This is a genomic window from Helicobacter felistomachi (assembly GCF_030296895.1).
GTDB classification, from domain to species: domain Bacteria; phylum Campylobacterota; class Campylobacteria; order Campylobacterales; family Helicobacteraceae; genus Helicobacter; species Helicobacter felistomachi.
The window spans coordinates 1,026,222-1,254,856 of the sequence record NZ_AP028022.1 but is presented as its reverse complement, the minus strand read 5'-3'; the positions used below and the strand labels follow the sequence as shown (position 1 = coordinate 1,254,856).

Annotated in this window: 227 protein-coding genes, 4 rRNA genes and 18 pseudogenes (2 of these 249 cut by a window edge); 129 read left to right on the top strand and 120 right to left on the bottom strand. The window is 47.5% G+C overall.

Annotated features, from left to right (window positions below):
- The 7 genes in view from waaA to miaA are tightly spaced (at most 24 nt apart) and all read left to right on the top strand, a layout consistent with a single transcriptional unit that may run on beyond the window.
- A protein-coding gene (waaA, locus tag QUE23_RS06605) for a lipid IV(A) 3-deoxy-D-manno-octulosonic acid transferase (RefSeq protein WP_434801979.1) crosses the window boundary here: on the top strand, positions 1–379 show its end. 806 nt of this gene lie to the left of the window's left edge; only the last 379 of its 1,185 coding nucleotides appear in the window; its start codon lies beyond the left edge, outside the window; it ends in the stop codon at positions 377–379.
- On the top strand, positions 363–1,121 hold the full coding sequence (locus QUE23_RS06600; protein ID WP_286348286.1) for an RluA family pseudouridine synthase: 759 nt from the start codon (positions 363–365) through the stop codon (positions 1,119–1,121). The genes waaA and QUE23_RS06600 overlap by 17 nt, the downstream gene beginning before the upstream one ends.
- The gene (gene lgt, locus QUE23_RS06595; RefSeq protein WP_286348285.1) at positions 1,096–1,941 is read left to right on the top strand and encodes a prolipoprotein diacylglyceryl transferase; all 846 of its coding nucleotides are present in this window, start codon (positions 1,096–1,098) and stop codon (positions 1,939–1,941) included. The genes QUE23_RS06600 and lgt overlap by 26 nt, the downstream gene beginning before the upstream one ends.
- A 24-nt stretch (positions 1,942–1,965) precedes the next feature.
- Positions 1,966–2,412 (top strand): nickel-responsive transcriptional regulator NikR, encoded by a 447-nt coding sequence (nikR, locus tag QUE23_RS06590; RefSeq protein ID WP_286348284.1) that lies wholly within the window; start codon positions 1,966–1,968, stop codon positions 2,410–2,412.
- Positions 2,396–2,995 (top strand): nicotinate (nicotinamide) nucleotide adenylyltransferase, encoded by a 600-nt coding sequence (gene nadD / locus QUE23_RS06585; RefSeq protein WP_286348283.1) that lies wholly within the window; start codon positions 2,396–2,398, stop codon positions 2,993–2,995. The genes nikR and nadD overlap by 17 nt, the downstream gene beginning before the upstream one ends.
- Entirely contained in the window at positions 2,982–3,302 is a 321-nt protein-coding gene (gene rsfS / locus QUE23_RS06580; protein WP_286348282.1) for a ribosome silencing factor, read from the top strand. Before nadD ends, rsfS begins: the two co-directional genes overlap by 14 nt.
- Complete coding sequence (gene miaA / locus QUE23_RS06575) at positions 3,299–4,180, top strand: tRNA (adenosine(37)-N6)-dimethylallyltransferase MiaA (protein WP_286348281.1); 882 nt, start codon at positions 3,299–3,301, stop codon at positions 4,178–4,180. The genes rsfS and miaA overlap by 4 nt, the downstream gene beginning before the upstream one ends.
- On the opposite strand, the gene QUE23_RS06570 is transcribed toward miaA, so the two are convergent.
- Positions 4,161–4,910, bottom strand: a complete 750-nt coding sequence (locus tag QUE23_RS06570; RefSeq protein ID WP_286348280.1) for a carbonic anhydrase family protein — start codon at positions 4,908–4,910, stop codon at positions 4,161–4,163. The two genes, miaA and QUE23_RS06570, sit on opposite strands and share 20 nt — an antisense overlap.
- Positions 4,911–5,197: 287 nt before the next feature.
- Between QUE23_RS06570 and QUE23_RS06565 the strand changes: the two genes are divergently transcribed.
- On the top strand, positions 5,198–5,536 hold the full coding sequence (locus tag QUE23_RS06565; protein ID WP_286348279.1) for a hypothetical protein: 339 nt from the start codon (positions 5,198–5,200) through the stop codon (positions 5,534–5,536).
- Between the two features lie 54 nt (positions 5,537–5,590).
- Positions 5,591–6,589: an alginate lyase family protein gene (locus QUE23_RS06560; RefSeq protein WP_434802012.1), complete on the top strand. Its 999-nt coding sequence runs from the start codon at positions 5,591–5,593 to the stop codon at positions 6,587–6,589.
- Between the two features lie 128 nt (positions 6,590–6,717).
- On the opposite strand, the gene fumC is transcribed toward QUE23_RS06560, so the two are convergent.
- A complete protein-coding gene (gene fumC, locus QUE23_RS06555; RefSeq protein WP_286348278.1) occupies positions 6,718–8,109 on the bottom strand; it encodes a class II fumarate hydratase in 1,392 nt (463 codons plus the stop codon).
- A gap of 102 nt (positions 8,110–8,211) precedes the next feature.
- Here fumC and QUE23_RS06550 point away from each other — a divergent pair, with 102 nt between their 5' ends.
- The 4 genes from QUE23_RS06550 to QUE23_RS06535 are packed head-to-tail and all read left to right on the top strand — an operon-like array spanning position 8,212 to position 13,807.
- A complete protein-coding gene (locus tag QUE23_RS06550) occupies positions 8,212–8,586 on the top strand; it encodes a FixH family protein (protein WP_286348277.1) in 375 nt (124 codons plus the stop codon).
- Entirely contained in the window at positions 8,587–9,780 is a 1,194-nt protein-coding gene (gene crdB, locus QUE23_RS06545) for a copper resistance outer membrane protein CrdB (protein ID WP_286348276.1), read from the top strand.
- Positions 9,777–10,721 (top strand): HlyD family efflux transporter periplasmic adaptor subunit, encoded by a 945-nt coding sequence (locus QUE23_RS06540; RefSeq protein ID WP_286348275.1) that lies wholly within the window; start codon positions 9,777–9,779, stop codon positions 10,719–10,721. The genes crdB and QUE23_RS06540 overlap by 4 nt, the downstream gene beginning before the upstream one ends.
- Positions 10,721–13,807: an efflux RND transporter permease subunit gene (locus QUE23_RS06535; RefSeq protein WP_286349430.1), complete on the top strand. Its 3,087-nt coding sequence runs from the start codon at positions 10,721–10,723 to the stop codon at positions 13,805–13,807. Before QUE23_RS06540 ends, QUE23_RS06535 begins: the two co-directional genes overlap by 1 nt.
- On the opposite strand, the gene tmk is transcribed toward QUE23_RS06535, so the two are convergent.
- From tmk to QUE23_RS06475, 12 genes are read right to left on the bottom strand one after another with little or no spacing between them, the layout of a single operon-like run.
- Positions 13,785–14,360 carry a dTMP kinase gene (gene tmk / locus QUE23_RS06530; RefSeq protein ID WP_286348274.1) on the bottom strand — a complete coding sequence of 192 codons (576 nt, stop codon included), beginning with the start codon at positions 14,358–14,360 and terminating at the stop codon, positions 13,785–13,787. The genes QUE23_RS06535 and tmk overlap by 23 nt on opposite strands.
- Positions 14,345–14,833 carry a pantetheine-phosphate adenylyltransferase gene (gene coaD / locus QUE23_RS06525; RefSeq protein ID WP_286348273.1) on the bottom strand — a complete coding sequence of 163 codons (489 nt, stop codon included), beginning with the start codon at positions 14,831–14,833 and terminating at the stop codon, positions 14,345–14,347. Before coaD ends, tmk begins: the two co-directional genes overlap by 16 nt.
- Entirely contained in the window at positions 14,833–15,393 is a 561-nt protein-coding gene (locus QUE23_RS06520; protein ID WP_286348272.1) for a UbiX family flavin prenyltransferase, read from the bottom strand. The genes coaD and QUE23_RS06520 overlap by 1 nt, the downstream gene beginning before the upstream one ends.
- The gene (gene flgA / locus QUE23_RS06515; protein ID WP_286348271.1) at positions 15,390–16,064 is read right to left on the bottom strand and encodes a flagellar basal body P-ring formation chaperone FlgA; all 675 of its coding nucleotides are present in this window, start codon (positions 16,062–16,064) and stop codon (positions 15,390–15,392) included. The genes QUE23_RS06520 and flgA overlap by 4 nt, the downstream gene beginning before the upstream one ends.
- Positions 16,061–18,133, bottom strand: coding sequence for an ATP-dependent helicase (locus QUE23_RS06510; RefSeq protein ID WP_286348270.1), 2,073 nt, complete (start codon positions 18,131–18,133; stop codon positions 16,061–16,063). The genes flgA and QUE23_RS06510 overlap by 4 nt, the downstream gene beginning before the upstream one ends.
- Positions 18,130–20,664 carry a tetratricopeptide repeat protein gene (locus QUE23_RS06505; protein WP_286348269.1) on the bottom strand — a complete coding sequence of 845 codons (2,535 nt, stop codon included), beginning with the start codon at positions 20,662–20,664 and terminating at the stop codon, positions 18,130–18,132. Before QUE23_RS06505 ends, QUE23_RS06510 begins: the two co-directional genes overlap by 4 nt.
- Positions 20,665–20,673: 9 nt before the next feature.
- Positions 20,674–21,930, bottom strand: a complete 1,257-nt coding sequence (serS, locus tag QUE23_RS06500) for a serine--tRNA ligase (RefSeq protein WP_286348268.1) — start codon at positions 21,928–21,930, stop codon at positions 20,674–20,676.
- 10 nt (positions 21,931–21,940) lie between these two features.
- Entirely contained in the window at positions 21,941–22,714 is a 774-nt protein-coding gene (locus QUE23_RS06495; protein WP_286348267.1) for a carbon-nitrogen hydrolase family protein, read from the bottom strand.
- A complete protein-coding gene (gene ubiE / locus QUE23_RS06490; protein ID WP_286348266.1) occupies positions 22,714–23,475 on the bottom strand; it encodes a bifunctional demethylmenaquinone methyltransferase/2-methoxy-6-polyprenyl-1,4-benzoquinol methylase UbiE in 762 nt (253 codons plus the stop codon). Before ubiE ends, QUE23_RS06495 begins: the two co-directional genes overlap by 1 nt.
- Entirely contained in the window at positions 23,475–23,915 is a 441-nt protein-coding gene (gene hemJ, locus QUE23_RS06485; protein WP_286348265.1) for a protoporphyrinogen oxidase HemJ, read from the bottom strand. Before hemJ ends, ubiE begins: the two co-directional genes overlap by 1 nt.
- A 1-nt stretch (position 23,916) precedes the next feature.
- A complete protein-coding gene (locus tag QUE23_RS06480; RefSeq protein ID WP_286348264.1) occupies positions 23,917–24,462 on the bottom strand; it encodes a YigZ family protein in 546 nt (181 codons plus the stop codon).
- Positions 24,462–25,139: an META domain-containing protein gene (locus QUE23_RS06475; protein ID WP_286348263.1), complete on the bottom strand. Its 678-nt coding sequence runs from the start codon at positions 25,137–25,139 to the stop codon at positions 24,462–24,464. Before QUE23_RS06475 ends, QUE23_RS06480 begins: the two co-directional genes overlap by 1 nt.
- 114 nt (positions 25,140–25,253) lie before the next feature.
- Between QUE23_RS06475 and mraY the strand changes: the two genes are divergently transcribed.
- The 4 genes and pseudogenes from mraY to QUE23_RS10210 all read left to right on the top strand — a co-directional run.
- The gene (gene mraY / locus QUE23_RS06470; RefSeq protein ID WP_286348262.1) at positions 25,254–26,315 is read left to right on the top strand and encodes a phospho-N-acetylmuramoyl-pentapeptide-transferase; all 1,062 of its coding nucleotides are present in this window, start codon (positions 25,254–25,256) and stop codon (positions 26,313–26,315) included.
- A 71-nt stretch (positions 26,316–26,386) separates the two neighbouring features.
- On the top strand, positions 26,387–27,637 hold the full coding sequence (gene murD / locus QUE23_RS06465; protein ID WP_286348261.1) for a UDP-N-acetylmuramoyl-L-alanine--D-glutamate ligase: 1,251 nt from the start codon (positions 26,387–26,389) through the stop codon (positions 27,635–27,637).
- 2 nt (positions 27,638–27,639) lie between these two features.
- Entirely contained in the window at positions 27,640–29,529 is a 1,890-nt protein-coding gene (locus QUE23_RS06460) for a mechanosensitive ion channel family protein (protein WP_286348260.1), read from the top strand.
- A 1,685-nt stretch (positions 29,530–31,214) separates the two neighbouring features.
- A pseudogene (locus QUE23_RS10210) lies at positions 31,215–31,619 on the top strand (methyl-accepting chemotaxis protein); the annotation flags it as partial.
- Positions 31,620–31,938: 319 nt separating this feature from the next.
- Here QUE23_RS10210 and QUE23_RS06450 read toward each other — a convergent pair.
- Both QUE23_RS06450 and QUE23_RS06445 read right to left on the bottom strand, forming a co-directional pair.
- The gene (locus QUE23_RS06450; RefSeq protein WP_286348258.1) at positions 31,939–32,118 is read right to left on the bottom strand and encodes a hypothetical protein; all 180 of its coding nucleotides are present in this window, start codon (positions 32,116–32,118) and stop codon (positions 31,939–31,941) included.
- On the bottom strand, positions 32,090–32,308 hold the full coding sequence (locus tag QUE23_RS06445; RefSeq protein WP_286348257.1) for a hypothetical protein: 219 nt from the start codon (positions 32,306–32,308) through the stop codon (positions 32,090–32,092). Before QUE23_RS06445 ends, QUE23_RS06450 begins: the two co-directional genes overlap by 29 nt.
- Positions 32,309–32,538: 230 nt before the next feature.
- Between QUE23_RS06445 and QUE23_RS06440 the strand changes: the two are divergent.
- The 8 genes and pseudogenes from QUE23_RS06440 (at position 32,539) to QUE23_RS06410 (ending at position 40,807) form a co-directional block, all read left to right on the top strand.
- A pseudogene (locus tag QUE23_RS06440) lies at positions 32,539–34,148 on the top strand (inorganic phosphate transporter).
- Between the two features lie 75 nt (positions 34,149–34,223).
- A complete protein-coding gene (locus tag QUE23_RS06435; protein ID WP_353622219.1) occupies positions 34,224–35,288 on the top strand; it encodes a hemolysin family protein in 1,065 nt (354 codons plus the stop codon).
- Between the two features lie 37 nt (positions 35,289–35,325).
- A pseudogene (locus QUE23_RS10015) lies at positions 35,326–35,531 on the top strand (transporter associated domain-containing protein).
- Entirely contained in the window at positions 35,531–37,051 is a 1,521-nt protein-coding gene (locus QUE23_RS06430) for a TolC family protein (protein WP_286348256.1), read from the top strand. Before QUE23_RS10015 ends, QUE23_RS06430 begins: the two are co-directional and overlap by 1 nt.
- Before the next feature lie 9 nt (positions 37,052–37,060).
- The gene (locus QUE23_RS06425; RefSeq protein ID WP_286348255.1) at positions 37,061–38,044 is read left to right on the top strand and encodes an HlyD family secretion protein; all 984 of its coding nucleotides are present in this window, start codon (positions 37,061–37,063) and stop codon (positions 38,042–38,044) included.
- A 6-nt stretch (positions 38,045–38,050) separates the two neighbouring features.
- A complete protein-coding gene (locus QUE23_RS06420; RefSeq protein ID WP_286348254.1) occupies positions 38,051–39,106 on the top strand; it encodes an ABC transporter permease in 1,056 nt (351 codons plus the stop codon).
- Complete coding sequence (locus tag QUE23_RS06415) at positions 39,099–40,220, top strand: ABC transporter permease (RefSeq protein WP_286348253.1); 1,122 nt, start codon at positions 39,099–39,101, stop codon at positions 40,218–40,220. Before QUE23_RS06420 ends, QUE23_RS06415 begins: the two co-directional genes overlap by 8 nt.
- A gap of 14 nt (positions 40,221–40,234) precedes the next feature.
- Positions 40,235–40,807: a hypothetical protein gene (locus QUE23_RS06410; RefSeq protein WP_286348252.1), complete on the top strand. Its 573-nt coding sequence runs from the start codon at positions 40,235–40,237 to the stop codon at positions 40,805–40,807.
- Between the two features lie 66 nt (positions 40,808–40,873).
- Here the strand turns inward: QUE23_RS06410 and efp are convergent, their stop codons facing one another.
- From efp to QUE23_RS06395, 3 genes are read right to left on the bottom strand one after another with little or no spacing between them, the layout of a single operon-like run.
- Positions 40,874–41,437: an elongation factor P gene (gene efp / locus QUE23_RS06405; protein WP_286348251.1), complete on the bottom strand. Its 564-nt coding sequence runs from the start codon at positions 41,435–41,437 to the stop codon at positions 40,874–40,876.
- Between the two features lie 16 nt (positions 41,438–41,453).
- Positions 41,454–42,377: a class II fructose-bisphosphate aldolase gene (locus tag QUE23_RS06400; protein WP_286348250.1), complete on the bottom strand. Its 924-nt coding sequence runs from the start codon at positions 42,375–42,377 to the stop codon at positions 41,454–41,456.
- Between the two features lie 10 nt (positions 42,378–42,387).
- Positions 42,388–43,302: a peptidylprolyl isomerase gene (locus QUE23_RS06395; protein ID WP_286348249.1), complete on the bottom strand. Its 915-nt coding sequence runs from the start codon at positions 43,300–43,302 to the stop codon at positions 42,388–42,390.
- A 133-nt stretch (positions 43,303–43,435) separates the two neighbouring features.
- On the opposite strand from QUE23_RS06395, the gene QUE23_RS06390 reads away from it, so the two are divergent.
- Positions 43,436–44,167 carry an EI24 domain-containing protein gene (locus tag QUE23_RS06390; protein ID WP_286348248.1) on the top strand — a complete coding sequence of 244 codons (732 nt, stop codon included), beginning with the start codon at positions 43,436–43,438 and terminating at the stop codon, positions 44,165–44,167.
- On the opposite strand, the gene crcB is transcribed toward QUE23_RS06390, so the two are convergent.
- The 3 genes from crcB to QUE23_RS06375 are packed head-to-tail and all read right to left on the bottom strand — an operon-like array spanning position 44,151 to position 45,548.
- A complete protein-coding gene (gene crcB / locus QUE23_RS06385) occupies positions 44,151–44,534 on the bottom strand; it encodes a fluoride efflux transporter CrcB (protein ID WP_286348247.1) in 384 nt (127 codons plus the stop codon). The genes QUE23_RS06390 and crcB overlap by 17 nt on opposite strands.
- Positions 44,535–44,571: 37 nt before the next feature.
- Positions 44,572–45,231 (bottom strand): uroporphyrinogen-III synthase, encoded by a 660-nt coding sequence (locus QUE23_RS06380; protein WP_286348246.1) that lies wholly within the window; start codon positions 45,229–45,231, stop codon positions 44,572–44,574.
- Positions 45,231–45,548 (bottom strand): rhodanese-like domain-containing protein, encoded by a 318-nt coding sequence (locus QUE23_RS06375; RefSeq protein ID WP_286348245.1) that lies wholly within the window; start codon positions 45,546–45,548, stop codon positions 45,231–45,233. Before QUE23_RS06375 ends, QUE23_RS06380 begins: the two co-directional genes overlap by 1 nt.
- A gap of 106 nt (positions 45,549–45,654) precedes the next feature.
- Here QUE23_RS06375 and QUE23_RS06370 point away from each other — a divergent pair, with 106 nt between their 5' ends.
- From QUE23_RS06370 to QUE23_RS06360, 3 genes are read left to right on the top strand one after another with little or no spacing between them, the layout of a single operon-like run.
- The gene (locus tag QUE23_RS06370) at positions 45,655–48,471 is read left to right on the top strand and encodes an FAD-binding and (Fe-S)-binding domain-containing protein (RefSeq protein WP_286348244.1); all 2,817 of its coding nucleotides are present in this window, start codon (positions 45,655–45,657) and stop codon (positions 48,469–48,471) included.
- Entirely contained in the window at positions 48,464–49,144 is a 681-nt protein-coding gene (locus tag QUE23_RS06365; RefSeq protein WP_286348243.1) for a di-trans,poly-cis-decaprenylcistransferase, read from the top strand. Before QUE23_RS06370 ends, QUE23_RS06365 begins: the two co-directional genes overlap by 8 nt.
- 15 nt (positions 49,145–49,159) lie before the next feature.
- On the top strand, positions 49,160–49,831 hold the full coding sequence (locus QUE23_RS06360; RefSeq protein ID WP_286348242.1) for an HAD family hydrolase: 672 nt from the start codon (positions 49,160–49,162) through the stop codon (positions 49,829–49,831).
- Here QUE23_RS06360 and QUE23_RS06355 read toward each other — a convergent pair.
- Positions 49,800–51,365, bottom strand: a complete 1,566-nt coding sequence (locus QUE23_RS06355; RefSeq protein WP_286349429.1) for an ABC transporter ATP-binding protein/permease — start codon at positions 51,363–51,365, stop codon at positions 49,800–49,802. The two genes, QUE23_RS06360 and QUE23_RS06355, sit on opposite strands and share 32 nt — an antisense overlap.
- A 290-nt stretch (positions 51,366–51,655) precedes the next feature.
- On the opposite strand from QUE23_RS06355, the gene QUE23_RS06350 reads away from it, so the two are divergent.
- Positions 51,656–52,252, top strand: a complete 597-nt coding sequence (locus tag QUE23_RS06350) for a peroxiredoxin (RefSeq protein ID WP_286348241.1) — start codon at positions 51,656–51,658, stop codon at positions 52,250–52,252.
- A gap of 19 nt (positions 52,253–52,271) precedes the next feature.
- Here QUE23_RS06350 and QUE23_RS06345 read toward each other — a convergent pair whose 3' ends face one another.
- Entirely contained in the window at positions 52,272–52,943 is a 672-nt protein-coding gene (locus QUE23_RS06345; protein ID WP_286348240.1) for a class II aldolase and adducin N-terminal domain-containing protein, read from the bottom strand.
- Complete coding sequence (locus QUE23_RS06340; RefSeq protein ID WP_286348239.1) at positions 52,940–53,776, bottom strand: ATP-binding cassette domain-containing protein; 837 nt, start codon at positions 53,774–53,776, stop codon at positions 52,940–52,942. Before QUE23_RS06340 ends, QUE23_RS06345 begins: the two co-directional genes overlap by 4 nt.
- 76 nt (positions 53,777–53,852) lie before the next feature.
- Here QUE23_RS06340 and QUE23_RS06335 point away from each other — a divergent pair, with 76 nt between their 5' ends.
- Positions 53,853–55,700 (top strand): porin family protein, encoded by a 1,848-nt coding sequence (locus tag QUE23_RS06335; protein ID WP_286348238.1) that lies wholly within the window; start codon positions 53,853–53,855, stop codon positions 55,698–55,700.
- On the opposite strand, the pseudogene mnmE reads toward QUE23_RS06335, so the two are convergent.
- From mnmE to QUE23_RS06265, 12 genes and pseudogenes are all read right to left on the bottom strand, one after another.
- A pseudogene (gene mnmE, locus QUE23_RS06325) lies at positions 55,701–57,056 on the bottom strand (tRNA uridine-5-carboxymethylaminomethyl(34) synthesis GTPase MnmE).
- Positions 57,049–57,794, bottom strand: a pseudogene (locus QUE23_RS10010) (Jag N-terminal domain-containing protein). Before QUE23_RS10010 ends, mnmE begins: the two co-directional pseudogenes overlap by 8 nt.
- Positions 57,795–57,802: 8 nt before the next feature.
- Entirely contained in the window at positions 57,803–59,476 is a 1,674-nt protein-coding gene (gene yidC / locus QUE23_RS06310) for a membrane protein insertase YidC (RefSeq protein ID WP_286348233.1), read from the bottom strand.
- Positions 59,473–59,793, bottom strand: a complete 321-nt coding sequence (yidD, locus tag QUE23_RS06305; protein ID WP_286348232.1) for a membrane protein insertion efficiency factor YidD — start codon at positions 59,791–59,793, stop codon at positions 59,473–59,475. The genes yidC and yidD overlap by 4 nt, the downstream gene beginning before the upstream one ends.
- Positions 59,790–60,098 carry a ribonuclease P protein component gene (gene rnpA, locus QUE23_RS06300; RefSeq protein WP_286348231.1) on the bottom strand — a complete coding sequence of 103 codons (309 nt, stop codon included), beginning with the start codon at positions 60,096–60,098 and terminating at the stop codon, positions 59,790–59,792. Before rnpA ends, yidD begins: the two co-directional genes overlap by 4 nt.
- 61 nt (positions 60,099–60,159) lie before the next feature.
- Positions 60,160–60,294, bottom strand: a complete 135-nt coding sequence (gene rpmH, locus QUE23_RS06295) for a 50S ribosomal protein L34 (protein WP_015106717.1) — start codon at positions 60,292–60,294, stop codon at positions 60,160–60,162.
- Between the two features lie 63 nt (positions 60,295–60,357).
- Positions 60,358–60,756 (bottom strand): biopolymer transporter ExbD, encoded by a 399-nt coding sequence (locus QUE23_RS06290; RefSeq protein WP_286348230.1) that lies wholly within the window; start codon positions 60,754–60,756, stop codon positions 60,358–60,360.
- A 1-nt stretch (position 60,757) separates the two neighbouring features.
- Positions 60,758–61,228 (bottom strand): TonB-system energizer ExbB, encoded by a 471-nt coding sequence (exbB, locus tag QUE23_RS06285; RefSeq protein WP_286348229.1) that lies wholly within the window; start codon positions 61,226–61,228, stop codon positions 60,758–60,760.
- Positions 61,229–61,230: 2 nt separating this feature from the next.
- Complete coding sequence (gene smpB, locus QUE23_RS06280) at positions 61,231–61,683, bottom strand: SsrA-binding protein (protein WP_286348228.1); 453 nt, start codon at positions 61,681–61,683, stop codon at positions 61,231–61,233.
- Positions 61,680–62,450, bottom strand: a complete 771-nt coding sequence (locus tag QUE23_RS06275; RefSeq protein WP_434801978.1) for a 4-(cytidine 5'-diphospho)-2-C-methyl-D-erythritol kinase — start codon at positions 62,448–62,450, stop codon at positions 61,680–61,682. Before QUE23_RS06275 ends, smpB begins: the two co-directional genes overlap by 4 nt.
- Positions 62,447–62,683 carry a carbon storage regulator gene (locus tag QUE23_RS06270; protein ID WP_286348226.1) on the bottom strand — a complete coding sequence of 79 codons (237 nt, stop codon included), beginning with the start codon at positions 62,681–62,683 and terminating at the stop codon, positions 62,447–62,449. Before QUE23_RS06270 ends, QUE23_RS06275 begins: the two co-directional genes overlap by 4 nt.
- Positions 62,684–62,689: 6 nt before the next feature.
- Positions 62,690–63,178 (bottom strand): peptidylprolyl isomerase, encoded by a 489-nt coding sequence (locus QUE23_RS06265; protein WP_286348225.1) that lies wholly within the window; start codon positions 63,176–63,178, stop codon positions 62,690–62,692.
- A gap of 74 nt (positions 63,179–63,252) precedes the next feature.
- Between QUE23_RS06265 and QUE23_RS06260 the strand changes: the two genes are divergently transcribed.
- Positions 63,253–64,182 (top strand): hypothetical protein, encoded by a 930-nt coding sequence (locus tag QUE23_RS06260; protein WP_286348224.1) that lies wholly within the window; start codon positions 63,253–63,255, stop codon positions 64,180–64,182.
- A gap of 219 nt (positions 64,183–64,401) precedes the next feature.
- Complete coding sequence (locus QUE23_RS06255; RefSeq protein ID WP_286348223.1) at positions 64,402–64,854, top strand: tetratricopeptide repeat protein; 453 nt, start codon at positions 64,402–64,404, stop codon at positions 64,852–64,854.
- 54 nt (positions 64,855–64,908) lie between these two features.
- Here the strand turns inward: QUE23_RS06255 and QUE23_RS06250 are convergent, their stop codons facing one another.
- Positions 64,909–66,366, bottom strand: coding sequence for a hypothetical protein (locus QUE23_RS06250; RefSeq protein ID WP_286348222.1), 1,458 nt, complete (start codon positions 66,364–66,366; stop codon positions 64,909–64,911).
- Positions 66,363–67,313, bottom strand: a complete 951-nt coding sequence (locus tag QUE23_RS06245; protein ID WP_286348221.1) for a hypothetical protein — start codon at positions 67,311–67,313, stop codon at positions 66,363–66,365. Before QUE23_RS06245 ends, QUE23_RS06250 begins: the two co-directional genes overlap by 4 nt.
- 564 nt (positions 67,314–67,877) lie before the next feature.
- On the opposite strand from QUE23_RS06245, the gene QUE23_RS06240 reads away from it, so the two are divergent.
- From QUE23_RS06240 to QUE23_RS06215, 6 genes are read left to right on the top strand one after another with little or no spacing between them, the layout of a single operon-like run.
- Positions 67,878–68,567, top strand: coding sequence for a tetratricopeptide repeat protein (locus QUE23_RS06240; RefSeq protein WP_286348220.1), 690 nt, complete (start codon positions 67,878–67,880; stop codon positions 68,565–68,567).
- Positions 68,519–68,749, top strand: a complete 231-nt coding sequence (locus QUE23_RS06235) for an SEL1-like repeat protein (protein WP_286348219.1) — start codon at positions 68,519–68,521, stop codon at positions 68,747–68,749. Before QUE23_RS06240 ends, QUE23_RS06235 begins: the two co-directional genes overlap by 49 nt.
- Positions 68,750–68,766: 17 nt before the next feature.
- Positions 68,767–68,949 (top strand): hypothetical protein, encoded by a 183-nt coding sequence (locus QUE23_RS06230; protein ID WP_286348218.1) that lies wholly within the window; start codon positions 68,767–68,769, stop codon positions 68,947–68,949.
- A 3-nt stretch (positions 68,950–68,952) separates the two neighbouring features.
- Complete coding sequence (locus QUE23_RS06225) at positions 68,953–69,345, top strand: hypothetical protein (protein ID WP_286348217.1); 393 nt, start codon at positions 68,953–68,955, stop codon at positions 69,343–69,345.
- Between the two features lie 31 nt (positions 69,346–69,376).
- Positions 69,377–69,730 (top strand): hypothetical protein, encoded by a 354-nt coding sequence (locus tag QUE23_RS06220; protein WP_286348216.1) that lies wholly within the window; start codon positions 69,377–69,379, stop codon positions 69,728–69,730.
- A 9-nt stretch (positions 69,731–69,739) separates the two neighbouring features.
- Positions 69,740–70,594 carry a tetratricopeptide repeat protein gene (locus tag QUE23_RS06215; protein WP_286348215.1) on the top strand — a complete coding sequence of 285 codons (855 nt, stop codon included), beginning with the start codon at positions 69,740–69,742 and terminating at the stop codon, positions 70,592–70,594.
- A 149-nt stretch (positions 70,595–70,743) separates the two neighbouring features.
- On the opposite strand, the gene QUE23_RS06210 is transcribed toward QUE23_RS06215, so the two are convergent.
- From QUE23_RS06210 to QUE23_RS06200, 3 genes are all read right to left on the bottom strand, one after another.
- Positions 70,744–72,243, bottom strand: a 16S ribosomal RNA gene (locus tag QUE23_RS06210).
- A 693-nt stretch (positions 72,244–72,936) separates the two neighbouring features.
- On the bottom strand, positions 72,937–73,257 hold the full coding sequence (locus QUE23_RS06205; protein WP_286348214.1) for a hypothetical protein: 321 nt from the start codon (positions 73,255–73,257) through the stop codon (positions 72,937–72,939).
- Positions 73,258–73,418: 161 nt separating this feature from the next.
- The gene (locus tag QUE23_RS06200) at positions 73,419–73,739 is read right to left on the bottom strand and encodes a putative barnase/colicin E5 family endoribonuclease (RefSeq protein ID WP_286348213.1); all 321 of its coding nucleotides are present in this window, start codon (positions 73,737–73,739) and stop codon (positions 73,419–73,421) included.
- Between the two features lie 461 nt (positions 73,740–74,200).
- On the opposite strand from QUE23_RS06200, the gene QUE23_RS06195 reads away from it, so the two are divergent.
- The 3 genes from QUE23_RS06195 to QUE23_RS06185 are packed head-to-tail and all read left to right on the top strand — an operon-like array spanning position 74,201 to position 75,974.
- Positions 74,201–75,055 (top strand): menaquinone biosynthesis family protein, encoded by an 855-nt coding sequence (locus QUE23_RS06195; RefSeq protein ID WP_286348212.1) that lies wholly within the window; start codon positions 74,201–74,203, stop codon positions 75,053–75,055.
- An 8-nt stretch (positions 75,056–75,063) separates the two neighbouring features.
- Complete coding sequence (locus QUE23_RS06190) at positions 75,064–75,534, top strand: alpha/beta hydrolase (protein WP_286348211.1); 471 nt, start codon at positions 75,064–75,066, stop codon at positions 75,532–75,534.
- Entirely contained in the window at positions 75,528–75,974 is a 447-nt protein-coding gene (locus QUE23_RS06185; protein WP_286348210.1) for an alpha/beta fold hydrolase domain-containing protein, read from the top strand. The genes QUE23_RS06190 and QUE23_RS06185 overlap by 7 nt, the downstream gene beginning before the upstream one ends.
- Here the strand turns inward: QUE23_RS06185 and flhB are convergent.
- The 6 genes from flhB to QUE23_RS06155 all read right to left on the bottom strand — a co-directional run bounded on the left by flhB (position 75,971) and on the right by QUE23_RS06155 (position 80,603).
- On the bottom strand, positions 75,971–77,026 hold the full coding sequence (gene flhB, locus QUE23_RS06180) for a flagellar biosynthesis protein FlhB (RefSeq protein WP_286348209.1): 1,056 nt from the start codon (positions 77,024–77,026) through the stop codon (positions 75,971–75,973). The two genes, QUE23_RS06185 and flhB, sit on opposite strands and share 4 nt — an antisense overlap.
- The gene (locus tag QUE23_RS06175; protein WP_286348208.1) at positions 77,019–77,288 is read right to left on the bottom strand and encodes a glycosyltransferase family protein; all 270 of its coding nucleotides are present in this window, start codon (positions 77,286–77,288) and stop codon (positions 77,019–77,021) included. Before QUE23_RS06175 ends, flhB begins: the two co-directional genes overlap by 8 nt.
- A 17-nt stretch (positions 77,289–77,305) precedes the next feature.
- Positions 77,306–77,587, bottom strand: a complete 282-nt coding sequence (locus QUE23_RS06170) for an NTP transferase domain-containing protein (RefSeq protein ID WP_286348207.1) — start codon at positions 77,585–77,587, stop codon at positions 77,306–77,308.
- A complete protein-coding gene (locus tag QUE23_RS06165; protein WP_286348206.1) occupies positions 77,575–78,381 on the bottom strand; it encodes a DNA-methyltransferase in 807 nt (268 codons plus the stop codon). The genes QUE23_RS06170 and QUE23_RS06165 overlap by 13 nt, the downstream gene beginning before the upstream one ends.
- The gene (locus QUE23_RS06160; protein WP_286348205.1) at positions 78,374–79,192 is read right to left on the bottom strand and encodes a type II restriction endonuclease; all 819 of its coding nucleotides are present in this window, start codon (positions 79,190–79,192) and stop codon (positions 78,374–78,376) included. The genes QUE23_RS06165 and QUE23_RS06160 overlap by 8 nt, the downstream gene beginning before the upstream one ends.
- Positions 79,193–79,394: 202 nt before the next feature.
- Entirely contained in the window at positions 79,395–80,603 is a 1,209-nt protein-coding gene (locus QUE23_RS06155) for an Eco57I restriction-modification methylase domain-containing protein (RefSeq protein WP_286348204.1), read from the bottom strand.
- Positions 80,604–80,745: 142 nt separating this feature from the next.
- Here QUE23_RS06155 and moaA point away from each other — a divergent pair, with 142 nt between their 5' ends.
- The 5 genes from moaA (at position 80,746) to QUE23_RS06130 (ending at position 87,941) form a co-directional block, all read left to right on the top strand.
- Positions 80,746–81,714 carry a GTP 3',8-cyclase MoaA gene (moaA, locus tag QUE23_RS06150; protein ID WP_286348203.1) on the top strand — a complete coding sequence of 323 codons (969 nt, stop codon included), beginning with the start codon at positions 80,746–80,748 and terminating at the stop codon, positions 81,712–81,714.
- A gap of 18 nt (positions 81,715–81,732) precedes the next feature.
- Positions 81,733–82,815: an aminofutalosine synthase MqnE gene (gene mqnE, locus QUE23_RS06145; RefSeq protein WP_286348202.1), complete on the top strand. Its 1,083-nt coding sequence runs from the start codon at positions 81,733–81,735 to the stop codon at positions 82,813–82,815.
- Positions 82,816–83,015: 200 nt separating this feature from the next.
- Entirely contained in the window at positions 83,016–85,433 is a 2,418-nt protein-coding gene (gene bamA / locus QUE23_RS06140) for an outer membrane protein assembly factor BamA (RefSeq protein WP_286348201.1), read from the top strand.
- 8 nt (positions 85,434–85,441) lie between these two features.
- Positions 85,442–86,491 (top strand): dehypoxanthine futalosine cyclase, encoded by a 1,050-nt coding sequence (locus QUE23_RS06135; RefSeq protein ID WP_286348200.1) that lies wholly within the window; start codon positions 85,442–85,444, stop codon positions 86,489–86,491.
- Between the two features lie 229 nt (positions 86,492–86,720).
- The gene (locus QUE23_RS06130) at positions 86,721–87,941 is read left to right on the top strand and encodes a M16 family metallopeptidase (protein ID WP_286349428.1); all 1,221 of its coding nucleotides are present in this window, start codon (positions 86,721–86,723) and stop codon (positions 87,939–87,941) included.
- On the opposite strand, the gene hypD is transcribed toward QUE23_RS06130, so the two are convergent.
- The 3 genes from hypD to hypB are packed head-to-tail and all read right to left on the bottom strand — an operon-like array spanning position 87,934 to position 89,994.
- Entirely contained in the window at positions 87,934–89,034 is a 1,101-nt protein-coding gene (gene hypD, locus QUE23_RS06125; protein ID WP_286348199.1) for a hydrogenase formation protein HypD, read from the bottom strand. The genes QUE23_RS06130 and hypD overlap by 8 nt on opposite strands.
- The gene (locus tag QUE23_RS06120) at positions 89,027–89,260 is read right to left on the bottom strand and encodes a HypC/HybG/HupF family hydrogenase formation chaperone (RefSeq protein ID WP_286348198.1); all 234 of its coding nucleotides are present in this window, start codon (positions 89,258–89,260) and stop codon (positions 89,027–89,029) included. The genes hypD and QUE23_RS06120 overlap by 8 nt, the downstream gene beginning before the upstream one ends.
- Positions 89,260–89,994, bottom strand: a complete 735-nt coding sequence (hypB, locus tag QUE23_RS06115; protein WP_286348197.1) for a hydrogenase nickel incorporation protein HypB — start codon at positions 89,992–89,994, stop codon at positions 89,260–89,262. The genes QUE23_RS06120 and hypB overlap by 1 nt, the downstream gene beginning before the upstream one ends.
- A gap of 230 nt (positions 89,995–90,224) precedes the next feature.
- Here hypB and QUE23_RS06110 point away from each other — a divergent pair, with 230 nt between their 5' ends.
- The 13 genes and pseudogenes from QUE23_RS06110 to QUE23_RS06045 all read left to right on the top strand — a co-directional run bounded on the left by QUE23_RS06110 (position 90,225) and on the right by QUE23_RS06045 (position 104,284).
- A complete protein-coding gene (locus tag QUE23_RS06110) occupies positions 90,225–94,661 on the top strand; it encodes a tetratricopeptide repeat protein (protein ID WP_286348196.1) in 4,437 nt (1,478 codons plus the stop codon).
- Between the two features lie 36 nt (positions 94,662–94,697).
- Positions 94,698–95,015 (top strand): hypothetical protein, encoded by a 318-nt coding sequence (locus QUE23_RS06105; protein ID WP_231623625.1) that lies wholly within the window; start codon positions 94,698–94,700, stop codon positions 95,013–95,015.
- A complete protein-coding gene (locus QUE23_RS06100) occupies positions 95,015–95,659 on the top strand; it encodes a hypothetical protein (RefSeq protein ID WP_286348195.1) in 645 nt (214 codons plus the stop codon). The genes QUE23_RS06105 and QUE23_RS06100 overlap by 1 nt, the downstream gene beginning before the upstream one ends.
- 137 nt (positions 95,660–95,796) lie before the next feature.
- A complete protein-coding gene (locus QUE23_RS06095; RefSeq protein WP_286348194.1) occupies positions 95,797–95,994 on the top strand; it encodes a hypothetical protein in 198 nt (65 codons plus the stop codon).
- Positions 95,995–96,118: 124 nt separating this feature from the next.
- Positions 96,119–96,775, top strand: a complete 657-nt coding sequence (locus tag QUE23_RS06090; RefSeq protein WP_286348193.1) for a non-canonical purine NTP pyrophosphatase — start codon at positions 96,119–96,121, stop codon at positions 96,773–96,775.
- A 353-nt stretch (positions 96,776–97,128) separates the two neighbouring features.
- On the top strand, positions 97,129–98,184 hold the full coding sequence (locus tag QUE23_RS06085; RefSeq protein WP_286348192.1) for an NAD(P)-dependent alcohol dehydrogenase: 1,056 nt from the start codon (positions 97,129–97,131) through the stop codon (positions 98,182–98,184).
- Between the two features lie 124 nt (positions 98,185–98,308).
- Positions 98,309–98,733: pseudogene (locus QUE23_RS10005) on the top strand (NAD(P)H-dependent oxidoreductase).
- 79 nt (positions 98,734–98,812) lie between these two features.
- The gene (locus tag QUE23_RS06070) at positions 98,813–99,385 is read left to right on the top strand and encodes a sugar O-acetyltransferase (protein WP_286348189.1); all 573 of its coding nucleotides are present in this window, start codon (positions 98,813–98,815) and stop codon (positions 99,383–99,385) included.
- On the top strand, positions 99,378–100,595 hold the full coding sequence (locus tag QUE23_RS06065) for a cupin domain-containing carboxymuconolactone decarboxylase family protein (protein ID WP_286348188.1): 1,218 nt from the start codon (positions 99,378–99,380) through the stop codon (positions 100,593–100,595). Before QUE23_RS06070 ends, QUE23_RS06065 begins: the two co-directional genes overlap by 8 nt.
- Before the next feature lie 18 nt (positions 100,596–100,613).
- Complete coding sequence (locus tag QUE23_RS06060) at positions 100,614–101,024, top strand: MerR family transcriptional regulator (protein ID WP_286348187.1); 411 nt, start codon at positions 100,614–100,616, stop codon at positions 101,022–101,024.
- A gap of 81 nt (positions 101,025–101,105) precedes the next feature.
- Positions 101,106–102,095 carry an alpha/beta hydrolase gene (locus QUE23_RS06055; RefSeq protein ID WP_286348186.1) on the top strand — a complete coding sequence of 330 codons (990 nt, stop codon included), beginning with the start codon at positions 101,106–101,108 and terminating at the stop codon, positions 102,093–102,095.
- 77 nt (positions 102,096–102,172) lie between these two features.
- Positions 102,173–103,156: an aldo/keto reductase gene (locus QUE23_RS06050; protein WP_286348185.1), complete on the top strand. Its 984-nt coding sequence runs from the start codon at positions 102,173–102,175 to the stop codon at positions 103,154–103,156.
- Between the two features lie 60 nt (positions 103,157–103,216).
- Positions 103,217–104,284, top strand: a complete 1,068-nt coding sequence (locus tag QUE23_RS06045; RefSeq protein WP_286348184.1) for an aldo/keto reductase — start codon at positions 103,217–103,219, stop codon at positions 104,282–104,284.
- Positions 104,285–104,351: 67 nt separating this feature from the next.
- Here the strand turns inward: QUE23_RS06045 and QUE23_RS06040 are convergent.
- From QUE23_RS06040 to QUE23_RS06015, 6 genes and pseudogenes are all read right to left on the bottom strand, one after another.
- A pseudogene (locus QUE23_RS06040) lies at positions 104,352–105,583 on the bottom strand (aromatic amino acid transport family protein).
- A 309-nt stretch (positions 105,584–105,892) separates the two neighbouring features.
- Positions 105,893–107,038 (bottom strand): FAD-dependent oxidoreductase, encoded by a 1,146-nt coding sequence (locus QUE23_RS06035; protein WP_286348183.1) that lies wholly within the window; start codon positions 107,036–107,038, stop codon positions 105,893–105,895.
- Positions 107,032–107,970 carry an arginase gene (gene rocF / locus QUE23_RS06030; protein WP_286348182.1) on the bottom strand — a complete coding sequence of 313 codons (939 nt, stop codon included), beginning with the start codon at positions 107,968–107,970 and terminating at the stop codon, positions 107,032–107,034. Before rocF ends, QUE23_RS06035 begins: the two co-directional genes overlap by 7 nt.
- Positions 107,971–107,980: 10 nt before the next feature.
- Positions 107,981–108,244, bottom strand: a pseudogene (locus QUE23_RS06025) (hypothetical protein); the annotation flags it as partial.
- Positions 108,223–108,491: pseudogene (locus QUE23_RS06020) on the bottom strand (sodium:solute symporter family transporter); the annotation flags it as partial. The pseudogenes QUE23_RS06020 and QUE23_RS06025, both read right to left, overlap by 22 nt.
- Before the next feature lie 28 nt (positions 108,492–108,519).
- Positions 108,520–108,873 (bottom strand): DUF485 domain-containing protein, encoded by a 354-nt coding sequence (locus QUE23_RS06015; protein ID WP_286348179.1) that lies wholly within the window; start codon positions 108,871–108,873, stop codon positions 108,520–108,522.
- A gap of 196 nt (positions 108,874–109,069) precedes the next feature.
- On the opposite strand from QUE23_RS06015, the gene pxpA reads away from it, so the two are divergent.
- The 5 genes from pxpA to QUE23_RS05990 are packed head-to-tail and all read left to right on the top strand — an operon-like array spanning position 109,070 to position 113,315.
- The gene (pxpA, locus tag QUE23_RS06010; RefSeq protein ID WP_286348178.1) at positions 109,070–109,843 is read left to right on the top strand and encodes a 5-oxoprolinase subunit PxpA; all 774 of its coding nucleotides are present in this window, start codon (positions 109,070–109,072) and stop codon (positions 109,841–109,843) included.
- Between the two features lie 10 nt (positions 109,844–109,853).
- Complete coding sequence (locus QUE23_RS06005) at positions 109,854–110,087, top strand: acetyl-CoA carboxylase (RefSeq protein WP_286348177.1); 234 nt, start codon at positions 109,854–109,856, stop codon at positions 110,085–110,087.
- Positions 110,088–111,458 (top strand): acetyl-CoA carboxylase biotin carboxylase subunit, encoded by a 1,371-nt coding sequence (locus QUE23_RS06000; RefSeq protein WP_286348176.1) that lies wholly within the window; start codon positions 110,088–110,090, stop codon positions 111,456–111,458. It abuts the gene before it with no gap.
- Positions 111,448–112,344, top strand: a complete 897-nt coding sequence (locus QUE23_RS05995) for a 5-oxoprolinase subunit B family protein (protein WP_286348175.1) — start codon at positions 111,448–111,450, stop codon at positions 112,342–112,344. The genes QUE23_RS06000 and QUE23_RS05995 overlap by 11 nt, the downstream gene beginning before the upstream one ends.
- Positions 112,341–113,315, top strand: a complete 975-nt coding sequence (locus tag QUE23_RS05990) for a 5-oxoprolinase subunit C family protein (protein WP_286348174.1) — start codon at positions 112,341–112,343, stop codon at positions 113,313–113,315. The genes QUE23_RS05995 and QUE23_RS05990 overlap by 4 nt, the downstream gene beginning before the upstream one ends.
- Here the strand turns inward: QUE23_RS05990 and QUE23_RS05985 are convergent.
- Genes QUE23_RS05985 through QUE23_RS05975 form a run of 3 tightly spaced genes read right to left on the bottom strand, consistent with a single transcriptional unit; the run spans position 113,312 to position 117,253 of the window.
- Positions 113,312–114,829: a mechanosensitive ion channel family protein gene (locus QUE23_RS05985; protein WP_286348173.1), complete on the bottom strand. Its 1,518-nt coding sequence runs from the start codon at positions 114,827–114,829 to the stop codon at positions 113,312–113,314. The genes QUE23_RS05990 and QUE23_RS05985 overlap by 4 nt on opposite strands.
- Positions 114,816–115,844 (bottom strand): 3-dehydroquinate synthase, encoded by a 1,029-nt coding sequence (aroB, locus tag QUE23_RS05980; RefSeq protein ID WP_286348172.1) that lies wholly within the window; start codon positions 115,842–115,844, stop codon positions 114,816–114,818. Before aroB ends, QUE23_RS05985 begins: the two co-directional genes overlap by 14 nt.
- Entirely contained in the window at positions 115,841–117,253 is a 1,413-nt protein-coding gene (locus QUE23_RS05975) for a COG3400 family protein (protein ID WP_286348171.1), read from the bottom strand. The genes aroB and QUE23_RS05975 overlap by 4 nt, the downstream gene beginning before the upstream one ends.
- Positions 117,254–117,306: 53 nt before the next feature.
- Between QUE23_RS05975 and tgt the strand changes: the two genes are divergently transcribed.
- On the top strand, positions 117,307–118,410 hold the full coding sequence (gene tgt / locus QUE23_RS05970; protein ID WP_286348170.1) for a tRNA guanosine(34) transglycosylase Tgt: 1,104 nt from the start codon (positions 117,307–117,309) through the stop codon (positions 118,408–118,410).
- On the opposite strand, the gene ftsZ is transcribed toward tgt, so the two are convergent.
- Genes ftsZ through QUE23_RS05955 form a run of 3 tightly spaced genes read right to left on the bottom strand, consistent with a single transcriptional unit; the run spans position 118,407 to position 122,372 of the window.
- Entirely contained in the window at positions 118,407–119,540 is a 1,134-nt protein-coding gene (gene ftsZ / locus QUE23_RS05965) for a cell division protein FtsZ (RefSeq protein ID WP_221272609.1), read from the bottom strand. The genes tgt and ftsZ overlap by 4 nt on opposite strands.
- A gap of 16 nt (positions 119,541–119,556) precedes the next feature.
- Positions 119,557–120,927, bottom strand: coding sequence for a cell division protein FtsA (gene ftsA / locus QUE23_RS05960; protein ID WP_285758608.1), 1,371 nt, complete (start codon positions 120,925–120,927; stop codon positions 119,557–119,559).
- Positions 120,924–122,372, bottom strand: coding sequence for a peptidylprolyl isomerase (locus tag QUE23_RS05955; protein ID WP_286348169.1), 1,449 nt, complete (start codon positions 122,370–122,372; stop codon positions 120,924–120,926). Before QUE23_RS05955 ends, ftsA begins: the two co-directional genes overlap by 4 nt.
- A 117-nt stretch (positions 122,373–122,489) precedes the next feature.
- On the opposite strand from QUE23_RS05955, the gene QUE23_RS05950 reads away from it, so the two are divergent.
- The 8 genes and pseudogenes from QUE23_RS05950 to QUE23_RS05915 all read left to right on the top strand — a co-directional run bounded on the left by QUE23_RS05950 (position 122,490) and on the right by QUE23_RS05915 (position 131,243).
- Positions 122,490–123,779 (top strand): adenosylmethionine--8-amino-7-oxononanoate transaminase, encoded by a 1,290-nt coding sequence (locus tag QUE23_RS05950; protein ID WP_286348168.1) that lies wholly within the window; start codon positions 122,490–122,492, stop codon positions 123,777–123,779.
- A 64-nt stretch (positions 123,780–123,843) separates the two neighbouring features.
- Positions 123,844–124,564, top strand: a pseudogene (gene pyrH, locus QUE23_RS05945) (UMP kinase).
- A gap of 15 nt (positions 124,565–124,579) precedes the next feature.
- Positions 124,580–124,795 (top strand): DNA-directed RNA polymerase subunit omega, encoded by a 216-nt coding sequence (locus QUE23_RS05940; RefSeq protein ID WP_286348167.1) that lies wholly within the window; start codon positions 124,580–124,582, stop codon positions 124,793–124,795.
- Positions 124,782–127,103, top strand: coding sequence for a RelA/SpoT family protein (locus QUE23_RS05935; RefSeq protein ID WP_286349427.1), 2,322 nt, complete (start codon positions 124,782–124,784; stop codon positions 127,101–127,103). The genes QUE23_RS05940 and QUE23_RS05935 overlap by 14 nt, the downstream gene beginning before the upstream one ends.
- A 9-nt stretch (positions 127,104–127,112) precedes the next feature.
- Complete coding sequence (gene tyrS / locus QUE23_RS05930; protein ID WP_286348166.1) at positions 127,113–128,315, top strand: tyrosine--tRNA ligase; 1,203 nt, start codon at positions 127,113–127,115, stop codon at positions 128,313–128,315.
- A gap of 10 nt (positions 128,316–128,325) precedes the next feature.
- On the top strand, positions 128,326–129,417 hold the full coding sequence (locus QUE23_RS05925) for a nitronate monooxygenase (protein WP_286348165.1): 1,092 nt from the start codon (positions 128,326–128,328) through the stop codon (positions 129,415–129,417).
- 3 nt (positions 129,418–129,420) lie between these two features.
- The gene (locus tag QUE23_RS05920) at positions 129,421–130,494 is read left to right on the top strand and encodes an N-acetylmuramoyl-L-alanine amidase family protein (protein WP_286348164.1); all 1,074 of its coding nucleotides are present in this window, start codon (positions 129,421–129,423) and stop codon (positions 130,492–130,494) included.
- Positions 130,494–131,243 carry a hypothetical protein gene (locus tag QUE23_RS05915; RefSeq protein ID WP_286348163.1) on the top strand — a complete coding sequence of 250 codons (750 nt, stop codon included), beginning with the start codon at positions 130,494–130,496 and terminating at the stop codon, positions 131,241–131,243. The genes QUE23_RS05920 and QUE23_RS05915 overlap by 1 nt, the downstream gene beginning before the upstream one ends.
- Here the strand turns inward: QUE23_RS05915 and QUE23_RS05910 are convergent.
- Genes QUE23_RS05910 through QUE23_RS05895 form a run of 4 tightly spaced genes read right to left on the bottom strand, consistent with a single transcriptional unit; the run spans position 131,230 to position 133,027 of the window.
- Positions 131,230–131,922: an MqnA/MqnD/SBP family protein gene (locus tag QUE23_RS05910; RefSeq protein WP_286348162.1), complete on the bottom strand. Its 693-nt coding sequence runs from the start codon at positions 131,920–131,922 to the stop codon at positions 131,230–131,232. The genes QUE23_RS05915 and QUE23_RS05910 overlap by 14 nt on opposite strands.
- Before the next feature lie 55 nt (positions 131,923–131,977).
- Positions 131,978–132,412, bottom strand: coding sequence for a hypothetical protein (locus QUE23_RS05905; RefSeq protein WP_286348161.1), 435 nt, complete (start codon positions 132,410–132,412; stop codon positions 131,978–131,980).
- Entirely contained in the window at positions 132,405–132,671 is a 267-nt protein-coding gene (locus tag QUE23_RS05900) for a hypothetical protein (protein WP_286348160.1), read from the bottom strand. The genes QUE23_RS05905 and QUE23_RS05900 overlap by 8 nt, the downstream gene beginning before the upstream one ends.
- A gap of 35 nt (positions 132,672–132,706) precedes the next feature.
- On the bottom strand, positions 132,707–133,027 hold the full coding sequence (locus QUE23_RS05895) for a hypothetical protein (RefSeq protein ID WP_286348159.1): 321 nt from the start codon (positions 133,025–133,027) through the stop codon (positions 132,707–132,709).
- 83 nt (positions 133,028–133,110) lie between these two features.
- Between QUE23_RS05895 and acnB the strand changes: the two are divergent.
- The 6 genes and pseudogenes from acnB to QUE23_RS05865 all read left to right on the top strand — a co-directional run bounded on the left by acnB (position 133,111) and on the right by QUE23_RS05865 (position 139,637).
- A pseudogene (gene acnB, locus QUE23_RS05890) lies at positions 133,111–135,668 on the top strand (bifunctional aconitate hydratase 2/2-methylisocitrate dehydratase).
- A gap of 76 nt (positions 135,669–135,744) precedes the next feature.
- The gene (locus QUE23_RS05885; RefSeq protein ID WP_286348158.1) at positions 135,745–136,404 is read left to right on the top strand and encodes an amino acid ABC transporter permease; all 660 of its coding nucleotides are present in this window, start codon (positions 135,745–135,747) and stop codon (positions 136,402–136,404) included.
- Complete coding sequence (locus tag QUE23_RS05880; RefSeq protein ID WP_286348157.1) at positions 136,398–137,078, top strand: amino acid ABC transporter permease; 681 nt, start codon at positions 136,398–136,400, stop codon at positions 137,076–137,078. The genes QUE23_RS05885 and QUE23_RS05880 overlap by 7 nt, the downstream gene beginning before the upstream one ends.
- The gene (locus QUE23_RS05875; RefSeq protein ID WP_286348156.1) at positions 137,079–137,819 is read left to right on the top strand and encodes an amino acid ABC transporter ATP-binding protein; all 741 of its coding nucleotides are present in this window, start codon (positions 137,079–137,081) and stop codon (positions 137,817–137,819) included.
- A gap of 52 nt (positions 137,820–137,871) precedes the next feature.
- A complete protein-coding gene (locus QUE23_RS05870) occupies positions 137,872–138,696 on the top strand; it encodes a cysteine ABC transporter substrate-binding protein (protein WP_286348155.1) in 825 nt (274 codons plus the stop codon).
- Entirely contained in the window at positions 138,693–139,637 is a 945-nt protein-coding gene (locus QUE23_RS05865; RefSeq protein ID WP_286348154.1) for a D-2-hydroxyacid dehydrogenase, read from the top strand. The genes QUE23_RS05870 and QUE23_RS05865 overlap by 4 nt, the downstream gene beginning before the upstream one ends.
- Here the strand turns inward: QUE23_RS05865 and QUE23_RS05860 are convergent.
- The 3 genes from QUE23_RS05860 to QUE23_RS05850 are packed head-to-tail and all read right to left on the bottom strand — an operon-like array spanning position 139,627 to position 143,358.
- Entirely contained in the window at positions 139,627–140,700 is a 1,074-nt protein-coding gene (locus QUE23_RS05860) for a phospholipase A (RefSeq protein ID WP_286348153.1), read from the bottom strand. The genes QUE23_RS05865 and QUE23_RS05860 overlap by 11 nt on opposite strands.
- Complete coding sequence (locus tag QUE23_RS05855) at positions 140,693–142,027, bottom strand: sodium-dependent transporter (RefSeq protein ID WP_286348152.1); 1,335 nt, start codon at positions 142,025–142,027, stop codon at positions 140,693–140,695. The genes QUE23_RS05860 and QUE23_RS05855 overlap by 8 nt, the downstream gene beginning before the upstream one ends.
- Before the next feature lie 2 nt (positions 142,028–142,029).
- A complete protein-coding gene (locus tag QUE23_RS05850) occupies positions 142,030–143,358 on the bottom strand; it encodes a sodium-dependent transporter (protein WP_286348151.1) in 1,329 nt (442 codons plus the stop codon).
- A gap of 117 nt (positions 143,359–143,475) precedes the next feature.
- On the opposite strand from QUE23_RS05850, the gene QUE23_RS05845 reads away from it, so the two are divergent.
- Together QUE23_RS05845 and QUE23_RS05840 are read left to right on the top strand one after the other, a co-directional pair.
- Positions 143,476–143,850, top strand: coding sequence for a YbgC/FadM family acyl-CoA thioesterase (locus QUE23_RS05845; protein ID WP_286348150.1), 375 nt, complete (start codon positions 143,476–143,478; stop codon positions 143,848–143,850).
- On the top strand, positions 143,840–144,091 hold the full coding sequence (locus tag QUE23_RS05840) for an HP0495 family protein (RefSeq protein ID WP_286348149.1): 252 nt from the start codon (positions 143,840–143,842) through the stop codon (positions 144,089–144,091). Before QUE23_RS05845 ends, QUE23_RS05840 begins: the two co-directional genes overlap by 11 nt.
- Here QUE23_RS05840 and QUE23_RS05835 read toward each other — a convergent pair.
- Positions 144,057–144,845 carry a hypothetical protein gene (locus QUE23_RS05835; protein ID WP_286348148.1) on the bottom strand — a complete coding sequence of 263 codons (789 nt, stop codon included), beginning with the start codon at positions 144,843–144,845 and terminating at the stop codon, positions 144,057–144,059. The genes QUE23_RS05840 and QUE23_RS05835 overlap by 35 nt on opposite strands.
- Positions 144,846–144,880: 35 nt before the next feature.
- On the bottom strand, positions 144,881–145,759 hold the full coding sequence (locus QUE23_RS05830) for a disulfide bond formation protein B (protein ID WP_286348147.1): 879 nt from the start codon (positions 145,757–145,759) through the stop codon (positions 144,881–144,883).
- 956 nt (positions 145,760–146,715) lie between these two features.
- Here QUE23_RS05830 and QUE23_RS10000 point away from each other — a divergent pair.
- From QUE23_RS10000 to QUE23_RS05795, 8 genes are all read left to right on the top strand, one after another.
- Positions 146,716–146,871, top strand: coding sequence for a zinc ribbon domain-containing protein (locus tag QUE23_RS10000; protein WP_353622246.1), 156 nt, complete (start codon positions 146,716–146,718; stop codon positions 146,869–146,871).
- Between the two features lie 167 nt (positions 146,872–147,038).
- Positions 147,039–147,590, top strand: a complete 552-nt coding sequence (locus QUE23_RS05825) for a DUF507 family protein (RefSeq protein WP_286348146.1) — start codon at positions 147,039–147,041, stop codon at positions 147,588–147,590.
- The gene (gene carA, locus QUE23_RS05820) at positions 147,587–148,714 is read left to right on the top strand and encodes a glutamine-hydrolyzing carbamoyl-phosphate synthase small subunit (RefSeq protein ID WP_286348145.1); all 1,128 of its coding nucleotides are present in this window, start codon (positions 147,587–147,589) and stop codon (positions 148,712–148,714) included. The genes QUE23_RS05825 and carA overlap by 4 nt, the downstream gene beginning before the upstream one ends.
- Positions 148,698–148,853, top strand: a complete 156-nt coding sequence (locus QUE23_RS05815; RefSeq protein WP_286348144.1) for a hypothetical protein — start codon at positions 148,698–148,700, stop codon at positions 148,851–148,853. The genes carA and QUE23_RS05815 overlap by 17 nt, the downstream gene beginning before the upstream one ends.
- Positions 148,854–149,186: 333 nt before the next feature.
- Positions 149,187–152,074, top strand: a 23S ribosomal RNA gene (locus QUE23_RS05810).
- A gap of 281 nt (positions 152,075–152,355) precedes the next feature.
- Positions 152,356–152,471: ribosomal RNA gene (rrf, locus tag QUE23_RS05805) — 5S ribosomal RNA — on the top strand.
- A gap of 151 nt (positions 152,472–152,622) precedes the next feature.
- Complete coding sequence (locus tag QUE23_RS05800) at positions 152,623–153,126, top strand: pyruvate kinase (protein ID WP_286348143.1); 504 nt, start codon at positions 152,623–152,625, stop codon at positions 153,124–153,126.
- A 137-nt stretch (positions 153,127–153,263) separates the two neighbouring features.
- Entirely contained in the window at positions 153,264–153,644 is a 381-nt protein-coding gene (locus QUE23_RS05795) for a GIY-YIG nuclease family protein (RefSeq protein WP_353622245.1), read from the top strand.
- Between the two features lie 317 nt (positions 153,645–153,961).
- On the opposite strand, the gene QUE23_RS05790 is transcribed toward QUE23_RS05795, so the two are convergent.
- The 4 genes and pseudogenes from QUE23_RS05790 to tnpA (QUE23_RS05770) form a co-directional block, all read right to left on the bottom strand.
- Positions 153,962–154,729, bottom strand: coding sequence for an HpaA family protein (locus tag QUE23_RS05790; RefSeq protein ID WP_286348142.1), 768 nt, complete (start codon positions 154,727–154,729; stop codon positions 153,962–153,964).
- 154 nt (positions 154,730–154,883) lie between these two features.
- Complete coding sequence (locus QUE23_RS05785) at positions 154,884–155,621, bottom strand: outer membrane protein (RefSeq protein ID WP_286348141.1); 738 nt, start codon at positions 155,619–155,621, stop codon at positions 154,884–154,886.
- 132 nt (positions 155,622–155,753) lie between these two features.
- Positions 155,754–155,900 carry a hypothetical protein gene (locus tag QUE23_RS05780; protein WP_286348140.1) on the bottom strand — a complete coding sequence of 49 codons (147 nt, stop codon included), beginning with the start codon at positions 155,898–155,900 and terminating at the stop codon, positions 155,754–155,756.
- A 5-nt stretch (positions 155,901–155,905) separates the two neighbouring features.
- Positions 155,906–156,398: pseudogene (tnpA, locus tag QUE23_RS05770) on the bottom strand (IS200/IS605 family transposase).
- Positions 156,399–156,541: 143 nt separating this feature from the next.
- Between tnpA (QUE23_RS05770) and QUE23_RS05765 the strand changes: the two are divergent.
- From QUE23_RS05765 to QUE23_RS05750, 4 genes are all read left to right on the top strand, one after another.
- Positions 156,542–156,826 (top strand): hypothetical protein, encoded by a 285-nt coding sequence (locus tag QUE23_RS05765; RefSeq protein WP_286348139.1) that lies wholly within the window; start codon positions 156,542–156,544, stop codon positions 156,824–156,826.
- Between the two features lie 121 nt (positions 156,827–156,947).
- Positions 156,948–157,346, top strand: a complete 399-nt coding sequence (locus QUE23_RS05760) for a PBECR3 domain-containing polyvalent protein (RefSeq protein ID WP_286348138.1) — start codon at positions 156,948–156,950, stop codon at positions 157,344–157,346.
- Positions 157,343–157,507, top strand: a complete 165-nt coding sequence (locus QUE23_RS05755; RefSeq protein ID WP_286348137.1) for a hypothetical protein — start codon at positions 157,343–157,345, stop codon at positions 157,505–157,507. Before QUE23_RS05760 ends, QUE23_RS05755 begins: the two co-directional genes overlap by 4 nt.
- Positions 157,432–158,547 (top strand): putative barnase/colicin E5 family endoribonuclease, encoded by a 1,116-nt coding sequence (locus QUE23_RS05750; RefSeq protein ID WP_286349425.1) that lies wholly within the window; start codon positions 157,432–157,434, stop codon positions 158,545–158,547. The genes QUE23_RS05755 and QUE23_RS05750 overlap by 76 nt, the downstream gene beginning before the upstream one ends.
- 391 nt (positions 158,548–158,938) lie before the next feature.
- Here the strand turns inward: QUE23_RS05750 and QUE23_RS10205 are convergent, their stop codons facing one another.
- From QUE23_RS10205 to QUE23_RS05715, 7 genes are all read right to left on the bottom strand, one after another.
- Positions 158,939–159,370, bottom strand: a complete 432-nt coding sequence (locus tag QUE23_RS10205; RefSeq protein WP_434801977.1) for a glycosyltransferase — start codon at positions 159,368–159,370, stop codon at positions 158,939–158,941.
- A 53-nt stretch (positions 159,371–159,423) separates the two neighbouring features.
- A complete protein-coding gene (locus tag QUE23_RS05740; protein WP_286348136.1) occupies positions 159,424–160,233 on the bottom strand; it encodes a PIN domain-containing protein in 810 nt (269 codons plus the stop codon).
- A 106-nt stretch (positions 160,234–160,339) separates the two neighbouring features.
- Positions 160,340–161,362: a glycosyltransferase family 4 protein gene (locus tag QUE23_RS05735; RefSeq protein WP_286348135.1), complete on the bottom strand. Its 1,023-nt coding sequence runs from the start codon at positions 161,360–161,362 to the stop codon at positions 160,340–160,342.
- Positions 161,356–161,547 (bottom strand): hypothetical protein, encoded by a 192-nt coding sequence (locus QUE23_RS05730; RefSeq protein ID WP_286348134.1) that lies wholly within the window; start codon positions 161,545–161,547, stop codon positions 161,356–161,358. The genes QUE23_RS05735 and QUE23_RS05730 overlap by 7 nt, the downstream gene beginning before the upstream one ends.
- A 2-nt stretch (positions 161,548–161,549) precedes the next feature.
- The gene (locus tag QUE23_RS05725; protein ID WP_286348133.1) at positions 161,550–162,551 is read right to left on the bottom strand and encodes a glycosyltransferase; all 1,002 of its coding nucleotides are present in this window, start codon (positions 162,549–162,551) and stop codon (positions 161,550–161,552) included.
- Positions 162,552–162,553: 2 nt separating this feature from the next.
- Positions 162,554–163,321 (bottom strand): polysaccharide deacetylase family protein, encoded by a 768-nt coding sequence (locus QUE23_RS05720; RefSeq protein ID WP_286348132.1) that lies wholly within the window; start codon positions 163,319–163,321, stop codon positions 162,554–162,556.
- A gap of 1 nt (position 163,322) precedes the next feature.
- A complete protein-coding gene (locus QUE23_RS05715) occupies positions 163,323–163,814 on the bottom strand; it encodes a KdsC family phosphatase (RefSeq protein ID WP_286348131.1) in 492 nt (163 codons plus the stop codon).
- 560 nt (positions 163,815–164,374) lie between these two features.
- Between QUE23_RS05715 and QUE23_RS05710 the strand changes: the two genes are divergently transcribed.
- The 4 genes from QUE23_RS05710 to ffh all read left to right on the top strand — a co-directional run bounded on the left by QUE23_RS05710 (position 164,375) and on the right by ffh (position 169,139).
- Positions 164,375–164,842: a HipA N-terminal domain-containing protein gene (locus QUE23_RS05710; RefSeq protein ID WP_286348130.1), complete on the top strand. Its 468-nt coding sequence runs from the start codon at positions 164,375–164,377 to the stop codon at positions 164,840–164,842.
- Positions 164,843–165,211: 369 nt separating this feature from the next.
- Positions 165,212–167,476: a valine--tRNA ligase gene (locus tag QUE23_RS05705; RefSeq protein ID WP_434801976.1), complete on the top strand. Its 2,265-nt coding sequence runs from the start codon at positions 165,212–165,214 to the stop codon at positions 167,474–167,476.
- A gap of 11 nt (positions 167,477–167,487) precedes the next feature.
- Positions 167,488–167,805 carry a hypothetical protein gene (locus tag QUE23_RS10200; RefSeq protein ID WP_434801975.1) on the top strand — a complete coding sequence of 106 codons (318 nt, stop codon included), beginning with the start codon at positions 167,488–167,490 and terminating at the stop codon, positions 167,803–167,805.
- Positions 167,806–167,807: 2 nt separating this feature from the next.
- Positions 167,808–169,139: a signal recognition particle protein gene (gene ffh / locus QUE23_RS05700; RefSeq protein WP_286348129.1), complete on the top strand. Its 1,332-nt coding sequence runs from the start codon at positions 167,808–167,810 to the stop codon at positions 169,137–169,139.
- Between the two features lie 42 nt (positions 169,140–169,181).
- Here ffh and QUE23_RS05695 read toward each other — a convergent pair whose 3' ends face one another.
- Complete coding sequence (locus QUE23_RS05695; protein ID WP_286348128.1) at positions 169,182–169,631, bottom strand: hypothetical protein; 450 nt, start codon at positions 169,629–169,631, stop codon at positions 169,182–169,184.
- An 84-nt stretch (positions 169,632–169,715) separates the two neighbouring features.
- Between QUE23_RS05695 and QUE23_RS05690 the strand changes: the two genes are divergently transcribed.
- From QUE23_RS05690 to QUE23_RS05680, 3 genes are read left to right on the top strand one after another with little or no spacing between them, the layout of a single operon-like run.
- Positions 169,716–170,855 (top strand): pyridoxal-phosphate-dependent aminotransferase family protein, encoded by a 1,140-nt coding sequence (locus QUE23_RS05690; RefSeq protein ID WP_286348127.1) that lies wholly within the window; start codon positions 169,716–169,718, stop codon positions 170,853–170,855.
- A complete protein-coding gene (locus QUE23_RS05685; protein ID WP_286348126.1) occupies positions 170,855–171,319 on the top strand; it encodes a phosphoribosyltransferase in 465 nt (154 codons plus the stop codon). Before QUE23_RS05690 ends, QUE23_RS05685 begins: the two co-directional genes overlap by 1 nt.
- Before the next feature lie 52 nt (positions 171,320–171,371).
- Positions 171,372–172,607, top strand: a complete 1,236-nt coding sequence (locus QUE23_RS05680; RefSeq protein ID WP_286349424.1) for a MiaB/RimO family radical SAM methylthiotransferase — start codon at positions 171,372–171,374, stop codon at positions 172,605–172,607.
- Here QUE23_RS05680 and QUE23_RS05675 read toward each other — a convergent pair.
- Genes QUE23_RS05675 through QUE23_RS05645 form a run of 7 tightly spaced genes read right to left on the bottom strand, consistent with a single transcriptional unit; the run spans position 172,604 to position 179,220 of the window.
- Complete coding sequence (locus tag QUE23_RS05675) at positions 172,604–173,887, bottom strand: glycosyltransferase family 4 protein (RefSeq protein ID WP_286348125.1); 1,284 nt, start codon at positions 173,885–173,887, stop codon at positions 172,604–172,606. The genes QUE23_RS05680 and QUE23_RS05675 overlap by 4 nt on opposite strands.
- Positions 173,887–174,342 carry a thioredoxin-dependent thiol peroxidase gene (gene bcp / locus QUE23_RS05670; RefSeq protein ID WP_286348124.1) on the bottom strand — a complete coding sequence of 152 codons (456 nt, stop codon included), beginning with the start codon at positions 174,340–174,342 and terminating at the stop codon, positions 173,887–173,889. Before bcp ends, QUE23_RS05675 begins: the two co-directional genes overlap by 1 nt.
- 9 nt (positions 174,343–174,351) lie before the next feature.
- Positions 174,352–174,993 carry a LutC/YkgG family protein gene (locus QUE23_RS05665; protein WP_286348123.1) on the bottom strand — a complete coding sequence of 214 codons (642 nt, stop codon included), beginning with the start codon at positions 174,991–174,993 and terminating at the stop codon, positions 174,352–174,354.
- Positions 174,986–176,437, bottom strand: coding sequence for a LutB/LldF family L-lactate oxidation iron-sulfur protein (locus QUE23_RS05660; RefSeq protein ID WP_286348122.1), 1,452 nt, complete (start codon positions 176,435–176,437; stop codon positions 174,986–174,988). Before QUE23_RS05660 ends, QUE23_RS05665 begins: the two co-directional genes overlap by 8 nt.
- A gap of 1 nt (position 176,438) precedes the next feature.
- On the bottom strand, positions 176,439–177,170 hold the full coding sequence (locus tag QUE23_RS05655; protein ID WP_286348121.1) for a (Fe-S)-binding protein: 732 nt from the start codon (positions 177,168–177,170) through the stop codon (positions 176,439–176,441).
- A 44-nt stretch (positions 177,171–177,214) separates the two neighbouring features.
- Positions 177,215–178,345: a DNA type IV secretion system protein ComB10 gene (locus QUE23_RS05650; RefSeq protein ID WP_286348120.1), complete on the bottom strand. Its 1,131-nt coding sequence runs from the start codon at positions 178,343–178,345 to the stop codon at positions 177,215–177,217.
- Positions 178,342–179,220, bottom strand: a complete 879-nt coding sequence (locus tag QUE23_RS05645; protein WP_286348119.1) for a TrbG/VirB9 family P-type conjugative transfer protein — start codon at positions 179,218–179,220, stop codon at positions 178,342–178,344. Before QUE23_RS05645 ends, QUE23_RS05650 begins: the two co-directional genes overlap by 4 nt.
- A 124-nt stretch (positions 179,221–179,344) precedes the next feature.
- On the opposite strand from QUE23_RS05645, the gene QUE23_RS05640 reads away from it, so the two are divergent.
- From QUE23_RS05640 to QUE23_RS05565, 15 genes and pseudogenes are all read left to right on the top strand, one after another.
- Positions 179,345–180,388: a flagellar basal body P-ring protein FlgI gene (locus QUE23_RS05640; RefSeq protein ID WP_286348118.1), complete on the top strand. Its 1,044-nt coding sequence runs from the start codon at positions 179,345–179,347 to the stop codon at positions 180,386–180,388.
- On the top strand, positions 180,385–180,705 hold the full coding sequence (locus QUE23_RS05635; protein ID WP_286348117.1) for a hypothetical protein: 321 nt from the start codon (positions 180,385–180,387) through the stop codon (positions 180,703–180,705). The genes QUE23_RS05640 and QUE23_RS05635 overlap by 4 nt, the downstream gene beginning before the upstream one ends.
- Positions 180,702–181,718, top strand: a complete 1,017-nt coding sequence (locus QUE23_RS05630) for a sensor histidine kinase (protein WP_286348116.1) — start codon at positions 180,702–180,704, stop codon at positions 181,716–181,718. Before QUE23_RS05635 ends, QUE23_RS05630 begins: the two co-directional genes overlap by 4 nt.
- A gap of 134 nt (positions 181,719–181,852) precedes the next feature.
- Positions 181,853–183,739, top strand: a complete 1,887-nt coding sequence (metG, locus tag QUE23_RS05625; protein WP_286348115.1) for a methionine--tRNA ligase — start codon at positions 181,853–181,855, stop codon at positions 183,737–183,739.
- Entirely contained in the window at positions 183,739–184,182 is a 444-nt protein-coding gene (locus QUE23_RS05620; protein WP_286348114.1) for a hypothetical protein, read from the top strand. The genes metG and QUE23_RS05620 overlap by 1 nt, the downstream gene beginning before the upstream one ends.
- 59 nt (positions 184,183–184,241) lie before the next feature.
- Positions 184,242–184,694, top strand: coding sequence for a hypothetical protein (locus QUE23_RS05615; RefSeq protein ID WP_286348113.1), 453 nt, complete (start codon positions 184,242–184,244; stop codon positions 184,692–184,694).
- A gap of 22 nt (positions 184,695–184,716) precedes the next feature.
- Positions 184,717–185,487: a tRNA 5-methoxyuridine(34)/uridine 5-oxyacetic acid(34) synthase CmoB gene (gene cmoB / locus QUE23_RS05610; protein ID WP_434802011.1), complete on the top strand. Its 771-nt coding sequence runs from the start codon at positions 184,717–184,719 to the stop codon at positions 185,485–185,487.
- A 10-nt stretch (positions 185,488–185,497) separates the two neighbouring features.
- Positions 185,498–185,917, top strand: coding sequence for a PaaI family thioesterase (locus tag QUE23_RS05605; RefSeq protein WP_286348111.1), 420 nt, complete (start codon positions 185,498–185,500; stop codon positions 185,915–185,917).
- Complete coding sequence (locus QUE23_RS05600) at positions 185,914–187,044, top strand: glycosyltransferase (protein WP_286348110.1); 1,131 nt, start codon at positions 185,914–185,916, stop codon at positions 187,042–187,044. The genes QUE23_RS05605 and QUE23_RS05600 overlap by 4 nt, the downstream gene beginning before the upstream one ends.
- A 74-nt stretch (positions 187,045–187,118) precedes the next feature.
- Positions 187,119–187,927 (top strand): annotated as a pseudogene (locus tag QUE23_RS05595) (3'-5' exonuclease).
- On the top strand, positions 187,920–188,294 hold the full coding sequence (locus QUE23_RS05585; RefSeq protein WP_286348107.1) for a hypothetical protein: 375 nt from the start codon (positions 187,920–187,922) through the stop codon (positions 188,292–188,294). Before QUE23_RS05595 ends, QUE23_RS05585 begins: the two are co-directional and overlap by 8 nt.
- A 174-nt stretch (positions 188,295–188,468) precedes the next feature.
- Positions 188,469–188,636 (top strand): hypothetical protein, encoded by a 168-nt coding sequence (locus QUE23_RS05580; RefSeq protein WP_286348106.1) that lies wholly within the window; start codon positions 188,469–188,471, stop codon positions 188,634–188,636.
- Positions 188,624–188,881, top strand: a complete 258-nt coding sequence (locus QUE23_RS05575) for a hypothetical protein (RefSeq protein WP_286348105.1) — start codon at positions 188,624–188,626, stop codon at positions 188,879–188,881. The genes QUE23_RS05580 and QUE23_RS05575 overlap by 13 nt, the downstream gene beginning before the upstream one ends.
- Before the next feature lie 14 nt (positions 188,882–188,895).
- Positions 188,896–189,159: a hypothetical protein gene (locus QUE23_RS05570; protein ID WP_286348104.1), complete on the top strand. Its 264-nt coding sequence runs from the start codon at positions 188,896–188,898 to the stop codon at positions 189,157–189,159.
- Positions 189,160–189,560: 401 nt separating this feature from the next.
- Positions 189,561–189,800 (top strand): aldehyde dehydrogenase family protein, encoded by a 240-nt coding sequence (locus QUE23_RS05565; protein WP_286348103.1) that lies wholly within the window; start codon positions 189,561–189,563, stop codon positions 189,798–189,800.
- Between the two features lie 47 nt (positions 189,801–189,847).
- Here QUE23_RS05565 and QUE23_RS05560 read toward each other — a convergent pair.
- Both QUE23_RS05560 and QUE23_RS05555 read right to left on the bottom strand, forming a co-directional pair.
- Positions 189,848–190,831, bottom strand: a pseudogene (locus tag QUE23_RS05560) (RNA-guided endonuclease InsQ/TnpB family protein); the annotation flags it as partial.
- Positions 190,806–191,348: pseudogene (locus tag QUE23_RS05555) on the bottom strand (IS607 family transposase); the annotation flags it as partial. The pseudogenes QUE23_RS05560 and QUE23_RS05555, both read right to left, overlap by 26 nt.
- Between QUE23_RS05555 and QUE23_RS05550 the strand changes: the two are divergent.
- The 5 genes and pseudogenes from QUE23_RS05550 to QUE23_RS10190 all read left to right on the top strand — a co-directional run.
- A pseudogene (locus tag QUE23_RS05550) lies at positions 191,341–191,826 on the top strand (carboxyl transferase domain-containing protein); the annotation flags it as partial. The pseudogenes QUE23_RS05555 and QUE23_RS05550 sit on opposite strands and share 8 nt — an antisense overlap.
- A gap of 19 nt (positions 191,827–191,845) precedes the next feature.
- The gene (locus QUE23_RS05545) at positions 191,846–191,968 is read left to right on the top strand and encodes a hypothetical protein (RefSeq protein ID WP_286348039.1); all 123 of its coding nucleotides are present in this window, start codon (positions 191,846–191,848) and stop codon (positions 191,966–191,968) included.
- Between the two features lie 103 nt (positions 191,969–192,071).
- Positions 192,072–192,543, top strand: a pseudogene (tnpA, locus tag QUE23_RS05540) (IS200/IS605 family transposase).
- Positions 192,544–192,963: 420 nt separating this feature from the next.
- Positions 192,964–193,161, top strand: coding sequence for a transposase (locus QUE23_RS10195; protein WP_286349220.1), 198 nt, complete (start codon positions 192,964–192,966; stop codon positions 193,159–193,161).
- A gap of 14 nt (positions 193,162–193,175) precedes the next feature.
- Complete coding sequence (locus QUE23_RS10190; RefSeq protein ID WP_353622215.1) at positions 193,176–193,418, top strand: zinc ribbon domain-containing protein; 243 nt, start codon at positions 193,176–193,178, stop codon at positions 193,416–193,418.
- A gap of 46 nt (positions 193,419–193,464) precedes the next feature.
- Here the strand turns inward: QUE23_RS10190 and QUE23_RS05530 are convergent.
- From QUE23_RS05530 to QUE23_RS05460, 15 genes and pseudogenes are all read right to left on the bottom strand, one after another.
- Positions 193,465–194,252: pseudogene (locus tag QUE23_RS05530) on the bottom strand (TonB-dependent receptor domain-containing protein); the annotation flags it as partial.
- 63 nt (positions 194,253–194,315) lie between these two features.
- Positions 194,316–195,335, bottom strand: coding sequence for a GDP-L-fucose synthase family protein (locus QUE23_RS05525; RefSeq protein WP_286348101.1), 1,020 nt, complete (start codon positions 195,333–195,335; stop codon positions 194,316–194,318).
- A gap of 8 nt (positions 195,336–195,343) precedes the next feature.
- Positions 195,344–195,913, bottom strand: a complete 570-nt coding sequence (locus tag QUE23_RS05520; RefSeq protein WP_286348100.1) for a carboxylesterase family protein — start codon at positions 195,911–195,913, stop codon at positions 195,344–195,346.
- Between the two features lie 25 nt (positions 195,914–195,938).
- Positions 195,939–196,598, bottom strand: a complete 660-nt coding sequence (locus QUE23_RS05515; RefSeq protein ID WP_286348099.1) for a hypothetical protein — start codon at positions 196,596–196,598, stop codon at positions 195,939–195,941.
- Complete coding sequence (locus QUE23_RS05510) at positions 196,585–198,120, bottom strand: carbamoyltransferase HypF (protein ID WP_286348098.1); 1,536 nt, start codon at positions 198,118–198,120, stop codon at positions 196,585–196,587. Before QUE23_RS05510 ends, QUE23_RS05515 begins: the two co-directional genes overlap by 14 nt.
- Entirely contained in the window at positions 198,117–198,656 is a 540-nt protein-coding gene (locus tag QUE23_RS05505; RefSeq protein ID WP_286349423.1) for a HyaD/HybD family hydrogenase maturation endopeptidase, read from the bottom strand. The genes QUE23_RS05510 and QUE23_RS05505 overlap by 4 nt, the downstream gene beginning before the upstream one ends.
- A 1-nt stretch (position 198,657) precedes the next feature.
- Positions 198,658–199,326 (bottom strand): Ni/Fe-hydrogenase, b-type cytochrome subunit, encoded by a 669-nt coding sequence (gene cybH / locus QUE23_RS05500; RefSeq protein WP_286348097.1) that lies wholly within the window; start codon positions 199,324–199,326, stop codon positions 198,658–198,660.
- A complete protein-coding gene (locus QUE23_RS05495; protein ID WP_286348096.1) occupies positions 199,319–201,076 on the bottom strand; it encodes a nickel-dependent hydrogenase large subunit in 1,758 nt (585 codons plus the stop codon). The genes cybH and QUE23_RS05495 overlap by 8 nt, the downstream gene beginning before the upstream one ends.
- The gene (locus tag QUE23_RS05490) at positions 201,076–202,185 is read right to left on the bottom strand and encodes a hydrogenase small subunit (protein ID WP_286349422.1); all 1,110 of its coding nucleotides are present in this window, start codon (positions 202,183–202,185) and stop codon (positions 201,076–201,078) included. The genes QUE23_RS05495 and QUE23_RS05490 overlap by 1 nt, the downstream gene beginning before the upstream one ends.
- 188 nt (positions 202,186–202,373) lie before the next feature.
- The gene (locus QUE23_RS05485) at positions 202,374–203,348 is read right to left on the bottom strand and encodes a restriction endonuclease subunit S (RefSeq protein WP_286349421.1); all 975 of its coding nucleotides are present in this window, start codon (positions 203,346–203,348) and stop codon (positions 202,374–202,376) included.
- The gene (locus QUE23_RS05480; protein WP_286348095.1) at positions 203,270–204,478 is read right to left on the bottom strand and encodes a restriction endonuclease subunit S; all 1,209 of its coding nucleotides are present in this window, start codon (positions 204,476–204,478) and stop codon (positions 203,270–203,272) included. Before QUE23_RS05480 ends, QUE23_RS05485 begins: the two co-directional genes overlap by 79 nt.
- A gap of 20 nt (positions 204,479–204,498) precedes the next feature.
- Positions 204,499–207,162 (bottom strand): type I restriction-modification system subunit M, encoded by a 2,664-nt coding sequence (locus tag QUE23_RS05475; RefSeq protein WP_286348094.1) that lies wholly within the window; start codon positions 207,160–207,162, stop codon positions 204,499–204,501.
- Between the two features lie 62 nt (positions 207,163–207,224).
- A complete protein-coding gene (locus tag QUE23_RS05470) occupies positions 207,225–207,593 on the bottom strand; it encodes a LysE/ArgO family amino acid transporter (protein ID WP_434801974.1) in 369 nt (122 codons plus the stop codon).
- Positions 207,594–207,657: 64 nt separating this feature from the next.
- Entirely contained in the window at positions 207,658–207,840 is a 183-nt protein-coding gene (locus QUE23_RS05465; RefSeq protein ID WP_286348093.1) for a LysE family transporter, read from the bottom strand.
- Between the two features lie 158 nt (positions 207,841–207,998).
- Positions 207,999–209,498 (bottom strand): 16S ribosomal RNA (locus tag QUE23_RS05460).
- A 547-nt stretch (positions 209,499–210,045) separates the two neighbouring features.
- Here QUE23_RS05460 and QUE23_RS09995 point away from each other — a divergent pair.
- The 3 genes from QUE23_RS09995 to QUE23_RS05450 all read left to right on the top strand — a co-directional run bounded on the left by QUE23_RS09995 (position 210,046) and on the right by QUE23_RS05450 (position 211,079).
- Positions 210,046–210,147: a hypothetical protein gene (locus QUE23_RS09995; RefSeq protein ID WP_353622218.1), complete on the top strand. Its 102-nt coding sequence runs from the start codon at positions 210,046–210,048 to the stop codon at positions 210,145–210,147.
- 181 nt (positions 210,148–210,328) lie between these two features.
- A complete protein-coding gene (locus tag QUE23_RS05455) occupies positions 210,329–210,664 on the top strand; it encodes a DNA adenine methylase (protein WP_286348092.1) in 336 nt (111 codons plus the stop codon).
- Positions 210,564–211,079 carry a DNA adenine methylase gene (locus QUE23_RS05450; RefSeq protein WP_286348091.1) on the top strand — a complete coding sequence of 172 codons (516 nt, stop codon included), beginning with the start codon at positions 210,564–210,566 and terminating at the stop codon, positions 211,077–211,079. The genes QUE23_RS05455 and QUE23_RS05450 overlap by 101 nt, the downstream gene beginning before the upstream one ends.
- A 93-nt stretch (positions 211,080–211,172) precedes the next feature.
- Here QUE23_RS05450 and QUE23_RS05445 read toward each other — a convergent pair whose 3' ends face one another.
- The 12 genes from QUE23_RS05445 to fliW all read right to left on the bottom strand — a co-directional run bounded on the left by QUE23_RS05445 (position 211,173) and on the right by fliW (position 224,333).
- Complete coding sequence (locus QUE23_RS05445; RefSeq protein ID WP_286348090.1) at positions 211,173–212,921, bottom strand: hypothetical protein; 1,749 nt, start codon at positions 212,919–212,921, stop codon at positions 211,173–211,175.
- Positions 212,922–213,597: 676 nt separating this feature from the next.
- On the bottom strand, positions 213,598–213,867 hold the full coding sequence (locus QUE23_RS05440; protein WP_286348089.1) for a hypothetical protein: 270 nt from the start codon (positions 213,865–213,867) through the stop codon (positions 213,598–213,600).
- Positions 213,768–215,327, bottom strand: a complete 1,560-nt coding sequence (locus QUE23_RS05435; protein WP_286348088.1) for a hydantoinase B/oxoprolinase family protein — start codon at positions 215,325–215,327, stop codon at positions 213,768–213,770. The genes QUE23_RS05440 and QUE23_RS05435 overlap by 100 nt, the downstream gene beginning before the upstream one ends.
- Positions 215,299–215,964, bottom strand: a complete 666-nt coding sequence (locus QUE23_RS05430; RefSeq protein WP_286348087.1) for a hydantoinase B/oxoprolinase family protein — start codon at positions 215,962–215,964, stop codon at positions 215,299–215,301. Before QUE23_RS05430 ends, QUE23_RS05435 begins: the two co-directional genes overlap by 29 nt.
- A gap of 10 nt (positions 215,965–215,974) precedes the next feature.
- Positions 215,975–218,116, bottom strand: coding sequence for a hydantoinase/oxoprolinase family protein (locus tag QUE23_RS05425; protein ID WP_286348086.1), 2,142 nt, complete (start codon positions 218,114–218,116; stop codon positions 215,975–215,977).
- 9 nt (positions 218,117–218,125) lie between these two features.
- The gene (locus tag QUE23_RS05420) at positions 218,126–218,554 is read right to left on the bottom strand and encodes an acetone carboxylase subunit gamma (protein WP_286348085.1); all 429 of its coding nucleotides are present in this window, start codon (positions 218,552–218,554) and stop codon (positions 218,126–218,128) included.
- Positions 218,555–218,563: 9 nt separating this feature from the next.
- Positions 218,564–220,474, bottom strand: a complete 1,911-nt coding sequence (locus QUE23_RS05415) for a hydantoinase/oxoprolinase family protein (RefSeq protein WP_286348084.1) — start codon at positions 220,472–220,474, stop codon at positions 218,564–218,566.
- 76 nt (positions 220,475–220,550) lie between these two features.
- On the bottom strand, positions 220,551–221,159 hold the full coding sequence (locus tag QUE23_RS05410) for a 3-oxoacid CoA-transferase subunit B (RefSeq protein WP_286348083.1): 609 nt from the start codon (positions 221,157–221,159) through the stop codon (positions 220,551–220,553).
- Positions 221,160–221,801, bottom strand: coding sequence for a CoA transferase subunit A (locus QUE23_RS05405; protein WP_353622244.1), 642 nt, complete (start codon positions 221,799–221,801; stop codon positions 221,160–221,162).
- A gap of 124 nt (positions 221,802–221,925) precedes the next feature.
- Positions 221,926–223,041, bottom strand: coding sequence for a thiolase family protein (locus QUE23_RS05400; RefSeq protein ID WP_286348081.1), 1,116 nt, complete (start codon positions 223,039–223,041; stop codon positions 221,926–221,928).
- 121 nt (positions 223,042–223,162) lie between these two features.
- Positions 223,163–223,936: a pyrroline-5-carboxylate reductase gene (locus tag QUE23_RS05395; RefSeq protein ID WP_286348080.1), complete on the bottom strand. Its 774-nt coding sequence runs from the start codon at positions 223,934–223,936 to the stop codon at positions 223,163–223,165.
- Positions 223,926–224,333 carry a flagellar assembly protein FliW gene (gene fliW / locus QUE23_RS05390; RefSeq protein ID WP_286348079.1) on the bottom strand — a complete coding sequence of 136 codons (408 nt, stop codon included), beginning with the start codon at positions 224,331–224,333 and terminating at the stop codon, positions 223,926–223,928. Before fliW ends, QUE23_RS05395 begins: the two co-directional genes overlap by 11 nt.
- 117 nt (positions 224,334–224,450) lie before the next feature.
- Here fliW and bamD point away from each other — a divergent pair, with 117 nt between their 5' ends.
- The 5 genes in view from bamD to QUE23_RS05365 are tightly spaced (at most 9 nt apart) and all read left to right on the top strand, a layout consistent with a single transcriptional unit that may run on beyond the window.
- A complete protein-coding gene (bamD, locus tag QUE23_RS05385) occupies positions 224,451–225,092 on the top strand; it encodes an outer membrane protein assembly factor BamD (RefSeq protein ID WP_286348078.1) in 642 nt (213 codons plus the stop codon).
- 8 nt (positions 225,093–225,100) lie between these two features.
- Positions 225,101–227,506, top strand: a complete 2,406-nt coding sequence (lon, locus tag QUE23_RS05380; RefSeq protein WP_286348077.1) for an endopeptidase La — start codon at positions 225,101–225,103, stop codon at positions 227,504–227,506.
- The gene (locus tag QUE23_RS05375; protein WP_286348076.1) at positions 227,506–228,339 is read left to right on the top strand and encodes a prephenate dehydrogenase; all 834 of its coding nucleotides are present in this window, start codon (positions 227,506–227,508) and stop codon (positions 228,337–228,339) included. Before lon ends, QUE23_RS05375 begins: the two co-directional genes overlap by 1 nt.
- A gap of 9 nt (positions 228,340–228,348) precedes the next feature.
- Complete coding sequence (fliQ, locus tag QUE23_RS05370; RefSeq protein ID WP_286348075.1) at positions 228,349–228,615, top strand: flagellar biosynthesis protein FliQ; 267 nt, start codon at positions 228,349–228,351, stop codon at positions 228,613–228,615.
- Positions 228,616–228,635 carry the beginning of a UDP-N-acetylmuramate dehydrogenase gene (locus QUE23_RS05365; protein WP_286348074.1) on the top strand. It continues 745 nt past the right edge of the window, so the window shows 20 of its 765 coding nt (coding positions 1–20); it begins with the start codon at positions 228,616–228,618; its stop codon lies beyond the right edge, outside the window.

Genomic DNA, 228,635 nt, shown 5'->3' with positions numbered 1-228,635 from the left:
GCACCCAAAATTAAAGGGCGATTTTAGTTGTTTCTCTAGGGGTTTGAAGTGGGATAGTAAAGTGCTCTTGATAGACGCACTGGGGGAGCTGATTAACTTTTATGCGATCGCCGACATTGTGATTTTGGGCGGGGCGTTTGCGCCCATCGGCGGACACAACCCTCTAGAGCCCGCCTACTTTGGGGTAAAACTCATCAGTGGGACACATATTTTTAACCAAGAGGCGTTGTTTGCATGCGTGCAAAATTTCTATTTGGTGCAAGCGGATCAACTCACCCAAACTTTAGCAGCACATGCCACGCTCAAGGCGAGCAAGATAGACACCAAAGAGCAAGAATTACAAACCTTAATCAAGGCCATCCATGTTACAGGCGTATAAAATCCTAGCCAAACAGCGCAACATTTCGCACAAAGAGGCAAAAAGGCTCATAGACAGGGGGCTGGTGAGCGTGAAGGGGCAGAGGCTAAAATTAGCTAGAGAACTCTTAGAGCCACACACCTTTTTAAGCGTGCTGGAGTGCCAAAGCGCGGTTTTAGCTAAAGAGGCAGAGTTTTTAGCCCTAGACAAAGCCTTTAATGTGTCGAGCTTTGAGCTAGAGCGCACGCACAAGCCCTATCAGTTGATACACCGCTTAGACCAAAGCACAAGCGGGGTACTCTTACTGGGTTTGGGGGAATTTTACAAAAAAGCTCTAGAGGCGTTTAAAGAACGCAAAGTCTATAAAGAGTATGTCGCTTTAGTGCAAGGGGTGCTAGACAAGCCCTTAACTTTAAAGCAACCCTTAAGCGTGCAAAAGAGCCACATAGAGGATAAAAAGGGCTATGTGCGGGCGTTTGTCCATAGCAAGGGCAAGAGGGCGGTAACGCACATCACCCCACTTAAGAGTTTCGAGCAACAAACTTTAGCCAAAGTGGTGATTGAAACGGGCGTTACGCACCAAATCAGGGCACATTTAGCCCACGCTAAACACCCCATTGTGGGCGACATTTTCTACGGCGCAAAGCCCCACCCACATTTTTTCTTACACGCTTTGAAATTAGAGTTGCTTGGGCACAAATTTAAGGCCCCCCTGCCCCCCCACTTTAAGGATTTTTGTGAGTTACTGGAACACGATTTATAGCCACTTTAGCCCCATCGCTTTTACTCTCTTTGGCATTCCCGTGCACTGGTATGGGCTTGCCTATGTGAGCGCCCTTTTAGTGGCGTTTTTTCTTGCTAAAAGGGCGTTGAAAACCGACCCTAAACGATTTCCCATTAACCAAGCTAATTTTGAGAGCTATTTTTTATACGCTGAGGTGGGGGTAGTTTTGGGCGCGAGGCTGGGCTATATTTTGATCTATGACCCAAATACGCTTTACTATCTCAAAGCCCCGTGGCAAATCTTTAACCCCTTTTACGAGGGGCAATTTATCGGCATTAGAGGCATGAGTTATCACGGCGGACTGGTGGGCTTTTTGGTGGCTTCGTGGGTGTTTAGTCGGGTCAAAAAGCAAAACTTTTTAGTGTATTTGGATTTGATCGCCGTGAGTTTGCCTTTAGCCTATGTCTTTGGGCGCATTGGCAACTTTTTAAATCAAGAGCTCTTTGGGCGTGTGGTGCCACAGGGCGATATTTTCGGGGAGAAAATAGGCATTTTGGTGCATGGAGTATTGCGCTACCCTAGCCAACTCATTGAGGCGTTTTTGGAGGGCTTTTGTGTGTTCTTGGTGATTTGTGTGGCTAGGCATTACAGCAAAACGCATGGCATGCTCATGGTGGTGTATGGCTTTGCTTACGCCTGTGCGCGCTTTGTGGCGGAGTATTTTAGGGAGGCGGACGCACAGCTGGGCTATTATGTGTGGCATTTGAGCATGGGGCAGATTTTGAGCTTTTGCATGGTGCTGGTGTCTTTAGGGCTGTGGGGCTTTATCAAACTTGATAAATCCACCCAAATGCGCTAAAATGGCGGCTTTTAGAGGAGTGCCATGGAAAATAAAGAAGATGCCATCATTAGGTTTTCGGTGTCCTTGCAACAAAATCTTTTAGACGAGCTAGACAACCGCATCATTAAAAACGGCTATTCGTCCCGCTCCGAGCTGGTGCGCGACATGATTAGAGAACGGCTCGTCGAAGACAGCTGGTCTAGGGCGGATGCTGAGGATAATTGTGGCTTGATTGTGGCGGTGGTGGTGCTCATTTACGATCACCACCAAAGAGAGCTCAACCAGCGCATGATCGACATCCAACACGAGAGCCACATCAGCATTTTATGCACCACGCATGTGCACCTCGATCAGCACAACTGCCTAGAAACCATCATTTTAAAGGGCAAGCCCGCCGATATCATGCACCTACATTTAGAAATCGGAGGGCTTAAGGGAGTGAAATTTTCCAAGCTCACCAAAGCATCGAGTTTTGAACACAACACCTAAGCCCACCATTGCGCTTTATGGGGGGAGCTTTGACCCCCCGCACATCGCCCATTTAGAAGTGGTTTACCAAACCCTAGCAAGCTTTGCCCTAGATCAATTCTTTATCCTCGTGGCGCACCAAAACCCTTTTAAAAAGCCCCCCGCCTTCACACCCCAGCAACGCCTGCTGTGGATGCAAGAACTCTTAAGAGGCGTGGATAAGGTTGTGGTGAGCGACTACGAGATCCAGCAAAAACGCCCCGTGCCCACCATTGAGAGCGTGCGTTATTTCCACCAGACCTACGCCCCACAAAAACTCTACTTTGTCATGGGTACAGACAATGTAGAGGGGTTGAAAGACTGGGAGGGCTACAGCGAATTGACACAGCTGGCACATTTTATTTTGGTGCAAAGACAGGGCTACCCTTTAAGCACGCCCCCGAGCTACCCCCACTCTTTTTTATCCCTAGATAAAATCAAATGCCCCATCTCATCCACCCAAATTAAAGCCCTGCTAGAAAAACACCAAATCCCCCCCTACCTGCCCCCTTTGGTGCAAAGCGGGGTGTTGACAACCTTTAAGGAGAACCATGAGAATTGCTAGAATTGTTGCCCTACTTGAGGAAAAGAAGGCGGAAAATGTCGCCACCTTTGACTTAAGAGAGCAAGACTACATCACAGAGCATGTGGTGATCGCCACCGCCCTAGCGGGCAAACACACCCTAGCCTTGTTAGACCATTTAAAAACCACGCTCAAACCTTTAGGCGAAGAATTTTACGCCGTAGATGAGAGCAATGAAGAGTGGATCATCATCGATTTAGGCGACATCATGATCCACATTTTCACCCAAAGTTACCGCGAACGCTTTGATTTAGACGGGTTTTTAAAGACCTACAACAAAGCGCATTGAATTTAATCGCCATCATCGGGGCTAGTGGGAGCGGGAAGAGCGCGCTAGGACTAGAGCTTGCGCTCGCCTTAAACGCCCCCATTGTGTCTTTAGATTCGCTGAGTGTCTATCAAGAGCTCGACATCGCCAGTGCCAAGCCAAGCCCTAAAGAGCTAGAGATTGTCAAGCACTATGGCATAAATGTCTTAAAAATCCCCCAAAAGAACAACGCCCAAGTTTTTAAAGCTGAACTTGAAAGGGCTATGTTAGAACACGAAACGCTTTTAATTGTGGGGGGGAGTGGGTTTTATTTAAAATCCGTGATTGAGGGACTAAGCCCACAGCCCACACTCACCACAACCCAAGAGCAAGAAATTTTAGAGCAAATCAAAGCCCTAAAAGACCCCCACGCCTTTTTAGCTAAAATAGACCCCACTTATGCCAAGAGTGCCACAGACCCCTACCGCACCACGCAAGGGCTTAAACTCTACTTTGCCACCAACACCCCTCCAAGCCTTTATTTTCAAGAGCACCCCAAAGAACCCTTCAAACACCCCATTAAGGTTTTTGTTTTGGCGTTAGACAAGACCGTGCTACACGCCCAAATCGCCCAGCGCACAAAGGACATGCTAAAGCAGGGCATGGTGCAAGAAATTAAAGAGTTGGCCGAAAAGTACGGCACGCACTGCCAACCCTTTAAGGCGATTGGCCCTAAAGAGTGCCTGCAATATTTAAACCATGAGATCAAGTATGGCGAGCTAGAGGGCTTGATCACCACCCACACCCGCCAACTTGCCAAACGCCAAACGACTTTCAATCAAACATTTAAAAACGCCCGCTTTTTAAGCTCGCTTGAACTTAAAAAGGAAGTTTTACGCCTTAACGTTCACGCACAATAGCCGAGCTTTTGACAATCACGCGGTTATAATCCTTTTGCAAGGGACGTTGGTTGGACTTGTTACGCATGATTTTTTGGATGTCTGCAAATTGTTGGGGTGAGAGGCTTAGAGTTTCTTCAAGGACAAACCAAGTCACACCCTCCGTGCAGGGGGGTGTGGTGAGCGAGCCGTTGAAGTGGTAGTAGTGGATCGTGTCTGGCAAGAGTTTGTCTAACATCAAAGGTTGAGGGGGTGTTTTGTGTTGATAAGCGTTTAAAAGGGGCGTTAAGAAGGGGTTTTTTTGCCCAATTGTAAACCCAATCCCCACCACCAATAAACGCCCTTGAGCGTCTTTATGCACCAGGTGCATGCTCAAGGGCTGGCGCTTGCCATGGATGGCAAATTCCATGGGGATATGGAAGTGTAAATTCACCAGCTTGTACTCGTGATCTCTATAAATGACAGAATTGCTAGGGTGGGCAAACTTAGCCACAAAAGTGTAGTGGGAATACTCAAGCGAGGTGGGCACCGTGCTGTGGTAATCAAAGCTAAAATCTTCTTTGTCGGGGGAGTGGTAGTAATGCTCAATGTTGAAAGGCGATTGATTTTTACCAGTTTTGCAGACCTCATAATCTCTGTGTAACTTATCCCAGTGTTTAGCTCCCGTGTGGTTTTCATAGCCCCAATTCTCATTCCCCGAAGCCATCAGCACACCCAAAGATAAACCAAAGAGCAACAAGCTTTTTTTCATAAAAATCCTTTTTAAGCAGACTAGATTCACAGCATAGCGCAGATTATTTGCCAAAGATCAACAAACCCCACTAACCCCCTCAAAAAACCCAAAATGCGGCAAAGTGGTAACACTCTTTAAACCCCAAACCCACAAAGCCTTTAACACACAAACACCCCTTCAGGGGGCAGGATTTAAATACATCAAAGTTTATTTTTTGTTTAGACAAAGGGTCTAGAATCGACGTTCGTTTATCCATAAAGGATGCCCATGCATTTACCCAAATCTAAATTCTTAAAAGGCATGCAGTGCCCCAAAGCGTTGTGGCTAGACAAATACAAATAAAGGTGCGTTCCAAATCACCCAAGAATTTTCAAAAAGCAGAGGGCATGCGCCAAACCCCTAAAATGGGGAGCAACACCTCCGTTAAATGCGTTCTACCTGCGCTTGTGCCCTACTTTGAAAACGCCTATAAAGATTTGGAGTTGGTGCATAAGGGTCAAGAGGCGATGGCAATCTACGCCCAAATGCCTGGCACATGCCACAAGAGCCACAAGAGCAAGCCAAAAAAGCCCCTTTGGCGCATTGCAAGCCTGGCACTTTGGCGATGGTGCAGGTGCTCAAGGCACTCAGGGAAAAGCGCATAGGGGTTGGTTAACCCCGTCGCCCAAGAGTGCATGGATTGCCTTAAGAAACACACAATGAAAGCCTTCCTCTTGGGGCTGTGTGTCTTAAGCACTCTGCAGGCTACGCCCTTTATTTTTAAAGATTTTCGCGCCCACGATTTAGAGCATGCGATCCATTTGAAAAGAAAACTAAACAAGCAAATCCAAACTTGCCCAGAGCTCAACACTTTGCCCCACTACACAGAAACGGGCGAAAGAAAGGCGGATTTTTGCACCAAAGAGTTTAAGCGATCGGCGGGTTTAGCCTATGATTTGGCTTTGGGCTTTCACACAAGCGGCAAAATGGAATACGCTCAAAGGGCACAAGAGATTTTGAATCAATGGGCGCAAAGCCTACACATTGTGGGTTCTAAAGAAGCGAAAAACCTCATCAACTTTTACATGCCCTACATGGACATGGCCTATCTTTTTATCCGCGCTAAGTTTCCCAGCCCCGCCTTTGAACACTTTGTGCGCCACATGCTAGAGTATGCACGCCTTAACAAAGACAACAATATCGGGGCGTGGAGCGTGCTCTTTGTCGTGAGCGGCGCATTGGTGCTAAACGACCATGCCCTCTTGCTAAAAATGGCGCATCAATGGCAGGCATGGCTTTTAAACGCCATTGATGACCATGGCGTGATGGTTAAAGAGATGGTGCGCAGCAACACGGCCGATTACAATGGTGGCCCCACTAAGGGCATTAAGGGCATTGGCTACACGCATTTTGCCCTCACCCCCATCAGTGTGGCCGGGCAACTGCTGGCTGAAAATGGCTTTGATCTATGGCACACCTCTGCGGCGCAAAAACTCTTTAAGGCCTATGACAAGGCTGCGCAGTGGGTGCTTGCCCCTACAAGTTTTCCTTACTACCAGCCTGGCCTGATGGGAGTTCATAAAAATGCCTATTTTCTGCTCTTAAACCAATACTTTAAAAGCCTAGCAGGGCAAGAGGCGATTAAACAAGACGGCTTTAAGGCGGATCGCTTCAGGTTGGAGTTTAACGAGGTTTTAACAGCCACGCTGCCCCATTAAAGCGTGAGATTTACGCGACTCTTTGAGATCTCTTGAAAGCACGCCGAGCCGTTCTTTGAATCGCCAAAACAGAACTTTGGCTTTGTCTCTTGCCCTTGCGCCTGCAAGGACTTAAAAGTCAAAGCCCCTTAAGCTTTAGGGGCGATCATATGAGCGGGGACGACCCACGCGTCGAAGTCCTTTTCGCTGAGTAGTCCAAGCTCTAGGGCGGATTCTTTGAGGCTAATGCCCTTTTTGTGGGCATTTTTGGCAACTTTAGCGGCGTTTTCATAGCCGATGTGTGGGTTTAAGGCGGTAACGAGCATTAAAGAGTGGTGCAAATAGTAGTCGATCTTGTCCTTATTGGGCTCAATGCCGGTGGCACAATGCTCGTTGAAGCTAAGCATCCCATCGGCTAAAAGCTTCACGCTTTGTAAGAAATTGTAAATGATGACGGGTTTAAACACATTGAGCTCAAAATTGCCCTGAGAAGCCGCAAAGCCCACCGCCGCATCGTTACCCATCACCTGCACGGCGATCATCGTCAACGCCTCGCATTGGGTGGGGTTGACTTTACCGGGCATGATGGAGCTGCCCGGCTCGTTTTCGGGGATGGCAAGTTCGCCCAGCCCACAGCGCGGACCACTGGCAAGCCATCGAATGTCGTTGGCGATTTTCATTAAGTTGGCCGCTAGTCCTTTTAATGCCCCGTGCGCGAAAGTGATCGCATCATGGCTGGTTAGGGCGTGGAATTTATTGGGCGCACTTTTAAACGCTTGCCCCGTGAGATGCGTGAGCTCTTCAGCGACTTTTTGGGAGAGTTCGGGGTGGGCGTTTAAACCTGTGCCCACGGCAGTTCCCCCGATGGCAAGCTCCCTTAAGCCCTCCAAACTCTCTAAAATTTGCGCCTTAGAGTGCTCTAACATGCTCGCATAACCGCTAAACTCTTGTCCTAAAGTTAAAGGGGTCGCGTCTTGCAGGTGGGTGCGCCCGATTTTAATGATGCCTTGAAACGCTTCGCTTTTGGCGTGTAAAGTGGCGTGCAAAGTGTCTAGGGCAGGGATTAAAGTTTGTGTGAGCTCCAGCACCGCCACAATGTGCATCGCCGTGGGGAAGGTGTCATTAGAGCTTTGCGACATATTGACATGGTCGTTTGGGTGGATCAACTTTTCTTTCCTAAAATCCGCCCCCAAAATCTCGGTTGCCCTATTGGCGATGACCTCATTCATGTTCATATTCGTCTGTGTCCCGCTGCCTGTTTGCCAAATGGCTAGGGGAAACATCCCTTCTAATTTGCCATCCAAAATGTCCTCGCAAGCCTGCATGATCGCGCCCGCTTTTTTAGCGTCTAGCTTGCCTAAATCTTGGTTGACCTTGGCTAAAGAGCGTTTGAGTTTGGCAAAGGCGGCGATGAGCTCAGGGGGCATTTTTTCCACGCCGATTTTGAAGTTCTCAAAACTTCTTTGGGTTTGCGCGCCCCAGTATTTGCCATCCTCTACTTTAACCTCACCCATGGTGTCATGTTCTACTCTGTAATGCATACATTAATCCTTTCAAAAAATTTCTCAAACTTTAACACAATTTACACAAAAATTACACAATCCTTACCTAATATTAGGACAATTTTTTACAAGGAGTTTGTGATGAAACGATTTGCCTTTTTATTCTTAGCGGGGGCACTGGCTTTGAGCCTAAACGCCTATGAGTTGAAGTTTAAGGCCAGTGGGACAGATGTTTCTTTGAAGTCTTCCAATAAGTTTGTCCATGGCGACAATAAATTCAGCATCACCCCTACTATACATGGCAAGGCGATCAAAGGGGCGCAGGTGAAAGTCAAGTTTTTCATGCCTGAAATGCCGGGCATGCCCGCCATGCACGAAAATGCAAAATTGGAGGAAAAAGACGGGGTGTATGAGGGCTCTGTAAACTTGCCTATGAACGGGACTTGGCAAATTAAAGTGGAAATCAAAACCACAGATGGGCATGTGTTCAAAGGCAAAAGCAGCGTGGATATTTAAATGCGTGCACTCACCGTTGGTTTGCTCTTGGCGACACTCGCCCTTTGTGCAGACCCTTTAAACTTGCAGGTGGTGTATACAAAATATCTAGTTAAAAACGCCAAAATTGCGGGTTTACAGGCGCAGATCGACAGCCTACAAGCGCAGGCACAAGCGGTGAGCCGTTGGGACAACCCCATTTTGTATGTGGGCTACAACAACGCCGATGTGAATAACTTTTTTATCTTAGATTCGAGTTTTATGCAAAGCATCAGCGTGGGGCTTAGCCAAAAGTTTGATGTTACGGGCAAAAGGCACACGCAAAAGCAAGTGGTGCAAATCGAGCGCCAAAAAAAGATTTTAGAATTAGAACAACTGAAACAACAAATTGCCATCAATATTTTGACCAACGCCGTCAATGTCTATAAAAACACCCAAAAATTAGCCTTGCTTAAAGATGCTTTAAGCAATTTAGACAATTTGCTTTACAGGGCCGAGCACTCCAGCAGTCCCGATCAAATCGCCATCGCCAAGTTAGAAGTGATTAAAGCGCAATGGGAAATCAAGCAAAACGACCTGCAAGACACCCTAGCCGACAATAAAATCAGTATCAGCGAACTGACCTTTAACCAAAGCGATTTACTCAGTCTTGCGCCTAGCCCCGTGGCCTTTAAGCCCGAGCATGAGATGCAAGAAATCATGGACACCAACCGCACGATTAAAATCGCCAGTTTGCAAGACAGCCAAGCCTTAAAGAACATCACCCTAGCCAAGAAGAGTTTTTTAGAAGACATCAATGTGACCGCTAACTACCTCTTCCGCTCTAAAATCTTTGATATGTTTACCATCGGGGTGGCGATCCCCTTGCCCCTCTATGGCAAACAAAGCAATGCCCTACAACAACGCAAACAAGAGCATTTAGTGGCTCTCAATGCCCTTGAGAACACCAAAAACAGCGTGCAACACAACGCCCGCAAGTTGATTAAAAAACTCACACAATTACAAAAAAATCTCAGCAACATCGACCAAATCTTACAAGCAAGCGAGCACATCGTGCAAATCTACAAAGACAATTTGCCCTCCTCGCAAGGCGATTACAACAGCTATTACAACGCCTTCAACGACACCATCAACACCAGATTATTAGAGCTAGAAACCAAAAGCACCCTCACCACAACCTACCTTGCGCTAGAAAACCTCAAAGGGCTGAAATGAAAAAGTGGATTTTTGGGCTTTTATTGGGCTTGGCGCATTTGCAAGCGGTGGGCAGTGTGGCGGTGCAGCTTAAAGAGTTTGCCCCCTTTAGGCAGTATTACGCCACTCTGCAGGCTGATGAGCGCAAAACCTACACCTATAATTTGCGCTTTGATGGCTTTGTGGAAAAACTTTATGTGAATCGCACTTACCAGAGTATCAAGGCGGGCGACAAACTCTTTAGCATTTACTCCCCCACTTTAATCTCGGTGCAAAGCGAATTGCTCTCCTCTTTGCACTTCAACCGCCAAGTCGCCCAAATGCAAGAGAAGTTGCGTTTGCTTGGCGTGGGCACTAATGAGATTGCACGCATAATGCAAACTAAAAAGGTGCTCAACAGCGTAGAAATGCTAAGCCCCTTTAGTGGCGTGGTCTTTACTAAGAATATCAATGAGGGGGAATTTATTAAAAGTGGGGCTTTGGTGTTTCAAATCATTGATTTAAAAGCCCTATATGTCTTGGTGCGGGTCAATCAAGAGGATTTGGATTTTGTGCGCCACTTGTCTAAAGCGCAGATCAAGATCGAGGGCGTGCCCGGGGTGTTTGATTTAGAGTTTTCTAACATCAACCCCCTTGTGGGCGCACAGGACAAAATGCTACAAGCCCGCTTCATTTTAAAAAACCCCAACAATCTTTTTTTCCCCAACATGTTTGCCAAGGTTACGATCTACCAACCCGCCCAAAAGATTTTGATCCTACCTAAAGAGGCAGTGTTGATCAAAAACGGGCAGGCGATCGTGTTTAAAAAAGACGATGACTCCTTTGACTTCACCCCCATTAAGGCCAAACGCTTGAGCGATGGGAGTTATCAAGTTTTAGAGGGGCTTAAAGCGGGCGATGAAGTCGCTAAAAATGCGCTCTTTATTTTGGATGCGGACGCTATTAATAACGGAGATGAGTGATGATTAATGCGCTCATCTCTTTAAGCCTTAAGAACAAGTTAGTTGTGTTGATGGTGACTTTCTTGCTCTTTTTAGTGTCTCTATGGGCGATGAAAAACACCCGTTTGGATGCTCTACCCGACTTATCGCCCACGCAAGTAGTGGTGCAGGTGAGCTACCCCAATCAAAGCCCGCAGGTCGTGCAAGAGCAGGCGGTTTATCCGCTCGTGGCTAATTTTATGGGGATCGCCGACATTGAAACGGTGCGGGGCATCTCTAGCTATGAAACGGGGTTGGTGTATATCATTTTTAAAGACGGCGTGGATTTGTATTTTGCAAGGGATCGGGTGAGCGAGCAGATGGCACGGGTGAAGTTGCCTGCTGGGGTAAAAGTAGAAATGGGCAGCGACTCGACCTCCATTGGCTGGGCTTACCAATACGCCCTCACAAGCAAGACAAAAACCCTAGCTGAGCTTAAAACCTTGCAAGATTTTTACTACCGCTATGCCCTTTTGGGGGTCGATGGGGTGAGCGAGGTGGCGAGCATCGGGGGGTTTGAGAAAAACTATGAAGTTACCCTAGACAATGACGCTTTGGTGAAATATGGTTTGAGCGTAGATGATGTGGTGAATGCCATTAAAAAATCCAATAACGACACGGGTGGGGGGATCATCTTAGAAAACGGGTTTGAAAAAATCATACACGCCAAGGGCTACACCAAGAATTTAAAAGATTTGGGCGAAATCGTGCTCAAAACCCCCAATCTCACCCCCATTAAGCTTAAAGATGTCGCCACTTTAAACCTAACCCCCAAACCCCGCCGCTCTGTGGCAAATTTAAACGGGACGCAGGAAGTCGTGGGGGGGATTGTGATGGTGCGTTACCACGCCGACACTTACCGCATTTTAGAGCGCATTAAAGAGAAGATTGCCTATTTACAAGAGGGTAACCCTGATGTGAAAATCGTGCCCGTGTATGATAGAAGTGAGTTGATTGAAAAGGGCGTGGATAATCTCATACACACGCTCATAGAAGAAAGCGTGATTGTGCTTGCCGTGATCGCGCTCTTTCTCTTGCACTTTAGAAGTGCCTTAGTCGTCATCATCACTTTGCCCCTTTGTGTGTGCCTTAGCTTCTTGCTCATGCACTTTTTCAACATCGAGGCGAGCATCATGAGCCTAGGGGGGATTGCCATTGCCATAGGGGCGATGGTGGATGCGGCGATTGTGATGGTGGAAAACGCCCACAAACACTTAAGCCACGCCAATATAGAGAACGACCAAGAACGCCAAGAGGCGATCATTGCGGGTGTGAAACAAGTAGGCCCGGCAATTTTCTTTGCTTTAATGATTATTGTGGTGTCTTTCTTACCTATTTTTGACTTGAGCGGACAGGAAAAACGGCTCTTTTCGCCCCTAGCTTATACCAAGACCTTTGCCATGCTCGTGGGGGCCTTGCTTTCTATCAGCGTGGTGCCGATTTTAATGCTCTTTTTTATCAAGGGCAAAATCATAGAGGAATCTAAAAACCCCATCAACGCCTTTTTCATTAAAGTTTATGGGGTGTGTTTGACCTTTGTTCTACGCTTTAGATGGGTGTTCTTAGCCCTTAGCGTGGTGGGTCTTGGCGGGCTTTATTTTGTGTATAAAAAACTCAACTGGGAGTTTATCCCGGCGATTAATGAGGGCGTGGTGATGTACATGCCTGTTACGACCAACGCCGTAGGCATCGACACGGCCAAGAAGTATTTAGAAGAAACCAACAAGCACATCAAGGCGATCCCTGAAGTCAAACAAGTCTTTGGCAAGGCAGGGCGGGCTAATAGCAGCACGGATGCCGCAGCCTTGTCCATGCTAGAAACCTACATTGAGCTCAAACCAAAAGCTCAGTGGCGACCAGATATGACTTACAAGAAACTAAGGGACCTGCTTGAAAAAACCTTGCAATTAAAAGGTTTAGTCAATTCTTGGACATATCCCATCCGTGGGCGCATTGACATGCTCTTAACGGGCATCCGCACCCCCCTTGGCATTAAACTTTATGGCAAAGACCCCTATTTACTCCAAGATTTAGCGATCAAAATGGAGCAAAAGCTCAAGACCTTACCACAAAGCTTGTCTGTCTTTGCCGAGAAATCCAACAATGGCTACTACCTCAATGTGGATTTGCGCCCTGAGAAACTAGCACAATACAACCTCACCAAACAAGCAGTGTTGGACATGGTGAGCTTTGGCATGGGCGGGGCGAGCATCACAACCTTAATTGATGGTGTGGAGAGTTACCCCATCTCTGTGCGCTTAAAAGACACACAGCGCAACAATATAGAGTCTTTGCAAAATCTTTACATTAAAACCCCCTCTAGCTATGTGCCCTTAAGGGAGTTTGCTAATGTCTATTATGAAAACGCCCCCGCCGTGCTTAAAAGCGAAAAGGGCTTGAATGTGCATTTCATTTACATAGTGCCTAAAAATGGGGTGAGCTCAGAGAGTTATCGCGAGGCAGCTATTAAAGCCCTAGAGAGTATGCGCCTGCCTAGTGGGTATTATTATGAGTTCTCAGGCGAAAGCCAGTATTTAGATGAAGCCTTTGCGACCCTAAAATATGTCGTGCCGATGAGTATTTTCATTATCTTTTTGCTAATTGTCTTTGCGCTCAAAAGCCCCACAAATTCGCTCTTGTGCTTCTTTAGCCTGCCCTTTGCCTTCTTGGGCGGGCTGATTTTCATGAAACTTTGGGGCTTGAATTTGAGCATCGCCGCCTTAGTGGGCTTTTTAGCCTTGCTGGGCGTGGCGAGCGAAACGGCGATTGTGATGATCATCTACCTAGAGGACGCTTATCAAAACTTCTTAAAACAAGAGCAACACACAAGCACCAAACTTAAAGAGGCGATCATGCACGGAGCAGTGCAAAGGGTGCGCCCCAAGTTAATGACTTTCTTTAGCATTTTGGTGTCCTTAGTGCCCATCATGTACTCGCATGGGGTGGGCTCAGAGATCATGCACTCCATCGCCGCGCCTATGCTAGGGGGGATGATCACCAGTGTGGTCTTAACCCTCTTTATCATCCCCACGGCGTACTTTGTGATCAAAGATCGGGCGTTGTCTTGAGTTTTTCTAAAATACTTGCATTTAAACTTTGCGGGCTTTGGCTTGCGTCTAGGGTGTGGGTGCGAACGCCTAAAAGCGCACAGGCTTGTAAAAGGCGCTCTTGGGTGCGCTCTAAAAACTCTAGCCCTTGCGATTCGATAGAATCGTGGGTTTTGGCGTGTAGGCGCTCTTTTAAGGCGTGAGACTCAAGAGTCAGCACAAAGACGCAATCGGGCAAGACCTCTAACAAGCCGTGTGCCCTGTGTAATTCCAAAGCGCACTCTAAAGAGTAGGGGGCGTAGGCAAGCCCTGAAATGAGGGAGCGGTCGCTGAAGATGAGTTTATTGGCATTTGGTTTTAGCACTTCTTCTAAGTGCAAAGCCCTGTCGGCTAAAAACAATAAAAACTGCGCGGATGGGCTTAAATGCTCGTGCAAGACCTTTTGGCGCAGGGCGTGCCCCAAACTTGTCCCCCCCGGCTCTTTGGTGAAAAGGGCATGAGGGTAGGCATCTTTGAGTAAAGCGATTTGCGTGCTTTTGCCGCTCGTGTCTACTCCCTCTAAAGCGACCAACATCTAAAACCTTTGGTTGATGAATTCGAACACAAGGGGGGGACTAAATGGGCGATTTGCCCCTTGTGGCTTAAAATGGAACGCACCACGGACGCGCTGATGAAGGCGTTTTGCAAAGTGGGCATGAAAAACAAGGTTTCTAGAGTGGGGTTTAGGGATTTATTGGCATAGCCCATCTGAAACTCAAATTCAAAATCACTCACGGCCCTAAGTCCCCTGATGATCCACTTGCAATGATGGGACTTGGCTAAATCGCACAACAGCCCCTCAAAAGCGAGGCATTGGACATTGTCCAAAGACTTCGTAGCCAGTTGCAGCATTTCTAGGCGTTCATTTAGGCTAAACATGGGGTTTTTCATACTGGACTTTGCCACCGCTACAATGAGGGGGTTAAACAAGTCCGCCCCTTTTTTGATGATGTCTAAATGCCCGTTCGTGATGGGATCAAAAGTCCCGGGATAAATGGCCGGGTGCATTAAACCCCCCATCTTGGGTACAAGTCGTGTGCGATCCCCAGCGAGTCAAACCACTTGCCCACCAAAAACAGCTCCATGCTCTCTAAATCCTTGGGTTTGGTGTAATAGGTGAGTAAGGGGGGGGCGATGATCGCCCCGGCTTGGGCGAGTTTTAAAAGGTTTTCAAGGGCGATAGAATGTAGGGGCAACTCCCTAGGGGCGATCAAAAGTTTCTTTTGCTCTTTCAAGGCGACAGAAGCACAGCGGGTGAGTAAATCATCGCAAATGCCATGGGCGATCTTGCTAAAGGTGTTGAGGCTGGCGGGAATCACTGCCATGGCATCTATGTTGAAACTGCCTGAAGAGATGGGCGCGTCTATTTCGTGGGGCTTGTAAAGGGTGTAGGGGCGTTTCAACTCTTTGAGTTTCTCGCTAAAGTTTAACCCCATTTCGGCTAGGGCGACCTTTTTGGCATGGGTGCTGAGCACGATGAATAGCTCCACTCCAAGCGGCAAGCACTCCATAAAACGCCACGCCAAATTAACCCCACTCGCCCCACTCACGCCTAAAACCAACTTCACAGCACCTCCCCCTTTAAAAACCCCGTGATTTTCACCTGCACGACCTTTTTACTCTCTACATTTAGGGCTTGGATCACTTGATTCAACACCCCATTTTCTAGGGCTTGCAAGGAAGTTTCTAAAGAGATGGGCCCCTCTTTGAGCGTGGCGTGAAAAATTTCGTGTTTATAAACCAAAATCTGCGCCCCGACCTTGTCGATGCTTAAAAGCGTGTTGGCGGCTAGAAAGCTCCTCACACTGGCATGGTTGATGTACGACGAATCGATGGGCATGGCAAAAAAGCGGGTAAAGGGGATGGTTACTTGGTAGGTGTTACTGGCATCTAGATTTTGGTCCTTTCTTAGCATGCTCTTGCTTTTATAGACTTGGATCGTGGCTTTGATTTTATAACGCACCCACACGCTTTGATTTTGTAGGCTTAAGTTTAGCAAGCCATCTGGGTTTAAAAACTGCTGGGGGCGCCACTGTAGGTTTAAATCCTGCGGGGCTTTGGCGTGTTTTAAGATTTGCTCCAAAGTGGTGGGGCTGCCGCTAGCAAGGCTTACTTGCACAGCTTGCACTTTTAGGGGGCATTTGGCGTAAAATTCTGTGTAAGCCTGTGTGATCGCCTGCTTTAAAAGCCCTTGAGCGATTAAGGGCAAAGCAAGAAGGATGAAGAGTAAAAATCTCAAGAGCCCATCTTTTTAACAGAGTTTGGCAGCAACCACACAAGCCCATGGTGGAAAGACACTCCCAAACGCTCTTTTTCGATGTGTCTAATCATGCCAAAGCCGTGTTGTTCGTGGTGCACGCAATCACCCACACACAAGGCTTGGGCAAGCCCCCTAGCTTCTTTGATGAAACGAGAGGGGGTTGAATCTTGCCAGTAAAACTTTTCTTGCACGCTGCAAAGGTAGACCTCTTCTTTAGCCCTTGTGATGGCGACATAAGCCAAGCGCCGCTCTTCTTCAATGTCGATATCCTCCATCGTGAGGGGAAAAGAGCCCTCTTCAAGCCCCACAATAAACACCACCCTAAACTCCAATCCTTTAGAGGCGTGCACGGTCATGCACTGCACCCCCTTAGAGTGTTTGGAGTCGGTGGTGGGGACATCTGTTTCTAGGGCGATTTGGTCGAAGAAATCTTGTAAGGACACAGAGCCCTTCAATTCCAACGATTCATAGACAAAGTCTTGGAACATTGTTGCTAAAGTGCGGATGCGCTCCAAGACCTCATCATCGGTGTCATCGGCGGTTGATTCTTTGTCGATTTGAGCGTAGTCGGCGAGCAATTCTAGGGCTTGCTTTGGGCTGTTAAGTTGCATTAATCTAGAGGACAAGTTGTCTAAAATGGTGAAAAACCCTTGTAGGTGTGTGTGGGCTTTGGAAAAGTCTTGAAAGAAGCCTTCCTGGTAGGCTTTGGCGATGCTGCAACGCTTGTTAGTGGCGATGTCTTGGATTTTTTTAAGGCTCTCCTTGCCAAACCCCTTTAATTTGTCTAGCAAACGCACCAACGCCTCATCATCATCGCGGTTTGCCAAAGCGCGCAAATACGCCAAGCGGTCCTTGATCTCTTTCTGCTCAAAAAAATCCTTCTCCCCCACAAGGGTGTAGGGGATTTTGGCTTGGCGCAAGGTCTTTCCTAACTCTTTGCCAAGTTTCTTGAGGCGGTAAAGGATGGCGATTTCTTCATAAGGGATGTTTTTAGCCCTACACTCATTGATTTTGTCGCAAATGAATTTATCTTCTTCTTTGGTTTCTTTGAAGTGTTCGTATTTGATGCTTTCGTCTGTGCCCTGGTTTTTTTGGCTAAAGAGGGTTTTTTTATGGCGGTGTTGGTTGTGCGTGATGAGTTGGTTTGCAGAACCAACGATTTTGGGGGTGGAGCGGTAATTTTGTTCTAGCTTAATGATTTTAACGCCCTTAAAACGGCGGTCAAACTCTAAAATATTGTTGATGTCTGCCCCCCTAAAGCCGTAAATGCTTTGGTCGTCATCGCCCACCACACAGAGATTGTCGTGAGTGCTGCAAAGTTGTTTGAGCAATTTAAACTGCAAGGGGTTGGTGTCTTGGTATTCATCCACCAAGATGTATTGGTAAAATTGGCTGATTTGTTTGGCTAGCTCTGGGTATTTTTTGAAGAGCTTGCAAGGGAAGGCGATGAGGTCGTCATAATCCACACAATTCCCCTTTTCCAAGTGCTCCACATACAGCCCATAAGCTTTTTTAAAGACAGAATTGCAATCATTGTCCCAAATGATGCGCTCGTTCTTAATTAAAGAAAAACCTCTAAACAAAAAGTTAAGGAAGTGCCTATCGTTTTCCCATGGTTTCTCGTAATGTTGTTTGTAGGGGAGCAAGCTTTCTTTTAGCTCTTTTCTGAGCTCACTGGGCGTTTTGATGATGAAGTCCTTATTGCGTCTTAAAAACTCTGCATATTCTTCATTTTTAAGTATTTTTCTAAGGAAGAAACTCCCAAAGCTGTGAAAAGTGCATAATTTGGGCTTGGCAAAAGTGTGCTGTTCGCCTAGCAAAGCCAGTGCCCTTGCGCGCATTTCGTTGGCGGCTTTATTGGTGAAGGTTAAGGTGAGCGTGTTTTCAGGGCGCACCCCCTCATAACCGATGAGATAAGCTAGGCGGGTGGTTAAAGTCTTGGTCTTGCCGCTGCCCGCTCCGGCTAAAATTAAAAGAGGCCCTTTGGTGTGGCGCACGGCTTCTTGTTGGGCGGGGTTTAAACTGATTAGAAGGTTTGCAAGGTTCATCGCAAATCCTGCCTGTTTGTGGGTTCTTTGAGGCTAAAGTCAAAGTAAGAGGATTGAAATTTGCGGGTTTTGATCGCCCCAAAATTATTTAAGCTGGCTTCTAAATTGCCCGCTTGTTGGTAGAGCAGCCCTAAACCATAGCGAACGTCGTAATTGTCTGGGTCCATGGTCTTGCCGATCTCTAAGAGCAAAGCGGCGCTATCAAAGCGCCCCATCGCGATGTAGGCCACACTCGCCAACTCGTAAACCTCCATTTCGTGATCCCCTATTTTGTCAATGAGGAAGTTATAAATCCCCACAGATTTTTCATATTGCTTTTGGAAGATGTGGATCAAGGCAAGCATGCGCAACAAGTCCGTGCTCATCTCTTGGTTTTGTGAGGCACTAAGACGGGTGTTGATCTCTTCTTCCTCGTGGTTTAAAAGTCCTGTGATGAAGCCCATGTAGATATACATTTTGCGGGCCAAGAGGGGGCCGTGGAGCAGTTCCTCGAGATTGGTCTTTTTGTTGGTGAGTAGAGCATAAGCCCCTAGCATTTGGCGGATGTCGGCGTGGTATCTCAGCATTATCTCGTAAAACACGGCCGTGAGCATGTTGTGGGGATGCATTTTTTTAAGGGCGGCGAAGTTTTCCACTAATTTTTGTTTGTTTTGGGCGCGGTTGGCGTAAGCCACGCCCAAAGCGTAGTAAATGCTTAGGGGGGTTTTGGCTTTTTGTATCCAGTCCAAATCATCGTTGGTTGCACCGTTTAAATAACTGATGAACGAGTTTAAAAAGGCGCGTTTAGTGGAGTTGTTAAAGCGCAAGGTTTGGAAGTTTGAGGTGAGTTGTTTGAGCAAGACACTGGGGTTGCGGTAGTCTAAGCGTGTGGCGATGACCCCAAAAATGCCGGCAAGGACATTATGGGGATTAAGGCGGTAGGCTTTGTTAAAATGGAAACTGGCTTTGTGGAAGTTCTCTAGCTGGGCGTAGACGAGCCCCGTGTTGTAGTGCGCCACAGAGCTGTTGGGGTTGGCTTGCAAAGAAAGTGTAAACTCTTTTAGGGCGAGGCGCAGGTGGGCTTGGCTTAAGTACTTGAGCCCAGCAAGCATGTATTGGTCAGCAAGACTGCCCTTTTTGCCCCTTTCTAAAAGATTAATCGCCCCCATCAAATCCTGACTCTCACTGCTGTCTACAAAGAAAACCCCCTCTTGGATCGAGCCTAGTGCGTCCTTGATCTCCACTAATTTATAAGGGGCATAGTAAAAGAGCATCCGATCGATGGGTATCCCTATTCCGTCTCGAAAATTTGTCTTCCAAAACCCCTTGCGGATGGTGTTGATGTCAAAGAAATACTTATTGGGTGTAGGCTTAATGGGGTAGGTGTCGGCTAAAATCCTCTCTTGGTGCTTGTTTTTATGGATGCCGTGCAACAGGACACTTAAGATGTTGTGTACCCCGTCAAAGTCCCCCATTTTAAGCGCGATGAGCTCTAAAGCCACTAATGTATCTTTATCCTCAGGGTAGCGCCCGCTGTAACTCTGTAGATGGTCGATGGCTTGTTGGTAATCGCCCATGCGTGCGTAGAGCAAACCTAAAGCCTTGTCGTCTTTGGGGGTGGCAGCTGCGCTTAAATGCCTGATAGCGTTGTTTTCGTCCCCAAAGAGCAAGTACATTTTGGCCGCCAAGTGTTGCCTGTCTGCATTAAACAAATTGGAATTGGGGTTAGAGAGGGCACTTAGGGTTTCAAAGTAATGCCCCCCATAGTAGAGGGTCAGGGCATAGACATAAGAGTAAATGGGTTGTTTTTCCAGCTCTTGAATATTTGCTTCAGCCACTTTTAAATAGCGGGTGTAAAGGTCAAAATTATTGAGGTAAAAGGCAGCTGCCATCGCATCAATGGCGTTCACGCTCATGTCGCTTTTGGCTACTAGGGCGTTGTCAAAGGCCTTGAGTGCCCCGATATAGTCGTGTTTACGCAGTTTAATCACACCGAGATTGTGGTTAGCGATGCTAGAAGAGGTGTGGGAGATGTCGCCAAAAATTTGCAAGGCCTCATCGGTTTGTCCTTGCGCATAGAGGATGTCTGCTTTTTGGATCAAGGCGTTGACTTCCTCCTCATTGCTCAAGGGGATGTGGCTGTTGCTGTCTGTTAGAGTGGGCAAGTTGTTAAAAATAGAGCCTTCGCTTTTCTCGGTTTGGACAAGCTTGTCGAGTTGTTGTTTGCTGCTCTGGCTCATTTTCTCTTCTAGGTGTTCCTCGTGTGCAATGAAACTAGTGATGACCCCCCCTATGGTGATCAAGACCACAATCCCCGTCCCGCCCAACACAGAAAAATAGAGTCTAGGGCGGCTGCGTAAATTTCTCAAAAGCTCTTTAAGGTTTACACGGCTAGATAGGGGATTATTTTTGCCAAGAAAGCTCTTTGCTTTGTTGCCAAAAGCTAGCACTCTCTCTCTTAGGCTGGGCTTTTCATTTTGCCCCTCTTCTGTAGGCTCTGCGGGCTCTAATTGCTGGTTGGTGGGCTTGTTTTCGGGGTTTTCATTAACCATGCTAAACCTTTAGAGTTTGCGGGGTAAGTAGGGTAAGAGTGCTTCGGGGATGTGAACACTCCCGTCTTTCTCTTGGTGGTTTTCCATAAGAGCGACTAAAGTGCGCCCCACCGCTAAAGACGAGCCATTTAAAGTGTGCACTAGGGCGTTCTTTTTATTCTCTTTGTAGCGGATTTTGGCGCGTCTGGCTTGAAAATCCCGGGTGTTGCTCACCGAGCTGATTTCACGGTAACAATTTTGCCCGGGTAACCACACCTCAATATCCACAGTGTTGCTGGCACTAAAGCCGATGTCTCCGCTGCAAAGCTGCACGAATCGGTGCGGCAACTCTAAGGCTGTTAAAATCCCACTCGCCGTTTCTAGCATTTTCGCCTGCATCGCCTCGCTCTCTTTGGGGTGCGTGATCGCCACTAACTCCACTTTGTCAAACTGGTGTTGGCGGACAATGCCCCTGGTGTCCTTGCCCGCACTGCCCGCCTCTTTACGAAAACACGGGGTGCAAGCAGTCATTAAAATAGGCAATTCTTCAGTGCTTAAAATCTCATCGGCGTATAAATTTGTCAGGCTCACCTCAGAAGTGGGAATCAAATACAAATCTTCCTCATGCACCTTGAATAAATCCTCTTGGAATTTGGGCAACTGCCCTGTGCCAAAAAGGGTTTTACTATTGACTAACACGGGGGGGCTTACGATTTCAAAGCCCGCTGCGTGGTTATAATCCAACATAAAATTCAGCAAAGCCCGACTTAAAAGTGCGCCCTCACTTCTTAGCACACTAAAACGGCTTTGAGCAATCTTCACTCCCCGCTCAAACTCAATCCAGCCATTTTCTTGGGCGAGTTCGTGGTGCTCTTTTGGTGTAAAATCAAAGGTTTTAGGGGTTAAAACTCTCTTAATCTCCACATTGTCGTTTTCGTCTTTACCAAAAGGAGTGATGGGGTCCAACAGATTGGGGATGGTGTGTAAGAGAGTGTCTAACTCTTCTTCTAGTGTGTGGGTGTGGGCGGCTAGGTCCGCGATCTTGGCTTTGTTTGCCTCTAGGGCGTTTTTGAGCTCTTGTGTTTTGGCTGGGTCATCTTTGTAGCTAAAAAACAGCTTAGAGTTTTTGTTTTGGAACTTTTGGGCTTGCTCTAGCTCTTGTTTCTTCGTTTTATAAGCGCGCAACAAGCCTTTAAGGTTGTCTAAAATCGTGGGGTCTAAAAAGCGTTTGGCTAAATTTGAGCGCACCCCCTCAAAATCGCTAAGCAGTAGTTTTTTATCGATCATCATCTCTCCTTTAATTTGGGGGGCGAAAGCCCCACTCTTTAGCCCACGCTTGCAAATACACCTTTTGCACCTCTAGATGCAAAACCCCCAAATCCCCTTCTAAACTACTGGCGACACTGCCATCGGGCAGGGCAATCAAACTATCCCCATAGAAACGCCACGGGATGTTTTGATCTTTACGCACCATGCCGATGCGATTTGCCCGTGCCACGAGCATGGAATTACAAAACGCCCTTGAGCGCAACACACAGCGCCAACGCTCAAACGACTCAAAAGTGCTGGCGGTGCTCACTAAAACCACCTCCACTCCCGCTTCTTGCAACACCACCCATAATTTGTCAAAGTGCAATTCATAGCCAAAAAGGGGGGCAACTTTGATCCCCTCGATCTCTAGGATCGGGGGGGTTTTAAAGTCCGTGGGCTGTGGATTGGCAAAAAATTGCGCCTCCATCCAGTGCTCGAAGCCCACTAGGCGTTGTTGGTTGTAAAATTGCGTGTCCTGTGGGCTGATTAAAGCGATTTGCTTAAACAGCCCTTGCTCTCTAAGGAAAACCAAGGGCACGCTAAAAACCACCCCATGCTTGGCACTCAAGGCTTGCAACTGCTCTAGGCGGGCTTGGCTGTGGCCATCTATTTTCTCAGGCTCAAGACTTGTCAATTCTAAGAAAAAGGGGGTCGCCACATACTCGGGCAAGAGCACTAGGGCATTTGGGGGCATTTGTTTCACGCTCTTTTGGATAAACTCCCACTCAAAACGCGCCATTTGTAGTAAGAATAAATGCATTAAAGTTTCACCGCAAAAATGCCCGACACGCTTTTGTACATGTAGTGGCTCTTTTGGACGACCTCTAAGCCCACCCCGCTAAGTTCCTCCTCTAGCTCGTCTGCGCTGATGAACTTTTCAATGGAGGCGGGCAAATAGGCGTAGGCTTTGTAATTGCGGCTAATGAGCATCCCCACAAAGGGTAAAACTTTAGAAGTGTAGGTATACGCCAAGTAGCCCAAAATCCCCTTTTTGTCTTGGCGCATGAACTCTAGCACCAAGAGCACCCCCCCTTTTTTGAGCACCCTTGCAAATTCTTTTAACGCCCCTTTGCGCTCAACCACATTGCGCAAGCCGTAGGCGATGGAGAGCAAATCTATGCTGTTGTCGGGAATGGTGCGTAAATTCTTGGCCTCCAAACAATCTAGGCGGATACGGGCGTTTTGGCTAAGGGGGCTTGTGGCGATTTTCTGCTCAGCTAGACGCAACATTTCTGCCGATGGATCGACCCCGCACACACTTGCCACGCTCCCCTTACATGCGGCGATTTTCTCTAAGACACACAAGAGCATGTCCGCTGTCCCACAGGCGATGTCGGCGACACTTAAACCCTTTAAATCCCCTCTAAAGGCGTAGACATGGCGCAGGGCTTCTTGCACACTTTGCACCCGCCATTTCTGATCTTGCTTAAAGCTCACGACCTTATTGGCGGTGTCGTAGGTTTTGGCGATGGAGTCGAACATGCCGATGATTTGCTGTTGCTTGTCTGCGGGCTTGGCCATTAAAAGAATTTCCCCACGACCGCAAACACAATCACCGCCATGCATGCGGTCGGCACTTCATTCATCACTCTAAAAAAGCGCGAGCTTTTATAAGTCCCCTCGTTTTTGAGCGCACGCATCCACTTACGGCACATAAAATGGAAATGCAAGAGCAAGAGCACAAAGAGCAGTTTTAAATGCACCCAACCATAATGGAACAAATCCAAACCCCCTAAAATGTAAAACAACCCTAAACCACTCAACACACTCAACACCATGGCCGGCGTGGCAATCGCGTTAAACAAGCGCGCCTCCTGCACCCGCACCACCGCCACAAATTGGGGTTTGTCGTGATTTTCTCTATGGTAGACAAATAAACGGGGCAAGTATAAAAGGGCTGCCATCCACGAGATGACGGCCAAGATATGCACGATTTTAAGCCATAAATACAAGGTTTGCATGTCAATGTCCTAACGCTTTTTCTAAAAGATGGGGCGCGCCGATCAAATCCACCCACGCCCCCGTGCTTTGGGTTTCCTTCACCACCACTTGCACGCCGTATTTAAGCCCTCTTGCCTTTAGTGCCTCCAAAGCATTGAGCCCCACCCACTCGCAAATTTGCATGGGCACCACAAAGGGTTCTAACTGGGCTTGTTCTAAACAAAGCTGCAAAGAGAGCCCATAGGCTTTCATTAAACCGCCCACACCCAAAAGCACCCCTCCAAAGTAGCGCACCACGAAGATCGCCACATTCACTAAATCCTCACGGCGCAACATGTCTAATAGGGGTTTGGTGCTATTTCTAGGCTCTCTGTCCTCGTGTAGGGCTTCCTTTAGCGTGTTGTCCTCCAAATAGCGGTAGGCATAGACAATATGGCGGGCTTTGAAGTGTTCTTTTTGCAATTGCTTTAAAGTGGCACTAAAAGCTTGCATAGGCACAAGAAAACCTAAGAAGATCGAGCCTTTGATTTGGTGTTTAGAAGTGGGGGCGTTGCGTAAGGTTTGCATCAGTGTTGCATGTAGATTTTCATTGTAGGGCTTTCGAGCAAAAGCGTGTTCTTGCCCCTAGTGATGTTGAAAACGCCTTTTAAATGGTTGTAAAACGCCAGCTCAAACGCCATCAATTTCTCATTCCCACAAACTTTTCTAGCGATCCCCTTGTCGTCTAAAACAAGGTGATCGTCGTCTCTAAAGTTATAGCTAAAAAAGTACTTATTGCAGTAAACCATGCCATAGGCCCTTAGCTGCCGTTGGTCAAATTCAATATGCCCCATCGGGCTTTTGACAAGAACGGGGGGTTTTTGGGCTTTGTTGTGCTGGATGTCGCTCTCTAAGTGTTTCATGTCGCTTTTGATCAAGGAGGCATCGGGGGAGACATCTTTAGTGTCTAGGCTTTTAATGCGCTGTTCTAGTTCGGCCTGCAAGAGTTCTAGTTTGTCTTTGGGAGGGTTTTTGGGGGTTTGTGTGGGTTGGTTTTGCGCTTCTAGGGTTTGGGGGCGTTGGGCCTCCTCGATCAGGTCTTTAAAGTCAAAGGTCTGCCCGTCTAACACCACCCGCACAATTTGGTATTGGTTGTGGCTAAAGTCCTTGTTGAAAAAGCGCACCAACACGCACCCACCCAAGAGCACAGATAAGCCTACTATGGACAATAAAAAATGCGCTTTAAAGCCCCTCACAAACCACACGCCAAAACTCCTTAAAGGATGATAAAGGTCCTATTCTAGCTTGATTTCCTTTAACTTTGGCGTAAATGTGCCTTTATGCTATAATTGCGCCCTAATTTACCCTAAAGCTTGGCAATGCTCTACTACTTCTACCCCTTCTTGCACATCAACTTGTTTCAATACATCACTTTCCGCTCAGGGCTGGCGTTTTTCTTAAGTTTCTTTGGTTGTGTCTTAGTGATGCCAAGGTTCATTGCGTGGGCTAAGGCAAAGAAGGCCAACCAACCCATCTCGGTTTATATCCCCCACCAAAACAAGAAAGACACCCCCACCATGGGTGGGGTGGTCTTCATCGCCACGACCTTAATCGCCTCCCTCTTAACCGCGCGGCTAGACAACCTTTTTGTGCTCTTAGGGCTGGTAACCCTCGTGGGCTTTGGACTCATTGGGGTGCAGGACGACTACACTAAAATCAGCCGTAAGAGCAACGCCGGCATCACCTCCCGCTATAAATTTGGCATGCTCGCCTTGCTCTCTTTTTTCATCACTCTTGCCTTAGCAGGGCTGGTGCAGGTGAAGAGCCTTTACTTCCCCTTTTTAAAGCACCCCATTTTTTCCTTTGAAGGGCATGCCTTTTTGTTGATCGGCTTTTGGATGTTAGTGTTCCTCTCGACTTCTAATGCCGTGAATTTGACAGACGGGCTAGATGGGCTGGCTACCGTGCCTAGCATTTGCGTGATTGTGAGTTTGAGCGTGTTTATCTATGTGGTGGGCAATGCCGAGTTTAGTAAATACTTGCTTTATCCAAAAGTGAGCCACAGCGGGGAGGTCATGGTGGTGGCGATGGCGTTAGTGGGGGCTCTCTTGGGGTTTTTGTGGTTTAATTCTTTTCCGGCTGAAGTGTTTATGGGCGATAGTGGGAGCCTTAGCATTGGGGGTTTCATCGCCTACATGGCGATCATCACCAACAACGAGATTTTACTCATTTTAATGGGATCTGTGTTTGTGCTTGAGGCGGGTTCGGTGATTTTGCAGGTTACCAGCTACAAGACCCGCAAAAAGCGCATTTTCCGCATGGCACCTTTGCACCACCATTTTGAATCTAAAGGCTGGCCGGAGAATAAAATCATTTTGCGCTTTTGGATCATCGCACTTTTGAGTAATATTGTGGCCTTGTTGAGTTTAAAGGTGCGCTAGATTGGCATTTAAGTTATCTTAAGTGTGCTATTCTAGCCTTACCGATTCGATCTTGATTTAAGGGTGTTTTGATGATCTCTTTACTTGGATACGGACAAACCAATAAGGCATTTGCTACCTATTTACACCGCAAAAACATCCCCTATTGTGTCTACGATGACCATGTGCTCACCCCCTCTTTAGACACAAACCAACAAAAATGGCTGCCCTCTAAGATGTTTAACCCCTACGCCTCTAAGCTAGAGCTGGTGAGCCCGGGCATTCCTTTTAACCACCCTTTAGTGATGGCCAGCAAGCACCTTTGCAGTGAATACGACTACATCAAGCGGTTGTGGGAGAGCAATAGACAAGAGCCGCTACCCACCACGATTTTTATCAGCGGGACCAATGGCAAAACCACGACCACAGAAATGCTCGGGCTGTTGTTTAAAGGGGCGCAAGTGGGGGGCAACATCGGCACGCCTTTAATCCAACTCTACACCCAGAGTTTAGAGAAAAAACCCCCCTACACTTGGGTGCTAGAAACCAGCTCGTTTACTTTGCACTACACCAACCACTTGAGCCCACAAATTTATATCTTGTTACCCCTAGCTGAAGACCATTTAAGTTGGCATGGCAGTTATGAAAACTATGTTGCAGCGAAGTTAAAGCCCCTAAGTTTGATGGGCGCACGCACCCATGCCTTCATACACACCGCCCTCAAAGAGCACCCCCTCGTGCAAGCCACAAAGGCGCAAATCATCTTTTATCAAAACTCGACAAATTTGGCGCAAAAAATGGGGCTAGACATCTCTAAATTGCGCTTTAAAGAGCCCTTTTTGCTCGATGCGCTCTTGGCCCTCAGTGCCGCGAAGTTATACACGGGTGTGGCCGATTACGACTTACTCAACAGCTATGCCATCCAGCCCCATCGCATTGAAGTTTTTACAGATAAAAATGGCTACACATGGGTGGACGACAGCAAAGCCACCAATGTGGACGCGACTTTGAAAGCTCTCGAGCGTTTTCAAGACAACTACATACACTTAATCCTAGGGGGCGACACCAAGGGCGTGGACTTGAAGCCCTTGTTTGAAACCCTGGCACATCTACAAGCTGAGGTGTATGCGATCGGGGTGAGCGCGCCTGTGATCATGCAAATGGCTGAGGAACATCAAATCCGGGCCCACTTGTGCCGTAAAATTGAGATCGCCGTGCAAGAGATCAAGAAAAATTTAAAGCAGGGCGACATCGGCATGCTCTCGCCCAGCGCGGCCAGTTTGGATCAATTTGCTTCTTACAAGCACCGCGGGGCGGCTTTTAAAGAATGCGTTTTGGAGTAAATATGCGTTTGATCGTTTTGTTCTTTTTAGTTGTATTTGTGGGTTTTGGGCGGGCTGAAACCCACGAGGGAGCAGACTTAGACCTTGTCGATCTGCACTTATTGCTCAAGCAAATCAACCAACTCAACCAAGTCATCACCCGCTACCAAAAAGACCCCACTAAACACACAGAAGTGTCTTTATACAGCGACCAAAAGAATGAGTTGATGCACACTTTTGCATTGCAGCTTTTAAACACACGCGAGCGGATTGGCATCAATATTGAAGAAAATGAAAAACAACAGCAGGTTTTGCAAAAGGCACTTTTAAAAAGCAGCAAGAATAACGACATTTACACTTACTTTACAGACACAATCCAGCTTAAAAACCTAGAAGTCGAAGCGGACATGTACGGCTTTTTGAAAAAAATCCGCACCTCCACTGACTTCTTCAGCCAAGAAAAAGACATTAAGTCTATCAGCACTTCTTATTTGATTAAGCTAGAAACCTACACAGCCAAAACCTACACCATCCCAAATCACCTAGAAGATGCCAAAAAACAAGACCTGCAAAGTGCCCTAGCTCAGTATAAAATCAAACTGCAAACCTATATTGATGTCTTGCGTTACATCCAACAGCACCCTAAGGAAGTGTTGGCTAAAAATGTCCTCTTTAACATCAACATGCAATGGGTTTTAGAGCGCATCGCCGGGGCAATTAACCACATTTTCCCCGACATGAACGGCTTACAAAACGCCAAAATCTTACTCTCTTTGGGGCTTTTGGCGTTCTTGTTGGCCCTACGCCAAATGGTAACCGCACTCTTTGTGAAGGCTTTAGATTATTGTGTGCGCTTTACCCGTAAAAATGCCAACATCAACATACAAGAAAAAATCCGCAACAGCATTCTAGCCCCCATCTCCACCTTTTTATTCATCTACAGCTTTGACATCTCCATAGATATTCTCTACTATCCCCACCCCGCCCCCCCCCACTTTGATATGTATTTGGGCGTGATTTATATTTCTCTCATTGCATGGCTGGTGATCGCACTGTTTAAAGCCTATGGGGCAGCGGTTTTGGCCACCTTGGCTTCGCGCAAAAATGGTTTTCGTAAAGAAGTTGTTAACTTGATTTTAAAGATCGCTTACTTCTTTATCTTTGTGCTCACGATCTTGGGGGTACTAAAACAACTAGGCTTTAACATCTCGACCATCATCGCCTCACTAGGCATCGGCGGTTTGGCGGTGGCATTGGCGGTTAAAGATGTCTTAGCCAACTTCTTTGCCTCTGTCATTTTGCTCTTAGACAATTCTTTTAGTCAAGGTGATTGGATTGTGTGCGGGGAAGTAGAGGGCACGGTCGTAGAAATGGGCTTAAGACGCACCACCATCAGGGGCTTTGACAATGCTTTGTTTTTTGTGCCTAACTCTGAGCTGGCGGGTAAATCCATTAGAAACTGGAATCGCCGCAAAGTGGGGCGGCGCATTAAAATGATCGTGGGGCTAACCTACAGCTCCCCTAGAGAATCTCTACAAAAATGCGTTCTAGGGATTCGCCAAATGCTGTTAAACCATCCTAATATTGCTAAGGATCACGATTTGGACAGTGTTTCCAAACAACAATTAAATGACCATCACGACTACATCATGGACCGCCAAAACATTGTGTCTATTGATGATTTGATGGGCTATAAATCAAATCTTTTTGTCTACTTAGACAGCTTTGGGGACAGCTCGATCAATATTTTTATTTATTGTTTTTCTAAAAGCGTGGTGTGGGAAGAGTGGCTCGCCATTAAGGAGGATGTGTTGTTTAAAATCATGCAAGTCGTGGAAGAATGCGGGCTGAGTTTTGCCTTCCCTTCACAGAGTGTTTACATCGAAAGCATGCCAACCGCTCCCCATGCTTAATCTACGCAAAACAAAGGATCTCCATGTCTTCTTTTAGAAACCTCAAGCTGGGTGCAAAAACCGCTTTAGCCATTTCTTCAATTTTGATTTTATCGTTCTTGGCTTTGGGGGCGTATTACATCAATGAGATCACGAGCATGCTGGTCAAGAACGCCAACGAAATAGTGAGAGTCCGCGCCACAAACCAAGCCACAAGCATTTCTTTAGAACTTAAAGGCATTAAGGAGACCTTGCAAAGTTACGCCAATTATTTTTCAGGGGATGGCTATGCCTTTATCAAAAATTCAAGTGGGACAGAAATTTTAGACAATATCCGCAAGCTGTGTATCCATAGTGAATTTGTGCGCGGCGCGTTTTTGGTTTTGCTTAAAAACAATAAACCTACATCCAGTTATGAAGTTGCCCAAAAACACGATCAAACCTTAGTTGTACAGACCAACAATTCCGCTGTTTTAAACTCTCCCATCGTGTCTAGAGTGATTCAAACACAAGTCATGAGTCGCACCGACAGTGATCCTACAACCTTGCCTGGAGGGGGTGTCTATTTTGGTTTCACCATGGCCGCCCCCATTTTCGACAACCAACACCATTTAAAGGCCGTTGTTGGCCTCTTTGTGAGTATTGACTACATCCAAGAGCACTATTTTCCACAAAATACGGGGGAAAATGGATTTTTGTTAGGTTCGAGAGACCGCATTTTTGCCATCAACCGCGACCACAAATTACAAGGACGGGCGTTTACAGAAGTCATGCAAGCCAAAGAAGCCAAAACTATTGTGGACTTTAGAAAAAATGCACATCCGGGCGATAGCCTCATCACCTCCTTTTACTCCGATGTTTTGCACGAGAAAATCATTTTATCCCTGCGTGCGTTTAGACCCTATGCACAGCTCATGAACCACAACTGGGTGGTGGGCTCGGCCATCGAAAAATCGCGGGTCTATAGCCGTGTGCACCATGTGCAATTCATAATTGCTGTCATCAGTCTCATCGCTTTACTGATTGCCATCGTTGTGATGAATCTTTACATCAAAAAGCAAATCGTGGCACGTGTGCATAAAGTGGTAGCCACACTCAACAGCTTTTTTAGACTGCTCAATCACGAAGAAAATGTCCAGTTAGAAATCTACCACTCAACCCAAAAAGATGAAATAGGCTGGATGCTTAACTCCATCAATGCCAACATCACTAAGATACAACAAGTTTTCCACGATGACAATGCTGCGGTGGTGGAGACCACACAATTAGCCCTAGATGTCCAACAGGGCATCATTGTTGCCAAAGAAGCGCAAAGCAAAGCCAACACGCCCAAACTCTTAGAACTCATCAAGGTGACACACACGATGGTGGAGAGTCTGGAGAGGGGTGTGGGTTCGGATTTGAATAAAATTTTATCGGTCGTGCATGCCTACCAAAATTTAGATTTCACCCCACAAATTAAAGGTGCAAAAGGAGAGATTGAAGTTTCTATTAACCAGCTGGGCGAAGAGATTGTTGCCATGCTAAACACTTCTTTAAATTTTGCCAACCAACTCAACACCAAAGCCTCAGATTTAAAAGAGAGTATGGAAAAACTCTCCTCTAGCTCGACCAAACAATCTGCTGAAATCAAACAAGCCACCCAAAACATTGAGGGCATCACGCAAAACATCACCGATGTCAGCACCAAGAGCGATGAGATGATCGCCCAAAGCCAAGACATCAAAAGCATTGTGGAGATCATTAGAGACATCGCCGATCAAACCAACTTATTAGCCCTAAACGCCGCCATTGAAGCGGCCAGAGCGGGCGAGCACGGACGGGGCTTTGCGGTCGTGGCCGATGAAGTGCGTAAACTTGCCGAGCGCACCCAAAAGTCTTTGAGCGAGATTGAAAGCAATATCAATGTATTGCTCCAAAGCATTGCCGACAACTCAACAGCCATTAAAGCCCAAGCCTCTGCGGTGCTAGACATCAATAAAGCGATGGGACAATTTGACGCGAGCTTGACACATAATTTAAACATTGCCCAAAATTGCTTAGACATCAGTCAAGAGATCGAACACATCGCCAGCGATATTTTAGAAGACACGGGCAAGAAGAAGTTTTAAGAGGAGTTTAAGACTAGGCAAGATTGAGACCAGCTGAGTTCACACAGGGGAGACTGCGCCAAGTGGGGGTTGTCACTTCTTGTAAAGATAGGATCATGTCTTTAATGGACAATATTCCAAAAGCTCTCCAACTCTGCAAAAGCTAGAAAAACCCATCAAGTGGTGGAAATATTCGCATCGGTTAGAGGATAAGAGGGGTTGTGCAGAGTTGTAAAGGTAAATATAAAACATCCAGCAAAAAGGATTGAGAAAAAAGCCCATACATCTTAGTGGATGGGTTTCAATAATACTGCAAAAATGACTCCTTTGTCCTCTAACTCTAAGCTCTAGAGAGCATCTCAAACTTTAAGTCCAACTCAAAGCGTTTTTCAGCCACTTCTTTGAGTATCCCTAAATCCCTTAAACGCAAAATATCTAGCTCTATCTCGTTTGTAATGACCTTTAAGGCAGTGCCAATGATAGAAAGATACCTAATTGTACGCCTTTTGGTAACGGGCATCGTCTAGGCGTTGATCGTTGATCCGTTCTAGGACATCTTTAGGGACCCCAATTTTCTTTTTAGTTTTTTGTGGGATTTCTTGGAGACTATCTTTGTAGATTTTCCAAAACGCCTCCTCTACAAGCGCGCTCTCATCGATCAAGAGCACATCGTGGCTTTGGATGAAGGTGGCTAAATCAGGGTTTTGCATACAACCAAACTCCTAAGCCCCTATCCCCCCCGCCCCGTGAATGGGTGAATGTAGCACAATCAAAGTAAGCCACAAGGGGCAAAAGTTAACAGATTTTTACACTTGGCAAACGATCGTAAAACGCTAATAAAATGTTAGAGGCGTAAAAAAGCCAAGGTTTTTAAGCGTCATGTTTAAGCGTTTCTTAGAGATTTTTATATTAAAGTCTTAGCCGTCAATGAAAGCTACCCATGAAGTCTAAAACCACTAACCCTACGGGCTCTATCCAAAAAGCCTTTAAAGAACTCCAAAGGGACAATGTCAAGATCACCCTAGCCATTGTGTTTGTCGTGGCGGCGGCGGGCTTGGCACTCATCTGTAGCCACACACCTATACATCTACCTTTGCTGGCTTTAAGTGCGGTCGTGGGGGGGTATATGGCGATGAACATCGGAGCAAACGATGTCGCTAACAATGTTGGCCCCCTGGTGGGCTCTCAAGCAATCACTTTAGGCATGGCACTTTTGATGGCGGCTTTTTGCGAAGTTTTAGGCGCAGTGCTGGCGGGCAGTGAAGTCGTGCAGAGCATTAAGGGCAAAATCATCGACCCCGAGCACATCCAAAACACCACGGTTTTTGTGGGGATGATGTTTTCGGCTCTGCTCTCAGGGGCAATTTGGCTGCATCTAGCCACAGCCATTGGTGCGCCCGTTTCTACCACACACTCCATTGTGGGTGGGGTGCTTGGGGCGGGGCTGGTGGCTGGGGGGCTGGGGCTGTGGATTGGCCCTTTTTGGGTGGGATTGTGGCTAGTTGGGTCATCTCGCCTGTGATGGGCGGGGGGATTGCGATGGGGCTTATGGTCTTGTTTAAGCAGAGCATCAGCGATCGAGAAGACAAGAAAAACGCCGCCCTAAAGGCGATGCCCCTAGTGGTGGGGGTGATGGGCTTGGCGTTTAGCTGGTATATGCTGGCAAAGGTTCTACGCACGCCGCTAGGCTTGGTTAACGAATTTCTCTTAAGCGTGGGGGTGGGACTACTCGCCTACCATGTCTTTAAAAGTTATGTGGCTTCTAAGTTAAACAGCCTAGAAAACACTAAAGAGAGCGTACACACGCTTTTTACTCTACCTTTGGTCTTTAGTGCCGCTTTGCTTAGCTTTGCCCATGGGGCCAATGATGTGGCTAATGCTGTGGGGCCCCTCGCGGCGATTGTGCAGAGTTTGCAAGAGTGGGGACACCACGCCATCCCCACCAAAGCCTATGCGCCGTTGTGGATCATGCTGGTTGGGGGGCTTGGCATCGCCACGGGGCTTAGTTTGTATGGCCCCCGCTTGATTAAAACCGTGGGCAGTGAAATCACTGAGCTAGACAAAATGCAAGCCTTTTGTATCGCCATGGCAACCGTGATCACAGTGTTGTTGGCTTCTAAGTTGGGCTTACCTGTGAGTTCTACGCACATCACGATCGGGGCAGTGTTTGGAGTGGGGTTTTTAAGGGAGTTCTTGCAAAAACGACTCTTTGAGATGAAACAGATGATTCTAGACGCACACCACGGCGAAGACGCGGGCGTGATCAAGAATTTCTTAGACCGCTTTGAAAAGGCCAACCCCAAACAGAAAAAAGAAATGCTCATCTATCTAAAAACTTTACGCAAAGAAAACAACACTTTAGAATACACCGTGGGCTTAAGCAAGAAAGAGCGCAAACGTCTAAAGAAAGCCTATAAGAGCGAGCTCGTCAAACGCTCCGTGATCAAGCGCATCATCACGGCGTGGCTCATCACCGTGCCCATTTCCGCCCTACTTGGAGCCTTAGGCTATTATCTAATAGATACTTTTAAGATTGTGGAGAGACTTTAGATTGTTGTTTGTTAATGATATTTTGTTAGATAGAATGGGGTTTGTTTGTCTGGGCTAAAATTTTAAGGAGAGTCTTTGGAAATTTACGAGTCGCTTACCATGTGCGCTCTCGCCCTCCTCTTGGTTTTATGCAACGCCTTTTTTGTGCTCTCCGAGTTTGCCATTGTCAAGGTCAGACGCTCTAAACTTGAAGAATTGAGCCTACACAACAACCCCAACGCTACACTCGCCCTCAAAATCAACGCTTCGGTAAACACCTACTTGAGTGCCACACAACTAGGTGTTACCTTGGCTTCTTTGGGGCTGGGTTGGCTGGGAGAGCCTGCCCTAGCGCATTTGATCACTTTAATATTGCATAAATGGGTGCATTTTTCTGCCTTAAGTGCTGTGATACACGCCTTGAGTGTGGTGATTGCTTTTTGCTTAATCACTTTGTTGCATGTGATCTTGGGGGAGATTGTGCCTAAGTCGGTTGCCATCGTGCGGGCAGAAAGCGTGGTTTTGTGGGTGGCTAGACCCTTGCACGCCTTTTGGATGCTCTCTTATCCCATCGTTAATCTCTTCGACTTTTTGGCGCGCTTGGTGCTCAAGCTCTTTGGCATTGAGCCACAGAAAGACAGCGCACACTCAGAGGAGGAGATTAAAATCATTGTGGGGGAGAGTTTAAGGGGTGGGGTGATCGACTATGTGGAGGAGGAGTTGATTAAAAATGCCGTGGATTTCTCCGACACGAGTGCCAAAGAGATCATGACTCCACGCAACGACATGGTGTGCTTAGACACCAAACAGACCCACGAACAACATCTACAAACGATATTAAAGCACCCCTTCACCCGCTATCCTTGTTGTGAAGGGCATAAGGACAACATCCTAGGAGTCGTGCACATCAAAGATATTTTATCCGCCCCCATTTTAGAGCGCAAAGAACCCGACTTAAAGCATTTGTTGCAAGAGGTGTTGATTGTGCCTGAGAGCGCGTCCATTTCGCAAATTCTCATTAAAATGAACCAACAGCAAAGACGCATGGCATTGGTGGTGGACGAGTATGGGGGACTTCAGGGGTGCTTACGATGGACGACATTTTTGAGGAAATCATGGGGGATATTTTTGAGGGGCAAAACGAGAATAAAGGGGGATTAAAAAATTAGACGAATACACCTTTGAATGCGATGGACGCGTGGATTTAGAGAGCGTGGAGGAGCTGTTGGGTTTTCGTTTCGAACACAATTACGAGCAGGTTACTTTGGGGGGTATGTTTTTAGCTTGCTAGAGAGATTGCCGGAGGTGGGCGATGTGGTGGGCGATGATCGGTGCATTTTTGAGGTGTTGGACATGGATAAAGCCCGGATTAGCAAGCTCAAACTTGTCAAAAAGGATTTATGATGCGCTTTAACAATCGGTTTGGGGTGTTGGTGGGGCTGCTTAGCGGTGCGTTGGCAGCACAAACAGAGTTAAGCCCCTTGCAAATGGAAGCTAAAAAGCCTATAAATTTAAATGCGCTGCAGACGGATAAACCCACGAAGATCACACTCAAGCAGGCGTGGGGCATGGTGTTAGCCAATTACGATGGCATCAAGGCGCAGGACTACGCCGAAAAGAAGGCAAAAAAATTAAGCACAGCGGCGAAACTCTCTTTTTTGCCCGAGATCGATTTGAGTGCCTTTTACGCCCATTTAGGCAAGCCCGTCACCATTTCGCCCTTTAGCGGTTCGGACAAAGCCCAAATACAAAACTTCGCCACGGGGCTGGAGCGCTTTTTAGGCCAACCCGCCTTAGCGCAAATGGGAGGCATGGCGGTGGCTCACGGGATTGGGAATATGATAGGCGGCCTTACCCAACCTTTTTTATTCTCTAAGCAAAACATTGTGATGGGGGCTTTGAGCATCATTTATCCGTTGTATATGGGTGGGGAGCGCTTTTATATGACAAAGCTCGCCTCTTTGGCGCATAAAGAGTCGATGGAAGTTTCTCGGCTTAAAAAGCTTTCCACCTTTCAAGAGTTGGTTAAAATTTACTATGGTTTGGTGCTGAATATGGAGGTGGATGAGGTGCTTAAAGATGTGCAGGCGGGGCATTTGAAGCACTACCAAAACGCCCTAAAACGCCTAAAAGCCGGACAAATCGCCAAAGTGGAAGCCTTAAGCGCCCAAGTGGCTTATGAAAAAAGCAAGACAAAATCCATGCAGGCAGACGATGCGCTGGAGGTGGCGACTTTGGCGTTCAACACCATTTTAAGTAGCCAAAATATCCCCGTGGAAAAAGCCCACTTCGCCCCCACGGCGCATTTAAACATCCGCCCCAAAGCCCTGCCCAGTTTAGCCTTTTTTGAGCAAGAAACTCTAAGCTCTTATCCCGTGCTAAGAAGTTTGGCGATCAAACAACAAAGTGCAAGACAAATGACAAAATTACAAGTGGCGAAGTTTCTCCCCCATTTTAATTTCTTTGGGGCGTATTTGATGAAAGAGAACAACTCCACGATGATGAATATGATCCCCGAGTGGTTTGTGGGCGTGGGTGCAAGACTGCCCATTTTAACCCCCAATGGGCGCATCATGCATTATCAAGCGGCCAAGATCGACGAGCTGCAAACATCGGCTTTGCAAAGCCAAGCCAAAAAAGACATGGAGTTGTTGGTGCATAAAACCTACTTGCAATGCCAAGCCTTGCTCAAAGAGTATAAGAGCCTAGACACAAGCGTGGAGCTGGCTAAAGAGAATTTAAAATTGCAAGAAGAGGCATTTAATCAGGGCATGGCGACCAATGCGATGGTGGTGGATGCCCGCAACTCGTTGGCCGGCATTTTGGTGGAGCAAAAGACCCACGCCTACAAGTACATCAGTGCGTTGGTGGATTTAATGGTGCTTAGCGGACACACTGATCTATTTTACGATTTTGTTTACTAAGGAAATGGAGTGAAGACGACAAAGACCCCGATCATCCTGGCCGCTTTGGCGGCAGTGGGGATTTTAATTTGGCTCGGACAGATGTATTACAGCACTTACAACCACAAACAGCAACGCCTGCAAGGCTTCATAGAGGCTAGAGAGTATAGCGTGAGCTCCAAGCTTGCCGGGCGGGTGGAGAGTGTGCTTGTCAACAAGGGCGATTACATCAAAAAAGGAGATTTAGTCTTTACGATCGACAGCCCCGAAGCAGAGGCAAAACTACTGCAAGCCAGCTCTAGCCACAAAGCCGCCAAAGCCTTGAGCAATGAAGTGCTAAGGGGCAGCCGCAGCCAAACCATCAAGAGTGCTCAAGATGTCTATCAAGCCGCCAAAGCGCAAAGCGATTTAGCCGAAGAAACCTATAAACGAATCCAAAGCCTTTATGATAAGGGCGTGGCGAGTCTACAAAAGCGCGATGAGGCTTACGCGGCCTTTCAGAGCGCCACCTTTAAGAAAAACGCCACCTACGAGCAATACCAACTCGCCCTAGAGGGCGCATCCAATGAGAGTAAAATCGCCGCTAAAGAAAAAGAGCAGGCTGCTTTAGGACAACTCAATGAAGTGCAAGCGTTTTTAAGGGATAAAAAGGCCTACAGCCCCATCGATGGCGAAGTGAGCAATGTGTTGCTTTATGGTGGAGAGTTAAGCCCTAAAGGCTTTCCCGTGGTGCTTGTAACCGACACCGCCCATGCGTGGTTGGATTTGAGCGTGCCTGAAAAGTATTTGAGCCGCTTTAAAAAAGGGACGACTTTTAAGGGCTACATCCCTGCCTTGAAAGAGAGTGTAGAGTTTAAGGTCACGCACATTGCAGTGATGGGCAACTTTGCGACTTGGAAAAGCACGAACAGCAGCCAAAGCTATGACATGAAAAGCTTTGGCATTGAAGCCACGCCCCTAAAGGACATGCAAGCTTTGCGGGTGGGCATGAGCGTGTTGGTGGATATTCCATAGATCAAGATGTGGGCGAAGTTTTTTAAAACGCGTTTTGCGGTGATGGTGTGTGTGGCCCCGCTCTTTTTTGGGTTTTTGGTGATTGTCTTGTTTTATAGACAAATCCCCACACAGCTAAATATCGGGGTGGTGGATTTGGATCACAGCCACTTAAGCCACGAAATGGTGCGCTCACTCAATGCCAGCAGTGCCCTGAAGGTGGTGCATTTTTACAGCAATTTGGATCAGGCCAAGCCCTTTTTAGCCTCTAAAAAAATCTATGGGGTGGTGGTCTTTCCTAAGAATTTGGAGCGGCAGGTCAAACTCGGCGTGCAAACCCCCATAGCCCTGTACTACAACGCCACCTATGTGCTGGTGGGTAAAACCTTGCTGAACGCCTTTTTATACACGCTGTCTACTTTAGAGATCAAACAAGATGTCGCCACGAATTTAAAGCTGCACAGCGATTTAAACACCGCCAAAGCCCTCGCCTTCCCCGTGTATGTTGATCTACACACTCTGTTTAATGAACACAACAACTACGCCCAATTTTTGTTGATGGCGATCTTGCCCTGTATATGGCAGATTTTGACGGCTTTGGGAATATTTAACTTCTTGCAAGTGTGCCAAACCTCTAAAGACGTGTGGGGGGCTTTGGGGCTAAACACGCTCATTTTTGGGGCGTGGGGGGTGCTGATGCTCTTTTATCTAAAGCCCTACAACGCCCATTGGGGGCTGTTGTTGCTCTCTGTCTTGCTGTTGGTGGTGGCGATCTCTAGCGTGGTGCTTTTCTTTCACGCCCTCATGAAAGACCCCTTCCGCACCGCCTCCTTTATTGCCCTTTACACCGCCCCTTCTTTGGCCTTTGTGGGCGTAACTTACCCCATAGACAACATGCCGACCTTAGCGCAATTTTGGGGCGCGCTCTTACCCGCCACTTACTTCATCAAAACCGCCATTGCCCTAGACTACTACCAAACCTCCCTGGATTTGGCCTTAAGAGCGCTGTCTAATTTGGCCTGTTTTACACTCTTTTTACCGGTGGGTTTGCTGATTTTTACAAAAGGTTTAAAGCGTGCTTAGGGCCATCGTTGCTGAGTTTAGGCAGATTTTTAGCCATTTAGGTGTGCTGGTGGTGGTGATCGGCGGGCCGCTCTTTTACGCCTTTCTCTACCCTCTGCCCTATAAAAACGACATCGTAACGCGGCAAGCCATCGCCCTAGTCGATCATGACCACAGCCGCCTGTCCCGCCAACTCACAAAAATGCTTGAGGCGACCCAAGAGGTCAAAATTACCGCCCGCCCAAGCTCCATGCAAGAGGCTAAAAAACTTTTAGAACAAGAAAAGGTGTTTGGGATTTTGCTGATCCCTAGATTCTTTGAGCGGCATGTATACACCAGCATCCCCGCAAAAGTTGAGCTGTATGCCAACGCCAATTATTTTCTCATTTACAGCACCATCGGACACGCCACCGCCATGGCCGTGCAAGCTTTAAGCCAAAAGGTCAAAATCTATAAGGATTTATCCTTAACAGAGAACACCACGGAGCACAACCTCTTTGACCTGCAAACCATCCCCCTTTACAACCCTTCCATCGGTTATCTTAACTACGCCATCGCCCATGTTTTTATCTTCATTTTGCACCAAACACTCTTGATCGGGATAGGGGCGATCACTTGCGCCAACCTTAGACGCTTTGAGGGCTTTGGGGAGGCACTGCAAGTCTGTTTGGCGCGTTCGTTGTGCTTTACATTCTTATACCTTTTCCACATGTTGCTCTACTTTGGGGTGCTCTTCCCCTACTATGGTGTACACATCCACGCCAACCCCACGCAGTTGTTGGCCTTTGGCCTCGTTTTTCTCTTTGCAGTGTCTAGCTGTGGAGTGCTCTTTGGGACATTTTTAACCAAACCCGCCCACGCCACACAGATTGTCCTTGTCAGCTCTTTGCCCCTTGTATTTATGATGGGCTTTATTTGGCCCACGGAGCTCATCCCCGCCTTTTTGCGCCTGCCCTTGCAGCTCATCCCCGCCACGCATGGCATTTCGGGCTTTGTGATGCTCAACCAATTTGCTGCTCCCTTTAGCGCGGTGCTCTATGACCTGTGCGCCTTGATCGTTTTGGCGGTTGGTGGGCTGGTGGCGGGGGCGTGGCAGCTCACAAGGACAGATTCTATGACCATGAATCAAATTTAAATGAAAGGATTGAAATGTCTAGGCGTATCGCTTTAACTTTAGCTAGCGCATTCATTTTGGGGGCGTGTAGCTCAGGCCCCAAACAGGCGGTCTTTTTGCAAAACATGCCCAGTTGGATGGTGCATGACATGAGTGGCTACACCACACAAGGCATCGACAGCTCCCATGTGATCGATGGCCAAGTGCAAAGATCGGAGACGATTGCCAGGGAGCGCGCCCGTTTTAGAGTGGCGATCCACATCGCCAACAAAATCAAAGAAGTCTACACTGCCAGCCAAAATACCCACCAAAAGCCCTACGACGATGCAATTTTTAACCAAATCATCCAAGCCATTGCTGCCAGCTTAGGGCATGGGGTGCAGCTGGGTGAGTATATCAACCCCAACAATGAAGAGGTCTTTATGTTGGTGCAGGTGAACTTTTACGATCCTGTGAAACTCCAAGCAGATTTGGAAAGCATCAAATCTTTGGCCCCAGAAACGATTCGGCAGATCACTGTAGGTGTGAAAAAGATTTTTGATGAAGTGAGTTTAGAGAACGACACAAAAAGCCATCACGAATTCACAAAAGAGCGCGGGGGGCATTAAGTTTCCTCGGGGGGTGTCAAGAAGATGCTTGAAGGGTGCCACCAGAGGGGGCACAAAGCAGAAGAGTTACTTCACCTTTTCGAGGTATTCGCCCGTTTGGGTGTTGACTTTAATCACCTCACCCTCAAGCACATGGAAGGGGACTTGCACCACGGCGCCCGTTTCTAGCGTGGCGGGCTTTTTGCCCGCACTGGAAGTGTCGCCCTTGAAGTTAGGGGGGGTTTCTGTGATCTTTAACTCCACGACTTGGGCGACTTCAACAGAGATCGCCTTGTCGTTGTGGAAAAGCACTTGCACTTGTGAGCCATCGAGCATCCATTTAGGCGCATCGCCCACTTGATCCTCTGTGAGGGCAATCTGCTCGTAGGTTTCCGTGTCCATGAACTGGTAGCTGCTTCCATCAAAGTAGAGAAATTGCATGGGTTTTTGCAACAAGTTGGGCTCATCGCATTTATCGCCGGCATGGAAAGTCTTTTCAATCACCTTGCCATCTAAAAACGACTTGATTTTCGCCCGCACAAAGGCCGCACCCTTACCGGGTTTGACATGTTGGTATTCCACGATGCGGTAAGGCACGCCCTGTATTTCAATTTTCAAATTCTTTTTTAACTCGCCCATGCCAATGGCCATTACATTCCTTTAATCCTTAAATTTTACCCGCACTGCCAAGCACATGCATGCGCTCCACAATGACGGCTTTCACCGCCTCCATGCCGGGGGTGAAATACTTACGCAAGTCAAACTCGCTGGGGTGATCGTTTGCCATTTTACGCACTTGACCGATGAAAGCGAGGCGTAAATCTGTGTCGATGTTGATTTTATTGATCCCACCCTTGATGGACTGCTCAATGAAGTCAAAAGGCACGCCCTTGCCGCCCTTTAAATCCCCACCCGTGCTCAAAAAGGTTTGACGCACGCTCTCAGGGATCGAGCTTGCCCCGTGCAAGACGAGGGGGATATTCGTGCGCTTTTTCACTTCTACAAGACGATCAAAGTCTAGTTTAGGCTCGCCCTTGAACTTAAACGCCCCGTGGCTCGTGCCGATCGCAGGGGCTAAGTAATCTACTTGACTGACCTTTACAAACTCCTCAGCCTCATTAGGATTGACCAACACCGCGTCTTTTTCATCTACAGAGACATTATCTTCAATCCCCATGAGCCGTCCTAGCTCTGCCTCCACGCTCACCCCTTTAGAGTGGGCGTAATCCACCACTTCTTTAGTGAGCTCTAAATTCTCTTTGAAGGGGTGATGGGAGGCATCGATCATCACAGAAGTGAAGCCTGCGTCCACCGCCCTCTTGCAGCTTTCAAAGCTTGTGCCATGGTCTAAATGCAAGGCCACGGGGATATGGGAGTGGCGTTTGCTCATGGTATAGACCATGCTAAGCACCATGTCCATCCCCAAATACTTGATCGCCCCCTCGCTGGCTTGCACGATGAGGGGCGATTGCGCCACATCGGCTGCCTCAAAGATCGTGCGCAACATTTCAAAATTGACAAAGTTGAATGCCCCGACTCCATAGCCCTCTTTGTGGGCTTTGCTTAAAATCTCAATGCCCGTAACTAGCATGCAAGTCCCTCTATTCTTTGGCCATGTGTATTTGCACATGTTTGCGCAATTTTTCTAACTCTCCCTTGACATACTCTTGAAATTTATGCTCTTTGATGATACCAGCAATGGTTTGCTTAGCTTGCTCAAAAGTAGGGGTTTTGGGCTCATTTTTACTGATCAAGTAGATCACATGGTAGCCATACTCGGTTTTTACAGGGGTCCTTGTGTAGCCGCCAGGTTTGAGCGAAAAGACAGCATTAGAGAACTCGGGTGCCATTTGGTTTTTTTGGAATTTACCCAAATCCCCGCCGTTTTTGGTGTTTTTGGTGTTGGGGTCAATGGACTCCTTATTGGCAATGCCAATAAATTCTTGCTCTACTTTATTTTTGGGGACTTTATTAAGCTCGGAGATCACGCGTTTGGCATCCGCCTCGGTTTTCACCAAAATGTGGCGGGCGTGGGCTTCTTGTTGCACGAACTGCGCTTTATTGGCTTCGTAGTATTGTTTTAATTTGGCTTCGGGAATCTCCTCCTTGCCGATCACCTCAGCTTGGCGTTTTGCCCAAGTTTCTACAAGAAGTTGTTTTTTATAAGCCTCCATCCTTTTGGCAAATTCGGCCGTTTCGTCCAACTTCTCTTTTTTGGCTTCTCTTTCAATCAGCAAATTGTTGATAGCCTGTTCTAACAAGGCTTGTTTTTGCTCGGGTTTGAGTTTGTCGAAGTCAAAATTGGGGTTGCGCTGTTTAATGGGGTCAAAGTCGCTCTCTGTGATGTCCACCACTTCGGGTTTGGCAGGGGCTTCTTTGTGTTTTCTGTGGTGTTTACCCTTAGTGGGTGTGTCTTGGGGGGCAGGGAAAGTTACGGTGGCTAAAGTCTCAGCCCCCACAAAACCCACACCCAAAACCCCCATCAAAACCAAACTCATGACGCTTTTCTTAACCATAAAGTTCTCCAAACTATTGTAAAATTGAAACCTTGCACCTTGCGAAGGCATGAAAGGATTATTTTAGCATGCTAAACTTAATATAACCACCTAAACTACTAAAGTAGGCTATCTTAAACAATGGGGAAGGAAAATGGAAACACCACTACAAATCATCCGCAAAAGCTGGAAAGACTTTTTTAGCTGGAAGATGTTGTTTTTAAATTTAGGGCCCGTGTTCTTAGGGGTGCTCTTTTGGGGGGTGGTCTTGTTCCACTTTGGGGGCAATATGGTGCGCATCATCGAGGGCTTTTTACCCACAAGTTGGGATCACTACGCCCACACCAATGGGCTTTTGCCCGCCATGGTCTTGCTCACCATTAAGATGTTTACCTATATGCTCTTGCTGCTGAGCGTTTTAATGCTCAGTCTTGTGGGCAATCTCTTCATCTCTCTCTTTTACACCCCTGTGGTGATTTGTTACCTACACCAGAACGACTACACAAACCTGCCCCTAGAAAACTTTGGGGATTTCATGGGCTGTATCCAGCACTTCTTGAAGCAATTTGCCTACCTATGTATGTTTTTAGTGGTGTGTATCCCCCTCTACTTTATCCCCATCATTGGGGTTTTTGTGTCGCTCATCCCGCACTACTTTTTCTTTAAAAACACGATCTCTTTTGACATCGGCAGCTCCATCTACAACCACGAAACTTATCACGAAGTGCTCAAAGACTACAAAGTGCCGCACCATAAAATCGCCATTGCAGCTTACCTGTTCTCTTTGATCCCCATCTTTAACTTCTTTGCCACGCTCTTACAGACCATCATTTTGGCCCGCTTCTTTTTAGACATCAAAGCCCAAAAGGCTAGTGTATCAGTTTAGCCAAGCCCCAGCCTAAAACCACACAGAGCAAACCCAAGAGGTTGCTGCCCACTACATAGGCGATGGCCTCGCTAAAGGCTTGCTTTTGCAAGAGTTTTAGCGTGTCTAGCCCAAAAGAGGAGAAAGTCGTAAAGCCCCCCAAAACCCCCGTGATGAAAAACACGCTCATTTTATCACCCAAAATGGACTTGGCCGCCAAATGCCCCGCAAAGCCGATCACAAAGCACCCAATGAGATTCACGCTAAAAGTGCCGACCGGAAAACTTTGCCAAATCCACAGCTTTGTGGGCGCAATTTTGCCCACAAAATAACGCAAACTCGCCCCCACAGCCCCGCCTAGTGCGGCTAGTAAAAACATGAGATGCATGCCAATCCTTTAAGTTTTCCACAATGCTAGCAAAGATTTAGAGCGTTTTGGCTAACTCTATGCACGCTTCAAGACTGGTCTGCGGGCTTAAATGGGCACAAATGTGCGGATCAAAGGCGTTGAAGGTGCTTGTGCCGATGGCAATAGCGGTGTAGCTAGAATCCCACGCAAAATTTTCTAAAAAATGCCTATAACTGCTAGGAGCTGTAAATATTAATACGGAGTTTGGTTGGGGTCTTTGCTCTTTGGGTAATTTTAAGGGGGTGTTTTGGTAGGCAATTAAAGAGGGCAAAAAATCTAGAGCATGGGTGGCCACTTCTTGGGCGCGCACAAAGAGAGTGGGGTTTGGTAAGAGACCTTCAATCTCTTTAACAAAGCCCTTAGCATGCCCACTTTGCCCCACAAAGGCGACATTAAAGCCCAAATCTTTAGCCACTTGCGCGCTCTTTAAGGCGAGCACAAAAGCGGGCAGGCTTTTTAAAAAGGCGAGGGTGTCGGTGTTTTTTAGGCTGTGCTCTAAACTGAGCGGGGCGTGTTTAGAAGTGAAAAGCAGGGCTTTTAAAGAGGGCAACAGGAGGGCTAGATTGTCTAAATTTAAGGGCAAATAGACAATTTGGCTACAAGCCAAATAACCGACACCAGGGTCTAGTTTTGCACCCGAGTAGGGAGCACTGCCGACGATGACAATCGGGCGCACTAATTTTCTAAAACTTCTAAGCCCGATGCCTTAAAGTCGTCAAAGTCCGCTTTTAAAAAGTAGATGTTAGAAACCCCCGCCCCGTGCAAAGCGTTGGCGTATTGCGCGGCGGTGTTGCCCCGCCAGCATTGTAATAAGATTTTTTCTTGGGGGCGTTCTAAAGCAAACTTCTTAATGGCATTCAAGTCGTCCATGTGGAGTGCTTCTTTTAAATGCGCCTTATGGTAACTCTCAGCGTCTCTTATGTCGATCACGCAATAGTCTTTAGGGTTAAAATGCCCTAGCTCCACGCGTTGATGGGTGTAAGAACTTTCCATAAAAATCCTTTAAAATTTTAGGGGAGATTCTAGCACATTTTCACACACAAAGATAAACAGCCAAAAAAGTAGTAAAATTGCCTTATTTTGACAACAAAGGCAATACATGCAAGAAAATTACACTGCATTCTACCAAGACGCTCAAGAGTTCTTGGGCGATCGTATTTACAAGGATTATTTGCGCCGCGTGGTCTATGGCATAGACGCGTCCTGCTACCGCTATGTCCCCGAGTTGGTCGCCAAAGCCCGCCACGAAGCAGAGATCATGCGCCTTTGCGCTTTGGCTAGGAAACACAACACCCTCCTGACCTTCCGTGCGGCGGGCAGCTCCTTATCTGGACAAGCGTGTGGCAGTGGGGTTTTGGTGATGGCAAATTTAGGCTGGCAAGAAATCAAGCCACAAGATAGCGGGGAGAGTGTGCGGCTTGGCTGTGGAGTGATCGGAGCGCAGGCCAACAATGCTCTTAAGGTGTACCAAAAAAAGATCGGCCCCGACCCAGCGACCATTGCGACTGCGATGGTGGGGGGGATTTTAGCCAACAACGCCAGTGGCATGTGCTGCGGGGTGGCGCAAAACAGCTACAAGACCTTAAAATCTATCCGCGTGATTCTAGCCGATGGCACGCTCTTAGACACGAGCAAACAAGAGAGCGTGGAGGCGTTTAAACAAAGCCACGCCCCGCTCTTAGAGGGGTTATTGGCTCTGCGTGAGGAAGTGCTAGAGGACAAAGAATTACACGCCTTGATTCAAAAGAAATACAAAATCAAAAACACCACGGGTTACAGCCTAAATGCCCTTGTAGACTTTGAAGACCCCATAGACATTTTAAGCCATTTATTCATCGGCTCGGAGGGGACTTTAGGATTCATCTCCAGCTGTGAACTGCATTGTGTGCCCGACTACCCTTATAAAACCTGTTTTTTGCTCTTTTATGAGAGTTTGGCGGCGGGCTTAAAGGGGGTGCAAATTTTAGCGCAAAATGCGGATAAAATCAGTGCCGCTGAATTGATGGACTATGCATGTTTAGCCAGCGTGAAGGGGGCAGAGGGCATGCCAAGTGTGTTAAATGAGCTCAAGCCTGGGTATTCTTGCATTTTAGCGCAGCTTGAAAGCACCGACTTAAACACCCTTGAGGCCAACAGCGCCTTTGTGCTCGAGAAATTGCAAGCCGCCCCTACGATTTTACCCCTAGAGCAAAGCACAGACCCGCAGGTTTATCACACATGGTGGAAAATTAGAAAAGGACTCTTCCCCATTGTGGCCGGTAGACGGCGCAAGGGAGCAAGCGTGATCACCGAGGATTTATGCTTTGACATGGAGCATTTGCAAGAGGGGATCGCCAAGTTGCAGGGCTTGCTTGAAAAACATGGCTTTAAAGATCACAGCGTGATTTTTGGGCATGCTCTAAGTGGCAATTTGCACTTTTTAATCACCCCTATTTTAGAAAACCCCCGTGAAAGGGCACAATTTAGCGCACTCATGGAGGATTTAGCCCAAATGGTGGCATCCTTACAAGGCTCGATCAAAGCCGAGCATGGCACAGGGCGCATGGTTGCCCCCTTTGTCAAGTTAGAATGGGGTGAAAAGGCCTACCAAATTTGTGAGCGCATTAAAGCCTTGTTCGATCCCGATAAGCTTTTAAACCCCGATGTGATCCTTTCAAACGACCCGCAAATCCACACCAAAAACCTTAAAGAGAGCGTGCCCATCGCCCCCGAGCTAGAGGCTTGCATGGAGTGCGGGTTTTGTGAGCGCATTTGCCCAAGCCGCTATTTATCGCTCACCCCCCGCCAGCGCATCGGCCTACAAAGAGAGATCGCCCATTTGAGCCAAAAAGCCGCCCAAGGGCTCGCTACAGACAGAGTGCTCTTAGAAGAGTTGCTCGAGGGTTATGCCTACCTAAGTGATGAAACCTGCGCCGCCTGCCATATGTGCTCCACGCTTTGCCCCTTAGGCATTGACAGCGCCACGATTGCGCTTAAAACCCGCACACAAGAGAAAGCCCCCCTAGTGGCAAAAGAGATTTTAAAACACATGGACGCGGTGGTGGGAGGCTTAAAGGTGGGGCTTGGTGCAGTGCAAATGGGGCAAGTGGTGTTGGGGGCAAATTTGATCCACAAGTGCAGCCAAAAGTTGCACACCAAATTAGGCACGCCCATTGTCCCAAATTACATGCCAAGAAAAAATAAATTCAAACTCACCAGCAAACCCGCCGATCAAAGCGTGCTGTATTTGTCCACTTGCATCAACCGCGCGTTTGCGCCTTCTGGCCTAATGCCCGATCCGCGCAGTTTGCAAGAGGTCTTTGAGTCGCTGTGCCAAAAGGCGGGTTTTGGGGTGATTTACCCTAAAGAATTGCCAAAATTTTGTTGCGGCAAGGCGTTCATTGACTATCAAGATTTAAGCGTGCAGAACATTGAGAAAAACGCCAAACTTTTAAAAGAGTTGTCTAAGAATGGCGCAATCCCCATTGTGCTAGACCACAGCGCATGCAGCGCGTATTTGATCGAGCAGTTGGAGCACACGGGGCTAAAAATCTATGACATGCCTATTTTCATCCAAGAGTTTTTACTGCCCCATTTAAAAATCACGCCCTTAAACGAGGACATTGCGCTTTACACCATGTGTGCGGCCAAACGCTTGGGTTATGCGCAGAACATGCGGGATTTGGCTAAGGCGTGTGTGAGCGGGGAGGTTGTGGAGCACACCGACACGGGTTGTTGCGGCTTTGCGGGCAATAAGGGCTTTTTAACGCCTGAACTCAACGACCATGCCTTGCTCGACTTCACCCACTTCTACAAAGACAAAAAACTTAAAAAAGGCTTTTGCAGCTCCAGCACCTGCGAAGTGGGCTTAAGCCAACACTCTAACATCCCTTTCCAGCACATTGCCTACTTGGTCGACTCGTGCAGCGATGAATAACTTAGCGCATTTAGCCATCATTATGGATGGCAATGGGCGGTGGGCGAAGTTGCAGGGCAAGCCCCGCACCCACGGACACCAACAAGGGATCAATGCCCTAAGAAACATCACCATTTGGTGCGCCAAAGAACACATCGCCTATCTCACGCTTTACGCCTTTTCTACGGAAAATTGGAGTCGCCCCAAGAGCGAAGTGGATTTTTTAATGCGGATGCTGAAAAAATATCTCGTGCAAGAGCGCCCCACTTATTTAGAACATAAAATCCGCTTCAAGGCGATCGGAAATCTCAAGAAGTTCAGCCCCGCCCTGCAAAAGACCATTTTAAATTTGGAGCAAGAAACCGCTAGCCACAATGCCCTAACACAGGTTTTGGCCCTAAACTACGGCGGGCGTGATGAGATCGCACGGGCGTGCAAGCGGGTGTTGGAGTTAGGGCTCAAGGGGGACTTGCAAGAGCTCATCGGGGCGCATTTAGATACAGCGGGGTTGCCCGATGTGGATTTGTTGATTCGCACAGGGGGGGAGATGCGCCTTTCTAATTTTTTGTTGTGGCAATCTAGCTACGCCGAGTTGTTTTTTAGCCCCGTGCTTTGGCCCGACTTCACGCCTGCGCATTTGGTGCAAATCATCGCCTCATTTAACCAAAGACAACGCAAATTTGGTAAGGTGTAACAGAAAGGATTTGACATGACATTAAAAGTTGTGGTGTGGGATTTTGATGGGGTGGTGTTTAACAGCATGCACTTAAAAGGGGAGGGATTTAAGGAATTGTTTAGACGGCACACAAAGGCAGATGAAGCGGCCCTAAAGGTGTTTGAGGATTACCACTACGCCAATGGGGGGGTGAGCCGTTTTGATAAAATCGCCCACTTTTACACCCAGATTTTAAAGAAAACCATAGACGCGGACAAAATCCATGCTCTAGTTGAAGAGTTTGGGCAGATTATCTCTAAAGATTTGTTTTCAAGAGAGCATTTAAATCTTGAAGTATTGGACTTCATCAAGACGAACGATGAAAAGTATATTTTCCACATTGCTTCGGCAGCTTTGCATACAGAGTTACAGGTTCTCTGCGAGTTTTTAGGGATTTTGCCCTACTTTAAGAGCGTTGAGGGCACGCCACCCGCGAAGGCAAAAATCCTGGCGAACATGTGCGCTAAGCATGGCTATAAGTCCGGCGAAATGGTCTTGATCGGGGATAGTAAGAGCGATTATGAAAGTGCAAGAGCAAATCAAATTGCTTTTTTGGGCTACAACAACCCCACCCTAAAAGAGTTATTACCAAGTGCCTATATCCAAACTTTTGAGGGCTTGGATTTAGAAAAGCTCACACAGAAGGCTTACTTAGATCAATTTTGATTTCACAGCGTTCAATTGTGCTTAGGCGGTGCGCGATGACGAGCAGGGTCTTGCCTTCAGCCACGCTGTAAATCTCGTCCATGATTTTTGCCTCCGTGGGGGTGTCTAGGGCTGAGGTGGCTTCATCAAGCACTAAAATTTCGGGGTTGTCATAGAGTGCTCTAGCAATACCTAGGCGTTGCTTTTGTCCTCCGCTGAGGTTGATCCCCCCCTCGCCGATGGGCGTTTCAATCCCTCTGTGCTGACTTAAAAAGTCGTGAATGTGCGCCATTTTGCAAACTTCTATGACCCTATCTTTGTCTAGCGGGCTGCCGCAAGCGACATTTTCGGCGACACTGCCATCGAACAGATAAATGTGTTGGGGGATGTAGCCGATCTTTTGCCGCCATGTGCGGATGTTTTGGGGGGTTAGGGGGGTGTTGTCTACAAAAATCTGCCCCTTAGTGGGGTAAAGCACACCCATAATGATGTCTACTAAGGTGGACTTGCCACAACCGCTAGGGCCGATGAAGGCGACTTTTTGTCCCCTTTTGATGTCTAAATTCAAGTCTTCTAAGATGGGGTGGGTGCGCTTGTAGGCAAAGCTGACATTTTGAAGGCGGATGCTCTCTTTAAAGGGCAATTCCAGCGCCCCCTCTTCTTGAATGGGGCGACTCAAATCCTTGTAAACACCATTGATCGCTTGTTGTTGGTAGCAGATGATGCCGTATTGATCCAAGATGCGGTTTAAGGAGGGTAGCATGCGATAAAGAGCCAGGGCATACATAGAGATGATGGGCAAAACCATCCTAGCTTCGCCGTACTTATGCAAGACATAGACGACCGATAAAATCAGTAAACTAAAGCCCACGGTCTCTAAAAAGCGATTAGGGATCGCCTGTAAAGTGCGGTAGGTGATGTTGGCCCTGGCGTTACTTAGGCTATTTTGGGTAAAGACTTGGTAGGCTTGCTCGTGGTTGTCTTTGAGTTTGGTGATTTTAAAATTGCCAAAGAACTTAGACAGGATTTTAAAGGACTGCGTTTGGGCGTTGTTGGTGATCCGCCCTTTTTGTTGGATGAACCTGGACATGTATTTGATGATGAAAAAGACTTGCAGGGCTAAGATAAAGGTCAAAACCAAAGTCATTTTCCAGTTGGTGTAGATCAAGAGTCCATATAAAAACAACATCACGCTCATCTCTGTGAGCAATCCCAAAAGAGCACTTAAGCCGGATAAAACCCCCCCGCTTTTTTCCATGATGGTGTGGCGGATTTTATCTAGATTTAGGTTGATGTGCTCCAAATACGAACTTTTGAGATGATGCATGAACAGCCTTTGGGCTAGGGCGTGTGCCTTTTGGCTGGCAAAGCGGCTATTGGTGTAGGCAAAGAGCACGCTATAACCCATGCGAAACACATACAGCCCCACGAGCGCAAAACTAAAGAAATAAGCAAAATGCAAGGGGGTTTTAAAGTGCAGAGCGTCGTAGACGGCTCTAGCGTAGGGGTTAGATAAAACCAAATCCGGTGAACTGGCTAGCGTGATGAAGGGCATGATCATGCTGATTGAAACCACTTCGAGCAAGGACATAAAAATAGACATGAGCACCAAGATTGCTAAGATTTTTTTATCTCTCTTGTTAATGAGGGCTAAGATTTGCAAAAGGGAACGCAAAAAAGTTTTAAAGGGGCTGATGCGCTTCTTTGAAGACAAGGCAAATCCTTAAAATGCAATCTAAAAGCTTGAATTATACCTAAAACCCGCCTTGATTGTTAACGGATATTTAGCTACAATGCGCCCGTTAGTTTTTGCTAACAAAACCAAAATATTTAGGGAGATTTTTTATGCTAGTTACCAAAATTGCTCCGGATTTTAAAGCCACGGCTGTTTTGCCCAATAACCAAGTGGATGAGCATTTTGAATTGTCTAAAAACCTAGGGCGCAATGGCGCGGTGTTGTTCTTTTGGCCCAAAGATTTTACTTTTGTTTGCCCCTCTGAGGTCATCGCTTTCGATCACCGTGTGAAAGAGTTTAACAATAGGGGCTTTAATGTGATCGGGATCTCCACAGACACCGAAGTGGTCCACTATGCTTGGAAAAACACGCCCACAGAAAAGGGCGGAATCGGTCAAGTTACCTTCCCCATTGTGGCAGATGTGACCAAAGACATCGCCAGGGCTTACGATGTGCTCTTTGAAAACGCCATCGCTCTTAGGGGATCTTTTCTCATTGACAAACACCAAAAAGTCCGCCATGCGGTGATCAACGACTTCCCCCTAGGGCGCAATGTGGATGAAATGTTGCGCATGGTGGATGCCTTGATTTTCTTTGAAGAACATGGCGAAGTCTGCCCTGCGGGTTGGCAAAAAGGCGATGCGGGCATGAAACCTAGCCACGAAGGTGTGGCTGATTACCTTAAAGAACACGCCAGCCGCCTCTAAGTTTAAAAACCGCCTGGCTTTAGCCAGGGTTTGGCTCAGCCGGACCTTGCTCGGAAACTGCCTCTTCTTTTGCTAAAGGTTCTCCCTTAGGGTTTTGGGCCAAATTCGCAAATTGCAAAACCTCACAACTCCCCTCAATCAAATCAAAAATTTTCAACAAGCCTTGTAGTTCTCTGTGATACACCACAATCCCACAACCCCTAATGAAAATAAAACGCCTCTTGCTCGCTTGTAAATAGTGCAGAATATCCACAGGGGCGCGGTCCTGCCAATCCCGATAACTCTTGGGGTCGTAGATTTCAACTTTTTGCCCTAGCAGCGTGTAGCCCAAGTAATCTTTGGGGGTTAGGCATTCGTTGGTTAAAGAGTAGGCGATGGCGTGCGGGGGGCGGCCATAAGCGATGAAGCGGGCTTCTGTAAAATGGCGGTAAATGCTGGCGTGGATGCCCACATCCATGCTCGCCTCCCGCCAGCGGTAATCTAATTTGTCTTGCAAAACGATGAAGGACTCTTCGTCCAAATTGTCAAACACCGCATTGTTTTTATTGATGAGAAAGCGAGTCGCCCCCATACGTGCCGAGATCGAACCTCTAAAAATACTAAAAAATCCCTTGCGGAACATGGAAAGGGACACTTTTTGGAGCTGTTGCAAGAATTTTTGATCCACTTCTCTGACATAGACATTTTTCATAGCGGCGATTCTAACACATTTATCTGTAGATTTTTGGGTTCTAGCGCCACACAAGCCCCCTCTTTGAGCTTCTTAACACAGGGCAGGCGCAAGATTTGCGGCTCTAGAGCTAGGGTGAGCTCTTGATCGTGGCTTTGCAGCACTTTAGCGTGCAGGGCGGGCTTGGGGTCTAGATTTTGGGTGTAAGCGGTGGTGGTGTGCATGTCTTGCTGCAAAAAGATTAGGGTGGTTGCCATTTGATAGGCCTCCAGCAGGTCGTGGGTGATGAGCAGGGTGGTGAGCTTAAAATGTGCGCTCAAGAATTTGATTTGCGCTTGCAACTTAGAGCGCATGCGCCCATCTAGCGCACTCAAGCCCTCATCTAAACACAAGAGCGACCCGCCATCAAGAGCGCGCAAAATTGCCCGCGCCAAAGCGACCCTTTGTTGCTGCCCGCCTGAGAGTGTGGCGATGGGGCGTTTTAACAGCCCTTCTAGCTCCATTAAAGCGACAATTTCAGCAATTTTTGGGTGTTTGGGGGCCCCAAAGGCGATGTTTTGCTGGGTGTTTAAGTGGGGGAAGAGCCCATAATCTTGAAACACAAAGCCCACCTTGCGCTCCTGCGGGCTTAGGTTAATGCGCTTTTGTGTGTCGCACCACACTTGGTTTTTAAAAACAATGCGCCCACGATCGGGGGTTTCTAGTCCTGCAAGAGTGCGTAGCAGCGTGCTCTTGCCCATGCCAGAAGCCCCCATCAAGGCATAGGTTTGGGCGGATTTTAGGCGCAAGTTGGCCTCTAGGCTAAAGTCCCCCTCTGCCCCCTTTAAGCGTTTTTGTATTAGAATTTCTAGCATGTTTTTATCTCAACAAGTCTAAAGTTTCAAAATGCTACAACAAAACTTTATAGCTATCTTAACATAGGTTACTTGCATGCGTAAATGGTTGCTCCCCCTAGTCTTGAGTGGTTCTGGTTTTTTAATGGCACACCCCAAAGACGGGTTTTTTGTGGAAGGGGGTTTGATGACAGGTTTATTAGAAACCCAAGAAGACATCGATAAAAAGCCCCCCTGCCCGCTGGGTGTGGTTTGTGAGTCCACTTACATGCTAAATGCCGCGCCCACTTTCACACAAGCGGCCTTAGATAACCGTAAAAACCCGATCACTTTTTACACCACCCACCCGGTCAAAATGCAACTGGAAAATGGAAAGCTACACATTGAAAGCTTTTTACCCTACAACTTACACAATGTAGACCTTTACATGAAAAATGCCAACGGACAAGAGGTCAAGGTGGGCATGTTTAAAGACATCCCCCAATTCACCCAAAGTGTGGTGGCTGAGGATTTTCTCCCCGCTATTGCCAAAGCCGGGGGCAATGCCAACTCTACTTTTATGTTAAAGCCCTCCGCTAGCTCCGATCCCACCACCACGCAGGTGTTAAACGATCTCAATAAAATCACCGTAGACATTGAGGGTAGAATCGCACAGGCAGGAGCCCCGGGCAACACCACTTGGGCGATCCCCACCCCCAAAGAAGCCAAAGAATTAGTAGAAACCTTTTTAAACCTCACGGCCATGCTAAGCAACCCGCAATTTAAAAAAGCCGTGGAGGGAGCGCCCTTTGAGCTCACTAATTATCCACAAAATAATGGTCCTTATAACCCCGATATGGTGCCCGGACCTAATGGGAAGTTCCCCCCTAACATCCTGAAAAAAGACCCTAGCTTGAAACAATATATATTAAACAAGAGCGAGGTCTACGGCAGATATACCAGCAATAAAGTCGGCAACACTTCGCTTGTGATCGACACTCTAACGCCAAATGTGGTCGCAGGTGGCTTGGATGGTTTGGGTGGTCCGGGGGTCTTTGGAATCTCTCCCTACCTCATCAACCCCAAAGATTCTAAAATTTTAGACACCGACGACATCAGCAGCGGCACATGGCCCATCATTACGGTGATGCACGAATTTGGGCATGTCAACGGCTACCAGCACGATGGCAACATGACTTATCAAAATGGCTGGTATAACTCTGTAGGAGGTCCACAACTCAAGCACTGGGATGCGTATGCTCCGTATTATAAGATTAATGGCAAGTATGTGGAGGCGGGAATGGGCGGGATCGGTGTGGATGTGTGGACGCAACTTGGTAAAGCGGGAGATTTACCCATCAATTACAACGATTTAGCCAGCCAAAGCGCGCCCGTTTACCCCACCGCCTTTATGCGGGCGTTACGCAGTGTCCTCTCCACCAACAGTGCCGCCGCTTCGGCGATGGTGGGCTTTAATGTCATGGGGGGCTACCAACAATACTTTAACGACTACTTCGGGCTGTCCTACTATGGGATCATCAAATACAACTACGCTAAAAGAATGGGTTTTATCCACACCATCAACCAAGTCGCCTTCGGGGTGGGGATGGACGCGCTCATTGACTTTAAAACCAATTACACCACCTACCGCATCCACAACAAAAAGAAACGCACCTATGCCATGCGTAAGTTTAAAAGTTCTTATGGCATGTTTGTGGGCTTTAGAGCGTTGTGGAAGGGCTATGGCTTGAAGGGGGCGGGGTTTTTCAACAGCGGGAATTTAGACCTAGTTACAGGCTTTAACTACCGCTACAAGCACTCCAAATACAGCATCGGCATCGCTTTGCCCCTAGCCCAGCAAAATCTCGTGGCAAAAATCAACACCGCCGACCTTGCGGGCACTTTCGTGATCAAAGAAGGTGTGCGCCACTTTAATGTCTTTTTCAACTACGGCTGGGTGTTTTAACTACTTGCCTAAGCAGAACTTAGAAAACATCACTCCGAGCATTTCCTCGGTGTTGTAGGGGCTGGTGATTTGCCCTAAACTCTCTAGCGCGTCTTTAATGTGGTAGGCAAAGAGTTCTAGCTCAAGGCGTTCTAGGGGCTTTTTTGCGTCTTGTAGGTGGGCGATGGTGGTTTTTAGGGCCTCTTGTTGGTTCAAAGCGGGCAAGATCACATCGGGCAGTTCAGTTTGCATGAAGGGGGCTAGGGCTTCTTGGATCAGGGGCAAACAAGGGCTTTTTTTGGTGCTTAACACAAGCGGGGGGCTTTGATAAAGGGCAGTTGGGCTAAAAGGGCGGGGATGTCTAGCTTTTGGGGGCAGTCGCTTTTGTTAAACACCACTAGGATCGTTTTTTCTTGTTGTTCTACGAGCAAGTCTAAAATATGGCAATCCTCTTTGTCCATTTCTTGGCTCAAGTCAAACAAAGCTAAAATGATTTGGCTCTCTTGCATGCGCGCCTTGCTGCGCTCAATGCCTAAACGCTCAATCACATCCGCCCCCTCCCTAATGCCCGCTGTATCCACAAGGCGCACACAAGAGCCATTGAGATACACCACTTCCTCAATCGTGTCTCTAGTGGTGCCCGCTAGTGGGCTCACGATCGCGCGCTCTTGCAACAATAGGGCGTTTAAAAGCGAGCTTTTACCCACATTAGGCTTACCCACAATGCTTAAGGTGTAGCCCTCTAATTGGGCTTGTTTGGCTTGAGACACCTCTAGGGTGTGTTGCAACTTCTTTAAGGTGGGGCGCATTTTAGAGCACATAGTTTCAGGCAAATTCTCGGGCAGGTCTTCCTCAGCGTAGTCGATCAACACCTCAGCCGTGGCGATGAGTTCTAAAAGGGCGGTGCGGATAGAGTGCACGAAGTTTTTAAGCCCGCCCTTAAGCTGTTTAGCCATCGCCTTTGCCATGGACGCATTTTGGCTCTCTATGAGTTGTTGCAGGGCCTGTATTTGCGATAAATCCATGCGGTTATTGAAAAACGCCCGCTTGCTAAACTCCCCCCCCATTGCGAGCCTTGCCCCCGCTTTTAAGCAGGCCTCTAAAATGAGCCGTGCCACAAGCAACCCTCCGTGGCATTGGATTTCAGCCACATCCTCGCCCGTGTAGCTGTGCGGGGCTTGAAAGTAAAGGGCTAGGGCTTGATCTAGCAAGTCCTGACCATCGTAGCAATCCACCAAAATAGCCCGTCTTGGGGTAAAGTGCTGGCGGTGGGTGAGGATTTGTAAAATTTTTAGGCTCTGATCTCCGCTGATTTTCACGATGGCAATCGCCCCTAGGGCGGGGGGGGGTGGCGATGGCGGCGATGGTGTCAGTCATTCACCACGACAACCGACTCGTTTTGGCTGTTTTGTTCAATCACCACATGCTTATTAGGAAAGGCCTCTCGCAGGCGTTTTAGGGCAATGTGTAAGAGCATGCCATCTAGGGGTTTGGTTTGCGCCTTGCCGACTTCGTGTACGGCCATGATCACCCCCTGCAAGTACACTTCCATCATCTCTTCTTGGTCTTTTAAGAAACTGGCCACTTCTAGGCGGATATTGTAATTGTGCTTATGGTGTATCCAGTTGAAAAGCAGGTAGGATAGGGCATTGTAGCGGTAGCCCTTTTCACCGATGATGAGTGCCGAGTCGGGACCATTGATCTCGATCAAGAGCGTTTGGGGGTTGTATAGGCTCACTTGTATGTGCTCGATCTCATAGGGCAGGTGGCTAAACAAACTCTCTAGCTCGGCTTGGATTTGGGCTAGTTTGTTGATAGGTTGGATTGGGGATATTGGTTTCTCTAGCGTGGGGGGGTTTCTTGGGGCTCTTGGGGGCTGTAGGCTTGTGCGGAAAGTTGGGTTTGCGTGGGGGGGGTGGGCTCTTGGGCTTGGGGACTTGTAGCCGCTTGGGGTTTTCTTTGTACCCTTAAAATGGCTTCCTTTTTGCCTAAGCCTAAAAAGCCCTTGCTGGGGGCTTGCACCACTTCATACTCCAAATCCACAACCGAACAACCTAGCAGTGAAGATGCCTTGATGATCGCCTCTTCTAGGCTCGGGGCGTTGATGGTTTGCATGCCAACTCCTATTTTTTATGTTCGGCGATTTCTCTAGCCTTTTTCTTATCAAGCATTTGGTTAATCATCCACTGCTGGATAATAGAAAAAACATTATTAATCGTCCAATAAAGGACCAACCCCGCCGGAAAAGTGATTAAAAAAATCGTAAAGAATAAGGGCAGCATTTTAAAGATCTTAGCTTGCGTGGGATCGGTGATGGTGTTTGGGGTCAGGGCTTGTTGGGCGTACATGGAAATCCCCATTAAAAGGGGTAAAATAAAATAAGGGTCCATGAGCGAGAGATCGTGAATCCACAGCATCCACCCTGCGCTTTTGAGCTCTACGGCGTTGTAAAGCACCCGATAAATGGCAAAGAACACGGGGATTTGTAAGAGTAGAGGCAAGCACCCGCCTAGAGGATTTGCCCCGTGTTTTTTATAAAGTTGCATCATGTGCATTTGGAGCTTTTGCGGATCGCTTTTGTATTTCTCTTGCAACTCTTTCATTTTGGGGGCGAGGTCTTTGATTTTTTGCATGCTCACCATGCCCTTATAGCTCAAGGGGTAGAGGATGATCCGCACAATGAGCGTGAGTAAAATGATCGCCCACCCCCAGTTATGCGTGTAGTTGTGTAAAAAGTCTAACAAGAGAAACACGGGGCGGGCAAAAAAGGTGATGATCCCATACTCAATCACTTCGGTTAAAACGGGGTTGATCTGGGATAGTAGGCGGTGATCTTTAGGGCCTATGTAGCCGTGCAAGCTGGCATCGCCCTTTAAGGACACAAAAGGTAGGGGGTTTTTGCTGGGCTGTGTGTCTACAATGGCGTTTAGGGGGGTGTTGGCAAAAAATAACGAAGTGTAGTAGCGATCCACGCTGGCGATAAAGGTGGTGGCTTTAAAAGTCTGCGTTTCTTTCGCCTTGCCATCTTCAATTTTTTCTAGTTTGTGATCTTGTGTACCCAACAGCACGCCGTGAAACGCATAGCCGTCTACATCGGCCACGGGCCTTGAGCCATTAGACAAGACATAAGCGATGTTGCTTGTCACCCCTTTAGGTTCTAGATGGATTTTTAAATCATAGGTGAGGTTTGGGTAAAAGGTTAGGGTTTTGGTGAGGGTCAAGCCGTCCAACTCTTGGGTCAGCACTAGGCTTTGGGGGGTGTTGTGGAGTTCAATTTCCTTAGCCGAAGCGGTGTAGGGGGTTTTAAACGCTTCGGTATTCAACCCGCTATCCACAAAACGCAATTCCAAAGGCTTTAAAGAATCCACGCCTAACAGGGGCAGTTTTTCTAAAGGGGGTTTGGGCTTGGCAAGCCCTAATAATTCTTTGACATGCTCTACAAAGCCTTCTTGGCGGTGGGCGGTGAATTTTTTATCCTTCAAATACACCTGGGCGATGCGCCCCAGCGAGTCGATCTCGATCTCCACACCTTTGGAGCGCACAAAGGCGATGAGGGGGGTGTTTAGCGTGGACTGAGCTCTCTGCTCTAGGGTGCTTGGGGCGGAGTGGGGGGATGACAAGCCATAGGTTTGTCCCATGCCATGGGCTTGTGCGCCCTGCCCTTGTGGGCTGTGGGTGCCCTGGGCGATTTGGTGCGCCTTGTCTTCGGGCTTGGGCTGGAAAAAGTAGCTGTAGGCGATTAAAAAGATAAAGGACAGGGCAATGGCTAAAATGAATTTAGAATTGTTTTCATTCACGAATATACCTTGAGAATGTAGTAAGTTTTTGAATGGGGGCTTGTAGGCACGAGGTAGTAACTCAGCTTAAAGGCATTTGGGGCGTAAAACTTGGGCTTTAAAGGCTTGCTTGCAATGGGGTAATCGACCCCACCCGGGTGCAAAGGGTGGCAAGATAAAACCCGCCTAGCGATTTTAAAAAGAGCCTTTGGCATGGTTTCATGTGGCAAGAGCCACAGCGCATAAGTGGAGCAGGTGGGGTAAAAACGGCAGGTGGCGGGCTTGATGGGCGACACATAGTTGCGGTAAAAAGTAAGCAAGGCTAGGGCGACTCTCATACACGCCTCAGTGCGCCCTTGAGGGGATGTTTGCGCTTAAGACATGCCAAAATCTGCTGTCTCAACTCTGTGTAACTCAGGCTAGAAATCCCTGCCTTTGCCACAAAGACAACCACCTGCTTTTCTAAGGGGGTGTGGCTTAAAATGGTGCGTACCCGCCTTTTGAGTAAATTCCTCTGCACGGCCTTACCCACTTTCTTAGACACGCTAAGCCCGAGTAAGGAAGTCTTGGGGTTACCAAAAAAAGGGGGCAAACCCTCTAGGGGCAGGCTGTAAATAGCAAAAAACGCCCGATGTGCTCGCATGCCCTTTTTATAGATGTAAGAAAATTGCCTAGTGGTTTTTAGGGATTGCACGCCGCAAAAATCAAACGGCTAGTTGTTTTCTTCCTTTGGCACGGCGGGCTTTGATGACCTTTCTTCCGTTCTTGGTCTTCATCCTCACAAGAAAACCATGCGTGCGCTTTCTAGGCGTGTTGTGGGGTTGGTAAGTCCGTTTCATTGTCTTCCTTTAAAATTTTCAAAAGGACTATTCTAGCCAAAGTTGGCTAAAAGCTATCTAAATTCAGTGGGTGCTGTTCTTGTCTTCTACAAGAATATAGAGTTGGTTTAAGTTATGGGTTTGGAGCAAGTCCACGACTTTGACAAAGCTGTCTAGATTGCTGTTTTTATCGCCTTGTAAAATGATGGGCGTGTCTTTAGGATAGCTTGAGACCGCCCGCCTCAACGCCTCAAAGCTCACTCTTTTTTTGTCTAAATAAAACTCGCCCTTGTGGGAAATGGCGATGCTCACCTGTTTCTTGTCTAGGACATCTTCAGCTTTATTGGAGCTTTGGTCCACCTTGGGGATATTAATAGGCAACTTAGAAGTGCTGACAAAGGACGCAGTGGTCAGCACAATCACCAACAACACCAACATGATGTCAATGAACGGGACTACATTCATTGAGTCGATTTTTTTCATTTTAATAGTCCGTGTCTAAGCGGTTATAATTTGGTTTTTCGGCGGGGTTGTGGTAAATGTCCCACTTGGTGGCAATGATTTCGCTCTTACGCACCAGCATGTTGTAAATCACCACCGAGGGGATCGCCACAATCAACCCCATGCCCGTAGATTTCAACGCCAAGGCCAGCCCGACCATGATGGCCTTCGTATCCACCCCTGTGGTGTTGCCTAGCTGAATGAAGGTGATCATGATCCCGGTCACCGTGCCTAGCAGCCCCACATAGGGGGCGTTTGAGCCGATGGTGGCGACTAAGGTCAAGCGGCGGTGCAAATCTAGCTCTAACTTGCGTTTGTCAACATAGTCATCCACGCGCACCGTAGCATAAAACCACACCCGCTCAATGCCGATGGCAATCACAATCACAGACAATAAGCCCAAAAAGCCCAAAATCCCATAATCCACCATTTCTTTTAAATTAAAGTCGCCCATCGCTAACCTCTATGCTTTAATTGGCTCTTAGCTTCCATGTCTAAAACCTTTTGTTTCATGTCCTCTCTCTTGTCGTAAAGTTTCTTGCCCCGCACTAGGGCGACTTGCAATTTTACCCGATTCCTAGCGTTAAAATACAATTTCAAGGCCACAATGCTCAAGCGTTGTTGTCCCACTTGGGCGTGCCACTTAACAAGCTGCTTTTTGTGGAACAACAGCTTACGTACCCGCCTCTCATCAGGTGTGTAGTGGGCGTTTGCAGTTTGTAAATGCGCCACATGCACGCCGAATAAAAAGGCTTCGCCTTTGATGATTTTAACAAAATTGTCCTTTAAATTGACACGCCCCGCCCGAATGGCTTTGACCTCTGCACCTACCAAAACCACCCCCGCTTCTAAACTCTCTAAAATCTCGTAGTCAAAGAAGGCTTTCTTGTTTTTGGCAATCTCTCTCACTGATGTGCCCTTTTAAGCCCAAAAAAGCTTGCTCCACTCCCGCTAAAAAACCACGCATAACTAGGGTCTAAAGACTTAACCCACTCTTTTAAAGCGGGGTAGCACTCTAAAGCGGGGGCAAGCAGGTCGTTGAGCTCTTTGGCGGTGTGGGTTTGTAAGAGTGTAGGGCTTGGGGTTTCTAGCCATGCGTGCCGAAACTCTTTAAAACCCTTAAACGCTCCGTAGACCTTAGCTGTGGTGCACTCTAAGGGCGGGGTGCTAAGTTGCACTTTTAAAGGCTCTTCTTTAAACTCTTGCACCACCTCCCCAAAGTGGCTAACATTTGCGCTGTTAAAACCCGAGATAAAAAAGTTCACATCCGCCCCCACTTGTGCCCCGATTCTATAAAGTTGCTCCAAACTTAAGCCCAGCTCTAAATATTGATTCACCTCTCTTAAAAACACCCCTGCATCTGCGCTTGAGCCTCCAAGCCCCCCACCTAGGGGGATTTTTTTATCCGCCTCTACGCTGATTTGCTCCAAGCGGGGGCGTAAAGCGGGGCTCAAACTCTCTTTTAAGAGCCACCACGCCTTGTAAAGGGTGTTTTGCTCTAGGGGGCAGTTAAAGTTGCCCCTAAGGTTAAAGCTAGGTGCGCTTTTGACTCTTAGCGTTTCACTCAAATTTTGCACCAAGCACAGGCGGGAGTGCAATGAGTGATAGCCCCCCTCTTTGCCGACCACTTTTAAAAAGACATTGACCTTTGGGTACACTAAACAGCTAAAAATCAATCTATCTTGCCTAATTGTTTGCCAATGCCGGCTAAAAGCGAATCGCTCACATCTTTAGACGCTTTTTTGTTCTCTAACGCCACCGCTTCTTTCAGCTCCGAGCGCAAAATCAAGGTGTGGGAGGGGGCTTCAAAGCCCAACTTCACACTCCCCTTATCGATGGAAACCACCCGCACATAAACCGAGTCGCCCACGACAACCCCCTCCCCCAATTTGCGCGACAAAATCAGCATAGAAACCTAAGATTGCGCCGAGATTTGGACGCTCTCAATTTTGTCGCCCTGCTTTAGGCTGTCTAAGACTTGTAAGCTCGCCTCGTCTTCAATCTGCCCAAAAACCGTGTGCTCGCCATCTAAATGGGGCTGGGGCGCAAAGCATAGGAAAAACTGACTGCCCCCCGTGTCGCGTCCGGCGTGTGCCATAGACAACGCCCCCCTTTTGTGCTTATGGGGGTTGTTTGCTACCTCACATTTAATGCGGTAATCGGGCCCCCCTGTACCTGTGCCAAGCGGACATCCCCCCTGCGCCACAAAACCGGCGATGACTCTATGGAAATTCAAGCCATTGTAAAAGCCTTCGTTGGCTAGGGTTGCAAAATTCGTGACAGCTTGGGGCGCATCCTTGCCAAACAGGTGGACTTTAATCGCCCCCTTGCTGGTGTTGATTGTGGCGGTGTGGTAGCTTTCTAAAGTTTCAAGGTTGGTTTCAAAAACTTTTAGGGGTTTCATCATTTTCCTTAAAAAGATTAAAATAATCGGGGCATTTTACCGATTTCCCCCTTAATTTATGTTATGGGGTGTTCATGCGGTTTTTGGGTGTTTTAGCGGTTTCTTTGGCTTTGGGCTTGCAAGCACAAGAAGCCCTAGACACTTCTTTAATCCACCACCACCCCCACAAAGAACACAAAGATCAAGCCCTCCAAAAATCTAGCACCATACACCCCGCCCCTCACACCCCACACACGCCTAACATCCACACCCCGCCCATACAAGAGCAGACCCATGTCTTACCTCTGCACACCACGCCACAGCACACACACCCCCCCCAAGACCGGACCACGGTACACACCCCCACACCACAGCATAACACGCACCCCGCCCACGCCAAGCACACACCACGCCACCAACACACCTCTTTGCACCTGTGGATTTACAGCACGGTGTTTTTAACCGCCTATTTTGGAGATGGGCATTACAAGCAAGGCTATGGGCTGTTGCTGCAAAAGGGGCATGTTTTGACCTCGGCCGAACTTGCCCACGACAAGGGCATGTACGCCACGACTTTCACGGCACAAATGCAAGATGACAGCGCACCCATACTCATTTGCGTGGCAAGGCTACACATTAAAGCGATTGATCGCAATCGGGGATTGGCCTTACTCAACACCCGTGCCTTCACCAACAACAGCTGCCAAACCCGCCCTGAGAGTTTCTACCACGCCCGCATTTACAAACGCTACGCCCAAAACCTTCTTCAGGCCAAGAGTGCTGCACGCGGGCTTCGGGTGTACTACCCCAAAGTGGGGGACAACAACGCCTTTGAAGTGCGATCCTTGCCAGAACGCCACATCTCCCACCCCCTATCCTCAGAGAGAGAAACCAACGCCTATGGCAGGCCCTTTTTCAACAACACAGGGGTGTTTGTAGGCATGGCGATTAACCCAAGTGTCATCGCCCCAAGCCACAACATCTACACCTTTTTACACAACCTCAAGCAAAGAAATTTATTTTAAAAACACAAATAGAAAGATTAGTATTATTTTATAGACTCTTTTATTTAACTAAATAGTCGTTATTGTTCTCATAAGTTTACCTTCCCCTCCACAGTGTTTATAATAGTAACCTTAATAGGTTTTTTATAGGACTTTAAGTATATTTTTAAGCCATAAGAGAATACAATACCACTTTATTCCAATAGAAAGGCATGTGTGAAGCAAAAGTTGTTAGGAACAATGGCTGTAGGTTTGTGTTGTTTTCTTGGAGGCTGCGGCGAAAGTGAAAGTGAAAATGTCAGTGTGGATCAATACCTTCCCAAGGCCGAGCAAGCCTATAGGGACAAGGATTACGAAGTTGCACTTAAGTATCTTGAAAAGGCAGTGAGGCTGGGTGATGCCCACGCTTACGCCGGTTTAGGGGTGTTGTACCACAATGGGTATGGGGTGCGCAAAGACTACTCCAAGGCTTTAGACTACTTTGATAAAGCCGCCCAAATGGGAGATGCGGGGGCTGTACGCAATATAGGGTGCATGTATTACTGGGGGTTGGGCGTGGGCGCAGACCGCGCAAGGGCTAGGGAGTACTTTAAGAAAAGCAGGCAAATGGGACTTAAAGTGATGGGTCTTTGCGACACAGACGCACAAATGTTCCCCAAAGTACAACAAACACAACTTAAACAGACTTTTTAAGCAACTCAAAGAAGGGGTAGTGCCCTAAGCTAAGCACCTAGGCGAACCAAACCCCTAAAACACCCACCCGTAGTTAAAGAACACATTGAAGTGGCTTGCACCATCTTTGAGCACCAGCGCATCAGCACCCCGCATGGCGACCTTGAGGTTGTACTGGATGAGGGGCACCAAAACCCCAATGCTGTATCTAGAGTGTCCCACACGGTAGTTAAAGCCTGTGGCTAAATTGAGGTTGCCAGCATTCATAAAATGCGCCAACATCCCATACCCCTGCCACAAGGCTCTAAGCCCTAAGAACATCCCAAAGGAACTAGCAAAGCGTCTATACACTCTTCCCATCTTTTTAAGAGTGGTATATTTGGTATAAAAGTCAAAAAGCGCATTAGAACCCGCCCCTAAGGCCACTTGACTAATGGGGCTAATGGTGTTGCCAAAGTTGTATTTTAAAATCCCATAGTACGACAACTCGAAGTTGTCGGTGAAATAGTGTTGGAACCCTGCCATCACATCAAAGCCCACCATTGGACTGGTGTTGGCTGCGCTGCTTCGATTGAAACTATGGTTAAGGGTGCTTTGCAGGCCTGAGAGGAAGGTAGAGCCGTAAAGATTTAGGCTTTGGGTTGTATGGGTTACGGCAATGCTGGCCGCCTTGGCTTTCGCCTTTTCTAGGTTTTTGTTGTAGGTGGCTTCAGCACTCTTGGCCTGTGCTGCTGCGTAAGCTTTAAACCACACGGGGGCGGTGAACGCCGTGCCCTCCTTCTCAAGCTTGGCGATTTGGGTTTCATACTCCGCCATTTTTGCGTTGTAGCTGACAAGTTCCTGTTGGTAGGTGGCATCGCTTGTGTAGGGCGGGGGAAGAGGTTTTATAGGCTGTGTGGGCGGAGCTTTGGGGTTAGGGGTGGCGGCGGGTAAGCTGCTGTAATCTATGGGGAGTTTGCCCTCTTGGCCCAGCTCCCCCCAAATGGCAGTGCCTAGCCCACTCATGCCGGCCAAAAACCAGCCACCCTCGGGGTTGGCGTTGCCGTATTGCTGGATGTCGATGGGGATACCGCTCTTTTTAGCGATGGCTTGGCCTAAGCTGTTGGTGCCCACTTGCACCTGCCCCTCATTGAAGCGATCCCACGCCCACTCGCTGTGTGGGCCCGAGGGGTTTTCTTGATCGCGCCCGCCAAACCAGCCATTTTGGTAAGTCATGTCCCCATTGTGGTTGTAGCCATTGACATGTCCAAATTCATGCCACACGGTGATGAGGGGCCAAATCCACGCATTGAGGGCGAAGGGGTCGTTGCTGGTGTAAATGGAGGGCGCGCCACTGCCCTGGCTGGCATAGTTGATTAAATAGGGTTGCACGCCAAAATCCCCCACACCCCCGATGGCCGAGCTTGCTAAGCCCTCTGGCCCCTTCACTGTGTCTACATTGAGTGTTTTTGCGCCCGTGTATCTCTCATAAACCACTTGGGGGGATAAAATGCTCGCGTTGTAGACTTGCTTTTCTTGTTCGTATTCTTTCACGGCTTCTTCGTATTTGGCGGCCTATCTTGGGGGTCGTTTAGGTCGGCGGGTTTGGCGGGGGGTGTGGGGGGGTCTGGCAGGGCACCATTTGCTTTGGGCACAACATTGGGGTTGTAGCTATTGGGTCCGCTTGTCAAGGCAAAGGGGACGTTGAGCACAGCTGTTTTAAACGCATTGGAGCTCAACACCGCTGCCAAATCCAAAAACACATCGCTTAGCAATTCTGCGCTTAAAGGGGTTAACACCCCCCATCTTGTGCTGTCTAAGCCCCCTATGGGGACAAAGCGCAAATTCAAATCCACCCAAATTTGGCTTAAATCTTGGAAGACTTTTGTGGTCTGATCGCTGGATGCACTCGTGGTTTTTAGGTTAAAAGTGGGTGTGTAGGGCGTGGCTGCAAAAATAGGAGTGGTTTCTGTGGATTCTGGTTGGTTTAAAATTTGATCAATTTTTGGCATGAGATTTGTAGAAAGAGTGGTGCGCATGAAGGGGTCGATGTCGGCAAACTGCCCCACTAAAACCTTTTGCCCTTCCTTGTTCGTCATGTAAAGATCGACATTGGTTAGGTTATAGGGCAAAAAGCTTTCAATATGGAGCTGGCCGTTTTTGAGTGTGATCTCTATGGGGTCTGTGGTGCTCATGGTAACGGGGGTTTGGCTGTCGGTAAGCTGGTTTTGGGTGAATGTGGGAGCGGCTGACTTAAGGTATTGTTCTTGAGTGATTTTGGGGATTTCATTAGAGTTGTTAGGAGGGATTGGGTTGTTGTTTGGTTGGTTTTGTGTGTTGGGGGGCAAGGGCGGGGCGGGGAGTGTGGGACTTGTCGCCAACTCTTCCTCGCTCTCCACCAGCCCCGTAGTGATTCCCCCTTCTATAAAATACCCATCTTTGGGGTTGTAAGCCATTAAAGGCAAGCCGCTTAAGATAAACGAAAAGAGCCATTTTTGCATTGCACCACCTCAATCTCAAGCACTAAAAACAGAGACATTTTAACCAAATCCTAAAGTCTGTGTTTTAAAAAAGAGGCATCAAGAAAATCTAAGCCTCATGCTAGAGGGATTTTTGGTAACAAAATATAGATTTGTAAAAGGCGCGGTTTGCTAAAACGAAAAACTCCTTAGTGCTTAGGATGCCAATGAAGGGCAAATTTACACAGACATAAAAGTCTTTAACTCCCACCGGTAAGAGAGCCTTAAGCCCTGCATTCAAGACAGCAAAGTCTTGAAGAGTTTCAGGTTCAGCTATTAAGCTATTCTTTAATTTTCTTACTTTAAGATCAGCCCTTTATTTCTATAAAAAGGATCGCCATGTCCAACTTTGCTGGTTTTGTGCGAGGGGGGGGTAACTCTCTCTAATTCTCTTGCTTTTTTAGCCCTCATTCTTGGGGGACTCTTATGAAAATCTTTAAATCATGTTCTGTTGTGCTGAGTGGGTGTTTATTGGCCCCTATGCTAAGTGGGTGTTTGGGGGGGTTGTTGGGGAATTCACAACCCCAGGAAACGCCCAATCAAATTTTGCAAAAAAAAAAAAAACGCCAAGAAAGAGAGCAGACTAGGGAGGCTGAGGGGGCTAAACAACGACAAATGCAAGCACGCACACGAGCACGCATGTCGCGATTTGGAGTTGAGCCGCCCACAGAAAGGACAGCAGAGGCTCTTTTAAAATACGCCATCCAAGTCTATCAAAACATGATTAAAAATGATTGGCGTGATCCCATGGGTTCTTCGCATAGTCCGCTAGAAGTTCTAAATCTATTTGAGAATGCTGCCAAAGCAGGCAGTGCGGAGGCGTATCGCTATATGGGGATGATGTATCTTGGTGGACCCAATCGCGTAGGGCAAAGCTATAAACAAGCACTAGAGTACTTCCAAATTGCTGTAGAAAAGGGGAGCGTGGAGGCTCTTGTGAATTTAGGGCAAATGTATTTACTTGGTCCGGGAGGTTCGTGGGGAGGAGGGGGTGTGCCCAAAGACCCTGCTAAAGCGATAGAATACTTTCAAAAGGCGGCAAGTAAGGGGAGTGCACTAGGTTATTTTGAAGCAGCCACAATGTATTTAAACGGGCAGGGTGTTCCTAAAAATTTAGCTAAAGCTAGAGAATACTTCCAAAAGCGGCTGATGGGAAAGATGGCAATGCTTGTGCTTATTTGGGAGAGATGTATCTTAATGGAGAGGGTGTGGCTAAAGACTATAAAAAAGCCTTAGAGTATCTTGAAGGTGGGAGGGGCGCAACAGATAAGGGGGTGGCTGGTAGGGCTTATTGGAATTTAGCGACCATCTATGCAAAGGGCCTAGGGGTGCTTGTGGATAAAAACCAAGCCACAGAATACAGCAAACAAGCTTGCGATGAAGGCTATGAAAAAGCCTGCACGCTTTTAAGCAAATGAACAACGGGGGCTAAGAGATGAAAAAAGACTATCTAGACATTGTCCTAGCCGTGCTCAAAGAGGCAAAAGCCCCCGTGTCCATCCATGCGCTTTATAGCAGGGCACAGGAACTTTACAGCGCAGGCAAGATTAGCCAGATGTTTAGCACAGCAGAAGATGGGACTTATTACCCCGTGTGGTTGGCTTTAAAGAACAAATAAGACTTGCCCTTTGTGCAGGTTTCACAACGCCCTATCACTATTGCCTTAAAAGAATATGCGCTCAATGCAAAGAGCTCAACCCCGGCTTATGGCAGGATAGAAACCCACCACGAACGCTTATTACACCCTTTACTAGCCCACTTTGCTTATACCAAATGGGGCGCACACACCAAGACCATCTACCACGAAAAAGCCTTAAAGGGCACAAAGGGTAAAAACTCTTGGCTTTATCCGGACATGGTGGGGGCAAGCTTTACCTACCAAAACTTTGAGCCCACCTTGCGCCAATTTGTAGAAAACTTTGGCAATTTGCCCTTGAAACTCTTTTCTTTTGAGCTCAAAAAGGAGATGGATTTAAGCCATTGTAGAGAATATTACTTCCAAGCCATTAATTAGCAACAGCTCTTGGGCGCATGAGGGTTACCTAGTGGTGGAGAAAATCAACACACAAGATAGCGATTTAATGGACTTGCTCAAACGCTTGCACACCAGCTTTGGCATTGGGGTTGTCTTGCTCAATGTGCAAGACATGCAAAAAAGTCAGGTGTTGTTAAACGCCAAATTTAAAGAAAATTTAGATCACGCCATGTTGGGCGAATTGTCCCAAAATAGCCCCGATTTTAAAGACTTCTTAAACGCTTTGACTCTCTATCACGAGGCGATTAAGGCGCACATGAGTGAGCAAACCAACTTCCAAGCCTTTGATAGCGTGCTAGACAAAGCAGCATTGCAAAATTATATAGAATTAGAGATTTTGGGGCAAATGCCTAAAGAGGCTTAGGGGAAAGCTATGCAAATTAGCCATGTGGAGCAAAAGGGCACTAAGGTTTATGCCTACGATGAAAATGGTGAAGAGCTTTTTAAAAAATCCGGAGAGTGCATTTTCTTTGTGAATAATTATGCGCTCGTCAGGCGGGGGAATAAAGTATGCAAACTCGACCCATATGGCTATGTTTTAGATGCTAATTTTATTTTAACAATCGGCGGTGTAAGGCACAATGATACCGAAGTCAGTGTTTATGATGAAGAGGATAACAAACTCTTTAGCAAACATGGGGAATATTTGAGTCGCACAGGAGATAGTGTACGCATCAAACAAGGGGATAAGATAAGCGTATTCAACCCTTACGGTGTTTTGATTAGGACCGAAACACCTAGCACTGAAACACCTAGCACTGAAACACCCATGGGTTGTCTAGGGTGGTTTATGCTTGTGCTTATTGGGCTGGCGGTCATTGTTTTCATTGCTTATTGCTCTGTAAAACAATATACCAGCAACCAAACTACAAGCCGTGTTTTCATCAAAGATTACAACCACCGGCAACAAGCCTTTCACGATGCGATGGATCTCTTCACACAGCAAAACTACAAAAAAGCCCTAGAGCGTTTTATTTGGCTTGCCCAAATCAAATACCGCCCTGCCTTTAGTTCTTACATGGCGGGGCAATGTGCTTATAAAGAGAAACACTACCAAGAAGCCATTAAATTTTATAAACAAAGCCTAGCGATTAAAGAGCAAGCCAGCTACACGGCGATTTTATTAGAAAACACTGCCAACGCCTACAAAGCCCTACACGATGAAGAGAATTATGCGCATTACAAGCGTCTTTTAGCTCGCTATTCCCAAAATGGGCAGGGCAAATAAGCCCACACTGTTTGGCAACAAACCCATTCTAAGCGGAAAATTCTATACGGATTACAGATTTATTAAAAAGAATACACCCTCTAACACCCCAGCAAGAGAGCCTTGAGCCTTGTCTTCAAGACAGCAAAGTCTTGAAGAGTTTCTCTAAGAAAGGAGGTGATCCAACCGCAGGTTCACCTACGGTTACCTTGTTACGACTTCACCCCAGTCGCTGTGTGTGCCGTGGGCAGTAGCTGCTTTAGCATCCTGACTTAAGGCAAACACAACTCCCATGGTGTGACGGGCGGTGAGTACAAGACCCGGGAACGTATTCACCGCAACATGGCTGATTTGCGATTACTAGCGATTCCAGCTTCATGCAGGCGAGTTGCAGCCTACAATCCGAACTGAGAGATGTTTTTAAGATTGGCTCAGCCTCGCGGCATTGCATCTCTTTGTGCATCCCATTGTAGCACGTGTGTAGCCCTAGGCGTAAGGGCCATGATGACTTGACGTCGTCCTCACCTTCCTCCTGCTTACGCAGGCAGTCTTCTTAGAGAGCTCAGCTTAACCTGTTAGCAACTAAGAAAGAGGGTTGCGCTCGTTGCGGGACTTAACCCAACATCTCACGACACGAGCTGACGACAGCCGTGCAGCACCTGTTTTCAGGGTCTAGCAAGCTAGACACTCCGCTATTTCTAGCAGATTTCTTCAATGTCAAGCCTAGGTAAGGTTCTTCGTGTATCTTCGAATTAAACCACATGCTCCACCGCTTGTGCAGGTCCCCGTCTATTCCTTTGAGTTTTAATCTTGCGACCGTACTCCCCAGGCGGGATGCTTAAGGCGTTAGCTGCATTACTGGGAGGACAAAGCCCCCCAACAACTAGCATCCATCGTTTAGGGCGTGGACTACCAGGGTATCTAATCCTGTTTGCTCCCCACGCTTTCGTGCAATCAGCGTCAGTATTGTTCCAGCAGGTCGCCTTCGCAATGAGTATTCCTCTTGATCTCTACGGATTTTACCCCTACACCAAGAATTCCACCTACCTCTCCCACACTCTAGGGTTGTAGTTTCAAATGCAGTTCTATGGTTAAGCCATAGGATTTCACATCTGACTTACAACCCCGCCTACGCACTCTTTACGCCCAGTGATTCCGAGTAACGCTTGCACCCTCCGTATTACCGCGGCTGCTGGCACGGAGTTAGCCGGTGCTTATTCGTGAGATACCGTCATTATCTTCTCTCACAAAAGGAGTTTACAATCCTAAAACCTTCATCCTCCACGCGGCGTTGCTGCTTCAGGCTTGCGCCCATTGAGCAATATTCCCTACTGCTGCCTCCCGTAGGAGTCTGGACCGTGTCTCAGTTCCAGTGTGTCCGTTCACCCTCTCAGGCCGGATACCCGTCATTGCCTTGGTGAGCCTTTACCTCACCAACAAGCTGATAGGACATAGACCAATCCTTTAGCGATAAATCTTTCCCCCGTAGGGTAATATTTGGTATTAATCACCATTTCTAGTGGCTATCCCAAACTAAAGGGCATGTCATCTATGCGTTACTCACCCGTGCGCCACTAATCCGCCTAGCAAGCTAGGCTTCATCGTTCGACTTGCATGTATTAGGCACGCCGCCAGCGTTCACTCTGAGCCAGGATCAAACTCTCCATAAAGTTAAGTTTATCCTAAACTGGCTCTGTGCTGTTAGATTTCTCTACAGCACACAAGATTACTCTATTAGACAAGTTGTGTCAAAAACTAGAGTCCTTAAAGCCAAAACAAAATGTAAAAAACAAATTTGGCCACAAGACTCTCTTGCTTGGATGTCAAAGAACACATTTAGTTAGACTAAACACCTTGCAACAAACAGCAAGCTTTAAAACTTTTCGCATTGCCCTTTTTTGTTGCAAAAGCGCATTATATGCTTTTAAAGCTTAAGGGGGGCTTAACTTTGTTGGAGGTTGCAAGGTATTATGTTTAGATCTAGTCAATTCTATCCTCTTTTTAGCACCACAAAAAACTTATTTTTTGTGGATATGCTTCAATCCCAAAGTGTGCTACATCGAAGAGAGTTGGTGCTTAAAAGGTCTAAGGGTCTTGTGGTGTTTAGAATTGTTTTTAAATTCCTCCGCGCTGTGGGCTTTTGTCAAGGCACTTTTGAAGGATACCTTAAAGCCACTCCTGCGACCTTCTCGTTTAAACCCTTTCCATAGAGATTGGGCAAGCGTGTCGTGGCTTGCGTATAGTGCCTCCATTTTGTGTGGTGGTTGGAATTTTACCCCGCGCACAGCCTCTTTTAGTCTCGATGCCCTTTTTGGGCGTTTTAAAGGGGCGCGTGCAGCGATTCGCCTTATTGTTTTCTCTGCCTAAGCCCCCTGCCGTTTGATAAATCCACTAAGCCCCCTTGGGTGTTGTTGTTTAAGGGCAACTATAGCCCACATCAATACCCCCTGAGTCTGGGTGCTAATACGGTCCACTTGCCCGTACTTTTTCTTAGCAATGAGCTTTAAGGCCTCTAAGCCTTTACCTCTGTATTCTGTGAAGTCGTGGCCAAAGTGCCGATAACCTTTAAACTCTTTAAGAAGTTGCTCTTTAGGTAAAGGCGTGGTGCTTAGGGGTTTTGGTGCATTCTTGCTAAGTTCTTTGGCGGTCTGCTCTACTGCCTTCTCAAGCGCATCAAGGCTCAAATTCTTCAGGTGGTTTTCCCCCTTGCTGTGGTTTGCTTTTTAAGATGGAGGTGGTGTTGTCGCTTAAGTCCTTTTGGGCAAGATGCCCATGCCTAGACTCTTTAGACACTTCCTTAGAGATTATAGATTGACCGAAAGTCTCTACAGGGGGATTCTTATACTCACTCGTAAGCCATGATGACCCATGTATTATCCCCTCTGCCAAACTGCCTCCTAGACAAGTCCACCCTAAACTCCCCTTCTTTTGTGGGTATAACGATGGGTTTAATGCCTGTGGAGCTTGTTTTAAGTTCTCCATTTTTAATCAAATATTCTAGCCCGTTTGCTAACCTTTCCCCAATATCTGCCCCCTTAGAGCTCTCAAAGTCGCTCGCGTGTTTCTCTAGGATTTTAGAAAGTCCATAAGGCTTAAGCGGCTTGCCTTTGCGCCTTTTAAGCCTTGCAAACGCTGCGCTTGCAAACGCGATGCGTTTGTGCCCCACACAAAATCTGTAAACGCCCTGCGTTTATCCCATAAATCCTCCCGATAAAATGCCCCGGCGACTTGTCCTCTTTGCTCTTGCAAAAGCTTTTTAACCGCTTTAGCGCCTTTACCGGCAAACGTGCTAAAGTTTTCCCCAAAAGCAGGATTAGGCTCTAAGCTTTCACTTTTAGGCAGGGCTGTGCTATCTAAAGCGTTTATGTCCGTGCCTTCAATGTCTATTTTAGGGATTTTAAGCGGTGTATGTGAGTCTATGTCGCCTTTAGGGGGTGTAGGGCCTTTGGGCCTGTATCACCACCACTGGGTGGAGGAGTTGGGGAATCGTCATCAAACCCTTTTAAGAACTCTCTTATCAGCTGCTTGGTCTTGTTGTCAAAGGGGTGTTTTGCCCAAAATCCCCAAAAAAGCACAACACTTTATTTTCAATAAAACAAGCTACAATGAGAGAAAAAAGAAGGACACATGTTAAGCATAGCGCACAGCCCCGATGCGGACGATATTTTTATGTTTTATGCCCTTGCTTTTGGCTGGGTTGATTTTCCTAAGCCCTTTAGCCACCACGCCCTCGACATTGAAACCCTAAATCAGCAAGCCTTAAAAGGTACACACGCTATCAGTGCCATCAGTTTTGGGCTTTACCCTCTCATTAAAGAGCATTACGCCTTGTTGCAACCCGCAACAAGTTTCGGGCAAGGCTATGGGCCTAAGCTCATTCGGCGCAAAAACAAGTCTCTAAAAAAGAATTTTAAAGTGGCTCTAAGCGGGCAATACACCACGAACGCCCTTTTATTTCGGCTCTACTACCCCCACGCTCGGGTGGTGTATAAGCATTTCTTAGAGATTGAAGGGGCGGTTTTAAGTGGGGAAGTGGATGCGGGGGTATTGATCCACGAGAGTATTTTAGACTTTCACGGCGATTTAGTCGTGGAAAAAGAAATTTGGGAGGTGTGGTGTGAGCTGACTAAAAGCGAATTACCCCTGCCCTTAGGGGGGATGGCTCTTAGGCGCTCAATCCCCTTAAGTCAAGCCATCAACATGCAAAAGGTGTTGAATCAGGCGATTGTGATTGCTCTAAAACACCAAGATTTACTAGCAGACATGCTCTTAGAGCGCAATTTGGTGCGGGTCAACAAGGCGCATTTAGACACCTACCTAGATATGTATGCCAATGCCAGCTCTTGCGCCCTCAGTGAAGAGCAAATACAAGGCATTGACGCGCTTTTTGCTTTGGGTTTTAGACACGGGCTTTATCCCGAGCTCATCGCTTGTCAAGATTGTTTGATTCCCGACTCGTATGAGAATTTGCGCTTTTCTTAAGGATCATGATGGTAGCTAAGAACGAACACATTAACAGCGACAACCCCCCCTATTTAAAACTTTATTACGACTGCTATACGCCCGAAGAGTCTAAGGGGGTGGTGGTGCAGATTGCCACGGGCATGGTGGAGCATAAGGAACATTATAAATGGGTGGCTAGTGAGCTGTGCGCCAAAGGGTATGTGGTTTTTGTCGCCGATCACAGAGGGCATGGCTTGAGTGTGTTAGAAAATGGTGGCGAGATTTTTTGGGGGGAGATGGGCACTGATGGCTTTGAGTGGGCGGTAAGGGACATGGCCAAACTTGCCGAACACATTAAAAGTTTATACCCCACGCATAAGTTGGTGGTGCTAGGCCAGAGCATGGGGTCTTTGCTGGCTAGGCGGTGGGTGCAGCACGACTACACCCCCCTAGATGCCTTGGTTTTAACCGGCACGCCCGCCCCTTCTTTGGCTTGGGGTTTTGTGCCTTCTTGCTAAAGTTGTTGAGTCGTTTCAATATCCACTTCAAGGGTGGAGTCAACACGCTCTTTAGCTTACACCCGAAAGTACGGGCGTATCAGGGCAACTGGGTTTGTAAGAACACGGGGGCGTTGCGCCTTTTAAGGGTGGATCCCGCTTCGCGCTTTGTCTTTAGTGCCAAGAGTTTTGCGCTCTTGGTTGAGGGGACATTGAAGGTGTTTTACACCCATGCCTATGGGCGCAAAGATTTACCCATTTTGTTTTTAAGTGGGCTAGATGATGTGTGTGGGGGCTTTGGCGTGGGCGTGATCAAGGCGCACCGCTGTTTGGAAAAACAGGGCTTTAAGGACATAGAATTGCGCCTTTTTTCTAAAGACCGCCATAAAATCTTTGACGAGAGCGACAAGCAAGCGGTGCTAGAGAGCCTCTTAGAGTGGCTAGAGAGCAAGGGGCTTTAGCGGTTTTTCATTTGCTGTATGTGCGCCACTTGGGCGAACACGATCGCCACCGCCTCAAACAGCACTTTGGGGATCACCTCGTCGATGTCGACATCTTGATAGAGTTGGCGGGCGAGTTTGGGGTTTTCTATGATTTCAATTTCGTGTTCCCTTGCCACGCCCTTAATGCGGATGGCTAGGTAGTCGATGCCCTTTGCCACGACCACGGGGGCAGGGTCGTTCTCTTCAAACCTAAGCGCCACAGCGTAGTGTGTGGGGTTAGTCACGACCACATTGGCACTAGGAATCGCCGCCATCATCTTACTCATGGAGTTTTTCAGCATGAGTTGCTTGATTTTAGCCTTGATCTCGGGGTTACCCTCTTGTTGCTTGTACTCATCTTTGACCTCTTGCTTTGTCATTTTGAGCGAGTCTATGTATTGTCTGCGCTTTAACATGAAATCAAGTAAAGAAGCCACCAAAAACAAAAACAATAAACTCGCAATGACCTCTAAGGATTTGCTTTTAAACCACAGCAATTGGTCTTTGTAATTGAATTGCGCCACGCCTGTGAGTTCATCCACAAATGAGTACACCAAGACAAAACCTAAAATGAAAGCGATGAAAACCTTTGTGGTGATGAGCAGCCCATCTAAGAGTCGTTTTAAGCTGAATAGATTTTTAAAACCCGTGATGGGGTTGATTTTGCTCCATTTAGGCTCAACCGCCTTCGGGCTGAATAAAAAGCCAAATTGCAAGACATTGGCTAAAAATGCCACAAGCCCCACCAACAAGAGAAAGGGCAAGAGCACCCACAAAATATCTTTGATAAGTTGCAAGCAGAGCACATACAAATTGTGGGGCGTGAAGTCCAGCTTGATCCACTGCAGGGACTGCCTAAACATGCTCTCAAAACTCTCAAGCCAAAATTGAAAAAACACAAAAATTCCCCCAAAGCTGGCAAGTAAGCCCAAAAATCCCAAAACCTCTAAACTCTTGGCGACATTGCCCTCTTCTCTGGCCTTTTCTATCTTTTTCGCCGAGGGCAGTTCGGTTTTTTCTTCTTCAGGCATTGAGTGCCCCTTGATAGTCGCTATAAGTGTTTAAATTGCTAAACTCTTTGCTCTCCACCACTTCCACGCCAAAGCCTATTTTAGCAAACACCGCTCCCACTCTTTGTTCTCCACCCCCTAGGGCTTCTTGCAAGGGGCGTAGGGCACTAGGCTGGCATAAACTAGGCAAGTAAAAAGTCCTAGGGCTTTTAAGGTAAATGAGGGGGGCTTTCAAGCGGTTAGCATAGAGCTTTGAAAGGCTTGCTTGAGAGATAAAGGGCATATCCACGGGGATAAACACTAGGGGGTGTTGAGGGTGCTTAGAGCATACGCCATGCCAAATAGGGGGTTAAAAGGGGTAGCAGGCTCTATCAAATAGCGCGCCTGGATAGGGTAGGGTTGTTTGCAAGCGATGTAGACCTCTTGAAACCATTGCTTCAATTTGTTGTGTTGGTACTCTAAAAGTGTGGTGTTTTCAAAGGGCAATAGGGCTTTGTTAAAGGGCTGCCCTTGCACTTGCATGCGCCTACTTTGTCCCCCACACAGCAACACACAACTAAGCTCTTGCACTAGGCGATCCACTTAGAAATTTTTTTAGACAACTCGCTAAAGCGCCCATCCAAATCTTGCTTGCGCTTGGTAGCCAGCTTAATGAACTCCAACTCCCTTTCGATCCCCACAAAGGATCGCCCAAGTAAATTCGCCGCAATGCCCGTAGAGCCTGAGCCACTAAAGGGGTCGCAAATGAGGCTGTCCTCGTGGCTTGCCATGAGAATCAAACGGCTTAGCAAACTTAGGGGTTTTTGGGTGGGGTGCTTGCCTAGGCTTTTTTCCCACGGGGCGATGGCGGGTAAGGTCCAAACATCGCGCATTTGTTTATTGCCGTTCAATGCCTTCATGCGTTGGTAGTTGAAAATGTGGGCGTGCTTGGGGCTTTTGCGCGCCCATAGGATTTGCTCGCTGGCGTGCGCTAAAGTGCGGCAAGAAAAATTAGGCGGGGGGTTGCTCTTATGCCATGTAATGATATTCAAGAGCTTAAAGCCTAGGGTTTGCAAGGCGAGTCCCAAAGAAAAAAGATTATGGTAAGTCGCGCTGATAAATAGCGAACCTGTAGGCTTTAGGGCATCTTTAGCAAGGCTTAACCACTCCACATTAAAGGCGTGCATGTGCTCTAGCCCTTGCGCCTTGTCCCACTCCCCCTTATTCACGCTCACGATCTGTCCACTTTGGATACTAAGCCCCCCATTAGAGAGAAAATAGGGCGGATCAGCAAAGATCAAATCCACCTGCCCTTGCAAATGGGGCAAAATCTCTTTGCAATCGGCGTGGTGGAGTTTAAATTTTTGATCAGAGCTAATGAAGGCGGGCTTAAGCATGGCTTAGCTCACTTAAGAGGGTGTCTAGCTGGCTCAAATTATAGACTCGCACGCTTTTATAGGCCTCTTGGAGTTTATTCTTCGCCTCAAGCCAGCCCTGCCCATCTGTGATCCAAATGAACTCTTTATGGGGGTGCTTGGCAAAACGGGGGGCGAGCTCTTGATACGCCCTTGCGACTTCGTTTAACTTGCTCCCCCCACTACTGTAAAAATTGCACTCAATGAAATAGGTGGTCTGTTTGCCAAAGATCACAAAATCAAATTTCTTAATGTCGTTGCCAAAACTTGCGTGTAAGTCTGCAAACTCTGTAACATTCACCTGTGTTTTAAAATGTAGCCCTGCTTGTTTAAAGGCGTGTTCTAAATGTTGTTCCATCAACGCTCCACTGCGGTTTTTACGGGCATTGCTGTCTAAACCCACCTCAATCCCTAAGATTAAATCGTTTAAGTCTTTAACCTTCCTTGTGCTCAAAATCTCAAATAGCCCGCTCTCTTGTAGTAGCGTGCAAATGCCTTGAGGGCTTTGCAAATAGTCTTGTAAGCTCCCCCCCTTGACAAGCTCTTTGGGGTTTCTAATGGCAAGCAGTAAGGGCAAAAGGCTAAAGGCTTCTTTGTGAACTTGAAAAATTTGCGCCACTTTAGCGGGCAAGTCCTGTGCTTGTACGCCGAGCAAGGCGTTTAAGTGAGTGGCATGGGTGCGGGCTTTTTCTCGGTGGTTTAAGCACTTTTGCCACTCCACGAAAAAGCCAAGCGTGCGGTTGGTCTTTTGGAGAGTGTCTAAAAACTCTGTAAAAGGCATGGGATTTGTCATCAATATCCTTAAAGGGTTGTGCTGTTTTTCAGCCTGAATTTTCAATGGATTTGCTATTTTACCCATTTAGCCTAAAAGTCTAAGAAGTTTGGGGAGCTTAATGGCACAGGGCGATAAACCGACTTTAGAAGCGTTGAAGACCTTATGTGATTGTGTGGATGGGGTGTGTGTTTCAAAGAGTGGGGCGGAGTATATCGAGGCTCTAGGTGCTTTGTATGCCCTGAATAATCAAAACGATCAGCCCTTCACGATCCATGAAATCCAACAACAACCTACTTTGCAAGAGTTTTCTTTTACGGGCAAAAACGACTTTATCTAATATCTGCACACTGTATTTTTTAGCGTCTTTCTCATTTTCAAAGGCGATGTAGCCCACGGATTGTGTGGTGTTGGCATGGTGCTTGATGTAGGGTAAAAAATAGGTGGATAGGGGGATGACAATGATCCATTTGTCGTAAATGTCTTGCTTGATTTTGGCATAGCGGGTTTTTTTGGGAGTGTGGATCGTCTCGTATTGGAAAGTTGAATCGGCGGTGTCGCTCAATTTGTCTTTTTGGGTGAAATTATGCAAGTCGCACCTATAGGTGAAGGCATTGTTTTCTTGGCCGATGCACTTTTTCACGAGGCTGAGGATCTCGTCTGAGAGGTATAGGGGTAAAAAGGGCAAGTCTTTAGGGATTTTCACCCTTTGGCAATCCCTTTGTAAAAAGCCATTTTTGACAAAAGTTTCGCAACCAAAAACACCTTTTTGCCAAACAAACACGACAAAGGATGAGCCGATGCCCTTAAAATATTTTTTAATATCGTTGTCGAGCACTAAAAAGCTCCCACAGCTGAGGAGTTTTTTGAGTGTGGTGTTGTTATTGTTGTAAGTCATCCAGTTATTGGGCGTGACAAAACACAAGAAACCTTGATCCTTGAGCAAATCGATGGCATGTTCTATAAACCGATTTGAGAGGCTGCGGTTTTTATTGCCCCCGCCTGAGTAGGGAGGGTTTGCCATGATGAGGTCGTAGGTGTTGGGCGTGTTGATGTCAAAAAAGTTTTGATTGGTGATGTGCTTGGGGTTTAAAATATCTACACAATTCAAAAACCTTTGTTTGGAAAGTTCGTTGCAATGGATGTTCTCCAAGCTTGTTTTACACTTGGCATAGGCGACAAAATTTCCATTCCCCACGCAAGGGTCAAGGATTTTAAGGTTTTTTCTGCGCCAAAGTTCTTGAGGTAGGTAGTCTAGCATGCGCTCCACACACGCCATAGGCGTGCAAATGTCATCTCTTGAAACAGCATGGGCTAAATCTTTATTGATTGTGTCGTAACGCACTTTTAAATGCCCGTAGTTGTCTGTCTCGTTGCCAAGAAAATTCAAACCCATGTCTAACCCTGTCTTTAAATCCGCTGCTGCGCCCATGAATCCCCCTTAAACCACGCAAAGCCCCCGCGCTTATTTTGAGGAGTGCGCTCTGTCAACTTAGTTTTTAAATGCTTGTTTCAGCCCAAATTGTAAATGGATTTGCTATTTTACACATTCAATCTAAAAAGTGGAGAAGTTTATGCTCGTGGATACCTTTGCAAGACAGATTGACTATTTGCGGGTGTCTGTGACCAAGCAGTGCAATTTTCGCTGTCAGTATTGCATGCCAACCACGCCCATGGATTTTGTGGATAGTGAAGAGGTCTTGCCCCTGGATAAAATGTTAGAGTTCATTAAAATCGCCATTGACGAGGGGGTGGCTAAAATCCGCATTACAGGCGGAGAGCCTCTGATTCGCAAGGATTTAGCTCCCTTCATCGCCAAAATCCACGCCTACGCCCCGCATGTCAAACTGGCCCTAACCACTAATGGGTTTTTGCTGAAAGCACAAGCAGCGCAACTCAAAGAAGCGGGTTTGGAAAGGGTCAATGTGTCTTTAGACTCGCTAAAGTCTGAGAGGGTCGCTAAAATCTCACAAAAAGACGGCTTAAAAGCGGTGCTAGAGGGGATAGACGAAGCTTTAAAAGTGGGTTTGGGGTTGAAGTTTAATATGGTCGTGTTGCAAGGGATCAACGAGGATGAGATTTTAGAACTCTTAGAGTTTGCTAGGGGTAAAAACGCCCAAATCCGCTACATTGAGTTCATGGAGAACACGCATGCCAACAGCCAACTAAAAGGGCTTAGCGAGGCACAGATTTTAGAAAAAATTAAACAGAGATACCCAAATTTATGTCTTAAAAGCGAGGGGGTGAGCCCGTCTAAGATTTACGCCCTAGAAGATGGTTATGAGTTTGGGATCATCGCCCCGCACAACGATGACTTTTGCAAGCACTGCAATAAAATCCGCCTGAGTGCCGATGGCACGATTTTCCCCTGTCTGTATTACCAAGACAGCGTGAGTGCCAAGAGCGCGATTTTACAAACCAACCCCGCCTTGATGCGCCAAGCCCTGCGTCAAAGCGTGCACAACAAGCCTGAAAAGAATTTATGGCAACCGGGCACACAAAACCAAGTGTCCGAGCGGGCTTTTTACAAAACGGGGGGATAACCACACAGAGGATCGCACATGGATATATTAGAACAAGCCCTAAATGGGCAATGCACTGAGGCAAATTCATTAGCCAAGCTTTACGATTACGATTTATTTGTGTTAGCCAAAGAGGCGCACGCGATTCGCACGCAAATGCACCAAGATAAAGTGTTTTTCAACACCAACCGCCACATTAACCCAAGCAATGTCTGCCAAGATAGTTGCAAGTTTTGCGCCTTTTCAGCCAGCCGCAAGAACCCCAACCCCTACGAGATGACCCACGAGCAAATCCTAGAGCAAATTTCTAGCTCTTATGCACGGGGCATTAAAGAGGTGCATGTGGTGAGCGCGCACAACCCCAATTACGGCTATGACTGGTATTTTAAACTCTTCAGGGCGATCAAGGCTGCGTTTAAGGATTTGCACTTAAAAGCGATGACGGCGGCTGAGGTGCATTTTTTAAGCACGAAGTTTCACAAGCCCTACCAAGAGGTGCTAGAGGACATGCTACAAGCGGGGGTGGATAGCATGCCAGGCGGTGGGGCAGAGATTTTTGATGAGAAGGTGAGAAGGCACATTTGCGCGGGTAAGGTGAGCTCTGCTCGATGGCTTGAGATTCACCGATACTGGCACTCTTTAGACAAGATGAGCAACGCGACCATGCTCTTTGGGCATGTGGAGAGCAGAGAACACCGCTTAGATCACATGCTCCGCTTAAAGCACGCCCAAAGCCCGGCGCATAAAGTAGAGGCAAAAGAGGGGGGCTTTAACGCTTTTATCCCCCTGCTTTATCAAAAAGACAACAACTTTTTAAAAGTGGAGCATAGCCCGAGCGCGGTGGAGATTTTAAAGACCATCGCCATTGCCCGCATTGTGCTCTCAAACATCCCCCACATCAAAGCCTACTGGGCGACTTTAGGGCTGAACTTAGCCCTAGTGGCCCAAGAATTTGGGGCAGATGATTTGGATGGGACAATCGAGGTGGAGATGATCCAATCTGCCGGAGGGGCCAAGAGCAAAAAAGGGGTGTGTAAGGAGGATTTGATTTATCAAATCAAGGATGCGCGTTTTCAGGCCATTGAAAGGGATAGTTTATACAACCAAATCCAAGCATGGTGAAAAAGTGTGGTTTCTTATTAATTTTTTGTTTACCAAAATGTTATTTTTGGGTATAATACGCGGGTTGCAAAAGCCAAGTGCAAGGATTCCGCATTAAAAAGTTTTTTACAGTTTGCCTGGTTTGGCTCGGTCAATTTTTCTCACCCTTAGACGCTGCAGAGGAACGAATCACCAGCGTTGAGTACAAAGACCTTTCGTATATGTCCGACATGCTCGCCAATGAGATTGTCAAAATCAAAGAAAACGACATTTTGGACCTCAAGGCGGTGGATGAAGCCGTCTTGGCTCTTTACAATCAAGGTTACTTTGAAGATGTCTACGCCACTTTTAAAAAGGGTAAATTGACTTTCCATTTCAAAGAAAAGCCCCGCATCGCCAGCATTGAGATCAAGGGCTATGGGACGGAGAAAGAAAAAGAAAATCTTTACAACCAAATGGGGATCAAAAAGGGCGATACTTACGATGAAACCAAATTAGACAACGCCAAATATATTTTAAAAACCGCCCTGGAGCAACAGGGCTATTATGGCAGCGTGGTGGAAGCGCGCACAGAGAACCTAGCCGGCGAGGGGGCTTATCGGATCATCTTTGATGTCAACCGCGGGAACAACATTTACATCACTAAATCCGTCTATGAGGGACGCAAACAGCTTAAACCCCGTCTAGTAGAGAGTTTGAGTGCCAACAAACAACGCGACTTTATGGGTTGGATGTGGGGCTTAAACTCGGGTAAATTACGCTTAAATGAGTTGGAGTACGACTCCATGCGCATCCAAGATGTCTACTTGCGCAATGGGTTTTTAGATGTCAATGTGTCCGCGCCTTTCTTGAATACGAACTTTGGCACACACAAGGCCAAACTTTACTATAAGGTCAAGGAGGGGATTCAATACCGCATTTCAGGCATTGAGATCAAGATCAATAAGCAGGTTGTGCCGATGGCCAAACTCTTAAAATCCATTAAAATCCACAAAGGCGAGGTTTTTAACATTGAGCACATGCGTGCAGATGCCCAAATTTTAAAAAGAGAGGTTGCCGACCAGGGTTATGCCTTTGCAGTGGTCAAGCCCGACCTAGACAAGGATGAAAAACACGGCAAGGTGAAGGTGATCTACCACATCGAAACGGGGGATATGGTCTACATTAACGACATCATCATCTCAGGCAACCAGCGCACCAGCGACCGCGTGATTCGCCGCGAGGTGTGGCTAAGTCCCAAGGAGCGCTACAGCCTGAGCAAAGTCGCCGCCTCAGAAAACGCTTTGCGCCGTTTAGGCTTTTTCTCCAAAGTGAAAATTGAAGAGCGCCGGGTCAATAGCCAGCTGATGGACTTGTTGGTGAATGTGCAAGAGGGGCGCACGGGGCAGTTGCAATTTGGGCTAGGTTATGGCAGCTATGGGGGGCTCATGCTCAATGGCAGTGTGAGCGAGAAAAACCTCTTTGGTACAGGACAAAGCATGAGCTTATACGCCAACATCTCCACGGGTGGGGGCAATAAAAACTACGGCATTCGGGGCAGCGGACGGATGTTTTCAGGCAACTTGACTTTAAGAAACCCGCGCATTTTTGACAGCCGCTATAGTTCTTCTATTAGCCTTTTTGCGGAATACATCATCAACTACAACTATATCCAGCAAGGGGGGGGATTTAGCGTGAGTGCAGGGCGCATGATCACCAACACCTTTAGCATGAACTTGGGCTACAACTACAGCATCAATAAAATCCTGGGCTTCTCCAGCCCCTTGTATGAGATGTTTTACAGCAGCCAAAACACCGTGATCAAATTTGATGGTGTGCCCTTTAAGGGGCCTAATGGCCAGGTTTTGCACGGCTTGTGGGATCGCAATTACAATATGCCTAGCACGAGCTCATTCACGCTCAGCACACGTTTTGACAACACAGATGATTATTACTTCCCTAGAAATGGCTTCACTTTCAGCAACTACACCACCATGTCGGGCTTGCCCTCAGACCACCCCCTCAACTCGTGGAACGGACTGGGCGGGAATGTCCGCAATACCAAGATTTATGGTAAGTTTGCCGCCTATAAGGACCTTAAAAAATACTTGCTCGTGGACTTGATCGCCCGCTTTAAAACACAGGGGGGCTACATCTTCCGCTACAACACAGAGGATTACTTGCCCCTAAACTCTGTGTTCTATATGGGGGGTGTTACCACCATTCGGGGCTTTAGAAACAGCTCGATCACACCCAAAACCAATTTGGGCATGTGGGTGGGTGGCGATGGCCTTTACACCGGTTCAGTGGAGCTAAGTTATGGGCTCTTAAAAGCAGCCAAAATGCGCTTGGCGTGGTTCTTTGACTGGGGCTTTCTGACATTTAAAACTCCTAACAAAGCCGGAGGCTTTTGGCAACAAACCTACGCGACTGATGTGGATTTTAAAGATTATGGCGTGGTCGGCGCGGGCTATGAGCACGGCACTTGGCGGGCTTCCACGGGCTTACAAATTGAGTGGGTTTCGCCCATGGGTCCTTTAGTGCTGATCTTTCCCATCGCTTTCTTTAACGAATGGAGCGACAAAAAGGGTTTGTGGTTTAACCCCAATTTGCACGACTACACCCAACGCTTTGCTTTCTCAATGGGTACGCGTTTTTAGGAGAATACATGCGCCTTAGCAAAACAGCATTACTAGATTACATGGCCAACAAGCCCTTAAAAGAGTTGGGGCGCATGGCACTGGCTAAAAAACAAGAGTTGCATCCGGAAAACACCACGACTTTCATTGTGGATCGCAACATCAATTACACAAATATCTGTTTCGTGGATTGTAAGTTTTGTGCCTTCAAACGCACACTCAAAGACAAAGATGCCTATGTCTTGGACTTTGACACGATCGATCGCAAGATTGAAGAGTTGATCGCCATTGGGGGGACGCAAATTTTGTTTCAAGGTGGCGTGCACCCGCAGCTGAAGATCGATTACTATGAGAACCTAGTCGCCCACATCGCTAGGAAGTTCCCCACGATCACCATCCACGGCTTTTCAGCGGTGGAGATCGATTACATCGCCAAAATTTCTAGGCTGTCTTTGCAAGAAGTGTTGGAGCGTTTAAAAGTAGCGGGTTTAAGCTCCATTCCTGGGGCGGGGGCGGAGATTCTAAGCGACCGGGTCAGGGCAAAAATCGCACCCAAGAAGCTGAGTGCGGATCGTTGGATTGAAGTGCATAAAGAAGCCCATAAGCTTGGGATCAAAAGCACGGCGACCATGATGTTTGGCACAACCGACACGAATGAGGACATCGCTGAACACCTGGAGCGGGTGAGGAATTTACAAGAGGAAACGGGGGGCTTTCGTGCGTTCATTTTATGGAGCTTCCAGCCCGATTTCACGCCTTTGCAACAGGAAATGCCCCACATTAGAAAAGCCAGTTCTAACCGCTATTTGCGCCTGTTAGCCTGCAGTCGGTTATTTTTAGATAATGTTAAAAATATCCAAAGTTCTTGGGTAACACAGGGGGCGTTCATTGGGCAGTTGGCTCTGCTCTTTGGGGCGAATGATTTAGGGAGTGTGATGATGGAGGAAAATGTCGTGAAGGCGGCGGGCACGAGCTTTTGCCTAAACGAGCAAGAGATGGTGCACTTGATTGAGGACATCGGCAGCAAGGCGGCCAAGCGCAACACCGCTTACGAAATTTTAAAACGCTACCATGTCTAGCAAAGTCCGTAGTGCGCGCTATGTTTTGCTCTTAGCCCTAGTGGCTCTGCTTCTCATAGTGTTTGGAATTTATCAGGGAAAGGGAGAAAACAACATGCCAATCAAAACAAAGACACACGAAAAAACCACACAGGTGATTAAACGGGATCAAGTGGGTGAGGGGATGCGTTATTTTGAGGTCAAGGGGGTGAAAATCCCTGTGATCTACGAGGACAACCACATCTTGCCCATGGGAACGATCAAGTTGATGTTCATGGGTGGGGGCAATATCATGGACAAGGATAAATACGGCCTCTCAAAGCTTAGCGCGAGCATTTTAAACGAGGGGACCAAAGAGTTAGGCAGTGTGGCCTTTGCCGAGCAGTTAGAGCAATTAGCCATCACTTTGGATGCGGACATCCGTCTGGAGTCTTTGCACATTGACCTGAGCTTTTTAAAAGAGTATGAGGACAAAGCCATCGGTTACTTACACGATCTCTTGCTCTCGCCCAACCTCACACCCAGCACCCTAGCCAAGGTCCAACAGCGCATGGTCGCCGCCGCCTTGAATAAAGAGAGCAATTTTGACTATGTGGCACAACTGGGGCTCAATGAAATTTTATTTGCCGGCACGCCCCTAGCGCATCCGGCCACCGGCACACCTAAAAGCATTAAATCCATCTCTTTGGATGATGTCAAAAAACGTTTAGAAGACGCGCTAGACATTGAGCGCTTGATCATTGTCGTGGGCGGGGATTTGGATGTCGATAAGACCCTTGAATCTTTAAAACCCACTTTAGAGGCCTTGCCCTCCAATAAGCCCTTTTTCACCCCCTACTTTGACACCGCCCAAAAGCCCGAAACCAAGATCATTTACAAGGACAGCCAACAAGCCTACATTTACTTTGGCTCACCCTTCCACATGAAAGACCTAGAAAAAGACATGCCTTTAGCTAAAGTGATGGGCTTTGTGCTGGGCTCTAGCGGCTTTGGCTCGCGTTTAATGGACATCATTCGGGTCAGAGAAGGCTTGGCTTACAGCGCGTACATGCGTATCCAACTCTCGCGCATCATCAACTGCACCACGGGTTACCTGCAAACCAAACTAGAAAATCAAGACAAGAGCATTGCTTTAATCAAAAAGGTGATTAAAGACTTCGTAGAAAAAGGGATCACCCAAGAAGAACTGGATGGGGCAAAAAAGTTCTTGTTAGGCTCTGAGCCCTTGGCTAATGAAACCATCAGCAAACGACTCACCAGCAAGTTCCACAATTTTTATTTAGGGTTGCCCCTAGATTACGACATCACCATGCTTGAGCGCATTAAAAAGATGACTCTGAAAGAAATCAACGACTACATCAAGTCCCACACGGAGATCAACGACATAAGCTTTAGCATCGTGACCATGGACCCTAAAAATCCTAAATACAATAAGCTCGTAGGCAAGGAGGAACAAAAAGAGGCTAAGTGAGGTATTTAAAATACGCCGCACAAGCCCCCTCAGAGCTCACCATACACGCCCCCACCGGGTGGCTAGGCGTGCAAGCCTTGTTAAACAAAGTGCAGTCTAGGGGTTTAGCGCGCCCTTTTAAAATCTCCCCACAAAGGCAGTTTTTAGGCTCGAGCCCGCCCGCCTTGGGTAAAACTTGAGTAAACACCACTTCTGCGTCAAAAGCCGCAAACTCAGGGCGCATTTGCATGGCAGAAAAGGGGATTTGCCCCAGCCCCCGCCACGCAAAAGCTTCCCGCACTTGCATGGTTTGAGCGATCAAGCTTTGCGCCTTTAAATTGCCTTCAAAGCTCACTACACGGCTATATTGTATCTCTAACAAGGCTTGTTCTCTAGTGGCTTGGCGCACAATGCGTAAAATGCCATCTAAGACATCCACGGGCTCAAAACCTGCCACAACAATAGGGATTTTAAACAGATCAAGTAGGGGTTTATAAATCTTGGCCCCCGTAATGACACTCACATGTGAGGGGGCGATCAGGGCATCGATTTTGGAGTTTTCTAGCACGGCTTGCACGCTGGGGGGGACGAGCACATGGTTATTGTGGATAAAAAGATTTTTTAGCCTTTTTTCTTTGGCTTGCAATAAAAGGCTAGCCGTCATGGGTGTGGTGGTTTCAAACCCGATCGCGACAAATACGACCTTTTTATCGGGGTTTTGTGTGGCAATTTCTAAAGCTTGCAAGGGGGCATAGACAAAACGCACATCAGCCCCTTTTGCCCTTAAAGCTTGCAAACTGCCGCTACTCCCGGGCACACGCATTAAATCCGCCAGGGTGATTAAAATTGTATCTGGCATTTGGGCCAAAGCGATGGCTTCATCGATGCGCAGTTTGGGCATCACACACACGGGGCAGCCCGGGCCGTGCACAAAGTCTAAAGGCGTTTCTTGCAAGAGATTTAGCAAACCATAGCGCATTAAAGCGTGGGTATGCCCCCCACACACTTCCATGATTTTAAAGGGGGCTTTGAGCGAGGCACTCTCCTTTTTAATCTGCCCCACAAGGGCTAAAATAGCATTTTTGTCCCTAAAAGAGTCGATTAGATCAGGCATCTTGCTCCATTTTGGCAATCATTTCCGCGTAAAGCTTTAGGGACTCTAAGGCTTCTTTGGTGTCGATCTTGCCCACCACAAAGCCCACATGCAAGAGCACAAAATCCCCCACCTCCAAAGGCTCATCCATTAAGTCTAAACTTGCCTCTCTTTGCACGCCCATCGTTTCTAACACCGCCACATTGCCCCGAAGGGCAACGACCTTAGAGGGGATTGCTAGACACATTAAAAGGCGTGGATGGATTGGTAATTCTCAGCCCGTCTTGAAACAATGAAATCTTTAAAAGCTTCTAGGCTAGCTCGATCTTTAGAGCTTAGGGTAAAAATGGGGGTGTTTGGCTTTAACTTATCCATGTCCTCTTGCACCTGAGAAATCCTAAAGCCAAAGACGTCCATGAGATCCGCTTTACTCACCACCACCGCATCGGCACATAAAAACATGCTAGGATACTTCAACACCTTGTCATCGCCCTCTGGCGTGGAGAGCAAGACGATATTCATCGCCGCGCCCAAATTGTAGCTAGAAGGGCAAACCAAATTGCCGACATTTTCAATCACCAGATAATCACTTTCAGCGATCGCCCCCTTGTCTTTTAAAATGTCATAAGCCCCCTCTAGCATCGCTGCCTCCAAGTGGCAGGCCTCCCCTGTGGTGATTTGCTGGGCGGCGACATTTTTCTTAATCAAGCGGTCAGCGTCTCTATTAGTCTGTAAATCCCCCTCAATCACACAGAATTTAAAATCCTTGAAAGCGGCTAAATTCTCTAAAAGCGTGGTTTTACCGCTCCCAGGCGAGCTCATGAAGTTGAGCACATACAGCCCATCGGCCATGTAGCGTTCCTTCATCTCAAGAGCTTTTAAATCGTTCTTGCTTAAGATTTTCTCCACAACTTTGACATCTTTTTTACTCAAATTGGGGTTGTTATTAAGGCTTTGTTCTCTTGTCGTTGCTTCGATCATGTTTAACTCCTAATTTTTAAATCCCCCATGTTAACATAAAAAGTTTTAACGATCGATCATTTTTGCCCCTTTAGTTTCTCTTAAGTTTTAACCCACTAGAATTTTCTTTTATCTTTAAAAAAAGGACACCTATGTTTAACCTTAGTCGCTTTGTGCGGGGGGGGGGGGGGTAACTCTCTCTAGTGTTGTTGCTTTAAAGGCTGGCTGGCTTGGCTTTGTGGGGGTAGAGCATGTTAGATACACTACAAATCGCCGAGCAGTGGCAGGCAAATAGCACCACGCAAGCCATCACAGAGTTAAATAAACTTTACACCACTTTAAAAGAGGGGTATGAAAAATACGCCCCAATCGAGCATAAATGGGTTTTACAAAACAGGACCTTTAACTCTAAAAACGAGGCACTTGACAAGCTTTCAAGGGTTTGCCAAGAAGAAATTTTGCCCCTTTGCGCGTATCTAGCTCCCGAAGATGCAGACTTACAAGCAGCGCAAGAGGTGTTGGAAAAAGGGCTATACAGGTATGGATCTTTAGAGGACTACCAAGCCCAAAAAAGTAAAATCAAAGAGGCGTTTAGTGCCCTTCAACAACATTTAGCCCCCTTTTTACAAGATGTACCGCAACTCTCACAAACCGAACAATTGCATGGTTGGTTTGTTTTTGTGGAGTTGGCAAGGGTTCGTTGTTTAGAGGCGTGGAAAAAGTTTTCCAAGCTCTATAAGGAGGATTGCAAGACAAAGGGGGAGAAAAGGGTTAATTATGTGGATATGCGGGAGGCGACTAAAGAGGCTCGTGAGGACTTTAGTCAATCTCAGGATCTTTTAAAAAATGGTGTTAAACAACTGTGGGCGAGTGCTGACCGCTTAGTGGGGGTGGTGGCGCTACGCAAAGGGGGATATGTCAGCTGTAATGATGAAGGCTTACAAAAGCTCTTGAAACTTAAAGAAGCTGTGCAGGCTGTGGCGAGCAAAGACTCTAAAATCCTAGAGATTAAAAAGACAGTGGAGCAAAAAATCGCTCTATGCCAAGAGGAATTGCCTAAGTGTATCGCCCTTTTAGAACAAATGGGAGATATTGGAGATTGGTATGATGAGGATTATTGGGAGCGAAGGAAAAAGCAACAGAAAATTGAAGAACCCTTTGGGAACTTGAGAGAGAGTTTAGACGCAAACATTGAAGCCTTGCTTAGAGCGTGCGATGCCAGTTTAGGCGTGGCAGTGGCACGCCAAGTTTTGTGGGTTGACAAGGCATGGGTGTCGTATTTGTATGATGAGTCTGGCTTTAAAGCTACCCTAGAAAAGGAAGTGTTAAGACCTTTAGAGCAAAATTTTAAAGATTTGGGGCTAAATCTCAACCCAAAATCCGCCCTAGATGCACTTAAAACCACATTGCAAGAGAATATAGTCCAAATCTCCACAGCCATTAAAGAAATTGATGAAGTCCATCAAGAACTTGTTAAAGAGGGGATTGTTACAAACAAAGACATTAACGCCCTTTGCGACCCTTTAAAGCCGGGCTTAGAGCCTTTAGAGGCGAGTTTAAAGGCGTTTGTGGCGAGCAGTGGGGATGAAAATATTGTCAAAATGGGCGAAAGGGCTTTAAACAATGTGGGGTCTGTGTCAAAACTAGAAAAATCTTTGCCACTCATAGAGGGCATTTTAAAAGCAAGTGGTGCCAATCGCCCACAATCTACGGCGATGGACTTGGCGCAAATCCGTGCCTTTTTGGAAGAAAGCCTACGCACAGAGCTCAAACGCAACAGCATTTGCGAGCATTTGGGTAATTTTGAGAGGGAATTAAAAACCTTGCAAGAGCGGGCACAAGAGTTGCAAATCGCCCTGCATAATGACCTAGAAAAAGAGCCCGACACCGAAAACTGCCAAAAAGCCTATGAAAACGCCCAAGAGTCTCTAAAAAATCTCTTGGAACTCTTAGACTCCGCCACTTCTAAAGAGCTAGAGGCTTTAAGTGTGGAGTTGGAGGCTTGGGAACAAGATTTAAGAAATCAAGCAAAAACCTACTATCAAGAGGAAGAATGCCAAGAGAAAACCCTAAAGGGTAAGGCATTAGAGGAGGCTTTAAAACCATCCAAAGAGAAGTTTAGACAAGGGGTGCTAGAGGTGTTGGGAGCACTAGAGCCTAAAATCTCTCGGTTACACACCGCCCTAGATAATCTTAAAGCTAGCCCCTATTTTAAGGGTTTGATTAAACCCCTTTGGTTTTATCAAGGTGATAATTTGAAAGCCTATGAAGACTATCTAGCAGCAAGCCAAAAGAATAACGCTGAAGCCTTTTTGGAGCTAGGCAAGATGTTCTTAAAGGGCGTGGTGGTGGTGTGCTCTTTAGAGAAAGCTAGAGAGCATTTTAAAAAGGCGACCAGCTTAGGCTCCATTCGGGCACTAACATGGCTGGGGCTCTCTCATATACCTGAAAATCCTAAAAAGATGAAAGAGGAAGATACTAAAAAAGCCACAGATTATCTTAAAAAGGCTTCACTTTTAGGCGATGGCATGGCAGAGGTGGGGCTAGAAAGGCTCCACTATTTTGGTGAAATCAACTGGGATAACAATAGGGTTCATTTGATCGACTGGGTTAGAGATGTTGAGGCAACGCTACTGAGTAAAGAGGTTGAGGGGGAGCGTGGCTACCTGAAGCACTTTTACGCAGGTGTTTACATTGATAAAGAGTGCGGCGTTGACACCGAATATAGGGAAAGATTCATTGACCCTTTCTTTGAGGAAAATGATAATGATTTAGACACGCCTTTAGTTGATGAGGGCTTTTGCGCCACCATGCAAGGACATGATGCCCACTTGCATTTAAGTCGGCTCAAAACCATTGAAGAGGTCTATGGCAAGCCCAAAAAAGATGACTATGACGATGCGTATGGCAACGCCGAAGGTGCCTATTCAAATGGCATCGCTTTAAGCAGTGGGCGTTGTGCCTTAGAATTAGCGCATTTGGAGTTAGAACAACTCAAGCACTTTAAAATGAATCCACAAAAAAAACAAAATGCCCTTTTGGAAGCCAACCACAGAGCGATTGGTTATCTTAAAAAGGCGCTAGAGTGGGGCTACACGGCGGCTTTAGATTCTCTTGGCAAAAGACTGGGAGATCAACAAAAACATTTAAAAGAAGCCCCCAAACACCCCTTACACGCTTTTTTAGCTAAATACGAAAGCGATTTTAAAGAGGTGGAGGCGATCATGCCCAGCTTCATAGACAAGTTTGTTGCTTTTGGAGGCAAGTTGGATGCCAAAGCCCACTTTTCACCCACATTTTGGCAACACCCAGAGTTAAAAAACCTAGAGGTCAAGGCAAAAGAAAAGCCCAAAAGCACCACAAAACCCCTATGGAAATATGGCAAAGACACCAAACAAGCCTTTAAAGATTACATGGAGGCTAAAGAGACAGGCGATGCTAAGGCGTGGCTGTATTTAGGGGTGATGTGCTTGCAGGGCGTGGTGGTCTTACCGGATCTTTATGCGGCGCAGGTGTGCTTTGAAAAAGCGAGGGATTTAGGCGAGCTTTTGGGACACTATGGCTTGCATTTGGTGGCGGGCCTTGACAACGCATGCGGATCGTCGCTCTTTAAGCATACCTGTAACTACCAACATCCCCTACAGCTTACAGAAATACAAGAGGGCTTGGAGCGTGTTTTCCCCTTAGATAGTTCCATCGATTTAGAGGCTCTTAAAAAGGCTTTGAAAGAGACAAGCGACAATTATTATTGTGTGGCGGATTGGGAGTGGGTGTTTGGAGAGGGGGCAATACGGGGCATATGGAATCATGGTGACGATGTCGTTGATGATGACGACGATGATGACGACGATGACGATGACGATGACGATTGGGACGACGACGATGATGATGATGACGATGGGATATACGAGTATTGGACGCAGGATAGACTGGCAGACATTTTAGAAAAAATGCAAGCCATATATGTCAGTGGTGCAGAGGATCAGTCCCTATATGCATGGAGAGGGCTGTTGCGCATGAATCAGTGGGAAGAATGTTGGGGCTTGGACTTTATGAAACGCTACGAGCAGGTCAGCACCCTGCGCTGGGAATCTAATGAAGCTTATAAGGATATCCAATACGCCATCGAACATGGGTTTGTGGATGGGTATTATTTCTTGGGGGCGTGGAGGAGGCAGAAAGTCCACTGGCAATCTGGCTTTTATTGGTCTTTACAATTCATGCGCAAAAAATATGGCGATGGGGGCGATGGAGGTGGAGGAGGGGATGACGATCTTTGTGAATATTTGGATGAGTTGTTCCCCGAAGACCCCGAAGATGATGGCAAAGAGTTTTACGCTAAAAAATGCCAGAAGAGTTTAGAAACAGGGGCTAAGGCGGGCTCGGTGTTGTGTGCTGTGGCGTTGGCAAACAAGTTTTTGAAGCAAGAAGATACAGATTTTAACAAGGCTCAAGAGTTGCTAGAACTGCTCACGCCCTTTTGGGAAGAACAACGCCACTATGGGGCTTTAGCGATGTTGCTTAAGCTCCTAGAGGTGCAAATCCCCCAATGCCAAGACAAACAAGCTCAAAAGCTGCAAAATAGGCTAGATGCCTACCTCGCCCATTTAGAAAAAATGGGTTGCGATCCTGGTGCATTGGAAGACAATTACAATGACTCTGAAGTGATGTCGTGGATGGTGTTTTAAGAGGCAGAAAAACAACAAAAGAATCAAGGATCACAGATGAAAAAAGAATACATAGAAATCACGCTAGAGATTTTAAAAGAGGCCAAAGGTCCTGTGTCGATTTACGACCTTTACGACCGCGCTGAAGAGCTATTGAAGGCAGGCAAAATCCAACACATGTATAAAAACAGCCAAAGGGCATCTTATCCCATCTCTCAAGCTTTTAGAAAGGGCGAAGACTTGCCCTTTGTGAAAGTTGCCGACTTTCCCATCACCATTGCGCTGAAAGAATATGCGGGGAATATGATCGTGGAAAACAATACACAAGCCAAACCCAAAAAAACGATGACTACGAACGCCGGTTACACCCCTTAGTGGCTTACTTTGCCTACCATAAATGGGGCACACACACCAAGACCATTGATCACACCAAGGCAATCAAGGCAAGGGCGGGCAAATTTGAATGGCTTTATCCCGATATGGTCGGGGCGAGCTTTGCCTATAAGGGCTTTGAGCCCGCTTTGCGTGATTTTGTAGAAAAGTTTGACAATTTGCCCTTAAAACTCTTTTCTTTTGAACTTAAACAAGAGATCACTTTAGGTACTTGCAGGGAGTATTACTTCCAAGCCATCAGCAACAGCTCTTGGGCGCACGAGGGTTACTTGGTGGCAGAGAAAATCAACACACAAGACAACGACTTAATGGACTTGCTCAAACGCTTGCATGCCAGCTTTGGCATTGGGGTTATTTTGTTAAACATCAAGGACATGCTCAAAAGCCAAGTGCTTTTAAATGCCCGTTTTAAAGAGAGGTTAGACCACACCATGCTAGGCGAACTGGCTAACAATAGCCCCGATTTTCGAGATTTTTTAAAAACCTTGATTCTTTACCACAACACGATTACGATGGACATGAGCGGACACACCACATTTCCGGGGTTTGATCCAGTGCTAAACTCCAAGAGCCTAGACGCGTACATCAAAACGGAGATTTTAAAAATCGAGCTCCAAGAGGAGTAGACCACTTTAACCCATGAAAGGAGCTGTGCATGTTGAGTGCTTTACCCCCTTAAAAAGTTGATAAGCCCTTATGGGCTTGGTTTGGGTCGGTTGTGAGAAGTGAAAATGAAATTTGAAGATAAATTGAGGAGAAAAAAATGGCAATTGCATCAGCACAAGTAAAAGGCTCTACACTCTTTGTGTACGATGAAAAAAACCACACATTGTTCACAAAAGTTATGGGTAAAAGCGACCAGTTAATGGGTTACACCTCTGGTGCTGTAACTGTCAAAATGCATAATACGATTTACACCTATGATGAAAAAGGACACACGATAAGCACTCGCCCTGCTTAAGTCTTAATCCGCCCCACTTAGGGCACGCCTTTAGGATAGCTAGGCTACCCACAATACAAATGGACTGAACAAAAACAAGCAAGCAAAAAAGTACAACTTAGGCCAAATTGGCTAGAATGCGTGCGTGTTACCTTTAATCTTTTTTAGCAACAACACCCATAAAGCCGCCGAAGTGCAAGCCATTTTAGGGCAGGAAGTTTTAGCCTACACGCACTTTTTAGGGCGTGTGGAAGTGATAGAGAATGGAGACAGCTTTGAAAAAAACGCCCACTTAAAAGCCCAAGCCCTGTATCCACTTTTAGCCGATAAATTACAAGACTTTTGCGTGCTGGCCGAAGATAGCGGGCTGTGCGTGCAGGTTCTAGGGGGCTGGCCGGGAATTTACAGTGCGCGCTTTGCAGGCATTCAAGCAAATGCTAAAGAAATCGCCAAGGGTGCTTTTATCCCCCCTAGCGTGTCTTGCAAGGATATGGAGAACAACCGCAAACTTTTGGCGTGCCTAGATGAGCTCAACTTAAAAGAAAGCCCTGCTAGCTTTGTGTGTGTGGCGGTGCTGTGTGGGCGTGTTAGGGGGCAAGAATTTAGCCAAAGCTTTAGGGGAGAGTGCTTTGGCAAAGTCGTTAAAGCCCCCCTAAAGCCCAATGCCTTTGGCTACGACCCGCTTTTTATCCCCAAGGGCTACAGCCAAACCATAGATACTTTAAAAGAGAAAAACCACATCTCACACCGCTTTTTAGCCTTAAAGCAAGTGCAAGAGTTTTTAAAAACTTTAGAGGCTTAAAACCCCCTTAGAGCCTTTATGCTCCACATACTCGCAATAAACTCGTATTTGTAGCCCTTGCAAAGATCCAAGACGCAACACATCAACATGCCACCCCCCTTGGGAGCAAAATGCGCCCAATCCACACCCACAATACGTGCCAAAAGTACTTAGACATCGCCTACGCCACACAATCACTAGCCCAAAAATTAGACATTTACCTACCTAAAGTGGGCACAGTTTAACCCTACGCCCCTTGACAAACACTAGGTGTCGGGTTTTATAATATAGAGTGCCCAAAAAATTTTGTTGTTTGTGTTGTGCAAGTTTAATTTTTTAGGTGCAGTTTTTTATCATACTTTAAAAGGACAAACATGCAACGCATCGAAGCCAAAGGTTTTGCGATTCATTCCAAAGATGGCAAGTTTGCCAAGCACGCTTTCACACGCCACGCTGTGGGGGAAAAAGATGTCTTGATCGACATCCACTATTGTGGGATTTGCCATAGCGACATCCACTCTGCTTACAGCGAGTGGCATGATGGCATTTACCCCATGATCCCCGGGCATGAAATCGCAGGGGTCGTTCAAGAAGTGGGCGCACAAGTGCATAAATTTAAAGTGGGCGATAAAGTGGGCGTGGGTTGCTTTGTCAACTCTTGCAAAGAGTGCACCCCTTGCCACGACCACCACGAACAATTTTGCCACAAAGCGGTGTTCACCTACGATTGTAAAGACCACTTCCACAACGATGAACCTCACATGGGGGGGTATTCTAATTGCATTGTCGTGGATGAAGACTATGTGATCCGCGTCCCCCACGATGCCCCTTTAGAGAAAATCGCTCCCCTGCTTTGTGCGGGCATCACCACTTACTCGCCTTTAAAATTCTCTAAGGTCAAAAAAGGCTCTAAAGTGGGGATTGCGGGCTTTGGGGGACTAGGACATATGGGTTTAAAATACGCTTTAGCGATGGGGGCGGAAGTGAGTGTGATCGGGCGCAGCAACGCCAAAAGAGAAATGGCGTTAAAAATGGGTGCTAAGCACTATTACAGCGATGTCAAAGACGCAAAGGGGGCAAATTTAGATCTCATCATCTCCACCATCCCCACCCCCTACAGCATGACAGACTACTTAAATGTGCTCGCCTATGGGGGGGAATTTGCCATTGTAGGCCTACCCCCAAGGGACAACCCAATCACGCTCAGCGCTTCTAACTTTGTGTGGCACGCCAATAAAAAGGTCTATGGCTCTTTAATCGGAGGGATTCAAGAAACTCAAGAAATGCTAGATTTTTCCATCTTACACAACATCTACCCCGAAATTGAGCTGGTGACAGGTCAGGACATCGACAGAGTGTATCACGACCTCACCCACTCTAACGCCCAGTTCCGCCATGTCATTGACATGAAGAGGTCGTTTGCTGATTGAGGCATCTAGCCCTAAAACCCACAATAAGGGGGTGCTTAGTCTAAGCCCACCCCCCACACCCCCCTTTGACAAACATTGGGTGTTAGGTTTTATAATCTCGTATCTTAAATATCAAGGAGTTTTTATGTCCCTTTTAGTCATCTTAGCCCACCCAGACCTAGCCCACTCACGGGTGAATAAAGCTCTCAAAGAAGCTTTAAGCTCTACAAGTGTGGAGATCAGCGATTTATACGCCCAGTATCCAAACTTTGACATTGACATAGCAGGCGAGCAGGATAAACTCATCAAGCAAAAAGCCTGGTGTTTCAATTCCCCATGTTTTGGTATTCTTGCCCTGCCTTACTCAAGCAATACTTTGACGATGTGCTGACTTATGGCTTTGCCTACGGCTCTAAGGGCAAAGCCTTAGCAGACAAAACATTTGCCCTTGCCATTAGTTTAGGGGCGCGTGAGGGGGATTTTCAAGGTAAATTTAGTTTAGAAAGTGTTTTAACCCCTTTAGGGCCATCAGCCACTTCATCGGCACCAAGTATGCAGCACCATTTTTAACCTATGACACCGGCAACTTGAGCGACACCGCCCTACAAGCCCAAGCTAGAGGCTATCAAGAGTGGGTTAAGGGGCTGGCGTGAGAGATATTTTTGAGCGGGATTTAAGAGGGGAGATGGTGAGTATGGATGAGCCCGAATTTCCTAAGCTTTATGGCGTGATCACCAACGCCCAAAAACTCATACACAAACTCAACACACAAGAGTTAAGCCCTGAAGAGATACGGGCCTTGATGGGAGAGCTGACGGGCAAGCCCTTTGATGCCACAAACACGATTTTACCGCCCTTTTATGTGGATTTTGGGCGCAATATCAACTTTGGTAAGCACTTTTTTATGAACTCTGCTTGTAGTTTTATGGATCGGGGAGGGATTGACATCGGCGATCATGTTTTCATCGCTCCCAAGGTGTGTTTAACCACGATTAACCACGACTCCAATCCCTACAACAGACGCACGACTTTTTGTAAGCCCATTGTGATTCAAGATCGGGTGTGGATCGGCATCAACGCCACGATTTGCCCCGGGGTTACCATCGGGGAAAATTCCATCGTAGGGGCGGGGGCGGTTGTTACCAAAGATGTCCCACCTAATGTCATTGTGGGGGGCAATCCGGCCAAAATCATTAGGCATATAGAGGTGCAGCATGCGTAAGGCTTTGGCTTATTTATTTTTCTCTCTTGCCCTACTCGGGGCACACACACAGCACAAAGGACAGAGCATGCAAGAAGTGCATAGACAAGCGGAGTTTCAAGAATTTCAAGGCACAAGCGACAAATTCAGCGGTAAGGTGCGTGTCCAAATCTTGTTTGGACCTAATCAATGGCGCAATTTTAGCGGGGGGATCGTGCATTTTAGTCCTAAAGCTAGAAGTGCATGGCACACCCACCCTGCAGGGCAAACCTTGTTAGTTACAGAGGGCGTAATTTACACGGGCACAGCCGACGGAAAAGTGAGCGTGGCGCACAAAGGCGATGTGATCTCTTGTCCGCCGGGAGTCAAGCACTGGCATGGAGCGGGGACACATACAAGCGGGGCGCATTTAGCCCTAACGGGGGATAAAAACGGAGAAAATGTCAAGTGGCTAGAAAAAGTCAGCGACACAGAGTACAACAAGGCGATAAACTCCCTAAAGCCTGCCAAGAATGCCTTTAATCCCTTTGCAAATAGCCCTTTAAAGAACGACTCGCAAATGTATCACACCTTCAACCATTTTGCCATGCAAGAGGCTTTTAAGACTTCGGGCTTGAGCGTGCCCGAATACAGCCAAATTTTATTAGCATCCTTAGTGGCTCTAGGCTCTGTACCCGCTTATGCGGGCGCGCTAGAGAGTGCGCTAGAGCATCAAGTCCGCCCAGTGGCTGTTCAAGAAATTTTATACCAAGCGATTCCCTATGTGGGCTTTGCACGGATGCAAGGCTTCTTAGAAACCACAAACCATGTTTTCCAAACTAGAGGGATTCACCTAGATTCACAAAAAGGGCTTTCATATACACAGAGGGCGCAAAGGGGTTTGGCGATCCAAAAAGAGATTTTCGGGCAAGTGATAGACCACATGAACGCTAACGCTCCTAAAGATGAGGCGCATATTTATCAATTTTTATCCGCGAACTGCTTTGGCGACTACTACACGCGCAAAGGGCTAGATTTACACTTTAGAGAGTTGCTGACTTTTGTTTATTTGCTCTCTTTAGGCGGAGCTGATAGCCAGCTAAAAGCCCATGTACAGGGCAATATCAACATGGGAAATAACCGCCCCAAACTCATTAGTGTCGTTACAGCCCTGATCCCTGTTATTGGCTACCCTAAAGCTCTAAACGCCCTAAAAGCCCTAGATATAACCACGGCACAACACAAAGAATAACATCCCAAAAGGCAGCACATGGCATACACAATCATAGAAGTAGAAAGACAAACGGGCATCTCTTCACGCAAAATCCGCTTTTGGTGCGATAAGGGGCTCTTCCCCTTCGTGCAAAGCGATTCAAACGGCGTGCGCTACTTTTCTAAAAGTGACATCGCGTGGGTGCAGTGGGTGCAGTGTTTGCGTGCATGTAACATGCCCCTAACAGAGATTAAAAATTATATCAATCTATCCAAACAAGGGCTAAAAAGCGCACCACAACGCAAAGGCATTTTACAAAAGCAACTTCAAACCCTGCGCGCCCAATTAGACACCCTGCAAAAGGCCGAGCAAAAAATCGCCCATAAAATCACGCTTTACACGCAAATGATCGAGGAGCAAAAAGACTTTTTAAACCCCTTAAGCCCCGCTTATAAAGATTCAAAATAACACTTAATAAAAGACAAATGCTCTTTTGCTATAGTAATGCGCCAAGCCTTGAAGAGTAAAAACTGAAAAATTGGAGTTTTCATGTATCGATTGAAAGTTTTTGGGTTAATGGCATTAGCCACGCTTGCCCTTGCAAAAGATCTAGACAAGACACAAAATACCCTAGATCATATGCCACCCCCTTTGATGGGCAAAATGCATCCCCTCAACACGCAAAATGTGGGGCGCAAATACCTAGACATTGCCTACGCCACACAATCGCAAGCCCAAAAGCTAGACATCTATTTACCTAAAGCGAGCAAAGCCCCCTACCCTGTGATCTTAGCCATCCACGGGGGTGGATTTGCCTTTGGGGACAAGGCTTCAGGGGAGGTTAATCCCCAAATGCACGCTTTGAAGCTGGGCTATGCGGTGGTGAGCGTAAATTACCGCCTTTCCAAAGAAGCTACATTCCCTATGGCGATTTACGACCTTAAAGCCGCCGTGCGCTTTATTAAAGCCCACGCCACGCAATACCATTTAAATCCAAATAAAATCATCGCGTGGGGGGATTCGGCTGGGGGCAATTTGGCTTCTATGCTAGGCACAACGGCGTTTCACTCCGAACTAGAGGATTTAAGTATGGGGAATGCCAAACAAACAAGCCAAGTCAATGCGGTTGTGGATTTTTATGGCCCCATAGATTTTAAAGTGATGGATACACAATTCAAGCAAAGCGGGCAACAACCACGCAGAAAACACAGCGTCAACACCCCCGACTCAGCAGAATCGCGATACATGGGCATTGCAATCCCTAAAATCCCCTATCTTGTGGAGTTTGCCAACCCCGCCAGCTACATCTCTAAAAACACGCCCCCCTTTTTTATTATGAATGGCTCTAAAGACCCCATTGTGCCGACAGAACAAAGCGTGCTTTTTACGAAGGCTTTGCAAAAGGTGTTGGGTAAAGACAAGGTGGTTTATATCCAATTGCCCGGCGTGGGGCATGGCGGCCGGGCCTTTGAGGAGCCTAAAAATTTAGCCCCCATCTTTGCCTTTTTAAAGAAGTGGCATTTAGCCCCCTTGCATTAACTTAACTAAACCCCCTTGACAAACACTAGGTGTCAGGTTTTATAATCCAAATCCTATCCAAATTTTAAGGAGAACACATGCAAAAACGACAATTAGGGTCTTTTCAGGTGAGCCCTTTAGCGCTAGGGATTATGGGGATGAGTTTTGGGTATGCAGGGGTGCATGGAAAAAAGGAGATGATCCAACTCATCCACAAGGCTTTTGAGCTAGGGATGAACTTTTTTGACACGGCTGAAGGCTACGGGGCTTACAATGAGGAATTATTAGGCGAAGCGATCAAACCCTTTAAAGATCAAGCGATCATTGCGAGCAAGTTTGGCATTTATCAAGAAAAAGAGGGGAGTTGGGATTTACGCCTAGATTCGAGCCCTAAGCGCATCCGCCAAGCCTTAGAGGGGAGTTTAAAACGCCTAAAAGTGGAGTGCTTAGACTTGTATTACCAGCATAGGGTCGATCCAAAAGTGCTCATTGAAGAGGTCGCTTCTACCATGCAAGAGCTCATCAAAGAGGGCAAGATCAAGGCGTGGGGCATGAGTGAAGCGGGCTTACCCAGCCTACAAAAAGCACACCAAATTTGCCCTTTAAGCGCACTGCAAAGCGAATACTCATTGTGGCACCGCGCGCCTGAGAAAGAGATTTTGGGTTTTTGTGAGGCAAATCACATCACTTTTGTGGGTTTTTCTCCTTTAGCTAAAGGTTTCTTTGGGGGCAAGATGGCTAAAAACGCCACCTTTGCCAAAGAGGACTTTAGAAGTGTCGTGCCTAAGTTTAACCCTGAGAATTTAGCACAAAACTACGCTTTAGTGGAGTTGCTGCAAGACACCGCCAAGAGCAAAAACGCCACGCCCGCCCAAATTGCCCTGTCTTGGATTTTACACATGCAAAAGGTAGTGATCCCTTTATTTGGCACGACCAAAGAAGAACGCCTAGTTGAAAACATCGGGGCTTTAAGTGTGCCATGGCAAGAGGGCGAACTCAAAGACTTTAACAAAAAGCTAGAACAAATCACCATAGTCGGAGAGAGATACCCGACAAATCTTAATGACAAGGTCGGCAAATGAAACAGCCTAACAACTCAAAACGCCGAACACTCTTGGCGAGTGCGCTCATCGGGGGGTTCTTTGCTCTCTCTTGGCATGCTAGAGGCTAGGGGGCATAAAGGCGCGCCTAAAAGTGCGCCCAAAAAGCGTTTTTTAGGCAAGTTAGAGGTTTCTTGTTTGGGGCTTGGCGTGCAAAACATGGGGCGCAAATACGACACTTCTGTGCCCTACCGCCCCGAAATGATCGCTGTGATCCGCCGGGCTTTTGAGGAGGGCGTAACTTTATTTGACACAGCTGAGGCTTACGGACCTTTTGAATCGGAGAGGATTTTAGGCGAAGCCGTTGCGCCTTTTAGAAAAAAAGTGGTGATTGCGACCAAATTTGGCTTTGACATCGATCAAAAAACGGGCAAGCGCGGACCCGGTCGCAACAGCAAACCCGAACACATTAAAGTAGTCGTGCATCATATGCTTAAACGGCTACGCACCGACTACATTGACCTACTCTACCAACACCGAGTCGATCCAGAGGTGCCGATTGAGGATGTCGCTGGGGTTGTGGGGGATTTAATGCGACAAGGCAAGGTTTTACACTGGGGGTTGTCAGAAATGGGGCTAAATACCCTAAGACGCGCCTACGCCACCTTGCCTGTGAGTGCCGTGCAGAGTGAGTATTCTATGCTTTGGCGGGGACCTGAAGAACATGTTTTGCCTTTGTGTGAGGAGTTGGGGATTGGTTTTGTCCCGTGGAGCCCACTAGGCGTGCAGTTTTTAACGGGCTGGATCGATAAAGATACCCGTTTTGCAAAGGGGGATTTTAGAGCGTTAGAAAGCCGTTTTGCGCCCGAAAATCTCCCTAATAATTTAAAATTAGTCCATTTGTTGCAAGAGTGGGCGTTAAAGAAAAACGCCTCGCCCGTCCAGATTGCCCTAGCGTGGCTCTTGGCTAAAAAACCCTACATTGTGCCCATCCCCGGCACCACCAATAAAGATCACATGCTGGCTAACACCGCTGCTAGCGCGCTCACATTAAGCCCTCATGAAATGCAAGAGATCGACACCGCCCTAAATGCCATCAACATTCAAGGCGCGCGCTTGCCCGATTTTGTGCAAGCGTATTCAGGGGTAGAAGCCCCGCTCAAAAAGTAGGGTCAATTAACCCCACGCCGCCACTTAAGAATGCCTTGAAGTGTTAGTGGGGTTTTAGCCCACAATCTTAAAATAATCGATAGATGGCGGTTGAGATTGTAACCAAACCAAAGAACAAAATAAACAGGTTCTGCCATAAATTTTTATATTTGTGTAATTGTGGGAATTTATAGATGGCATAAAGGGGCATTAAATAAAGGATAATGGCTAAAATGGGACCACCGATGGACTCAATGATTTCTAAGACACTAGGATTTTTATACGCCACAAACCAAGCCACGAGAAATGTAATCCATGCGGTGATCTTGTTTGCACGAGATAGAGAGATTTTTTGATTTGTGGCATAAAACAAGATTCGATTTAAACCTTCGCGCACCCCTAGATAATGCCCGAAAAAGGATTTTCCCATGGCGACAAAGGCGATGACGGGTGCAACCAGCGCAAAAGTTTTCATGTCTTTAAAGTGGTTGGCTAAGTAGGACAAAATAGGCAGATTTTGCTCTTTGGCTTCTTTAAACTCCATAGGGCTTAAACACATGGCGCAAGAGAAAACAAAAAACATCACCGTAACAATCATTAAAACATTGCTCCTGGCAATGATGTTAGAAGCCTTTTGATCCGCCTCCTCCCCATAGGTTTGCTTACAATGCACGGCAAGAGATGAGATGATGGGCGAGTGGTTAAAAGCAAACACCATCGTGGGTAAAATCAAGAGCATGACCATTCCTAAACTCTCCCCCCCCACGCCATTTAAGCTAATGTGCGCAAAAAGTGCGTTGTTCCATTTAGGGATGAGCCACAAGGCGCTAAAGACCAGCACGGCAATGAAGGGGAACACAATGGCGGACATGGTTTTAACCACAACCTCTTCACCAAAGCTCACCACGAACATTAAAACACCCACCGCCAAAAAAGAGAGCAACAAGCGGTTGGGCTCAGCCAAGCCCAATTGATGCACAAAAAAACTACTGATATTATTCGTGATCCCCACACTATACACGAGCAAAATGGGGAAAATTGCAAAGAAATAAAGCAGGGTTAGCAGCACCCCCCCAAATTTGCCAAAATAATTTTCCCCCACCACTGTGATGTCATCGCTCTTATCCGACCCGCCCAGCACAAAACGGCATAGGGCGCGGTGTGTCAAAAAAGTCAAAGGAAATGCAAGCACGAGCATGACAATCAAGGGGATCAAGCCCCCATCCCTGTATTAATGGGTAAAAATAACACCCCAGCACCAATGGCTGTGCCATAAAGACTTAAGCTCCATATCGTGTCTTCTTTATTCCATTTAGTCATCGCATCTCGCCTTGAAGTTTTTACAACCGAACATTTTAGTCTATTTTTGTGGAGAAAAAATGGAATGATCGCGACTTTTTTACAAAAGTAGACTTAGTATGCCACCATCTCATTTTTCCCTAGAATGGAACTAAGGCTTAAGGAGCTTTTTTGGGGGCAAATTTGACAAAACGCCATTTTTACCAAAAAAGGATTTTAAATGTGCCTTTTCTAAATTTAACCCCAAACCACGCCCTACAAGAGAGCGCACGAGAAACCTTTAATCAAGAGTTCGAAAAACTACCATATTGGGGAGCGTTATCCATTAAATCAGCGAGTCTCAAGACTCTTTAGGACGGCGTGAGCCTGCATAAAGGGCAAGTTAAAGGCTTTGGCGATCCCCTCCTTCGTGAGATAGCCCTGGTAGGCACTTAAAGCCCCTAGAGTGTTGGCAACCTCTTTAGCGTTTGCGCCCAAAAAGCCCTTGAGCCCATGTTCTAGAAAGTAGCGCAAATAGGGCAAGCTGGCTTGGCTGTAGGCGATAGAGCTTGTTTTGGCGACCACGCCGGGCATGTTAGGCACGCCATAGTGGAGTAAGCCCTCTTGTAAATACACGGGCTGGGAGTGGCTCGTTTGGCGGATTGTTTCTACACACCCTCCCAAATCGCAGGCCACATCCACCACCACGCCCCCTTTTTGCATGAGGGCTAAATGGCGTTTTAAAATGACTTTAGGCGTGCTTGTGGCGGTTACTAAAACCGCTCCCACAAGCCCCACCGCCCCGCTTAGCGCGTACTCAATATTTGCCTCATGCACAGCCAACACCTCTAAATGATAAAGATCTTTGTAAGGGTGGTTTTGCAACTTCAAGGAGTCAAGCTCCAACACCACGACATGCGCGCCTGCTTGGCTTAAAAACCTAGCCGCCTCTAAGCCCACCACACCCCCACCCACAACCACGACCTTCGCCCTAGCCTGCCCTGCCAGCCCGCCTAAGAGCACTCCTAACCCAAAGACCCCGGGCAAATGCTCAAGGGCAAGCAAATAATGCTGCACTAAGTGGGCGGCAAGTTGCCCCGCCACCACGCTCATGGGGGCGAGCACGGGGTAGTTGTTCTTGGGGCCGGCTAAGGTTTCGGTGCAAAGGGAAGCGATTTTTTTATCGATCAACATTTGTGCTAGGGACTTGTTGTAGGCTAAATCTAGGTAGCTAAAGAGAGTCGCCCCCTCTGTCAGTAGGGCGTATTCGTGCTCTAGGGGTTCTTTACACTTCACCACCACACTTTGCGCCCACGCCTCAGCTCGCCTAACAATCTTAGCCCCTGCCTGCTTATAAGACTCATCGCTATACCCGCTCATCAACCCCGCCCCCTCTTCAACCACCACTTTAAAATATGGGGTGATTTGCGCCACATCGTGGGGGACTAAGCCCACCCTAAACTCAAAATCCATGCTTTCTTTGACGAGCCCTAACATTGATCCCTCATTTCTAACACGACATCTTCTAAAAGCCCCCAAATGACCTCTTCATCGGGGTTTTTGCCATCCCACAGCTCAGGGTTGTACTCGGTGAGCTCCACCCCCACCAAGCGCGCTTTAAACGCCCTTAAAAGCCCATTTAACAGCTCTTTTAATTCCTCAGGGGTGAGCCCGTTATTCTCTCTAACCCCTGTGGAGCTAAAGATTTTGCCATCCAGCACATCGATGTCTAAACTCAAATACACCAAGTCCACGCCCTCTAGGCATTTAAGGCTTTGCGCCACCACGCTCGGGGTGTTCTGCCTAATCTCAGCCACGCTAAAAAGAGGGATAGAACGATCTTTAATGATTTTGCGCTCGCTTGTTTCCGTGCTTCTCACGCCAAAATAGACCAAATGCTTGGGGTTAAACTCTAACGCCCCTTTGGGCAAGTCTAAAGTGCATAGCCTCTCCCAGTATTCGATCTCTTGGGCGTTTAAGGCGTTTTGCCCTGAATGCGTCTTATTTAAGATCATGCCAAGGGGCATGCCATGCAGATTGCCCGAGCTGCTGTCATAGGCCGTGTGGATGTCGGCGTGCGCGTCTATGTATAAAATGCCTACGGTTTTATTTGGGTGTACTGAACGTAGGGCTTGGACGATCCCAAACGCCCCTGAGTGCTCGGCACTTAAAATGATGGGAAAGCTCCCCTTTTTAAACACCGCCCGCATGCTAGGGATCAAACTATCCTTGCAAAAGAAGTAATAATCCTCAAAGTTCTTGGCAAATCTAAAAAAATCCTTTAAGAAACACTGCTTTTGGCGGATCAAAACCATGTGCTCGCTGATCTCGGGGTGCTTTTCAAGCAGCTTTTCCTTAAGCCTAAGCACCCCCACACTGCTGCCGTGTTTGCTCGCGCCGATCTCAGCGGTTAAAGTCGTTAAAATCATTGAAATCTCCTTAATGTTGGCTTGCGCCTGAAATCCCCACGCCGCTTTGTGTCCTAAAATCTTGTGCGCTAAAGCCCGCCTTGTCTATCCGCGCTCGTGGGCTTTGATCGCATTTAGAAATGGCGTAAATCAAAATAAAAGTCAAGGGCATGGAAAAGAGTGCGGGGTGGTCGTAGGGGAAAAGGGCGTGGGCGTTCCCTAAGCTCTTGACCCAAATACTAGGGCTTAAAACCACCATCAGCACCACCATCAGCCCACCAAAAAGCCCACTGAATCAATCAGGCCGTCAAAACCATTGGTGAAAACTAAAGCCGTGATTCCTAAGAAGCTCGCCGCGCTCATGAAATCGCCCGTAATGGCTGTGCAATTTTGCAACCCCGTGATGCTCCCCCCGGCGGTGCAAAATCCGCTGGCACTTTGGCTTTTTTGCTCGAATAGTAGGTGATACAAAACGTGCTGAGTACAAAGAGTGCAAACATGGCGACAGCGGTGGGGTTGAACTCTTGCTTTTGCACTTGCATATTCTCTAACCCAGTCCCATTCAGGACACTAAGCCCGATGAAAATTAAACGAATGCGCCCCATTTTGCAATCCTTGCAGTGCACCGCTTTTTTGAAGTTTGTCTAAAATTTGCGCTTGATGGGTGTCAAAATGCTTGTTGGCCAAGAAGGTGTAAAGCCCTGTGAGCACGACACACAGCACGATCAAAAACACCCCCGCCACAATGCCTAAAGTGATCGCACTAGGTCCTAAGCGGTAGGCGAGCACTTGGGGAAAAAGCCCGATTCCTAACACAAACAAATAGTAACACGCAAAGACCACCCCCGCCAAAACCCACGACACCCGTTGGCGCAACGCTATAAAAGCCCTAAACTCAGCGATTGCCTTTTGCTTGTCTGCCATGTCTGTCCTTTCATTTTTCACCATGTTAACTAGATTAGACAACCGCACACCACAACTTGAAAGTTGGTTAGTGGGTTGGGCTGTGCTTTGGGGGGTTTGGTAACGCTATAGTGATAGTGTGTTTGTCTTATTAAATCCACTGGTTTAAAGCGTTGTTTTTTGCATGCCATACTTGAAAATCTTGTAAAGGAGAAACATGAAAACAGAAGTGGATTTAAACAGCGACATGGGCGAGTGTTTTGGACCTTGGATCATTGGCGATGGCGTGGATGATGCGATCATGAAACTCATTAGCAGTTGCAACATTGCGGCGGGCTTTCATGCCAGCGACCCCAATACCATGCGCCACTCTGTGGAAAATGCCCTAAAACAAGGCGTAGAAATCGGGGTGCACCCGGGCTTTAGGGATTTGGTGGGCTTTGGGCGTAGGCACATGGTGGCTAACCCTGTGGAGCTTACCAACGACTGCCTTTACCAAATGGGGGCATTGCAAGCCTTTTTGCACTTGCTAGGCGGGCATTTGCACCACTTCAAACCGCATGGCAGTCTATACATACACGCCAGCAAGGATCGCGATTTTTCTTATGCATTGATCAGCACTTTACACAAATACAACCCCCATTTACCCATTTATTGCATGGAGAACACACAGACGCACGCAGTGGCTAAGGAGTTGAAACACCCCTTTGTGCGGGAGTTTTACGGGGATCGCGACTATGGCGATGACGGGCAGTTGGTGATGGTGCGCCGGGCGCGGGGCTACACCCCTGAGGAAGTCGCCCAAAAGGTCTTGCAAGCGTGCGAGCAGGGCAGCGTGAAAAGTGTGAGTGGCAAGATGGTAAGCGTGGATTTCGACTCGGTCTGTATCCACAGCGACACGCCCGGAGCCCTTGCTCTCATACAAGCCACTAGAAAGCTCTTAGAAGAAAAGGGTATCAAAATCCAAAAACCTAAAATCCACACCGCTTAAAGGAGAATGCATGCACGAAGTCATCAGCCCCATACCCGGGACCTTTTATCGAAAGCCCAACCCCGATGCCGCCCCCTTTGTAGAAGTGGGATCACAAGTCCAGCCAGACACCACGCTCTGCCTTGTGGAAGTGATGAAAACCTTTAACGAGATCAAAGCCGAAGTGGCGGGCAAGATCGTAGAAATCAAGGCTGAGAACGAACAATTTGTCAACCCCGGCGATGTGCTTTTTGTGGTGGAATGAATGGCTTACACTCCACGCAAAATATTTAAGGTGTTGGTCGCCAATCGGGGCGAGATTGCGGTTAGAATCATTCAAGCCGCCCACGAGTTAAACATGCAGGCGGTGGCGATTTACACCGATGCCGATGCGGGCAATTTGGCGTGCCAGCTTGCCGATGAGAGCTATCGAGTGGGGGAGAATCTCGCCTATAAAAGCTATTTGAATATCGAAAATGTGCTGAAGATCGCCAAAGAAGCTAAGGTCGATGCGATCCACCCGGGCTATGGGTTTTTGAGCGAAAACGCCCTGTTTGCCAAGAAGGTAGAGGAGGCAGGGATTGTCTTTGTAGGGCCAAATAGCGAGACGATCGCCACGATGGGGGATAAGGCAAAAGCCTTAGAGCAGGCCAAGAAAAGCCAAGTGCCCACCATGCCAAGTACGCCCGTTTTAGAAAGCGTAGAGCAAGCCCTAGAGCACGCTCAAGGTATGGGCTATCCCCTACTCATTAAAGCCATTGCTGGGGGTGGGGGCAAGGGGATCCGCTTTGTAGAAAATGAAAGGGGCTTGAAAGAGCAATTTAGCGTGGCCGTGGCGGAAGCGGCCAGTGCCTTTGGCAATGGGGGGGTGTATTTAGAAAAGTATTTAGAAAACGCCAAGCACATAGAGGTGCAGGTGCTAGGCGATGGCAAGAATGTCGTCCACCTTTACGACAGGGAATGCTCCATGCAACGCCGTAGGCAAAAGGTGCTAGAAGAAGCCCCCAGCCCTAGTTTAGACAGCCAAACAAGGGAGGCTTTATGTGCGTGCGCCGTGCGCATGGCTAAGGAGGTGGGCTACAAGGGGGCGGGGACTTTGGAGTTTTTATACGACTCACAAAGCAAGGGGTTTTACTTCCTAGAAATGAATACAAGGATACAAGTCGAGCACGCCATTACCGAGATGGTTACGGGCGTGGATTTGGTGCGCCAAATGCTAAGGATCGCGGATGGCGAGCCTTTAGCCTACCAACAAAGCGACATTTCGCTAAGAGGGCATTCTATCGAGGTGCGAATCAATGCCGAAGACCCCAAAAATAACTTTTTCCCAAGCCCCGGGCAGATCAGCAAATTACAATGCCCCACAGGCTCAGGCATCCGCCTAGACAGCATGCTCTTTAGCGGGCGCACGATCCCCCCCTTTTACGACTCGCTCGTGGCTAAACTCATTGTCTATGACCAAACCCGCCCCTTTGCCCTAAGCAAGCTCAAAAGGGCATTGGAGGAATTTAAGATCGAGGGGGTAAAAACCACAATCGGGCTGTTTAAAGAGTTGATCCAGCACGAGAGGGTGCAACAGGGCGATTACAACATACACTTTCTAGAGGATTACATAGGAGGCAAGCATGGCGTTTAGATACAGCTTTGGGGGCGATACCTTTTTGTTTGTGGAGGTGAGTGAGGAGGGCATGTCCTTAGAGGCGTTTTTCTTAGCGATGGCGATTTGCAAAAAACTAAGAGAAATGCAAGTGGAGGGCATTACAGAGATTTGTCCGGCAAACGCGTCCTATATGATCGCCTTCAACCCCGACATTCTACCCCATACCAAAGCCCTAAAAATTTTGCAAGATTTAGAAAAAGAAGTCGTGGGGGCGCAAACCACGATCCAAACCCGCTTGATAGAAATGCCCGTTTTTTACAACGACCCCTACACGCACGAGTGTTTAATGGGCTTTCGTAACAACCACCAATGCAGAGAGCCCGGCTCCACTTTAGACCCTAACATGACCGACATTGAATACGCCCGCCAAACAAATGGCTATGCCAGTGTCGCAGAGTTCATAGAAGCGCATGCCAATAGCCCGTGGTTTGTGAGCATGATCGGCTTTGTCGCTGGCTTGCCTTGGCTTTATCAGCTAGTGGAGCGCAAAAAGCAAATTGAAGTGCCCAAATACCCCATAGCGCGCATAGACACCCCGGCTTTGACGATCGGGCATGGGGGGTGCTTTGGGTGCATTTATGCGGTAAGAGGCGGGGGAGGGTATCAAATGATGGGGATCACCCCAGCCCCCGTGTGGGACCCAGCGCAACGCCTGCCCTACTTTAAAGAGAGCATGGTGTTTTTAAACCCGGGGGATATTATCAAATTCAGCCCTTGCACTGAAGCCGAATACCATAGCTATGTCAAGCAAGTCGAAGAGGGGACTTTTGACTTAAAAATTTGCCAAACCCCTTTTTCTTTGCAAGAGTGGCAAGCCGACCCCACCGGCTACAACCAAAAAATCTTAAAGGTACTTGCATGAACACATTTAAAGTCTTAAGTCCGGGGATTGCAACTTTTGTAGAGGATTTGGGGCGTTATGGTTATTACCATTTGGGCATTCCCCCGGGGGGTGCTTTGGATCAAGCGTCTTTCATGGTGGCTAATGCCTTAGTGGGCAATGAGCCCAACGCTGCCGGGCTAGAAATGGCTTTAATGCCGGCAAAATTGGAGTTTGAAAAGGAGGCCCTGATCGCCGTGTGCGGGGCGCACACCACGCCTAAGATCAATGGGGAGGAAATGCCCAGCTACACCGCCTTAAAAGTGCCGGCAGGGGGCATTTTAGAGTTTAGCTACTTTAAAAAGGGGGCGAGGGCGTATTTAGCCATTGCTGGGGGGGTCGATGTCCCCCTTGTGATGGGCTCACGCTCCACTTACCCACTAGGGGGGATCGGGGGCTTTAAGGGGCGCAAATTAGAAGTGGGCGACATTTTACCCATAGGCACGCCCACAGGCAAACCCAGCACTAAAAGTTTAGACACCAGTTACCATTTGGAATTAAAAGAGATTGAAGAGCTTAGGGTGCTCTTGGGTTTGCAAGATTACAAGCTGACAGATCAGAGCCTAGACAATCTCTTTAAAGATGTTTTTGTGGTTTCCACACAGGCGGACAGGCTGGGCTATCGCTTTAAAAACGGGCAGAAATTCACCTACAAAGACCTACCCCAGCCCTTTGGGGCGGGGGCAAATCCTAGCAATATCACGGACGCTTGCTACCCCGTAGGCTCGATGCAAGCCCCCGGGGGTAATGAGCCGATCGTCTTGCAAAGAGACGCGCCCAGTGGAGGGGGCTTTGCCATGTATTGCACGGTCATTAGTTGCGATTTAGACCGCTTGGGGCAATTTGCGCCCAATCAAAAAGTGCGCTTTAAAGCGGTTAGCATGCAAGAAGCCCTAGAAGCTAGAAAGGCGTATCAAGACAGGATTAAAGCGATGGTGGAGAGTCTAGCTTAATCGGCTTGTTTTTCTTGCTTTTCTTGCACTTCTTTAAGTGCGGGGCTTAAGAAGACATCGTGGGTTTTTAAAAAGGCTTGCACGATGGCGGTGGAGATGGCAGATTGCAAGGACAGGGTGGCGTAAGCGTTGGTTAAATAGGACACATACAAGCGCATGCCCTCCTTTTCTGCCATAAGAAAGACTTTGGGCTCGGTTTCGATGGAGCGCAGGGCGTATTTGGTGCGCATTTTGGAAAGCTGTACGGCGGTGGTTTGGCTGTAATCTTTAGAGCATTCGGCGGCGATTTGTGTGGCGATTTCTTTCGCCCTTTCGTGGTTGGAGTCAAAAGTTAGAAAAAACTCCACGCTGTCCCATATGGTCTTTAGCCCTAAATGGCTGTAATTGGTGAGCAGCCCGCTAAAAATACAATTATTAGGGATAAAGACAATGCGCCCTGCTTGCCCGTTGTTTTTTAGGTAGGTTATGGGTGTTACCGCCTCAAACAGCGTGATGTAGAGCATGGAGATGTCTAAGACATCGCCCACATAGGTGTTGCCGTCTTTAGACACCTTCACCCGATCGCCCACATGCACGCTCCCCTTCAAAATAATGGTGAGCCAGCCGAGCACACTCATAAACAAGTCGCGCATGGCAATGGCAAAGCCCGCACCCACAAAGCCTAACATCGTAACAAGGTAGGATACATTTTCTAAATAGGCGAAAAGAAAAATCAACACCACCACATTGGCGTTGATGAAGTTGATCGCCTTGTTGATGGTGTAGGTGCGCTCATCGTTGTAAAGGTATTTGTGGCTAAGGTGTTTTAACACCCACGCTAAAACAATGCTGGCGCACACAATCAACAAGACATAGAAGAGTTTAAAAAGCTGGTCTTTGATTTGCGCCTTGATGGCTTGGGTGGTCTCCTCCATGTCCTTGTTGTAGGCATCTAGGCTGGCTTTGAGTAGGTTTTGGGCGTTTTCAAATTCAATTTGTTTGACTTTTTCGGCATATAGAGGGGCTTGCCACTTGCTCGGCTCTAGGGCTTGCAATTCTTCTAAGATTTTAAGTCTTTGATGGATGCTTGCGATGATCTGAGCTAATGCCTTTTGGTGTTGCTCTAAGGCTGCAAGTTTGGCATGCATGGTTTTGATGAAAGTCAAGCCCGTAACGATGGCTAGAGGATTGTTGATGTTGGGGACATTGGCGATGGCGGGCTTTTCTATGAGTCCCTTAAAGGGGTTACTTTTGTAGGATTCGAGCAATTTTTCTTGGTGTTGCAAGGCTTGTAGGCTGTGTTTTAGTGTGTTGGCCTCTAAGCTATTGCTATCAAGCTTTTTGAGGCTGTTTTGGATTTTAGCGATCTCTAAAGAGATTTTTCCATAGTCCTCAAAGTTTTTATACTTTTGTAGCCATATGCTGTCTGTCTTTTCAAGCTTTTTATTAAGACTATCTAGCTTTTGGGTAAGCTCTGGCACACTCTGGGCAAAGAGCAGTCCAAAGAGCAATAAAAACACACTAAAGCCACGCATGGAGTGCCTTCTGGACGATATTTTGATCGATGCCCTCTTGCGCCACAAAGTTGCCTAAACCTTTTGGCAAAACAAAACAAATGCTCTTATTATTCTTTTTATCCATTTGTAAATCCTTGTAAAAACTCTCAAAATTGGCAATGCGGTAGGGCAAATCTAGTCCATAGGTTTGCAGCAACGCTTGTATGCGCTCCTTAGTATCCTGCTCTAGTAGTCCAAGTTTGAGTGCTAAGGCGTTTGCCATTTGCATGCCAATCGCCACCGCCTCGCCATGTAAATGCGTACTGTACGCCCCCGCCTTTTCAATGGCATGCGCGAAGGTGTGCCCGTAGTTTAGCCCCATGCGTAGCCCCTCCTCCCTCTCATCTTGCGCCACCACTTGCGCCTTGATCGCCACGCTTTTATGAATGCCTAGTTCTAGGTGCTGCTCTAAAGGGTGGCTTTCTAGCCACGCAAAATAATCCTTGTCAAAGCACACCGCTTTTTTAACCATTTCGGCAATGCCTGCTTTGAACTCTCTTTTTGGCAGAGTTTTTAAAAATGTGGGGTCAATGTAAACTGCGCGTGGGGGGTGAAACGCCCCGATTAAATTCTTGCCATACTTATTATTAATGCCTGTCTTGCCCCCCACGCTCGCATCCACTTGGGCTAAAAGCGTGGTCGGCACAATTTGAAAGGCAATGCCCCTTTTATAAATGGCGCTGGCAAAGCCGACCATATCGCTCACCACACCCCCGCCTAAAGCCAACATGCCATCCTTGCGGCTTAAATTAGCTTCAAAAGCGGCGTTTAAAATTTCCTCCACACTCTCCCAAGTCTTGCACTCTTCCCCACTTGGCAGAATGTGGGTGAAAATATGGGGGGCTTGGAGTTTGTTTAATAGCGTGTCTAAATGCAGGGGGGCGACTATAGAGTCGCTCACCACTAACACCTTGCCCGTGTGGGTGATGGGCTTTAAGCTGCCGATACACACGGAGTAGCTAAAGTCTTTGGTCTGTATGTCTAGTTGCATCACTCCACCACCGGGATAAACATTTGGGGGTGGGTGTCGTTTAAAAACGCCACGCGCTCCAACTTGGCAAAAAACAGCCCCCAAAAGGGGCTTTTAATGATGCACGATTCAAAGGGCAAAAATTGCAAAACGGGGGTCTCTAGGCTCTTTAAAAACAGCACGGGGTTTTTACTTTGGGTACGGATCACTTTGATTTTCCTATTGTAAATGTGGGATAGGTAGCGGTAATTTTGAATCACCTCAATATTATAGCGTTTATCGGGGTCAAAGTCGTAGAGCAGCATTTTCAAATTCATCTGCGCGCACACATCAAACATCACCGAGGAAATGTCCTCGTTGCCCTCCATGCTTTTATTCAGCACCACGAGGCTTTTTTGTAGCCCCTTTAGCCCTGTGGCGTTGGTTTTAAAAATGGGGCTCACACTCTCAAACAACGCCTTGCGGTTCTCTTGGCGTTTAAAAAGCTCTTGACCCACCACCACAAGCCCGATTTTCTTTTGGCTATCTTTACGCAATTTTGCCGCAAAACTCAAACCCTTAAAGTCCAACACCACCCGAATGTTCTTATCCTCAGTGGCGCGGATTTGCTCAATCATGGCGGGATCTGTGGGATTAAGCACATGGATATAAAGCATGGCGCTTTTAAGCTGGCCGTGCAGACTCAAGGCTTGGTCTATATCCCTTTGTAAGGCCTCTTTAGATTGCAAGCACATATCGATGTATAAATAAAAATCCCGCCCAAAAGGCACAGGAAATTGCCCCACATTGCTCTTAACTTGCAAATAAACATTGTTCAAGGTTTCGGGATTGCCCGCCACTAAGAGCTGATCTCTAGGCTGGATCACCATAGAAGGGTGGCTTAAATGAAAGCCATTTTTACGATAAACCCCCACAATGCGGTAATCCTTTTGGCGCAAAGAGCCAATATGGCGGTAGGCAAAGACGCTCCCAAAGGGCACGCCGATCTCCATCACTTCGCCCTGCTCTAGTCCAAAGCCCTGTGGGACGCTGGGGACATTGGGGATTTGGGCGATAAATTTATTGGCAAGAATTTCGCTCGGGTCTAAAAACACAATGCGTTCGTCCTTTGCCCCCTCCCACTTCTGTGCCAAACTCACAAGGCGCACTTCTTTGTTTTTTTGGCGGACAATCTCGCACACCGCTTGTTGTTCCTTGACATTTTCAAGGAGGACAAGCGCATCACTCACATGCGCATCGATGAGTGGGTTTAGGCGGTAAGCGGAAGTGGGGTCAAAGACATGCACCTCAAAAGTGCTGGGCAGACTTGTGGGCAGGCACTCAGGGGCTTTGGTGATGACTAAGTAAAAATTATTGCTGAAATACTTAGACACCACCAGTTCCATGAATTTTTTGGCGACCATACCCTCAACAATCAAGGCAACTTTTTTCAACCCGCATTTCCCGACATTTTCGGCTATTATAACTAAAAAGATCAAGGTTAAAAATGGATTTTATCCTAAATGGCGTGGATAAAAAGGCAAGGGCGGGGACTTTAAAGCTAGCACATGGCAAGGTAGCAACCCCCATTTTCATGCCCGTAGGCACGCAGGCGAGCGTGAAAAGCCTAGATGCCATAGACTTACAAGCGCATTTATCCACCCCCATCATCTTAGGCAACACCTACCATTTGTACTTGAGACCGGGGGCAAGCTTAATCCAAAAGCTGGGCGGGTTACACGGCTTTAGCAAGTTTCAGGGTAATTTTTTGACCGACAGCGGGGGGTTTCAAGCCTTTTCTTTAAAGCACAACACCAAAGCCCATGCCGATGGCATTGTGTTTAAATCCCACATTGATGGCAGTTTACACCTTTTCACCCCCCAAAAGGTGCTAGACATTCAATACGCCCTAAACAGCGACATTTGCATGGTACTTGATGATTTAGTGGGTTTGCCCGCCCCTTTTAATCGCCTAAAACTAGCGGTAGAGAAGACCACAGAGTGGGCGAAAGCAAGCCTCAAGCACCACAAAATCCATGCGGGGGCGACAAACTATATTTTTGCCATCGTGCAAGGGGGCATAGATGTTGACTTGCGCCGCCAGAGTGCGCTAGAACTTAGCGCGCTAGATTTTGATGGCTACGCCATTGGGGGGCTGGCAGTGGGTGAGAGTGCCAAGGAGATGCAAGAGACCATCGCCCACACTACAGAGTTTTTACCCCAAAACAAGCCCCGTTATTTAATGGGCGTGGGCACGCCCCAAGACATACTCAATGCCATTGAGTTAGGCGTGGATATGTTTGATTGCGTGATGCCTACAAGAAACGCGCGCAACGGCACGCTTTTTACAAGCCTTGGCAAACTCTCTATCAAAGCGCAAGCGCAAAAGACAAGCGATGCGCCCCTAGACCCTGCATGCACTTGCTACACCTGCAAGCACTACTCTAAAGCCTACTTGCACCATCTGTTTAAGGCTAAAGAGTTGCTTTATTTTCGCCTTGCAAGCCTGCATAATTTGCACTTTTACCTAGAGTTGGTTAGGGGAGCTAGGGAGGCGATTTTAAGGGGAGAGTATGCGGACTATAAAACCTGCATGTTAGCGTGTTATTAGTCTTTTTGGTGGCGCAGATAGGCGGGGATGTCTAGGTCTACATTTTGGTAGTCATCTCCGCTTGCTAGGCGCAAACCCCCTAGCGTGCTTTTAGACAGGTTGGGCGTGTTGCCCTCGGGTTTGGACTCGGGTTTGTGCTCCTCTTGCTTTTCAAAGCCGGTGGCGACAATGGTCACTTTGATTTGGTCTGTCGGCATGTTGGGCGAAGTGCATGTGCCAAAGATCACTTCAGCGTCGTCATCTGCCATGTCGTTGACTGTCCCCATAGCGGCGTGGACTTCGGCTAGAGGGTAGTCGGGGTGGCACTCAAAATTCACCAAAACCCCCATCGCCCCATTGATGGAGATGTTGTCAAATAGGGGCGAAGTGATGGCGTTTTCCACTGCCACCGTGGCCGCGTTGACCCCTGTCGCCTCGCCAATGCCCATCAACGCCAAGCCCTTATGTCCCATCACGGTTTTCAAGTCGGCAAAGTCTACATTGATGTCATTCTCGCCAAAGTTGATGATCATCCCCGAAATCCCATTGACCGCCTTGGCAAGGACATTATCCACTTCCTTAAAGCTGTTGCGCATGCCCATACTCTTTTCAATGTAGCCCATGAGTCTTTCATTGGGGATCACCACGATCGAGTCGCTGACCGCCTTTAATTCTTTCAAGCCCTCTTCGGCGACCTTAGCGCGCTTCTTGCCCTCAAAACTAAAGGGCTTGGTCACGACAGAAACCGTGAGCGCTCCCGCATCCTTAGCCACTTGGGCAATCACAGGAGCCGCCCCTGTGCCCGTGCCCCCGCCAAGACCGGCTGAGATAAAGACCAAGTCCACGCCACTCACCGCCTCTTTAATCGCTTCGATGCACTCCTGGGCGGCTTGTTTACCGATCTCAGGGCGCATGCCAGCCCCCCTGCCCCCCGTAAGCTTCTCGCCTAAGCGGATTTTGTTCTTGGCATTGGAGGATTTGAGAGCCTGTCCGTCCGTGTTGGCGACGATCAAGGTGATGTCCTTAAAAGTGCCCGTGGCGATCAAGTGGGCGATCATGTTCGAACCTCCACCCCCCACGCCGATCACGACAATCTTCGCCCCATTGGTTTCAAAAACTTCTTCTACGCCTATGCCCTCTTCATGCACCATCGCCACAACTCATCCTTTAAAATAACTTGGAGAACCAGTCCAAAAGTCCGCTTTTTTTCTTAGGCATCTCAGGAGTTTGTATTATATCCTTTTTCCGCTCTTTTACGCTTTCGCCTACGCCCGTATTTTTGAGATTTGTCAAATCCGTCTCAATGTAATTGCGCTCTTGGGTGTAGGTGAAACCGGCGGGCAGAGCCTGCTTGTTTTCTTTATAGCGGATTGTTTTCTCGGAATCTTTTTCGTAGTTTGTGTGCTTACCCGCCCCGTACAAAATCAAGCCGATCGCCACGGAGCTTGTGGGATCTTTGAGTTCCTCAGACAAACCGCTCAGCTCCACCGGCTTGGCAATACGCACGGGGATATTGCCAAAGATCACTGCGGCGACATTTCTAATCCCCTCTACATGGGTCATTCCGCCGGTCAGCACCACACCCCTACGGATACTGTCTTTCAAATTGCTTTTCACCAAACGCCTATGGAGCACATCAAAGGTTTCAACCACCCGCGCGCGGATGATGTTGTGCACGAGCTGCAAGGACAAGCGGTTTTTCTTGTTCTCTGCCCCGATGTCGGGAACTTCAATCTCTTGATCGCTCTCTTCAGCCATGAGATTGCCATATTGCCTTTTGATGTATTCAGCTGTGCCTAAAGGCACTTCTAGCACGCTGGCTAGGTCGTCTCTTATGTGCTCCGAGCCCACATTTAAGTAGTTGTTAAAGCACATCGACCCACCCTCATAGACCATCATGTTACAAGTCCCCCCACCCAAATCAATGCACGCCACGCCCAGGGCCTTGTCATCTTCATTCAACACAGCAATGGAGGCCGCATAGGCACTCAAAACGACATTTTCGATCTTCACGCCCGCAATTTGGATCGTGCGGCGCAAGTTTTCTAAACTGCTGCGCTGCACTGTAACAATGTGGGTTGAAACTTCTAAACGCGATCCGCTCATCCCCATCGGGTCTTCGATGTTGTCTTGATTGTCTAGCTTGAATTGGTAGGGCAAAATGTGGATCACCTCATAGCCCGTGGGGATGTGTGCGCTATGCAGGGCGGTGTCTAGCACGCGGTTAATTTCTTTAAGCGTGATTTCATTATTGGGGACATTGATCAAACCCGCACTATTCACGCTCTGCGTGCACGCCCCCGAGATAGACACGATCGCCTTTTCCACAAAGGCTAACCCCGCCATGCGCTTGGCATCTTCAATCGCCTTTTTGACGACCTCGCCCGCTTGGCTGATGTTGCTGATATTGCCCTTTTTCACGCCCTCGGATTTATGCACGCTCACACCGATCACCTGCGGCGTGCCCTCTTTCAATTCGGCGATGATGGCGCAAATCTTGCTAGAGCCGATGTCTACGCCCAAAACGATGGGATTCAAGGGCGGCTCCTGGCGTATAGGGTGATTTTATAGCGTTGTTTCAACATGGCAATCAATGCCCCGTCTAGGGCTTGGGCTTTGAGGTTTTGCGCCATTTGTTTTAGATAGGTGGTGTTTTTCACTAGGTGTTTAAAGTCTTGGGCGTAGACCTTATACAGCACTGCCCTAGGGCCCTCTAAGAGCGCAAAGCCCTCTTGATAGGGGTGTTTAAAGATGTAGTCTACGAGGGCCTTGGAGGGCTTTTCGCCCAAGTCGTGGATGTTGCCTTTAAAGTCTAAATTCAACAACCCGATGTCGCTACCCTTGAAGGTGGGCAGTTTTTGCAAGGCTTCTTTTTTAAGCTCCCTAATTTGTGCTTCTGTTTGCAGAATTTGGGCGATCTTCGCCCTAGCTTCAACAAAGCTTTCAAGCGCACTTGCGTTTTTCTCCACAAGTTTTAAAACCACCCATCCCTCTTTGTAGGGCAGGGGTTTTAACACCTCACCCACCCGCATGGACTCGATTTTTTTATTGATGTCCTCGCCGTAAGGCAGGGTGGTGAAGGTTTCGCTTTCGGCTTTAAGCTGCCCCTTTTTTAAGGCTAGGTAGTCTTTGAGGGCTTGCTCTTTGGCCTTGTCGCTGTTGTAGTCTTGGCGCACTTCTTTTTCCACTTTGCTAAACTCTTGGGGCTTGCCTTGCAAAGTGTATTGCTCTTTGTGTTTGTTGAAGTAGTCCTTTAAAGTGCTCTCTTTGGGGTTGTCCTTGGCAGACACTTGTAGACTGGCTAACGTGTAGCTTGTGGGCTTTTTATAGTCTTGCTTGTGGGCGTTGTAATACGCCTTGAGGCTCTCTTCTTTGAGGGGGACTTCTTTGGGCTCTAACACCTCAATACGCACCCGATCTTGCAAACTAAGGGGGAGCATGAACGCCTCTTGCTCTAGGGGGGTTAGGGCTTGGGGGAATAAAGAGGCAATTTTTTTGAGTAATAGGGTGTTTTTCACATTGTCTTCAAAGGCAGCGGGGCGGAAGTTGTTCTCTTGCAAGAGCTTTTTATACAGCCCCTCGTCAAAATGCCCGTCTTTTTGGAAAAGCTCGCTTTTTTGAATCTCGGCGACAATCTCGCCATCGCTCACCCCTAGCCCCAAATCCAAAGCGAAGTTTTTCAACAAGGCTTGGTTGATGAGCACATTCAAGGCACTGCGCTCTAACCCTAGGGCCTTGATCTCTTTTGCGCTCAAGTCCTTGAAGTTGGGGATGGATTGGCTGTAAATGTCTAAGAGTTGCTTATGTTCTCTAGCCAATTCTTCTTGGCTGATGGCGATTTGCCCCACTTTTGCCACGCTCCCGCCGGCCAAAGAGAAGTTGTACTGCCCCCACCCGATCATGCCCGCAGCCACAAAAGCGATGGTGCTGATCCAAATCGTGACCACCAAGTATTTTTTGTGCTTTTGCATCCACGCAATCATAGACCCTTACCCTTGTTACGCAATTTCACCATAAGCTCTAATTTTATAAGAATTTCACTAAAATATTGCTAAATTCTTTATCTTGTTAGGCGGAAAATGCCGATTTAAAGGGTTTGTATGCCAACTAACGCCACATGGCACGCTTTAGACTTCAAATACGTTTGGCACCCGTGCAGCCAAATGCACGATCATGCCCACTTGCCCCTATTACCCATCAAGTCCGCTAAGGGGGTGTATCTCTACGACTTTGAGGGGAAAAGCTACATCGATGGAATCAGTTCGTGGTGGGTGAATTTATTCGGGCACAACCACCCCTACATTAACAAGAAACTCAAAGAGCAAATAGACCAGCTAGAGCATGTCTTATTAGCGGGCTTAACCCACCCGCAGGCCATTAATTTAGCCGCTAGATTGTGCGCTTTAAGCGGGTTTGATAAGTGCTTTTTTGCCGACAACGGCTCGGCGGGCGTGGAAGTGGCGTTGAAAATGAGCTACCACAGCCACTTACTGGAAGGCAAACAAAAGCCCAAATTCCTCTCCCTAGAAAATGGCTACCATGGCGAAACTCTGGGGGCTCTTAGTGTGGGGGGCGTGGGGCTGTATAAGGACACCTACAAGGGGATTTTTTGCGATCAACTACAAACCCCTGTGCCCAAAGATGAAGCCGACGTCCAAAGAGCCTTGCACGCCCTAGAAAAGATTTTAGAGCAAGAACACCAAAACATCAGCGCCTTCATTTTAGAACCCTTGATTCAGTGTGCAGGCAACATGCATTTTTACAGCGCAGACTTTGTCAAACAAGCCACACAAATGTGCCAAGAGAGGGGGATTTTGGTGATCTTTGATGAAATCGCTGTGGGCTTTGGGCGCACAGGGAGTTTATTTGCCTTTGAGCAATGCGGCATCAAGCCCGATTTTTTGTGCTTATCTAAGGGCATCACGGGGGGGTATCTGCCCCTGGCGGTGGTGCTCACAAGCGATGGGATTTATGACAAATTCTACGCCCCCTACGAGCAGGATAAAAGCTTTTTGCACTCACACAGCTACACGGGCAATGCTTTGGCTTGTGCGTGCGCTAACGCCACGCTGGACTTATTTGAGCAGGGCGTGGTGGAACAAAACAAGACGCTCAGTAGAACTATCCAAACCTGTATGCAAGAGCAACTAGAAGGGCTAAAGGGCGTTAAAAATTTGCGCTCATGTGGCATGGTCTTTGCCTTTGAGCTAGAGGGCTATAAGGGCAGCCAACGCCTAAGCCTTGCGGTGTTTCAAAAGGGCTTAGAATTTGGCATCATTTTACGCCCTTTAGGCAACACCATTTATTTCATGCCCGCTTACACCATGAGTCCCGATGAAGTCTTAAAAAGCGTGGGGGCAATGGTGGGCGTGGTGCGTGCCTTGACTTAAGGCTATTTGTTGTAAAATGCGGCCTTTTGGCACTTATAGATTTGAAGGGATTTGAAGGGAGTTTATGCAAAACAAAGAGCACTCTAAAAAGCGTGTGTTGGTGAAGTTTTCGGGGGAGGCTCTAGCGGGTGAAACCCACTTTGGGATCGATATACAAATTTTAAGCTACATCGCCAAAGAGATCAAAATGCTTGCTGACAACGGCATAGAAGTTGGCATTGTGATCGGGGGCAACATCATTCGGGGGTGAGTGCGGCTAAGGGGGCATTATTCGGCGCACGAGTGGGGATTACATGGGCATGTTGGCGACAGTGATCAATGCGGTTGCGATGCAAGAAGCCCTAGAGCACATGGGGCTGGATGTGCGGGTGCAAAGTGCGGTGGAAATCCAAGAAGTGTGCGAAACTTACATCCACCGCAAAGCCATTCGGCATTTAGAAAAGGGGCGGATTGTGATCTTTGCTGCGGGCACGGGCAACCCCTTTTTCACCACCGACACCGCCGCCACACTCAGAGCTATTGAGATCGGGGCAGATTTGATTGTCAAAGCCACGAAAGTGGATGGGATTTACGACAAAGACCCACATAAGTTTGAAGATGCCCAAAAAATCGATGTCATGGGCTATAATGAAGCACTGATCGGCAACATTGAAGTGATGGACGACACCGCCATCTCTTTGGCCAAAGATAATAAGCTGCCTATTGTGGTCTGCAACATGTTTAAAAAAGACAATTTGTTGCATGTGATTAAGGACCAACAGGGCGTGTTTTCTATGGTGAAATAACTAAAAGGACGACAGATGAGAACAGAAGAAATTGTGGCTAAGGCTTTGGATAAAGTCAATGGGGATCGCTATATCCTCTCCAATTTAATCTTTTCACGCGTCAAGCAGCTAGGTGCTGGGGTGCAACCCCTCGTGGCGATGGATGTCAAAACCCACAAGCCCACCGATATTGCCATTTGCGAAATTGCGGAGGGAAAGATCGGTCTCGACTACATTGATGAAAGACTCTAAACCACCCCACTATGGCAGATTAGGCGAAATTTTAGAGCTCGTTAAGGACATTGCGAGCCCCGATGAGGTGCTTGATGTCTTAAAAAACACCACCACAATCACCCCAAAAATCCAAGAAGCCCTAGACTTAGCCACCCACTACCACAAGGGACAAAAACGTAAAGGGGGTGCGCCCTACATCACACACCCAATCAGCGTGGCTTGCATCGTGGCTTTTTGTGGGGGAGATGAGGCGATGGTGTGCGCTTCTCTCTTGCACGATGTCGTGGAGGACACGCCTTGCAATCTTGAAGAAATCCTTGATAAATTCGGTGAAGATGTGGCGAATTTGGTGGACGCGCTCACCAAAATCACAGAAATCCGTAAGGAAGAACTTGCCTTTGACCCTGAGAATCCCCACTTGCTCTTAACGGCCCTCACCTTTAGAAAAATTTTAGTCAGTGCCATTAAAGACCCCAGAGCTTTAGTGGTGAAAGTCAGCGACCGTTTACACAATATGTTGACCCTAGACGCGTTGCCTAGAAACAAACAAATCCGCATTTCTAAAGAAACCATGGCCGTTTACGCCCCCATCGCCAGCCGTCTTGGCATGTCTACGATCAAAAACGAATTGGAAGATAAATGTTTCTACTACATTTACCCTCAAGATTATAAGAGCATTCAAGATTATCTAGAGCAGAGCAAGCAAGCCCTGTTTTTAAAGCTCAATCAGTTTGCCAGCAAGTTAGAAAAAATGTTTTATGAGGCGGGTTTTGCTGAAGGGGATTTTAAAATTGCCACGCGCATCAAGCGCCCCTACTCCATTTACCTCAAAACACAAAGAAAAGGGGCGGTGAGTAAAGACGAGATTTTAGATTTAATGGCGGTGCGGGTGCTTGTAAAAGCCCCCCTAGAGTGCTATAAAATCCTAGGGATCGTGCATTTGCACTTCAAACCCATTGTTTCACGCTTTAAGGACCACATCGCCCTGCCTAAAGAAAATGGCTACCAGACGATCCACACGACTATTTTTGACGAGTCAAACATCTATGAAGTGCAGATCCGCACTTTTGACATGCACCTAGGGGCAGAGTATGGCAACTCGGCGCACTGGAAGTATAAAGCCGGGGGCGTGGAGAGCGAGCATTTAAAATGGCTGCACAATTTACAATACCAAAGCGAAGAGTCTAAAGAAAACCCTCGAGAGTTTTATGAGCTGGTGCAAAACGATGTGTTGTACCGCGAAGACATCACGGTGTTTTCGCCCGGTGGGGACAGCTACACTTTGCCCGCCGAATCGATTGTGCTAGACTTCGCCTACATGATTCACAGCGAACTGGGTGATAAAGCCGAAACAGCCTTTGTCAACAACAAAAAAGTGAAGTTGAATGTCAAGCTTAGAAGTGGGGATGTGGTGAAAATCATTAAGGGTCAAGAGAGCATCCCCCGCTTTACTTGGATCAACCAACTCCGCACCACGCGGGCCAAAAACCATTTAGAACGCCTGCAAAAGAATCGCCTCAAAGAGATTGACGCAAAAAGCATGGTGAATATTTTAAACACCATTTTTGAAACCTCCATTTTTGGACCAGACATCGGTCCCAAGCAATACACCACCTTTGAGAAAAAGCTCGCCGAACATGGGGTGGATCTTAGTTTGAGCGAAGCCATTAAGAGCATTAATGGGCTGAAAAAGCTTGTGGAGCAAATCCAAGAGAAGGTGCAAGGACATCCAAACCCCCACCACCGTCCCGAGCCAAGACAATTTGGCTTTTTAATGAAAAATCTTATGCAATTTAAATTCGGGCGTGTTTTGGGTTTGCCTGCCCCGCACATCGGGCTTAAAAAATGTGATTTAGACCACTTCATCGTCTACGCCAACCCCCACACACAGATCAGGCAAGTGCTCTTCAACGATTGTTGCCACCCCAAAAAGGGCGATGACATCGTGGCAATCATGCCTAGCATTAAAGAGTATAAGGTTGTGGTCCACACGAAGGTTTGTAAGATGGGGCATGCCGATATTAATGTGGGTTTGCCAATGGTTTTTATCAGTTGGAGTAAGAAGGACAAGGAGATTTACAAAATCAACATTTATATCGGCAGCACCAGGGATAGCCTTTTACAAGTGCTCAACTTGTTGAACAAAAACGACTGTAACATTGTAAAGATCCAGTACGCCAGCCATGGGCAATACTCCACGAGTTGCGAGATTCTCTTTGAATACACGGGCAAGAGAGAGATTGGGGAGTTTAAGGACATGCTCACCCACAAATATAAAGACCGCCTTACAGAGTTTATAAGTATCAAAGATGCCTATCAGGATTAAAGGATGGATATGAGCGTTACAGAAGCAATGTCAGATATTGCAAGAGGCATGAGCGAGTGCATCGGTTTGGAGTATCTGCAAAGTCTCGTGGAGAAGTTTTATGCCACCGGAGAGCGTTTTAGTGCCAAGGCGGGCTTTGATCCTACCGCTCCCGATTTGCACCTAGGGCATGCCGTGCTTTTAAACAAGCTCGCCACCTTGCAAAAACACGGCGCAAGGGTGCAGTTTGTAATTGGGGACTTCACCGCCACCATCGGCGATCCCAGCGGCAAGAGCGAAACGCGCAAAATTTTAAGCTTTGAGGAAGTGTTGCAAAACGCCAAAACCTATAAACAGCAGGTATTTAAAATCCTAGACCCCGCCTTAACCGATGTGTGTTTCAATTCCAAGTGGCTGCGCCCGCTGGGCGCGGAGGGCTTGCTGGTATTGACTTCTAAATTCTCAGTGGCTAGAATGCTTGAACGAGATGATTTTGAGAAACGCCACAAAGAGAAAAAGCCCATTAGCATGGTTGAGTTCATGTATCCCCTTTTGCAAGGTTACGACTCGGTGGCTTTGCAATCCGACATCGAATTGGGGGGCAATGACCAAAAGTTTAATTTGCTTGTGGGGCGGTTTTTACAAAGGGCGTATGGGCTCTCTAAAGAGCAGGGCGTGCTGACCATGCCCCTTTTGGAGGGCTTGGATGGGGTAGCTAAGATGAGTAAGAGTTTAGGCAACTATATCGGCGTGAGCGAAGAGCCAAAGAGCATGTATGCCAAGCTTTTAAGCATCAGCGATTCTTTAATGTGGCGTTACTATGAGCTTTTAAGTAGTAAAACGAGCGCACAGATCGCTAAGATTAAAAGTGGGGTAGAAAAAGGGGATTTGCACCCAAAGGCGGTGAAAGAGGATTTGGCCCTGGAGATCACTGCCCGCTTGCACTCTCAAGAGCACGCCACAGAGGCAAAGGCCGCTTTTGATTTGGTTTTTAGCCAAAAGCAAATCCCTAGCGATTTGGCACAAATGGAGTTTAGTGCAGGCGTTTGGATCGCCCAAGTGCTCAAAGAAGCGCGCTTGTGTCCCTCCACTTCGCAAGCTAGACGCGACATTAAAGCAGGGGGCGTGAAAATCGATCAAGAGGTGCTTTTGGACGAGCAATTTTGCTTTACTCCCGGCACTTATGTGGTGCAGGTGGGTAAACGAAAATTTTTAAAAGCCATCATCCACTAAAGCAGGACACATGACTTCCACATTAAAACCGCTCAAAATCGGTAAACACACCATCCAATACCCCATTTTTCAAGGGGGCATGGGCGTGGGGATTAGTTGGGACGAACTTGCGGGCAACGCCGCCAAAGAGGGCGTTTTGGGCGTGATCTCAGCGGTGGGCACGGGCTATTATAAAAACATGCGCTATGTGGAGAAGATTGTGGCAAAAAAGCCCTTTGAAGCCCTGAATTTTTACTCCAAACAAGCCTTGATGGAAATCTTTAAAAACGCCCGGAAAATTTGTGGGTCTAAGCCCTTGGGGGCAAATATCCTACACGCCATCAACGAGTACGGGCGGGTTGTTCGAGATGCTTGTGAGGCGGGAGCAAATGTCATCATCACGGGGGCGGGACTGCCCACGAACATGCCCGAATTTACAAAAGACTTCCCCAATGTCGCCTTGATCCCCATCATCTCCTCCATCAAAGCCTTACAAATCATCTGCAAGCGTTGGAGTGCGCGCTATAAGCGCGTTCCCGATGCTGTGATTGTGGAAGGGCCTTTAAGCGGCGGACATCAGGGCTTTAAATATGAAGATTGTTTCAAAGAGGAGTTTCAGCTAGAAAATTTAGTCCCGGGCATTGTGGAGGCGGCCAAAGAGTGGGGGGACATCCCCATCATCGCCGCTGGGGGCATTTGGGACAGGAAGGACATCGACACTATGCTAGGTTTGGGGGCAAGTGGGGTGCAAATGGCGACTAGATTTTTAGGCACGAAAGAGTGCGACGCCAAGGTGTATGCAGAGATTTTGCCTTCATTAAAGAAAGAGGACATTTTGCTCATCAAATCCCCCGTAGGCTACCCTGCCCGCGCCATCAATACCGGGGTTTTGGAGCGCATTAAAGAGGGCAACGCCCCTAAAATCGCTTGCGTGAGCAATTGTGTGAGCCCTTGCAACCGAGGCGAGGAAGCCCGCAATGTGGGCTATTGCATCGCCGATGGACTCGGGCGGGCGCACCAGGGCAACCGGGCAGAAGGCTTGTATTTCACAGGCGCAAATGGATACCGCATCGACAAGATCATCAGCGTACACGAACTCGTGCAAGAGCTGATCCAGGGTTAAAGGGTGCGCTTCCTTTTCCTCTGCCTTTTTGTCTGCAGCCTAGGGGCGCATGCGCTCAAAATCGTGGATGTCGTGCCTTTTGGAGTGAGTTCGTTCCGCATCACTTTCAACATGCCCATCAGCCACCGCATGGTGCAAGAAACCCGCCTTACACATTTTAAAGCCTTGTTGCGGGTGCAAGCAGATCTCTTGCCCCCGCCTAGACGCTACCATTTTGCCAACAAGAGCGTGATTAAACTCGCCCACCACCACAAAACCACGCAAATTTGGATCGCCTGGAACAAGAACGCCACCTACAGCTATAAAATCGCCCACAACCATTTATATATCTTTATCCAAACCCACCCCCTTGTGCGCCAAAAGGTGCGTCCCCTTGAGTCCAACCCCAAAGAGTTGAAGCAGTTTAAGGTGGTGATCGACCCCGGGCATGGCGGGCATGACTGCGGGGCATTGGGGGTAAACCATGTTTGTGAAAAACGCATTGTGCTGGCTGTGGCTAAAGACTTACAACAAGAGTTGGTTAAAAGGGGCTATAAGGTCTATATGACGCGCAAACAAGATGTTTATATCAGTTTGAAAGCCCGCACCGAGTTTGCCAACGATAAAAATGCCGATTTGTTTATCTCCATCCACGCCAACTCTATCCCCAAAAATGCCCCCACCAACCCCGAGGGCATTGAAACCTACTTTCTCTCCACTGCTAGAAGCGAGCGGGCGCGCAAGGTGGCCGAACAAGAAAACCAAGACGATGTCAAAGTCATGGATTACTTTTCTAAGCTTTCCTTTTTAAATTCTCTTAACTCGCAGCGGCTCATTATCTCTAATAAACTTGCCATTGATGTGCAGTTTGGAATGTTAAACAAGTTGCACCAACACTATAAAGGTGTGGTGGATGGGGGGGTGCGCGAGGGGCCTTTTTGGGTGCTGGCGGGAGCTTTAATGCCTTCTATTCTCATTGAGATTGGCTATAATTCCAACCCTAAAGAGTCCAAACGCATTCAAGACAAACACTATGAGCAGTGGCTCGCACAAGGGATTGCCGATGGCGTGCAAAGTTTCATTAGCAAAAACTACTGATGCATAAACCCACGATCGACCAAATGGTGCTCTCCTCGCTCTTTTTTGTGCTCTTTGTGATCACGGCTTTGGCCCTGCTATGCACAAGCTTTAGCCACTCGTTTTCGCAATTCTTTGGTATTTTAAACAAGGGCTTTTATAAGCCCTTGATTTGGGGGTTTTATTTATGCGGGGCTGTGCTCTCCTTGGTGTATCTCTTGCGCTCTTTGTGGCATAAAGAGGGCTTTTGGCTAGCTAGGGTGGGGGCGTTGGCAAGCGGCGCGCTCTTTATTGGCTTGTGCCTACACCCCCCAAGCCCTAGCCCGCTTCAAGGCTTTTTACTCTCTTTATTTTTTTTTATCGCCTTTGGCATCTTGGGGCTGGGGCGCTTTTTACTCAAATGGCAGGACAGCCCCTTAGCGCGCTCTTTGCTCTTTTTTGCCCCCTCGCTCAACACTTGTCTATTTTTTCTCTTTGCTTCAAGCTTGCAAAGCTACCTGCTTGAACTTAGTTGGCTGGCCTGTGGGGATTTTGTGCTCTTTTGTCTGTGGTTGGGGTACTTGTTGTATGTGCTGTCGGCGCGCCCCAACCATTTTGGGCTTTACGAATACACGAACTTGTGGGTCTTGGGGGCGGGGATCTTAATCTTTCTTTTGAGCGCATCCACGCTCTTTCAGGTGGAGCGTTTCAATGAAGCCCGCCTAAGCTTTTATGTGCTTGGGGTTTTAAGTTGGCTTGCCGAGTGGATGTTGCGCCCTAAAAGCGTCTAGGCCTAGGGGCGCGTTTTAAGCGCACTTGGCGGTAAAAACAACGCAGAGAAAACTCTTCTTTGGGGCGCACCCGATACAAAATGTATTTTAGATAGTGCAAAATTTGCGCCCGTGTGAGCCCGCTCTGCTCTGCCCTTTGCTCTAGGATATAATGCGGGATTTTAATAGGCCTTTGATTAAACGCCTTTGCCATTTTTATATAAAACTTGCCGTGCGCTTGGTAGCAAAAACGCCCAAAAACAAAGGGTAAGCCTGTTTTTTTATACCACAGCGTAGCTAAATCCACAAAATCCGGCTTGGGTTGTTCTTGGTAATAAAAACGCAAGGCTTTATCCCCGATCAGCACCTGCCCCTTTAGCCCCAACACTTCACACAGGGCATTAGAGGTTGCCGATTGTGTGTCAAAGCCCGCCTTTTGCAGCACCACAAGCACACTCAAGACCTTTTTATTGCCAATGATGGCACAGGGCGTAACCTGCTTTTTGCGCCACGCGTTGTAGCCCGCAATGGAAGAGATAAACCCCGCATCAATGTGGCGCAAGAGAAAGTCTTTATTCAGTCTAGCAGGGTAGGTTTTTCTATGGTTTAAGAATTGTTTAAAGCTAGAGGGGGTGGGGTAGCCTTTAATGAAAATATCAAAGGGGAGCAAATTTAAATAATCGATTTTTCCAAAACGCATGCTAAACCTTTAATCTTTAATCCCATTCTACTCCAAAAGCCCACGCTTAAACCCTTCAATCCTCTTTGTATTCATAGACGATGGGCAGGGGATACCAATCTTTCACGCCATCCCCACAAGCCCCCTGCCCAAAAAAGACATTGATCCACTCTTCTGTTTCATGATAATTTTTTAAAGCGGGGCAATGGGGTGCCATAGTACAAATCTTGTCTCCAAGATAAGTTTCCCCGTCCTCACAACCCCCGTATTCACCGCTACGGGTCAAGGCGTTATAAACCGTTTGAATCCACGCGATTTTTGCGTGGTTGTCCTTGAGACAATGGGCTTTTTGAATCATAACTTCTATGTACTGAGTATCGTAAGTGGATTTGCCTAGTGTAGGCACTAGGTGGAGAGTCGCGTTTTTGAGCATTTGGGGCAAGTTCTTCACGATCTCTAGGCTGTGCTTGTAGGCGTGCGTTTCGCTAGGACTCGTGCCGTTATCAGTCATTCTCTTGGATGCGATCCAAAAAGGGTTCTTTTAGAGGGTTGACACGCACATTTTGCAGACCTAACTTCAAGAGCGCGAGTCTTTTTAGCGTGCTAGAAGTGGTGTGTAAGCCTTTGAGGTAGGTGGCCGCATCAAAGGAGTCGTCCTGCTCCTCCTCGTCTGCAAATGAGCCCAACAACACCAGATACACCCGCGCGTTTTTAAGTCTATCTGCTAGCTTAGAAACCAACTTTTCATTTAGCCCTCCCTTCACAATCAAGATAAACTCCTTAGAGGCATGTTTGGATAGAGGCTCTAGGGTGATGACATTGTTTTGATGAAAAAATTATGTTTGATGACTAGGCGGCGCATTTGTTTGAGCTGCGCGCTGTCCTCTTTACTAGGCAAAATGAAGCCCTCGCCTAGTTGCACTTTTAAAGGACTCTTCAGATCGGCTAAGAACACTTGCTGGATTTTTGTATGGCGATCTTGCACCAAGAGAGCTTGAAAGGGGAGGGGGGCGTGCAAGCGCACTTGTTTTAGAATTTCAAATTGGGTGTTAAAATCCAGGGGGTCAGCCAAGAGGACTTGGCAAGCTAGACAAGTTAGAGGGAGCATTTTCACTAGATTAGACATCAGATCATCCTTAAAGCCATGCACTCTACAAGTGCTTCAAATTATTATATACTATGACCGACATTATTTTATCAAGGAGTTATATGCAAACTTTCATCCAAGAATACCAAGCCACCCTGCAAGAAAGGGCAAAAGAAAATATTCCCCCTCTGCCCTTAAGCGCGAAGCAGGTTAAAAGCGTGGTGGAGATTTTAATGCACTCTCAAAGCAGCGAGGAATGTGCTTTTGTCAAGGATTTACTGATTCAGCGCGTGAGCCCGGGCGTGGATGAGGGCGCACAGGTCAAGGCGGATTTTCTAGGGCAAATCGCGCTTAAAAAGTGTGTATGTGCGCACTTTAGCCCCTTAGAGGCGGTGCGCTATTTGGGTACAATGCTAGGCGGTTATAATGTCAGCCCATTGATAGAAGCACTGCAAAGCACAGATACAGAGGTCGCCAAAGAGGCGTGCAAGGCGTTAAAATCCACACTTCTTGTTTATAACTCTTTTGAAACGATCGCTAACTTAAGTAAGAGCAACGCCCTAGCCAAAGAGGTTTTAGAGTCGTGGGCTAATGCTGAATGGTTTTTAAACAAACCCGCTTTGCCCGAAAAGCTGGAGTTGTGCGTACTCAAAATTGATGGGGAGACTAATACGGACGATTTGAGTCCGGCTAGTGATGCCTTTACCCGTAGCGACATCCCCCTACACGCCAACGCCATGCTCAAAAACCGCATTGAAAACACTGCTGAGCGGCTACAAAAGGCAAAATCACGGGGTGTGCCTGTGGTGTATGTGGGCGATGTGGTCGGCACGGGCAGTTCGCGTAAGAGCGCGACCAACTCGTTGATGTGGCACTTCGGGCAGGACATTCCCTTTGTGCCTAACAAACGCACGGGGGCGTGGTGATCGGAGGGGTCATTGCCCCGATTTTCTTTGCCACTTGTGAGGATAGCGGCGCGTTGCCCCTAATTGCCGATGTGAAAGACTTGCACGAGGGCGACATTATCCAAGTCTATCCTTACAAGGGCGAAATCCATAAACAAGGGCAGGTGGTGAGCCGCTTTAATTTAGAGCCCACGACTTTAGCCGATGAGTTTAGGGCAGGGGGGCGTATCGCTCTCATTATCGGGCGGGGCTTAACCAACAAAGCCCGTAAGTTTTTAGGCCTGCCCCCCTCAAGTGTCTTTGCCAGCCCAAAGCAACCTGCTGAGAGCCACAAAGGCTACACCCTAGCGCAAAAAATGGTCGGCAGGGCTTGTGGCGTGGCGGGGGTGCGCCCCGGGGCTTATTGCGAACCCATTACGACCACTGTGGGCAGTCAAGACACCACGGGGGCGATGACCAGAGATGAGGTCAAAGAACTTGCCAGCCTTAGCTTTGAAGCCGACTTTGTATTGCAATCCTTTTGCCACACCGCCGCCTACCCCAAACCCGCCGATGTGCGTTTGCAAGCCACCTTGCCCCAGTTTTTCACCAGCCGGGGGGGCGTGGCACTCAAACCTAAAGATGGCATCATCCATTCATGGCTCAATCGCATGGGCTTGCCCGACACTTTAGGCACGGGCGGAGACAGCCACACCCGCTTTCCTATCGGTATTAGTTTTCCTGCCGGCAGTGGGTTAGTTGCCTTTGCCGCGGTTACGGGCACCATGCCCTTAAACATGCCCGAGTCTGTGTTGGTGCGCTTTAAAGGACAAATGCAGCCGGGGATCACTTTAAGGGATTTGGTCAATGCCATCCCCTACTACGCCATTAAGCAGGGCTTACTCACCGTGGAGAAAAAGGGCAAGAAAAATATCTTCAATGGGCGGATCTTAGAGATCGAGGGTTTGGGCGACATTAAAATCGAGCAAGCCTTTGAGTTTAGCGATGCGAGTGCTGAGAGGAGTGCCGCTGCTTGCACCGTGCGACTCAATAAAGAGCCTATCATTGAATATTTGAGCTCAAACATTAAGCTCATCGAGCAAATGATAGAAAGTGGCTACGAGCACAAAGAAACCCTACAAAGGCGCGCAGCCAAAATGCAAGAGTGGATCAACAACCCCACCTTGCTTGAGCCAGACGCGGACGCAGAATACGCCGCCGTGATTGAGATTGATTTAAACGAGATTAAAGAGCCCATTTTGGCATGCCCTAACGACCCTGACGATGTGGCGACTCTTAGCGAGGTGCTAAGCAACCCCAAACGCCCCCAAAAAATCGATGAGGTCTTCATCGGCAGTTGTATGACAAATATTGGGCACTTTAGAGCCTTTGGCGAGATTGTCAAAGGGGCGGGGGCATCGCCTATTCGTCTTTGGGTCGTGCCGCCCACAAAAATGGACGAGCAACAACTCATTAAAGAAGGGTATTTTGCGATTTTTGGGGCAGCGGGCGCACGCACAGAAGTGCCCGGCTGTAGCTTGTGCATGGGCAATCAGGCAAGGGTGCGGGACAATGCCGTGGTGTTTTCCACTTCCACGCGTAATTTTGACAACCGCATGGGTAAGGGCGCGCAGGTGTATTTAGGCAGTGCTGAGCTTGGAGCGGTGTGTGCCCTTTTAGGCAAGATCCCCACACCTAAAGAGTATTTAGATCTCGTAGCACACAAGCTCACAGATCGCAAAGAAGAGATTTACCGCTACATGAATTTCCACTTAATGGAAAAAATGGCACTCTAGGCTTTAAGCCTAGCCTTAGCTTATTTCTCTAAGATAGGGGCTTTTAGCAGACTTTAAGTTTGCGGAAGGTTGTGTCTTGGATTTGGATTGGCAGTTTATGCGCCACGCCGTGCCCCTATTTGGGCGTGGGTTGTGCATCACGCTTGAGATTTCCTTTTTTGGCATTTTAGGGGCAACTCTTTTAGGCTTTGGCGTGGCTTTGTGTCTGTTCTTTAAGCCAAAATTTTTAAAGAGCCTAGCAAAGGGTTATAGCGAACTAGCCCGTAACACCCCCTTACTCATACAGCTTTTCTTTTTATACTACGGCTTGCACGAGGTGGGGCTCTCTTTTAGCGCGTTGGTCTGTGCTGTGCTAGGCGTGGCCTTTCTAGGGGGGGCTTACATGGCTGAGAGTTTTTTACTGGGCTTCAAGGCTTTAAATAGGGTGCAACTGGAAAGTTCTTTAAGTTTGGGGCTTAGTAAATGGCAAAGTTTGCTGTTTGTGCTCTTGCCCCAAAGTTTGGCAATTTCTCTGCCTTCTCTGGGCGCGAATGTGATTTTCTTACTCAAGGAAACTTCTGTGGTGAGTGCCATCGCTCTAGCGGATTTAATGTTTGTGGCGAAAGATTTGATCGGCATTTACTACAAAACCAACGAAGCCTTAGTTTTATTAGTCTTGTCTTACTTGGTTGTGCTCTTGCCCTTAAGTGGTCTGTTTGTTTTCTTAGAAAAACACTACAAGAAAAAGACATGCTAGAGGTTTTAAATCTTTTTAATGCCGACAATTTAGCCCGCTTGGCTGAAGGTTTAGGCACGACTTTAGCCCTAGCGTTCATTTCTATCGCCCTATCTTTAGTGGGAGGTGTGGCGTTTGGGGTCTTAATGGCGTTTGGAGGGCGCATGGCTCAGCTCATTTGCCGCGTTTATTTAGAGAGTGTGCGGATTGTCCCGCTCTTGGTGTGGCTGTTTATTGTGTATTTTGGCTTTGCATCCGTGCTGGATTTACACATAGAGGCGTTTATGGCAGGGGTCGTGGTCTTTAGTTTGTGGGGCGTGGCGGAGATGATGGATTTAACAAGAGGGGCTTTAACTTCTATTGCCAAACACCAAAGCCAAAGCGCCACCGCCCTAGGGCTAAAGCCCCTGCAGACGACTTTATATATTTTATTCCCCCAAGCCTTTTTAGCCCTATTGCCTGCAAGCGTGAATTTATTCACCCGCATGATCAAAACCACTGCTTTGATCTCATTAATCGGGGCGATTGATTTACTCAAGGTAGGGCAACAAATCATAGAGGTGCATTTAATCAACATGCCCCATGCCAGCTTTTTTGTCTATGGGCTGATTTTTATCCTTTACTTTGCGCTGTGCTACCCCCTATCTTACCTAAGCCAATACTTAGAGAAAAAATACCAACACAATAGAGGCTAAATGGCAATTTTGCAAACCATGAACTTACAAAAACGCTATGGCGACCACGAAGTCCTAAAAGGCATTGATTTTAGCTTAGAAAAAGGGGAGGCGGTGGTGATCTTGGGAGCTAGTGGGTGTGGCAAGAGTACATTTTTGAGGTGCTTGAATGGACTAGAAGAGATTCAAGAGGGGCAAATCCTCTTTAATGGGGAGCAGATAGAGCACAGCAAGGATTGGACGCAAGTGCGCCAAAAGATTGGCATGGTCTTTCAAAATTACGAGCTCTTTCCCCATTTAAGCGTGTTGCAAAATATCTTATTAGCCCCCATGAAGGTGCAAAAGCGCGCTAAAAGCGAGGTTACCGAGCAAGCGCATGCCTTGTTAAAGCGAGTCGGGCTAGAGCATAAAATGCAAGCCTACCCTAGAGAGCTTAGCGGGGGGCAAAAGCAAAGAGTTGCCATTGTTAGGGCGCTTTGCATGCAACCTGAAGTGATGCTTTTTGACGAGGTTACCGCTTCGCTAGACCCTGAAATGGTGAAAGAGGTGCTAGAAGTCATTTTAGAGCTAGCAGACGAGGGCATGAGTATGGTGGTGGTAACGCACGAAATGAAGTTTGCTAGAAAAGTGGCGCATCGGGTGGTGTTTTTTGATGAGGGTTTGCTTGTAGAGCAAGCTAACCCCCAAGAGTTTTTTGAAAACCCACAATCTCAGCGCGCCCGCAAATTCTTAGATGTTTTCCACTTTTTAGGGGGCTGTTAATTTTTTGTTGCTATGCTGTGGGTTTTGGGGGATTTTATTTAAAGGAGGTTTTGTGCGTCTATTCAAAGTTTTTGGCCTAGTTTTTGCGGCGATCTTGGGCTTTGCGGGTTGCTCGGATCACAAGGCAAAAGCCGATGAGGGCAGTTTAGCCAGCATTAAAGAGCGGGGGGTGTTGAAAGTAGGGGTGTTTAGCGACAAGCCCCCCTTTGGGTATATGGACAGCAAGGGGCAGTTTCAAGGCTTTGATGTCTATATCGCAAGGCGCATGGCAAAAGACTTGCTAGGCGATTCAAGCAAGGTGCAGTTTATCCCCGTGGAGGCAGCAGCACGGGTGGAGTTCTTAAAGGCAAATAAAGTTGATGTGATTATGGCAAATTTTACCAAGACTAAAGAGCGCGCTGAAGTGGTGGACTTTGCCAAGCCTTACATGAAAGTCGCTTTAGGCGTGGTGTCAAAGGACGGGGTGATTAAGAGCATTGAGGATTTAAAGGGCAAGCCCTTGATTGTCAACAAAGGCACGACCGCAGATTTTTACTTCTCCAAGCACTATCCCGAGATTTCTCTGCTCAAATACGACCAAAACACCGAAACCTTTTTGGCTTTAAAAGACAACCGCGCCCCCGCCCTCGCCCACGACAACACGCTATTGTTGGCGTGGGTGAAAAAGAACCCCGAGTTTAAGGTGGGCATTCCTAGTTTAGGCGATCAAGATGTCATCGCCCCCGCCGTCAAAAAGGGGCATAAAGAACTCTTAGAATGGCTCAATAACGAGATTGACAAACTCACCAAAGAAGGCTTTATGAAGGAGGCTTACAACGCCACTTTAAAACCCGTTTACGGGGACAGCATCGATCCTAGCATGGTGATTTTCCAATGAAACCCCTAGCCGTTTTTTTAGAAGCCCTTTCTTTAGGGCGCAAGAATAAATTAGACGCGTTAGACGAGTTTGTAGAACTGGTGTCCTACCCGGGCACACCCCAGGATTTGGTGCTTGAGCGGTGCAAGGATGCCGAGATCGTCATCTTAAACAAGGTGCAGATGAGCCAAGACATTTTAAGGCAACTACCCAAGCTTAAATGCATTTGTGTGACGGCTACGGGTGTGAATATGATTGACTTAGAGGTGGCAAAAGAGCTAGGCATACAGATTAAAAATGTGGTGGGCTACTCTACACACAGCGTTACCATGCACACCTTCGCCTTGGCTTTTACCCTGCTTTCTAACATGCCCTATTACGATCGCTACTGTAAGAGTGGGGAGTATTGCAAGAGTGAGATTTTCACCCATTTTAATAAAGACTTGATGTCTTTAGAAAACAAAGAGTGGGGGATTGTGGGGCTAGGCAATATCGGTAAAAATGTCGCCCGCATTGTTTCAAGCTTTGGCGCGCATGTGAGCTACACTTCCACGAGCGGGCGCAACAACGACAGCACCTACCCGCAAAAACCCCTAGAAGCTTTGCTAAAAGAAGGCGATGTGATCTCTATCCACGCCCCCCTAAACGCCCAAACGTACAATCTCATAGACACACCCGAGCTCAGACTCTTGAAAGAGAGGGCTATTTTGATCAATGTGGGGCGGGGCGGGATCGTCAATGAAGCAGCGGTGGCTAAAGAGCTTGAAACACAAAACTTTTACTACGCCACCGATGTGCTAGAACAAGAACCCATGCGCGCCAACCACCCCTTTTTAAACCCCCAAATCCAAGAAAAATTACTCATCACCCCCCACATTGCGTGGGGCTATGGCGACACGATCAAAAAGCTCATCGCCGCCACGATTGAGAATGTCAAGGAGTATTTAAAAACTAGGGGTTGAGGCGGATACCCACGCCTAGGCGGTTAGAGAAGACATCGTATTCATAAAGCCCGTCCCCATAGCCATTGAAGTACTGGATATAAAACCCCACGAAACGATTGATCCTAAAGGTGTAGCCCAAGCGGATTGCCCCATGCCAATCCTTAAACTCCCAATAGCGCGTAAAAAGGTCGTAAATACGCATTTCAAAGTGGTGGCGGCCCCGGCGGTATTCGAGTAGAGCGTTGCCATAACCCATGTAATCGATCAAGTTAGGGTTAGATTGGTTATAGGGAATATAAGGCCAATAAGCGACATTGAGCTTTAATCCGCCCTTTTGCCACACTAAGTGGAACACGGGGCGCTGCCCGGCACTCACTGAGCGGCACCCTCCATCAAGCCCCCCCGCTTGAACAATGACTTGCTTATCCTCTTCTGTAATGTGAACGGGTGTTCCAGGAAAGGGCCCAAGGGCATTGCCGTCGCGATAGGGCTGAAAGCACTGCCTGCCCCCGATGCCGTTAGAAATGTGTTGCCAGCCGATCCAAAATTCCGTAAAATTCCCCAACTTCTCTGTAAAAAAGGGGATTTTGAGCGGATAGACATAGATGAGCTCAGGCATGTAATTGACCATACGCATGGGTGCACTTTGGGGATTGTTGTAAATTTGAAACCAGTTGGTTTGGGTGTAGGCTAAGTAGAGCGTCCCTCTTGTATAAAGAAAATTACGAATTACGGGGACTTTAAAGCTGACTTGGAATTTAAACTCCACGGGTTGGTAGCGGTTAATGTCGGGGTGGTACCACTGGTAAATGGGCGTGAAGCTGTAGTAAGCGGGTAAAAAATAAGTCCCCCTGTATTCCATGATGTCTAAATATTTTTTAGCAAAATCTACAAAAATATTATGTTTCTTGGGCTTTCTAGGGGCGATCTCCCAGCTATTTTTGAGACCATAATACCAGGGCTTGTAAAAGTCTTGATAGGTGGTGGTGGTGATGCCCTTGTTTTTGATCTGTGTGGGGCTTAGGCGGTTGTCGGCTTTGAGCGCGCCAAGCAAACCGAGCAATAAAAAGACTCTACGCATCTTTCTTAAATTGTAAGATTAAAATTAAAAGCACCACTGTGGGCGCGACAAAACGCACCGCAAAGAACCAACATGAAAAGCCTAAGCGACTCAAAAAGCGTTTACTAGACTTGTAAATGCGTTTTTTATCCATGAAATAGCCTAAAAAGAGCAGAGAGAACAACCCCCCAAGGGGCATTAACATTGCCGAAGTGCTAAAATCTGCCCAATCAAAGACATTTCTACCCCAAAAGGTGAGGGCATGGCTGTAGCCCTTATGTGTAGATAAAATCACCAACAAACCTAACAGGTAGGTGAAGCCCCCCACAAGATAACAAGCTTTTGTGCGGCTGTGTTTAAAGTGGTTTGTGAGGTAAAGGACAATGGGCTCTAAGAGCGAAACCGTGGAAGTGATGCCTGCAAAAATCAGGGCTAAAAAAAAGAACACCGCCACAATAGAGCCAGTAAAACCCATTTGGTAGAACACTAGAGGTAAAGAGATGAACACCAATCCCACACCTTGAGAGGGTGTGCCGTTGAATTTGAAAATAAATGTAAAAATCATCAGCCCAGCGATCAATGAAATGAAAATCCCTGGCAAAACCACCCATAAAGAGCTGCCTAAAAGATTTTCATTAGACTTTGTAAAAGCAGCGTAAGTGACGATTGTCCCCACACCTAAACTTAGTGAAAAAAACATTTGTCCCAAAGCATCCACGAGGACTTTAAGGGTGATTTTAGAGCTGTCAAAATGAAACATATAGTGCCACGCCTGAGAAAAACTAGGCATGCTCATGGCATAAAAAAGTAAACCAATGAATACCAAAAACAATAAGGGCATGAGCCACAAACTCAATTTTTCAATGCCTTCTTTAATCCCCCTAGAAACGATCCATACAGTGAGCCACAACCACACACTAAAGCCTAGAATTTGCCAAACTAAATCTTGTGAGCTTAGGTGTGCAAAAAGGGACTTAGAAACTTTTAATGTGGGTGGCAGGGCAAAACTCACCTTGATCAAATAGAACAACACCCAGCCCAAAACCACGGTGTAGAAAGATAAAATAATGGGGCCACTCAGCAAGAAAAGTGCGCTCAAATTCCAAAGCTTTTTATGCCGCGTGTTTAGGTGTTGGTAGCAAGAAACCATATCTTTACGCCCCAAATTGCCAATGAGCATGTCTGTTAAGAGCATCGCTACACCCAAAGTCAAGGTTAATCCCAAGTAAAGCAAGACAAACGCCCCCCCGCCACACTCACCTGCTATGTAGGGGAAACGCCAAATATGCCCTAAGCCTATTGAGCTGCCCAAAGTGGCTAGGATAAAGCCGAGTTTAGAAAACCCCATTTCTACTCCTGCGTGATTTTCACCGCCCAAATCACTAAAATCACTAAGGGGGCAATATACCTTATCAAAAAGAGCCAAAAGGCAAAAAGGCCACCGCTCAAAAAGTGGGCGGTGATTTGGCGCAATTTTTCCTTGTCAATGACCCAACCCACAAAGAGTACAGACGCCAACCCACCCAGAGGCATTAAAGCCGATGTGGTGAAAAAATCTGCCAAATCAAACAAGTTCTTGTTAAAAAGGCTCAAATGGGGTTGATAGATTTTATTGAGTGAAAAAACGAGAATCACGCCTAGAAGATAGATTGCCAAAGTTGTTAGCCAAGTCGCCTTAGGACGGGCATAGCCGTGATCGATTAAATATTGCACAGGGGGTTCTAGGAGAGCAATGGTGGAGGTGATCCCTGCAAAGGCCAAAGCGCATAGGAATAAAACAAAAACCACACTGCCCATCCAGCCCATTTTGTAAAACACCACAGGTAGGGACACGAAAATGAGGCCTGCCCCTTCAGTGGGACTATCGCCGTATTCAAACACAAAAGTGAAGATCATCAAGCCCGCCACAAGAGAGATCACAACCCCGGGCACGACCACCCAAAACGCGCTCTGCAAGAGGTTTTGCTTAGGCTCGGTCGAAGAGGCATAGGAGATATTGATGCCAATGCCAATACTTAGAGCAAAGAAGACTTGTCCTAAAGCGTTCATGAAGACCTTGTGGTTGATGTCAGCAAGGCGCACACCAAACATGAAGTTCACCGCTTGTTTGAAAGAGGGTTTCGTGCTGGCATAGATCAGCAAGCCAAAGAAAATGATAAACAAGAGAGGCATTAAAACGAAGTTTAATTTTTCAATCCCGTCTTTGACTCCCCTTGAAACGATCCAAGCGGTGAGGGCAAGCGTGAAACTTAAACCTGCCACTTGCTTGCCTATGGAGTTTTCCACATCCACAAGCACTTGTCTAGAGGCATGGATGTCGGCGGGCAAACTAAAGCTCACCCCCACTAGGTAGTAAAACACCCAGCCCAAAACAATGGCATAAAAGGATAAAATAATGGGGCCCGTAAAAAGCATCAGTCCTGCATACTTCCATTTTTTAGAGCCTGTGGGGTTTAGTTGCTCAAAAGCCGAGGCGACATCGGTTTGCGTGCTCTGCCCGATCACCATTTCGGCCACAAGCATGGCAAGCCCTACAGTGAGTGCAAGCACCAAGAACAGCAGCACAAACCCGCCCCCTCCACTCGTGCCTGTCATGTAGGGGAAACGCCAGATATGCCCTAAGCCGATTGAGCTGCCCAAAGCTGCTAGAATAAAGCCCAATTTTGAAAAGTTATTCATCGCTTCTCCAGTAGCTAAATTTTGAAAGGAAAAGTTGACATGGTAGCATAACAAGGATTAAGGTTTACTATGGCTTTACAAATGCATGGCTTTATGCAAACTTTGAAAGGGGAGTTTATGCAATTTCTAGTTTACTATGAAGACACGGACAGCACGGGGCTGGTCTACCACGCCAACTATTTAAAGTTTTGCGAGCGGGCAAGAAGTGAAGTGTTTTTTAAAGCGGGTTGCACTCCGCAAAATAAAAAAGGTGCTTTTGTGATCAAAGGCTTACAAGCCGAGTTCATCGCCCCGGCTCTTTTGGGCGATTGTTTGCGCGTGCAAACCCAAATTTTGGAGCTTAAAAAAGTGAGCTTGAGCCTAAAACAAGAGATTTTTAGACAAAATCAAGTGCTCTTTTGCATGCACATCAAATTGGCTTTCATTGATTTGGAGCAGAAAAAGCCTACTCCCATCCCCCCAAACTTCTTGGAGATTTTACATGGATTCTAAAAGCACAATCAGCTACCCATGTTTATGGGAATACCGCCTCATCACCCACAAACCCGAAGAGCTCTTAGAAGAGTTGCCGGATTTGCTCGCCCCCTTAAAATACCAAGTGTGCACCAAAAACAAGAGCGCACAGGGCAAATACACGAGCTTGCAGCTCTCTTTGGTTGTGGCAAGCGAGCAAGAGCAACACGCCCTTTTTGAGAAACTCAGCAACCATGCGTTTGTAAAATGGGTGCTTTGAGGGTGGGCTTTTCAGCGGGGGGCAAGGCTAGCGACAAGTTAGAAATGTCGAGTGTGTAAAAAATGTCGTGCTTGTTGGCATAGCCGCTCACAATCAGGGCGTTGTCTACGAAAGTTAAAGCGGTGGGGTTTTGCACGCTAGCAGGCAGGCCATAGGCATCGATGATCGTGGCATCGTAGGGGTTGATGACTAAAAGGGTGTTGTAGGCCTTGCTCAAAGCGAAGAGTCGCCCTTGATAAAAGGCAAGCCCCGTGATGTAAAACTCCCCGAGGGTGCGCCCCTTTTTAAGGGGGTTGGTTTTCAAAGGGCGGACGACAGCCTCAGAGCTTAAGCCCAAATCTTGATCGAGCATACCCACCAAAATTAATTGCTTGTAGCGTTTGTTGGGCACGGTGAGCATATAGGTGTGTGTGCCATCGCTCCTGGCGCTTAGGATATAGTAAGTCGAAGCTCGACTTGTACGTAGGCGGTTGCGTCCAATCTCGTCAAAGTGGTGTGCCCCTTCTAGGAAGTTGGCGAAGTTGTTTTTAGCTTGTGGGTTGTAGATCACATCTACACTACTCTTGTTTGTCCCCATGAGACGAATCGTGTTGCCGACCATGTTCGCCCCCACGAAGTGCTCCACCGTTACCGCATAATGTTTGTCTAGCACTAAGTGGGCGAGGACTTTTTGCAATTTTTCATCCACCACATACAGCCCCTCTTTTTGCGTGGCGATGAGAAAAGTGTTTTTTAAAAAGGCATTGTTGCCCACAAAAGTTTCTGGCGAAAAGGTGTAGGGCTGGGGTTTTAGGGCAGGGGCGCATCCATCGCTGTGTTTGCCAAAAAGATCGGCACTGATGATTTGGAGTAAGCTAGGTTGAGGGGCTTTGGCGGTTTGGGGGTGTCTTTGGCGGCTAAAAAATTTAAATCGCTGATGGGGGCATTTAACTTCAAGGAGCTGATTTGGGTTTGTAGGAGGTGTAAGCTTTTGTGGATTTCAAGGGGGGCTTTGTGGTAGTCATCCTCCCATTTATGGGGGCTTTCAGCTAAGATTGGTTTATCCACAATGCGCTTGCCCAAACTTCTAGGAAAACCCATATGCCCCCAGTTGCTTGTGCTCCAAATATTTTCTGCCATGCGCCATGAAAAGCGGATCGGGTCGCCATGCCCTAAATAGGGGAAGGGTCCTGTGGAAATGAACGCTTGTATCATGTTTGAAGCCACTAAAAAGCTAAAAATACCAAAAGCCCAAAGATTAGAGCGGGTGAGTTTGCGGAGGGCTTGGGTTTCAAAGCTGGGGGCTTTCAACAACAAAACCCCCAACACCAACAAAGTCATCCAAAAGACGAACTCGGCCCAGAACTGCGTGTGTAAGCCAAAAATCGTGAGGGCAAAGCCCTGCCCGACATCTTCTAGGGCATGGTTGCCTGAGTGGTAAAAACTTTGGTAAAGCCCCCCTGCCACTACAAGCACCAGCATGGCAATGTATTTAGGCTTAAGCCCATAGCGTAGGACAAACAACCCCCCCAAAGCGACATAAACCATGCTTTGACGCTCACCCCAGCACTGTATGCAGGGCGAGTCGTGGTAAATGAAGCCCAAAATGAGATTAGCGATTCCCACAGGCAAGGCGATGATGGCAATGATCGCCAAAGAAAAAAGAAAGTAAAACCGCCGTGCCTGCATACCAACCCTTAAAAAAAATTAGAGACCCAATTCTAGCACATGAAAGCTAAGCGAGCTTTTAACCTAAGCTTTTAAGATCCAACCACGCTTTTGTCCCACTTTGCAGCCCTCAATACATCTGCATTTTACAAAATTTGGCATCGTGATATAACCAGTGCTACGTGCATCACTTACAGACAAAAGCTTTGTAGCCAAAACGAAACAGATAGATGATAGCTATTAAGTCTCTGTAGTACATTTATGGCCACTGTATTATTTTGTACAAGCGTTACTGCAGACTTACAATGCTAAACCAAAGAGATAAAACACTTGCCTTTTTTAAAAACTCTAAGTCTTTGAACCTTGTAAGAGTTGACAGAAAGGATAACAAAACCTATCCAACGCTTTTTTATAAAACGGGGCAGACCGACTAGATTTAAAAAAGTGGGTTTGCATGAATCTTTCACTTTTACTTTATATGAAAGTGGAAAACAAGCTATAAAATCCAAACAATGTAATTTCTCTTAAGGCTCTTGATTTAAGCTTGTCAAAATCTACAGTCTTGTAAGCAAACCTAAGGCTTTAACCACTAGGAGATCATCTAGGCGATCATTTCTTGCATCTTGCGTGTGGAGCAGAGGATAAGTTCAAGTCCGCAGGCACTAAAGCATGGGGAACGAGCCGTTAGCTTACCAAACAAAATATTTGCCTTTGATTCAGACTTACCAGACTTACTCTCAATCTCTATCTAAGAAATAAGGGAGTGGCCACGTACACAGAAAAACTAAGGTTTTGAGGACAAATTTTTATAAATTTGCTAGCAGCTTTGCCAAATAATGCAGCTACATTTTCATAGGGTGTTTCAATATACAAAGTACTAAAATGTGGGGTGCGTAAGCTAAAAGGTCTCATGCAAAACTACGAGACTTGTGATGAGTTCAAGACCGTCCTAGCACAAAAATCAAGGTCATTAAGCTATATTTTTTAAAAGAGATGCTTTTGTTCCTAGGTCTAAAACCTGTTTTGATTGTGGACGTGTTAAAGAAAGCTCGAATCTAAAAGATAGGGTTTTTCAATGCGAGCCTTGTAGAGCCGGACTAGATAGAAATGTAAACGCAATCATCAGTACATGAGTGTGGAGGATTCCACTCTTAGAGGGGAGACTGTAAGACCTGCTTCAATAGGCAAGTCTTGAGGATATTAAAGCGGTGCTTTTATCCCCCTGTTTTGGCTATTTGGGACTATGTCAATTTAGATTATGTTAGAATGGAGTTTAACTTAAAACAAGCTAGGGCAAAAAATGAGACTAAAACCTAACCATGTCCGTTACATCGTTAACAAAATCACCCAAGATTTAGTCCAATCCCCCCTTTTGGAGCTAAAGGGATCTTTAGAAACGCTCACCCAAATCACGCATGGCGTGTTGCAAGAGCATGTCAGCCAAGAGAGCGCGATTGACAACCGCGTACGGGATTTACTTGAGGAAAACCTAGATGAGATAGACTTCATGCGTATGGATGAGAGGAGTTTGTTTTGGTTATTTAAAAAACAGGTCGCCCTTGAAAGGGGCTTTGCTTTGGGTTGGGAGGACCGCTGCAATCTGCTTGCCCACAAGATTCTAGAAAAGGTTTTGGACGAGGATTTAATCATGTTTTCGGTGTCGGAGAATCGTATCCGCAATGTGATTTTTAAATCCATAGACACCTATGCCAAACTTTATGAGAGTGTGGAAACCGAGGTGAGCGAAAAGATCAAGCACTACAAGCGCAAGCTCCCCATCGGCAGCGATGAGTATGAACTTGTCTTTGAGCGCATGTATGAGGATGAGTTAAGACGCAAGGGGTTTCTATGAAGGCCACGCTTTACTTCGAAAATGGTCTGTTTTTAGAGGGGCAGAGTTTTGGAGCTAGGGGGGTTGTGGCCGGCGAGGCGGTGTTTAACACCGCCATGAGCGGGTATGAAGAAGTCATCAGCGATCCGAGCTACAGAGGGCAGTTTGTGGTCTTTAGCACGCCTGAAGTGGGCGTGGTGGGGGCAAACGAGCAAGATCGCGAGTCGCCAAACAGCTTTTGTGCGGGCGTTTTAGTGCGCCACACTCCAAGTCTTTATTCTAACTTTAGAGCTAGACAGAGTTTGGGTGCATTTTTGCAACAGCACGGGGTCTTGGGCGTGAGTGGCCTAGACACAAGGGCTTTAGTGGGCATGCTAAGAGATGAGGGAGCGATGGGCGTGGTGGTTTCCACCGATGGGCTAGATAAGCAAGAATTGCAAAAGTTACTGCAATCCTCTAAAAGCATTGCCAAGCAGTATTTAATCCCTCCTCTAAGCCACAAACAAGCCCACACGCAAGGCACTTTTGATTTTAAGATTTTAGACTACCAAACCCCCACGCTCACAAGCACCATCGGGGTTTTGGATTTAGGTGTAAAAACCAACATTCTAAACAACTTAGCCCAAATGGGGCTAAAGCCTGTGTGTTTCGCCCACGACACCAAGGCACAAACGCTCATAGAGACCTACAAAAAGGGTGAGATTGTAGGTGTTTTACTCTCTAATGGACCGGGCGATCCTTTGCGCTTAAAAAGCGTGATCCATGAAATCAGCCTTTTAATCCAAGAACAAATCCCCATGCTAGGCATTTGTCTAGGGCATCAGCTTTTAAGCATTGCGCATGGCTACCCCACTTATAAACTCAAATTCGGACATCATGGGAGCAATCACCCGGTACTCAACTTACAAACCGGACAAATCGAGGTCAGTGCGCAAAACCACAACTACTGCGTGCCTGAGAGCATTGCCAAAATCGCCACGATCACGCATAAAAATTTGTTCGATCACACCATTGAGGGCGTGCGCTATAAAAACGCCCCAATCCTTTCGATACAACACCATCCAGAGGCCAGCCCCGGTCCTCACGATGGATCGTATATCTTTGAAGAATTTAAAAAGGTGGTGCAGCATGAACGACTACAATAATGTCAATGAGCTTTTTGATGAAGTAGAAACGGGCTTGTCTAAAGTCGAGCAAGAGTTGGAGGAAATCACCAAAGAATTGCAACAACTCGGCAGCCACATAGATAGGCTTAACGACTTGCTTAGGGGTAACAACTCTTAACCCCAACAAACCTATACTCTAGGTTTTGACATAGGTGGTCTTTTATTTGGCAAATAGACTAAATTTGACTGGGTTTTTTGCTTAAATCTCTTTAACCCCCCAATCTTTCAGCTCCCCTTAAGCTCCAAACCGCTAGTATTGCGTTTTGCTTCTAAGAAAGCTTACATCGAAAAGGTGAAAACTTTTTTCTAAAGCGTCAATCTTAAAAGCGTGTTATTTGACTTTTTATTGTCAATAGCCTATGTAAAGGTAAAAACTACAAAGCCAAAAGAATTATACTCAATAAGGCGGTGTGGCTCTTATGCAACGCTCTAGCGGATATGCTAGAGTGGCAAACAAGATATTAAGAGTGGATGGTGGATGCCTTGGCAAAGAGAGGCGATGAAGGACGCACTAGACTGCGATAAGCTACGGGGAGCTGTCAAGAAGCATTGATCCGTAGGTGTCCGAATGGGGCAACCCAATCCACAGCAATGTGGATTACTCTATTTATAGAGAGCGAACCTAGCGAAGTGAAACATCTCAGTAGCTAGAGGAAAAGAAATCAACGAGATTCCCTCAGTAGTGGCGAGCGAAAGGGGAAAAGGGCAAACCGGGTGCTTGCACTCGGGGTTGAGGACGGCAACATTCAAGGGGTTTTTCTAGCAAAGTTGTTTGGAAAGACAAGCCATAGAAGGTGATAGCCCTGTATGCGAAAGGAAAACCCTAGATAGCCGGATCCAGAGTAGGCCAGGACACGTGAAATCCGGGCTGAAGCCGGGGAGACCACTCTCCAACCCTAAATACTACTCTTTGACCGATAGCGCACAAGTACCGTGAGGGAAAGGTGAAAAGAACCGTGGGTAACGGAGTGAAATAGAACCTGAAACCATCTACTTACAATCATTCAGAGCCCTATGATTTATCAGGGTGATGGACTGCCTTTTGCATAATGATCCTGCGAGTTGTGGTGTCTGGCAAGGTTAAGTGAAAACGAGCCGTGGCGAAAGCGAGTCTGAATAGGGCGCATCAGTCAGACGCTGCAGACCCGAAGCCAAGTGATCTATCCATGGCCAAGTTGAAACGAGTGTAACAGCTTGTGGAGGACTGAACCCGTGCCCATTGAAACGGGCTGGGATGAGCTGTGGATAGGGGTGAAAGGCCAAACAAACTTGGTGATAGCTGGTTCTCTTCGAAATATATTTAGGTATAGCCTCAAGTGATGACAAAGGGGGGTAGAGCTCTGATTGGGCTAGGGCTGCTCGCCGCAGTACCAAACCCTGTCAAACTGCGAATACCTTTTGTTGTATCTTGGGAGTCAGGCGGTGGGTGATAAAATCAATCGTCAAGAGGGAAACAACCCAGACTACCAACTAAGGTCCCCAAGTTCTATTCTAAGTGGAAAAAGATGTGTGGTTACTCAAACAACCAGGAGGTTGGCTTAGAAGCAGCCATCCTTTAAAGAAAGCGTAACAGCTCACTGGTCTAGTGATCATGCGCTGAAAATATAACGGGGCTAAGATAGACACCGAAGTTGTAGATTATGTTTCACACATAGTGGTAGAAGAGCGTTCTGTGCAGCACTGAAGGCATACCGGCAAGGAGTGCTGGAGCGCACAGAAGTGAGCATGCAGGAATGAGTAGCGATAAGATGCGTAAGAATCGTATCCGCCGTAAATCTAAGGTTTCCTACGCGATGTTCGTCATCGTAGGGTTAGTCGGGTCCTAAGCCAAGTCCGAAAGGGGTAGGCGATGGAAAATAGGTTAATATTCCTATACCAATTGCAATGCGCGATGGGAGGACGCATAAAGTTAGGTGAGCCAGCTGATGGATGTGCTGGTCGAAGGGTGTAGATTGGGAGAGTGGCAAATCCGCTCCTGTATTTCAAACCTGACAGGCTCTCTAAGGCCTTCGGGTCAAGGGGAGAATCACTGACACTATCGTGCCAAGAAAAGTCTCTAAGTTTAGTTGCAATTGTCCGTACCGCAAACCGACACAGGTAGATGAGATGAGTATTCTAAGGCGCGTGGAAGAACTCTCTTTAAGGAACTCTGCAAACTAGCACCGTAAGTTCGCGATAAGGTGTGCCTACGCAAGTAGGTCTCAGCAAAGAGTCCCTCCCGACTGTTTACCAAAAACACAGCACTTTGCCAACTCGTAAGAGGAAGTATAAGGTGTGACGCCTGCCCGGTGCTCGAAGGTTAAGAGGATGGGTTAGCCGCAAGGCGAAGCTTTGAATTGAAGCCCGAGTAAACGGCGGCCGTAACTATAACGGTCCTAAGGTAGCGAAATTCCTTGTCGGTTAAATACCGACCTGCATGAATGGCGTAACGAGATGGGAGCTGTCTCAAAGAGAGATCCAGTGAAATTGTAGTGGAGGTGAAAATTCCTCCTACCCGCAGCAAGACGGAAAGACCCCGTGGACCTTTACTATAGCTTAGCACTGCTAATGGGAATGCCATGCGCAGGATAGGTGGGAGGCTTTGAAGCAGACACTTTGGTGTCTGTGGAGCCATCCTTGAGATACCACCCTTGGCGTTTTTGTTAGCTAACTGGCCTAAGTCATCCTTAGGCAGGACAATGCTTGGTGGGTAGTTTGACTGGGGCGGTCGCCTCCTAAAAAGTAACGGAGGCTTACAAAGGTTAGCTCATGGCGGTTGGAAATCGCCAGTTGAGTGTAATGGCACAAGCTAGCTTAACTGCAAGAGAGACAACTCAAGCAGAGACGAAAGTCGGTCATAGTGATCCGGTGGTTCTCGTGTGGAAGAGCCATCGCTCAAAGGATAAAAGGTACCCCGGGGATAACAGGCTGATCTCCCCCAAGAGCTCACATCGACGGGGAGGTTTGGCACCTCGATGTCGGCTCATCGCATCCTGGGGCTGGAGCAGGTCCCAAGGGTATGGCTGTTCGCCATTTAAAGCGGTACGCGAGCTGGGTTCAGAACGTCGTGAGACAGTTCGGTCCCTATCTGCTGTGGGCGTAGGAAAGCTGAGGAGAGCTGTCCCTAGTACGAGAGGACCGGGATGGACATGCCACTGGTGCACCAGTTGTTCTGCCAAGAGCACCGCTGGGTAGCCACGCATGGTTGTGATAAGAGCTGAAAGCATCTAAGCTCGAAGCCAACTCCAAGATGAGCTTTCCCTGAAGCTCGCATGAAGACTACATGTTTGATAGGGTGGGTGTGTAAGTGCAGTAATGCACTCAGCTAACCACTACTAATAGAGCGTTTGGCTTGTTTGCTTGCGTAATAGCTTCACTGCCTTATTGAGTGTAATGGGGCTTTGTAGATAGACCAACATAGGTTATTGATTTAAAGCGTTGCTTTTTAAGTTTGCTTTTTTAAATAAAAATGCTAGAATGGCGTTTTTATTTTAGGGATGGCTTAGTTTTAACTTGAGCCATCCTTGATTGTTCTAGGAGTTTAACTTAGAATAATCGAAGCTCAGTCCTTAAGACAAGGGCGTAACCCTAGGCTCTCTTAAAACTTTAAGAGAACCGAAAGCCTTAAAAAGCTTCGCTTTTCCCGTGTCCCTAGAAGAGAGGAAATACCCAGCCCCATCCCGAACCTGGAAGTCAAGCTCTCTTACGCCGATGATACTGCGCTTTTCAAGTGTGGGAAAGTAGGGTGATGCGGGGGAGTTGTTAGATATTTTTTCTTGATTCCACGGTTACTCAATTTTTTTCTTTAGTTTCTATAAAGTTTTCTTTCCGCTTGTCTCATTTTTTGTGTAAGATAATCTTTAGTCTTTTGTGTTATGATACCCGAATACAAAATTAGGAGGTTTTTTATGGTCGTAGATGTTTCAGACATTCCTTTTCAAGAATTTTGGCACATGCAACTTAGTCAGCAACATATGCAAGAGGCATGGAGTGTCCTAGATGTGCGTCAAATTTTAGAAAAATATAGCTTCATTGGTTTGGCGGATTGGGAAGAGAAGAAAGGGCAAATTAGAGACTTCTTAGAAGTGATGCGGGTGAATGACATTGTGGCGATCAAACATGGGCAACAACTTGTTGCGCTCACGCAAGTCATTGGTGGAGCGTATGACATTAGAAAAGATCGCGCTCTGTTCATCACTGAAAAAGAAAACCCCCTAGTGGATTGGATGCATTATAGGCGACCCGTTAGAATCTTGGCTTGGGCAAGCGAAGGGCAGACAATCCCACAAGGAAGGGGCACCTTAAACAAATGCATAAGCCCGGGGGCAGAAACTTCACAAATCATTCTTAAGTGGTATGAAAAGGTGCAAGAAGCTTTAAGGGCTAAAGGCGAAGGCATTATGCTAGTTTAAAAATCTCTACACTATCCTTATGATGGATAGATTAGGGTTAGTAAGGATTTTTGAAACTAAAAAGCGGCTTTCCCTATGTTAAAATGCCCCTTTGCAGACTTTTAGGAAAGCCCCATGCCTAAAAGAGTGCTTTCTACATCGTCCAATCTAATCTAGAGCCTAGCAAGTGCAAAATCGGCATCACCAACGACCTAAAAAGGCGGCTTAAGGAATACAATAGCCTCACGGGGCAATCCCAAGAGAATGCTTATAGCTATCTATTCAGCTGTGAAGTGGCCAATATGCGCGCGATTGAGCAGGACCTTAAAAACGCCTTTACGCATTTAAGAGAAGTGCAAACGAGAGAAATCTATTTTTACAACCCCGCACTCTTTGAAAATTATCTAAGTTTTATTAAATCCCATCCCGATTTTATCGCTCAAATCCACACCAAACCCCTCAAAGACAAAGCCCAGAAAAAGCCCCTTGCTACCCCCAGCCTACAAGAGCGGGGGGTTATAAGGAAAACTACACTATAAGCGCAACGCCTACATTGCCTTGCGCGCGTGTGGTTTTCACTAGATCAACGCTTACCCCTTTGTGAGGGAACTTATATAAAAGCACCCACCATGCCCACTTTTTAAAAACTAAAAGATAAAACGGCACTTTTAATTAGGAATAGGCTAGATGGAGCAAATGCACAGCAACAACCACAGCTTTGTAGAGGTTGGTTGATGGGGTTATAAGAGAGGCAGACCTCACCAAACCAGCACCAAAAGGCAAGAAAGCAAGCCCAGGAGCGTAGGCGTGGCTCTTTGGCGAGATTAGGGGTTGCTCTAACCCGCCTGTACAATGCCTACTTTTTGATTTTGTCGATCGCGTTTCTGTATTGCTCTAAATTGGTGTTTGTCACCCAGTGCACTAACTTTTTCACCACAACCCCATACATTTTATCAAGGATCTTGTGGACAGCATCTTTATGATTCTTGTCTAGCTCACTGACACCCTCTAAGTTCGCACCTGCAAATCCCCCTGAATTTGTCGTTTGGCGGGAATAAAAATAGACAATTGCTCGCTGTGCGCCCACATTGATGGCAAAGTTGTGTGTGGTGCGTCCTGTTTTGGGCTCAAAGAATTTAAAGATCACAGCCCCCGCGCTTTGATCCACTGTGCCGTTCATCTTGGTGTCCTCGGGGTTTTCTGTGTTCATGTCCGCGTCCTCTAAAATCCCCATCCATCCCCTAATTTTTAAAATGGAGGAGATATTCATTTTTTGATCGGCTGTTAAATTTTGCGCATCTGCTAGGTGGATGATGTGGTAACCCTTTTTCTCTAGGATTTCTTGGACTTGTTTCACCAATGCGCTTTGGAATTGGTCAATGTAGGGCTGGACATTTTCCCCCGCTTGGATGTTGGGGGCTAGGATCGCGATGGTGTGGTTGTTGGAGGCCTCTTGCTCAATGTTGACAGGGTAGTTAAAGTTTAAGGGGGTAGCACTTTTTGCCACCGCTTGTTTTTTGGCTTGATTGCTTGTAGGTTTTGTTCCCGTGTCTGTGGCACAGCCTGAAAGTGCAAGCGACACCCCCACTAATGATAATAAAATCCCTTTTGTCATTTTCCGCATAAACTTCCTTTAAAATTTGAGATTGTGAAATGCAAACATGGGCACGCATTTTAGAGTTTTTTTGTTAACTTTTGGTTAACGTTTGGTCAAAAATTTAGCTAAAAAACCATTTAGCAGAAAATAACCCAACCGGATAGCTCCCGCCGCTTGATGGTTAAAAGTTGATCACATAATTGGCGTAAATGGCGATGTTGCGCCTAAACCTAATGGCGATGGCATCGCCCTTTTTCACACCCAGTTCAGCGTAGTCTTCTGTCCGCGTGAGGGTCAAATAGGGGTCGTTCATGGTGGGGATACGCACGCCAAGCTCAAAGCCCTGATGTTTGCTGAAGTTCGCCCTAAAACCAAGATTTACCAAAACTTGCACATGGGTGGGCGTGAAACTGCCCTTAAACCCTTCATCGGTGTTAAAAAACTGCGCACGCTCTTGAAAGTAGTTGTTCATGCTCGTGCATTGCCCATTGTCCTTGCTCCAAGCGCATTGCCCATCGATAGAGCCCTTGCCCATCAGCCAGCTACTCCCCCCGACCATTACACCCGCCAACACGCCAAAGCTCTTGTTTTTCTTTTCATAGAAGTTAAAGAGCGCATCGATGCCCACACCATAAAAGAGATTTGCGGCTTGTTGCTTGGTGGTCGCCCAAAAAGAGTTGCCATTTTCATCCTCTAGGGCTTGTTTAAACGAAGCAGGCCCACCCTGCCCGCTGAAAAAGCCGTAGTAGCGCAAGCCAAAGCGTTTTTTCTTGCCAAAGAATTGTTTGTAGCCCAATTGGATATCTGCCCCGAAGAGATTGCCATTTAGCCCGCTTGATTGTCCTAAGACCTGGTATAGAACGGGGTTGCTTGCCTTTTGTGTCCCGCTAAAGTTAGAATATTGAAAGCCCCCTGCCACAAACACCCCATTTTTCTCTGCGCTTAAAGGGGCAAGAGAACACAGGGCTAAAGAGAGTGCTAGAAGTTTGCTTTGACTTGCCTTGCTGATTGCTGATTGCTGATTGCTTCTTCCATCGTGCCAAAACTTCCTTTACCAAAGTGAAATGAAAAGCCAAATGCTAGCAAAAAATAAAGTCTTGTCAAACTCCACGACTCCACGCCCCATAACCCCCTGATCCGCCACTGACACCCTTGTATTGTTAGGGGCTCCTGTGGGTTTAGCGTGTAGAGCCTTCATATCTCTTATGCCAAGCCATACCATGGTTGTAGCAAATGCCATAAAAGCGTAGAAGCTTGCTGATGTGCTTGTGCTTGCTTGCATGGTAGAGTTTCTGCTTGTAGGCGATTAACATCGTCTTTCCACTTGTTTTCAAAGGCGCACCCCCCTATAGAAGAAATCAAACAAGAGTTTGTCCATGGTGTGGGTAGTCTTGTTCTCAAATGCACAAACTCTTGCCTTAAAAGCCGACTGCTTCTGCCTTTAGCTGTTCTAATAAACTTCATCACTCCAAAATGAGCGCAGCGGAGTTTCTATGCTCCTTTCTGTTTCCATTTCTAAAATCTCCACCTCTAATTCTTGTGCCACTTCTAAAACAATTTGTTTCAATCTTATCTCTACCTGATTTACAAGAACTTTTCTCTTGTATTTAGGACACCACACAGCATGGTATTTGCAAGTATAGACAAGATTGTTGTTGCTCTTGTATTTGATCGTGGTTTTCGTACAAAGTGCCATGCAAGATTATATTAACTGACACTTTAAGATGATTGTCTTTTGTTATGCTCTCAAGAGCATGCGTGGTAATCCCCTTAGCTAAAGAGCAAAGCATTCTGCTTTGTGGGGCTTTAGGGCGCGGTTGGGTAAATTTAAGAGTGGTAGTGGATGAGCTTAACGATGGGCGTAAAATCTCTGATTTTTATAGCGACCGCAATTTTACAGACTACCAAGGCGGTTATAGTTCTAAACTACCTATCGCCGACGATAAGCCTACCACACCCCCCCTATCAGCCGACTTAAGCCCGCAAATTAAAGAGCTTATCGACAATAGCCCCACCAAAGGGCGGGATATGGCACTCATAGGGCGTAAGAACTTCACCCCCGCTGTGCTAGATTATCTCTTACAATTTGAAAGGGGAGCAAGAAAATCGCCATTGAGCCACTAGAAGAGTCTAAGGCGCAAGAATGGGACTTTAAACACCCCAAAGATGTGAGGCGCACCATTGACAAGAGCGAGATTATCCATGTGCTAGAGCGGCATGGGGAGAAGGGCACCATCACACAAGCATGCCAACAACTCCCGTTACGAAAGAGGACATCGTCCAATACCCCCAATACGCCGATGGTGCGGATGTTAAGGTTTTAGGGCAAAACGATACCGGGGAGGTGGTGATTAGCGGTAAGCAAATCAACGGGCACTATGTGGTGGTGGAGCAAATCCGTAAGGGGCAGAATGAATTAGCCTTTAAGACCATGTATTTTGAGCGGGGGGATTTACACAAGAATCTCATCTTTGATTCAGCAGTGCAAGAGCACCCCAAGCACCCTAGTTACGAGCTAGGACTTGGGCAAAAGTCTAGCGCAAAGGTGGACTCCGACTCTACCACAACCCCCTTAACATTGAAGCCAATCCCGCCTTTGGGGAAAACTTTGCCGAGTATGCGGGTAAAGGGGCTGAAGCGGTGAAAAAGCTCTTGCAAGAACAACGCGGACAAGTGGCGGGGGCGTTTTATCGCCCAGACTTAGGCGAGAGCGGGGTTATATTGATTTGGTGTGGGGAGCAAACGCGCAGCGTTTGCAAGAGCTTAAATGGGCTAATGGCAAGCCGCTTAAACCTTATGGATTGAGTAAGATTGTCGAGAAACACCTTGAGGACTTTAGCCCTTTTGCAGGGGACACACCTTTAGAGAAGTTGGGTCATGGGATTGAGGAAATCATAAGAAGTGGGGATTTAGTTACCGATCAAGCGGGCGTAAAAACCATCATTCTCAAAGACAAGGGCAAAGAGTTTAGGGTAGGAGTTTCGCAGGGTTGGGAGCATAAGGGCAAAAACTACTGGATTGTTACGGCATATGAGAATAGAAAGTCCCCCGCGCAGAAGTTCGACCAAGTCGCGACTAAGTCTAGGCATGGCTCCGATCTTGCCCAAAAGGACTTAAGCGACTCTACCACATCCCCCCTTAAAGGTAAAAGCCGCTTGCAGCAAGCCCTAGAGGCGCAACAAGCCGAGCTAGAAGCCAAAGAGCAAGAGATGAAAGCCAAAGCCTTACAAGACAAAGAGAACGCCGACCAATGGCGGGCTAAGCTAGCCCAAATCACTAAAGAGAAACAAGCCTTAGCCGGGTTAAAAGACAATGACCGCCTTTTGCAAGTGGGCGCAAGTGTCCCCATGCAAAGGCTCGAAGTGAAAAGCAGTGTGAGCCTAGATGACAGCCACATCACCCCTTTAGATTACGCCATCATCAAAGCCACAGACATCAAGCCCAACTTCACCAGCCACACGGGCACGCAAACACGCATGCAAACCGACAGGGCAATAGTAGAGAAGATCGCTAAGGACTTTGACCCGCAAAAAGTCTTTTTAAGGGGGGGCTTTGACGATTTGCCCGTGGTGCTTGAAGACGGGCAAGTGTTGGCGGGCAACCACCGCGTGCAGGGCATGTTAGAGTTTAGCCCCCAAAGTCGGGCTAAATACGAGCAAGCGGTGTTCGCGCATTATAAAGTCCACTTACAACCCGATGAGCTCTTGGTGAGAACCCCCACGAATGCCTTGAGTTCCAAAGAGCTTTTAAATTTAGCGATGGCTAGCAATGTGGAAAGGGCGAGCACACAGGGGGATAAAGAAGCTATACACTTTTACAAACAAAGTCTAACGATCAAAGAGTAAGCCAGCTACACGGCGATTTTATTAGAAAACCTCGCCAACGCCTACAGCCTTAAAAGATGAAAAGAAATACACCCATTACAAACACCTTTTAGACCAACAAAAGGCAGGGGGGCAGTAGCTTTAAAGGGCGTTTAAACCCTTAAGCGGCTTTTTAACACTCCCCAAATTTTATACGGATACCTCAAAAGATGGTTGCCATGTTGGCTTTGATGCCATTTTCCTTGCACGCTCTTAAATTTTCTTGATTGGCTAGCCATAGGCTTTTGAGCCCCTTGTGCTAACCCCCCCCCCAACGCCCATTTGCACCCACACCCAGTGGCACATACACCGCTTTTAAGCCCGACAACCAAAGTCCTTAGCAAGAACTCATAATCGGCGGCGATTTTGTAGTCTATTTTGTAGCCCCCAAAGCGGGCATAGACTTCTTTACGCACAAATAAAGTCGGGTGTGCCGGCATCTTGCCGTAAAAAACCCTTGCTTACTGAATTTGCCACTCACATAGTGGCGCATGATTTTAGCCCCCTTGACATACACCAAATTGGCATAGACCATATCCGCCTGTGGGTGGGCTTGAAACGCCTCCACCACTTGGCTTAGTACTTGAGAGTGGGCGTAACAATCATCGCTGTTAAGTATGCCTATAATCTCGCCTTTAGCTAAATTTATGCCCTTATTCATCGCGTCATAAAGCCCCTTGTCTTTAGAGCTAAAGACTTGCAAATGCGGGTAGGCTTTTAAAAGCTCTAGGGTGTTGTCCGTGCTTTGCCCATCTATGATTAAATGCTCCATTGGGAGCATGCTTTGAGAGGCGACACTTTCCACGCATTTTTCAATCGTTTTTGCCCCGTTGAGCACGGGGGTGATGAGAGAGATTATTAATAATGCGTCCCCCCCTTAAGCCCCTCAAAGGGGTTGTTTAAAGGCGTGTAGGGCTTGTGCGCCTTGTGCTTGGGCTGGGGGATGCTCTCTAGCACTTGGGTAACACTAAGCATCCGCACGCCATCGCACGCCCCCTTGAGCTCGTCGGGGAAGGGGGGGAACTTCTCCATGCGCCCGATAAAGACTTTAAAGACATGCTGGCCTCTGGCAAACTCTAGGGCGGGCACAAAGTCGCTATCACGACTAAAGAGTAAAATGTGCCCGTGCTGGTTCGTTTGGTAGAAATTATCCACTAAATGCGCCATATCCAGCCCTAAAAGCAAATCCACTTGCTTTTGGCGCACGAACATTTGCTTACGGGTACTTTCCATTTTCACCCGATCCACCTCTTCAATGCAGGGCACGTACTCAAATAAAATCTTTGCCTTACCCACGCGCACCTCTTTAGGCATGTCGGTGAAGAGTGTCAAGTTGCGGTTAAACTCTTGCACATTGTTAGACCTCCTTATTTTGCCCTCATAGTCTTTAGGGTAGTCATGCTTGTAGGCTTCAATTTGCGCCTTCAGCTCGTCTCTTGCCCTAGAGGCTGCCTCCACAAAAGGCTCGGACACATAGATATACATACGGTAAAGCACTTCGTCAGGTTGGATAAAGGCTTTAAAAAATGCCATGAGCTGGTGCATGTTGTTGTAGTTGAAATGGGGGGGTTTGAAATCGGGGCAAAACTTTTGCAAATACTCAAAATCCCCACGCAAACACTCCCAATCCACAAACACAATCAATTTTGTTTTTTCTGTAAAAGGCATGGTCTCTCCTAAAATATTCAAAAACATAGACCTAAACTCCAAAACTCTACCCTTCATCCTTTCATAGACACTTCATGGTACCTCCTCAAACTAAGATGAACTAGGCTCACAAATACGCCCCCACTTGCGCCGTGTCTTTTGCCTCTAAATCCCATGTGCTAGCCCCCCTTAAGAACGTAGAATAATGGGTTTTTAGGCTTTCTAAAAGCCCTTTTAAAGCCCCTTCATCTTTAGGATCGAACACAAAGCCATTGACTCCATTGTCCACAAGCACTTGCACCCCACACGCACGGTTCACCAAAACCGGCAAACCCACTGCCAAGGCTTCCTCCACCACCAAACCCCAAGGTTCGGCAATGCTTGGCAAAATCAGCGCATCGTGGGCGCACGGCAGGGGGTCCATTTGACTATTTACCACCGCCCCTAAAAAAGACACATTAGAACTTGCCATGCCTTTTAGTTTAGCCTCTAGCTCCCCCGCACCTATAAGGCTTAAGCTCAAATGTGGTAGCTCTTTAAAGACTCTTAGTAAAAACTCTAAATTTTTCACCGCCGCAAGTCTTGCGATACAGATAAATTTTTGAGCGTAGGGGCGTGGCTCTCGTTGTTGCTTAGGGGGGTTGATGATCCTTACCCCATGCGTGATCTTGACCTCCCCTTGAAAGTCCAAAGCCCCTAAAAGTTTGGCATGCAAGCTCCCATACACAAAGGCTTTGAAAATCCGCTTTAAGAACAGCCTCTTTAAGAGTGCCTTGAAGCCCTTTGTTTGGCTCTCTACAATGCTCGACTCCACCACTACCGCGTTTTTAGGCTTGCCGCTCAACGCCCATGCGCTCCAAAACTCCACACAATCCCAGCCTCCAAGCAACAAGCACTTATAGGGGTGTTGTTTTAAGATTTTCAAGAGTTTGCGCGCATTAGCAAAGGTGGGGCGCTCTTGCAAAGCCTCCTTAAAAAGCACTTCATAGCCAAACTTGGCATTCTCTAGGGTGTTAAAATCCTTGGCACGCACTTCTTTGGTGTCCTTAGCTAAAAACACCACAAAAATTTTTAGTTTTTGCGCTAGGACGTTGTAAAGATTGACTTTATAAAAAACAGGAATGGGTGTTAGGATGAGATAATCTAGCAAGCCCCCCCCTTTAAGCTCTCATACAAGGCGATCATTTGGCACGCCACCTTATGCGCGCTAAAATGCTCTAACACATGCGCCCTTGCCCTTGCACCTAAATCTGCACTGCTTAGCACCCATTCCAACCCCACTCTCAAATCCTCGGTCTCAAAGGGCTTGGCAAGGTAACCATTTTCTTGATGCACAATCAAATCCGCAAACCCCCCACTTTAAACGCCACCACAGGCACACCACAAGCTAGACCCTCTAGTGCCATGTTGCTTAAATTCTCTTGACGGCTGGGTACAATGAGTGCGTCTAGGGCGTTGTAAAACGCCACCAAACTAGGCGTATCACGCAGTGCGCCTAGATAGTGGGTTTTAAAGGGCAAATAAGCCGGCTTAGCCGCCCCCACCGCCACTAACTCTAAATCTAAGTTGCAAGAGCGCAAGGCTTGTAAAAGTAGGTCATAACCCTTGTTGGGGTCGTTTGTGTCTAGTGCTCCAAAACCCACGAGCTTTTTAGAGGTGTTTATCTCCAACAATTGACGGCAAAAAGCCTTGTCTAGGGGTTGATAGGTGTCTGTGTCTATGGGGTTGGGGATATTGTGATGGGGCTTATTTTTTAAAAGCGCGCTTTGCTTAGATAACTTACAAATCCACGAGCTCACCCCCACGATGTTTAGGTTAGGGGTTTTAGCATAGGCGCGTTGCTTCATCTTAAAACCCCAAGTGGCTAGATCGCGCTCAAAAGGGCTATTGAGGATACAAGAGTGCTTATAGGTGTGCTCGCTTTCATCATAATGGCAATGATCCCCCCCTGTAAAAGCCCACATGTCGTGCAAGCTCCACACAAGGGGGGTTTTGATTTTCGACAAATCCCTTAAAGCCAACGCCCCCCGCCCTATCCAGTTGTAAATGCACGATGTCGGGCTTGAGTTCCTTAAGGGCAAGTAGCCCAAATTAAACACCCCCTTTTTGCGTTTAGGGTAGAGCAAAATCGGGGCTTTGTCTAAAAAAGGACGGATAAACGCCCACGCTTTGGCCAATCTGCTTTCAGGACTTAAGATATGTGGCTCTAACCCAGCCCCCCGCCTATCTTGCACCCACACAAAACTTTCTATTCTCTCTTTGAGTAAAGCCCTATGTAAGCGCAAACACGCCCTTGTCGCCTCCCCCGTGAGCGTGGCGTTGAGGTGTAGAACCTTCACAGCTATGCCACCTTGTGCTTACAGCTGCGCCAAATGCCATGCAAGGGCATGTGTTGGGTCAGCATGATGCGGGGCAAACAAGCCAACGAATCTTTATGGCGCGCAAAGAGTGTCTCCTGTCTTGTGGTTACGGCACTTTTTAAGCCCAACGCTTTAATGACCTCCACTTCTCTTAGACCAACGTCCCCCATGCGCCCAAAGGGGTAGGCAAAGTGCTTGACCTCAACCCCTAACGACTCCTTTAAAAGTGCATTGCCTGCTTTGATTTCCTTTAACGCCCTCTCTTTCCCTCGCAATTTAGCAAGTCTTGGGTGGGTCTTGGCATGCCCACCGATCGTACATAGGGGTTTTTTGGCTTGGGCTTGCTTAAGGCTTAGCATGCCTGGCTTGTTTATGTCATCGGCGGTGATGTAGAGCGTGAAGGGGGCGTTGTGGGCTTTAAAAACGGGCAAGATGTTGGTGTAAGTGGAGGTAAAGCCATTATCTAAGGTGAAGTGCGTGGTGTTTTTTAAGGGTTTGTTTTGTTCCAATGAAGCGCAAATCTCGTCTAAATCTACAAGGGCATAGCCTGCTTGTTTAAGGTGGATTAAAAAGCGATCCAAAAAGGGCATGCTTGGGTTGCAATAGGGGTCTAGGGTTTTAGGGGTGTCGTGCAAAATGTCGTGCAGCATGAAAATCACCCCCTGCCCTTTGTAATAACTTTTGGCTAGGGGGTTGTTAGACAAAAACATGGCTAAAGATTTAAGGCTTTCTTTGAAGGCTTGGCGCATGTTAGTGCCTCAATTCTCTAGGGTTGCCTAGCCACAAGTCGATGAGCGCGCGTACGCCCCCCTCACCCCCATTTTTGGGCGACACCACAATACCAGGCAGAGCTTTTAAATGGGGATGGGCGTTGGCCACGCAGCCCTTAAAACCCACACATTCGAGCACGGGCAAGTCGTTGAGGTCATCGCCCACATAGGCGACATGTTCTAAGCTGATGTTTTCCTTAGCGCAAATTTCTTTCAGAGCCTCTAGCTTGCCCTGCGGTCTACACCCCTGATACAAATAATCCATTTTTAACCTCTTGGCGCGGTGTTCCATAATAGATGTCACCTCGCCCGTTAAAACGCCCGTTTTGATCCCCGCCTCTTTTAAAAGCTCAAAGCCGATTCCATCGGCCACACTGAATTTTTTAAATTGCTGCCCGCTTTCTAAGTAATACATCCCCCCATCCGTGAGCGTGCCATCACAATCGCACAAAAAGACCCGAATACCGACCATCATGTTCCTTATTTTTCTTGGGATTTAAGAAGTTTTATTTTAGCACAGCTTGAGCCACAATCCCCATTTTTAGGCAAGAAAAGCCAAGTTTACCCCCCTCTGCCCCCTGTCTTGCCACTTTAAAGAGTCTTACCACCCTCGCTGTTCTTTAAAATCCTAAGAGGCAATATCCTGATTGCTAGAGCTTACTTTATCTGTGGGTTTTACAAGCTCGGGGGTTTGCCTTTATCCTCAATGTTGGGTGGATTGGGGTGGCTCTAAACCTGTGCCTGTACTTGGGGGATTTTGTATAAGTCTTGATCGCCTCGCTCATGTCGCCATTATGCACACACATGCCATAAAAATCGGGGTGTATGATGATCATTTTTCTATGGCTAAGAGGGTGAATGCTTGCTAAGAACACTTAAGAACATTTTCTAAATAGGGGTTTAGTCCAAATCTTCAATAAAATTTTCTAAATTTCCTTGTTTGGCATACTCCAAACTCTGTCTAGTGTAGTGAGTATATTTACCCCTTTCTTGCTTCTCTTTGTTTTAAACGCGATGCGCTAAGATACCCCCATGACAATTTCTATCTTTTGCAACACAACATCTGTCGGCACGCTTGAGATATGGGCTAAGGGGCTGAAAGAAACCTATCAATTCACCTACAGCCCCAAGTGGTTGCAACAAGGTTTTAGCCTAGACCCTGCTTTGCCTTTTTGTGAGACTCCCACACTCTCCACAACTTTGTGGGGGTGTTTTACTGATACTTGCCCCGATCGCTGGGGGCGGTTTGTGCAAAGAGGCAAGCAAGGGCTTTTAAGCCCAAGTGCCTATTTGCTAGGGGTGAGTGATTTTTTTAGGCTCGGGGCGTTGCGCTGCTTTGTGGGTAATGCGTTTATCAGCAACACAAGCCAAATCCCTAAACCTATTCACTTACAAGACTTGCAAAGGGCTTGTGTCAAGCTAGAGCAAGGGCAAGCAAGCCAAGCCGACTTTCAAAAACTTCTTGCCCCAAAGGATGAAAATGGGCAAGGGGTAAGATAAAAAATGGAGCTAGAAAGTGTCAAAGCCTAGAGCAATGTCTAGAGCAGGGTTAAAGCCCTAGCGTAGGCTTTGTCTATGATCTTTTCTTTTCTATGTGTCAGCACCACTTTTAAGAAGTCCTTGTGTAAAGCCTTAAATTTATCCATGCCAAGCTAGAGGCAATTTAGAGCATAAGGGGCAATAGGCGGTTTCTAAACACACCCCCCACAAAACCCCTTATGTGGTGTAAACTCTGCTTTAACGCCACACCATACAAAGCCACATTGTGAAAATATAGGGCCGCCCTTTTGCGCTGACTACGCCCCCGCTCTCTTGCCCTTTTTAAGCCACTTCAAGCTAAAATAAAGCCAAAAACTCCCAAGGATTTTCATGGACTTCCCCCCCTTTGAGCACGCTTTAGAAAAGCATTATTACAAGATTTGGCAGAGTCGGGGACATTTTGAGGTGAGTGAGGACAGAGCTAAACCCCCTTTTTCTATCATGATGCCCCCGCCCAATGTTACGGGGCGCTTGCACATGGGGCATGCACTCACTTTGAGCTTGCAAGATATTTTGGTACGTTTTAAGCGCATGGATGGCTACCGTGTGCTTTATCAGCCCGGGCTAGATCACGCCGGGATCGCCACACAAAATGTCGTGGAAAAGCAACTTCTCGCACAAGGGGTGAAAAAGGAGCAGATAGGGCGAGAGGCATTTGTTAAAAAAGTGTGGGAGTGGAAGGAGGCTTGTGGGGGGCAGATTTTAGAGCAAATGCAAGAGCTGGGGGTGTCTTGTGCGTGGAGTCGCTTGCGTTTTAGCATGGATGCTGGTTTAGAAAAGGCGGTAAAAATCGCCTTTAAAGCGTGGTTTGATCAAGGGCTTATTGTGCAAGACACCTACATGATCAACTGGTGTTGCAAGGACGGGGCACTGGCCGACATTGAAGTGGAGTACAAGGAAGAGCTAGGCAAGCTGTATTATTTACGCTACCCCTTAGAAAAAGGCGGGGAGGTGGTGGTGGCGACCACCCGCCCCGAAACCTTCTTTGGCGATGTGGCGTTAATGGTGCACCCTGAAGACGCACGCTACCAGCATTTAATCGGGCAAAACGCCTTATTGCCCTTAACGCACCGCCCTATCCCCATCATCGCCGATGACTATGTGGATCCTGGCTTTGGGAGTGGGTGCGTGAAGGTTACCCCCGCGCATGACCCTAATGACTATGGCGTGGGGCAAAGGCACAAGCTCACGCCTTTAGTGGTTTTTAACGCAAAGGGGGTTTTAAACGCCCATGCGGGAGACTTTGCGGGGTTAGACCGCCTAGAGGCACGCCCTAAAATTGTAGAGGCTTTAAAAGAGGGGGGCTACATTCAAGAAGTGCAAGAGCACCCCCACCAAGTGGGCGTGTGCTACCGCTGTGCGAGTCCCATTGAGCCCTACATCTCCAAGCAATGGTTTGTCAAGCAAGAGGTGGCACAAGGCTCCATAGAAAAAATGGCGCAAGGTTTAGCACAATTTTACCCCCCCCATTGGCGCAATAACTACAATGCATGGATGCAAGAGTTGCGCCCGTGGTGCATCAGTCGGCAACTTTGGTGGGGACATCAAATCCCCGTTTTCACGTGCGCTCACAAACACCAATTCGTGCCCCTAGAAACCCCCACGCACTGCCCCACTTGTGGCGACACACACCTAGAGCAAGACCCCGATGTGCTGGACACTTGGTTTAGCTCGGGGCTGTGGGCGTTTAGCACGCTGGGCTTTGGGCAAGAGGGCTTGGAGGGCTTTGAGGGCGTGAAGTTTAGTGCTGAGGATTTAAAGGACTTTTATCCTAATAGCGTGCTGGTTACGGGCTTTGACATTCTGTTTTTTTGGGTGGCACGCATGCTTTTAAGCGGGGAGAGTTTGCTAGGCACTTTGCCCTTTAAGCACATTTACCTACACGCTTTGGTGCGCGATGAAAAGGGCGAAAAAATGAGTAAATCTAAGGGCAATGTGATCGATCCCTTAGAGCTTATTAAAACCTATGGGAGCGACTCGGTGCGTTTTGCGCTGGCGATGTTGTGCGTGCAGGGGCGGGATTTATGCCTAAACCCCAAAGTCCTAGAGCAAGCCAAGCACTTTAGCCACAAACTCTACAACGCCGCCCTTTTCTTAAGCGCACAGACAGCGCAAAAAACCACAGGCTTTAGCACGAGCTTAGGGGCTTATGCCAAATCCCGCCTAAACGCCACGACTAAAGAAGTCCGCCATGCCCTAGAGCTTTACCGCTTCAACGATGCGGCCACCACGCTTTATCGCTTCTTTTGGGGGGAGTTTTGCGACTGGGTGCTGGAGTTTTCTAAGGCCTACAAAAACAGCCAAGAAGCCCCCCTAGTCTTTGGCGAGCTTGCCTCTGTGTTTCAAGGGGGTTTAAAACTCTTGCACCCCTTCATGCCCTTTATCAGCGAGTATTTGCACCAAAGCCTAGGTAAAAGCGCGCTAGAAAACAGCCCGTCTATCATGTTAAGCCCCTACCCCAAAGACACCACGCAAAACGCCACATTAGAAGCGCGCTTTAATCTAATGAAAGAGAGCATCACGGCTTTAAGGCGGCTTAAAATCTTGCTAAACGCCCCCTTGAATCCGCCACCATTGAAAGCCCCACCCCCCTAGAGGTGGAGGATTTGCAATGCATCTCTAAACTTAGCAAAATCCCTAACATTTCCACAACGCAAAGCAAACCGCCTAAAGCCATTAGCGATCGAGGGGAGCTGGGCGTGGTGCATGTCAGCTTAGAGGGGGTGGATGTGAGCGGACTTGTCCATCGTTTAAAGGCGCAATTAGAGAAGCTCAAAAAAGAGCAAGCGAAGTTGAATTTAGACAATCCGCAATTTTTGGCTAAAGCCCCCAAAGCTTTGCTAGAGAGCTTGCAAGAGCGCAACAAGACCTTATTAGAGAAACAAGCCCAAGTGCAAAAAGAACTTTTAATGCTAGAAGGATAAACATGTTTGACACCCTAACCCAATCTTTTAAAAACGCTTTAGGCAAAATCCGTTTTCAAGACGATTTAAAAGCCCTTGAAAAAGCCCTAGATGAGCTGAAAAAGGCGTTATTGCGTAATGATGTGCACCACAAGGTCGCCAAAGAATTAGTCAAAAACATCGAGGCAAAGACCAAGGCGAAGGGGATCGGCAAACAGCAATTCTTAGACGCTTTGCAAGAGAGTTTGTTAGAGATTTTAAGCGTGCCGGGGGCGGCTAGTGGTTTTGTCTATGCCCCCACCCCGCCCACGATTGTGTTGATGTGTGGCTTGCAAGGGGGGGGCAAGACCACCACTTGCGCCAAGCTGGCAAACTATTTAAAAACCCGCAATAAAAAGGTGTTGTTGGTGGCGTGCGATTTGGAGAGGTTAGCCGCCATCGAGCAATTACAAGTCTTGGGGGCACAAATCGGGGTAGAAGTCTTTCACAAAGCGGGGAGTGTGCTAGACATTGCCAAGGGGGCATTAGAGCGTGCCAAAGAGGGGCAGTTTGATGTGGTGCTTGTGGATAGTGCAGGGCGTTTGGCGATCGACAAGCCCTTGATGGACGAGCTTAAAGCCCTAAAAAATCTCTTAAATCCTTTGGAAACCTTTTATGTGGCAGACGCACTAAGCGGGCAGGACGGGGTGCGCTCGGCGCAGACCTTCCACACCGAGATAGGCATTAGCGGCGTGGTGTTAAGCAAGTTTGACAGCGACAGCAAGGGGGGCGTGGCGTTAGGCATCGCCCACCAGCTACAAATCCCCTTGCGCTTCATCGGGCATGGGGAGAAAATCCCCGATTTAGATATTTTCGTGCCCGAGAGAATTGCCAACCGCCTCATGGGAGCGGGCGACATTGTGAGCTTGGTGGAGAAAACCAGCAGCGTGATTGACCCCAAAGAGGCGAAAAACATTTCTAAAAAGCTCAAAAAGGGGCAATTTGGCTTCACCGACTTTTTAGAGCAATTAGAAAAAGTCAAAAAGCTAGGCTCGATCAGCTCTTTGGTGTCGATGATCCCCGGACTTAGTGGGGTGGCTGGCGCGCTTAAGGGCACAGACTTAGAAAACTCGGCAGAGATCAAAAAAATCAAGGCGATGGTCGCCTCCATGACCGCCAAAGAGAGGGACAATCCCGCCTTGCTTAATGGTAGCCGTAAAAAGCGCATCGCGCTAGGCTCTGGGCTAGAAGTGGCGGAGATCAACCGGATTTTAAAGAGATTCGATCAAGCCAGTCAGCTAGCTAAAAAATTAAGCTCTAAGGGCGGGGTGGCGCATTTGTTGCAGATGTTGCAACAAAACCAGCCCCCTCGATGATTTAAGTTGACACCCTAGCTTGAGGGGGCTAAACTTAGGAGATCATTCATCGATTAAGGTGGTGATTTTGCGCTCTAGTTGTGCCATGGTTTGGATTTGGTCCACGATTTCGTGTAGGAGAGGGATTAGAGGGGCTAGATGGGGGACTTGCAGGGCTTCTTTTAAAATGGCGTTGTAGCCTTCAAACAAGCCTTCTAAGTAGTCAAACAAAGCCGAGTCTTTGCTGTAGTAGTCTTGTAAGACTTGGTAAAGGATGGTGCTTTCTTTGAGTAAATCGCGTTCTTGATCGGTTTCTGTAGTGTGATCTTTGTGGCTTTGAGCGTGGGTGATGGTGTGGTTGAGTTGGTCGTTAAAGAGCGCAATGTCTTCGCGCACACTCACTTGGTAAATCGCCATTTCACGCACAGCGTCATCGACCGTTTGCAAGGAAAACTCCGCCAAAAGAGGGGAGGTAAAAAGGGTACAAAGCGCCAAAGACAAGCACAAACGCATACAAATCCTTTAGAGCATTATACACAAAAACCCATGGGTTTTATGTTATACTGGTGTTTTACACTTGATCGCTAAAGAGGACGCTTGAAACCCGCGCAGACCTTGTTATTCACCCCCGGGCCCACACCCATCCACCCGAGCATTAGCAATACTCTAAGCCAGCCCATCCCCCACCACCGCACGCCGGAATTTGAGGCGATCTTTGGCTCTGCAAGGCAACAACTTAAAGAGATGGTCGGGCTAGCTGAGGTTTTAACTTTAGTCAGCAGCGGCACGGGAGCAATGGAGGCAGCCCTTTTACAATTTGTACCCCTATCCAGCGAGCAACCCGCTTTATTGGTGCTGAATAATGGTAAATTTGGCGAACGCTTTGGCAAAATTGCTAGGGCGCATGGCCTTAGTGTTGTGGAGCTTAAGAGCGCGTGGGACACCCCCATTAGCCCCGATCAAGTGCTAAAAGCCCTGCAGGCAGACCCAAGTATCCAAGCGATCGCCTTGCAAGTGTGCGACTCTTCGGGGGGACTAAGACTAGATTTTGAAGGCATTACAAAAGCTGCCAAACAACACAATCCTAAGATTGTTACCATCATTGATGCGATCACCGCTTTGGGAGTCGAGCCTTTAGACACCACGCATGTCGATGTGTTGATCGGGGGCAGCCAAAAGGCATTCATGTTGCCCGTAGGGCTTAGTTTTTTAGGACTGAGCGATTTTGCCCTCTCAAAGTTAGAGGACAAGGGCTATTACTTTAATTTAAAGCTAGAATTAAAAAACCAACAAAAGAACACCACGGCTTTTACAGCGGGTATCTCGCATATTTTGGGTTTGCAAACTTACTTTACGCTACTGCAAGACTTGGGCGGATTTGACGCACTTTATCGTGCCACTAAAAAAAGAGCCGCAAGCACGAATATAGCCCTTGAGGCATTGGGGCTTAAAATCTACCCCAAAGCCCCGGCTCTGTGTATGTCTGTGATCTACCACGAGCGGGCTAAAGACATTAGAAAGCACCTAAATACGAAATATGGCGTGCTTGTGGCAGGCGGGCAGGACGACTTAAAAGACCATTTGCTGCGCATCAACCACATGGGGATCATTGAGGTTTATCAAAGTGCATGGGTGCTGAGTGCCCTAGAGCAAAGCTTGGTGGATTTAGGGCTAAAAGCTCAATTTGAGGGCGTGGCGATCAAGGCGTTCATGCAACACCACTACAAGGAGATTTAATGCGGCTTTACTACGGCTACAACGAGTTTAGACAAGATGTCGTGGGCTTAGCCAAAATGGTTGAAGCGGACTTTAAGCCCCAAGCGATCGTGTCAATTTTAAGGGGCGGGATGACTTTAGCCCACTTTTTGGGGCTTTACTGGGACACTAAAGAGGTCTATGCGATCAACGCCAGCTCTTATAGCACAGATCGCAAACAAGGCGAGCTTATTATAGACAATGTCCCCAAACTCAAACCGACCCATCAAGAAATTTTAGTGGTCGATGAGATTGTGGATAGTGGTAGAAGCTTTTTAGGCGTGATGCAGGTGTTAAAAGAGCAATACCCCCAAAAGCGTTTTAAAAGTGCGGTGCTGTTCGCCCACAAGAGCGCCCATTTTCAGGCGGATTACACCCTCAAAGAGGCGACTTCGTGGATCGACTTCTTTTGGGAGGTGGATACACAGGGAGATCACATTGCCTAAATTACATTTGATCTCTTTGGGGTGCTCCAAAAATTTAGTCGATAGCGAGGTGATGCTAGGCAAACTCGCCCACTACGAGCTCACCAGCGATCTAAGCAGTGCCGATGCCATCATTGTCAACACTTGCGGATTTATAAAGTCCGCCAAAGAAGAGAGCATTCGAGTCTTGCTAGAAGCCATTGAGGGGCGTAAAAAGGGGGCTGTGGTCGTGGCAAGTGGGTGCTTAAGCCAGCGCTATAAAGAGGAGCTAGCCAAAGAATTGCCCGAAATCGACATTTTCACGGGCGTGGGCGATTACGACCAAATAGACACGCTCTTAGCTAAAAAGCAAAGCCAATTTTCTAAACAAGTCTTTTTAGCCAGCCAACATGCCCGCACCATCATCGGCTCATCTGTGCATGCCTATGTCAAATTGTCCGAGGGCTGTAACCAACATTGCAGTTTCTGTGCGATCCCTAGCTTTAAAGGACGCTTGCAAAGCAAGCGTATAGAGGATATTTTAAAGGAAGTGCAGGACCTAGCCAAGAGGAGCTACACAGACATCAGTTTCATCGCCCAAGACTCCAGCTCTTACTTGCAAGATCAAGGCAATAAAGAGGGGCTGGTGCAACTCATTAAAGCGATCGACAAACAAGGGGCGATCAAAAGTGCCAGGATTTTTTATCTCTACCCCACCAGCACCACACACCAGCTCATCGAGGCGATCGCCAGCTCGCCCATTTTTGCCAATTACTTTGACATGCCCATCCAGCACATCACAGACTCCATGCTCAAAACCATGCGCCGCAACTCCACAAAATCCAAGCATTTAGAGCTCTTAAAAGCCATGCGTGCCGTGCCGGGCAGCTTTCTACGCTCTACTTTGCTCTTAGGCCACCCCCACGAGCAAGAGAGCGACATCAACGAGCTGGAGGCGTTTTTACAAGAGTTTAGATTCGATCGCTTAAATCTCTTTGCCTTCAGTGCTGAAGAGGGCACAAAGGCTTATGGCATGCCCCAAATTGCGAGCAAACTTGTCAATGAACGGCTCGATCGCATCAACGCTTTAGTGCAAGAGCAGGTGCAAACTTCCATGCAAAACTTAGTCGGGCAGACCTTAGAGGTGATTGTGGAGGGGGCTAGCGAGGATCATCTCTTTTTGCGTGCGCGTGATCGGCGCTGGGGCTTGGAAATTGATGGGGAGATTCTCATCAATGAAAGTATGCTAGAGCACACCCCCCCGGGACACTACACCGCCCTTTGCCACACCTATGAAGAGGGGGTACTTCTAGGTAGGATTGTGGCTTAAAACGCCAAGAGTTTCTTGATAATTTCCTCATAGGTCAAGTTTTGGATTTGTTGGTGCAAGGTGGTGGAGGTGTGGTGGTAATGTTTGGAATCGTTTAATAGGGCGTTGATTTTGGTCGTCATTTGCACACTATCTTGCACCACCAGCTCAGGCGCAAGCTCTAGGGCGTTGCCTACGGGGGTGCAAATAAAGGGGGTGGCAAATTGCATGCTTTCTAAAAGTACCATAGGAAAGGATTCGTAACTTGCCGTGCTGGCGTGCAAAAATAAGGTGGCGTGTTTGGCAAGTTTCAACACCTCATCCCGCCCAATGCCATAAAAAAAGAACACTTCTTTAAAGCCATGCACCCCGTCCTCATGGGTCTTAAGGGCTTTTAAGCGATCGAGGGTGTGCCCGCTGTTGAGAGAACCTACAAAAACTAAGGGCATTTGCGCGTGGCTGGCGTAATACGCCTTAAGCACCATCTCTTGCCCTTTTTCAGCATAGTAATTAGACACATTTAAGATGAAAGGGTTTTGGCAAAGTTGCTCTAAAAGTGCGTGGGGGCTTAGTTGATGTGGGTCTAGGCGGCTTTCTGTGGGGGGGGGGGGGGGGGGTAGGAATTTGGGCGGACAAATGTCCTTAGCAAAGACACCATTGGGCAAAATGTCTAAATTTAAGTCCACTTCTTGGCTTAAGTATTGGTAAAAGCTGCTGTTTTTATGCAAGAAAAGGATTTTATCGTATTGCCTTAATTGCATTTTAAGGGTCTCTAGGGGGTCTAGGGGGTGTTTGATGCCCCTTGACTTGTGGTAGATTGTTTTAAGAAGTTGGGTCAGTTTAGATTGTGGGGGTTTTTTGGCGGGTTTTTTGGCAATGTTTGGCATTTCTGTGTGGTTTCTTAAAAACTTCTTCTCTGCCTTGCAGGTGGCTAAGTGGGGCAACAGCACATCGCAATTCCAAGTAAAAAAGGAAGAATTGACAAGCAAATCGCAAGCAAAATTCTTGGCAAAATCGAGGTAAGCCTCTAGCTCCCCTTGCCAATCTTGGCCATCGTGAAAGATATGAAACTCTAAAACCCATAAATTAGGTGCAATTTCTAATGCCCTGCGTCCTTGCACCTCGCAAAGTTTCCCCTCTCTTTGGATGCCCATAGCAATGCCCGCATGGTTAAAAACATCGCTTGTGGCGACATACACCCTATGTCCCGCCTGTGCGAGTGCTTGACTCAAACCATAGTCGGCGGTGGCGGTGCCGGTTTGCAAGGGGTGGTATTGCTCAGTGGCATAAAGAATCACCATTACAATAATCCTAGCACTTTCTTAGCATGATCTTTGGCGCGGACATTGTAAAGGGCATGGGCGATTTTGCCCTCTTGGTTAATGACAAAAGTGGAGCGAATCAGCCCCACGCTCACCTTACCATACAAATTTTTCTCGCCATAAGCCCCGTAAGCTTTTGCCACTTCGTGGTTAGGGTCGCTGAGTAATTCAATGCCCAAACTTTCACTCTCTATAAAATGGCAATGGCTTTTGGCATCGTCCGCGCTCACGCCTAAAATCACCGCTCCCTTCGCCCCAAACTCTGCTTTTAACTTGGTGAAATCTTGCGCCTCAAGGGTGCACCCCGGGGTGTTGTCCTTGGGGTAAAAGTAAAGCACCACAACCTTGCCTAAAAAGTCTTTAAGGCTAACACTCTGCCCTGTGGCATTGCTTAAAGTGAAGGCGGGAGCTGGGCTCCCTTTTTCTAAACGCATGTTTGCTCCTTAGTATAAGATGACATGGGTTGCCATAGGTCCGTGCACGCCAAAGACGGTTTTTAGCTCAATGTCGGCGGTGCGGCTAGGCCCGCCGATGAAGAGCATATTTGTGGGCAAACGCCCTTCCCCGGCGTTTTTAAGAGCCTCTAGCCCCTGCGCCAAATTTTGCACGATTTTAGATTGATCCAACAAAATCACGCATTTAAGGGTGATGAGAGAAGTCAAACGCGGGGCAAACTTAGAAGACACCACGCCCACAATACCTAAGTTTGCCACGCCACAAGTCGCCTCTAAAATCGCCGTGTCGATGTTAAACAACTCCTCTTTAAACGCCTCTACGGGCTTATCGTAGGGGATTTTTTGGTAAAGATTTTGGGGGTCTAGTTCCTCTAAAGAGCAGGGTAAATTCGTGGCGCACAAGAGTTTTTGGGTTTCAAAACCTTTTAAAGCCTCTTGGATCGCCCCGAGCAAGTCCTCTTTAGCGCACTCTGTGAGTTGGGAGCGGTTGAGCTCTTGTAGGTGCTTGTATTGTTCGATCAAATCCGCTTTCGCGTCTGTGATCATATTTCTATAGGGTAGATTTTCATGGCTAATAGCGTGCCGTTTTAGGGCATTTTGGATGCGTTCAATGACCACTTGCTTACTCATAAATCACCCCCGGTAAATTTTTAATTTTAGCGTGCAAACTGCCCTGCACTTTTGGCATTTCGCGATAACGCAACCACTTTTGCAACACCGGCGTGTAATGCCCAAAAAGCTTGCCTAAGGGGGCAAAAGTCCCACTCAGTGCCATAACAGCCCGCCATAGCGTGCCATTGCTCGCAATCTTGGCAAACGCCTTCATGCCTAGCTCTTCTAATTTGCTGTGCTTGGTGTCTTTATAGCCCCGCACCACACCCCGCCCCTCGTGGCTCTTTTCAGCGCGCAAATCTCTAATGAGTTCGGGCAAAGGGATTTTGACCGGGCACACCTCCCCGCACCGCCCACAAAGGCTGCACAAATTGGCGATGTGGGCGTAATTGTCTAGCCCAAAAAGCTGGGGAGTGATGACAACCCCGATGGGTCCGGGGTAGGTCGCTAAGTAAGCGTGTCCGCCAATTTTGTCATACACGGGGCAGTGGTTCAAACAAGTCCCACAGCGGATGCAGCTTAGGGCTCTGTAATATTTTTCATCCGCTAGGATATTGCTGCGGTTGTGATCGAGTAAAATGATGTGCGCCTCTTTGGGCCCGTCTAGCTCGCCCTCTTGACGGGGTCCTGTGATGATGTTTTGGTAGCAGGTGATTTGCACGCCCACGGCACTAGGGCAAAGCAAGTTGTTTAAGATCGAAGCATCTTCAAAGCTTTCGACCATTTTTTCAATCCCACAAATGGCGACATGGATATCGCAGGCCGTGGTGCACATGCGCCCATTGCCCTCGTTCTCTACAAGCCAAATCGCCCCCTCATTGGCGATGGCAAAATTCACCCCCGAAATCCCCATTTTAAAGCCCTCAAACTCGCCTCGCATGTGCTTTCTAGCGATGCCATTGAGCTTTTCAGGTTCGCTCTCTAGGGGTGCGCCTAGCTTTTCTTGGAAAATCTTACCCACTTGGTGGCGGTTTTTGTGGATGGCAGGCACCACGATATGTACGGGGTGTTCGTCAATCAGCTGGATGATGAGCTCGCCCAAATCCGTTTCTTTAGCGACAATCCCCTTTTCCTTCATATACCGGTTGAGCTCGATTTCCTCGCTGGCCATGGACTTGCCCTTTAAAATGCGCTCAACGCCCCGCTCTTTGGCTAGGTTGTAGATGATCTCATTGGCATCTTTTGCCGTGCTGGCATAATGCACCACAAAGCCATTTTTTGTGGCGTTTTCCTCAAAGCGTTGGACATAGGTGTCTAGTTGGGCTAAGACTTTTAATTTTGCATTTTGCCCCATGGTGCGTAATTGCTCCCACTCTGGGTAACGATCTTCTAATAGGTCTTTGCGCTTGTGGATTAAAGTGTCCATCGCTGAGCGCAAGTTGGTGCGTAATTGCGCATCGTTTAACTTCTCGCCGATGACTTGTTCGTAATCGTGGTCGCTGTGTGTGGTGGTGTGTGTCATGTCAAACTCCTAATCCCACTCTTTGGGCTAAAAAGTCGTAAAAGTGCATGGATTTAGTCTTGCTTCTCATCTTTGCCATCGCTCCGCTGATGTTGAGCAAACAACCCGCATCGGCGGATAAAATGTATTCTACATTACGGCTTTCAATGTCGTGGATTTTCTCTTGCACCATGGCGTTAGAAATCTCGGGTTCTTTGACCGCAAAAGTCCCCCCAAACCCACAACACTCCTCCTCCCTTTGCAAAGGCACCAGCTCGACATTAGACAGCTGGGCGATGATTTTCTTCGCGCTTTCAATCACCTTTGACACCCTTAAAGCGTGGCAATTAGAATGCCAAGTAACTTTAATGGGTGCGCCTAGGTCGGTGTAGCGCACCTCTAGTTTTTTATCCAAAAACTCAGCCAGCTCAAAGACCCTAAGAGAGAAGTTTTTCACCTCCTCGTATTCCTTATGCCCCTCAAACAGCTCTAAATAATCGTGCGCCATCATCCCCACGCAAGAACCGCTAGGCACAACCACGGGATAATCCTCCTTGAATAGGCGGACATTGTGGAGCACAACCTCACGGGTTTGATCGTAGTAGCCGGAGTTGTAGCTAGGCTGCCCGCAACAGGTTTGATCTTTTTTGAAGATGACCTCCACTCCCTCCCTTTGCAAAAGTTTAATGCAATTTAGTGCCGTTTGGCTAAACACCGCCCCCCCCAGACAAGTGGCAAAAAAATAGACTTTCATAGGTAACCTTCTAGTTAAAATCAAAACTTCGCATTATAACGCATTTAATGCAATGCTTGGTGTGTGAAAAACTTTGCCATAACTTCGCCCTCTGTGGGCGTGGGGAAAAAGATGTCTAAATTCGGCGAGATAAACACCCTAGAGCCCTCCCTAATGATGATAATAGGCTTTAAGTTGCTCTTGTCTTTTAAGATTTGGGCGATGATTTGGTTTAAGCCCAAGCCCGTTTGGCGGGTGAGTTGCATGAGTAAAAAATCACCAAAGAGATTGTTCTTGCCCGTTTTGTTGGCAAGGGCAGAGGTCAAGCCGATCAAAAGCCCGTTAGAGAGAGTCGACACGAGCAAGGGCATGCCATAGCGTTGGAAGTTGTGTGTGATCATTTGCCCCACGAGTCCGCTATAACCCTTGACATCTGCCCCTTTGGCGTTGGTGAGTGTGATGTTCACGCCCTGTGGGGTGATGATGCGACTCCACACAATGTCTAGGCGGTATTCCCCGATTTTATTGTTATTGCTGTAATAGCCGATGACTTTTGAGCCTTTGGGGATTAAAATCGCCCGCCCCATGTTGGCGAAAATGTCGCTCTCCACTTGCGCCACAACCTTGCCGGCAAGCTGGGAGCTAATGGGCGTTACTAAAAAAGCGGGGATCATCTTATCGGCGGTGATGGTGCGTAGTAGGCGGTTTTCATGCGTGGCTAGATCGTGGTTTTTTACATTTTCAAAGTGGCTCGCCCCGTAGTCGATCTCCTCCTCTTGGGGTTCTTCAAAGCCCTGTATACGCCCGTTTAAAGCGTCTTCCATGTCTAGCTCCTCTTGGGTGGGTTCAGCAGGCTCGGGTTCTATTTCTTGCTCTTGGGGCGGTTCTATTTCTTGCTTTGGCTCTGTGTCTTTAGGCGGTGGTGGAGGGGATTTTTTGGCTTGCTCTAACTGTGCCTTTAGGCTGGCGATTTCTTTAGCGTTTTCTTGCAAGAGCTTTTGCAAATGAGTTAGATCGGAGTTTTCTTTGGATGGGGGTGGGGTTTTGGGGGTAAAAAGGTAGTCGGCTAGGGGGTAGTTGGTGTCTTGCAACTCTAAGATTTCTTGCTTTTTGGGGCGGTGCAAAATTAAAGAAGTGGTAAAAACCACAGCCATAGCACCCCCAAAAATCAAGGCTTTTTTGACAAAGGGTTTCATTGGGTTTTGCTAACTTTACGCACACAGGCGTGGATTTTACCCTCTCTTAGCGTCCACTTGCGTGAAATATCTTCGGCAATTAAATAATCCCCCACAATACGGGTGTTGATGGGGTTGTCGTAGCCATCGACCACTTTGTAAGCCACAGGGAATTTTACGCCCGATCTTTGGCTGTCAAACTTAAAGTAAGTGAAATGCTTGTCGTTAAAAATATCTAGGGGTTTGATTTGCGCCTTAAAAGCGACTTTGCATAACCACAGACAAAACCACGCCCGCCTTTTGCCCCCAAGCACCCGATAACCCCGTTGCATTTGGCTTTTATCCACTAACAGCACATTGCCCCCCGTGCCGATTTTCAAAAATCGCGTAGGCGTGGTGGGGGTTTGGAGTTTGTTTTCAAGCGTGACTAAAGGCTGGTTTAACGCCCCCTTGTCTTTAAAAAAGTGCTGACTGGAGACATAGACATTTAAAATCGGGTTTTTGGGGCTGGTGAAAGTCGTGGAGAAAATGTAAAAGGCGTAAATCTTGCCGCTCGTCCCAATCACATTTAAATTTGAATCGATGCCCACTTCTAGGGGCTTGATTAAGAGCACATTGCGCCCTAGGGTTTTGGTGCTAAAACCCACGCTATCGCCCAGCACCACTTCAGCGATCGGCTCGCTAAAAACGAGGGTCGTAACCATGGCGTAGCGCAAACGAAGTTTAGGCATTTGCCCGAGTTTATAGTCAATGAAAAGCGTGTTGTCTAAGTCGCCATGCTCTTTGGTAAAAAAGCTGTTTTGGATGGCGTGTAGGTCTTGGATCGTGTGCTCTTGTGGGGACTCTTGGGAGTCTTCATTTTCTATAACTTGAGCCAAACACAGGCAAGGGAGCATCACACACAGCAAAAACCTAAGAAATCCACACATAGGGGGCATTATAACAGAGGAAAACTGCGCCCTTTATACCAAGACCTAGGGGCTAGGATTTTTTAAAAGATATTTGGGTAAAATCTAAACTATGTTTAAAAGATGCGCTTGGCTTTTGTGCTTGTTTGGGGCGTTAAACACTTCCTTGCACGCCGAAAAGATTGAAGATGTGGCGAGTATCGTGGGTGTGCGCGACAACCAGCTGATCGGCTATGGCTTGGTGATTGGGCTTAATGGCACGGGGGACAAATCGGGCTCGAAATTCACCATGCAATCCATTGCCAACATGCTAGAGAGTGTCAATGTTAAGGTGTCGCCCGAGGACATTAAGTCTAAAAATGTCGCGGCCGTGATGATCACCGCCACTTTACCTTCTTTTGCAAGACAGGGCGATAAGATCGATGTGCAAATCTCCTCAATCGGGGATGCCAAATCCATAGATCATGGGGTGTTGGTGATGACCCCCTTAACGGCGATCGATGGCAATATCTACGCCATCGCGCAGGGGAGCGTGAGTTTAGGCAATTCTAAAAACCTGCTCTCAGGTACGATCGTCAATGGAGCGACCATTGAAAGAGAAGTCGTCTATGATTTGGCACATAAAAATGCCATGACTTTGAGCCTAAAACGCCCCGATTTTAAAAACGCCGTGAAAATCCAAGAAGCCCTAAACAAAGCCTTTAAAGAACCCGTAGCTCTAGCTATTGATCCTAAAACAATCAAGCTAAAAAAGCCCGAAAAACTCACCATGGTCGAGTTTTTGGCTTTAATCCAGGAAGTCAATATTGACTACAGCAACCAAAATAAAATCATCATTGACGAGAAGTCGGGCACGGTGGTGGCGGGCGTGGATATTGAGGTGCACCCGGTGGTTGTAACAAGTGGGGACATCACGATTAAAATCACCCCCGAGCCTTTAGAGCCTAAAAAGGGCAAGGCGAAAAAGGACATCACCAAGATAGACCCCAACACAAACTTAGACACCAAAGAGAACATTTTAAGCACCCCGAAGGCCACGATCGCCAGCGTGGTGAAGGCATTGCAAAAAATCGGGGTGGGGGCTAAGAGCATTGTATCTATCCTCGAGGCCATGAAAAAAAGCGGCGCGATCAGCGCAGATATGGAGGTCATATGATCAAGAACAATTTAGACATTTACAACCAATACCTAGCCAATAAACTGGATGCAAACAAGCTCAAACACACCAAGGGGGGCAAGCTAGAAGACCAACAGCTCAAAGCCCAAACCGATGCCTTTGAGTCCTTACTTTTAAAGTTTATGTTAGACACTGCCTTGAAGCTAGACAACCCGCTTTATCCTAAACAAGCGGGCAGTGAGATTTACCAATCCATGTATAAAGAGTCGCTGTCTAATGAGCTCAGCGGGCATTTTGGCTACAGCGAATTGCTGTTTAACTTCTTAAAAGACCAAGAGGCGCAGAAAAAAGGGTGAGTGCTCTTGTGGATCAAAACATCTTAGACAATATCGGGGGGCAAGATCGGCAAGAACTCTTGAGGTTACTGAATGAATTTATTCTGCAAAGCTATAAAGTTGAAAAAGAGTTTAAAGACTACAAGGCTTTATACGAGTGGGTGATTGAGATTTTGCCCCAAGCCATTTGGGTGATCAACGAGAACAAAAGTTTTTTTTACAAGAACAGCAAGGCGATCGAAAGCCAAGAAGTCTTTGAAAAGGCCAAGGCTTTAGGTTTTAACACCGAGATCGAGCACGAGGGCAAGAACTACCTTTTCCAAAACAATAAAATCCAAGGCAAGGAAATCATCACCGCCACGGACATCACCAAACAAAAACGCCAAGAACGCCTAGTGTCTATGGGGAAAATCTCCGCCCACTTAGCACACGAGATTAGAAACCCCGTGGGCTCTATCTCGCTTTTAACTTCGGTGCTCCTTAAAAAAGTAGACGACAAAACCAAGCCCATTGTCTTTGAGTTGCAACGCTCTTTATGGCGGGTGGAGCGCATCATCAAAGCGACCCTTTTATTCTCTAAGGGCGTGCATGCCAATAAAGTCCCCCAAAGTTTGGGCCTACTAGAAGACGAAATTAAAGAGGCGTTGAATCAATACAGCTACACCAAAGACATTAGCCTCAAAACCGCCATCGCCCCCATCAGCGCGTCTTACGATTTGAGCCTACTTTCTATCGCCCTGCAAAACTTCTTATACAACGCCATAGATGCGATCGAAGAGGGGGCGTGCGAAGAGGGGCATGTGGAAGTGACCGCTTTTGAAGAAAACGAGTGGGTGGTGTTTCACATTAAAGACGATGGCAAGGAAGTGCTGGATAAAGATTTGCTCTTTGAGCCCTTTGAGACTACGAAATTAAAGGGCAATGGGCTGGGGCTCGCCCTGTCCTTGCAGGTCGTGCAAGCGCATGGGGGTAAGATCACGCTCTTAGACGGCGCAGAAAAGACCTTTGAAATCCGCATTTTAAAAGACCTATAACATGCCTAGTTTATGCTTTTGTGCTATGATAGAGGCTTTAGTTTTTGCCTTTTGTCATAAAATAAGAGGCTAGAGTTTTAGGGGGTGGGTTTTGTTTTAATAAGGTGGAGAACACCGCTATTTGAAGGTTTTTTATGCAGAAAATGTTGATCACAACCCCGATTTATTATGTCAATGACAGCCCCCATTTAGGGCATGCCTACACGACCTTCATTGCCGACATGCTCAAAAAACACTACAGCCTGCAAGGCAAAGAGGTGTTTTTTCTCACAGGCACAGACGAGCACGGGCAAAAAATCGCCCTAAGTGCCGCTAAGCACGGCTTGAGTCCTTTGGAGTACGCCACTAAAATTAGCCAAGTGTTTAGGGCTGAGTGGGATTTTCTTAAGATTGACTATAACCACTTTGTCCGTACCACCGACAAGGCGCACGAGCAAGCCGTGCAACACGCCTTTGACTTTATGCTGCAAAAGGGCGACATTTACAAAGGAGTTTATGAGGGGGATTATTGCGTGAGTTGTGAGAGTTTTGCCACAAACAGCCAAACTTGCCCGGATTGCCACCGTCCTACCACCAAAGTTGCCGAAGAGAGCTATTTTTTTAGATTGAGCTCTTATCAAGACAAGCTGCTAGAGTTTTACGAGAAGCACCCCCACGCCATTTTACCCTTATCTCGGCGCAATGAAGTTACAAGCTTCATTAAACAAGGTTTGTATGATTTGTCTATCACCCGTACAAGTTTTGAGTGGGGCATTCCTTTGCCAAAGCATTTAAACGAGCCCAAGCATGTCGTGTATGTGTGGCTAGATGCGCTCTTAAACTATGTGAGTAGCCTAGGCTATGGGGCAGACAACGCCAAAATGGACTATTTTAACCACGCTCTACACATTGTGGGTAAGGATATTTTGCGCTTCCATGCCATTTATTGGGTCGCCTTTTTAATGAGCCTAGAGTTGCCCTTGTTTAAACAGCTTTGTGTGCATGGATGGTGGACCATTGAGGGCGTGAAAATGAGTAAGAGCATCGGCAATGTGCTCAACGCCAAAGAGCTAGCCCAAAGCTATGGGACTGAGGCTCTGCGCTATTTTCTCTTAAGAGAAGCCCCCCTAGGCCAAGATGGGGACTTTAGCGTCCAAGCCCTGATCCGCCGTTTCAACGCCGATTTAAGCAACACTTTAGGTAATTTAATCCAAAGGCTGGCAGGACTACTTAAGCCCTTTAATGGCAAGCTTGAGAGCAGCCACATCCTGGAGCATTACGCTCCCCTTTATGCCACATGGCAGGCGCAATTAGAGAGTCTAGAGCCCTATTTGCACGGCTTGCAGTTACACCGCTATTTAGAAGAATTGTGGCGGGTGTTTGAGAACTGCAACGCCACCATTGCCAAAGAACAGCCATGGGTAATGGCTAAGAGCGCGCCCACAAAGGCCATGGCACTCTTAGCCCTTGTGGCGACCTTTTTAGCTAAGAGCGTGTTTTATCTCTACCCCGTGCTGCCTGAAAGCACCGCCAAACTAGCCAAGTGGCTAGGTGTGGATCTAACCCCTGAAAACTTTAAGGCATGCATGCAGAAAGATTATCTGCTCCCCGCTTTAAAGCTTGCCCCCATAGAGGCACTTTATCCTAGATTGGACGAAGTCCAATCCATCCCTAAATTTAAAGAAGCCCCAAGCCAAGCCCCGCAAGAGGTGCAAGACAATTTCATTAAATTTGAAGACTTTGCCAGGCTAGATATAAGGGTCGGCACCGTCCTTAAAGCTGAAAGGGTGCCTAAGAGCGATAAACTCTTGTGTCTACAAATAGACTTTGGGGGTCAAGTGCGCCAAATCTTATCGGGCATTGCCAAGCACTATAACCCCGAGGATTTAGAGGGCAAGCAGGTGTGCGCCCTGCTGAATCTACCCCCCCACAAAATGCTGGGGTTAGTGAGTGAGGGCATGGTGCTTAGCGCAAGCGATGTGGGGGGGCTAAAACTCATCAGCCCCCTTGAGGCCGTAGAAAATGGGGCGAAAATCGGCTAGTGGATGTCTGTGAAGTTGTGGCGGTTACAAAGGGGGTTTTAAAGACTGAACCTTTTGTGCGTACCTTCACCCACGCCACAGACAAATTAAATCGGGTGAAAAAGGGGAGCTTGTTCGCTGCCTTCAACCCGGCGTGCATTGAAGAGGCGGTGAAACTGGGGGCTTACGGGGTGTTGTTTGAGAAACACGCCCACATTAGTGACCCTGAGATTGCGTGGATTTGCGTAGAAAACCTGCAAGAGGCGGTGTTTAAACTCTTGTATTACAAGTTTTTAGACGCGCCCATCGCCCTTTATCAACTCTCTAGCCTAGAGATGGAAATCTTTAACAAACTCGCCAAAGCTCCCGGCGTGTGTACCTTTGAGGGGGATTTTTTAGAATTGCTAGATTTGGACTTAAGGGGCATACACACCCTGCTTTTGACCCAAATCCCCCCAAATTAGACACAAACGAAATTGCCAACACCCCCCCCTTCACCCTCTTACAAACCCAACTCTTTTCTATGGTGCTGTGCTACAAGGGGCAACGGCATGATTTAAAAATCTCGGGACTTTACGCGACCCAGTTAGCAAGGGTGCTAAATTTATGCGAAAGTTTGGGACTAGAGGTGCATTTAGGCCATTTAGGCACGCTAAATTCTATGCAACCCCACTACACCAATAAACGTCTAGAACCCTGTGCCTATGGGCAAAGTGAACGGGTTTTAATCTACGAAAAAAACGCGGCAGAGTTGCCCTGCATGCTAGACTTTGTCAAAAAAATTGCCCCCTACCACAAGCTAGCCGTTTTTAGTCAAGAATCTTTGGAGTTGGTCCATGTGCGCTATAAAAACTTGCACGACTTGCAAAACTTGCTTTGCACTAAAGATTATTCACTGGGCTTTGTGTTAGGTAATGTGTCCTTACAAGAGCTTTGGCGCAAGCCGCCCTTAAGGAGTTTGTTTGACCCGCTGTGAGGGCACACATAGGGGCGTGCCTATTGACTTGCCCGCTCATCTCTCTTTAGAGCAAGTCTATCACGAGGCTTTAAAGCTCAAGCCGTGGCGCAAAGGGCCCTTTTGTTTCCATCAAGGCGATTGCGGTTTTTGCATTGACAGCGAGTGGCAAAGTTACATGAAATGGGATTTAATCAAGGGCGCGGTGGGTTTAGAAGGGCTCGAGGTTGCCGACATCGGCTGTAACAATGGCTATTACCTTTTTTGCATGCAAGAGCAACAGCCTAAAAGTCTGGTGGGCTTTGACCCTAGCGCGCTTTATGCAAAGCAATTTAAATGGCTAAATTCCTTTTTAAAAACTTCTATCGTCTATGAGAGTCTAGGCGTGGAGGATTTACGCACCTATGCTAAACGCTTTGATGTGTTGTTTTGTTTGGGTGTGCTTTATCACAGAAAAGACCCCCACAGCACCCTTAAAGCCTTGTTTATGGGCTTAAAGCCCAGCGGGGTGTTGGTGCTCGACACTTTGATTTTTGACAGCCCCCTAGAGGTGGCCCTTTGCCCTAGCATCTATGCTAAAATGTCTAATGTTTATTTTATCCCTAGCGTGAAGGCCTTGCAAAACTGGGCTTTTAAAGCGGGCTTTAAAGAGTGCACCCCCCTTGCCTTTAAATCCACAACCACCAAAGAGCAGCGCCAGACCCCTTGGATTGAGGGACTGAGTTTAGAAGCCTTTTTAGACCCGCTAGACCCCACCAAAAGTATAGAGGGCTACCCCGCTCCCCTGCGTGGGTATTTTATCTTACGTAAATGAAAGGAAGAACATGGAAACGCCGATTGAAGAGGGCTTGCTGGTTTGCTCCAAATTAGACCAAACCCTTTGCGCTGATTTGGTGTCCTTTGGGGGCAATAAAGCCACCGTGTGCTTCGCACCTAAAGAGTTCATGCTCTGTGAGGAAGATGTCGTGCACGCGGGTTTTATTGTGAGTGCGGCTAGCTTTGCGGCTTTGTGTGCGCTGAATAAAAAGAATAGCTTAATCTCTTCCATGAAGTTAGGCCTACTCGCCCCCATTGAGCTCAAGCAAGAGGTGTTTTTTAATGCGGTGGTCGCGCATGCCAGCTCCAAGAAGTGTGCCGTGCATGTCGAGGGCGAGTTTATGGAGATCAAAGTCTTTGAGGGGGATTTTGAGATTTTAGTTTTTGAGAAACGCCCTTTTAAGTTTAATTTTAAGGAGGAGCAGTGATCATTGCCTTAGTCGTGGATAGTTTTGAGGACAAGAGCAACGGGACTTCTATGACCTGTTATCGCTTTTACCAAGCCCTAAAAGCAAGGGGGCATGAGGTACGGGTGGTGGCACCCTTTGTGCAAGGGGAGGGCTTTTACGGCCTGCAAGAGCGCTATATCCCCTTTGTTACCGAGATGTCACATAAACAGCACATGATTTTTGGCAAGCCCGATAGAGAAATCCTAGCCCAAGCCTTTGAGGGTGTGGATATTGTGCATGTGTTTTTACCCTTTAAATTAGAAAAAGTCGCCGTTAAGGTGGCTAAAAAACTTAAAATCCCCTATATCGGGGCGTTTCACCTACAGCCCGAGCACATCACCTACAACATGAATTTGCAGAATTTAGGGTGGCTCAATCGCTTGATCTTTTGGTGGTTTAAGCAAAACTATTACAGACACATCCACCATATCCACTGCCCCTCCCCCTTGATTAAAGCTGAGCTGGAAAGGCATGGTTATGGGGGGAAAAAGTATGTCATCTCTAATGGCTTTGACCCTCTTTATACCAAACGCCTCCAAAACACCAAAACAGACGACCTCTACCATATCATCATGATAGGCCGTTACTCCAATGAGAAAAACCAACAAGTGTTGATAGAGGCCGTGCGCTTAAGCCGCCACGCCGCGCAAATCAAGCTCCACTTAAAAGGCATCGGGCCAAACTTAACCAAATTGCAAAAATGCGCCCAGGGGCTCGCCCACCCGGTGGATTTTGGCTTTTTAGAGCCTAAAGACTTGCTCGCCTTGCTCTATCAGTGCGATTTATACATCCACACTGCCGATGTGGAGGGCGAGGCAATCGCTTGTTTGGAGGCAATGAGTTGCGGGGTTGTGCCCATCATTTCAGACAGCAAAATCAGCGCAACTAACCAATTTGCCCTAGACGAACGCTCCCTATTCCAATCTAACGACCCCCAAGACCTGGCGCAAAAAATTGACTACTGGCTAGAACACCCCGATGAGCGCAACAAAGCCGAGAGTGCCTACGCCACAAGCGCGCAAAACTACACCCTAGACGACTCCATCAAACAAGCCATCGCCATGTACGAGGAAGCCATCCACGATTTCAAGGGGATTTACGCTTAAAACTTACACCTTTAAACGCTTGTTTGCCAACTTTTAGTTAAGATAGCCTTTTTACTTTGCCATCAAAGGGATCTATGCGCCTTATTTGTGTTGTAGACATTGAGAGTGTGCCCAATTTGGCTATCATCGCCAAACATTGCCCCGAGTGTGTGGCAGATACCCCCTTGCAAACCTGTGAAAACTTTTTTAAGTGGTGCGAAGAGAAGTATAAAAGCTCTTTTGCGCCCTTGTTTTTCCACCAAATTGTCAGTGTCGCGAGCGTGCTAGCCGAGCCTAGTGGGGCTTTTAAACGTGTGGGCAATTTTGGCAAGGGGCTTTGTGATGAAAAGGCTCTTGTGGCAGATTTTTTAGCGTTTTTTAACAAATACCAACCCCAACTTGTCACCTTCAATGGGCGGGTGTTTGACCTGCCCCTTTTGATGTTAAAAGCCCTAGCCCACAACCTAAACGCCCACGCCTTTTACGCCAAAGGTGATAAATGGGAGAACTACCGCTACCGCTACAGCGAAGAGCATCACACCGACCTATTAGACAGCCTTACGCATTTTAGCCCCACTAGGGGATTGAGTTTGATGGAGTCTGTGCGCTGTGTGGCTTGCCGGGTAAGTTTGATGTAAGCGGGGATCAAGTTTATCAACTTTACTACCAAGACCCGCCCCAAATGGAGCGAATCAACAGCTATTGCCAAAGCGATGTGCTCAACACCTATTGGCTCTACCTAAAATACCTTGTGGCTCAGGGCAGACTTAGCGAAGAGAACTACCTAAGCACCCTGCACGCCTTTAAAAGCAATCTGCCCCAAGAACAGCCCTACACCCCCATTTTTACCACAGCCCTTGAAGTTGAATTAACCCAAGAAATCCAAAAGGAAGACCATGTTTAAAACTCTGCTTGCCTTAAGTCTTGTGAGTGTGCTTAGTGCCTCTAGTTTGCAATTTAAGATCAGTTATAAACCCCGTGGGGGCAAGCTGATCGGCAACATGCTCGATCGCACGATCTTAACAATCATTTCGCTCAACGATGAAAAGGTGTTGATCAAAAAGGTGATCCCCAATCGGGGCGATTCGTGTGCAATCGTGCGTAAAGTGGGCGACAACCTTAAAGAAAAGTTTGACAAAGGCCCTCTCTTCAACCACACCCTCAAATATGGACAAAAAATTGCCTACCGCCTTAAATGCGATCCCTCCCAAATGTTGGAAGTGCAGATCGTAACCGACAAAGGCACTTACGACAAGAAGTTCACGAAGTAAAAGCCATTAATTGATGAATCAAAGGCAAGAGACCCTTGGCTGAAAGCTCTAAGAGTGCCTTTGTTGCTTTAAGCATTTAAAGAAAGAGACTGCACTACAACTAGGGCTTTTGAGCAGGTCAATACGGGAAACAATAGCCATGAAAGAAAACGATTTATTAGGGAACATTAGGACGTGATTCGGGACAATCCTAGCGGTGCGCCCTTGGCAGCAAACCACGATCAAAAGCTTTTGCAATTCTTGCTAGAAACTTCAAGCTTTAAGGAAGAATACCGCACCGATTCTTTGAGGAAGTCTGTAATAGCTTTGTCTTTAAGCAAGACAAGTTCTTGGAATTTTTAGACTTAAAGCTTTTAAATGCAAGTTTCACGGCATTTTCTAACAAAATCGGTTTAGGTTATCAAAACAAAAGATTTTTAAAAAACACTAATCAGGTCGTTTTAAACTTTCCGTTTAAAGGTGGTGTTCTTAAGGGCGCTCAAAGCAAGGACAAGGATAAAAGCACCGAGCTTTTCTTTAACAGCGTCTTAGCCAAGAGTGAGATCGATGTTTTACTAATCCCAAAGGCATTAAAAACTTTAGCTTAGTAGGTGCAAGTGATGTGAGCCTAGAGGACGCACTCACTAAAGAGCCCAATTTACTCATTAAGGGCAATAACTTAATCATCCTCCATACACTCAAAAAGCGCAAGGACATTTATGGCAGAGTGAAAATGATTTACATTGATCTGCCTTACAACACAGGTAATGATAGCTTTGGCTACAACGATCGCTTTAACCACTCTACTTGGCTTACCTTTATAGAACATGGAGACATCAATGCCGCTAAGAATATCTTAAGATTGGGGTTAGAGTCTCTTGGGTAATGCAAAGCCTTTCGAGCTTAAGAAACATGAGTTTCTGCTAGTTAGGAAGCTCCTCCCTTTAGGGAGGGGCGATTCACGAAACCTACGTTAAAGACAGCACACAACTTAATCACGATTTGCAAAATTTGAATTTAATCCTGCCATCTCAAGCCATAAGACTCCTTGGCAATGTGCGTGAGAGCCTAGAAAAGTCTAAGGACAAATTCAACACCACCACCCCCACACCCCCACTAAAGAGTTTTTAAGTGCATCTAGATACAAGGGCTTTTTAGAGCATGCCAACACCCTAGAGAGCCAAGCCAAAGAGTTGCAAAACCTACAAACACGTCAAAAACAGCTGGAAAGTTTTAGCGAGGAGACAAAACCCTAGAAAAAACACCTAGAGGCACTGGGGGTTTGTTGTGCTCACTTGCGCCGCCGTGTGGACGCGCGACATCAACCGGGCTTACCACTTTGGGCGCGCGCTTAAAGCCGGACGGGTGTGGACCAACTGCTACCACCTTTATCCTGCCCATGCGGCCTTTGGGGGCTATAAACAGAGTGGAATCGGACGGGAGGGGCATAAGATGATGTTGGAGCATTACCAGCAAACTAAAAATATCTTGGTGAGCTACAGCCCTAACAAGCTAGGCTTTTTTTAATGCCCTTGCAAGCCACTAAACAAGCCCGTAGTCTATATAGGTATCCGCTGTAAAATCTCCCGCCCATAATACTTCGCCTTATACTCTAAGAGCGTGTTAAAGGCGGAGATGCTGACATCGCTCAAAGCTTTGGCTAGTTTAGAGTTTTTAAGCATATTTTTGACTTTTAAGCTCTCTAGGCAAAGGGTCTTAGCGTGCCGCACTAGGGCGGTGCTGAGTTTGTGTAAAAAGGTGTTACGGGTGTTGGCGATTTTGGTGTGTAGGCGATTCAGCCGCAAGCTGGCTTTAAGATAATTAGCGGATTTTCTAGTCTTATCACCTTTGGTTTTCGGGTGTTGTTTCTTAGAAACTTGCCGACTAAGTCTTTGAAGCCGTCTTGCGAGCCTATTTAGTGGCTTGGGGGCGAAAATCTGTAAGCCATTAGATAGACTAGCAAAAGCCTTTATTCCTGTGTCTACACCTAAAGTGTGGTTACTCTTGATGGGCTTGTGGGTGCGGTGAAACTCCTCTTGTGTGGTGTCGACTTGGATAGATACATAGAATTTATCTCCCTTTTGTGTGATGGTCGCCCCATTAACTTTACCTTTAAAGCGTAGTTTTTCGGTCATTTTGATTTTAGGCAGGTTGGGGATTTTAAGATAGTCTTTTGTGCTGCCTTGAATGATTTTTATTTGGTCGCCCCCGATGTAAAAGCTCCCCTGATATTCTCTTTTGCGTTTAAAGCGGGGGTAACTGACCTTACCCAATTTTAAATCTTTAAAGAACTTTTGAAACGCTAGGTTTAAGTGGTTAAAGGGCTGGGCTGTGGCATATTTGGACACTTCATAGACAAAGGGAAACTTCTCTTTTTTGCAAGCGTTAAATTCTTTCTTTAGGGCAAAGTGGTTAGATTTTATGCCCTTTTCGTAGTTTTCCTTCCACTTGGCTAGTCCCCAATTATAGGCTAATCGAGCACACCCAAAGGCTTTTTTAAAATGGGTTTGAGCTTTATTGTTGGGTTGTAATTCAATCTTGTGGGTCAGTTGTAACATTGTCCTCTACCACCGCCTGCATTTGTTCTAAAAGCTGTTTGTTTTTCTTGGAGCGTGCTCCATAAAGCCTAGCGGAGAATACTGTGATAATTTCCAACACATCTTTAGCTAACTCCTCCTCGAAGCGGATATTCTCATCGCCTTGATTAATGATAATCACTTCCACACCTTTAGCCTCACAGATAGCAAACACCAACTCCGCACCAAAACGCAATAAGCGGTCTTTATGGGTCAAAACAAGCCTTTTTACTTGGCTCTCTAGGATAAGGTCAAGAAGTTTGGTTAAGCCCTTTTTGTAATAATTCATCCCAGAGCCTAAGTCCTGTATCACTTCGTAATTAAAGCCCAGTTTCGAACAATACAGCTCCAAAACCTGCACTTGGCGGATTAAATCCTCTTTTTGGTCGGCACTAGAAACACGGGCATAAGCGATGGTTTTGCGGTTATCATTGTTGAATATGATATTTTTGTTGATATTTTTAAGGCTCTCTAGCTTGTATCTACGCTCACCGCTTCTAATGCTCGTGGACACGGCGGGGGCTTACCCCGGGCTTGGAGCAGAAGAGCGGGGACAGAGCGAGGCGATCGCCAAAAATTTGCAAGAGTTTGCCGCCTTGAAAGTCCCCACTATTTCCATCATCATCGGCGAGGGGGCAGTGGGGGGCGTTAGCCATGCGGTGGCAGATAAGTTGGCCATGCTAGAATATGCGGTTTTTAGCGTGATTTCGCCCGAGGGCTGTGCGGCGATTTTGTGGAACGATCCGAGCAAAATTGAAGTCGCGGTCAAGGCCATGAAAATCACCCCCTTTGATCTCAAAAAGGCCAATTTGATAGACGACATCATTTTAGAGCCTGAAAGGGGCGCGCACCGCGACAAACTCCAAGCCAGCCAATCCATTAAAGACTACTTCTTGCAACAACTTCCCCTCATCCAACAGAGCGCCTTTTTAACCCTACGCTACCAAAAACTCATGTCCTTTGGGGCGTTTGCTTAAAACCCCTAGAGAGGTGATGGTGGGTAAAGTTGTTTTAGATAACCGCTTTTGGCTCATGTGGCTCGCCTCTGTTGTGGCGGCGTTCTTCTCTATAGAGGTGCATGCGGGCGGGTATTTGGATCGTTACCACGCATGCTCTTGAGAGCATAACAAAAGACAATCATCTTAAAGTGTCAGCTAAGATAATTCTGTATAAATCATATCATTAATTCTATATAAATCATACACTGCATGCAAACTATCAAATACAAGAATACAAGAGCAACAACAATCTTGTCTATACTTGCAAATACCATGCTGTGTGGTGTCCTAATTACAAGAGAAAAGTTCTTGTAAATCAGGTAGAGATAAGATTGAAACAAATTGTTTTAGAAGTGGCACAAGAATTAGAGGTGGAGATTTTAGAAATGGAAACAGAAAGGAGCATAGAAACTCCGCTGCGCTCATTTTGGAGTGATGAAGTTTATTAGAACAGCTAAAGGCAGAAGCAGTCGGCTTTTAAGGCAAGAGTTTGTGCATTTGAGAACAAGACTACCCACACCATGGACAAACTCTTGTTTGATTTCTTCTATAGGGGGGTGCGCCTTTGAAAACAAGTGGAAAGACGATGTTAATCGCCTACAAGCAGAAACTCTACCATGCAAGCAAGCACAAGCACATCAGCAAGCTTCTACGCTTTTATGGCATTTGCTACAACCATGGTATGGCTTGGCATAAGAGATATGAAGGCTCTACAAGAAACACTTAAATCTCTACACTCTGCAAAGCACATCACCAAACTCAATGAAAACAACACACTTTGCTTTTTAAAACTTTGGGTTCTCAAACCTTGCAGGAGTTAGTAGAGAGGATAGACAAGGCTTATCAAAGATTTTTTTAAAAACAAGGCAGACCTCCTAGATTTAACTTGTGCCTGGTGTGTGGAGAAAAACGCCAAGCGTTTTCCCCTAAACCTGCAGGCACTAACAGCGTGGGGCTTGCTGGGTTAAAAACATTTCTCACCTGCTCTCATGGCGCACAAATCCCCTTACCTTTATTTTTCTCTAAATATTGGCCTTTGATGAAATCTTGTTCTAAATCTCTAAAAAGAAAAGAGGCTCGAATCACCGCTTGAAAGCTAGATGAAGGCTTGCTAGATTGCACAGAAAAATCAAAAACCTGAGAACAGACTTTTTCTACAAGCTTGCCAATAGTCTAGCCAGACAATACGCCACTATTTTCATTGAAGACTTGAACTTGAAGGGTATGGTTAAACTTTGGGGGTGCGCAAGCCGAAGGGTTGCGCGTCTAATGCCAAACTGCGAGGACTGTTATAATGCAAGGGCTATCCTCTAGAGAGAAAAACCCAAGTGGTTATAGGTCTCATCAAAAGCGTTGCTTTTGTTCCCAGCTCTAAAACTTGTTCTAGCTGTGGAGCACTTAAAGAGGATTTGAGCCTAAAAGATAGAGAGCGGGCCTATGGTGCCCGCCAAAATTATCTCTCTTGTGGCTTTTCTTTGGATAGAGACTTCAATGTAAGCATTGATGTTCATAGAGAGCGGGCTTGCTCTTGGAGTCAAGGCTGTAAAACATGCCTAGTGGGCAAACCTTGATGATTCCACACTCCCCCTAGCTTTAGCTAGGGGGAGTGTGTCAAGATGTAACATAGGCGTAAGAGAGCTTTAGACTCAGTGCTTCAATGGGGTTGTAAAGAACTGTGGCACTGGGGCTAAAGCCGGAGGTCATGTGGTTGTCACCATCTTTGTCTTTGAGTAGACAGATGTCGTAGCGCGTACCCGCCCCCACGATCAAATTTTTTAAGAAGTTGTAGTTGGCCTGCACATACCCCCCCAATGATGTTGCCCACTCCATAGGAGTTTTGGGGCAAAGAGCGGTAGGCGGGATTGGGCGAGCTCATGTTTTGGTTGTACTCATCACCCGGATCGACATAGTAGTGGCGGTAGGGCAGACCGGGGCCAGTGGGGTCGTTGGGATTAATGTTGCCCGGATACAGACCATTTTTCTTGCCAAGACCCGAGAAGGCGGTCAGGTTTTGGTAATTCGCGCCGTGTTTGAAGACATTGCCATAATCGGGACTAATGGGGTGCTGTACTTTGACATTCAACCCAGAGTTGATCAAGAAAATATCTTTTTGTAAAGTCCTCTCAGCATCTGCATTGTCTAAAGTCCAATCGTTTGAAGCGGAGTTGCTGGCATTGGGCGGAGTCATGTCGTAGGCTTTGTATTTGGGAATCCAGCCGGTGGCGATGTTGCTTGGGCTGAGTTGGTAGCCACCGCCAGAAACCGGGGTGATGGTGCCGTGTTCACAATCGCTCGGATTTTGGCTACACCACTGGTTGACTTCTTGGGGGTAGTAGGGGTTTGGTGGGCTCGTTAGAAGTGACGGCAAAGGGGTTGCGCACGGGGTGGTAATTGCCGTTGCGGACATTTGGGCGGCAACACTCCATGTATTTGCGCTACATTTATAACTTCTAATCCCCCAGCGCGCTTTAAGGGCGCGCTAAATACCAGTCATACACCCCTCTAATCCCCTCTTCTAATTTAATGCCCGCCTTCCATCCTAGACTAGCAATCTTAGACACATCGCAGCACTTTAACAAAGTCCCATCGGGCTTAGAGTCATCAAACACCAACTCCCCCTTAAAGCCCACAATCTCTTTCATCAAATATGCTAAATCTTTAATGCTGATGTCCTTACCTGTACCGATGTTGGTGTGATTAAGCGTGGAGCTAGCTGCTTGGTGTTTTAAGAGAAACAAACAACCATGCGCCAAATCCTTGACATGCAAAAACTCGCGTCTGGGCGTGCCAGAGCCCCAAACTTTGACGGCCTCCACACTGATGCCCTGCTGTTTTAAAAAGCTTAGGGCTTGCTCTCTAGGTAGATTTAAATCCTTAAGCACGGCCTCTTCTTGCTTGTTTTCTAAGAGTTTGGCTAGGTGCAGCTTTCTAAGTAGGGCGGGCAAGACATGGGAGTTTTGCAGATCAAAGTTGTCAAACTCTCCGTATAAATTCGTGGGCATGGCGGCGATGAAGTTTGTGCCATACTGGGCGTTGTAGGCCTCACACATTTTAAGCCCGGCGATTTTGGCGATGGCGTAAGGCTCGTTTGTGGGCTCTAGGGGGCTGGTTAAAAGATACTCTTCTTTAATGGGCTGGGGGCACTCTTTGGGGTAAATGCAAGTCGATCCCAAAAAGAGAAGTTTTTTAACCCCATATTTGTAGGCGTTGTGGATGGTGTGGGTTTGGATCGCCAAATTTTCATAGATGAAGTCCGCCCGATAAGTGTTGTTGGCTAAAATCCCCCCCACTTTAGCTGCCGCCAAAACTACGATCTCGGGGCGTTCTTTTTCAAAAAACGCCTCCACAGCGCTTTGATTGCTTAAATCTAACTCACTATGGGTTTTTAAAATGAGATTGCTGTAGCCCTGCTCTTGCAAACACGCGGTGATCGCGCGCCCCACTAAACCCGTATGCCCGGCGACAAAAATGCGATCACTGCATTGCATACACTCTCCTAGACATTTTTCAAGGTTTGTTTAAAAAGCCACGCCCGGATCGGCTCAATATTGTAAGCCACCTGCCAAGTGCCACGGTGTGCACTCATTTTATCCCCACTTGGCAGACTGCCTTTTTTAAGCACAGCGTAATTGATGGGTGCATTTTTGGCCATCATCTCTTTACAAGCCTGCATGAAGTGCGCTTGATCCCACCTACCATCCCAAACGGCTTTAGCCACTTTAACCCCCCCATGCTCTAATTTTTCGACAATGGCCGTTTGTGCCGGGTAAGCCCCTAGGTCGTCTTGAGAAACCAAAATCCATAGCCTATCATGCACTAAGGGACCGCATAAGGACGCTTTCCACTGCCCGGCAACTAAAAAAGCCCCAGCAAAAAAGTGTGGGTATTTGATGAGCATAGCGATGGACATCATACAGCCCATAGATTGTCCTGTGGTGTAGATTCTAGAGGGGTCTATAGGGTATTTTTGGCACAACTCTTTGACAAGGTGCATGGTAACATCCAGCATGGGCGAAGCGTTAGAGTTGTCATCGACCACGATTTCATTGTATTGCGGGGCAAGCACATAACAAGGGCGTTTGGCTTGCTCTTTAGGGTGCGCCAGGGTGCGCCCAAATGAGCGCGCCCAAACCTTGCAATAAAGTGGCCCGTTTTAAATCGCCCACCACACCTGCATCGTGCATGAAAAGCACGAGGGGGAGTTTTTCTTTAGATTGGGGGATAAACAAATGATAGGGCAAAGTCCTTTGTAAGGCTTGATCTTCAAAGACAAACGCCTTAAAATCCTCGACAATCGGGTAAGACACCCTAGCAAGCCCTAAAGTCCTGTCTTTAATTTTAAGGAGCATTGTCGGGATTTGCAGCTTTAGAGTGTGCTCGGGCTTACCCCCAGCGATAAATTTCCTTTTGGGGTGTGCCTGTGGTTTGTGGTGCTGGATGCTTTCTAACAGGGGCTTAGCCTCCTTAAGCTTTAAAATGACAAAATGTCCGCTTGCGTGGTGGTTTGCGCCCCAAATGTCTTGGCTGATATAGACTTCTTGGAGCACACAGCCCAACACTTGGTAATCCTGTTTGCGTGCCTTAGAAATCTTTGTGTCGTAGGCAATGCTTAGGGTGTCTAGCCTCGCTCCATCACCAAAAACATGCACAATGCCGACCACTTCTTTAACCCGTGCCTGTGCTAAAAGGGGCATGCTAAGGCTTAAGAGAAGCCCCGTCCCCGCCAAAATAAATTCTCTACGCGCCAGCATCTTGGTAATCCATCGCCTTTGTGGGGAAAGTGGGGGGACATTCTTTGGGGAAATACTGCAAACACAAATCCAAAAAGACCTTTTGCAAAAACACTTCTCCACACAGATACACCCGATCGCAGCTAAATTTTGTGTGCGCATCGTAAATGACATTGCCTAAAAACTCGGCTAGAGAATCTAAAATCCCAAAGCACATCGTGGGCGCGTCCGTGCCCCCTAGTGTGTAGCTGGCAGCACTCCTTAAAGTGGGGGTGGGATTAAGACTTAAAGGCTCTTTAGTGAGTTTGAAGTCCACGCGCGGGCCTTTGTTGCGTAAAAAGCTTGTGGCTAGCTCAAAAATGGCGCGGGGGTTATGGGTTTGGCTAAAGCCTAAAACCTGCAAAAGCCCCGCTAAAAAGTCTAAGAGATTTTGGCTAGGCGGGGTTTGCGGGGCTTGCTCTAGGGCTTGGCACAAATCAGGGAACGCCTGTTTATAGTTGGCATAAAGTTTACGCCCCTTAGCATTGCTTTGCAGCTGGGCGAGTAGGGCTTGTGGGTGGGTTTCTTGCTCCACGCTTAAAAGCTGCTTGTAGCCCTCTTGATACACCCAAAAGCAACTAGGACGCTCAAAGTTTAAATAAACGAGTAAATGCGATCCGCTGGGAGCTTCTTGCTGGATAAAGTCTAAAGTGTCCCTAGCTAGGGCGCGCTGATGGGAGAGCATCAAGCCATTTTGCGCCACGCTGTAGATCTGCTCTGGCGTGCTTGGGGCTTTACACACATAGGCTAAATTGGGGGTGCTTTGGGGGGATTTGCTTAAAAAGAGATAGGACACGCCCTTTTCTAGGGCAAAATGGGCCAACAAGGCAAGCCCTAAATCATAGGGCAAACAAGCATCTATTTCTAAACGCCCAAACTCTTTGGCAAAGACCTCCTTAAGTGCTGTGCGGATCGTGGGCTTTTCATAGGTGCATAGCACCTGCGCGCTCTTAGGCTCTAGGCGGGTTATTGACAACACGCTGGCTAGGTCCATGAACAACACGCTGGCATCTTTTTGGGGCGTGGGTGAAAGGGTGATTGTCCCCCTAGAAGTTTGCACCACAAGCTGCCCGACTTGCAAGGTCTGCACCGCCTTTTGCATGGCTTCTTGCACTTTAGCGGGGGTTGCCAACTCTTGGTTTTGATAACTTAGGCTCTCAAAATGGGCTTTGGGGGCACAAAAGTCTTGATGCTTAGGGTCTAAAAAGTCCTTAGCGCAGCTGATGTCAATGGGCGGGCAAGCGACCTCTTGATCTTGCCACTTTAAAGACTCTCTAGTCACCTCTATGCCCGTAAAATTAAAGCTAAAGGCTAGGGGCAGGCGTTGGCTTAGTTCTGTGGCAAAGTTCTCTGCCTTTTTAGGGGGAGCTTTTAGGTAAAAGACCTCTTTGCTCGTGGCGTAAGGCAGCCCCTGAGCGTGGGCGTGGTGCGCCATAAAGTCCATGAACAAAGCAGCTAGCTCAGTTGTGCCGACAGATTTAAATTTAAACGCAAAAGCTTTCATAGAGCGATCCTATAAGAGTTGTTGGCGATTTCTTGTAAACCCAAAGGCTTTAGCTTTGGTGTGGCTGTAACGCCCCACGCTTGCAAAATCTCTAGGGCTTTGGTTTTAGCAGTCTGTGCGCCTTCTAACATGGCGGGGCTCAAGTTAAAAGTCGTGCTGTCTGGAACGATCTTGGGAATCAGTCCGATGATGGTCGTGGGGGGCAGGTCGCCCATTAAAGCGGTGAGCTTTAAGGTTTGCAACATCTCCACCTCGTGCGCGCTGCCCGCCCATGTGATGTTGGGGGGGATTTGCACAAAATCAAAGCAAAAAACTTCACCCACCTGCGCCCCCTCCACGCTCACACAATCTAAGAGCAAAATTTGATCGTACTCCACAATCCAGGGGATCAACGCCTGCGCCATCGTGCCCCCATCCATAAAATCTAAGTCTCGTCCGCTAAAGGCGTAGTTGTGTTGCAGTTGATGACACAAATGCACCCCCACCCCCTCATCACCTAGTAAAATGTTGCCGATCCCAAGCACTAAAATTTTCAGGCTAATCTTTCACATAGCGGATGCCGCTTACCATCACATCCGCCCCGCCATCGGGGAACTTAATAGAGTGGAAAACGACCATGTAAACATGCACGGGGATGAATAGGCAAATGCCCCAAGTCGCCAAGTGGTGCAGGTAGCGCACATTAGACAACCCCCCGCACAGCACTTCAAACCACTTAAACAAAGGCTCTAGCACCCCGCCTAGCCCCAAGTGGTAAACATTGTAATACAGCACCAAGCCACTTAAGATGATGAGGATCAGCAAGACACAAAGTGTCAAATAAGCCACAAATTGTATGGGGTTATAAGCCCCTTTGGCATGGATAGGTTTAGCGATCCAAAAATACACTCTAAATTGTCGGATCCATGCTCTAATGCTAAGCACATTCTTAGCGGCTATGCGTTCTCGGTAGCTTTTTCGATCAAAGAAAAAGAGATAAAAACGGAAAAGACAAATGGCGATCAAAAGAAAGCCTAACATGGTGTGGGTGCTTCTAATGTAGGCTTGCAACAAGCCCATGTGCTTATACACGCTAGAGTGGGGGGCTAGGAAGGGGTAGGCGATGTAAAAGCCTGTGCCCATTAAAGCAAAAATTGCCAACGCCCGCCCCCAGTGGAAAAAACGCACAAGACCGCTAAATTCTTGTGTTCTGTGGTAACTATCCATGTTGTCCCCCCTTGTCAAAACGGGCAAAGCTGGGATCGACCCTAAACTCTCCAAAGTTCTGCCCCTTGCTGTCGATGACATGCACGGAGCAGGCGATGCAGGGGTCAAACGAGTGAATCGTGCGGATGATCTCTAGTGGCTGAGTCAAGTCGGCGAGTCTTGTGCCAATGAGACTCATTTCATAGGGCCCCTTTTGCCCCTTAGAATCTCTAGCCCCCGCATTCCAAGTGGAAGGCACCACCGCTTGGTAATTCTCCACCACGCCGTTTTTGATCCGCACCCAGTGGCTAAGCATCCCCCGGGGCACCTGCCCGATGTAACGCCCCTTGTATTCTTTATCTTTATCGATCACATAGGGGGCACAAGTGCTTTGATCGGATTTTAAATTTTCTACCAAAGAGTCCCAAGTCTGCAACCCATTGTCCACTAAAATTTTTGCCTCCAAACAACGCGCCGCCGTGCGCCCCAGCGTGCTAAAGATCGCCTCAATGGGTAATCCCGTGTCTTTTAAAAACTGCGTGGCGACTTTCGTGGTGTAGGGGTTTTTGGCCGCAAGCCCCACGGCTAAGGACGCTAAGGGCCCCACCTCCATAGGCATGCCGTCGTAGCGGGGGGATTTGATCCACGAGTATTTATTATGTGGGTCTAGCACCTTGCTTTTTTCTAATTTGCCGCTAAGGCCCACACTCTCGCCGTCTTTAAAGCCCGTGTAATGGGGGTTGGTTTGGCCATCGTAGGGGTGTAGCTGGACTTCTTTAGTGTTGTTGTATTGATACCAAGAGTGAGTCACCTCTTCTTTAATCAAGTTCTCATCAATGGCATGCAGGGTGTTTAAATCGCCATTGAGTACAATCCCCGAGCTTAGTAGGTGCTTGCCCCGGCTCAGCAAGATCTCTTCGTAGGCAATGAAGTTTTTAAGCCCACAGCCATGCAGCACGCTGTCCTCTTTGTTAAACATGGCCGCTGCCATGACAATGTCTGGGTAGTAGGCCCGTTCAACAAAGTCTTTCACGGTTTCGAACTTGCTCTTCCACTCAGCTAAACGGGTGGGATCGAGTACATCCATGACAGAAGTGATCCCGCCCACAGTTAGGCTTTGGGGGTGGGGTTGTTTGGCCCCAAAAATGGCGGTCATTTTGGCAGCCTCCCGCTGGATGGCCAGCAATTTTAAATAGTGGGAGAGCACGATTAAATTTTGTTCGGGGCTTAAGTGGTAGGTCTTGTGCCCATAGTAGCCATTGTTAAAGGGCCCTAGCGCGCCCTGCTTGGCAAAATCACCCACGCGCTTTTGCACCTCTTTAAGCTCATCCGCCCCCGTGCCTAGAGGGTATTCGCTGTAATGAAAGGCGATTTGACTCGCTTTCTTGGGGTCTGCTTTAAGCGCACTGAGTAGGTCGCACCAATCCAGGCCATGCAAAGTGTAAAAATGCACCACATGATCGTGCAACAAGAGCGCAATGTTCATTAAAGAGCGCACCAGTTGGGCATTTAGGGGAGGTGTGATGCCTAGAGCGTTTTCTACGGCACTGATGCCCGCCTTGTAGTGCGAATAGGTGCAAACCCCACAAATGCGCTGCGCGATGAAGCCCGCATCGCGTGGGTCGCGGTGCTTGATGATCGTTTCTAGCCCCCTAAAGAGCGTGGAGGAGGAAAAGGCATCGGTGATGACATTGTTATCGTCCACCACCACCTCGATGCGTAAATGCCCTTCAATGCGCGTGATCGGGTCTACAATGATTTTCTTAGCCATTAAGCGTCCTTGTCTTTATTAAGCCCTGAGATCAAAGCGTGCGCCGCAATGCCAATTGCGCTCGCGCTCAAAGCCACCACGCCCACAGTGTCGGCGACCTTATCTGCCCCCGCCCCTCCAAAGGCGGTGGTTACAGGCACAATCAAGCGGTTAGAAATGGGCTCTTCAAAGGGGCTCATGGTGTCCCAAAAGTTAGGCTCAGAGCAGCCAATGCAACCATGTCCGGCCTGAATGGGCCAAGAAGTGTGGGAGTTGAAGCGTAGTTTTGAGCAGTTGTTGAAGGTGTAGGGTCCCTTGCAACCCACTTTATACAGACAAAAGCCATTTTTGGCGTTTTCATCGCCGAAGTGCTGCACGAACTCACCGGCGTCAAAATGCCCCCGTCTTTCGCAAAGGTCGTGCACGCGGTGTCCATAGGCCCAAGTGGGGCGGTTGTAAGCGTCTAAACGGGGGAGCGTGCCAAACATCAAGTAATAGATGATGTTGCCCACAATGTTCTTTTCACTCGGAGGACAACCGGGAACATTCACGATGGGCTGGGAGATGATTTTATCTAAGGATTGGGCGTTTGAGGGATTGGGGTAAGCCGCTTGCACGCCTCCAAAGCTCGAACAAGTCCCAATAGCAAAGATCGCCTTAGCGTGCTTGGCGGCATGGATGCACTCTTGTGCGCCTGTGCGCGCCTGTGCACCCATCGTTAAAAAATACTCTGTGCCTTTAGGAATCCCCCCCTCCACCATTAAAATGTAATTGCCCTTGTGCTTTTCAATCGCCTCTTCTAGACTCAAATCCGCCTGGTGTCCGCTGGCAACCATGATGGTTTCGTGGTATTCCAAATTGATGTAGTCAAAGATCACGCTGTCAATGCTGGGGTCTTCGCTCCTTAGCAAGCTCTCGCTGCAGCCCGTGCACTCGGCCATGTGCAACCAAATCACGGGCAGGCGGTTAGCCACCTCCACGGCTTTAGCCGTTAGGGGGGTGAAACTGGCAGGCAGGGCAAAAGTGGCGGTCATCGCCCCCGCCCATTTGATGAAGTCGCGCCGCTCAATGCCGCTTTTCTCCATTTCCTCGTGGATGTTTTTGTCGGCATTGTGGGCGGTTAAAGGCATCAAACTTTCTAAGCGGTTGGATATGTTGTAAAAAAGCGTATCGTGAGACTCTAGCATCAAATCTCCTAGTCTTAAAATAAGGACTTAATGATACAGCAATCCAAATATCAATGGGCTTAAGTTTTGCTTTTTTTGGGCACAAAATGAGTGAGAAGGTAACATGCTTTAAACCCTCACCTCATCTTGGGCTAAGTCCCCAAATGCCTTTTTAAAATGGTGCTCTCTTGTCCCTCTAGAGTTTGGGCTTGGGTGTGTAGGGCGGTGATTTTTTGCTCAATGTGGCTAAACACACGCACGATTTTCTCTTGCACTTGCAGAGGCGGGAGGGGGATTTTAAGGGCTTTAAAGTCCTCTGTGTTGAGGCTGGGGTAAGAAGCTTTAGGCATGCGCTCTTGCATTTGGCGCATTAAGTCCGCTGAAAACATGAATAAAAGGTAGAGAAATTTAGAGTTTAGGCTCTCTTTGCCCTGCAAAATCGCAAAGCCTGTGGAAAATAGGGTATGGGGCGTGCTTGCCTCAATGTAGGCAAAGCCTTTTAAGTAGGGGCGCACGCTGGAGATAACCACGCTATCACTAGGGGCTAGACGGCGCGCCCTTGTGGGGAGTTGCTTGCCCGCTATAGGGGGGTTTAGGCGGATGTTGCCCGTGCCATTTTCCACGCAATCGATGTCGATGTAGTGGTAGGCTTGGCTCTCTTGGCTAGGGTTATGGCTGTGTTGGTTGAGGGCACAATGCGCCTCTAATTTGACAAAATCCCATCCTTGAGCTGGAGGGGTGGGGAGGTTTTCTAAAAGCGTGGCTAGGGTGGGCTTTAGCCCCGTTTTTTCTAGGGTGAGTGTGAATAGGGCTAGGTAGGACTCTCTTAAGGCTTTGGCGCGTTCTAAATTATTTAAGATTGTTTTAAGTTTTTGCGATCTCTCTCTCTCTCTCTCTTGGCCTAAAAACTCTTGTAAGATTTCTTGCTCTTTGCCTTGCATGGTGGCGATCTCTTGATCGAGCCGGGCGATTTCTTGCTCGATTTGGCTAAGCACAGCCACGATTTGCTCTTGCGCCTCTAGGGGCGGGAGGGGGATTTTAAGGTCTCTCACCCTTTGGAGTGAAGCCCGTAAATTGCGGCAAAAGCCTTGTTCTTGCCCGACTTGGTGCAGGGCGTAGCGTAAGATTGGGGTTTTAATGTTGGCATCAAGGGGGCGTAAGATTCCGCAGTGGTCGGTCGGGTAAAGGGGGTGTCTTTAGGCATGTAGGCGGTTATCCAATCCCCGTCAATGCCCCACAGCACGCAATCGCTGTTGTAATCCTCTAATAATTCTTGATTGGTGTAGCCAAAGGGCTTAGACACATTAGCACTATAAACGGGGATTGTGCCCTGTGGGTTTAGCTCGCTGTCTAAAACCCGTTTGCCTATGCTTAAATAGAATTGCTCGGGGTTGCTAAGACGCACCATTTCCCACCCCCCCGCTGGCGGGCTGGGTAAGTTTTGCACTAAGCTTTTGAGCTCCTCTAGCTTGGGCTCTGTGGTTGTAGGGTTTGTCAGCTCTAGGTTAAGGCGCTCTAGGGTTTCTAGGATTGTTGCAATTTGAGGGGCTTTGTCTTGCACCACCCCGCAAACCCCTAAGACTGCCAAAATTAAATTTTGGTAATTCCGGATGCCCTCTTGCACTTCCTTAGCGCGTTTTTCTACTTGGGCGCACGTGGCGATGATCTGCTCTTGCACTTCTAAGGGCGGGAGGGGGATTTTAATGTCTCTCACCCTTTGGAGTGAAGCCCGTAAATTGCGGCAAAAACCCTTTTTTTGTCCTGCTTGGTACAAAGCGTAGCGTAAAACTTTAGCTTTGATATTGGGGTCAAGGGGGCGTAAAACCCCGCAGTGGTCTGTAGGGTAAAAGGGGGTGTCTTTGGGCATGTAGGCGGTCATCCAATCCCCGTCAATGCCCCATAGCACGCAATCGCTGTTGTAATCCTCTAATAACTCTTGATTGCTATAGCCAAAGGGCTTAGACACATTGGCACTATAAACGGGGATTTTGCCCTGTGGGTTTAGCTCGCTGTTTAAAATACGCTTGCCTATGCTTAGGCTAAATTTTTGCGGGTCGCTCAAACTCACCAATTCCCAGCCACTAGCGGGGGCTAGGTCATCTTGCTTAGGGTTTAAACTAATCGCCTTGTCTAAAACACTTTTAGAAAAGTCAATAAGCCCGCTTAAAGGGGTGCTAAAGAGTTGGTAGCCTTCGGGGTCTGGGTCCCTATAGGGGCTCAAGTCGGGGCTGGGGGTGTTGGTGAGTCTTGCATACATAAAATTTTTAAAGGCGTGGGCTAATTTAGTGGGGTCGTCTGGGTCTTAGGGGGGTGATATAGGGGGATTAAAATGTGCTTGACGCTTTGGATATTGCTTAGGGCCTCATTGTCTAGGTCCTCTGTGCTTTGCGAACTGGTGTATTTGATGCCCTCATCGCCCTTGCGCTTGCTCCAATCATAGCCCAAGAACTCGATGATCTTTGGCTTGCTTTGTTGCGGGCTTTTTAGAATCAGCACCTCCTCGCCCTGAATGCTGGCAAAAAGGCGCATTTTTTCAAGCTCTAGGGCGTGCATTTGCGCCAGGGCTTGCTCTCTTTGCCATGCCTTTAAGGTGTCTTCGTAGTCTTTGCTTTTAAAATACGCGTTTTGTTGGGTTTTGCCCTTTTGCTTGTCTAGGTCTTTGGTATAAAAGCTAGAAGCTTTAAACCACTCTTGTTTAAGTCCCTCTGTGGGGAGCTTTTTTTTAAAGGTTTTGGGCTCTTTGGCGTGAAAATCGCTCAAATACTCACTAAAGCTCTGCTCTAGGGCTGGATTTAAGTTTTTGCCCGCCATGAAGGCTTTAAAGTCCTCCAAGCCATAGCCCCTAAAGGTGCAATATTCCTCTAAAAACCCCACTTGGGTGAAGTCGCCCTTTAAGCCTGTGCCCTGAAAATTAGCCTCTTGTAGGGCGTTGATGAGGTCGTGGCTGTATTTTTTGGTCTTTTGGGCGAATAAAATGATGGTCTGTGTACCTGTGCTCCCAAAGGTGCGTGCATTGAGCTCCACAAGCCCTAAGATTTTAAAATGCTCCAAAAGCAGGGCGCGGGTCTTTTCATAAATCCCCCCTTTTTGCAGGACACTCACGGGCAGAATGAGGGCAAACACCCCGCCCTCTTTTAAAAAGTGCCATGCCCGCTCGATGAAGAAACACTCGATGGCGTTGTGGCTCTCATAGCTCTTTTCCTCCACGCTGTGGTGCAAATCATAACTTTTCACCACGCTAGACTCTAGAGTGCTTAAAAAGCCCTTGACGGAGTAGGGCGGGTTGCTTAAAATGCAATCAAAGCTGTTGGGCTCAAATTCTAAACTATGGGCTTGGTGGATGTGATCTAAAGCGTCTTGGAAGATGATTAAAGAGGGGCTTTTGGGGTTATGGAAAATGCAGGCGAGTTTGGCGACTTTGGAGAGGTCTTTGTTTTTTTCAATGCCATAGACTTTCGCGTCCTTGTGGCGTGCTAAAAATTCGGTTAAAAAATGCCCCGCCCCGCAGGCAAAGTCTAAAACTTTGGGATTGCTCGTTAGAGGGGGCAGGGCGTGGATGATAAAATTCGTGATGGGCGTGGGGGTGAAAAAGCGGCCTTCGGTTTGGTGGATGGAGCGGTTTAAAAAACCTTCAAAGAGGTCGCCTAAAAATTGGTTATTCTCGCTCTTGCAGATGTAGAATTTTTTAATCAAGTCTGCCACTTGCACCAGGATTTTAAAATTGAGCTGGAACTCCTCCTCGTTTTCAATTTCGATGAAGTTGAATTTTTTAATGTTGAAGTATTTTTGTTTGTCAAAGAGGGCATCGAGGTCTTTTTTAAATTTGCCCTTGTAACGCTTGGCTCTGTCAAAAAGTTTAGCGATTTCCTCTTTTTTGACATTCACCACCTTTTTGTTAAACAGCTCTTCCACTCCCTTGGCGTAGAGGTCTAAGAGGCGATCGCAGTATTTAAGGGGGCTGTCTGCGGCTGGACCCTTGTAGTAAAAGTCTAGACTTTGATCTTCCTCTTTTTTGCCTTCGTTTTGTAACTCGTCCATGACCTTACATAAGAACAAATCCACCAAGATGTAAAAGCTGTTTTCGTAGTTGCCAATGGAGTGATGGCGTAAAATCGTGGCGAATTTGTGGTAAATTGTGCTGATTTTCTCATAGGGCACGGCTTCTAGATCGCTTAGGGTGTAGCGTTTCTGGCCGATGTGGTAGGGCTCGATGTTCTTGCCAAACAGCCCCGATTCCATGCTTTCGCATTGGTAGGTTTCGCTCCACGCGCGGTAATAGTCATGAGCGTTGCCATGATTCTCATCGCTAAAGCCACGCTTTTGGTCTTTGATTTTCTGATTAGCATTGATGAGGTTTAAATATTCCTCATTGTCTTTGGTGTAAATGATGTGCTTTTCTGTGTGCAGTTTAGAGGCTCCAAAGCCAAAGGCTAGTAAGCACAAATAGGGAACCTTATGCACGGCGTAGTAGCTGAAAAGTTGCCCCCCGTTTTTGAGCGTATTAGTCCACTCTTTGTTAAATTCCTCTCCATAGGTTTTGTTTTCAATAAGGATCAAGGGTTTAAACTCTTGATCGAGCACCAAAATGTCTCCATAGGCTTTTTGCCCATGCCCGACCTTAAAAGTGGGCTCTAACATGATGTGCTTGGGGGCGTAGCCTTTTTCTAAAAGTTTATGCACCGCCACCAAACAGACAAAGTTTTCGTTTGCGCTGAAATTGGTTGTGGTGCTTCTGTGGATAACAAAACCCGTGCTGGGGTGCTCAAGGCCAGGGTATTCTCCCTCTTTAAAATTTGGGTCTTTCGGGTCGTAGGTGATGCTCTGCGCCTGAAAATCCACCACGATTTTCGCCTCGTTTGCGTAGGCGTGGGTGAAAAGCTCGCCCTCTTGATAGAAGCCTAGGGCTTGCAAAACTTCTTTGAGATTGTCTTTTGTGATCATGGCGTGCCTTTTAGGATAAAGTGGGTATTTTAGCGGATTCTTGGAGGATTAGGATTAGGGGGTTAGTGCCACACTAAAAGCCAAACATAGCGCATCAGCGAGAAGGCCACGAAAAACATGATGGCAGCGATGAGGAGGTCTAGGAGTCTGGTGATTTTAATGAGAATCTGGCTTAATTTAAACGCCCCATAGCCCAAACCAAAAAACCACAAACAAGATGCGCTAAGGGCCCCTAAGGCAAAGAGGAGCTTTTGCTCAACGCTAAACATCAATGCGGACGCGCCTATGACAAAAACGGTGTCGAGATAGACATGGGGATTTAGGAGTGTTACGGCTAAAGTGAGTAAAATTGTTTTTCTAAGAGGTAGGGGATTGGATTGGGAAAATTTGGGGGCGATTCTGCTGTAAATGCCGCCTTTAAAGAGATCCATCCATAATACAGGACAAACAAAACACCAATAGACGCGATGAGTAGGTTTAAGATTTTGTTCTTGGCTAAAAACCCCCCACGCCAAACACCCCAAGCCCCATCAAGACCACATCACAGATAAAGCAAATGCCGCTGACGATAAAAATATGATTCTTGATCATGCCCTGCTTGATGATGAAGGCGTTTTGCACCCCAATCGCCACAATGAGCGATAAAGATAAAAAGAATCCCTTTAGGAAAAATGGCATGGTCCGATCCCTACAATTTTAAAGTCGCCACTCTTAATATAAAGTTCGTGAATTTTTGGAAAATTTTTCGTGGGGATTCAAAAACATCCCTAACACCCCAGCAAGAGAGCCTTGAGCCTTGTCTTCAAGACAGCAAAGTCTTGAAGAGTTTCTCTAAGAAAGGAGGTGATCCAACCGCAGGTTCACCTACGGTTACCTTGTTACGACTTCACCCCAGTCGCTGTGTGTGCCGTGGGCAGTAGCTGCTTTAGCATCCTGACTTAAGGCAAACACAACTCCCATGGTGTGACGGGCGGTGAGTACAAGACCCGGGAACGTATTCACCGCAACATGGCTGATTTGCGATTACTAGCGATTCCAGCTTCATGCAGGCGAGTTGCAGCCTACAATCCGAACTGAGAGATGTTTTTAAGATTGGCTCAGCCTCGCGGCATTGCATCTCTTTGTGCATCCCATTGTAGCACGTGTGTAGCCCTAGGCGTAAGGGCCATGATGACTTGACGTCGTCCTCACCTTCCTCCTGCTTACGCAGGCAGTCTTCTTAGAGAGCTCAGCTTAACCTGTTAGCAACTAAGAAAGAGGGTTGCGCTCGTTGCGGGACTTAACCCAACATCTCACGACACGAGCTGACGACAGCCGTGCAGCACCTGTTTTCAGGGTCTAGCAAGCTAGACACTCCGCTATTTCTAGCAGATTTCTTCAATGTCAAGCCTAGGTAAGGTTCTTCGTGTATCTTCGAATTAAACCACATGCTCCACCGCTTGTGCAGGTCCCCGTCTATTCCTTTGAGTTTTAATCTTGCGACCGTACTCCCCAGGCGGGATGCTTAAGGCGTTAGCTGCATTACTGGGAGGACAAAGCCCCCCAACAACTAGCATCCATCGTTTAGGGCGTGGACTACCAGGGTATCTAATCCTGTTTGCTCCCCACGCTTTCGTGCAATCAGCGTCAGTATTGTTCCAGCAGGTCGCCTTCGCAATGAGTATTCCTCTTGATCTCTACGGATTTTACCCCTACACCAAGAATTCCACCTACCTCTCCCACACTCTAGGGTTGTAGTTTCAAATGCAGTTCTATGGTTAAGCCATAGGATTTCACATCTGACTTACAACCCCGCCTACGCACTCTTTACGCCCAGTGATTCCGAGTAACGCTTGCACCCTCCGTATTACCGCGGCTGCTGGCACGGAGTTAGCCGGTGCTTATTCGTGAGATACCGTCATTATCTTCTCTCACAAAAGGAGTTTACAATCCTAAAACCTTCATCCTCCACGCGGCGTTGCTGCTTCAGGCTTGCGCCCATTGAGCAATATTCCCTACTGCTGCCTCCCGTAGGAGTCTGGACCGTGTCTCAGTTCCAGTGTGTCCGTTCACCCTCTCAGGCCGGATACCCGTCATTGCCTTGGTGAGCCTTTACCTCACCAACAAGCTGATAGGACATAGACCAATCCTTTAGCGATAAATCTTTCCCCCGTAGGGTAATATTTGGTATTAATCACCATTTCTAGTGGCTATCCCAAACTAAAGGGCATGTCATCTATGCGTTACTCACCCGTGCGCCACTAATCCGCCTAGCAAGCTAGGCTTCATCGTTCGACTTGCATGTATTAGGCACGCCGCCAGCGTTCACTCTGAGCCAGGATCAAACTCTCCATAAAGTTAAGTTTATCCTAAACTGGCTCTGTGCTGTTAGATTTCTCTACAGCACACAAGATTACTCTATTAGACAAGTTGTGTCAAAAACTAGAGTCCTTAAAGCCAAAACAAAATGTAAAAAACAAATTTGGCCACAAGACTCTCTTGCTTGGATGTCAAAGAACACATTTAGTTAGACTAAACACCTTGCAACAAACAGCAAGCTTTAAAACTTTTCGCATTGCCCTTTTTTGTTGCAAAAGCGCATTATATGCTTTTAAAGCTTAAGGGGGGCTTAAAGTATAGAGAAGGGTTTAAAATCTGCGTGGTGAATTTTGTAATCTGAGATTAAGAGAACAAATGGCAAAAGCGAACGGCAATATGTGTCCTTGCAGACCCGTTACCGCTATATATTAAATATTTTGTAATAATGCAAATAGCCTTCATCATGAAGAGGAGGGGTACCACCCCAATTTCCACTAAAAAGAGCTTGATGAATCAAAAAATCCAACACAAGCAGAGTTACTTGAAGAACTCGCGCAAGCTGACAATTAAGGCATCAGCCGTCGGGTGTGCGTGAGCGAATTTGAAGGGCGTTATAAAAGTCTTATGCTGGGCAATGGCTTGAGTTGGGGGCGTGGCAGCAACTACTTAACAAAAAATACCGCATAGAAACAGACAAAAGCTAAATCCCGGACAACACCATCGATCACATCCGTTGACTGGGTTCAACACAGATGTCTCTATTTAACCGAGCCATTAGAAAAGACATAGAGAGGCTTGAGAAAAAAGCCCTGTGTCACTTTAGGCTTTGTGGGGACAAGCGAGAACATAAAATAACATAGATATAGAAGTGGGCCGACTCTTTAAAAACCACGCCAAACAAGTGATCAGCAACGACAAAGAGTTCTATAGTTTTGTGCTCGCCAAACACTACATAGAAAACACCAAACCTTTAAAGCGGGCACAAATGCTGATAGATGAGCTCAACCACTTACCCCCTTTGGCGGGTAAAATCTACCAACACTACGCTTTGGGGGGCGGAGAAGGCAGGCAGTATTTCAGCGACCACAACGCCTTAAAAATCGATGCCATGCGTACCCAAATCGACAAATGGCACACACAGGGGGGCGACAAGTTTAGCCGAACATTATTTTTTACTCACTTCGCTTTTAGAAGTGGCGGATAAAGTCGCCAACACCGCTTGTGTCTATGGAGCATTCTTAAAGAAGCTCAAAAAGAGCGCACAGCAAGATTTGATCTTGACCCCCGCCCCCTTCATCTTAAGCCCCAACCCCCATCATGCCTACCACACAGACGCTAAGGACATCATCTGTCAACTACAAACCGACATTTTATACTTAGACCCCCCCTATAACCAACGCGAATATGGGGCAAACTACCACATCTTAAACAGCATTGCCCTATATGACAACTTCACTCCACAGGGCAAGACGGGGCTTAGGGCGTATGACAAGTCTGCATGGTGTAAGAAATCTTTAGCCCCCCAAAGTCTAGAACATGTGATTAAACACACGCATGCCCGCTTTGTGTTTTTGAGTTACAACATGGATAAGCGAACAACCGTAGTGGATTTCAAGTAGTAGTTAGCACACCAACATTGGAAATGGGTAAATTCTCAGGGTTCTTTAGAGAACAAAATAAGATTTGGTAATTTTCGTCACTCCACCTCAAGTCTAGAAAAGATGCGCAAAAGAAATATAGACATCGACATCTTTATGATCTTCATCTAAAACAATGACATTGCTGCCTATTTTCATATCGATGTAGTGGGCGATTAAGGGGTCCATGATTCCTACCTTAAAGATATTGCGACTAATTTGAAAACGCAAACCCACATTAAATAGGACATTATAGTTGGCAGTAACGCCTGAATGCGGACCGCTTGCACCTAAGAAATAGTAATCTCCCGTTCCCATGGCCCCAGCATAAATGCCCGTAAACCATGGACGCACGCCATGAGAAACAAAAAGATCGAAGATCAAATCAGCTCCTGCTTCCCATAAAAACCCTTGCAAAGATTTAAACCCTTGCAGTTCTCGCAATAAGGGGCTAGCCAAATAACTATACCCAGCATTAACATGGACATCAACCCCTAAGCGATTGACAAAGAAGTATTGCACACCTACTCCTAGATTGGCATTCCAATTAATATTGGCAAAGGGGCGCGAAAGGCTATTGATTGTCCGTGTAAGGGAGGCTACACTAATGGTGCCTTGTAGTGGTGTGAATTTTCCTTGTTGCCCGATTTTAGCTTGGGCGTTTTGGATTTCAGTGATGAGATTATGATAGGTCAACCCCAAAGTGGGGGGTGTAGGCATGGGCTCTTTGTGCAAAGTAGGTGGTGGTCCAAACACACTACGAGTACTAGGGGGAGAAAAAGAATAACTGGCGATCATTGTACTTTGCATAATAAAAGAATTATAGACCCTGATGATCGCACGAATCGCTTGTGTGGGTGAGCCAAAATCTACAAGTTCCTCCCCTATTTGATGAAACCATGCAGAGACACGTGTCACTTGAGAGGCAGAAATTCCTGAATAAGCTATAGGCCCTAACACCTCTTGAAATTTCACATCAAAGTTATGCATACAGCTTGCAGATTGGCAATGGCTTGCTTTCACATTCCCTTCTTGCACAGCCCGACTCCACTGACTTCGGGTGATCACTTTGCTTGTGTCGTTTTTATAAGGACCGTCAAAGAACCAAGGCATGTTGCTATTCACGATGCTATCAGTATTTTGCATCATTTGGTTAAGGGCTTGTTGTACCTGGGTAGGGCTATAAGTGCTAGGCAGAGCTAGGCAATCTGGCGAACCAATACAAGTGCTGAGATTATGAGACAACTCTTGGGTTGTGCGATCATAAGCGGTGACTTGATCGGTATAGGTGCTTTGGTTTTGCCTATAAGTGATTTGGGCTTGTTGGTTATTTTTAATCACGTTATTGACCTGGTTCTCGTAAGCATCCTTATCTGTGGTGAGCTTATCATTGTACTGATCGATCTGTTGCTGTAAATTTCCATCGATGCTCTTGAGTGTGTTAAAAATATTTTGGTAGTTTTGGATAATGGCTTGATCATTGGCGTCGTTAAGGGTTTGAGGGCTAGAATCCATCAATGCTATTAAATGGGCAATTTGCACGGAAATTTGAGACTCTAAGTCTTGAATTTGGGTTTGGAGAGCTTGGATTTCAATGGGATTGATCTGAGTCACATTGAAGGTCGTACCCACTTGTGCTGCACTTGCATTAAGGCTTTTAATGTCATTGACTAATTTTTGCAAATTGCCATTGAGGCCATCTTGCAAATTCGTGCTGTTAAGAGGAATCGGTGCTTGTTCCCATACTTTGTGCACCAACTGTACCCGATACATACACCCCGTTGCGGACATCACGGCCACTGCGGACATCACGGCCACGGCCATGTAGAGGGGCCAAGACTAGGCAGAAAGACAACAAGCCACGCCAAAGCACTCTTGCCTCCACTGTGGGCTTTTTCATGTTCTCCCTCATACTGAGCGTATTTAGCGTAAAACACCTATACTTTAACAAACTTACACCAACATTTGTTTACTATGCGGCCCTTTTCACTCTTTGCATAGAATATGCTCTCATAAGAGGAGCAACAAAAGTCGTTTGATAAATTAAAACTCCATCTGCGTCACCAACATCGCGCACATCTTAAATTAAACATGTCAAGTAGATAAGTCTTGAGCACTTAAACCCTTTAAAGTCTGTGCTAGAAAGATTTTTATGTCAATCCACCCTTACAGGTAAAGATAACAACTCCTGCGAGACAAATTTAAGCATTTAAGAATCACAAAACCTCCCCCTGAAGTCCTACACAATTGCGGCAAGAAGTTGCAGCAAACGCCCTAAAACTCTTAGAGCAATAAGCAAACATCTTGCTAGCCAAAAGTAAACACAAAAAGGCGCAAAGATGGGCTTATGGATTTTAAGTGGGTGGCAGAAACTGTCAAGTCCACAATGAAACAGAACAGGCAGGGGCTCAATAAGCGAATCTAAAACCTAGGAATAACCCCCATAAGCTTATAGCTAGCCAAGCCCTAAAGCTTGGCGATAAAGGCTAAACTAAAAAGGCTAAACTAATTTAGGTTTCACCCCGCCCTCGTATTTGATCTCGAGCTCCTCCACGCGTTTTTCCAATTGCGCGATCTTGACTACATGGCGGTTAGGCATCACCACGAGGGGGATGTCTTTGAGCTTGGCTTTAATGCGTTTGGGTCCGTGGTGATCCCACACGGTGGCGATCAACTCTTCTGGGTTTTCCTCGCCCCAAGAGCCGTAGTAGTAAAGGTCTTTGGGCGGCTCATCCTTGACATGCTTTTTGACAAACTCATCGTAGGGCAAGCCCTTTTTAAGCGGGCTTTGCGCTCATTGGCACGCAACTTAGCCGTGGCCTCCACATCCACCACGAAGGTTTCCTTATCCCACACGACTTTATAAATCTCGGAGGCGACATGTTCAGAAATGCGTCCGATTTGCAAATCCTCCATGACCAGCTCAGGGTCGCGCTCTAAGACATCGCCATAGCCACCCCCGCAGCCTTGCGCGATCATATACAACTCGCCCTCTTGAGAGCGGTCAAATTGCAAGCCCATGTGGTAAGTGGTGTAAACCCCGCCTTTAAAAGGGCGCTCATTCATCACCCGCTCCATAGACAGGTCAAACTCTTCAGGGTTTTTCTTGATGATGTCAAAAATGTTAATGCCTTTAACCATCGCTAAGGGGTAAGTGGCGCACCCATAGCCCCCAAAGAGCCCGGGCACGCTGGAGAATTTCGCCCCAGAGGTTACGGTCATAAAGCCCCACTCGGGTGTGTTGCGTGCTGCCACAATCATTTCATAGCCCATCCCGCCACGGTACTTGCCAAAGCCTTGGTTGTCGCGCACCACCCGTTTGCTGACTAATTGCAAAAAGGGCACTTCCTCTTCCATCACCTCTTGTTCGCCAATGTCTGCCATCGCACAGAAAAGTGGTGCGACCGCATCCTCGCCATCTCTAAAGGCTTTCGCGCCCCCGCCCATGCCATTCAGATCGGCGCACAGATTGCCGACTTGTTCGCCGTGTTGGGTTTCCCCGCCCCATAAGAAGTCGTTGATTTGGTTAAACCACGGAGCGAGCACATTGGCGTATTTGGTGTGCATGGAGAATTGCAATTTAGCGTAGGCGATTTGCAGCGCACTAAACGCCCTAAAAGAAGCCTGCAAGTTCTGCCCATTGGGCGCATCATAAGAGCAATCCCCCCAAGTGCCCTCATCGGAGATGATCTCAATGGGAGAGAGTGCACCGGTAGAGCGGGGCAAATCAGGCCACCAGTGGTTTAAAATCGCTTGGGCGAAAAAGGCTTTTGTAGACGCTAGAGGCGAATTGATGGCGCGGTTGATGATCTCTTTGCCCGAGCCTCTTAAATCCACGGTCATGTGATCGCCCTTGACTGTGATTTTGCACGCAAATTTGATCAAGATATTTTCTTTGAGCGTGGAGTCGACAAATTGCTCGACGGTTACCATGCCATCGGGCATAGCAGCGATGCGGCGGCGCACTTCATTTTCCACATCCTCGACTGTCATACGAATCGCCCCCACAAAGGCATCGATCCCGTATTCATCAATCATACGATCCACAATGTCCATCACCCGGCGCACCGCCCCCATTTTGACCTTAATGTCAGCCAGCATGAGCTTTGGATCGCGCGTGGAGTGCTGCAAGAAGGTCAGCAAGTCGCGGCGCAATTTGCCCCGCTCGACGATCTTCATCGGGCTACCGCGTAGACCATCATCAAAGGGCGTTTCTGAGCCTGAAGGCATCCCGCCCGGCTCGCACGCTCCGTTTTTCTCCCTCGTGAATGGTTGCGCCCACCCAGGCGATGATCTCGCCATTTCTAATCACCGGAGTGAGCATGGACTGATCTGTGTTGTGCACGCACCCAAAGCGTGCATCGTTGTGGAAAAACCCATCGCCTTCGTGAATGCCCACGGTGGGTTCGTCTTTCCAGTATTTCATGATATAGCGGATGGGGTGGTGCAAGACGGCGGCAAAGGCGATCACCCCGCGGTTAGACATGTAGCACACATCCCCACTTGCTGTATAAACCGCTACGGATAAATCCGCCCATTTAGCCCCCGGGGCTGCCCCCATGCTCTCGCACATTTCAAAGGCTTCATCGAGCGAGCCACTTAAGCGGCGGCGAATCCTGTCATAAAGCAAGGGATCGCCCCCTTTTTTAAGCACCTCTTCTTCTAAGGGCGTGCGTTTGGCGATGGAGTGGTGGCGCATGATTTTAGGATCGGGTCCTAAAAAGAGCGTAGTTTCGTTCATGAAGTCATCGACCCAAGCCTGCTCCTCAGCACTTAATTCCTTTTTCTCCTTTTCGTGAGCGTGGTGGTTGTGGGCGTGGGGGTGGTTGTGGGCATGGACATGTGTCCCTTTCTTGTTATTTGGCATGGGTGTCTCCTTATTTTGCATTGACATTGTCTTTAAGCAACCAAACCGCCCCTTGTGGGGTGGGCTCGATACGCCAATTCTTTTCGACCAAATAGGTTGTGCTTTTTGTAGTCACGATGGCCGGCCCATGAATCACATAATCAGCTGTGAGCACACTTTCATCGTAAATAGGCGTGTCAATCGGCTCTTTTTCATCCACATAGTGGACTTTGCGGTGGCTTTTAGCCGGAGGGGTGGTGCGCTTGTGATCGGTGTAGAGCTCTTTGAATTGCACCACATCGGTTTCAATGTAGGTCGCTACACGCACAGTTTGCACGCGCACGCCCGCTTCTGGAGCTTCCACTCCCTTACCATAGCGTTTAGCATAGACATCTGAGAAGGTGCGGATCGCGCGCAAGACATCGCCCACATGGTTAAAGCGGTTAATGTCAAGCACCACAGAAGTCGTAACGCGTTGGTTACCATAGCGCATGTCCATCTCTAGGCGGTGTTGCACGCCTGAGATGTCGTAACCTTGCCGTTTCAAGTCCTCTTTGCCTTTGCGTTCTAACTCTTCGATGTATTCGTTCATGCGATCGTATTCATCAAAGAGTTTACGCTCAATGGGCTCGTAAAGCACGATGTAACCACTGCGCTCGTGGATATGCAAGGGCTTCATATTGCCCGCCCCAAGCGCAGAAAAGACAGAAGCAAAGGGGGGGAATAGGATTTTAGAAATCCCCGCATGGTAGGCGATCCCGCAGGCATGCAAAGGACCATTGCCCCCGTAAGCAACCATGGTGAATTCATCCACATTGCCCCCATTTTTTCTAAGCTCCATTTCAATGCCGATCGCCATTTGCTCGTCCACCGTGCGCTTAATCACCTTAGCCACCTCGATCACATCTAAATCGAGCTGATCGCACAGCTTGTCCTCAATCACAAATTTAGATCGTTTGGGATTGAGCTTGATCACCCCATTGGCGTAATTGTCCGGATCCAAATAGCCTAAAAGTAAGTCAGCATCCGTAACCGTGGGGTTCAAGCCACCGCGATCGTAGCAAGCAGGACCGGGATCAGAGCCCGCGCTCTCTGGACCCACCTTAACGGCTTGGTGGATGCGATCGTAGGTGGCGATCGACCCGCCACCCGCCCCTAGAGTGTTTAGGTGGATCATCGGCAAGGTTACGAGCCAGCGGCAGATCACGGGCTGGAAGTCATAGTGTTTGACCCCGCCTTTGGGTAAAATCCCAATGTCAAAAGAAGTCCCACCCATGTCCATACACACCACATTGCCAATGTCTGTGGTTTCAGACAAGTGCTGGGACGCACTCACCCCACTTACGGGTCCAGAGTGGATGGTTTGTAGGCTATCGGTAGAGTTGCTTTGCGCCATCCCGCCGCTGTTGTGGATCACCAACATCGGCTTGCCATAACCGCTATCGCGTAGATTGGAGCTTAATTGCCCCAAAGCGTGGAACATGATTTCGTATAAAAACGCATCGATGATGGTCGTGTTGGCGCGCACATACTCACCCTTGCGCCCAGAGACTTGTGAACTTAAAATCACGGGGATTGCGCCTAATTCGTGGGCGGGGTATTCTTCTAAGATGGTTTCTAGCACCAATTGCTCATGGCTGGGGTTTTCAGTGGCATTAGTCAGAGCCACCACAATCGCTTGTGCCCCGTGATCGACCAAATCGCGCACCTGCTTACGTACATCTTCTTTTTGCAAAGGCACGAGGATTTCACCCACGCTATCCACCCTCTCCTTGACCGAGCGCACCATGCGCCTAGGCACTATTGGATCAGGGCGTTGCGCGTTTGGCATGTTGCCCTGCTCGGTAACATCTAGCCCCTCACCATAGCCCTTACCCCTTGAGAGGTGGATCGTGTCTTCAAAGCCATGGGTAACGATCGCAGCCACCCTAGGACCCTTGCCCTCAATCAAGGCATTCGTGCCGAGCGTGGTGGCGTAGCGCACGCTGTCGACCTCTTTGAGCACTTGCTCTCTAGTGAGGCCGGCAATTTTGCAGGCGTTGTCTAATGCGGCGTTAAAGCCTAGAGATAGGTTGTGATGGGTGGTTAGAGATTTGGATTCGATGTATTTATCGTCCCACGCAAAGAAACAATCCGTGAAAGTCCCGCCAATGTCTACAGAAATGCGTCTCATGCAACCTCCTTATTTGTTGTCTTTGGTGTCAAACTTAGCCCGCAAATCGGCTTGGGCGTTTTCGCCTGGACCATAATGCACAGAAGTTTCGGGGTCTTGCCCGATCTCTTTCCAGCGCCTTTTAAGGTCGTCGATGTCCCAAAGCATGTCGATGGTGGGGGGGTAGTTTGGGGGGACATACTCGGTTTCAATCTGAGTCCCGCAAGTGGGGCAATAATACTCGTAAATGCGGCAGAACTTGGGATCGGGAGAGAAGGTGTATTGGTAGCGTTTGGGGTCTAAAATAGGCGGGTGGATCTCCTCTGGGTTGCGGTCATAAATGAGTGTGCCCTTTTTGTAGGTGTCTCTCGCATCGCCAAAGTCATGCCCACACACGCGGCACAACCATCTCTCGCTGTTTAAATCGATCATCAAGTATTCGGTCATTGGAACGCGCATGGTTTCTCCTTAAGCTTTTAAGTCTTCTAAAATCAAATCGCCGTTGTCAGTCACACTCAAGCTCCACCCTTCGGGCACCCTAGCGGTGAAAAAGGGACCCTCTACGATGGCGGGCCCCTCCATATAAGCCCCCATCTCTTGTTTTTCTAACACCAAAACCACTTCTTGGTGCACGCCATCCAAGCCCATCACATTTCTTGTCCCACTCACTTTAGGCCCGACTTTGCGCTTAGGCAGGCTGGCGTGTAGGCTTGGGTGAGAGAGTTCGTAGCGGACATTGTAAGACAAAATGCGTTTTTGATCTTTGTTGATTTGGGCGGTGTCCTCTAGGCTTGTGCTATAAGCCTCAGACCCATCGGTGTTTTCTACAATCACCCGCCACACACCCTGGCAATCCTCAAAGTCATACCCCTCTTGAAACATGTGCCGCTTAGCGCGCTCTTGCATCTGGATCTTGATTTTCTCAATCTCGTGTTTGTTCAAACCCGTAATGTCATGTTCAAAGGTCTGCGCCACATCCGAAAAGCTGATCCCATAGGCAGAGAACACCGCCGCCAATTTAGGCACAATCACCCGTTTAATGCCGGCTTTTTTAGCCGCTAAGCAAGCACTCATAGGACCACCGCCCCCAAAGGCGGCGAGCACCGTATCTTGCTGAACCTGCTTTTTCAAACACGCAGCAAGCCTTTTGGCATACGCTTCCTCCATTTTAAACAAAGCCTCTTCAAACTTCAGCCCCAAGGGTTTGGCGATTTTTTCATTGATGGCTTGGATTGCCCGCTCCTTGTCTAGCTTTTGTTGCCCGTTTAAATAAGTGTCCGGATCGATGATGCCTAGTGCCACATTGACATCGGTGATGGTCGCCTCCTTGCCCCCAAAGCCAAAGCAAGCTGGCCCGGGAGCTGCGCCCACGCTATCAGGACCCACTAAAATCTCGCCCCGGTCGTTTAGTCTAAAAATAGATCCCCCACCCACGCCAAAGGACTTGACATCGCTGAGTTCAAAAGAAACCTGCACCCCTTCAATATGTCCGCGCCTCTCGGTCTTGATCTTGTGCGTTTCCACTTCACCCACATCCGAGGTTGTCCCCCCTACATCCACCATCAAGACATGGTTAAAGCCATAAGCTTTAGCAAGGGCTTTCGTGCCCTCAATCCCCCCTCTAGGGCCTGAAGAGTAGGTTTTTAAAGCCACAGACTTAGCCACTCGTGAAGATGCCCCATCGTTGCGGTAGATCAAAAGCGGATTTTTGACCTTATGGGCGCGCAAGCGGTGCTCAGCAGAGTATAGAAAACGCTCCATTGTGGGGTGCAAGAAGCTATTGAGCAGTGCCGACCAAATGCGCCGGGTGCGGCTGGTGTCGTTGGTGAATTCCCAAGAAAAAAGCACAGGTACAGAGCCTAATAGGTGTCTAGGAAATTGCAATAAAAAGGCGTGTTTGAAAGACTTTTCATCGTTTTTATCTTCAATGGCGACCACGAGCCGCTCTGCCCCTTTATTCGTGAGGGTATTCACGGCGTTGGCCAAATCCGCCTCGAAGTTCTCACCCTCCAAATCCCCGATCACAAAGACCCGATTGCCCACCAAACTACTAAACAACTCTTGTTGCTGTGGGCTTTTGGTGAGCTTCGTTGCCAAAGCGGCATCGTTGGTGATGAGCCCTAGTTTAGGGCCTTTGCGCTCCACTAAGGCGTTGGTGCCCTGCGTGGATGAGTAGCGAATCAGGTCTGTGCTGTGTAAAAGTTTAACAAAGCCATCGGGGCCAAAAATCTCTTCACTCGCCTTAGTGATTCCCTTAAAAAAACACTCGGAGAGATCCACTGGGGTGGTTAGGGTTTTGGTGTAGCGCACCTCTGAGCCACGCACCACACAAATATCTGTCAAAGTCCCGCCATTGTCTAGGTTGATTAAGTACTTCATCTGTTTCCTTTCGTAATTTAGACCCATCTTCAAATACCTGCTAAAAATCCACACATTTTTCTTCGGCACACCTCCTTCAAGGTAAGGGTGGGTTTGTAACACCCGGTGCCAACTCTAGGGGGATAAAGCACCCCTCTTGCACGGCAAACACGCCTAAATTGGTGATGACCTTAGACACGCACCTAGGGCCAGTTAGGGGCAAAGAACATTCTTTAACCAGTTTGCAGTTGCCCTTTTTATCCGTGTGTTGCATCAACACGATCACTTTTTTTGCGCTTGCCACTAAATCCATTGCGCCGCCCATGCCCTTGACTAACTTGCCCGGCACCATCCAACTAGCCAAGTCCCCCCGAGCCGAAACCTCCATCGCCCCTAAGATTGTTAAATCGATGTGTTGGCCCCTTATCATCGCAAAGCTCTCGGCCGAGCTAAAATAACTCGCCCCCAAACTTGCAGTGATGGTCTGCTTGCCCGCATTGATTAAATCCGCATCCACCTGCTCTTTTGTGGGAAAAGGACCCATGCCAAGCAAGCCGTTTTCACTCTGCAACATCACGCGGATATTTTTAGGGATAAAATCAGCCACTAAGGTGGGGATGCCAATCCCTAAATTAATGGAGTAGCCATCCTTAATGTCTTCCACCGCCTTTTTAGCCATTTCTTCTCTGCTCCAACCGCTCTCCATTTATTCCCCTTTTTTCAATGTGAGTTGTTCAATGCGTTTTTCAAAGCTCCCCTTAAAAATACGATTCACGAACACCCCGGGGACATGGATAAAATTAGGGTCAAGCTCCCCTAAAGGGACAATCTCCTCCACTTCAACGACTGTGATTTTTGCCGCCTTGGCCATCATGGGGTTAAAGTTCATGGCGGTTTTGTTGAAGATCAAATTGCCATAGGTGTCCGCCTTTTGGGCTTTGATGAAGGCAAAGTCCGCCTTTAGGGCTCTCTCTAAAATATAGGTGCGCCCCTCGAATTCTTTATGTTCCTTGCCCTCAGCGATGATTGTCCCCACCCCTGTGGGCGTGTAAAAGCCGGGGATTCCCGCCCCGCCGGCTCTAATGCGCTCGGCTAAAGTGCCCTGGGGGTTAAACTCCACCTCCACTTCACCAGCCAAGAACTGCTGCTCGAAAGTGGCGTTTTCGCCCACATAGCTAGCGATCATTTTTTTAATCTGCTTGTTTTTCACCAACAATCCTAAGCCAAAATCATCCACCCCGGGGTTGTTAGAAATACAAGTGATGTCTTTGATTCCACTTTGACTTAAAGCCAAAATAGCATTCTCGGGAATGCCACACAGCCCAAAGCCTCCAAACATGATGGTCATGCCATCTTGCACGCCTGCGATCGCCTCTTGGATTGTACTGACTACTTTATCCACAGCCAAACCTACAACCGCTCAATTAAAATTGCCAAAGCCTCGCCTCCACCCACACACAAACACGCCACACCTAGATGTTTGTCATAAGTGTGTGTAAGGCATGGACCAAAGTCGTTAAAATCCTAGCTCCGCTCGCCCCGATAGGATGTCCTAGCGCAATCGCGCCCCCGTGTACATTCACTTGGCTATCCTTCAAGCCTAAATCCTTTTGGGTCAACACTCCCACCACCGCAAACGCCTCGCTGATTTCGTATAAGTCAATATCGCCGGGCTGTTTGTTGTTGTTCTTTAAGAGTTTTCTAATGGCTGGAGCGGGGGCAGTGGTGAAAAGGTGGGGGTCGTGGCTAAAGGACACATAATCCACAATCTTGGCTAGGGCTTTTGTATGTGTGTCCTTAGACAAGTCGGCTGAGCCTAAGACTAGCATGCTCGCCCCATCGCTGATTTTACTGGCATTGAAAGCGGTGATCGTGCCCTCGGGGTCAAAGACGGGTTTGAGCTTTAAGCCCTTATCAAAATTCACCCTTGTGGGCTCTTCATCCACGCTCACCACGATTTCGCCCGTACGTCCGCGCAGCGACACGCTGATCATTTCGGGTTTAAAGGCGTGGTTTTCAACGGCCTTTAGGGCTTTTTCGTAGCTATTTTTGGCAAAATTGTCTTGTTCGGCGCGGCTCAAGTGATTCAAGCGTGCGCAATTTTCGGCAAAGTCGCCCATCCGTGCCTTCTTGTAGGCATCTTGCAAGCCATCTTTAAGCATGCTGTCCTCTAGGGCGGTGTCGCCCATTTTAAAACCCGCCCGGCTTTTCATCAGCAAGTGCGGGGCAAGGCTCATGTTCTCCATACCCCCCACTAAGACAACCCGACTGCGTCCTAAAGCGATTTCATTCGCCCCTAGCATCACGGTTCTTAAGCCTGATCCGCAGGCCTCGTTGACCAACCAACAAGCTACGGACTTAGGCAAATTTGCGCCTAGGGCGACTTGTCTAGCCGGGGCCTGCTTTAATCCACCGCTGAGCACATTGCCGACAATACAACTATCTACAAAACTGATGTCAAAACCGCTTGCGTGTAGGGCCTGCTCGGCCGCCAAAGAACCTAACTTCGTGGCGGGGACACTGGAGAGAGTGCCGTTAAAAGACCCAATGGGGGTGCGTTTTGCGCTGTAAATGTGGACTTCGTGCATGTTTGCTCCTCGTGTTATTGTGGGGGCATTATTACATACAAGGAGTCGGTGTTAGGCTAATGAAAGCAAAAATTTTACTTAAAAAAGGTGCAGAGTTTTACATTTTGTAACAGTTAGAGGGTTAAGATTTGGGTTTATAGCGTTGGGCTGTGGCATGGCAGGCTTGCATGATGGCCCCTCTAACGCCCTTTTCTTCAAGCACGCTAAGCCCCTCAATGGTCGCACCGGCAGGAGTGCAGATGGTTTGGCTGATCTCTTGGGGGCTCTTTGTAGCAAGCAGGGCACTAAAGCCTTTAAAGCTTTGGGTGATGAGTTCTTTGGCTTGGGTGTATTTTAAGCCCGCGCGAACGCCGGAGTCGATCAAGGCCTGGGTAAATAGGCTTAAAAAAGCAAGCGTACTCCCATTAGTAACCATAGAAGCGTCCACCAACTCCTCCTTATCCACTTGCACGGCTGTGCCAAAGCTTGCAAGCAGGTCTATGAGCTCTTTTGGGGCGGCAGTGGGGCTAAAGTAGGTGGTGGCTGAAAGCCCCAAAAAGGCGGCAACATTGGGCATGAAGCGCACAAAATGGGGGGCTTGCAAGTGGGCTTGTAAAATCTCAAGGGATACGCCCGCGAGTGCGCTTAAAACGGCGGTGGCTTGCCCTGTGTAGGTGAATGCGCTTAGGGCGCGGGGTTTTAGGGTGAGAAACACCACGCTACCCGTAACATCGATGCTCTTATCGCAAGCTTTTAAGTTGATAAAATCTAGCCCTTCTTGCTTTAAAAAGGGGGCAATCTTAGAAGGGTCTTTGCCCACAATGCTGACTGATTGTCCTACTAATGCGCTCTGCATGCCCTTTAAAATTGCCCTAGTGATTTGTCCGTAGCCGATGAATAAAATTTTACTTATCATGAACGGGTTGCCTTTCTTGGTAGAAGCTAGAGATTTTCTCTGAGATTTTGTAATTGGGGTATTTGACGCTGTCTAAAATCACTTGCGCCATGAGTTTGTGATCGAAGTTAAAGATTAAGGGGGCTAGAAAGTTGATGGTGGATTCTTTTAGGGGGCTTTGGATCACCATGATATTGGCGATCAGGATATTTTGGGTTTTTTCTAGGTTTAAAAGCGTTTGCAAAGCTAGAGGAATTTCAAATTCGTAAGAGCGCAGGGCAAAGGGGTTCACCAAAGTGAAGGTGGGCGTGGGGGCATCGGCGTTGCGTAGGCGCATAAACACTTCGTCAATTTTCTCCAAGTCCATTTGAGAGACTTCTTCAAACCCCAAAATGGGGGATTTTACACTAAAAACCATACCAACCCTTGAATTTGTGTAACTTAGGTCTCGGATTTTACTAAAACTGCCCCAAAAAATCAATTCAATTAATTTAGGGTTTTGGTATAATGGTAACTTTAGCTTTTAAGGAAGAGGATGCGTGTAGTTTTACTCTCGGCCGTGGTTTTGGCCTTGTTTTTTGGATGCACTAAAAAGACAAAAGAATCCATTTACAACCGGCCGGCGATCTTTTGGTATCAGGGGATTTTGCGTGAGATTTTGTTTTTAAATCTAGAGACCGCAGACAATTATTATTCATCGTTGCAAAGCGAGCACATCAACTCGCCTTTGGTGCCCGATGCCATGCTCGCCCTAGGGCAAGCCCATTTAAAGAAAAAAGAGTTTGTTTTGGCAGAATACTATTTTGATGAGTACATTAAACGCTTTGGCAATCAAGATAACATTGATTATCTCAAGTATATGAAGTTGCAAGCCCGCTACTACGCCTTTAAAAACCACAGCAAGGACCAGGAGTTCATGTCCAACACCATAGGCATGTTAAACGACTTTGTGGATAAATATCCTAATAGCCGGTTTTTAAACCAAGTGGAGTACATGCAGGTTAAGTTCATTTTAGGGCAAAATGAGTTAAACAGGGCGATCGCCAATGTTTACAGAAAACGCCACCAAAAAGAGGGGGTGAAACGCTATTTAGAAAGGGTGGACGAGGTTTTAGAGAAAGAAACCCACCCTAAAAAATCCTACATGCCTTGGTATGTGGCTATCTTTAACTGGTAAGGGACAAAATGACAGATAAGTTTCCAAGTGTTGTGCCTGTGATCGTAGAAGAAGAAACCTTTATGTACCCCTTCATGATCGCCCCCATTTTCATCAACAGCGAGGCGAACATCAAAGCGGCAAACAAAGCCGCACAAGAGAGAAACGACCTTATTTTTGTGAGTTGTGCTAAGGGCGAGTCAGGCGTGGTGGATAGGGACAAGTTTTACGATGTGGGGGTGATCGGCTCGATTGTGCGTAAGGTGGTCTTGCCCGACAACCGCATGAAAATCCTATTTCAGGGCATTTGCAAGGGGCGGATTTTAAACATTGAGTCCACCGACCCCCTAGAGGCAATGGTGGATGTCATCACCTACAAGGACTACGACACCGACAAAATCAACGCCATCATTGATATTCTTAAAGAAAAGGTCGGCAATTTAGCCAACATTAGTCAGTTCTTCCCCCCCGATTTGCTTAAAGCCATTGAAGACAACACGGATCCCAACCGTGTTGTGGATTTGGTCGCGTCTGCCTTGCGCCTTAAGAAGGATCAATCTTACACGCTCTTTGCAAGCAACGATACCGAGGAGAGGTTGCTCGGACTGATTGATTTGGTCATGGAGGAGATCAAAACCCAAAAGCTCCAAAAAGAGATCAAGAGCAAAGTCCATAGTAAAATGGAGCAGGTCAACAAAGAGTACTTCCTAAAAGAACAGCTCAAACAAATCCAAAAAGAGCTGGGTATTGACAAGCAACGAGATGAAGAAATCCAAGAGTATTACCAAAAACTGAGTGCCATTGAGCCTTTCATCACCAAAGAGGTCCACAAAGAGATCAAAAAGCAGATCGAACGCCTAAGCCGCGTGCATCAAGACAGCTCAGATGTGGGGATTTTGCAAAATTACATCGAGTGGGTGCTAGACATCCCCTTTGGGCAATACAGCGACAAGACGCTCTCCATTAAAGAGGTGGAGAAACAATTAAACGCCGACCATTACAGCCTAGAAAAGCCTAAAGAGCGCATAGTGGAGTACTTTGCCACGATGGAGCTGATGCGTCTACGCAAGCAGGAAAATAAAGAAACCAAAGGCACGATTTTATGCTTTTATGGTCCCCCCGGGGTGGGTAAAACGAGTTTAGCCAACTCCATTGCCAAAGCCATCGAGCGCCCGCTTGTGCGAATCGCTTTAGGCGGTCTAGAGGATGTCAACGAACTTAGAGGACATCGGCGCACTTACTTAGGCTCTATGCCCGGGCGCATCGTGCAGGGTCTGATCGAAGCCAAGAAGATGGACTGCGTGATGGTGCTTGATGAAATCGATAAAGTCGATAAAAGCATGCGCGGCGATCCGGCGAGTGCGCTTTTAGAGATTTTAGACCCTGAACAGAACACGAGCTTTAGGGATTATTACACCAACTTCAATATTGACCTATCTAAGGTGATCTTCATTGCCACAGCCAACGACATTTCAACGATCCCCCCGCCCTTAAGGGATCGCATGGAATTTATTAGTGTGTCGAGCTACACTCCTCAAGAGAAAGAGCAAATCGCTATTAATTACTTAATCCCTCAAGAGTTGAAAAAACACGCCTTGAAACCTAGCGAGGTGGTGTTTACGCCCGAGGCGGTGAAACTCATCATAGAAAAATACACTAGAGAGGCGGGGGTTCGGGGCTTAAGACGCACCATTGCCACCATCATGCGCAAATGCGCTAAAAATATTTTGCACAACCAAGAAGAGGGCAAGAAACGCAACCGCAAAACCATAATCACCACTGATAATGTTCCCGACTTCTTGAACAAAATCGTGTTTGAGATCGACCCTGTGGATAAAGAGGATGCGCTAGGCATTGTCAATGGTTTAGCGTGGACGAGTGTGGGTGGCGATGTGCTCAAAATCGAATCGGTGAAAATCAAGGGCAAGGGGAATTTAAAGCTCACCGGCTCTTTAGGCGAGGTGATGAAGGAGTCCGCCCAAATCGCCCACTCTGTGGTGAAAACTCTTTTGGATGAAGAAGTCTTGATCAGCAAGAAAAAACGCCCCAAAGAAAAAGACAAGGATAAAGAGAAAGAGAAAATTTACAATCTCTACGACATCCATTTACATGTCCCAGAGGGGGCTACACCCAAAGATGGTCCCAGTGCGGGGATCACCATGGCGACTAGCATTGCGTCCATTCTGTGCGAGAAAAAGGTGCGCTCCGATGTGGCGATGACGGGTGAGCTCACCCTAAGCGGGCGAGTCTTGCCTATTGGGGGGCTCAAAGAAAAGCTCATTGCCAGCTTTAAAGCGGGCATAAAAACCGCTCTGATTCCTGAGAAAAACTACAAAAGGGATTTAAAGGACATCCCTAAAGAAGTGCAAGAACACATGGAGATCAAAGCCGTACAGACAATCGAAGATGTGCTCGGCGTGGCGTTGGTGCCCTAATGCAAGTCGGGATCGTTGGGCTGGGTCTTATGGGGGGGTCTTTGGGGCTTGCTTTGCAAGAAGTGCGCCACGAGCTAGGCATTAAGCGTATTTTGGGCTGTGATAATAATCCCTTACACGCCCAAATGGCTTTGAGTTTGGGGCTCGTGGAGGAGTGTGTGGACTTGCACGCCTTGCAGCATTGTGCGGTGGTGTTCTTAGCGACTCCGTTAGATGGCATTGTGAAAATTTTACAAAACTTTAAGCCTAGCTTGCAAACCACCATTATCGAAATAGGGAGTGCCAAAGAGCAAATCATCCACGCCATACCCCAAGCAATTCGCCCCCAAGTGGTCGCCACGCACCCGATGTGTGGGACAGAGTTTTACGGCCCCAAAGCTGCTCTTAAGGGGCTTTACCAACACAAGATTGTCATTTTCGTGGATTGCGAAAAGAGCGCACCCGAGCATGTGGAGAGGGCAAAGGAAATCTTTAGTGCGCTTGGCATGCAGCTTGTCAAAATGGATGCCGAGAACCACGATGCACACATCGCCTTTGTGAGCCACTTGCCCCACGCCATTAGCTATGCCCTAGCAAATGTCGTGCTCTCGCAAAAGAGTCCGCAGACCATTTTATCCTTAGCTGCCGGGGGTTTTAAGGACATGAGTCGCCTTTCTAAAAGCTCGCCGGTGATGTGGCGGAGTGTGTTTAAGCAGAATAAAGAGCAGATTTTAAAGGCGATGGGAGTGTTTTTAGAAGAAATGGATATGCTGCAAGACTTGCTAAAAAATGAGAAGTGGGACACTTTAGAGGAATGGATGGGGCGGGCAAACCGACTACAAGAATTTATGTAAGGGGGTCTTATGGAAGCACAATTAATGAAACTTGCCATTGAAACCTATAAAATCACTTTGATGATCTCTTTGCCTGTGCTCTTGGTGGGCTTGGTGGTGGGCTTGCTTGTCAGCATCTTTCAAGCCACAACCCAAATCAATGAGATGACCCTATCCTTTGTGCCTAAGATTTTGGCCGTGATCGCGGTGATCATCTTTGCCATGCCATGGATGTTAAATATGCTTTTAGATTACACCCATACGCTCTTTAAACTCATCCCTAAAGTGATCTCTTAAGTGTTGATCGACTTTTCCCG

Coding starts and splice junctions, on each gene's coding strand:
- QUE23_RS05855 (WP_286348152.1), bottom strand. CDS start 142,027: ATGGGGTTTTCTAAACTCGGCTTTATCCTAGCCACTTTGGGCAGCTCA.
- QUE23_RS06190 (WP_286348211.1), top strand. CDS start 75,064: ATGGTAGCTAAGAACGAACACATTAACAGCGACAACCCCCCCTATTTA.
- QUE23_RS06135 (WP_286348200.1), top strand. CDS start 85,442: ATGCGCCTTAGCAAAACAGCATTACTAGATTACATGGCCAACAAGCCC.
- QUE23_RS05940 (WP_286348167.1), top strand. CDS start 124,580: ATGAGAACAGAAGAAATTGTGGCTAAGGCTTTGGATAAAGTCAATGGG.
- QUE23_RS05840 (WP_286348149.1), top strand. CDS start 143,840: ATGGATTCTAAAAGCACAATCAGCTACCCATGTTTATGGGAATACCGC.
- QUE23_RS05395 (WP_286348080.1), bottom strand. CDS start 223,936: ATGATAAGTAAAATTTTATTCATCGGCTACGGACAAATCACTAGGGCA.
- QUE23_RS05660 (WP_286348122.1), bottom strand. CDS start 176,437: ATGACACACACCACCACACACAGCGACCACGATTACGAACAAGTCATC.
- QUE23_RS05865 (WP_286348154.1), top strand. CDS start 138,693: ATGAAACCCCTAGCCGTTTTTTTAGAAGCCCTTTCTTTAGGGCGCAAG.
- QUE23_RS05800 (WP_286348143.1), top strand. CDS start 152,623: ATGGTCGTAGATGTTTCAGACATTCCTTTTCAAGAATTTTGGCACATG.
- QUE23_RS06265 (WP_286348225.1), bottom strand. CDS start 63,178: ATGAAACCCCTAAAAGTTTTTGAAACCAACCTTGAAACTTTAGAAAGC.
- QUE23_RS06460 (WP_286348260.1), top strand. CDS start 27,640: ATGCGTTTGATCGTTTTGTTCTTTTTAGTTGTATTTGTGGGTTTTGGG.
- mqnE (WP_286348202.1), top strand. CDS start 81,733: ATGGATATATTAGAACAAGCCCTAAATGGGCAATGCACTGAGGCAAAT.
- QUE23_RS06390 (WP_286348248.1), top strand. CDS start 43,436: ATGGAAACACCACTACAAATCATCCGCAAAAGCTGGAAAGACTTTTTT.
- fliQ (WP_286348075.1), top strand. CDS start 228,349: ATGGAAGCACAATTAATGAAACTTGCCATTGAAACCTATAAAATCACT.
- QUE23_RS05875 (WP_286348156.1), top strand. CDS start 137,079: ATGGCAATTTTGCAAACCATGAACTTACAAAAACGCTATGGCGACCAC.
- QUE23_RS05705 (WP_434801976.1), top strand. CDS start 165,212: ATGGACTTCCCCCCCTTTGAGCACGCTTTAGAAAAGCATTATTACAAG.
- QUE23_RS05990 (WP_286348174.1), top strand. CDS start 112,341: ATGAACACATTTAAAGTCTTAAGTCCGGGGATTGCAACTTTTGTAGAG.
- QUE23_RS06035 (WP_286348183.1), bottom strand. CDS start 107,038: ATGTTAGGGCTCGTCAAAGAAAGCATGGATTTTGAGTTTAGGGTGGGC.
- QUE23_RS05895 (WP_286348159.1), bottom strand. CDS start 133,027: ATGTCTAATCTAGTGAAAATGCTCCCTCTAACTTGTCTAGCTTGCCAA.
- QUE23_RS05950 (WP_286348168.1), top strand. CDS start 122,490: ATGCCAACTAACGCCACATGGCACGCTTTAGACTTCAAATACGTTTGG.
- QUE23_RS05665 (WP_286348123.1), bottom strand. CDS start 174,993: ATGAGTAAGCAAGTGGTCATTGAACGCATCCAAAATGCCCTAAAACGG.
- QUE23_RS05680 (WP_286349424.1), top strand. CDS start 171,372: ATGCTAGGCAAACTCGCCCACTACGAGCTCACCAGCGATCTAAGCAGT.
- metG (WP_286348115.1), top strand. CDS start 181,853: ATGCAGAAAATGTTGATCACAACCCCGATTTATTATGTCAATGACAGC.
- QUE23_RS06155 (WP_286348204.1), bottom strand. CDS start 80,603: ATGGGCGCAGCAGCGGATTTAAAGACAGGGTTAGACATGGGTTTGAAT.
- QUE23_RS05910 (WP_286348162.1), bottom strand. CDS start 131,922: ATGCGTTTTGGAAAAATCGATTATTTAAATTTGCTCCCCTTTGATATT.
- QUE23_RS05430 (WP_286348087.1), bottom strand. CDS start 215,964: ATGCCAAATAACAAGAAAGGGACACATGTCCATGCCCACAACCACCCC.
- QUE23_RS05790 (WP_286348142.1), bottom strand. CDS start 154,729: ATGCGGAAAATGACAAAAGGGATTTTATTATCATTAGTGGGGGTGTCG.
- QUE23_RS05470 (WP_434801974.1), bottom strand. CDS start 207,593: ATGGATCTCTTTAAAGGCGGCATTTACAGCAGAATCGCCCCCAAATTT.
- hypB (WP_286348197.1), bottom strand. CDS start 89,994: ATGATCGAAGCAACGACAAGAGAACAAAGCCTTAATAACAACCCCAAT.
- QUE23_RS05645 (WP_286348119.1), bottom strand. CDS start 179,220: ATGCTCCCTTGCCTGTGTTTGGCTCAAGTTATAGAAAATGAAGACTCC.
- QUE23_RS06015 (WP_286348179.1), bottom strand. CDS start 108,873: ATGGCAGACAAGCAAAAGGCAATCGCTGAGTTTAGGGCTTTTATAGCG.
- QUE23_RS06340 (WP_286348239.1), bottom strand. CDS start 53,776: ATGCTAGAAATTCTAATACAAAAACGCTTAAAGGGGGCAGAGGGGGAC.
- QUE23_RS06120 (WP_286348198.1), bottom strand. CDS start 89,260: ATGTGTCTAGCAATCCCCTCTAAGGTCGTTGCCCTTCGGGGCAATGTG.
- QUE23_RS05830 (WP_286348147.1), bottom strand. CDS start 145,759: ATGCAGGCACGGCGGTTTTACTTTCTTTTTTCTTTGGCGATCATTGCC.
- QUE23_RS05850 (WP_286348151.1), bottom strand. CDS start 143,358: ATGAATAACTTTTCAAAATTGGGCTTTATTCTAGCAGCTTTGGGCAGC.
- QUE23_RS05475 (WP_286348094.1), bottom strand. CDS start 207,162: ATGATCACAAAAGACAATCTCAAAGAAGTTTTGCAAGCCCTAGGCTTC.
- bamD (WP_286348078.1), top strand. CDS start 224,451: ATGCGTGTAGTTTTACTCTCGGCCGTGGTTTTGGCCTTGTTTTTTGGA.
- rocF (WP_286348182.1), bottom strand. CDS start 107,970: ATGATTTTAACGACTTTAACCGCTGAGATCGGCGCGAGCAAACACGGC.
- QUE23_RS05740 (WP_286348136.1), bottom strand. CDS start 160,233: ATGCCTTTTACAGAAAAAACAAAATTGATTGTGTTTGTGGATTGGGAG.
- QUE23_RS05985 (WP_286348173.1), bottom strand. CDS start 114,829: ATGCGTGGCTTTAGTGTGTTTTTATTGCTCTTTGGACTGCTCTTTGCC.
- hypD (WP_286348199.1), bottom strand. CDS start 89,034: ATGCCTGATCTAATCGACTCTTTTAGGGACAAAAATGCTATTTTAGCC.
- pxpA (WP_286348178.1), top strand. CDS start 109,070: ATGAAAACAGAAGTGGATTTAAACAGCGACATGGGCGAGTGTTTTGGA.
- QUE23_RS06510 (WP_286348270.1), bottom strand. CDS start 18,133: ATGAACCTTGCAAACCTTCTAATCAGTTTAAACCCCGCCCAACAAGAA.
- fliW (WP_286348079.1), bottom strand. CDS start 224,333: ATGGTTTTTAGTGTAAAATCCCCCATTTTGGGGTTTGAAGAAGTCTCT.
- moaA (WP_286348203.1), top strand. CDS start 80,746: ATGCTCGTGGATACCTTTGCAAGACAGATTGACTATTTGCGGGTGTCT.
- QUE23_RS06445 (WP_286348257.1), bottom strand. CDS start 32,308: ATGCAAAACCCTGATTTAGCCACCTTCATCCAAAGCCACGATGTGCTC.
- exbB (WP_286348229.1), bottom strand. CDS start 61,228: ATGGGCGACTTTAATTTAAAAGAAATGGTGGATTATGGGATTTTGGGC.
- QUE23_RS06215 (WP_286348215.1), top strand. CDS start 69,740: ATGCAAATTAGCCATGTGGAGCAAAAGGGCACTAAGGTTTATGCCTAC.
- QUE23_RS05955 (WP_286348169.1), bottom strand. CDS start 122,372: ATGATTGCGTGGATGCAAAAGCACAAAAAATACTTGGTGGTCACGATT.
- QUE23_RS06005 (WP_286348177.1), top strand. CDS start 109,854: ATGCACGAAGTCATCAGCCCCATACCCGGGACCTTTTATCGAAAGCCC.
- nikR (WP_286348284.1), top strand. CDS start 1,966: ATGGAAAATAAAGAAGATGCCATCATTAGGTTTTCGGTGTCCTTGCAA.
- rnpA (WP_286348231.1), bottom strand. CDS start 60,098: ATGCGAGCACATCGGGCGTTTTTTGCTATTTACAGCCTGCCCCTAGAG.
- QUE23_RS06600 (WP_286348286.1), top strand. CDS start 363: ATGTTACAGGCGTATAAAATCCTAGCCAAACAGCGCAACATTTCGCAC.
- QUE23_RS05465 (WP_286348093.1), bottom strand. CDS start 207,840: ATGCCATTTTTCCTAAAGGGATTCTTTTTATCTTTATCGCTCATTGTG.
- ftsZ (WP_221272609.1), bottom strand. CDS start 119,540: ATGGTGCATGAAGAGGGCATAGGCGTAGAAGAAGTTTTTGAAACCAAT.
- QUE23_RS06355 (WP_286349429.1), bottom strand. CDS start 51,365: ATGCCCTTCATCACGCTAGCCAGTTCACCGGATTTGGTTTTATCTAAC.
- QUE23_RS06570 (WP_286348280.1), bottom strand. CDS start 4,910: ATGAAAAAAAGCTTGTTGCTCTTTGGTTTATCTTTGGGTGTGCTGATG.
- QUE23_RS05655 (WP_286348121.1), bottom strand. CDS start 177,170: ATGAAAGTCTATTTTTTTGCCACTTGTCTGGGGGGGGCGGTGTTTAGC.
- QUE23_RS05815 (WP_286348144.1), top strand. CDS start 148,698: ATGAACGACTACAATAATGTCAATGAGCTTTTTGATGAAGTAGAAACG.
- QUE23_RS06560 (WP_434802012.1), top strand. CDS start 5,591: ATGAAAGCCTTCCTCTTGGGGCTGTGTGTCTTAAGCACTCTGCAGGCT.
- QUE23_RS05495 (WP_286348096.1), bottom strand. CDS start 201,076: ATGGCTAAGAAAATCATTGTAGACCCGATCACGCGCATTGAAGGGCAT.
- QUE23_RS06290 (WP_286348230.1), bottom strand. CDS start 60,756: ATGAAAAAAATCGACTCAATGAATGTAGTCCCGTTCATTGACATCATG.
- ubiE (WP_286348266.1), bottom strand. CDS start 23,475: ATGGCCAAGCCCGCAGACAAGCAACAGCAAATCATCGGCATGTTCGAC.
- QUE23_RS05450 (WP_286348091.1), top strand. CDS start 210,564: ATGCCATGCGTACCCAAATCGACAAATGGCACACACAGGGGGGCGACA.
- QUE23_RS06430 (WP_286348256.1), top strand. CDS start 35,531: ATGCGCTTTAACAATCGGTTTGGGGTGTTGGTGGGGCTGCTTAGCGGT.
- QUE23_RS05715 (WP_286348131.1), bottom strand. CDS start 163,814: ATGGTCGGTATTCGGGTCTTTTTGTGCGATTGTGATGGCACGCTCACG.
- QUE23_RS06480 (WP_286348264.1), bottom strand. CDS start 24,462: ATGCAAACCTTACGCAACGCCCCCACTTCTAAACACCAAATCAAAGGC.
- QUE23_RS06345 (WP_286348240.1), bottom strand. CDS start 52,943: ATGAAAAATGTCTATGTCAGAGAAGTGGATCAAAAATTCTTGCAACAG.
- crdB (WP_286348276.1), top strand. CDS start 8,587: ATGCGTGCACTCACCGTTGGTTTGCTCTTGGCGACACTCGCCCTTTGT.
- QUE23_RS05675 (WP_286348125.1), bottom strand. CDS start 173,887: ATGGTGATTCTTTATGCCACTGAGCAATACCACCCCTTGCAAACCGGC.
- murD (WP_286348261.1), top strand. CDS start 26,387: ATGATCTCTTTACTTGGATACGGACAAACCAATAAGGCATTTGCTACC.
- QUE23_RS06505 (WP_286348269.1), bottom strand. CDS start 20,664: ATGGTTAATGAAAACCCCGAAAACAAGCCCACCAACCAGCAATTAGAG.
- QUE23_RS05375 (WP_286348076.1), top strand. CDS start 227,506: ATGCAAGTCGGGATCGTTGGGCTGGGTCTTATGGGGGGGTCTTTGGGG.
- QUE23_RS06245 (WP_286348221.1), bottom strand. CDS start 67,313: ATGCAAAAATGGCTCTTTTCGTTTATCTTAAGCGGCTTGCCTTTAATG.
- QUE23_RS06050 (WP_286348185.1), top strand. CDS start 102,173: ATGCAAAAACGACAATTAGGGTCTTTTCAGGTGAGCCCTTTAGCGCTA.
- bamA (WP_286348201.1), top strand. CDS start 83,016: ATGTCCGACATGCTCGCCAATGAGATTGTCAAAATCAAAGAAAACGAC.
- QUE23_RS06270 (WP_286348226.1), bottom strand. CDS start 62,683: ATGCTGATTTTGTCGCGCAAATTGGGGGAGGGGGTTGTCGTGGGCGAC.
- QUE23_RS06230 (WP_286348218.1), top strand. CDS start 68,767: ATGAAAAAAGACTATCTAGACATTGTCCTAGCCGTGCTCAAAGAGGCA.
- yidD (WP_286348232.1), bottom strand. CDS start 59,793: ATGAGAGTCGCCCTAGCCTTGCTTACTTTTTACCGCAACTATGTGTCG.
- crcB (WP_286348247.1), bottom strand. CDS start 44,534: ATGCATCTCATGTTTTTACTAGCCGCACTAGGCGGGGCTGTGGGGGCG.
- QUE23_RS06130 (WP_286349428.1), top strand. CDS start 86,721: ATGGGAACGATCAAGTTGATGTTCATGGGTGGGGGCAATATCATGGAC.
- tyrS (WP_286348166.1), top strand. CDS start 127,113: ATGAGCGTTACAGAAGCAATGTCAGATATTGCAAGAGGCATGAGCGAG.
- QUE23_RS05650 (WP_286348120.1), bottom strand. CDS start 178,345: ATGAAACCCTTTGTCAAAAAAGCCTTGATTTTTGGGGGTGCTATGGCT.
- QUE23_RS05425 (WP_286348086.1), bottom strand. CDS start 218,116: ATGAGACGCATTTCTGTAGACATTGGCGGGACTTTCACGGATTGTTTC.
- QUE23_RS05640 (WP_286348118.1), top strand. CDS start 179,345: ATGTTTAAAAGATGCGCTTGGCTTTTGTGCTTGTTTGGGGCGTTAAAC.
- QUE23_RS06085 (WP_286348192.1), top strand. CDS start 97,129: ATGCAACGCATCGAAGCCAAAGGTTTTGCGATTCATTCCAAAGATGGC.
- QUE23_RS06055 (WP_286348186.1), top strand. CDS start 101,106: ATGTATCGATTGAAAGTTTTTGGGTTAATGGCATTAGCCACGCTTGCC.
- serS (WP_286348268.1), bottom strand. CDS start 21,930: ATGATCGATAAAAAACTACTGCTTAGCGATTTTGAGGGGGTGCGCTCA.
- ffh (WP_286348129.1), top strand. CDS start 167,808: ATGTTTGACACCCTAACCCAATCTTTTAAAAACGCTTTAGGCAAAATC.
- QUE23_RS05695 (WP_286348128.1), bottom strand. CDS start 169,631: ATGCGTTTGTGCTTGTCTTTGGCGCTTTGTACCCTTTTTACCTCCCCT.
- QUE23_RS06365 (WP_286348243.1), top strand. CDS start 48,464: ATGAATAACTTAGCGCATTTAGCCATCATTATGGATGGCAATGGGCGG.
- QUE23_RS06255 (WP_286348223.1), top strand. CDS start 64,402: ATGGCTGTAGGTTTGTGTTGTTTTCTTGGAGGCTGCGGCGAAAGTGAA.
- QUE23_RS06370 (WP_286348244.1), top strand. CDS start 45,655: ATGCAAGAAAATTACACTGCATTCTACCAAGACGCTCAAGAGTTCTTG.
- QUE23_RS05480 (WP_286348095.1), bottom strand. CDS start 204,478: ATGTATGCAAGACTCACCAACACCCCCAGCCCCGACTTGAGCCCCTAT.
- QUE23_RS05845 (WP_286348150.1), top strand. CDS start 143,476: ATGCAATTTCTAGTTTACTATGAAGACACGGACAGCACGGGGCTGGTC.
- QUE23_RS05860 (WP_286348153.1), bottom strand. CDS start 140,700: ATGCGTAGAGTCTTTTTATTGCTCGGTTTGCTTGGCGCGCTCAAAGCC.
- QUE23_RS06160 (WP_286348205.1), bottom strand. CDS start 79,192: ATGACAAATCCCATGCCTTTTACAGAGTTTTTAGACACTCTCCAAAAG.
- QUE23_RS06260 (WP_286348224.1), top strand. CDS start 63,253: ATGCGGTTTTTGGGTGTTTTAGCGGTTTCTTTGGCTTTGGGCTTGCAA.
- QUE23_RS06420 (WP_286348254.1), top strand. CDS start 38,051: ATGTGGGCGAAGTTTTTTAAAACGCGTTTTGCGGTGATGGTGTGTGTG.
- hemJ (WP_286348265.1), bottom strand. CDS start 23,915: ATGCAAACCTTGTATTTATGGCTTAAAATCGTGCATATCTTGGCCGTC.
- QUE23_RS06110 (WP_286348196.1), top strand. CDS start 90,225: ATGTTAGATACACTACAAATCGCCGAGCAGTGGCAGGCAAATAGCACC.
- QUE23_RS05760 (WP_286348138.1), top strand. CDS start 156,948: ATGCCAACAACTCCCGTTACGAAAGAGGACATCGTCCAATACCCCCAA.
- rsfS (WP_286348282.1), top strand. CDS start 2,982: ATGAGAATTGCTAGAATTGTTGCCCTACTTGAGGAAAAGAAGGCGGAA.
- QUE23_RS06105 (WP_231623625.1), top strand. CDS start 94,698: ATGAAAAAAGAATACATAGAAATCACGCTAGAGATTTTAAAAGAGGCC.
- QUE23_RS06410 (WP_286348252.1), top strand. CDS start 40,235: ATGTCTAGGCGTATCGCTTTAACTTTAGCTAGCGCATTCATTTTGGGG.
- QUE23_RS05400 (WP_286348081.1), bottom strand. CDS start 223,041: ATGCACGAAGTCCACATTTACAGCGCAAAACGCACCCCCATTGGGTCT.
- QUE23_RS06375 (WP_286348245.1), bottom strand. CDS start 45,548: ATGGAAAGTTCTTACACCCATCAACGCGTGGAGCTAGGGCATTTTAAC.
- fumC (WP_286348278.1), bottom strand. CDS start 8,109: ATGCATTACAGAGTAGAACATGACACCATGGGTGAGGTTAAAGTAGAG.
- QUE23_RS06450 (WP_286348258.1), bottom strand. CDS start 32,118: ATGCCCGTTACCAAAAGGCGTACAATTAGGTATCTTTCTATCATTGGC.
- coaD (WP_286348273.1), bottom strand. CDS start 14,833: ATGCACCCGGCCATTTATCCCGGGACTTTTGATCCCATCACGAACGGG.
- QUE23_RS05410 (WP_286348083.1), bottom strand. CDS start 221,159: ATGGAGAGCGGTTGGAGCAGAGAAGAAATGGCTAAAAAGGCGGTGGAA.
- QUE23_RS06350 (WP_286348241.1), top strand. CDS start 51,656: ATGCTAGTTACCAAAATTGCTCCGGATTTTAAAGCCACGGCTGTTTTG.
- QUE23_RS06235 (WP_286348219.1), top strand. CDS start 68,519: ATGTATCTTAATGGAGAGGGTGTGGCTAAAGACTATAAAAAAGCCTTA.
- QUE23_RS06535 (WP_286349430.1), top strand. CDS start 10,721: ATGATTAATGCGCTCATCTCTTTAAGCCTTAAGAACAAGTTAGTTGTG.
- QUE23_RS06000 (WP_286348176.1), top strand. CDS start 110,088: ATGGCTTACACTCCACGCAAAATATTTAAGGTGTTGGTCGCCAATCGG.
- efp (WP_286348251.1), bottom strand. CDS start 41,437: ATGGCCATTGGCATGGGCGAGTTAAAAAAGAATTTGAAAATTGAAATA.
- flhB (WP_286348209.1), bottom strand. CDS start 77,026: ATGCCTGAAGAAGAAAAAACCGAACTGCCCTCGGCGAAAAAGATAGAA.
- QUE23_RS05905 (WP_286348161.1), bottom strand. CDS start 132,412: ATGACTGATAACGGCACGAGTCCTAGCGAAACGCACGCCTACAAGCAC.
- QUE23_RS06195 (WP_286348212.1), top strand. CDS start 74,201: ATGTTAAGCATAGCGCACAGCCCCGATGCGGACGATATTTTTATGTTT.
- QUE23_RS05605 (WP_286348111.1), top strand. CDS start 185,498: ATGGAAACGCCGATTGAAGAGGGCTTGCTGGTTTGCTCCAAATTAGAC.
- QUE23_RS06335 (WP_286348238.1), top strand. CDS start 53,853: ATGCGTAAATGGTTGCTCCCCCTAGTCTTGAGTGGTTCTGGTTTTTTA.
- QUE23_RS05880 (WP_286348157.1), top strand. CDS start 136,398: ATGCTAGAGGTTTTAAATCTTTTTAATGCCGACAATTTAGCCCGCTTG.
- QUE23_RS05925 (WP_286348165.1), top strand. CDS start 128,326: ATGACTTCCACATTAAAACCGCTCAAAATCGGTAAACACACCATCCAA.
- QUE23_RS06165 (WP_286348206.1), bottom strand. CDS start 78,381: ATGCTTAAGCCCGCCTTCATTAGCTCTGATCAAAAATTTAAACTCCAC.
- QUE23_RS05510 (WP_286348098.1), bottom strand. CDS start 198,120: ATGAAAGCTTTTGCGTTTAAATTTAAATCTGTCGGCACAACTGAGCTA.
- QUE23_RS05445 (WP_286348090.1), bottom strand. CDS start 212,921: ATGGCCGTGGCCGTGATGTCCGCAGTGGCCGTGATGTCCGCAACGGGG.
- QUE23_RS06360 (WP_286348242.1), top strand. CDS start 49,160: ATGACATTAAAAGTTGTGGTGTGGGATTTTGATGGGGTGGTGTTTAAC.
- lon (WP_286348077.1), top strand. CDS start 225,101: ATGACAGATAAGTTTCCAAGTGTTGTGCCTGTGATCGTAGAAGAAGAA.
- QUE23_RS05420 (WP_286348085.1), bottom strand. CDS start 218,554: ATGCGCGTTCCAATGACCGAATACTTGATGATCGATTTAAACAGCGAG.
- mraY (WP_286348262.1), top strand. CDS start 25,254: ATGCTCTACTACTTCTACCCCTTCTTGCACATCAACTTGTTTCAATAC.
- QUE23_RS05780 (WP_286348140.1), bottom strand. CDS start 155,900: ATGAAGGCTCTACACGCTAAACCCACAGGAGCCCCTAACAATACAAGG.
- QUE23_RS05525 (WP_286348101.1), bottom strand. CDS start 195,335: ATGCAATGCAGTGATCGCATTTTTGTCGCCGGGCATACGGGTTTAGTG.
- QUE23_RS06065 (WP_286348188.1), top strand. CDS start 99,378: ATGCGTAAGGCTTTGGCTTATTTATTTTTCTCTCTTGCCCTACTCGGG.
- QUE23_RS06175 (WP_286348208.1), bottom strand. CDS start 77,288: ATGCCCTTTATCTCTCAAGCAAGCCTTTCAAAGCTCTATGCTAACCGC.
- QUE23_RS06095 (WP_286348194.1), top strand. CDS start 95,797: ATGGCAATTGCATCAGCACAAGTAAAAGGCTCTACACTCTTTGTGTAC.
- QUE23_RS05710 (WP_286348130.1), top strand. CDS start 164,375: ATGACAATTTCTATCTTTTGCAACACAACATCTGTCGGCACGCTTGAG.
- QUE23_RS05435 (WP_286348088.1), bottom strand. CDS start 215,327: ATGCCTTCAGGCTCAGAAACGCCCTTTGATGATGGTCTACGCGGTAGC.
- cybH (WP_286348097.1), bottom strand. CDS start 199,326: ATGGATAGTTACCACAGAACACAAGAATTTAGCGGTCTTGTGCGTTTT.
- QUE23_RS05720 (WP_286348132.1), bottom strand. CDS start 163,321: ATGCGCCAAGCCTTCAAAGAAAGCCTTAAATCTTTAGCCATGTTTTTG.
- QUE23_RS05685 (WP_286348126.1), top strand. CDS start 170,855: ATGCGGCTTTACTACGGCTACAACGAGTTTAGACAAGATGTCGTGGGC.
- QUE23_RS06495 (WP_286348267.1), bottom strand. CDS start 22,714: ATGCATTTATTCTTACTACAAATGGCGCGTTTTGAGTGGGAGTTTATC.
- QUE23_RS05915 (WP_286348163.1), top strand. CDS start 130,494: ATGCATAAACCCACGATCGACCAAATGGTGCTCTCCTCGCTCTTTTTT.
- carA (WP_286348145.1), top strand. CDS start 147,587: ATGAAGGCCACGCTTTACTTCGAAAATGGTCTGTTTTTAGAGGGGCAG.
- QUE23_RS05995 (WP_286348175.1), top strand. CDS start 111,448: ATGGCGTTTAGATACAGCTTTGGGGGCGATACCTTTTTGTTTGTGGAG.
- tgt (WP_286348170.1), top strand. CDS start 117,307: ATGGATTTTATCCTAAATGGCGTGGATAAAAAGGCAAGGGCGGGGACT.
- QUE23_RS06550 (WP_286348277.1), top strand. CDS start 8,212: ATGAAACGATTTGCCTTTTTATTCTTAGCGGGGGCACTGGCTTTGAGC.
- QUE23_RS06395 (WP_286348249.1), bottom strand. CDS start 43,302: ATGGTTAAGAAAAGCGTCATGAGTTTGGTTTTGATGGGGGTTTTGGGT.
- QUE23_RS05415 (WP_286348084.1), bottom strand. CDS start 220,474: ATGAAGTACTTAATCAACCTAGACAATGGCGGGACTTTGACAGATATT.
- QUE23_RS05935 (WP_286349427.1), top strand. CDS start 124,782: ATGAAAGACTCTAAACCACCCCACTATGGCAGATTAGGCGAAATTTTA.
- rpmH (WP_015106717.1), bottom strand. CDS start 60,294: ATGAAACGGACTTACCAACCCCACAACACGCCTAGAAAGCGCACGCAT.
- tmk (WP_286348274.1), bottom strand. CDS start 14,360: ATGTTGGTCGCTTTAGAGGGAGTAGACACGAGCGGCAAAAGCACGCAA.
- QUE23_RS06540 (WP_286348275.1), top strand. CDS start 9,777: ATGAAAAAGTGGATTTTTGGGCTTTTATTGGGCTTGGCGCATTTGCAA.
- bcp (WP_286348124.1), bottom strand. CDS start 174,342: ATGCGTTTAGAAAAAGGGAGCCCAGCTCCCGCCTTCACTTTAAGCAAT.
- QUE23_RS05405 (WP_353622244.1), bottom strand. CDS start 221,801: ATGACCATCATGTTTGGAGGCTTTGGGCTGTGTGGCATTCCCGAGAAT.
- QUE23_RS05585 (WP_286348107.1), top strand. CDS start 187,920: ATGTTTAAAACTCTGCTTGCCTTAAGTCTTGTGAGTGTGCTTAGTGCC.
- QUE23_RS05615 (WP_286348113.1), top strand. CDS start 184,242: ATGGTGCTGTGCTACAAGGGGCAACGGCATGATTTAAAAATCTCGGGA.
- QUE23_RS06400 (WP_286348250.1), bottom strand. CDS start 42,377: ATGCTAGTTACGGGCATTGAGATTTTAAGCAAAGCCCACAAAGAGGGC.
- QUE23_RS05635 (WP_286348117.1), top strand. CDS start 180,385: ATGATCAAGAACAATTTAGACATTTACAACCAATACCTAGCCAATAAA.
- QUE23_RS05515 (WP_286348099.1), bottom strand. CDS start 196,598: ATGCTGGCGCGTAGAGAATTTATTTTGGCGGGGACGGGGCTTCTCTTA.
- QUE23_RS05490 (WP_286349422.1), bottom strand. CDS start 202,185: ATGCCTTTAACCGCCCACAATGCCGACAAAAACATCCACGAGGAAATG.
- QUE23_RS06060 (WP_286348187.1), top strand. CDS start 100,614: ATGGCATACACAATCATAGAAGTAGAAAGACAAACGGGCATCTCTTCA.
- QUE23_RS05825 (WP_286348146.1), top strand. CDS start 147,039: ATGAGACTAAAACCTAACCATGTCCGTTACATCGTTAACAAAATCACC.